Here is a 226,177-nt window from a genome sequence, read left to right as displayed (position 1 = left end):
CGTGGAAATCGAAATTGAGATCAGCCTCGCGCAGGAACTGCGCGGCGCCCTTGATCTCCTCGTTGCCCTTCATCTCTTCGGCACCGATGTTGAGAAGGCCGACGCTGGGCTTGAGCTGACCAAGCGCGGTGCGTGCCATGGCCTCGCCCATGATGGCGAAATTCACCAGGTTCTTCTGCTCCGCAACCACGTTGGCCCCGACATCAAGCACGATGCTCTCACCGCGCATGGTGGGCCAGATGGCGGCAATGGCCGGCCGCTCGATCCCCGGCATCGTCTTGAGGATCATGCGCGACATGACGGTCAGCGCACCCGTATTGCCGCAGCTCACCGCAGCCTGCGCCCGGCCTTCCCTAACGGCATCAATCGCCAGCCACATGCTCGACACCCGACGCCCGGCACGCAGTGCCTGGCTCGGCTTGTCGTCCATTGAGACAGCAACATCAGTGTGGTGAATCGTGGAGACCGCAGCCAGGGCGTCATCAGTCTCAAGCAGCGGCTTCAGCTGGGCTTCGTCGCCGTGAAACTCGTAATGCACGTCCGGCTGGCGGATGCGCGCTATACCGGCGCCCTTGACCACAGCCTCACAGCCCAGATCGCCGCCCATGGCATCCAGCGCGATGGTAATGCCGCCCGCCAAACAGATCTCCATTTTCTGAAAAGCCGGGCAGCGCAGCTATGGCACACCCGCCTAAGAGACAGATCGACTGCGCACTGGGTAAGCACCGAATCCCGGAAACATCTTCCCCCGCGCAGGCGGCAGGCACCATAAAGCAACCGGGCGGCAACTCAACTGCGATGCTATTTACTTGAAATTATTGGGGTTTCCCGTCTGTCTTCAGCGCCTCGAGCACCGCAAAGGGGGATGGTTCCCCTTCAGAAACTGCCTCCTCGGGAATCACTGCGTCCGGCAAACGCGGATAGGGGTCGAGTGCCAGTGACAGATATTGCACTGCAACCTCCCCGGCATCGAAGCTGGTCCCGTTGGGCCCGCCAAGCGGTTCCGGTGCGTCTTCCTCGGACGACAGCTCAAGATCTTCGCCCGGTGATACGTCTTCGATCAGCTCCGCCGGCAGGAACCGGACCTCGAACCGGTCCGACACCTGTGCCGGGACAGCGTCCAGGCTGACAACGCACGTCTGCACGACATCTGCTTCAAGCCTGCCCTGCAAAAGCGCGCCCTTGCCGCGCGACGGGGTCACGTCGATTTCTACGGTCAATCGCGGCAGCGCCTGCAACTCCAGGCGCTTAGCAATGGCCGCCCGCTCCTTCTCATTCGGCTCAAGAACATGACGCACACCGTCCTGGGGCAAGGACGCGATATCGACGGGGAAGGAAAATTCCGGCGCTGTCTGGTTGGCTTTCTTCACCATGAGACTTCTCTCCTGCGATCTGCGGCGGGCTTAAGCGGCAGCCACATCGGGGGCCGGGAAGCGCAGCCGGCCGGCGCACACATCGTCAAGCGACTGGGTGGCAAGCTCTTGCCTGGCCGCCCTCATGTAACCGGCCAACGCTGCAACCTGTTCCATGGGCGCTTCCTGAGCCGCGAATATGTTCCGCGCAATTGCCTCTTGAAGAACCATGTCGTCATCCGCTTCAAGCCCGGCATCATAGGCGTCACCCCGGCCATAGAACTTGGCTGCCATCTTCTGGATGCGCTTGCCGATGCCCATGTCACCAACACCCATCTCACGAAGAGCCTGATCCATGTCCCGGAACATATGATCGAACAGGTCCTGGGACAGCGCCTCAGCAGTCTCACCGCCATGACGCAGCCGGGCGACCACCAGGTAGGTATGGAGAATGACCATGTCGAACCGCCCGTCCACCGTGTCCGGCACCTTCAGCTTGGCAAAGAAGTAAGGCTGCCGCGCCTGCGCCATGATGGTGCCATAGAGCGCCCGCAGAACAGGATCGTTCTTTCGGCGCGCCCGGAAGGTGGCGAGAAGTCGGTCGAGAAACATGGGAAGCAGACCTTTCTGGCAGACAATGCCGCACTGGATTAAGCCCTTATGTGCCCCTTGCCAATACGTGCCCCTTGCCAAGTGCCGCCCCGCTCTTCATGAATTGGGGAAGAGTCGAGGGAGGCCGGGCCGCGCGGCGATGGCGCGTAGCTATACCCGGACATGACCACGCGCATGGAGATGCACACCCATGAAGATGACTGCCCGCCGGCCGGTTGCAAGCCCGCTGCGTCCGCACACCGCACTCAGGAGCCTTATGCTTGGGGCCACCCTTGTCGCAGGTCTGACCATGGCCGCATGTTCTCCCACGGTCAGCCAGCGCGGCTACGTGCCTAATGAGGACCTTCTCAAGGAAATCCGCATCGGCATCGACAACAAGGACAGCGTGCTGACCACTTTCGGCTCTCCCTCCACCGTGTCAACGGTGGACGCCAGTTCCTGGTACTACATCTCCAGCATCCACGAGCAGACAGCCTTCTTCGCCGAAGAAGCCGTCGACCGCGAGATTGTCGCCGTCTATTTCGACGAAAACGACAATGTGGAGAAGCTCGGCTACTACGGCCTTGAAGACGGAAAAATCGTGAACTTCATTGATCGTGAGACCCCCACCCGAGGCAAGGAACTCACATTCCTCCAGCAGATGTTTGGCAATATTGGCCGCTTCGGCCAAGGCGCCCGACCTGACCCGACACCGGGTCGCTAATCGAGTTCTTGGAGAACTGGAGAAGGCTTAGCTGACAAACGCTCCACGCATTTCTTGATATCAAGATTGTCGCGAACTGCTGGCACGTGAAGGCGGACTCTGTGACGACCAACTGGTCGATCCAAGAATAAAGGCGGCGCTCCGAGGAACGCCGCCTTTCTTGTTTGTGTGACTTACCAACCCGCTAGTGAGCAAGAACCGCCAGCAGCAGCAGGGCCACGATGTTGGTGATCTTGATCATCGGGTTCACGGCCGGGCCGGCCGTGTCCTTGTAGGGATCACCAACAGTGTCGCCGGTGACGGCAGCCTTGTGAGCTTCCGATCCCTTGCCGCCATGGGCCCCGTCCTCGATCACCTTCTTGGCGTTATCCCAGGCACCACCACCGGCGGTCATGGAAATGGCCACAAAGAGCCCCGTAACGATCACACCAAGCAGCATGGCACCCAGCGCCGAGAACGCCGCTGACTTATCGGCAACCGCAGAGATGATGAAGAACAACACCACAGGCGACAGCACGGGCAGCATGGACGGAATGATCATTTCCCGGATCGCCGCCTTGGTCAGCAGGTCAACGGCCTGGCCGTAATCCGGCTTCTCCGTCCCCTGCATGATGCCCGGCTTGGCTTTGAATTGCCGCCGCACTTCCTCAACGATCGCCCCGGCAGACCGGCCAACGGCCATCATGCCCATGGCACCGAAGAGATAAGGCAGCATGCCGCCGACCAGCAGGCCAACCACCACATAGGGGTTGGACAGCGAGAAGTTGACATCAATGCCCGCGAAATACGGATAGGCATCCGGGCTGGCAGCGAAGAACTTGAGGTCCTCCGTATACGCTGCAAACAGCACCAGCGCACCAAGACCTGCGGACCCAATGGCGTAGCCTTTGGTCACAGCTTTGGTGGTATTACCAACCGCGTCCAGTGCATCCGTCGTCTTGCGGACGCTGTCATCAAGTTCAGCCATCTCGGCAATGCCACCGGCATTATCCGTGACCGGACCGAACGCATCGAGCGCCACGACCATGCCGGCAAGCGCCAGCATTGTGGTCACCGCGATGGCGATGCCGAAGAGCCCAGCCAGGTTGAAGGTCACGATGATGCCCGCAACGATAACGATGGCAGGCAGTGCCGTAGCTTCAAGCGATACAGCCAGCCCCTGGATCACATTGGTCCCGTGGCCGGAGTTGGACGCCTCGGCAACCGACTGCACCGGGCGGTAATTCGTGCCTGTGTAGTACTCGGTGATCCAGATGATCAGGCCGGTAATGACCAGACCCAGCACGCCACAGATATAGAGATCCTGACCTGTAAAGCTCAGGCCGTTGGTCTGCGTGTACGTCGTAGCAAGCCCAAGCACTTCGTCTGTGACGAAGTACAGCGCGATGAGTGACAGGATTGCCGATGCTATGAAGCCCTTGTAGAGCGCCCCCATGATCGACCCGCCGGAGCCGAGCCGCACAAAGAACGTGCCGATGATGGACGTCACGATGCAGGTCGCACCGATCACCAGCGGATAGATCATCATCGTGGCACCGGCGGTGCTGACGAAGAAGATCGAAGCCAGCACCATGGTGGCCACAATGGTCACCGCATAGGTTTCGAAAAGGTCGGCGGCCATGCCGGCACAGTCACCGACATTGTCACCCACATTGTCGGCGATAGTAGCGGGATTGCGGGGATCATCTTCCGGGATACCCGCTTCCACCTTGCCCACGAGGTCACCGCCCACGTCCGCACCCTTGGTGAAGATGCCGCCGCCAAGTCGGGCGAAGATCGAAATGAGAGACGCACCGAAGCCGAGCGCCACAAGCGCATCAATCACCTGACGCGACGTCGCGTCATGGCCGAGAACATCAGTCAGCACGTAGAAATAGACAGCCACGCCGAGAAGGGCGAGACCGGCCACAAGCATGCCCGTCACCGCACCAGACTTGAAGGCAATGCCCAGTCCGGCCGCGAGGCTCTCCGAAGAGGCCTGCGTGGTGCGCACATTGGCACGCACCGACACGATCATGCCGATATAGCCGGCCGCACCGGACAGCACCGCACCGGCCGCGAAACCGACGGCGGTCAACGCGCCCAGCAGCCACCACACAACGGCGAAGATCACAATGCCGACGAGACCGATCGTGGTGTACTGGCGGTTGAGGTAAGCAGATGCGCCTTCCTGGATGGCGCCTGCAATTTCCTGCATGCGCGCATTCCCCGGACTCGCCGCCAGCACGGAGCGGATCGCCCACGCCCCATAGACGAGCGAAAGAGCGCCAGCGGCCAGAATGGCCATCATGGTAGTACTCATTCAGATGTTTCCCCTGACAAGGCACGCCGGTTGAGCCCGGCGCACCGCATTTTGGTTTTGGTTGCTACAGGGAATACGCAACACAGACCGGCCGGAAAATGTCCGCCCTAAGGTCCAACCCCGCATTTTTATGGCTTAACCATGCCAAAGGTCCCAAGGCATGGCAACACGCCTCACGACCTACAAACATGTCAGAAAAGCCGCAGAAAACCGGTGATTTGCGAAGCTCGCCAAGCGGCTAGAAGTGACGGAAGCCTTGGCTGGGCACTGTAAGCACGTCGCCAGCGGAATCACGCAAGATAACTGTGCCGGCGGGCCCCGTCCCTACATGCCCGATGCGCGTCACTGGCGTGTCGCTCGCACCAGCCAATTCGGCAAGCGCATCTGAATTATCCGTAGACGTCGTAAAAAGGATCTCATAATCGTCACCCGCCCCCATCAAGGACAGGTGAAGATCCGCGTTCCCCTTTACCAACCGCGCTGCAGACCCGGAGAGAGGCACGCGGTCGAACGAAACATCGAGGGACACACCCGATACCGTTGCGAGATGCCCTGCATCAGCCAGCAAGCCATCCGACACATCAAGCGCGGACGACGCAAATGCGCCAAGACCGGCGCCGAACGCATGGCGCGGCGTCGGCACCCGATACCGTTCAACAAGAGGCTGGCGGCGCCCCAGCGGCACCATGCCCAACTCACCCTTGAGTATCTTCAGGCCAAGGGCCGCATCGCCAATTGTGCCCGTCACATAAAGCCCATCCCCAGGCTGGGCACCCGAACGGCGTACCAGCCCATGCGGGCCGACCCTACCAAAAGCGGTCAACGAAAAACTGTCCGGCCCGGGCGATCTGACCGTATCCCCCCCAATCAGGGGCGCGCCAAAAAGCGCAAGATCATCAGCAAGCCCCGAAGCAAAGGCCTCGATCCAACTCACGTCGCGGTCCCTGTTGAATGCCGCGGAGAGCTGCAGCCCAGACACTTGCGCGCCCTTGGCCGCGATATCCGAGACATTCACCCGCACAAGCTTGCGCGCAATCGTGTCGGGAGGATCATCCGGCAAAAAATGCACTCCGGCCACGATCATGTCACTCGTGACGCAGACACGATTATCCGTGTCCGGAACAAGCCCCACATCGTCGGTCAGTTGAAAGCCGTGTGCCGCGTCAGACAGCGGGGCAAACAATCGGGCAATCAGCTCGAACTCGCCAAAACCCGCAGCGTTATTGTCCCTGCCCTCGCCAGGTCTGCCCATTCAGACGTCGCCCAGAAGCTCTCGCGCAAGGCGGTCCAGAACCGCATTCACAACCCGCGGCTCATCCTTCTCGAAGAAGGCCTTGGCGACAGTCACATACTCATTGATCACGGCCTTGGGCGGAACATCCGACCGTCCGTAGATCTCAAACGTTCCTGCTCTCAGGATGGCACGCAGCGTTGCATCCAGGCGCGGCAGCCGCCAACCCTTGGCCAGAGCCCCATCAATGGAAGGGTCAATGTCGCCCTGGCGCTCAACAACTCCCCGGACGATGCTTTCAAAGAAGTCTGCATCCGCCGGCAGGTCTTCAGCCAGCTCCTCCGCTGTATCACCATCATAGGCGCGGCCCAGCCGCGCCGCCCGGAATTCGGCAATGACGTCGCCGATATCAGCACCGCCAACATCCATCTGATAAAGGGCCTGCACGGCCGCAAGGCGCGCATTGCTGCGGGCCTGATGTCGCTCAGACACCTTGCCGGCCTTTTCGTCGGACGTGTTGGAAGCCTCACTCAAAGCCCGTCCACCTTCATCTCACGCTTGTGGGCGATCATCGCCAATGCCGCGGCAGCGGCAGCCCCACCCTTGTTCTTGTCATCTACCTTTGCACGCGCCCAGGCCTGGTCCGAATTCTCAACGGTCTGGATACCGTTACCCAGGGCCAGCGCGTGATTGACGGAAAGGTCCATCAAGGCGCGGGCGCTTTCAAACGCAACGATATCAAAATGCGCCGTCTCGCCGCGAATGACGCAGCCAAGGGTGACAAAGCCATCATAGTACTTTTGCCGCCCCGTTACCTGCATTGTCCTCAGCGCATAGGCTACAGCCGCTGGAATCTCCAGCACGCCGGGGACTTCCATCCGCTCATAGGTGCCGCCCTGGGCCTCGATTTCAGCGATGGCGCCACGCGCCATCTCATCAGTGAGTTCCGGATAGAAACGCGCTTCGATGATCAGAATATGGGATGCTTTGTTGGACATGTCTTCTTCTGAATTTACTTGGCACCGGTGGGAATGGCCCGTTGGCCCACCACTTCAAGGCCGTAGCCATCAATGCCGACAATTGTGGGATTGGGAGAATTAGAAAGCAGCTCCATCCGGGTAATCCCCAAATCAAGCAGGATCTGTGCCCCGATGCCGTACTCACGCAGCCGCCTCGGCCCGTGGTCCTTGCGGGCTTCGCCGTCGCTCATCAGCATGTCGGACACAACCGTCGCTTCGGTATCGCGAATGATGACAATCACCCCGCGTCCCTCACGGTCGATCTCCTTCATACTCTCTTCCACGAGATGCGCGCGACCGCCCTTGGCACCAAGAATGTCGTCAAAGACATTAATTGCATGCATACGCACCAGCACCGGATCAGGCGTCGAGATATCACCCTTCACCAGCGCGATATGTTCCGCATACTGAACTGTATTTTTGTAGACCATCAGGCGGAACTCACCGGCACCTTCCGTCTCGATGGTGCGGTCGACGGCGCGCTGCATGAAGTTGTCATGCTTGCGGCGATAGGCAATCAGGTCAGCGATGGTCGCGACCTTGAGGTTGTGCAGCTGGGCAAACTGCACGAGGTCCGGCAGACGGGCCATGGTCCCGTCATCGTTCATGATCTCGCAGATCACACCGGCCGGGTTCAACCCGGCAAGCCGCGCCACGTCAACGGCCGCTTCCGTATGACCGGCACGCACCAGCACCCCGCCCTGCTTTGCAACCAGCGGAAACACATGACCTGGGGTGGCAATGTCAGCGGCATTCTTCGTGGGATCAATGGCAACGGCGATCGTGTGTGCCCGGTCGTGGGCGGAAATACCGGTGGTCACCCCTTCCCGCGCCTCGATCGAGATCGTGAACGCCGTCTGGTGCCGCGACTGGTTATGCGCCGACATCAGATGCAGGTTCAGCTGGTCGGCACGGTCCTGCGTCATCGAGAGGCAGATCAGGCCGCGGCCGTATTTGGCCATGAAATTGATGGCGTCAGGTGTTGCCATCTGGGCGGGGATAACCAGGTCACCCTCGTTCTCGCGGTCTTCCGCATCCACCAGGATGAACATCTTGCCGTTGCGGGCGTCCTCGATGACATCCTCGATCGGTGACAGATATTGGCTGAACTCGCTCATGGGTGCTCCTGCGCCGGCGCGCCTGGCCCGTTGAGGGCGGTGCGCGGGTCTTGCTCTCTTGGTCTTTTCGGGTTCAGGCCCCGGACGGTGTGCCGCCCTGGCCGGGCGCCAGGAAGGTGATCTGGCGGGCCACATAGCGCGCCAGCATGTCAATTTCCAGATTAACCGGGTCACCTTCGTTAAGAAGGCCCAGCGTGGTCTCGCTCTGGGTATGGGGAATGATGTTCACGCCAAAGCTGTCGGCCCCCACCTCGTTCACCGTCAGCGAGATGCCGTCAATGGTAATCGAGCCCTTGGACGCAACGTAAGGCATAAGCTCAGCCGGCGCTTTGAATGTCAGCCGCCAGCTGTCGCCTTCCTGCGTCCGGGACGCAAGGCTGCCCACGCCATCGACATGGCCGGAAACAATATGCCCGCCAAGCTCGTCACCTGCCTTGAGCGCCCGCTCGAGATTTATCCGCGACCCGACGGCCCAGCTGCCCAGCTTTGTGAGGTTCAGTGTTTCTCCTGAAGCCTCAACATCGAACCACGAGCGCCCGTCACCCATATCGCCCTTTTCAATCACGGTCAGGCAGGCGCCCGAGCAGGCAATGGACGCACCCAGGTCAATGCCATCCGCGTCATACCGCGTGGCAATCCGGAAGCGCGTGTCGCCCTTCTGCTCAATCTCGGTCACTTCGCCGATGTCGGTAATAATGCCGGTAAACATGGCCTAATTGCCTTCATGTCTGACACGAAGGCTGGTCAGCACGTCTTCGCCAAGGGCGCGGACGCCAAGCCGCTCGAAGCCTTCGTCTAGGTCGATTTCATCCAGTCCCAGCGCCGCCACGGCAGAGTAGCCGTCATCCCCGATGATCTTCGGTGCCTGGAACCATTCAATCCGGTCGATGAGGCCGTCGCGCATCAGACTTGCCGCCAGGCGCGCACCGCCTTCGACCATCAGCCGCGTAATGCCGCGCTCGGCCAGCAGCTCAAGCCCCGCCGTCATGTCCATGTGATTGTCGGCAGCAAGCGGCACATAAATGAGTTCGACACCAAGATCAGCAAACGCCTTCGCCCGTTCAGCATTGGCATCTTCGCGGGTGAGCAGGATCAGCGGCGTCTCCAGTGCTGTTCGCACCAGTTTCGACGTCATGGAAATGCGCAGCCGTCCGTCAGCAACCACCCGGATCGGGGATCTGCCGTTCAGGCCGGGCAGCCGACAGGTGAGATCCGGATTGTCAGCCAGCGCGGTAGCGCTGCCCACCATGATTGCGTCGGTCTGTGCACGAACGAGGTGCGTGCGTTCACGCGCCATTTCACCGGTAATCCAGTGGCTCTTGCCCGTCGGGGTCGCGATCTTGCCATCAAGGGTCGAGGCGATCTTCAAAAGCACCTCAGGCCGCTTACGGGTGACACGCGAAATGAAACCTGCATTCAACGCCAGCGCCTCATCCTCACGCACTCCCTCGGTCACCGCAATGCCCGCATCTTTCAGCATCCGGATACCGCTGCCGCTGACCCGGGGGTCTGGATCCGTGCAGGCAACCACAACCCGCGCCACACCCGCATCGATCAGAGCCTGCGAACACGGGCCAGTCTTGCCGGTATGCGCACACGGCTCGAGCGTGACATAGGCTGTCGCGCCTCGTGCCCTGTCTCCTGCCCGGCGCAGTGCTTCAGTCTCCGCATGAGGACGTCCGCCCACCTGCGTCCATCCGCGGCCAACAATGGCGGCGTACCCATCCGTATCAGTCTGAACCAGCACACACCCGACTGCCGGATTGGGGGCCACTTGGCCCAACCCGCGCCACGCAAGCGTCAGCGCCACGCGCATGAAACGCATGTCCTGGGCCACGAGGGCCTTGCTGCCTGCGGATGGGGTCGTCGCCACGTCGGTTATGCCCTGTCAGTTCCGGCTTGTGGCCGGTTCGGCGAAGGCGACCGGTTCACCCGTCGCGCCGCGCCAGGCGGGCTGAAGGTGGCGCTAGTCGGTCTCGCCAAGGTCCTTGAGCGGATCATCAAGACCACCCAGGAATTTCTCAAAATCCTTCGCCTCACGGAAGTCACGATACACGGATGCAAAGCGCACATAAGCTACTTCATCCAGCACCTTGAGGCGCTCCATGATCAGTTCACCGACCGCAGAGGCCGGAATATCGGTTTCGCCCGTGCTTTCCAGTTCCCGGACGATGCCCGTCACCATACGCTCCACCCGTTCCGGCTCAACCGGACGTTTCCGCAAGGAGAGTTGCAGTGACCGCATCAGCTTGTCCCGGTCAAACGGCTCTCTCTTGCCGTTGCGCTTCACCACCGTGAGGTCGCGCAGCTGTACGCGCTCGAAGGTGGTGAACCGGGCACCGCATGCCGGGCAAAACCGGCGGCGACGGATGGCAGCCGCGTCTTCCGTCGGGCGGCTATCCTTTACCTGCGTATCCTCATTGCCGCAAAACGGGCAGCGCATGGCTTTGTCGTCCCCTCACATCAAGATGGCGGCGCCTTCCCCCCGGAACGCGCCGCCATCGGAATCACGTCTGGTCCTGTTTACCCGTAAATCGGGAAGCGTGCACACAATTCCAGAACACGCTCCTTCACTGAGGCTTCCACAGCACTGTTGTCGTCTGGATTGGCCACAAGTCCGTCGAGAACTTCCGTGATCAGCTCCCCGATAAGGGTGAATTCAGCCACTCCGAAGCCGCGCGTCGTGCCGGCCGGCGTACCAAGCCGCACGCCTGAGGTGATTGCCGGCGGCTGCGGGTCGAAGGGAACGCCATTCTTGTTGCAGGTGATGTGCGCGTTTTCCAGGGAATGCTCGGCAGCCTTGCCGGTCAGGTCCTTCGGCCGCAGATCCACCAGCATCAGATGACTGTCTGTGCCACCGGACACAATATCCACGCCGCCCTTTTGCAGGGCTGAGGCCAGTGCTTTCGCATTGGCGACAACGTTCTGGGCATAGAGTTTGAACTCCGGCTGCAGTGCCTCGCCGAAGGCAACCGCCTTGCCGGCAATCACATGCATCAGCGGGCCACCCTGGATGCCGGGGAAAATGGCCGAGTTGATCTTCTTGGCCAGCTTCTCGTCATTGGTCAGGATCATGCCGCCGCGCGGGCCACGCAGGGTCTTGTGAGTGGTCGTCGTCACAACATCCGCGTAAGGCAGCGGGCTCGGATAGACACCGCCGGCCACGAGACCTGCGAAATGCGCCATGTCCACCATCAGGAACGCATCGACGCTGTCCGCAATCTCACGGAACCGGGCAAAGTCAATCACCGGCGAATAGGCCGACCCACCAGCGATGATCAGTTTCGGCTTGTGCTCTTCGGCCAGCTTGGCGACGTCGTCATAATCAATATGACCGTCCTGCTTGCGGACCCCGTACTGCACCGGCGTAAACCACTTACCCGATTGATTCGGCTTGGCCCCGTGCGTCAGGTGACCGCCCGCATCCAGGCTCATCCCCAGAATAGTATCGCCCGGCTTAATCATCGCCATCATGGCGCCCTGGTTCGCCTGGCTGCCTGAATTGGGCTGCACATTTGCGAACTCACAGTTGAAAAGGCGCTTGGCGCGGTCGATGGCGAACTGCTCGACTTCATCGGCGAATTCGCACCCGCCATAATAGCGGCGGCCTGGATAGCCTTCGGCATACTTGTTGGTCAGCACCGACCCCTGCGCTTCCAGCACCGCCCGGCTGACGATGTTCTCGGACGCGATGAGTTCGATCTGCGTCTGCTGCCGCTCAAGTTCGCGACCGATGGATGCAAAGACGTCTGCATCGGTGTCCGCAAGCGAACGGGTGAAAAAGCCGTTATTGGCCGGGCTATCGGTATCCTGAAGAGACATGAACCGTCCTCGCTCTGGGGGCCTCGATTTAGAGGGCCTGCCGTGAGCTGGCGTCATTGCGATCCATTGGCCTGGTCTCTCCTCCCGCGGCAGGAACACCATCTGGATTGGCCATCGTAATCGTTCGTCGCGCCGCCTTGCTCACAGGGTGGCTGTGGGCAGGAAGTAGTCCGGTTGCCGCCGCCAAGCAAGCAGAACCGGAGAAAACCAGCCTTGCACGCGGCTCCTTGCGCCGCCCGAAAATCTGGTCCTGCCTTAGCATGAGTCCGTGCAGGCTTCTACAAAGCTCGTAATAACTATTGCTCAAAGCAATGAGAGCTCTAGCAACACCACAACCAGACACCCGCACTGCGCCAGTTTTTGATATTTTAAGAAAAGTGATCAATTATTGATACTTGCTACATTGCAACCATAATTGTTGCGCCCTATACAAATGCAATCAAGATAGATCTTCAGATATTATGGAGCGGCTCTAATGAGCGATTTCGATAAAGACTTAGATAACATGGAACGTGAAGAAGTTGTCCGCCTCACTGCTGATGTGATCGCGGCTTATGTCAGCAACAACGAAGTTTCGCCAACCGATCTTCCAGAATTGATTCGCTCTGTTCATGCCGCCCTGGGCGGCATCGGCGGCGCAGAGGCAGCACAGCCCGCTGAAAAGCAGAAGCCGGCAGTGCCCATCAAGCGGTCCGTCACACCCGACTACATCGTCTGCCTGGAAGACGGCAAGCGCCTGAAAATGCTGAAGCGCTACCTTCGCTCGCACTACGACATGTCGCCGGAAGACTACCGCGCCAAGTGGAACCTGCCTGCCGATTACCCGATGGTCGCACCAAACTATTCAAAGCAGCGCTCGCAGTTCGCCAAGGACATCGGCCTTGGCACCGGGGGCCGCGGCGGACGTGGCCGCCGCTAGGCCGCATCACTGATCCTTAAAGAAAACGCCGGCGGACTAGCCATCCGCCGGCGTTTTTCATTTTGAACTGGATTAGGGCCTTGGCTTGCCAGAAAGCTGATCCAGACGCCGCTCCAGTTTCATTCTCGCAATTCTCTGAAGCTCGCTTTGCGTCGCCCGCGCATCGCCCACAATGGACACTTCAGTGCCCGTCTCTTCGTCAATGGCCGAGACCTTTATGTAGGGTCCGTTCGGCACATACTCGAAAATAACGCCCCGCTTGCCGGCCATGCCCGCCTCCCAGCCAATCCCGGTGGATCAGGCTGCCCGGCTGCGATCGATCTTGAATTCGCTGAACACCTGGTCAAGCGCATCAGCCAATTCGCGGATCTTGTCGTCACCATGGAACGGCGTGGGCGTAAACCGCAGTCGCTCCGTGCCCCGCGGCACAGTGGGATAGTTGATCGGCTGCACATAGATGTTGTGCGCCTCAAGCAGGCGATCGGAGATCGCCTTGCAGGCCACCGGGTCCCACACCATTACCGGAACGATATGGCTCGGAGTATCCAGAACCGGAAGCCCGCGCTCCTTGAGAGCAGCCTTGAGCTTCGCAGCCTGAGCCTGATGCCGCTCACGCTCTTCATTGCTGGCCTTGAGGTGGCGCACACTCGCCAGAACACCCGCGGCCAGCACCGGCGACAACGACGTCGTGAAGATGAAGCTCTGCGCGTAGGAACGGACAACGTCGACAACCCGTGCCGACGCCGCGATGTAGCCGCCCATCACACCGAAGCCCTTGGCCAGCGTTCCCTCGATGATATCAACCTTGTCCAGCACATTGTCACGATCAGCGATGCCGCCGCCACGCGGCCCATAGAGCCCGACAGCATGGACTTCATCTAGATATGTGATCGCGTTGTACTTCTTCGCCAGATCGCAGATGGCACCGATATCGGCAATGTCGCCGTCCATGGAATAGACGCTCTCGAATGCCACGATCTTCGGCAGCGACGGATCAGTTTCCGCCAGCAATTCTTCAAGATGCTTGAGGTCATTATGGCGGAAAATGCGCTTCGGCCCGCCGCCATGACGAATGCCCTCGATCATCGAGGCATGGTTCATCTCGTCGGAGAAAATCACACACCCCTTCAGGATACGCGCCAGGCTGGAGAGTGTGGCTTCGTTCGCCACATAGCCTGAGGTGAACAGCAGTGCGGCTTCCTTCTGGTGAAGGTCCGCAAGTTCACGCTCCAGCGAGATATGATAGTGATGGGTGCCGGAGATATTGCGCGTGCCGCCGGATCCGGCCCCGGTCACATCAATCGCCGTGTGCATTGCCTCGAGCACCTTGGGGTGCTGGCCCATGCCCAGATAGTCATTCGAGCACCAGACGGTGATCGTGCTGTCCAGCGTTCCGTCCTGGTAGCGCTTGGCTGTGGGAAATGCCCCCTGCTGGCGCTCTAGCTCGGCGAACACGCGGTAGCGGCCTTCGGCGCGGAGCGTATCCAGCGCGCCCTGCAAGGCGGCATCATAATCAATCTGGCTCATCGAGACGGCCCTTTCGTCTGCCCCTCCTGCAGGGCCAGGGGCGCAATCAAAAGCGCCGTGGCCTGCCTGCAAGACTTCGTCCGCCTGACAAATCTGGCGGAATCAGGGTTTACGATGCGTTAACCCGGAGGGGATGCCTCTGTCGTTAAAGCGCAATCTAGGCCACGTAGCCTCTCTCCGCAAAGTGCGGATTGCCGCACGAACCGGCAGACACTTGGGAAATTCCGGGCAACGGGTCTGTTGCGATGCTGTCAGGCCCACAGCCCGCGCGCCTGAAGCACTTCTTTGAGCACGGCAGGACGGTCCGTCATGAGTCCGTCCACCCCCAGATCTATCAGGCGGTTCATGTCTTGCGGCTCATCTATGGTCCAGACATGGACTTGAAGATCATGAGAGTGACACAGGGCAACTGTGTCGGCATCGACCAGGGGAATGCCCCACTGCTTTTCAGGAAATTGAACGCACCCCGGTCGGCTGAATCCGCCCATGGGCAGGCCATAGGCTGCCAGCCGAACTCGCAGGGCATCCCATGGGCCAACACTGGTACAGAGTTTGGGGCCGAGTGTGTCACGCATCTGGGTAAGCCGCTTGCCGGAGAAGGACCCTATACCCACGCGCTCCACGGCATTCGTCCGGCGGATCACCTCGATCAACGGCGCTACCGCTGAATCATGCTTGGGGTCGATGTTGAACCGGGTGTCGGGAAATGATCCGAGCAAATCCTCCATCAGGGGGATGGGTTCACTTCCGTCGATGCGGGCATCTCGAACCTGCGCATAATCTAGCTCCTTGATCGCGCCCTGTTTGTCGGTGACGCGATCAAGCCTGTCGTCATGAAAGGACAGAAGCACTCCATCCCGCGTGGCATAGGCATCGGTCTCTATGTAGCGGTAACCGAGTTTCACGGCGGCCTCGAACGCATGCATCGAGTTCTCGGGGTAATCACCAGCCCCGCCACGGTGGGCAAAGGCCAGCAAGCCATCATGTTCGAGATAGGCAAACCTGGCAGGCCGGGACATGCCGGACCTCAAAGCGACGCCCGGCGGCTGTCGCGCCCGTAGATGTCATCGCGGAAATTCACGACCCCATGCTCATCAACCCAGGCGGTGAGGTAGAGCATGTAAACCGGCACCGTCTTCTTCAGATAGATGTCCTTGCGCTGCCCGCTCTTCACCAGCGCATCCACCCGCGACCGGTCCCAGCCCTGGGCGTCCAGCAGCCACGTTGTGAGATCATGCACATCCTCGACACGCACACAGCCCGACGAGTTCGCGCGCACGCTGCGGCCGAAGAGGCTCTTGGACGGCGTGTCATGCAGATAGACTGCATGCGGGTTCGGGAAATGAATCTTTACGGTCCCCAACGAGTTGCGGGGACCAGGTTCTTGGCGGAACAGGAAGGTGCGGCCATTGACCTGGTTCCAGTTCACCGTCGACGGATTGACTTCACTGCCCCCATAGCCCCGGTAGACCTTCATGTTGAGCCGGCGCAGATAGCTTGGATCACGCCGCACCTGAGGCAGGATGTCCTTTTCAGCTATCGACTGCGGCACATGCCAGTAGGGATTGAATGCGAGGAAGGTGATCTTGCTCGTATATTCCGGGGTCTGACGATCGACCTTGCCGATCACTACGCGATGGCGGCGTTCAACGCGACCATTGGCGACGGCCTCAAGTTTCTGCCCCGCAATGTTCACAAAGATATAGCGCTCGCCGAGATTGAGCTTGAGCTTGTTGATGCGCTTCAGGTTCCGCTCAAGAAGCGCCAGCCGTGCCTTCGCAGACACGTTGAGCGCTTCAAGGGTACGACGGCCGACAACGCCGTCCGGAAGCAAGCCATTACGGGCCTGAAAACGCTGCAGGGCCTGGGTCAGCTGCGCATCAAAGACGGTCGGATTGCCGCCCGAACTCTCAAGGTCCCCGGTCGCAATCAGCCGTTTCCTGAGGAGCGGGACGCGGACCTCGTCCACGAGGCCCTCCTCAAAGCGCTCTTCCCCCGCGGGGATGCTGTCCCAGCCTCCCCATTCGACGATGTTGCGGTACATGGAAATGGCACGCAGCAGCGGCCAGTAGCCTGCGTCGCCAAGGGTAGGCGCATCAGAGGCCGGCGCGGACGCATTTTCGAAATCTTCAATCCGACGGGGCGCCTCCCACGGATCGATCCAGTCAACCGCCCAGGGGTCATCCACGAAAGTCGAACGCGGGCTGGCCGCCGCACCCGACTTGTCAGTTGCCCCGGAGGAAACCGGCCGATCGGCAAATATGTCGTAGGCACGACCCGTCTCAGCTGCTGCCTCAGAACCGCCTGCGAGCATACCCAGAACGGCGCAAACGCCAATGATGGCGGCAAATAGAACAGTATTGGTGAGCAAGCGTGCCAAAGCTGAACGGTCCTGGTCTTTCAAGGCGCGGGAAGCGGGGGAATGCCTCATTTAACCTTCCGCGATGCAAGCGGAATGCCTGAGGCAGCATCTCCCCCTCGCGCCCCAAATGTGGTCGCAACCCATAGCGCGCCCCCGCAGCGCAACAGGCGTTGAAAGCCTAGCGGCCTTTAACCAAAATCGCTAGGAAAGACTTGGTTTACCTTGTTTGGTGCGGGAATTCGGCCCTAGGCTGATTGGGCGCCGGCCAGTCCGCCGGCCGCAACCAAAGGGCCCGGATGATCCCTTCAGACCTGCTCATTCTGACGACAGCAATCATTGCTGCCTGCACCTTCGGATTATGGCTTTTGAGCCTGCCGTTGAAGGATGTCAGCTTCATCGATGCATTCTGGCCGCTCGGTTTCGGCATCGTGGCATGGATCAGTTATGTCGCGACGGCACCGGAGCATCCCCGTGCGCTGTTGGTCCTGGCCTTGACTTCCCTGTGGGCAATTCGGCTCGGCACATATCTGTGGTCGCGCTGGCTGCAGGAACCGCAGGAAGATCAACGCTATCAGGCCATGCGCGCCCGCCGACCGGGCTTTGCCTGGCAGAGCCTGTATGTTGTCTTCGGGCTTCAGGGCGCGCTCATCCTAATCATCGGCCTCCCCCTGATGGCCGGCATTTCAAACGCTGCCGCCCCTCTTGGCCTTCTGGATGCCCTGGGCATGACCCTGTTCGTTCTCGGGTTCCTCATGGAAGCCTTGGCCGATGCGCAGCTAGCCGCATTCAAGCGAAACGCGGCAAATGAGGGAAAGGTGCTTGATACGGGACTATGGGCGTGGTCGCGCCATCCGAACTATTTCGGCAACACGGTTCTGTGGTGGGGCCTCTTCCTGATTGCCGTCGCAGACACACAGAACTGGTGGACCATCATCAGCCCGATCCTCATGACCTGGCTGATCCTTCGCGTCTCCGGCTTAAGCCTCCTGGAACGAGGTCTGCGCAAGCGGCGCGCGGGTTACGACGCCTATGCGGCGCGTACCAGCGCTTTCATTCCTCATCCGCCGCGGCGCTCCTGACAGCCTCCATGCAAAAAGCGCCGGCCTTTTGGGCCGGCGCCTTTGTCATGTGTCGCAATCATGGTCGCAGGGCGTCTTCAGCAAGGCAACCGGGCACCTGCCCCGCGAAGCCTGCCCCGGGCGCCTTTACAGGCGATAGCGGATCTGGTCGGTCCAGAAGCGCTCCAGACGGCGCAGCGACGTATTGACGGTCTCGAGATCTTCCTCGGTCACTTCGCCCACGGGCTTCAGCGACACCATGTGGCGGTCATAGAGCTCGTCCACCAGTTCCTTGATCTCGTGACCCTTCTCCGTGAGGCTCACCCGCACGGAGCGGCGATCGGCTTCCGACCGCTTGTGGTGGATGAAACCCGTGTCCACGAGCTTCTTCAGATTGTACGACACGTTGGAGCCAAGATAGTGGCCCCGCGTGCGCAACTCGCCTGCGGTCAACTCGGCATCGCCGATATTGAACAGCAGCAGCGCCTGGACACTGTTGATCTCGTCGCAGCCAATGCGATCAAGCTCATCCTTGATCACGTCAAGCAGGCAGCGGTGCAGACGCTCAACGAAGGTCAGCGTCTCAAGATAGAGGTTTTTAAGCTCTTCGCCGGCGGCACCTTCGGTGCGATCGTCCACGGCCACGGCAGTAGTCATGTTCATAAAACGTCTCCCGGTTACTCAGACATCCCGCCCCTCATTCGACACAGAGGCATTTGTCTCGAACTCAGTGAAAGACTACCGCTACCGCCTTAACGAAGCGCGAAACCAACCGGTTAATACGCCTCAAATTTTAGATAAAACTATTCCGCCGCCGTGGATGAAAACACTTGGTTTTCTGCGGATTCGATCATTCCATTAGCCAGCAGGCTGAAGGCTTCGACCCATGCACCGCGGATTTCGCGGTTGAATTCGTCCTGGTGCACATACGCAATCGCGTAGAGAAGCGCCGCCCCCACCGGACCGTAGTGCTCAGGCCGCACACCGTAGTCCCGATGCCGGATTGCCAGCCCTTCAAGCAGCGGCGCGATTTCCTCGGGCCGGTCCAGTCGGTCAACCACATTTGACAGCATCGACACGAACATGCGGCCTTGCGCCTTCATGTCCGACGTGAACATCGGCCGCACTTCCGGCGCGATTGAAAACAACTTCTTGTAGAAATGACGGGCCGCATCATCCGCACGGTCAGCGACGACCTCGAAACTCGACCGGACCACGTCAACTTGCTCAGGGGTCATGTACTCTTCCCTCAAAATCGCGAGGGAAATTGCCCCAAAAAGGTGAACAACCGCTTAGTGCACACGCAGTGCGCGCATGTATGTTCGAATGAATTCACCAAACCGCCGCAAATTCGTTACCTGGCTTCCGCCGAAGCAGCGATCATGGCTCCTGCCAATACCCCATAGGCCTCAGACCAGGCTTTGCGTGTTTCAGCAGTAAACGCGTCACCGAGAGCCTGTTCGAATGTCCACAAAAGTGCGGCACCCACATGGTCGTAATGCGCGGGCTCAACCTTGTAGTCGTTGTGACGCACAGCCAGAGCCCGGATCGCAGGCATCAGCGCATCGAGATCATTAAGCCCTTGCACAACCGTCGCCAGCATAGCCATGAGCTTCTTGCCCTGGTCGCGCATATCGCCTTTGAACAGCGGACGCACTTCCGGAGCCTGTTCGAACAGCCTGGTGTAGAAGACCTGCGAGGCCTCTTCCGCATCTGGGGCCACGCGGGCGAAGCTCTCCTGCACAAGCTTGATCTGTTCCGGTGTCATGGCGCGTCCTTTCCTGCATGTGTCAGCGCAAACGGAGTTTAGCGCCATAGCACTGCTGTATCGGCCAGGCTCTACACGGATGCGTGTCGACACTTGATCGGGCTACAGGTCCCCCCGAAGCATCTTGATGATACCGGAAAAATCCACGCCGTCTTTTCCGGTCGCCTCCATCAGCCCATAGAGCGACGCTGCCTCACTGCCGAGGGGCGTGGGGGCCTGTGCCAGGGCGGCTGCCTCTTGGGCCAGCCTCAAATCCTTAAGCATCATCGCTGCCGCAAAACCGGGCTTGTAGTCATTGTTGGCTGGCGAAGTCGGCACGGGACCCGGAGCCGGACAGTAGCTTGTCATCGACCAGCACTGGCCCGATGCGGTCGAAGAGATGTCAAAGAAGGTCTGTGCGTCGAGACCCAGCTTCTCGGCAAGGTTGAAGGCCTCCGCGGTCCCGATCATCGAGATACCGAGGAGCATGTTGTTGCAGATCTTGGCCGCCTGACCGTTACCGGCACCACCTGCGTGGAAGATGTTCTTCCCCATGGCGCCCAGGATCGGATTGGCCTTTGCGAAGGCATCCGCATCACCACCGACCATGAAGGTCAGCGTGCCCGCTTCCGCGCCCCCGACGCCACCGGAAACCGGTGCATCCACCATCGCCAGTCCCGCATCTGCAGCCTGCGCCGCCACCTTCCGGGCCGTCGCCACGTCAATCGTCGAACTGTCGATCAGGAGGGTCCCTTCCCCTGCCCGCGCAATGACCCCGTCATTACCGCCATACACCGCCTCCACATGCCGTCCCGCAGGCAACATGCTGACCACGATCTCAACCCCGGAAGCAGCTTCACCGGCCGACCCGGCAACAGAAGCACCAGCTTCAGCAAGCGCAGCAGCCGCATCTTTCGATAGGTCGAATACCGTGACGCTGTGGCCGGCTTTCAGCAGGTTACGCGCCATCGGCCCGCCCATATTGCCGAGGCCGATAAAGCCGATGCTTGCCATGTCATTACTCCCTGATAATTGCCGCCCGTTAGCCGAGCTTGATATCGCCGCCAGGAAGCGGCGCAAAAATGGCGTCTATGTCCGCGTCGGTGATGGCTTCAAGACAATCAGGCTGCCAGTTTGGTGCGCCATCCTTGTCGATGATCGTGGCCCGCACACCTTCATAAAAATCCTTGCCGGCCATGACACGCGATACAATCCGGAATTCCGTCTCCATGCACTCCCGGAACGATGCCTGCGCCCCAACCTTCATCTGGCGGAACGCCACCTTCAGACTTGTTGGTGACTTACTGCGGATGGTACTCGCCTGCTTGGCTGCCCAGGCACTGCCTTCGGCTTCGAGCGCTGCGAGGATAGCTTCAACGCTGTCGGCGCTGAACAATCGCGCGATGTCGGCCTGTAGAGGCTCAAGCGCACTGTCTCCGGCCCCCGCCGCGAAGTCCCTCAACACCACGTCAATATCCGCACCGGGCACGGTCAACGCATCTTCCAGTGTTTCCAGCTGTTCGGACGGAATGTATTGCGTCGCAATCCCGGCAAAGAGCGCATCCGCGGCCTTGAGGCGCGCACCGGTCAGGGAAAGCCACATCCCCGTTTCGCCCGGCGTTCGCGGAAGAAAGTACGTTCCCCCAACATCCGGAAACAGGCCAATACCCGTTTCCGGCATCGCAAACATCAGCCGTTCGGTCGCAATCCTGTGCGATCCGTGTACGGATAAGCCTACACCCCCACCCATGGTGATGCCGTCAAGGAGGGCAATGTACGGCTTGGGATATTCCTTGATGAAAGTGTTGAGCTTGTACTCTTCCTCGTAGAAGCCCACGGCAAGCGGATCACCGGTTGTTCCCCAATCATAGAGCGCACGAATATCGCCACCAGCGCAGAACCCCTTTTCACCCGCTCCCTTGACGATGATGCGTTCAATTGACGGGTCTTCTGCCCACTGACGAAGTTGCGGGTCAAGTGCCCGCACCATGTTGAGTGTGAGCGCGTTGAGCGCCTTGGGTCGATTTAGCGTAACGACGCCGGCGGCGCCCTTCACTTCAAAAAGGATTTCGGCTTCGGGAAGATCAGTATCGGACATCTGCACCTGGACTCTCAGTCTTTCAGCATTTCGCGGGAAATGATGACGCGCATGATTTCATTGGTGCCTTCAAGGATCTGGTGCACGCGCACATCACGCAGGTGCCGCTCCATCTGATAGTCCTTGAGATAACCATAGCCGCCATGAATCTGCAGCGCCTGGTTCACCACATTGAAGCCGGTATCGGTCGCCAGCCGTTTCGCCATGGCGCAATGCTTGGTGGCATCAGGCGTCTTCTGGTCAAGCTTGGTTGCTGCCTGACGAAGCAGCAGCCGCGCTGCTTCGAGCTCCGTTTCCATATCGGCCAACTTGAACTGGGTCGCCTGGAAGGACGCGATCGCCTTGCCGAACTGGTTTCGGTCCTTGGCATAGGCCATTGCCGCATCAAGCGCGGTCTGCGCTGTTCCGATAGAACAGGCGCCAATATTCAGCCGTCCGCCATCAAGCCCCTTCATGGCAATCTTGAATCCATCACCTTCCGCCCCGATGAGATTGCAGACCGGCACCCGGCAGTCCTCGAAGATCACTGCCGCCGTCGGCTGCGAGTTCCAGCCCATCTTCTTTTCATTTGCGCCAAAAGAGAGCCCCGGCGTTCCCTTCTCGACAACGATGCATGAGACACCGCCCGCACCTTCGTCGCCCGTTCGGATCATGCAGACATAAATGTCGGACGTACCCGAGCCGGAAATGAATGCCTTGGCGCCGTTGATCACATAGTGATCGCCATCGCGCACCGCTTTGGACTTCAGCGACGCCGCGTCAGACCCCGCCCCCGGTTCGGTCAGGCAGTAGCTTGCAATCAAATCCATGGAAGTCAGCCGCGGCAGCCATTTCTGCCGCTGTTCGTCGGACCCGAACGTATCGATCATCCAGGACGCCATGTTGTGGATCGAGATGTAGGCCGCCGTCGAGGTACACCCCATGGACAGGGCCTCGAAGATCAGCGCCGCATCAAGCCGGGAGAGCCCGCTGCCCCCGACATCGTCACGGACATAAATCCCCGCAAAGCCCAGTTCGGCCGCCTTGCGCATGGTCTCGACAGGAAAGATCGCCTCCGCATCCCACTGTGCGGCGTTCGGTGCGAGTTCCTTGTCAGCGAAATCACGGGCCGTATCGAAAAAGGCGCGCTGGTCTTCCGTAAGGGCGAAATCCATCGGCGGCGTCACTCCCCGAGCATCAGTTCCTCTTGTTGCCTTGGGGTGTAGCTAGGCCCGCTGAACCCGTCAACGCACCTCAAATGCGGAGCGGATGCGTGATTATTGCCTGCGCACGGACCCTCAGCGAGGCTTCCGCGCCACCACGACTTCAGACGGAATACCGCCACCGATCTTTTTGCAGGAATGCGCGACGTCAAATCCGTCCGGCACGCAGGACAGCAGCTCGACAGGCCGACACCCGCCTACAGCCTGGGGCCGCATCGTGTGCACGAATGACCAGACCCTGCTGGCCATCTGCGACCAGAGATTTCCGCCAGTTGACAGACTCACCGCGCCAAACAGGCCACCGGGCCGCAAGACGCGACCGACCTCGCTGTAGATCGACCTGATATCCTCTTCCGAGAAAATATCGAGCACATAGGCAGCCAGCACATGACTGACAGAGCCGTCAGCAAGAGGAAGGGGTGCGCGCACGTCCCCAACCACGGCAAAGGCATTTCCGCAGTGCCGCAACCGATTGCGCGCCAGATTCACCATCACCGGCGAGACATCAAGCCCAAGATAGTTGGTGCCTGCAGGAGTGAGCTCTGTAACGATCTCATGCGCGAGCTTGCCTGTGCCTGATCCAAGCTCGAGTACGAATTCCGCGTCCTGGAACCTCATATGCTCCTTGAGCTCCGCCAGCGGCACATCCTCGTACCATCCCTGGCTGTCCTGCCGGGCTCCGAAGGCATCATAAACCGAGCGGACTTCATCCCGTGACAACAGACGCATCTTGTCTCACCTTGAAAGCACTCGCTTGCCGAATTCCGCCAAGCCTTTTAATGAGGCTACATGAGCACGAAACGCGATACATCAAGCATCAGCCATCTCGGCCAGGCAAGCAGCCCGGCAGCGGAAGTCCTTGGCCCGGGCTATCCGGCAACCCGCCCGCGCCGTAACCGCAAGGCGGACTGGGCGCGGCGGCTGACCGCCGAGAACGTGCTGACGGTAAACGACCTCATCTGGCCGATCTTCGTCATCGACGGGGAAAACCGGCGTGAGCCGGTTGCGACCATGCCGGGCGTCGATCGCCTGTCGGTCGATTTCGCGGTGGAAGCAGCAGCGCGGGCGGCCGACCTCAACATTCCCGTCATCGCGCTGTTTCCCTACACCGAACCGGGCCTGCGTGATGAGCGCGGCAGCGAGGGCCTCAACCCACAGAACCTGGTCTGCACTGCCACACGTGCCATCAAGGAACAGGTGCCCGAGATCGGCGTGCTCTGCGATGTTGCGCTTGATCCCTATACCAGCCACGGCCATGACGGCCTGCTGGAAGGCGGCACCATTCTCAACGACGAAACCGTCAACATGCTCTGCACACAGGCCCTGGTTCAGGCCAATGCAGGCTGCGACATCATCGCCCCGTCCGACATGATGGACGGCCGTGTCGGTGCCATCCGCACCGCCCTGGAGAATGCCGGACACAAGGATGTGCAGATCATGGCCTACGCGGCCAAGTACGCATCCGCCTTCTACGGGCCCTTCCGGGATGCCGTCGGCTCATCCGCCGCTCTGAAGGGCGACAAGCGCACCTACCAGATGGACCCGGCCAATACAGACGAAGCCCTGCGCGAAGTTGCGATGGACATCGAAGAAGGCGCGGACATGGTGATGGTGAAACCCGGCATGCCCTATCTGGACGTGCTGGCCCGGGTGAAGGACACCTTCCGCATGCCGACTTACGCCTATCAGGTGTCCGGTGAGTACGCGATGATCAAGGCAGCCACCAACAATGGCTGGCTCGACCACGACCGTGCCGTGATGGAAAGCCTGCTCGCCTTCAAGCGCGCCGGTGCCAACGGCATCCTCACCTATTTCGCCATGGAAGCGGCACAGCAGCTACGCGACGGGTAGAGACACTCGACGGATTTGGCCTTCTCAGGCACAAATAGGGTCCAAGAGCGCTAAGATTTTCTCGAATTCTAGCATGCTGTCAGTCTTCGGCTCGCTCGCGCGACCCGGATAGACTACATAGCGACCAAATTGATTAACGTTGATAGTCAATGTGCCATCTCGCCGTGTCGTAAGAACGTGACGAAGCTTTGGATCAAAGATATTTTCGGTCCCTGATCTATCCACAATTCCTTTAGTCCGGCGGCGATACCATGAGTTTGTATTTTGCGTTTCATATCGCCGTCGTTTATCAGAAAAAATAACCACATCAGGCCGCATTGCTCCCATTGCTTCCTCATTTCTACCGCTATCGCGACCATGATGCGAAGCAACAAAAATGTTCGCATCAGAAATGACGCGCCTAATATCTGGGTTCAGCATCAAAAGCTGCCAGCCAAGTTTTTCTAGATCACCCCCGAAGACAATTTTGAATTGACCATATTCAACAACCGCAACCACACTCAGATCGTTTGTTGTAGAAATTCCGGCATCACCATAATTCAGCCAACACCAAGTCACTCGTGCACCCCCAAGGTCTATCTCAGAGATGCCGACCGTGGGTCCAAATGCTGCAATCACGTCACGAACTAAATTCAGTGCGGGAGACGAGCCAGATGTCTTGAGCGCGTCAAACTCTTTTACCCCGATAGAGGGGTTACTGAAGAGTCCGCAAATGCTGACATTGCCAACGAGAGAGCAAATCCCTTCCACGTGATCGTGATCGAGATTTTGGAGGGTCAGCATGTCAATGGTCTGGTTCCAATAGCAAGCACCAGGTGAGAACCCTTCATCCCCTCCGGCGCCGCAATCAAACATAAGCAGTTTCCCATTGGGGAACCGGATCGAAGCGCAAGCCCCGTGCCCAACGTCATGAACCACAATTTGCATCATGATCGTCGGTCCTTATCTGAAATTGACTTTGCGTAAGCCAAGAGCACTTCAAGCGCGTAAAGACGATAAAATTTCAGGTAGCGCAGGAGTAGAACAAGCCAAACGATCCCTGCTGCCGTACTCATCACTAAATGTGTTTCCACGAGATCGTGCCATCCGCCCTCACACCAATTCGAAACGCCGATGTACAGAGCGCCGACGAACGTTGCCAAACCTAAGAAGCTCATGTTCCGGCAAAATCCGTACAGCTTGAGAAAAGATTCCATTCGAGCGGAAGAGATCGGATTGTGTCGAGCCACCACATATGCGCGCCAGAATACTCCGTCTACGGAGTTGTTTGCGGTGAGGTTCTCGCTTTGCGCGACTGCTGAAAGTTGCTTTTTTGGCATCTCAGCGAAATAGCCCCGGAACAGAGGTCTAAGACTTGCCCCTAACCGGCCTGGTGGCCCTAGACCAATTAGATGAGCCGTGGGAGCCCCCAGTACTTTGCCGACGAACAGTTTTTCCAATACCCAACTTGACGGCGACGCTACGAGATGCCCGGCCAAATATGCTGCGATCAAAAAAAGGAGACCTTCCGAAAACGTCCACCCAGATGTAAACACCAGCCGGGTATCGAAAAGGACATCAGAAATAGCAAATGCAACCACGCCGCAAGCGACGTAGGCAAAAGCGTCATAATCTGAAAATTTCAATATATTGTCCATACAAGATGGACATCTACCATATTCTGTGCTCCGCGGTCAAAATATTTACGATTCGTTAGTGTTTATCTACGCCAAATTCGCCAGAATTTACTTTTCCCCAGTACCTAAGCCGCGTTTATCCTGTCCAAACCTCGCCCTATCCTGCGTGAGCTACACAGCGGGCCTGTCCCTGGTTTGCTGTGCAGGATGCGCTGCCATCGCGACTTTGACCACCGGACATCGGACATTCAGACATGGACATGAAGGACCGCTATGGCAGCGTTCACCCGCTTTGTCCCGATCCACGTCCTGCATGAACAGCGCAGGAACGTTACCGCTCGGCTAGTCCTTGCGCAGCCGAGCAATCAGGCTCGACGTATCCCAGCGGTTGCCGCCCATATCCTGCACCTCGGCATAATATCCATCGACAAGCCTGGTCACCGGCAGTGAGGCGCCATTGCGTTCGGCTTCAGCCAGGCAAATGGCAAGGTCCTTGCGCATCCAGTCCACGGCAAATCCGAAGTCGTATTCGCCTTTTGACATGGTCTCCCAGCGGTTCTCCATCTGCCAGCTCTGCGCTGCGCCCTTGGAAATCACGTCGATGACGGCGGCCACATCAAGCTCTGCCTTTTGGGCAAAGTTGATCGCCTCTGACAGCCCCTGCAGGAGACCACCAATGCAGATCTGGTTGACCATTTTCGTCAGTTGGCCGGACCCGGTCGGTCCCATCAGCCGGGCCTGTTTGGCGTAGGCAGCCATCACCGGTTCAGCCGTCGCATAATCCGCCTCGTCACCGCCGCACATAATCGTTAGTTGACCATTCTCGGCACCGGCCTGACCGCCGGAAACAGGCGCATCCACGAAACCAAAGCCGCGGGACTGTGCCTCTGTGGCCAACTCCCGGGCCAGATCAGCTGACGCCGTCGTATGATCGACGAAGACCGTCCCCGGGGCCATTCCATGAAAGGCCCCGTCGGGCCCAACGGTAACCGACCTCACATCGTCATCATTGCCGACGCAGGCAAACACGATCTCGGCACCCTCAGCCGCCTTTGCAGGTGTCCAGGCCCCGCTCCCTCCGTGGCTCGCCTTGTAAGCTTCCCGCCATTTCTTGGCCTTGGCGGTGGTGCGGTTCCAAACGGTCACCTCATGGCCGGCCTCGGCCAGGTGCCCGGCCATGGGAAACCCCATCACGCCGAGACCGATAAACGCCACTTTCGCCATATGGTAACTCCTGTCGCACGTGCTTATCTGTTGCGCGCACTAAACATGAATCGAGCCAGAACCGGAATACGCATCCGCGCGTAGAATCCGACAAGCCGACATTCACTCCGGGGGGAGCAAGACCGTGTTTGCAAAGATCATCCGTTGGGGCGGAATCACGATCACCGCGCTGCTGACGCTTGTTGCCCTTCTCATCCTCAATCTGATCGGTCTCTCGCAACGGGCCCTGCCAGACTATGACGGGAAGGCCACGGTGAACGGCGTCACAGCGCCGGTGGACATCGTGCGCGACGAGTACGCCATTCCCCACATCTTTGCCCAATCAGATGCTGATGCCGCTTACGCCCTGGGATACGCCCATGCCCAGGACCGGCTATGGCAGATGGAGCTGTTTCGCCGCGTTGTGCAGGGGCGGCTATCCGAAATTTTCGGGGCACCTGCCCTGCCCGCTGATCGCGTCATCCGCACGCTCGACATGTATGGCCATGCAGATCGCTCCCTCGACGATCTGTCGCCGGAACTGCGAAGCATGCTGGATGCCTATGCACGCGGCGTGAATACCTACATAGAGGCGTCTGATCGCCCGCTGCCACCAGAATTTCAGATGCTCTGGCACGAACCCGAACCATGGCAGCCAGCGGATTCCGTAGGGCTCGTCAAACTGCTGGCTGCCGGCCTGTCCGGCAATGCCTTTTCGGAAATCCTCCGCACACGGCTGATGGAGGTCCTGTCCGATGAGGAGCTCGAGACTTTCGACCCACCCTACGATACCGATAGCAAACCGGCGATCCGCGATATGGCCCGGTTGTATCGTACCTTGGGCCTCGAACGGATTCTGGCTGCCATCCCGGATACCGGCCCACCTGGCGCCTCAAACAACTGGGTCGTGGACGGAACCTGGACAAAGAGCGGTAAACCGCTCCTCGCCAACGATCCGCATCTGGGAATGCTCGCCCCGTCCATCTGGTACGCCGCCCATATGAGCGCCGATGGCGCCAACATCATCGGCGTCACCATCCCCGGCATCCCTTCGATCATTCTCGGCCGCAATGACTATATTGCGTGGGGTTTCACCAACACGGGACCGGACACACAGGATCTCGTGATCGAAGAAGCGAACCCCGACGCACCAAGCCAGTACCGCACCCCGCAAGGGTGGCAGGACTTTACAACACGCGAGGAAACAATCCGGGTCCGCCTGGGCGAGGATGAAACGCTCACAATCCGGGAAACACGCAACGGCCCGGTTCTCGATGCATTGGCGGACACCGTGGATGATGTGGTGAAGGACGGCCACGTTGTGGCCTTGAGATGGACAGCGCTCACAAGCGAGGACACAACGATCGAGGCCGGATACCGCTTCACAAAGGCCCGGAGTGTGACCGAGTTCTTCGAAGCCACCCGCCTGCATGTATCCCCCATGCAAAGCATGGTCGTGGCAGATACTGAGGGTAACATCGGCATGATCGCCCCCGCCCGCGTGCCATTGCGGGGTGAAGCCCATTCGACTGGTGGTTTACTCCCGGCGTCTGGTGCCACGGCAGCGGACGAGTGGCAGGGGCTCGTCCCCCACGCCGGTCTGCCTCAGATCATCAACCCGGCCCACGGTTACATTGCGACTGCCAACAACAAGATCATTCCCGATGATTTTCTCTACTACATTTCATCAAGCTGGGACGCGCCCTACCGGGCCAACCGCATCGAGGAAATGATCGAAGCGAAGCGCGACCACGACGTCGCCAGCTTTGAAGCCATTCTGGCCGACAACAAATCGCAAATGGCAGAAAAGCTGACGCCCTATTTCACCAGCGTCGAACCGGAAACCGACCAGATGGCCGAAGCGCAGAACCTGTTGCGCAACTGGGACGCAAGAATGGAGAGAGATGCCAGCCAGCCGCTCATCTTCCATGCTGCTCTGCGTCGCCTACATGCTTCTCTGTATGCGGACGAACTCGGCGAGCTTGCAGATAGCGCGTCGCGCCGCCGGGAAACATTCATCCTCAATGCGCTTTCCGGATCAGACCCCACTGCTGCCAAGTGGTGCGATGACAGGCTTACGCCGGAACCAGAGCATTGTACGGATGTCGTCCGTAAAGCACTCGCAGCCGGTCTTAACGACCTCAACGCACTATATGGAACCGACATGAGCACCTGGCGCTGGGGCAAGGCGCATCCTGTCATCAACAACCATCTGCCGTTCGGATTCGTGCCCGTACTGCGGGATATCTTCAACATCGAACGGGAAAGCGCCGGGGGACCCTACACGGTCAACAGAGGACAAACTGGCAGCAGCACGGACCGTCCCTTCGCCAATGTCCACGCGGCGGGGTACAGAGCCGTCTTCGATTTCAACGATTTGGACAATTCTGTTTTCATCATCTCGACCGGTCAGTCCGGCAACCCCACATCTCCCTGGTACGATACATTCGCAACTCTCTGGGCGGACGGTGAACACGTTCCCATGATCACCGAGCGGTCGCAGATCGAAGCCAATGCCATAGGCACGCTCCGCCTGATGCCCGGGACAGATCTTTAACAGGGAAATTTCTGACGTGCGCTGCCGCCACGCACTATACTGATTTGATGATCAAGGACCCGCCGAAAGCCGCGCCGCAGCCGGACCCCCGCGAAATCGAAGAAGCGCTTGAGTTCTCTACATTGCTGCAGGAGTTCGGCCGGCTGCTGTCCGGTGAGTACGACCGGCGCATGCCGATGAGCCGATCCGGCTCACAGATCCTCGGGCTGCTCATGGAACGTGACGGCAGGACCCAGACCGAACTGGCCGAGGATATGGGCATCCACAAAGTGTCGGTCGGTCCCCATGTCGACGAGCTTGAGAAAAGCGGGCTGGTGGAAAGACGTCCCCACCCGACAGACCGGCGATCCAAGCAGATCTGGCTCACCGACTACTTCCACAGCGTCAAGTTTCTCGGCCAGGGCGTTTTCACCATGATCCACGCCCGCGCCAAGGAAGGTATCTCACCGGACGATTACGCCCATGCGCTGAAGGTCCTCTCGCGCATGCGGGACAACGTGAAGGCTCTGAAGGAAGAGACCGGCGGCGCCTAGCCGGTGATCGCCGCGTATTTCCCGCGGAAGTAGAGCAACGGATCTCCGTCCTGCCGCGACTGCATGCCCTTCACACGGCCCACCAGAATGACGTGATCACCGCCTGCGTGGCGGTGCTCGACCTCGCATTCGAAATGCGCAAGTGCCCGTTCAAGAACCGGCAAACCAAGCACCGGCCCGTCGCTGAACCCATGGTCTCCGACACCGTCCCGACCGGTCCGCGCCATGTCATTACTGACATTCATGTCGTCAGCAGCAAGCACGTTGATCGCGAAACGATCCGCAGCCTGAAAATCATCAAAGCAATCCGACGACTTGTCGATGCACCACAGCACGAGCGGCGGGTCCAGAGACACTGAAGAGAATGAATTCGCCGTGATCCCGACCGGCGCACCGTCCGGCCGGCGTGTTGTCACAACGGTCACACCGGTGGCAAAGCAGCCGAGCGCGTTACGGAATTCGCGAGAATTTTCTGTCATCAAGTCTAGCCCCGGCGAAGGTCGGATCGTGGAGTGGCCCCGCCCGGCACTTCTAGTGTGGTTCCCCCCTCCGGCACAATGGCGGAATTGGCCCGGTGCACCGGAGAGTATGAACGCAGCTGCAAGACCACCACGTACCCAGGCCAGCAGACGCTTGTGCATTTGCAAAGCATTAACCACGCTCGTCAACCTCAACCGCGTGTTAACGCGATTGGGGGAAAGTTCCGGTCAGATAACGTCAGAAAAGTCCCTTGCCCTGCGGCGCGCGGACTTGCGACCAATTCGGGGCCTTCCGTGCGATGAAGCTTATTGTCGGCATTATTACTGTTTTTGTCTGCGTGCTTGGCGGCTACGCGGCAATGGGCGGCAAGCTGGGCGTGCTGTGGCAGCCCTTCGAAGGCGTCATCATTCTGGGTGCCGCGCTGGGCGCCTTTATTATTGCGAACCCCGGAACCGTCATTAAGCAGATGGGGGGTGCCATGGGCACCCTCATGAAAGGTTCGCCTTACAACAAGGACAGCTATCTCGAATTGCTGTCCTGCCTGTTCCAGTTCTTCAAGCTCGCCAAAGCCAAGGGCAACCTAGCGCTGGAAGCCCACGTCGAGAACCCGCACGACTCCGAAATCTTCAAGCAGTTCCCCTCCGTGGCCTCTGACCACCACGCCGTCGACTTCATCTGCGACTACATCCGCCTGATCACGCTGGGTACGGAAAACCCCCACGAGATGGAGGCGCTGATGGATGAGGAATTGGAGACCCATCACAATGAACGCCACCAGCTGGTCGACGCCATGCAGGCCCTTGCCGACGGCACGCCCGCTCTTGGCATCGTTGCCGCCGTGCTGGGCGTGATCAAGACGATGGGCTCGATCAACGAACCGCCGGAAGTGCTCGGCAAGCTGATCGGTGGCGCCCTCGTCGGTACCTTCCTCGGCGTGTTCGTGGCCTACGGGTTCTTCGCGCCGATGACGGCCTCGCTCAAAGCAACCTATGACGCGGAAGCCAAATACTATCAGTGCATCAAGGCTGCGATCCTGGCGCATCTGTCTGGCTACCCGCCGGCGGTCTCTGTTGAGTTCGGTCGCAAGGCCCTGCTCAGCGACACGCGCCCGACATTCGCCGAACTCGAAGAGAAGACCGGCTCCCTGCCCCAGCCGGCCTAGGCACCGGCCCGAGGCTTCGGGTGAAGTCACACTAACCGCAAGGTACAGGCAACCGCGTCCATGGCAGTCACTAACGAACAGCCGATCATCATCAAGAAGGTGAAGAAGGCAGCCCACGGCCACCATGGTGGTGCGTGGAAGATTGCCTATGCCGACTTCGTGACCGCGATGATGGCGTTCTTCCTGCTGATGTGGCTCATCTCCATGACTACACCGGAACAGAAGGACGGTCTTGCCGACTATTTCGCCCCGCCTAACATCTCCCGGTCTACCTCCGGGTCTGGCGGTGTGCTCGGCGGCACGGCACATGATTCAAGCGGTGCCCGTGAAGGCGGCGCCATCACTGCCATCGTCATGTCTCTTTCTCCGCCTGCGGAAGAAGAAGAAGAAGGCGACAACAAGGGCAAGACTCCGGGCGACGGCAGTGTCAATGACAAGACAGCCCACGGCGCCGAAACAGAACACGAGGACAAATCCCTGATCGATGAAGGCAAGGCGAAAAAGGAAGCCCGTTCCTTTGCCCGTGCCGAAATGTCGATCCGTCAGTCCCTGCAGGACCTACCCGAACTCGCTGAACTCTCCAAGCACATTATCATCGATGAAACCCCTGAAGGCCTGCGCATCCAGCTCGTGGACCAGGAGGGGCGGTCAATGTTCCCGACGGAAAGCGCCATCCCCTATGAGCGCACCCGCGTGCTGCTCAACAAGATCGGTGAAACCCTCCGCCAGCTGCCGAACCGCATCACCATCGGCGGTCATACGGACTCACGGCCCATGTCATCCGGCGACGACTACTCCAAGTGGGAACTCACCTCGGACCGGGCGAATGCCGCCCGCCGTGTGCTGATGGATGGCGGTCTCAAGGAAAACAGGATCTACCAGGTCGCCGGCAAGGCTGACTCTGAACCCCTGTTCCCCGAGGATCCGTTCATGGCCGCAAATCGGCGAATCTCCATAGTGCTGCTGCGCGAAGCCCCGGTACTGCCGCCCAGCCGCAACCGCTGATCCGGCACACCGGATCGCAGCAAACAACCTGCCCTATTGCACCGTCTGTCTGAACTCCCCATTTTACTCCCAACACCGTGAATTATGGGAGATGCGCATGGCAGCGCTCGACCGCCCGGACGGCGTGCACTGGCGCGAGGCAAAGGGCGATGATCCGATCCATATCGACGCTGATCGCTACCCGGAACTCTTTGAAGGTGTCTTGGGCAAACGCGTCATCGCATTCCTTGTGGACTGGGCCCTGCTCGCCGTAGCCACAGTTTTCCTCACCATCATTCTGGCAATACTGGGCATTTTCACCCTCGGGCTGCTCTGGCCGTTGATTAGCCCATTGGCTGCCCTGATGTGGCTCGGCTACTTCGCCGTCACAATCGGCGGACCGACATCGGCGACGCCTGGTATGCGTTTCACCGGCATCGAAGTTCGCACATGGGACGGCGCCCGGCCGGGCATGGTGCAGGGAGCCCTGCAGTCCCTCCTGTTCTGGCTGAGCTGGACCGTTACCGTTTTTGTCGTTCTCGTCCCCCTGTTCAACCAGCGCCGCCGCTGCCTGCACGACTATCTGATCGGCACAATCGTCATCAACACGCCGGACCAGATTCCACCTGACGCGCGTGTGATTTCCGGCTAGGAAAACTGCGAAAAATCGCATCAAAAAGCCGCTTGGCAATTTACCGGCACCATGCCTAGATGCACGCCATGGAGGCCGATTTTTCCCACGTCTGGCAGATGTGGGTGGTGTTTGGCGCGATCATCGCAGCCATCGCCGCCTACGCGTCGGAAGACATTCCGCTCGAAGTAACCTCGCTGGCGCTGGTCGCGGGGCTCCTCGCCTTTTTCCACTTCTTTCCGGTTGAGGCAGGCTCGGGAAATCTCCTGAACCCCGAGAACCTGCTAGCAGGTTTCGCCGACCCGGCCCTGATCGCGGTCCTGGCCCTGCTGGTGGTCGGCCAGGGACTGTTCCAGAGCGGTGCCCTGGAAGACGTGGCGCAGCTGACAAACGCCAACGCAATCCGTGCTCCGTACCTCACCCTTGGGGTTATGCTGGTAGTTGTACTGGTCGTTTCAGGCTTCATGAACAACACGCCGGTCGCGGTGATCTTTATTCCCGTCGTCTCGGCGTTGGCGGCCAAGGCTTCCATCTCGTCGTCAAAGATGATGATCCCCCTCTCCTACGCGTCGATCCTAGGGGGTATGACCACACTAATCGGTTCATCAACCAACCTGCTGGCATCCGGTGCAGCCTCACGCGCAGGTCTCGACCGGATCGGTTTCTTCGATTTCACGATCCCCGGTGTCTTTCTGGCAGCCATTGGCATCGTCTACGTCGCCTTCATCCTGCCCCGCCTTATGCCTGCGCGCGCCAATCTCACCGAGGAAATGGGTGGTTCCGGCAAGCAGTTCATTGCGCAGCTCCAACTCGGCTACGGCCACCCGCTGGTGGGCAGCAAGGCAACCGGGGGTATGTTCCCGTCCCTCAAGAACATCACCGTCCGCATGGTCCAGCGCGGTGAGCGGCCATTCCTGCCACCCTTTGAGGACATGGTTCTACGGCCCGGTGATACACTCATCATCGCAGCCACTCGCGCCACGCTGATGGAGGCTCTCAAGCAGGAGCCGGATATCTTCCAGGGCCTGATCCACCAGGACGGTGGACCAAGCGACCCCGACAGCGATGATGAGCAACGCCCGGTCCGCGACCTGATGCTGGCGGAGACCATCGTAGCCCCCGGTTCGCGAATGATCGGCCGCAACATCGAACAGGCCGGCTTCCGCATGGAGACGGACTGCATCGTCCTCGGCGTGCAACGGCGCAGCCGCATGATCCGCACGCAAATGAGCGATATACGCCTCGAAGCCGGTGATGTGCTGCTGATCGTAGGCAACCGCCAAAGCGTTCGCGGCCTCCGCACCAGCCGCGACTTGCTGCTGCTCGAATGGTCCGCGACAGAAATTCCGCATCTGAGCAATGCCCGCACCGCCCAGATCATCCTCGGCGGCACGGTCGTTTCCGCGGCATTGGGCATTGTGCCCATCAGCATCGCAGCTGTCGCCGGTGCTCTGGCGATGATCCTCACCGGCTGTCTCAACATCCGTCAGGCCTCACGCGCCATCGACCGGCAGATATTCCTGCTCGTCGGCGCGGCGCTGGCACTCGGCACGTCCCTTGAGGCGACCGGCGGGGCAACCTTCCTGGCGCAGCAGGTCATCCTGGTGTTCGACGGGTTCGGCGCGGCGGTGGTGCTCTCGGTATTCTTCCTCCTTACCGCGATCCTCACCAATGTGCTCTCGAACAACGCGACAGCAGTGCTCTTCGTACCCATCGCGGTAAGCACTGCCAGTCAGCTGGGCATTGATCCCATGGTGTTCGTGTATGCGGTGATCTTTGCGGCGAACTGCTCTTTCGCCACGCCCATGGGCTATCAGACCAACCTTCTGGTAATGGGTCCCGGGCATTATCGGTTTTCCGATTTCATGCGTGCCGGGGCGCCGCTGGTGATCATTCTCTGGCTTGCTTTTTCGCTCTTCGCCCCGTGGTATTATGGCTTCTGAGCCACAATTGCCCGTCCCGAGCCGGAGACCAAGGTGACCCACCACGCAGGCAAGACCGCCCCGCGCTTCTATCTCACCGCCGAGACGCCCTGTCCCTATCTGGAGGGCAAGATGGAGCGCAAGGTCTTCACGCACCTGCTGGATGCAGACGCGGACGCCATTAACTCCATGCTGACCACAGCGGGCTTTCGCCGCAGCCAGACCATTGCCTACAAACCGGCCTGCGACGGCTGCTCGGCCTGCGTCTCGGTCCGCATCCCGGTAGATGCTTTCGAGTTGACGACCTCCTATCGCCGCATCCTGCGCAAGAACCGCGATCTTGTGCGCATCCCGCGCGAACCCATGGCCACCGAGCCACAGTATGAGCTGCTCCATAAATATCTCAATCAGCGCCATGCCAATGGTGGCATGTCCGACATGGACGACGATGATTTCGCTGCGATGGTGGAAGAAACGACTGTCTCTACGCTCATGTTCGAGTACTGGACGAAGCCGGACCCTGACGATGACGCAGCGGAACCCCTTGGCCGGGACCGGCTTATCGCAACGGCCCTGACCGACGTGATCGACGACGGCCTGTCCATGGTCTACAGCTTCTTTGATCCGCAGGAGCACGCCCGCAGCCTCGGCACCTACATGATCCTGGACCACGTGGCGAAGGCCCGTGAGCTGGGCCTCCCCTACGTCTATCTGGGATACTGGATCGAGGGATGCCGCAAGATGTCCTACAAGGCCCGCTACCGGCCGCTTGAAGCCCTCACAATGGAAGGCTGGATGCGGCTGCCGTCCGAAAAGGCCAGAGCCTGAGACCGGGCTGGCTGCCTCCCCCCACCTTTTGCTCTCTCCTAGCTGGCTCAGGGTGCTCCCACGGCTTTATTGCACCGGGGCGGTCCATCCCTATACTGCGGCTCAAATATCTCCGGGGAGACAATCGACCATGAAACGCAGGGATTTCCTGACCGGCGCCGCCGTGACCGGTGCCGCCGCCGCGACTCTTGCCGTTGCCGGCTGCGACAGCGGCCAGAACACGGCGGATTGCGCTCCCGGAACCGAGCCCGCAAGCCCCGCCATCGTCACCAACAAGCGCAAGCTCAAGATGGTGACCACATGGCAAAAGAACTTCCCTGGCCTGGGCACCTCTGCGGAGCGCGTGGCCAAGCGCATCGAGGACGCGACGGACGGCCAGATTTCGATCAAGGTATATGCTGCCGGTGAACTTGTTCCGGCCTTCGAATGCTTCGACGCCGTCTCCAATGGTACGGCAGATTGCTACAATGGCGCTGAGTATTACTGGCAAGGCAAGTCGGTCGGATTTTCATTCTTCACCGCCGTCCCCTTCGGGATGACCGCCAACGAACTGACCGCCTGGATCTACCATGGTGGCGGTCAGGAACTGTGGGATGAACTCTCCGCCCGCTTCAATCTCAAGGGCTTCCTGTCCGCCAATACGGGCGTTCAGATGGGCGGCTGGTTCAACAAGCAGATCACGTCACTGGAAGACCTGAAAGGCCTCAAGATCCGCATGCCGGGGCTCGGTGGTGAAGTGATGCGCCGTCTTGGCGCCGCCGCTGTCAGTCTTCCGGGTCCGGACATTTACCAGGCCTTGCAAACCGGTGCCATCAACGCAACAGAGTGGGTCGGCCCGTGGAATGATCTCGCCCAGGGCTTCTACAAGGTCACGAAGTATTATTATTGGCCGGGCTTCCATGAACCGGGTGCCGCCCTCGCTACCGTGTTCAACAAGGATGTTTATGAGAGCCTCACCAAAGGCCAGAAGCAGATCATCCAGACTGTCTGCCATACGGAACACGATTACACGCTCGCAGAATTCAACCAGAAGAACGCCGGTGCACTGGATACGCTGATCAAGGATCACGGCGTGGTACTTGAAAAGTTCCCGGCCGATGTCTTTGCGGGCATGCGCGAAGCGTCAGCTGCCGTACTGGCTGACGTCTCGCAGGAAAGCGAAATCGCCGGACGGATCTATTCCAGCTTCAAGGAAAACCTCGAAAACTCGATCCGCTGGACGCGCATCTCTGAAGAAGCCTACGTCAACATGCGCACCGCCAATGCAGGTTAGGCAGGAGCGTCCGTGACCCGTCTCACCGGTTTCATTGATGGCCTGAACGAGCGCCTGGGCCGTGTGGTCTCGTGGCTCGCCCTGCTGATGGTAGTCGTCCAGTTCATCGTCGTCATCCAGCGCTATGTCTTCGGCATCGGCTCGATCTGGATGCAGGAGTCCATCGTCTACATGCATGGCATGCTGTTCATGCTGGCGGCGGGTTACACCTTGCTTCACAACGGACATGTACGCGTGGACGTTTTTTACCGTGAAGCAACCCCGCGGCGGAAAGCCCTGACGGATCTGTTCGGCTCCCTGTTCTTTCTGCTGCCCATGTGTGCCGCGATCATCTGGCTCGCTTGGCCATATGTATCCAGCTCATGGTCCATCCTCGAAGGGTCGAAGGAAACCAGCGGCATCCATGGCGTCTATCTTCTCAAGAGCGTCATCATCGCCTTTGCGGTACTCGTGGCCCTGCAAGGCGTCTCACTGGCCCTCCACAGTCTGCGCATCCTGTCTGGCCAGGAAACGCCGAGTGATGAAACCCCGCCGGATATCGTCTGATGGCCATTGCTGACATTCTCGACATCGCCATGTTCGCGACGGCCTGCCTGTTTCTGCTCGCAGGTTTTCCTGTGGCTTTCACGCTTGCAGGCACGGCGCTGATCTTCGCCATTCTCGGAGCTGCGCTGGGCGTCTTCGATCTCTCCTTCCTGGGTGCCTTCCCGCAACGCATCTTCGGCACCATGACGAACGAGACGCTGATTGCCGTCCCGCTCTTCGTCTTCATGGGCGTGATGCTGGAACGCAGCCGCGTCGCCGAAGAACTGCTCGAAAACATGGGCCGCCTGTTCGGCACTATGCGCGGCGGCCTCGGCATATCGGTCACGCTGGTTGGCGCGCTGTTGGCCGCATCCACCGGCATCGTTGGTGCCACTGTCGTGACCATGGGGCTCCTGTCACTGCCGACCATGCTCAAGCGCGGCTATGACCCTGCCCTCGCTACCGGATCGATTGCCGCTGCCGGCACACTCGGCCAGATCATCCCGCCGTCAATCGTGTTGGTATTGCTGGGCGACGTGATGTCCAGCGCCTATCAGAACGCGCAACTCTCCATGGGTAACTTTTCGCCGGACGCCCTGTCCGTGGGCGACCTGTTTGCCGGCGCTTTGCTGCCCGGCCTCATGCTGGTGGGCCTTTACATCGCCTACCAACTCGTGATGGCCATCGTGAAGCCTACTTCGTCACCGGCGATGGAACTGGAGCCGGGCGAAACACGCCCCGGCCTGGGCGTTATTCTTCAGGCACTCGTCCCCCCGATCCTCCTCATCGTCGCCGTGCTGGGGTCGATCCTCGCCGGCATCGCCACTCCGACAGAGGCGGCGGCCGTCGGTGCAGTCGGTGCCACGCTCCTAGCAGGTTATCGCGAGCCACAGCCGGTCCTGGCATCTGAAGATCACGGGACAACGCGCCGCCTGACGCTGAGGGTGCTCGGCGCCGTGCATATGCGCGGCCTCCTGCCACCAACGCTGGCAGCGCTGGCACTTGCCGGCCTGTTCGTTCTGACTGCCCTCTACGACCTCCGCCTCGGACTTGAAACGGTACCTGAAGGCACGGAGGTTGCCCGCATCACGGCATTCATCCTGTGTACTGTCATAGCCTGGGGGCTGCTGGTCTGCCTGCTGCGCACACTGGCAAACAATTGTCTTACCCAGGTCGTGCGGACGACCACCGAGATCACGTCCATGGTGTTTGTGATCTTGGTTGGTGCAGCCCTATTCAGCCTTGTCTTTCGGGGTCTGGGCGGTGATGACACGGTCCACGAATTCCTGAATGCCATGCCCGGCGGTGTCGTGGGGGCAATGATCATCGTGATGGCCGTGATGTTCTTTCTCGGCTTCTTCCTCGATTTCATCGAGATCACTTTTGTGGTGGTCCCGGTCGTTGCGCCGGTGCTGTTGATGATGGGGGTCGACCCCGTGTGGCTGGGAGTCATGATGGCAATCAACCTCCAGACATCATTCCTGACCCCACCTTTCGGTTTTGCACTCTTCTACCTCCGCGGCGTTGCCCCGCCTGAAGTCAAGACGACCCACATCTACAAGGGCGCATTGCCGTTTGTGGCCATTCAGCTATTGGCGCTGATCATTCTTTCGCTGTTCCCCGAAATCGCCACATGGCTGCCCGAGACTGTCTTCGGATAGTCCGAAAGTGAGTTGATCCATGAGTGAAAAGAGCAAGTCCGGCGCGACCGGACCAAATCCCCTCGCCTCAACGCTTGCGATCTTTGCCGTGGTCGGCATCGCGTCGATTGCGATCACCCAGGGATGGATCGAGTTCGACGAAGACCCGATCCAGCTTACGCTCACAGCGCCCGAAAAGGTCATCCTGCCCACCCGCGGCGATGTCCCGCTCACTTACACCGTGAATCTGAAGAACAATACCAAGGAACCCGTTGTCCTCGAAGTCGCGAACCCCTGCCGCATTCACCGGTGGTTCGTCGCAGATGCCGGGGGCAATTTCGTGCAGGGCGAGCCGGAGGAGACCTGCGCCCAGGTGGTCATGAATGCCGACCTGACGCCAAGCTCCTTTGTCGAGGACTCAAACGAGATCATGCTGGATGCCGCCCGCTATAAGGCAGGCGAACAGTATCAGCTGATGGTCCGCTTCTGGGGCTACGACAAAGTGCACGTCTTCGAAGCCGAATAGAGTTCAGACGGGCTAGAGATCCGTCTGAATCGACCCGTCACGAGGTGCCCAGTCGCGCTTGGGGAAACCGTTGGGTGGCAAGCGTCCTGCCTGGGCTCGTTCCCCGCGCCAGTCCTTGAGTACCTTGGCATCAAGCGACTTCTGGCCGCCTCCATCGCGCCACTGGAACCCGTCCTTCAACTTGAAGACCTTGGCGTGACGAAGGCCGCCATCCTTGTAGCGCTGCAGTCGGACACCACGTCCCCGCGCCATGCGGTTCACCTGGTCCAGCGGGAACAGGAGCAGTTTCCGGTTCTCGCCCATAACCGCCACCGTGTCTCCATCCGCAACGGTGCAGATAAGAGCCTCATCGCCGGCAGCCACGTTCAGAACCTGCTTGCCTTTGCGGGTCATGGCGATGATGTCATCCTCATCAACCACGAACCCATGGCCGCCTTGCGAGGCTACCAGCAACGACCGCCCCGGTTGGTGGACGAACATCGCAACCACGCTCTCCCCGTCGCCAAGATCCACCATCACGGATACAGGTTCACCGAACCCACGTCCGCCGGGTAGCTTGCCAGCATCCAGCGTGTAGAACCGGCCATTGGTGGCAAACAGGATGACTTTGTCCGTGGTCTGAGCATGAATCGCGAATTTGGGGCCGTCACCGGCTTTGTATTTGAGCGACGACGTATCGTCCGTGTGGCCCTTGAGCGTCCGCACCCAGCCACTCTCAGAGCAGACCACCGTAATCGGCTCCTTGACCGTCAGTTCTTCGACAACGGCCGCTTCATCCACATCAGGCGCGTCGGCCAGAGTCGTTCGGCGTTTGCCAAGCGTCGACTTGGGCCCAAAGCTCCCCTTCAGTTCCTTAAGCTCACCGGCAATTGTATCCCACTGCTTGCCTTCGGACTTGAGCAGCGCATTCAGTGTTTTCCGCTCTGCAGTCAGGTCCTTGTGCTCACCTTTGATTTCCATCTCTTCCAGCTTGCGCAGGGACCGCAAGCGCATGTTGAGAATGGCCTCGGCCTGCACGTCGGTCAGCTTGAAGGTCTTGATCAGCTCCTTCTTCGGTTCATCCTCCTCACGGATGATACGGATGACCTCATCAAGATTGAGATAGGCGATCAGGTAGCCTTCAAGCACCTCCAGCCGGTGCGCGATCTTGTCGAGACGGAACCGCGTCCGGCGCAACAGCACATCCCGCCGATGATCAAGGAAGGCCTGCAGACTGTCCTTGAGGCTCATCACCTGAGGGACCTGTCCGCCACTCAACACATTCATATTCAGCGGAATCCGCACTTCCAGGTCCGTCGCACGGAACAGGCTCTCCATAAGGACCTCAGGCTCCACGGTGCGTGTCTTTGGCTCGAGCACCAGCCGGATGTCCTCGGCGGATTCATCGCGGATATCCGACAGCAATGGAAGTTTCTTTGCCTGCAGCAGGTCGGCAACCCGCTCAATCAGTTTGGCCTTCTGCACCTGATAGGGCATCTCGGTGACAACAACCTGATAGCCCCCCCGCCCGATATCCTCACGCTCCCATTTCGCACGCAGACGGAATGACCCGCGCCCGGTGCGATATGCCTTGGCAATCTCCTCGGCAGGTTCAATCAGAACGCCGCCGGTCGGAAAGTCCGGGCCCGGAACATATTTGAGAAGCGTATCGTCCCGCGCGTTGGGTTGCTTGATGAGATGCAGCGACGCATCCACCAGCTCAGCTGCGTTGTGCGGCGGAATGGATGTCGCCATGCCGACGGCGATACCCGTCGTGCCATTGGCCAGGAGGTTGGGGAACGCCGCCGGCAACACCACCGGCTCTTCATCCTCGCCGTCATAGGTCGCCCGGAAATCGACAGTATCCTGATCCAGCCCATCGAGCATGAGCCGCGCGACCTCGGTCATGCGGCTTTCCGTGTACCGCATGGCGGCCGCATTATCACCGTCGATATTGCCGAAGTTCCCCTGGCCTTCCACCATCGGATAGCGCTGTGCGAAGTCCTGGGCCAGGCGCACCAGGGCATCATAGATCGACTGGTCGCCATGCGGATGGTACCGGCCGATCACTTCACCTACGACGCGGGCGCATTTCTTGAAGCCCGTATTCGGATCCAGCTTCAACTGCCGCATGGCGAACAGAAGCCGGCGCTGCACAGGTTTCAGGCCGTCCCGCACATCCGGCAGCGCCCGCTGGGTAATCGTCGACAGCGCATAGGCAAGATAGCGCTCTTCAAGCGCCTCGCGCAGGGCAAGAGGCTGGGCATTGTCCGGAGGGGTGGTCGGTTTACTCATCGGGTCGGTCGCAGATCAGATCCGTCGGAAGGAAGATTTCGGGCTGCGGGATTACGAATCAATCCCATAAGCCAAGGCTTGTTGGTCGCCCGCTGGACCATACCGGTCAAGCGATCAAATATGGCCGGGAATGGGGCCTGGCGTGGCGGTTCAAGCCCTGCGCATCAGCTTTTCAAGTTGGTCGGGTAGTGACATACGGGGAGCCGGAAGGACCTTGTCGTTAGGGGCCAGCACCCGTTTCTCCAGGAAAAAACCCGTCAGCCTGAGCCCGGCAAGCACATCCCCCACACTGGCCTCCATGGCTCCTGTCAGGAAGGCAGGCAGGACCAGCAGCCGCTCTTTGTACTGGCCCGCTGCTTCAGCGGTGACCGCCCGCCCGGATCGGGGAGAGACATAAGCGAGGTTCTCTGTTTCACCCGTCAAAGCACAGGCCTGCAGGTCAAGCCCAAACCCGAGATCCTCAAGCAGCCCAAGCTCCCAGCGCACCAGCAATACCGGCCATGTTTCAAGGTCTTCAAGCGCCTCCAGGACAATCATCAGCCCGTCAAAGACCTTCGGATGCGCTTCCCGCTCCGGCAACAGTGCGCTGGCAACCGACGCCGCAGCCGTCAGCCCCGCCAGGGCAGCCCTGTCGCCCAGCGCGACACCCACGCGCTCCCGGGCCGGTTCAACAGCATAATTGCCGAGATGCTCCTGAAGCCGCGCCCGCCACACCAGCCGCAAGCCATTGCCAGGTTGCAGGATCCCACGCATTTTCTTGGAAGAGCCGCCCCGCACAAGGCCAAGATGGCGACCATGGTCTCGCGTCAGAGCCTCCAGAATGACAGATGACTCACCATATGGGCGCACATGCAGGACAATGCCGTCATCAGTCCACTCCATCGCGGGTTACAGCGCCCGTTTTGACGTAAGTTGATGTGGTTGAGTCGGCAAATTCAGGTTGAGCGTCACCAATTTCACCCCGAGGGTTGCAACAATTCGACAACGGAATTGTAACTGTGCACGGGCTTATCCACTCATGTGGACATATCGGAACCGGTCCGGTCGTCAGGCCCGCCCCGGATAATCGAGCCCCATCATACGATAGCGCTCAGGATCATCTGCCCAGTTTTCTCGAACTTTCACGAACAGGAAGAGATGCGCCCTGATCCCGAGTGCTTCCTCGATGTCCTTGCGGGCCGCCTCGCCAATATCCTTGACGGTCGCCCCGCCCTTCCCCAGCACGATGCCCTTCTGCCCGTCCCGCTCAACGTAGATCACCTGGCTGATCTTCACGGACCCGTCTTTCCGCGGCTCCCAGGCTTCAGTCTCCACCGTAGTGGCATAGGGCAATTCTTCATGAAGGCGCAAAAACAGCTTCTCCCGGGTGATTTCCGCCGCAAGCACGCGCTGCGACAGATCCGCCACCTGATCCTCGGGATAGAGATAAGGCCCTTCAGGCATCATCTCCGCCAGACATGTTCGCAGGTCGTCCACGCCGGATCCTGACAGAGCTGAAATCATGAAGGTATGCGCAAAGGGAACCGCCTCATTTGCGACTGCAGCAAGCTGCATCAACCGTTCCTTCGGCGCCTCATCCACCTTGTTCAGGACGAGCACCAGCGGCATCTTTGCGTCCTGCAGCGACGCAAGTATCGCCTGGAAACCCTCATGTTCGGGCGATGTGCGCTTCGCATCCACGATCAGAGCCGTGGCATCGGCCTCTTCTGCGCCACCCCACGCAGCCGCGACCATGGCCCGGTCCAGACGCCGCTTGGGCGTAAAGATGCCTGGTGTATCCACGAAAACGATCTGGCTGTTGCCTTCCATCGTAATGCCGCGAATGCGTGCCCGGGTGGTCTGAGCCTTATGGGTGACGATTGCCACCTTCTGCCCCACCAGTTGATTCAGCAGGGTGGACTTGCCCGCGTTGGGAGCACCGATCAGTGCAACAAATCCAGCGCGGGTCGTCTCGGTCGTGTCAGTTGTCATTCGTGTTTTCCAGATCAGCAATCAGGGCTGCCGCTGCGGCCTGCTCAGCAGCCCGCTTTGACGCACCGTCAGCACGCGCAATACCTGCTTCGCCCCCATCCACCTCGACGGTGAAAACCGGCGCATGATCAGAGCCGGCCCGCGCGATGGTGCGATAGGCGGGATGGCTCAGACCACGGGCATGCAACAGCTCCTGCAGCACGGTCTTGGAATCCCGCGGCACCTGCGCAACCGCATCGAACGGCCCGCTCCAGTTCTTGAGGATGAACTGCCGCGCCACCTCAAGGCCACCATCCAGATAGAGGGCAGCAATCACGGCTTCCATTGCATTGGCGAGGATCGCCGTCTTGTCACGCCCGCCCTGACGTTCCTCGCTTGGTGCCAGCCGGAGGAACGCGCCAATCTCCAGGCCCCGGGCTACCTGTGCACAGGTCTCCCGTCGCACCAGCTTGTTGAGGCGGGGCGCCATCTCCCCTTCTGTCGCGGACGGAAACCGCTCGATCAGGGCATCGGCAATTACCAAACCCAGCACCCGGTCACCGAGAAACTCCATGCGCTCATTGTCCACGCCGCCAGGTGCCGTTGCACTGGCATGGGTCAACGCACGTTCCAGTAAAGTGGGATCGGTAAATTCGTGGCCGAGGACCTGTGCAAGCGCGGCAGGCGACTGCCCCTGCCCGGCTCCACGCCCGGTTTTCCCACCGGCGCGTCTGGTCTTCGTCTTGGGCTGCCGCGTCAATTGACACCCTGTCCAATACGGCCCCATCGGGTCACCGACGGCCAACGCCAGAACTCCCAGAAACTGGCGGAGCCATCTGTCGAATAGAAAATGAACTCCGCGCGCCCGACCAGGTTCTCGAAGGGAACATAACCCACAGCACCGGGAATGCGGCTGTCCTGGCTGTTGTCGCGGTTGTCACCCATCATGAAGTAATGGCCAGCCGGCACGGTAAACACGCCAGTGTTGTCCCCTGGACCATTGCGCAGCTCGTCCAGCGTCAAATAGGTCTTGCCGTTCGGCAATGTCTCCCGGTAGCGCGGGATGCGACTGATATTGCCGTAGCGGTCTTCCTCGAGGAAATCCTCGACCCGCTCGCGAGGCACGGCTTCCCCGTTGATGAAAAGCTGTCCGGAACGCATCTGGATCTTGTCACCCGGCAACCCGATCAGGCGCTTGATGTAATCCGTGCGCCCGTCACGAGGCAGCTTGAAGACAATGACGTCACCCCGCTCCGGCTCCCCCGCGAAAACACGACCCGAAAACAACGGCGGGCTGAAGGGTAGCGAATGCTTGGAATAGCCATAGGCGTATTTCGAGACAAACAGGTAATCGCCGATCAGCAGGGTCGAGAGCATCGAGCCGGACGGGATGGAAAACGGCTGAAACAGAAGCGCCCGAATGACCAGCGCAATGAGAAGCGCATAGCCGATGGTTTTGACCGTCTCGATCGTCCCGCTGGACTGCTCCACCGTATTCGTCTTCTCGGACATTCTGCTGCTTTCCACCTGTGGCCGCCAAAGCGTCTGCACGCGCGGCAATGCTTACCTATAGGTCGGATATCATGAAGAATTGCCACATATATGGCGCTGATAGCCTCATACGCCCGCCCATGCAACGTTGAGCGGCCCTCAGAGCTCTATCGCCCGGTCAAACCGGACATTTCCGCCACATCTGCCGGTACGGCTGAAATGATCACAATCGCCTGAGCCAGGGGCATGTCATCCGTTATCGTCAGGTCGATCTGCGCAACCATGCCTGAGGGTGTCATCCGCTCCAGATGGCCCAAGGCACCGCCGGTCAGCACCATCGTCGGTTTTCCGCTCCGCAGATTGGCAACCCCCATGTCGCGCCAGAATGTGCCCTGGCGCAGTCCGGTCCCCAGCGCCTTTGAGCAGGCTTCCTTGGCAGCAAAACGCTTCGCATAGGATGCTGCCCGATTGCGTCGACGCTCGCTCTTGGCCTGCTCAACCTCGGTAAACACCCGCTGGATGAACCGGTCACCGAAGCGCTCAAGTGTATTCTCGATACGGCGGATGTCGATCAGGTCATTGCCGATGCCAAGGATCATCAGCACCCCTCCTCAGGCAATCTGCGTGGACGAAGACCGGGCCTGGTCCATCAGAGCCCGCATGCGCCGGATGGTGGAATCGAGTCCTCCGAAAATGGCCTCACCAATCAGGAAGTGGCCGATATTGAGCTCAACGAATTCCGGGATCGAGGCAACCGGTCCCACGCTCTCGAAGGTGATGCCATGACCCGCATGCATCTCAAGCCCCATCTCGCGTCCCTCCCGCGCCGCAATCCTGAGGCGCTCAAGCTCTGAGGCTGCATCTTCGGCACGGCCTTCGTTGACCGCGTCACAAAAGGCACCGGTATGCAGCTCCACCACCTGGGCCCCCATGGCTTTGGCGACGGCCAACTGGATCCTGTCGGGGTTGACGAAGAGAGACACGCGGATGCCCGCATCCACCAGCTGCCCGACATAGGGTGCCAGATGGTTGTGCTGAGCGGCGGCATCGAGGCCGCCTTCTGTTGTCAGTTCTTCCCGGCGCTCGGGGACCAGGCAGCACGCATGCGGCCGGTGCCGCAAGGCAATGGCCAGCATTTCATCCGTAGCCGCCATTTCAAGATTGAGCGGCAAAGTGATCGCACCCATCAGACGATCAATATCACCGTCCGAGATATGACGGCGATCTTCGCGCAGATGCGCAGTGATCCCGTCTGCCCCAGCCTTCGCAGCCATTTCAGCTGCGCGCACAGGGTCCGGGTGCTGGCCGCCCCGAGCATTCCGGATGGTGGCCACGTGATCTATGTTGACGCCAAGGCGCAAGGATGAAGTGCTCATGGTGGGAAATGTGGTGCGCCGCCATGTGGAAGTAAACAGCCAGACGCCGCCAATTGCACCGGGGCCATTCTGCCCCTTGGACCTGTGTCAGGCTTTCAGGTTCCGGCTTCCCGGCTTGATCGCCGGAATCGCGGCAAGTGCATCAGGCAACTCGTCCGGGGCATAACTCGGCACATCCAGTTGTGCCAGCGGGATCATCGGCACGCCCAGATCCGCTTTGCCTCCTGACCGGTCAACAAAACAAGCCGCCGCAACAGGATTTCCGCCAGCTTCGCGGATCGCTGCCAGGCACTCACGCGAGGACAGGCCGGTCGTGACAATATCCTCGACCATCAAAACCCGCGCGCCGGGCGCCAGGACGAAGTTGCGCCGAAACACGAACTTGCCGTCTTCACGCTCCGTGAACATGGACCTCAGCCCCAGCTGACGTGCCATCTCGTACCCCGGGATAATCGCCCCGACCGCCGGCGCGACAACGACATCAATGCCATCACCCAGCTGCGCCCGCACCTTGCCAGCGAGCGCGGCAGCAAGCTTCGCCGTGCGTGCCGGGTCCATAAAGACCTTGTTCTTTTCCAGGTAGGTATCCGAATGCCGTCCGGACGACAGGATGAAGTGACCTTCGAGCAAGGCGCCGGCAGCGCGGAACTCGTCAAGAACCTGGTCGAGGCTGAGGGCTGAATCTGTCATGAAGCGCTCAATAGCAAACCGTGCAGGACCTGCAAATAGCATCCGCTACCCATAGACGCGCTTGGCAGCCGACACGGTCTTCAGGCCACGCAGCGCTGTCAGAAGCCGCTCGAGATGCTTGGCATTCTCCACCCCGATATCGACAACCATTTCATAGAAGTCGGGCTTTCGGTCGGTGGTGATGAGATTTTCGATATTGGCGCCATGCTTGCCGGTCACCGTCGCGACATCCCCCAGCGCACCGGGAGAGTTGGCAAGCGTCAGCACCACACGCGCCGGAAACAGGCGATGATCGTCCGGGTCGATATCCCAGGACATGTCCAGCCAGCGCTCCGGCTGTTCGTCGAACTCGGCAAGTGACGGACTATCGATCCGGAAGACTTCCACACCTTTGCCCGGCTGAGAGATACCAACAATCCGGTCTCCCGGAATGGGCATGGAAATAGGTGACAGGATCACCCCGGTTCCGGGCCCGGCTCCCGTGATGGGCACAGCATCCGGACGCCGGCGCGGCATCTGGCCCTCAGCCCGCGCCTTGCCCGCCGCGGCAGCTACCGGCGCACCTTTCATGCGCGGTCGGCGGGAGCGCTTTTCCGGCTTGAAGTGTTTCATCATCGCCTGAACAACAGCGTCCACGGTCAGGCTGGACCGCCCGAGCTGTTCAAGCAGGTTGTCCAGCGTTGTCGATGGCAGATCGTGCAAGGCCACTTCGAGGGCGGCTTCATCACAAGGCAGTCCCTCTGCCCGCAAGGCGCTCTCAGCCAGCCCACGACCCAGGCGGATGTGTTCATCCCGCTCGGCCCGGCGGCGATGAGCCCTGATTGCCAGCCGCGCTTTGCCGGTCTTCACAATGTCTTCCCACCCGCGCGGCGGCACCTGCTGCTCGGTGGTAATGATCTCGACTTCATCACCATTGTGCAGCTCTGAGCGCAATGGCACGTGCCTGCCGTTCACCTGCGCACCAACACAGCGATCACCAATGTCCGTATGGACCGCATAGGCAAAGTCGATCGGCGTCGCCCCAGTCGGCAAGGCAATCAGACGCCCCTTAGGCGTGAAGCAGAAGACCTGGTCCTGGAACATTTCGAGCTTCGTATGCTCGAGGAACTCCTCAGGTGTTGCCTGGTCAAGCATCTCAACCACCCGGCGCAGCCAGCGGAACGGCGCAACAAGTTCGTCCGAAGCGGCAATATTCTTTTTCGGGCCGTTCTCGACATAGTCCTTGTAGAACCAGTGCGCGGCCACGCCGTACTCGTCCACCTCGTGCATTTCCAGCGTCCGGATCTGCATCTCCACGCGTTCGCGCTCGGGCCCCACCACAGTCGTATGGATCGACCGGTAATTGTTGCCCTTGGGTGTCGAAATGTAATCCTTGAACCGTCCGGGAACCGCCGGCCACGCCGAGTGAAGGACACCAAGGGCCCGGTAACAATCATCAACATTCTCGACGATCACGCGGAAGCCGTAGATGTCCGACAGCTGTTCAAGCGAGATGGACTTGCGCTCCATCTTCCGCCATATCGAATGCGGTTTTTTGGTTCGGCCTGATACCCAGGCCTCGATACCGACAGTTGCCAGCCTGCGGCGGATTTCATCCGCAATGCGCACCACAAGCTCGCGGCTTTTCTCCTGCTTGAGGTCCAGTCGCGATTTAACGGCAGCCCGAGCCTCAGGATAAAGCTCGGCGAAGGACAGGTCCTCGAGCTCGTCACGAAAGTTCTGCATCCCCATGCGCCCGGCAAGCGGCGCATAGATATCCATGGTTTCCTGGGCAATGCGGCGCCGGCTGGAAGGTTTCTTGATGTGCTCAAGGGTGCGCATGTTATGCAGCCGGTCAGCCAGCTTTACCAGCAGCACACGCACATCCTTGGAGATCGCGAGGATCAGTTTACGGAAGTTTTCCGCCTGCTTCGTTTCCTCACTGGTGAGTTCCAGTCGCGTCAGCTTCGTGACGCCATCCACCAATTGGGCAATCTCTTCTCCGAAAAGGCCGGAGATCTCATTGTGGGTGGCATCCGTATCCTCGATCGTGTCGTGCAGCAGCGCGGTCACGATGGTGGCAGGATCAAGCTTGAGGTCCGTCAGGATGCCGGCCACCTCGAGCGGATGCGAGAAATAAGGATCACCCGAGGCACGCTTCTGCGAACCGTGCATCTTCATCGCGTACACATAGGCCCGGTTGAGCAGGCCTTCATCCGCAGTCGGATAATAGGACTTCACGCGCTCAACCAGCTCATACTGGCGGATCATCGGGCGGTTCGGGCGGTCAGCGCCCGCTTTCAACGGATCAGGGAGAATCTCGGGGACCTGAGCAAAAGGCGCATGGCCCTCGCTGGGGGTCACTCCGGACGGTCCGGCACCACTGCCGTTCGTGATGTCGGATGTGGCAGAACCACCGGCGGCTGCAGGATCAGCCACCTCTGCATCAGCTTCTAGCGCGCGGCTCCTGGCCGGCGGCTTGCTGGGCCTAGAGGTCCGGGTATTCCTCATCTTTGCCAGGCTGGCGCTCTGCGGTCTTGTCGCCTGCATCATGCAGGGCGCGCAGCAGATCCTCGTCACTCATTTCACGGCTGCCGAAGCTGTCGCCTGCGGGCACGTCATCGGCGCGCGATTCCGTACCAAGCTGCAGCGGCGCCGCAGACGGGTCCTCGGGCAGATCTTCGTCAGTTTCAGTAAACATCGAATGGCGCTGCAGACCGGCAATCAGATCCTCGCGCAGATCCTCGCAGTCCACCGTTTCTTCAGCGATTTCACGCAGGGCAACAACCGGGTTCTTGTCGTTGTCGCGATCAACCGTCAGGGCCGCCCCGGACGACATCGCACGCGCGCGGCGCGCGGACAGCAGCACCAGCTCAAAGCGGTTCGGCACCTTGTCGATGCAATCTTCAACAGTCACGCGAGCCATGTATCGTCTCCTGCTTGGCGCATGGTCAGGCCCCTGGTGGGAACGGCCTGATAGGGCGTTTCAACCAGCCGGTTCGGCGGAAAACCGCGATTCCTAGCACCGGATGAAACAGACGCAAAAACCCGCACCAGGACGCTCGACCTTCAGGCATCCGGCGGGATCAGCTGATGTCAGACCGAAATACGTAGCCGCTGCACCGCACAAAAGCAAGAAAAACCTAAGCCTACCGGCGGCTTACAGCGACAGCCGGACGCAGCGGGTTGCGGACCTTTCTGGCAGTGCGAGACCGTGCAGGGCTTCTCCCACCGTGGGGCCCGCGCTCCCCCATGGCCGGAATGCCGGGGCAATATCCGCCAATGGTTCCAGCACGAAGGCCCGGAGATGCATCCGCGGGTGCGGCAGCATCACGGCCGGCAGCCCTTCTGTCTCCTGCCAGCTGCCTCTGACCTCTCCAAAACTCAGAAGATCGAGATCAAGCACGCGCGGGCCCCAGCGAAGGCGCCGCCGGCGTCCAAGCACCCACTCAACGTTCAGAAGGTGATCCATGAGCACCTGCGGCGCGTACGGACTTCTGACTTCCCAGACACCATTGAGGAACTTTGGCTGCCGCACACCACCCCAGGGATCGCTTTCATAGAGCTGTGATCCGGCCACGACACAGATGCCCCTCCGGGCCAGCAACAGGCGCGCAGCCTCGAAGGTAGCCCGAGGTGTACCAGCCGGCCCGGACAGGTTGCCACCATAGGCAATAAAAATTCGTTGGTAGGACATTGACTTTGTTTGATCTTTGATCTTTTTCATTCGCCCCCAGTTAGAGATTCATCCCGGCGTGCGGCCTTTGACTGGATGAATCCATTTCAACGGAGAGACTTTTGATCATTCGCCCCACCGAGCGCGTTGCGCTTTTCATCGACGGCGCAAATCTATACTCAGCCACCAAGGCACTTGATTTTGATATTGATTATAAAAAGCTTCGCGCTGAATTCACCTCCAAGGGAACGCTTATCCGCGCCTTTTACTACACGGCCCTCAACGAGGAAGCGGATTACTCGCCCCTGCGCCCGCTGATCGATTGGCTGGACTACAACGGCTACACCATGGTCACCAAACCGACCAAGGAATTCACCGACAGCCAGGGCCGCCGCCGCATCAAGGGCAATATGGACATCGAGATCGCAGTGGACGCCATGGAGATGGCGGAACACATCGACCATATGGTCCTGTTCTCTGGTGACGGCGACTTCCGTTCTCTCGTCGAAGCCGTCCAGCGCAAAGGCGTCCGGGTAACGGTCGTCTCCACCATCAAGTCGCATCCGCCGATGATTGCCGACGAGTTGCGCCGGCAGGCCGACAGCTTCGTTGAATTGCTCACCTTGCAGGATGCCATCGGCCGGAATGCTTCAGCCCGTCAGCAGACGCCCGTCGATGACGACGAAGACGACGATGATGACGAATACTACGACTATGAGGATGACGTGGATGCTGACTATGATCCGGCATGAGTCGCCGATCAGCATCCATCGCCCCTGACATCCCCCCTGCCCCGGAACCACCAGCGGACTGCCCCCACTGTCCGCGCCTTGTTGCGTTCCGGCAGGACAATCAGGCCAAGTTTCCGGACGGGCACAACGGCCCTGTCGTCTCATTTGGAGATGACGGGGCCCGCCTGCTGATCGTGGGCCTTGCTCCCGGATTACAGGGGGCCAACAAGACGGCGCGGCCCTTCACCGGCGATTACGCCGGCGACCTCCTCTATGCGACCATCGAAAAATTCGGCTTCAGCGAGGGTACTTACCAGGCCCGACCAGACGACGGGCTCAAGCTCCGGGGCGCGATGATTTCAAACGCAGTTCGCTGCGTCCCCCCACAGAACAAACCGACCCCGGCAGAAATCAATACGTGCCGCGCCTTCCTCCGGGGACGCATCGATGCACTCCCGTCACTCACCCACATGCTGGCCCTGGGCCGTATCGCCCATGAAAGCGTCCTGCGCATGTATGGCCGAAAGCTCAAGGATCACCCGTTTGCCCACGGCGCGCGTCACGAGCTGGGTGGGGTTACTCTTTTCGACAGCTACCACTGCTCCCGCTACAACACGAATACCGGTCGCCTGACGACCGAGATGTTCGAGGCCGTATTTGCTCAGATTACGGATGATATGAACGCAAGCCGCTGAGGCCTAACCACGCTCACGCATGAGCCTGGCCTTGTCGCGCTGCCAGTCCCGTTTTTTCTGTTCATGGCGCTTGTCATGCGCCTTGCGCCCGCGTGCAACCGCCAGCTCGAGCTTTGCCCGGCCACGGTCATTGAAGTAGATCTTCAGGGGAACGAGCGTCATGCCGTCACGCTGAATAGCGGCGTGCAATTTCGCCAGTTCGCGCGCGTGCACAAGCAGCTTGCGCGGACGGCGTGGCGCATGATTGAACCTGTTGGCTGCTTCGTAGACCGGGATGTAGCTGTTGATGAGGTAGAGCTCGCCATTCTCGATCGACGCATAGCTTTCGCCGATATTAGCGCGCCCTTCGCGCAGCGCCTTTACCTCGGTGCCCTTCAGCTCAATACCTGTCTCGAGCGTATCACCGATCTCATAGGCATGGCGCGCCTTGCGGTTGTCGGCAGCAATCTTGATCTGAGCTGCCGCGCCCTTCTTCTTGTTCGACGGTGCCATGCCTCTGAAATTCCTGATTTTCTCAGCCGTTCAACAGACCGGCTTCGGCGAGCGCTTCACGCACTGTCATGCGGGCCTCTTCTGACGCCGCAACGAGCGGCAGACGAACACTTTCAGCCGACTTGCCAAGCAGGCTTGCAGCGAACTTAACGGGGGCCGGGCTGGTTTCGCAGAACATCGCCGTATGCACATTAATCAGCCGATCCTGGATCTCCAGCGCCTTCGCGTAGTCGCCTTCGAGGCTGGCATTCTGCATCTGCGCACACAGCGCCGGCGCGATGTTGGCCGTTACCGAAATGCACCCCACACCGCCCATTGCATTGAAGGCCAGTGCGGTTGCATCCTCGCCTGAAAGCTGGATGAAGTCTTTGCCGATGGCTGCCCGGGTGAACGCAACGCGCTCCAGCTTTGCCGTTGCATCCTTCACACCAACGATGTTGTCGTGACGCGCGAGCCGGCTCATCGTCTCGACGCTCATGTCGATAACGCTGCGGCCGGGGATGTTGTAGATGTAGAGCGGGATATCCGCGCTGTCGGCAATGGTCATGTAGTGCTGGTAGAGCCCTTCCTGCGACGGCTTGTTGTAATAGGGCGTCACCACGAGAACCGCATTTGCGCCGGTGTACTGGGCATGCTGCGTGAACTTGATTGCCTCGGTGGTCGAGTTGGAGCCGGCACCCGCCATCACCGGAATGCGGCCAGCTGCCTGTTCCACAACAACTTCCACCACACGCATATGTTCCGCGTGGCTCAGCGTCGGGCTTTCGCCGGTGGTGCCGCAGGGCACGATGCCGTGAGTGCCTTCTTCTACGTGCCAGTCCACCAGATCACGCAGCTTTTTCTCATCCACATTCTCCCCGTCAAAAGGAGTGATGAGAGCAACAATAGAGCCTTTGAACATCTGTCTGGTTCCTGGAACAAAATGGTATGCGCGCGGTTATGTCTGCGCTGATAGCACCCTGTGCAAGGTGAAGGCGCGGACATTATGGGAACGCGCCGCGGCCTGCAACGGGAGATCACCTATGCGGTCGTGCCGGAGCAGGCCGCCTTCCATACGCCGCCCACAAATAAACCGTCCCCGCTGCGGAGAGTGCCCCATCACAAAAATGCATCAAGCAGCGGCCACAATCTTAGGTTAAGAATCACCGGCTGGACCGGTCAGCACACCCCACAGAAAAACCGCTCCAGCGCCCCTTGAACCGGGGATTTCCCCCAAACCCACAGGACCACCCATCTTGTATCCGGCGACAGCCCCCCGCCCCCTTTTTCATTCTGCCCTGCGTCGGGCAGCCCTCACGATGACCGCGTGTGCCGTCCTGGCTGCCACGTCGCTCGCTGCGGTGCCTGCCAAGTCTCAGGCCGTCCCATCCGCGCGCCCCGCTAGCCCGGCCATCGATCCAAATGCAACCGTTCCTCTGCCGGGTCTTACGCTCACCTATGCCGACTACTCCTTGATCCAGTCGGCCCTGGCTGACGCTCAGGCTGACCGTTGGACAGAGGCAAATGAAGCTGCCGCACGCATCACGGACCCGGTGGCCACCCGCGTCATTCATTGGCTCCGCCTGCAAGACCGCAACAGCAGCGCAACATATACGGAAATTCTCAGGTTTCTTGGCGACAATCCTGATTGGCCACGCAGGGCACGCCTTGAGCGCCGGGCCGAAGAGGCCATGCTGGAGGAAACGCCGGATGCCGCATCGGTATTGGCCTGGTTTGACCTCAACCCGCCGGTTACCGGCGAAGGCAAGATCCGCTTCGGCGAAGCCCTGATCCAAGCCGGCGAGACCGAACGCGGCCGCGACCTGATCCGTGACGGCTGGATCAGCCACGACTTCGACCGAACGCGGGAAGCCCAGATTGTCCGGCAGCACGGCAACACCCTCCGCCACGAAGATCATGTCGCGCGCCTCGATCGCCTGTTGTGGGACAATGACGCAACCGACGCCCGCCAGATGGCTAGGCTGGTTGGCCAGGAACATGCGGCGCTCGCCGAAGCCCGTATCAGCCTCGTGAAACGCAGCCGCGGAGTGGACGGCGCTATCGCCGCCGTGCCGCCCAGTCTTGTAAACGACCCGGGCCTGCTTCTTGAACGCGCCCGCTGGCGCCGCCGCAACGGGACGCCTGAAACCGCCGTCCCCCTCATTCTCAAGGCACCAACCACAGCCGAAGAGATGAAGCGGCCCGAAGAATTCTGGCGCGAACGGCACCTCCATGCCCGCCGCCTCATCAAGGAAGGCGACTACAGGACCGCCTATGACCTCGTGCGAAATCACGGCATGTCTTCCGGCGTGGCTTTCGCCGAAGGCGAATGGCTGGCAGGCTGGCTCGCCCTGAGGTTTCTCAAAGACCCCACAAGCGCCTATTTCCACTTCCGCACGCTGATGAACAACGTCTCATCGCCCATCAGCAAGGCCCGCGCTGCCTATTGGGCAGGCCGCGCCGCCCAGGTCGACGGCCGCAAGGAGGATGCCGCCTTCTACTACCAGCGTGCCTCGGAGTACGACACGACATATTACGGCCAGCTCGCCCGCCAGTCGCTGATTGGCGGCAACCCGGTCATCCATGTCTCCGGGACGCCCACGTCAGCGCCCCAGAACTTCACATCCTCCTCCGCGGTCGCGGCCATGAAGATGCTCCACGCATTGGGTGAGGAACGGTTGGTGACGTCGTTCTTCTATCACCTGGCCCGCTACTTCGAGGACCCGGCCGACCTGGCCGCCATGGCGGAATGGCTGCGCACTGCTGGTCGGCCCAACCTGTCGGTCCGCACGGCCAAGATTGCCGCCCAGCGCGGTATCGAGCTGCCAGAGCACGCCTATCCCACTAATGCCCTGCCCAATGTGAGTTCCGCCGGTTCTCCGGTCGAGCGCGCGCTGGTGTTCGGCATTTCACGGCAGGAGAGCGAGTTCAACCCGGCAGCCATATCCCGTGCCGGTGCGCGCGGCCTCATGCAGCTTATGCCTGGAACGGCCAAACGCACCGCCAACGCCTATGGCCTGCCTTACGACGGATCCCGCCTCCTGACTGACCCGGCTTACAACGCCCAAATCGGCACCACCCATTTGGGCGACCTCCTGGATGAGTTCGGCGGCTCTTATGTGCTGACGATCGCCGCCTACAATGCCGGCCCCCACCGTGTTGCCGAATGGATCAACACTTACGGTGATCCGCGCACACCGGGCATCGATCCCATCGACTGGGTAGAGCAGATACCGTTCTCGGAAACCCGCAACTATGTACAGCGGGTGCTGGAGAACACACAGGTTTACCGATCACGTCTCGCGGGCAAACCTGTTGACCTGAAACTGGTGGAAGACCTCAACCGCGCCCGCGCAGTCCCTGCCCCTGCGCCTGATGCAGTGCCTGTGCCCAGTACGACACCCGCCGACCCGGCAAGAGACACGAACGAACGCTGATCAAACGGGGCCTATCAGCCCCAACCGCTCGGCCACGCCGAACACGAAGAGCGCGAGACTGGCCAGAACGCCCAGCAGCGGAACAACGAGGGGGACTCGGAACCCGACCGAGCCTCCCTCGACCGCCGCACGCGCATGACGCCGTCGCAAGACCAACAGCGCGATGTTGACCGACGCAAAGACCAGCATAACCGCGAGGCTGGCATAGGACGCAAGCGTCTCGATAGGCAGTAACAGCGCAAACACGAGAATGATTGCCCCCGTGCACAGGATCGAATGATCCGGAGTGCAGGTCCGCTCATTCACATGGGCAAGCCAACGCGGCAGCCGACCCAGATTGGCCATTCCGTAAATCAGCCGCGATGCCATGATCATCTGGATCAGCGCCCCATTGACCACAGCCAGTATCGCAATCGAACTGAGTATGGCCGGATCGCCGCCTCCCACACTGAACACCAAGGCCAGGGGCGCATCGCTCGCTCCCAAAGCTTCCGTCCCTACACTGAGGATCGAAACTACAGTCAGAGTGATGTAGAGCAGCGTGCTGACGACAAGTGTTACCAGAATGGCCATCGGCAAATTCCGGTGCGGTCGCCGCACTTCCTCCGCCATATTGACGATGTCCTCGAAGCCGATGAATGCGAAGAAGGCCAGGACGCTTGAGGAGATCACCGCAAGCCAGACCACACTGTCCAGCCCGGGCCACATGTCAGGAAGGCTCGCAGGAAACTCCGCCAATGAAGGTGCTGCCGCACCGATAACCAGCACCAGGCCACCGACCTCGATCAACGTGGTCACCGCGACAATGCGCATGGACTCCGCAACGCCCCAGAAGGTGATCAGAGCAAGTAATCCGACAATCCCGACAAGGGCCATCCACCCCGGAACGGCAACCAGCTCATTGAGATATCCCACAAATCCAAGGAGCACCGCTGCCGACGATGTAATGCCGGAGAAAGCAACCAACAGGCCCACTGCCGTCGTTGCACCCGCGGTGCCGAAGGCAGCATCGACATAAGTCGCCTCGCCGCCCGCCATGGGGTAGCGCGTCCCAAGCTCTGCATAAGAAAGGGCTGACAACCCGGCAAGAACACCAGCAAGCAGAAAGGCCACCGGTGCTGCCATGCCGGCAACCGCGACCACTTCTCCCACGAGCACGTAAATGCCCGCGCCAATTGTGACGCCCACCCCATAAAGCGACAGGAGATAGGGGCCGATTGCTCTTTTAAGATGAGGATGATGGTCGGTCATGCAGTACCCCCCGGCGACCTGTCAACGCAGCAAATGCAAGCGCCATTGATGTGGAGCCTGCTTCACAGACATGGACAAGTCTAACGGAGGGTCAGCCCGGCGCCATGCGCCAGATCATTACTGCTGGGCAGCAGACACGATCATGCAATCAGCAGCGCTTATGCCCAGCGACGTGCAGGCAGCGGACGCTTGCGGCAGGCTTTCGAACCCGCCAATGCGCAGGCGATGGAACACGCCCCGCGTGCCCAGATCGACCGGCTGCACATAAAGGGTATGCTCCGACAGGGCGGATGCATATTGCTGGTTGGCCTGCTCAAATCCACGCTGAGCGTTTTCTGCAGACGAAAACGAGCCGAGCTGCAAGGCAAAGCCCGGATCTGCCTGAAGCGCCACTGGCGCGATGTCCGAGCGGGCATCCGCCACGGCGGCATTTCGGCCCGGCAAGATGCTCTTGGGGCCCATGGCCGGCACCGGCTGACGGGTGGCGCTCGGCGGAATGGCTGCGGTGATGACCGCATCGCCCTCATCAACAGCAATCACAGCTTCAATGAGCGAAGTCAGCATCTCCCGATCATAGCTCTCAAGACTGTTGGCCGCGATGTCTTCAGCCTTGGCCACAGTCGACATCGACAGGATCAATGCAACAAGAAGCATCGCCGCGAGCACCGTGTTGAGTGCCTCACGGGACGCAACAAGGCGACCGAACCGGATGGTGTGCAACTGGGCGAACATGGGGCCTCTCCCCGATATGGAAGTCTGGCCTGTATGCTCAGCCAACGGGGTAAAGGAAGTGTTGCCGGATTAGAAACATTTCGCAGGCTGCCCCGCCCCTGCACACACCCTGTCCCTGCCATTAAACTGATTGTAAGGTTACGCGGTAAATCCTTTGCCAACCTTCGGTGAGATCTCGACTTCAGGGGAAACCCTCATGCGCGTTCTGGTGACAGCCGCCCTGGCAAGCCTGCTGGCTCTTTCGGGCACAGCCATCTTCGGCTCCGCTCTGTCGGGCCCCGCTCATGCGGCCGCTTCTGCTGTGGTCATCGATGCGCGGAGCGGCAGTGTGCTGCACGCCGACAACGCCGACACGCGCCAAAATGCCCCCGCTCTGCCAAAGCTGATGACCATCTTCCTGATGTTCGAAGCTTTCGAAGCCGGCACCGTCAAACCCGAAACAAACATCTTCGTCTCCGGCACAGCTATCCGCCAGCCTCAGCCGACCCTGGGCCTCAACCACTTTGACACGATCAGTGCGGGTGATGCCCTCAATGCTCTAGTCACGGTCAATGCCAACGATGCGGCCGCTGTACTGGCTGAGTTCCTGGCAGGTTCGGAAGCGCGCTTCGTCGCTCAGATGAACGCCAAGGCCAAGGAGCTCGGCCTTACCCAGACCCGTTTCGCCAATATCTCCGGCGCACCGCACCCACAGCAATTCTCGACGCCGCGTGACATGATCCTGTTTTCCCTTGCCCTGATGCGCACCCATCCTGAGCGCGCCAAGGGACTTGTCGGCACCAGCTTTGCCTGGAAGGGGCGCACCTATCAGGGCCCGCAGAGTTTCCTCAGCGCACTGTCGGGCAACAGTTCCGCCAATCTGGGCGGTACCCAGCCCGCCCCCACGGTCAATCGCGCCAAAAGTACGCGCAGTGGCGACCGTGATGTGATCGCCGTCGTCTGGAACGCAAATTCACCGGAAGATGCAGATCGCATGATCGTGGCATCTCTCACCGCGGCGCAGGCGGGGAAAGCCGTTCCCGCCCCGGCCATCGCAGCTCCCACGCCGGCCGGAGGCACACTCGTAGCGGGCAATTGGGGCATCCAGCTTGGTGCTTTCTCTACCGAAGCTGCTGCCCGAGCACAGCTCACAGCAGCGCTGCAAACAGCACCGGAATTGGCACAGGCCAACCTTGTTGTCTCGCCCCTGTCCCGCCCGTCGGGCACGCTCTATCGCGCCCAATACAAGGGGGTGGATGAAGCAACGGCCCGGCGCATCTGTACCGCCATTAAGGGCGCAGGCGCAGCCTGCATTCCGCTTTCAAGATAAGATCAAGGGATAGAAGGTCAGATCAGGCCGACAGCCTCGGCTGTCAGCTTGGAGCACAGGCCTGATGACAGGGCCGGCACGGACATTTCCAACCGGTTCAAGCTGTCGCTATCCGCATACTGAAATGTCATCGGACAGTCCGGATAAGCACGCAAATGCGCGTCCCCACGATGCAGAACAACCATGTTGTGATGACGCGGATCAGCTTCGAGCCGATCAAGAAGGCCAATCACCGCCATACGTGGGCCCTCGACGAGTTGGATGAACCCGCCCCGGCCGGCAAGTAGAATGCCTGTAATATTGTCGCGAACATTGTTGCGGCGGGCGGCTTGCACCAGGTTAGAGATATCACCCGGGCTGCATGGCCGATCAATATCACTGACATATGCTAGCTGGCAGAGAGCCATTTTCGCCTCGCATCCTGCTGAAGCCGGTTCCCGACAAACCGTTCCAAAAGGATGCGCCCGAATGGTTTCCGAAAGGTAAATTTCCACGCCTCCCGGGGAAAACCGTCCGTCTTCGGAGCAAATAAAATCAGTAGAGGACGTCGCCTATCGGCTTCAGCGGTTCCGGTACATCATCCATCCCAATCATCTGCTTGAGATCGATTTCGATGGTAGTCGACAGAGCCGAGACCGGAACGTCGTGAACGCCGCCTTCAAACGGATCTTCCGTCGAGTCACTCACCTTCTCCATGATGTAGAAAACCCAGGAGATGAGCATGACAAAAGGAACAAGGGCGAACATGTAATCGTCTGCGATCCACCCCACCAGATTGTGCTGGCCGACCTCTTTCTGGAAGGCATCCAGAAATCCGAACGGCAGCAGCACCACGAAGAGCCAGGTAAAGACAGTTCCAAAAAAGGCGATCTGGCGCGGAAACGGCGTCTTGTCGATACGCTCGCACTTGCCCTGACTGTCATAGAAACGACTGATCATGTCAGTCATGGCAACTTCCCGATAGGTATCAAGCTGACCATCCAGAGTGAGATCACGAATCTCCGCTCCCTGGAGTCGAAGAATCTGTGTCGCCGGATTGGTGCACTTCTCAACGATCTCGATTTCTTCACTCTCGAGATAGCGCAGATAGCTTTCCTTGCGCTGATGAAAGTCGTGATGCTCCATATCGCGGCGGTAATCGAAGATGCGGGTTTCCTGCTTCACCTTGAGCCGCGTGGTGATGCGCAGCTGGTAGGCCAGTGCGTTCACCCAGGCGATGTGGCGCCGGATCAAGTCGCGCTGCGCCCCGTGGTCAACCCGCCCGCTCTCGTCATGAACGAGATGGCAGACCATGTTTCCCCAGCTGCGGCTGTCATTGATAATCGCTCCCCAGATCTGACGCGCTTCCCACCAGCGCCCGTAGGACGAGTTGCTCTTGAAGCCGAGATAGAGCGCAACCGCAATGCCGATTGTCGACACCGGCAGAAAGGGAACCGCGAGGAACTCGGCATCCTGGAACTTGAACAGATAGACAATCAGCCCTGACCAAAAACCCACAGCCAGCAGAAAACGCCATGAATCATTGAAGACATGAGAAGCACGGATGTTACGGCGGACATACATGGAGAACCCGCTCCGGATCAGTCAGAAGAAAAATGGTGAACCCGTCTACTCGGCAGCCTTGGAGCCGACGCTTTCCTGAAAGCCCTCGCTCGTGTGAGTGCACAACCCATGCACCACACCGTCGGCAATCGAGTAAACCCACCCATGCACCTGCACCTTGGAGCCGCTGGCCCAAGCATTCCGCATGATGGTGGTATTGGCAACGTTCCGCACCTGCTCAATCACGTTGAGTTCACACAGGCGATCCGTCTTCTCTTCCTCGGTCATCGCCTTCTTGAACTCATCGTCATGCAAACGCGCGACGTCGCGGATATGCACGAGCCAGTTGTCAATGAGACCGTGATTGACGTCCTCCATCGACGCCTTGACGCCGCCGCAGCCATAATGCCCGCACACGATGATGTGTTTCACGCCGAGCACTTCAACCGCATACTGAATAACCGAGAGACAGTTGAGGTCAGACGGCACCACGACATTTGCGATGTTGCGGTGGACGAAGACACCGCCAGGGGGCAGGTCAATGATTTCATTGGCCGGAACCCGGCTGTCCGCGCAACCGATCCAGAGGAACTCAGGCGACTGTTGTTTTGCCAGCGTGCTGAAGAACTCGGGATTGATCTCCTTGATACGCTGCGCCCAAAGGCGGTTGCGCGCAAACAGGTCTTCGATCTGCGTCATGTCTCTGTCAATAATCCGTCATGTCATGTGATGTACGAAACTATATGACCCACCCTGCTGCCGCTTGGCCAGCCCCTATTCATTCACCCCTGCGCTGAACACTTTACGCCCAGCGGACCAGGTCTCCAGCACCCGGATAGAACCAATCTCATCCTCCGGCACCTTGCGGGGGTCTTTTTCAAGGATCACGAAGTCTGCAAGTTTGCCCGGCTCCAGCGAGCCAACCTCATGGTCCGAATGACACTGCCATGCGGCCACGCGCGTGAGGGACAGGATGGCCTCCTCGACCGTGACGCATTCATCGCCATTGAGGCGGTGGTCCGGGGCCTTCCACATCCGGCGGGTCACCGCATTTTCAATGCACCGCAATGGCCCCATCTCTGACACCGGTTCATCCGAGTGCATCGTCCAGGGAATACCAGCCTGCTGAACCGACTTCGCACGCCCAAGCAGGCTCGCCTTCTCAGGCCCGAAAATCTCATCCCGGAATGCCTGCCCCCAATAATGCACATGACCAATGAGAAAACTCGGTGACAGGTTCATCTCCTTGATGCGTGCGATCTGCTCGTCGTGCAGGATCGAGCAATGCTCTATGCGGTGACGCATGTGCCGCGGCGCACCGGCCTCGAACGCGGCCTCGAAGGCATCCAGAGCGTTGTCGATGGCCTGGTCCCCGTTTGCATGGACAACTACTTGCCAGCCTTGCTTGGCCCTTCGCGTCACCTTCTCCTTCAGATCGTCAGCCGCCACATAGGCGAGCCCCCTGTCCTCACGCCCCAGATAGGGTTCACGTTGCAGACCGGTGCGGCCCTGGTTCGAGCCGTCTGAAACGATCTTCCAACCCGTCGCGCGTGCAAAGGCATTGCCGGTTCCAAAGCTGACATTCACATCGCCACTGTCCCAATGGCTCTCCAGTGCATCGAACAACGAGTAGCGCAACCGCGCAGTCATATGTCCGGACTCGGAGAATGCCTTGAAGGCCGCAAGCTCATTGGGGCCCTGGAAGCCTCCGGTCGCCTGATCGCAGAAAGTGGTGATACCCACTTCATTGGCGCGATCACATACGTGCTTGCATGCCGTCGGCACGTCATCAAGCGCCATCGCCGCCAGATTGTGCACCATCACCTGGCTGAATGCCGCGCCGCCCTGCATCACCCCGTTGAGCGATCCGTCCGCGTTCCGCCCAAAGGCTGCGCCATCGGGGTCAGGCGTGGACGCGTCCAGCCCTGCGATGGTCAGTGCCGCGGTATTGCAATACGCAATGTGAAGCGAGGCGTTGAAGATGAAGACGGGAACATCTCCTGTCACCGGGTCCAACATGTCGCGTGTGAGGACATCCGGCCCGTCCTGCAACGATGGATCGAACTGGCGGCCCATAACCCAATTCCCCGGAGCCGCCTGCGACGCCAGCAGACCCATGCGCGCGATGACATCGTCAACACTCCCGCATTCCAGCGCTCCCACATTCTCCATTCTGCTCAACATGGCGATGGGGAAGAAATGCATGTGCGGCTCGATGAAGCCTGGCAGGATCGTGCGGCCGCCAGCGTCAAGGATGGTCGCGGTATCAGGAACTGCCGCCCGTACTTCCTCCAACGTGCCGACCGCAAGAATGCGGTCACCATCAATGGCCATGGCTTCTGCAACAGAAAATCCGGCGTCAGCCGTTATGATGGTGGCATTCGCGAAAACTGTAAGACCAACCGGACGCTTGGGCTCACCCAAGCGTTCACTCGACCAGGCCGCCGGATTGGCAGCTGCTGCCATATGTGGCAGCGAGAGCATCCCCAATTCACCCATGACCGGCGCACAACATGGGCACCCAAAGCGGTCATCCGCCTGCGTATGATCATCGTCACGGCAAGTGCCTTCCGAACAGGCATCGTGACCTGCGTTGTCGCAGCGCCGTGCCTCCGAGATTGTTTCAGCCATTGCCTTGCCCCCTTGATGCTTTTTCTGGTTATGCTCATGCAGGAATGTGCCACGCTTGGGATGGCGTGAGAAACACAAGAACGCAAAAGTTCACCGGGGATTCCACTACATGACCGACACCACCATGTCGTCCGTCCAGCCGCACTGGTCGTCGCGGCTGATGTTCATTTTTGCCGCCTCCGGCTCCGCCGTCGGTCTCGGCAATATCTGGAAGTTTCCCTATATCGTAGGCGAAAACGGTGGCGGCGCGTTCGTGCTGCTCTACCTCGCCTGCCTGATCGGCCTCGGTGCTCCTCTGCTTATTGGTGAGGTCTTTGTTGGGCGCAAAGGCGGTGCCTACCCTGCCAGTGCGTTCATCAAGGTAGCCCTGGCCAAAGGCCGTACACGTGCGTGGGGCGGTCTCGGTGCGCTTGGTGCCACCATCGCGCTGCTAATTCTTGCTTTCTACAGCGTCGTATCCGGCTGGGTGGGGATCTACGCTGCGGACTTCGCAGTCGCCGCCATGGGCGGTGAGGCCGCCCGCTCCGGCGCCGACGCCTTCAGCGCAATGCTGGCTGACCCGGTGGCACAGCTTGTTGCTGTCAGCCTTATTCTTCTCGTCGCGGGCACAGTCATCTACTACGACGTCACAGGCGGTATCCAGGAAGTCATGCGCTATGTGGCGCCCTTCTTCGCTATCCTCCTGGTAGCCATGCTGCTGATGGTTGCCGGCACCACGGGCAAATTCGTGGATGCTTTTGTCTACATGTTCAGGCCTGATTTCTCAGCGCTATCCGCGGCAGCTTTTGGTGAAGCCCTCGGCCATGCCTTCTTCACCCTCAGCGTCGGCATGTGCGGCATGCTGATTTACGGCGCGTATCTGGATGACGGGGCAAACATTCCTCGGCTGGGCTTTGCTGTCGCTGCCCTCGATACCGGCATTGCCATCGCGGCAGCGCTCATCATCTTCCCGATCGTGTTCGCCTTCGATCTCGAGCAGGGCGCGGGCCCCGGCCTTCTGTTCATCGCCCTCCCGAAAGGGTTCACCCTGCTGCCCTATGGCAATCTCTTTGGACTGAGCTTTTTCGTAGCCACCTTCCTGGCAGCCTTTTCCTCCCTCATAGCGCTGCTCATTATCGCCCGCCACTGGATAGAGGAGTCCACCCCCCTCAGCGGCAGCGGGGCAACGCTCCTGACCGTTGGCGTAACCTGGGTCAGCGGCACCATCGTCACACTCTCCCTGAACATGTGGGATCACCTCACCCTGTTCGGATTAGGCCTTCTGGACTTTTTTGATGAGCTGACTTCTGCCTGGCTTCTGCCCGCCAGCGGCCTGGGCATGGCACTCTTCGTTGCACGCGCTGTCGTTCCGGACATGCAGGACGGCCCACTGAAGAGCTATCTCAATATCTGCCTGAGCTACATTGCCCCAATCGGCATCCTGCTGCTGATCGCATCCAAATTCATCGACTTCTAGAGACCCGCAACCAACAGCCAGACGAGGCCGCCGCCCGCAAGGCCATAAACAACACCAACGAGTGTAGTCCGGCGCAGGACATCACCTTCCTTCCCTTCCAACCCGACGGTGGCAGCCCCCGCGATGACATTGTGCGGACAAACCATGTTGCCTATGGCCGCGCCGAAGCATTGAGCTGCCACCATCATCAGGAGCGGCAGCCCCAGAATACCCGCCGTTTCCGCCTGAAAGTCCGTGAACAGAATATTAGATGCCGTTGCGGACCCGGTAACGAAGGTGCCCAGCACACCAATCATTGGCGCAAAGACAGGCCATGACGGCCCCGCCGCTTCGGCAACTAGCATTGCCAGCGCATCCACCATGCCTGCATGGACCATCAGGCGTGCCAAGGCCAGCATGCCCAGCAATGCCAGAACCACTGACATCAGTCGGCGAAGAGCCAGGGATGCACAACGCACCAATCCGTTCCCCCGCTCACCCAGCACTATCCCTCCGACCACAAAGCTCAGGAAGAGCAACGTTCCTGGATGAGAGAGCGGAAGGACCTGTCCGCTAAACTGATCACCCAAATGCCATGACCAGACAACACTGCCCGCAAGAACGCGCACAGGCTCGACCAGTCGCGTGAATAGGATCAGCAAGATTAGAATACCATAGGGCAGAAGGCTGCGTGACAGCTCAAGCCAGCCATGCCCCTCAACGACCACAGTAGCCTTCTCAGCAATCGGGTGAGACAGCCGAACCAATGCCAGAAGACCTGAAAACAGAACACCACCGATCAGTGCGCCCAGAAGTGTGGGCAACTCAGGCCCAACGAAAGCGGCAAGCCCATAGAAAGGTACGATGAAACACAGCACAGCAGCAGGTAATGGCCAGACGCGCGCACGCAACGCTCCGTTCCTGCGACCGCCCGGAACTGCAAGCCAGTAAACAGCCCCTACAAGCACGATACAGAGCACCACATGCAGAAGCGCGGTCTGCGCCGCCAGCACCAACGGCGGCAGGTTGGTGATGCTGACCTGTGCAAATACGGGTGTCCCAATCGCCCCGAACGACACACCTGTCGCGTGACCGATGAGCACGATTGTCACGGCACGAACGGGCGGAAAGCCAAGGCTCACCAGAAGAGGCGCCGCTAACGCAACGGGCGTACCAAACCCGGCAGCACCTTCCAGAAACAGAGCAAAAAACCACGCCACCAGCAGCGCCAGCAGGCGGGGATCGTCTGTGATGCGCCCCAACGCCTGCTTGATGGTGTCGAACGCGTCATGCCGCCTCAGCAACTCGAAAATGCAGAGCGCGGGAAAAATGATCCAGAGGATAGTTGCCGTCGTTGTGCCTGCTTCCAGCACAACTCCGGTAAACCGCATCGCAATTCCTTCTTCCCCTACGCCGAAGCCGAAAACGAAGATCGCTAGCGGCAATGCGATGGCAAGGCCCACAAGGGCAGCCTGTGACGCGGGCCACCCGCGCAGGATCATCAGCACCAGAATGACGGCGATCGGCATAACCGCCGATATCGCGTGCCAGTCCGAACCCATCACCAAAGCTCCGCTGCCGGATTTCCCTGCTATTGAGATTTCGCGGAAAGACGCTTTTTCGCAATGTGATAGGTCAATGCCATCCGGGATATGTGCCGCAGTTCATCCACCGGCAGAGGTTTGCCCGCATCGAAGACAACGGCTCGCGTGCCTTCATATGTCAGCCGGCCGCCGAAAAGGTCACGGCACGTTGCGATGAGGGAGGTCTGGCAGTGCACGTAAAGCCCCACACGCGGCGGCGTCTCACTAGCGACAGCGACCCGCAAAGTGGTCCCGACGCATTTGTTTCGCGGCAGGAAGGCAAGCTGTCCCCATTTACGTGTTTCTTCGAGCCCTCCGGTCTCCGGAAGCAAGGCAGCCTCCTCTCGGATCAGGCCACAAATCACGTCAATTGCGCGCTGGCAGGCCGCACCGTTGCCAGCCGTAGCTTTGCCCTGCTGTCGAACTTTCCCTGCCATCAACCGCCTCCAGCCTCAGATTTTGCCGATGGTATTGGGTCGGGCAACGATACACGGATGACCTCCTGACAAATGGCGTCAAGACAGGCAGACTTGCCGCAAAACAAACAGTGGAGGAACTCTCATGGTCACCGTCACCCCCATCGACGCACCCTGCGGCGCTACCATTACCGGGGTCGATCTGACCCAGCCGCTTTCGTCTGGCGACGTGGAAGCCATCAGAAAAGCTTGGCTGAAGCATTTGGTCCTGGTGTTCCCGGATCAGCCAATGAGTGACGACGACCTCGAGCGCTTTACCCTCTACTTCGGCGAATTCGGCCACGACCCCTTCTTCGACCCCATCGACGACCGCACCAACATCGCAGCCATCCAGCGTAATGCCGATGAAACAACGCCCCTCTTCGCGGAAAACTGGCACACCGATTGGAGCTTCCAGGAAACGCCCCCAATCGGCACCTGCCTGCTCGGTTTGACCATACCTCCCCAGGGGGGCGACACCTTCTTCGCCAACCAGCAATTGGCCTATGAACAGATGCCGGCCCCCCTCAAGGCCGAGGCAGACAGCGCCATCGCCATTCATTCAGCGGAAACCGCTTATGCGCCTGACGGTATGTACGGCCAGGGCAAGGATGAAGAACAGGGCCGCAGCATGCGGATCCGCAGCTCGGACGAAGCGCGCCTGAAGACCAGACACCCAATGGTCCGCCCCCATACCGAAACCGGCAAACCGGCACTCTATTCAACCGTTGGATACATCCAGGGCTTCGAGGGCATGGACAAGACTGCCAGCGATGACCTGCTGCTCCGCATCTATCATCACCAAACTCAGGACCAGTTCGTCTACCGGCACAAGTGGCAGCCCAACATGCTGGTCATGTGGGATAATCGTGCCGTGCTGCACAAGGCGAGCGGCGGCTATGACGGGCATGACCGTCTCTTGCACCGGACAACAATCGCCGAAAGTATTAAGTGATGGCAAAACGTATCGCGTGACCGGCGATAGACAATGTGACGCGTCCTTGTGTATTGCCGTGAGACACCGCTGCCCCGACAATGCAGGCGAACACACATTTTCACCAAATCGGGTACGCCCGCTTGTGACCGCCATGCCAGCCGGCACGGCTTGCTGTCACCCGATACTGATATCTAACGATCACGCCGCCACAACAGTACGAGCCTGAGTAACCGATCATGGATGAAATCACCGGCCCTGAAGCAGACAGCAGCCCGGCGGAAACCATTGCGGCACCTGGCCTTGATGAAACCGCCCTCGATCTTCTGGCTTTGCTTGATCTCGGGGGGCCGGTCGTACTCATCCTGCTGGCCATGTCCGTTTTCGCCTTGGCCATTGTGCTTCTCAAGAGCTGGCAGTTCTGGCGGCTGGGGGTCGGGCGTACCCGCATGGCTGAAAAGGCGGTTACTCTGTTCACTGCCGGAAAGACAGAAGAAGCCCTCGCGGAAGCCAGCCGAATCCGCAGTCCCGTCCAGGATGTGGTCGCCCGAGGCATCAAACGGCTCGCTGATGGTCACTCGCCGGATTTGGCGCGGGCGGATGCAATGGCTCTCGGCTCGGATCTCATTGAGGACATGCGTACATATCTGCGGCCGCTGGAGGTGATTGCCGCCCTGTCACCGCTCCTCGGCCTGTTTGGAACCGTGCTGGGCATGATCGATGCCTTCCGCGCTCTCGAGGCCGCAGGCAACAATGTGGATCCCTCCATCCTGTCCGGCGGCATCTGGGTGGCATTGCTGACAACAGCAGTCGGCATCGGAGTCGCCATGCCTGTCGTCGCCATGCTCAATTGGCTTGAGCGGCGGATCGAGCGGGCAGCCCACTCCATGGACAGTGCACTTAATCGTCTGTTCGTGAGCCCGACGCCTTCAACCCAGCAGCCACAGGCCCGTAATGACACAAGCTTTCCCGCCGCAGCCGCTGGCGAGTAAGCTCGCCCGCCGACGCTCGATCATAAGCCTGACGCCGTTGATCGACGTGGTTTTCATTTTGCTTGTTTTCTTCATGCTGGCATCCAGCCTGCAGCAGTACCGGTCAATCCCGATGGGTGGCCCCGCGGAGACGTCAGGGCAGCCGGTACTGGACGAGTTGGTGGTCATCATCGTGCATCAGGACCATGTCGAAATCGGCGGCGACAGCATGCCGTTGACTTCAGCCTTGAAGCGCCTCGCTCCGGCGCAACAGCAAAGCGCCTCACCGCGTATTCTCCTGCAGCCGGCACCCGGTGTCTCATTCCAGCGCGCCGTAACGGTCCTCGATGAGCTCAACACCATCGCCCGTGCGGATGTCTCACTCGTCAACACAGTGAACTGACCCGGACATCAGCCACGATTATGCAGCCATCCCTCAAACCGCGACATCGCTACCGGCAGAACGAAGACGACCGTGTTCTCCCGCTGGTCAATGTCGTGTTCCTGCTGCTGATCTTTTTCATGATCGCCGGACAGATGGTCCAGCAGGAAGAATTCAACGTGGCTCCGCCCCTTTCCGAGGCCGAGGGCATCGACCGCCTCCGCACAGGCACCATCGAAATCTCAGTTTCAGGTGAAATTGCCTTTGAAGGCACCCGTGTAAGCGACGATGACCTGCGTCGCCTCATCGCCAACAAGGCACAGGAAAAAGCAACCCCTCCCCTGCGGGTGAAAGCGGATGGCGGGGCCGAGGCCGTGCGCGTGATTGAAGTCATGGCCCTCCTGCGTGACGCCGGCATCAAGCGCGTAGAACTTGTTGCGCGCCAGGCACCGCAATGAGCAGCATCACCCGCAAGCACTGGCTGGTTGCAATATGGATTGCCGTAATCGCCCACGCCGGCATCGCGGTCGCGTGGCTGAGTGCAGACCGTCAGGCGCCGTCACGCGACCAGGGAAACGACGGCATTGTGATGGATCTGACGCAAGTTGTAGACGCATTACCGGAGCCGGAGCCAAAAACGGAGCCAGAGCCTGAACCGGAGCCAGAGCCAAAGCCTGAACCGGAGCCGGTACCGCAGAAACAGAAACCCAAGCCAATTGTCAGACCTACGCCGAAGGTGAGCACCCCCGCGCCGGTTCAGGCACCACGTCCGCCGGAGCCCACAAGGAAAGCGGCTGAGAAACCAAAAGCACAGGCACCTGCGGTGGGCGTCCCTAAAAGTCCTCCGCCTCCGGATTACCTTGGTCGACTCCGCTCATGGCTTGAACGTCACAAGGACTATCCCAGAAGCTCGCGGCTACGCCGGGAAGAAGGCGTGGCATATCTGGCCCTGACGATCGACCGCTCCGGCACAATTACCAAGAGCAGCCTCGCAAAGAGTTCAGGCCACCCACGGCTGGATGAAGCGACCCTCGGCATTGCGAATAGAGCGTCACCTGTCCCCGCCCTGCCCGAAGACTATGACGGCGATAGCCTGACTATCGTCGTGCCCATGATCTACAAACTGCAGTAAGCCTCAGCCGGCTTTGGCCAGTGCCTCTGTGCCTTCCACCTCTTCGAAGCCCTCGAAAATCGGGCGGCCAACATAGATGTCCTCATGCCCGCCTGCGCCCTTGTGAGCCTGACGGAAGGCTTCCGATTTGGTCCAGGCCTCAAAGTCGGCCCGCGATGCCCAGACGGTGTGAGACGCGTAGAGCGTGTGCTCATCATCTGCCGGACCACGCAGCAGATGGAAAGCCTTGAAGCCAGGCAATTCCTCCAAGAACGTTTCCCGCTCACGCCAGATCGTCTCGAAATCCTGTTCCCGGCCCGGACGGATCTTGAACCTGTTCATAGCCACAAACATCAGCGCACTCCCTCAACGCTCGCCACGAGGCGGCGAATTCCAACAATCAATGCTACTCGGCATCACCCGAAACCTAGATACGAATGATTATCGATTACACCAACAGGGGCCGATGAAAAAGAGCCCGTGGCGCACCACAGCCGCGCACAGACACGCTGGGACAAGCGTGTGGAGCCTCAAGTAGAATTTTGGAAGGTGGTGGCGGAGAGGAAGGGATTCGAACCCTCGATACGCTTTTGACGTATACTCCCTTAGCAGGGGAGCGCCTTCGACCACTCGGCCACCTCTCCGCCGCCGGGGATACGCGGGAAATCCTGCGATTTCAACCCACAAATGCAGTTATCCCCAATTGATCCGCCGCGGCACACCGTCCTGCCGGTTTCAGCCTTTCCCCGCACCCTGTGCATACTCGTCACGTGCAGCTCGATTCGGCATGCACCTTCAACGAGCACCAGGGGGAGACCACCATGCTCAAGGAATTTCGGGAGTTCATTTCCCGCGGTAACGTGATTGATTTAGCCGTGGGTATCGTGATCGGCAGTGCATTCACTGCAATCGTGAAATCGCTCGTCAATGACGTCGTGATGCCGCCTATAGGCCTCATTCTGGCGGGGGTCGATTTCTCAAACCTCTTCGTCCCACTCGACGGCAAGACATACGAGTCCCTCGCCTCGGCCACGGAAGCAGGGGCGGCGACACTGAATTACGGGCTCTTTATCAATGCGGTCATCTCCTTCCTGATTGTCGCTTTCGTCGTGTTCCTGATCGTAAAGTCGATCAACAAAATGAAACGGAAGGAAGAAGAAAAGCCCGCCGAGCTGGCTGCGCCGCCTCGCAGCGAGGTGCTGCTTGAAGAAATCCGGGATCTTCTGAAAACACAGCGAAGCTAGCTAGCGAACCAAGGCAAGCAGGGGTGGTGCCCTTCGCCCGCCTGAGCGCAAAAAAAAGGCGGGACCCAAAATACGCAAGGGTCCCGCCACAGGTGTTGAGGAATGCTGCCTGATCAGAACGAGTAGGAGGCGTTCACCGACAGGAAGTCTTTATCGTTGAGCTGGTTGTACTCGCGGGCACCGAAGTTGTTGGTGTAAGCCACACCAACCTGCCAGGTGTCCTCGAGGTCCGCGTTCACGCGAAGCGTCAGGGCCTTTTTGTGCTCCAGGAAGCCCGGGCCAATCGGACCGGCGGAGTTGCCCTTTACATCATGACCAAACTGGATCGACGGAGAGACGGTCCAGGAGGTGTTGAACGCGTTGTTGTACTGGGCGATCGCCACGAGGCGGTAACCCCAGGAGAAATCGTCCGCGTAGTTGGTGAAGCCCACGCCCTGGCCAAGGATCGAGTCGGCCAGCGCCACGTCATGGCCGGCACCCGAACGGGCAGCGCCGAGACGGGAATTGTCACCAAGATCCGGCAGGTACTGTGCACCCACATTGCTGAGGAAAATGATCGTATCAGCCTCGATGAACGAGGTGATCGGATCAGATGACGGGAAGGTGCTGGTGGTCTGCAGCTGCGCCGTCATTGCGCCGTACTCGTCATAGCCACGGATTTCCTGGCCACCATTGGTCACCAGCGTACCGAAGCTGCGCACGATCGTATTGTCCGGCAGTGTGCCGTCCGGAAGGCCCGCGGCATAGTCATCGAGAGCATTCTTCTCGACGTCATTTGCGTTGATTTCCGGATCAGCGAGCTGGAACGGCATGTTCGGGGTGTAGGACACCTCACCGGCCAGAGCCGTACCGCCGAGCACATTCACCAGCGTATTGAAGCTCATGCCCCAGGACTCGATGTCCTCGACATAAACCGCATAGCTCTCCTTCGTCAGGGCACTCGCACCAACGCTGGCCGTCAGGATCGACGAAGACAGACCAAGCGCCTGACCGTTGGCAGGATTGGCACAATTGGCAAAGGTGTTTGCTTGCGCGATCAGACCGAGCAGCGCACCACAGAACTGGCTGGCGGAAGAAACATTCACGCCATTGAGACCCGGGTTGCCGGTGACCGCACCCAGGTTCAGCGTATCCGCAGCGGCCGTGAAGGTCGCGATCGGCAGCTTGGAGTGGTAGCGGTTAAAGTAGAAGGCAAGCTCGGTGCCGTCATTCAGCCAGTCAGCATAGTAACGCAGAGCCACACCGAACTGGCCCTGGTCGTCCGCATCCCGGTCAAAGGTACGAGGCACGGTGACGGGGTTCGGGAACTCGCCGGTCAGCTGAACATAGGCGCCGCCATCGCAGTAGCCATCATGGCCCGCGAAGAAAGTGCCGCACGGATCGAGATCGGACTTCTCGAAACCGAAGACGTAGAAGCCTTCCAGGCTCAGGTCATAAGGCAGACCGAGAGAGGCATAGACCGACGGCTGCGGCTTCAGGGCTTCCTTCACTTCAGAGCCCGGCGTGCGAAGCGCTGCCACGTCCACCGGAAGGTAAGCATTGACACCACCGGGGATGAAGAGGCTCTCACCCCAGTTGACCACCTGGTTGCCGACGCGAAGCGACACGGGCACGGAGCCGGCATCAAAATTCGCGTAAACGAAGGCATCCAGGATTTCCGCGTCGGACCGTGCCGCATCGCGGGCATCGTCACCACGCGCCGAGTCCTTGAGCGGACGGCGGCCGAAGCGGGTGTTGGTCTTGCCGAGCTGATTATCAGCCCAGAAATCGAAGAAAGCCGTGCCACGCACGAACGCGCCCATGTTGCGCCAGGAGATGTCGGCTTCAGCGGTCACCTTGGCGACGCGGGAGATCGTCTGCCCGCCTTCGGTGTTGATGTTGCCGTCATCGTTGTTGACGCTGTTGGTCACACCGAGGCTGTTGGCGCAACCACCATTCGGCGCTGAAATATATTCACAGTCCTGACCACTGACGCGGAAGCTGGTACCCAGCGAAAACGTCGTGGACGTGGAAACCGATACATCGCCAACCTCGAAGTTGGCGGCCTGTGCGATCCCTGGCGCGGCCACCATGGCGGCCCCCAGGATCCAGGCACTGACGCGGCGCGTCGGGATGCCCCTGCCCCTCAGTGTCATCTTAACTCCCTCCATCCCGGCCCTGTGTCGGGTCCGGTACGCTCTAGATGTCGCGACGGCTGGTACGCAGCCTGACGCATAACTTTACTTATGTCAGAACGTTCAATTGATACTGAACACACAGGGCGTACGGAATTAAAAAGATGACGTCAACGTCATTCTGAGTGAGTTCCGGCGGAAAACTTAGGAGTTGTGGCGATAAGGTTGCACACGTAAACTGTCGTTTCGGTTTGAGCTGAAAGTATCAAACGATCAAAACAGCCTGCCGACACCAAAAAAAGACGACCAAGACGACATATTACGATTCGAGGGGAGCGAATTGTGACATCCGATAAGGAGAACGCGGCGGAGGAATTCGTCGAAGTGATGGGACTCGTCCTGCAGGGGGATGGCCTTTCACGCACAGCAGGTAGAATCATGGCGATGCTGGTCCTGATGGACCGCCCCGCCGGCCTGGATGAAATCGCCGACTATCTACAGGTGAGCCGCTCCGGCGTCTCGACCAACACGCGCGAACTTGAGCGCATGGGCGTCATCCGGCGCACCACCCGCCCCGGCGACCGGCAATACTATTTTGAGATGGTGAATGACTCGCTGAGCCCTCTGCTCACACGTCACCTTGAGCGCATGTCCCGAGCCGTTGACACCATCCGCCGGGCTGCATCCGCGCTGCCGGAGAATTGGGGCAAGGCCCATGAGAGGCTGGACCGTCTGGATCGTTTCTATTCGTTCGCCATCGACAAGACCGAATACCTGATCAAGGAATTCGAACTGTCGGAGCAGGAAGACGACGCGGCCGAGGACGCGACGCCCCCTCTTCCGGAGGCAGCTGACGGACGCTAGTCCCTCAGCTGCCTTTTCCCGGATTGTAGCAAACCGCCACGTTGCTCACGCACGTTGATACTGGTTGCCGGCGCCCTAGCGCGGACGGATGAGCCCTTCCTGCGTCACCGATGCAATGAGGGTCCCATCGCGGGTGAAGATGTTGCCGCGATTAAACCCGCGTGCGAACGAGGCTGACGGCGCGTCCTGGGCATACAGCATCCACTCATCCGCCTTGAACGGCCGGTGGAACCACATGGCGTGGTCCAGCGATGCAGACTGGACCTTGCCGTCCATCCACGTCACGCCATGCGGGTTGATGCACGTATCCAGCAAGGTCATGTCCGACGCGTAAGCAAGCACGCATTGGTTCAGCGCGACGTTGTCCGTCATCGGCGACACAGCGCGGAACCAGACATGGCTGATGGGGTCCCGCTTCTCGGCATCAAAGTAGCTGGGCGGCTCTACAAAGCGCAGTTCAATCGGCCGCGGCCGCAGGAAGCGGTCCCGCATGCTCTTGGGCACTCGGTCTACCACGGCTTCACGCATGGATAGTTCGGTCGGCAGGTCCTCCGGACCCGGAACGTCCGGCATGGGAAACTGATGATCGAACCCTTCTTCCCTCACCTGGAAGGAGGCCGCCATATTGAAGATCTGCTTGCCGTGCTGAATGGCAATGACACGCCGCGTGGTGAAGCTGCGGCCATCGCGCGATCGATCCACCTCATAGACGATGGGAACCTTGGGATCGCCCGGCCGGATGAAGTAGGCATGCAACGAATGGCAATGCCGGTCTTCCTCAACGGTACGCTGAGCAGCCACCAGGGCCTGGCCAATCACCTGTCCCCCGAACACACGCTGCCAGGAATCCGCCGGGCTCTGCCCGCGGAAGAGATTGACCTCGATGGGCTCGAGATCGAGCAGGTTGAGTAGGTCTTCGACCTGATCCGGCATGGTGGTCCTCGTCGGCTGTGTCAAACAACGACGCAGGCGCGCACGCACCCGTGCCGCACCTGCGAGCGTCGTTCTCTTGCCCCAGCCGCGCGGGATCGGTCAACAGACGATCCACGACCGCAGCCATGCAGCATGAATGCACTGGAAAAGGGAAAAACGCGAGGATGCGGTCCAAACACCGGCCCCGGAAGGCCACCGTTCCGCAATTCCCCCGCAATGGCACGATTACGCCGCGCCGGTCAGGCACGTCAGGCGTGGCAGGCCATCCATTCACGGGCCTGCCGCTGAGCCTCGGCGATCTCCGCCGGGGACATCATGTTCGCCAGTTCCTTGCGCTGCGCCTTGGCTTCCACCGAACCGCGCATGGCAGCCAGATTGAACCATTTATGCGCCGTTACAAAATCCGGCTCTACACCCTTGCCCACAGAAAAAATGAGCCCGAGATTATAAAGCGCTCCGCTAGTGCCTTTCTCGGCAGCCAGTTCAAACCGCTTCAGGTCGTCCAGTTCCACACGGGCCATAGGTCCCTCCTACCGTCGCCCTTGAACCAAACAAGGCCCCGCAGCCCATTCTGAGCCTGGAACCGCAGCGCCCCTGCGCTGCCCACACCACTTCTGTGGCATGCTTGCAAGGCGATGCTGCCCAGCGCGTCTAAACAATAAGTTAAATGACTAAAATGCGATTCAAACTGCGGGTCTTTTTGGGACTGGGTGTGTTTTTGCCACACTGCTGATCTGCCATTTCGCGCTCCCTCCCTTCACATTCTCCATGGTAAAATGAAGTGCATGTGAATTGTGCGCATGTCGCCGCCCCCCATCTGAAAGCGGCAGTTTCAACTGGTACTCCAGGTGCCTCATGACCGTCGTCGGCCCAGTCGCGGACCGATCTGAACTCATCCTCGGGCGCATAAAAGCCCGCCGCTGGCAGATCGCCTTCACCTATTTCCTCACCCTGCTCGAAAACGGCTTCACGCTCGTTTATCCATGGGCAATTGGTCTGGCCATCAATGGCCTGATTACCGATGCCCACGAGATGATCGCCCCGCTCGTGGTGATCTGGATCACCCACATAGCTGTTGGCGGCCTCCGGCAGGTCTACGACACGAACCTGTTTTCCCGCCTATATGCGAGCATCGCCTCCGACATCGTGATGGTGCAGAAGGCCCAGGGCGAGGAAGTCAGCGAAATCTCCGCCCGCGTAGATATGGCCTACGAAATCGCGGACTTCATGGAAGAAGACGTGCCGCGGATCATGGCCGCAATGGCGGGTCTTCTCGGCGGCGTCGCCATGCTGTTCTTCTATGACCTTGTGGCAGGCGCCATCATGGCCTTTCTGCTGGTGCCTGTTGGCATCATAAACGCCGTCATGGGCAGCAAGGCTCTTCGCTTCAGCCGCAACTTCAATAACGAATTCGAACGTCAGGTGGACATCATTGACGAAGGACGGCGCCGGCCCGTTCTGCTGCATTTCGGGCGGCTAGCCCAATGGCGCATCCGGTTGTCAAACGCGGATGCCGCCAGCTGGACGCTGGCGGAAGGCCTGGCCCTTATTGCGACCGTCCTCGTCCTGTTTCAGGTCGCCTCTCAGCCTGGCGTGCTGGCCGGCACCATTTTCGCCAGCATCGCTTATGTACTGCGCGTCATCGAAAGCATGGATGAGATCCCGGGTACCGTGCAGAACGTCATGCACCTGATCGATATACGAAGCCGCATCAGCAATGCCGACAAGGCAGACTGATCACACTTCAGGTACCGCCATACCCTTGGCAACCGCCGGGCGCGCCTTCAGAGCGTCGATCCAGCGCACGCAATTGGCCGCGTCCCCAACCATGTCGGGTTTCGCATTGCGGATTGCCTCAAAGCCTGCCGAGACCCAGGGATAAATGGCCATGTCGGCGATGGAGTATTCCCCGGCCACAAACTCACGTTCCGCGAGTTGATCATCCAAGAGCCTGATCAGCCGCGCGCTCTCTTCGAGGTAACGGTTGATTGCGTAGGGAATCTGTTCAGGTGCCGAATTGATGAAGTGGCTGGCCTGCCCCATCATCGGCCCCACGCCACTCATTTGCCACATAAGCCATTCCAGAACCTTTGCCCGCGCAGCGCCGCTTGCAGGCAGAAATTGACCGGTCTTCTCCGCCAGATAGATCAGGATCGCACCGGATTCGAACACGGAGACCGGCCCGCCTTCCGCATCCTGATCAATAATGGCCGGGATGCGGTTATTGGGACTGATAAGGAGGAACTCCGGCTTGAATTGCTCCTGCATCTGGAGATTGACCGGATGGGCTGCGTAATCAAGCCCGGTTTCCTCCAGCATGATGGACACCTTGCGCCCATTCGGTGTCGTCCACGTATAAAGATCGATCATCGACCCCAAACCCTGTCTATCGCTCATGAAAAACCCCGCAGCGCGTGCTGCGGGGTTCATATGGTCGCGGTGCCGTATCCACTCAATCCGTCTTCACCAGAATTTCAATGAACTGGTGGTGATGCACGTCATCATCAATGCTGGGAATGACCCTGTAACTTCCCGGCGCAAGGGTGAGGCCTACAGCTTCCTGACTGTCCTCATACTCGACGACTTCTGCACCCGACGCATCATAGAGAGTAAACCCGTAGTCACCGCCAATGACGGCAAAGACGGTGCCCTGGCCCTCGACCTTCGTCATAGGCGCCTTGATCAGTGGTTCGATGCGCTCATGGTCATCATGAAGGCCCTTTATCTTCGCAATTCCGGCCTGAGCGGGCCCCGCAAGCAGCAGAGCCGCCACAACACCACCAACAAGACTACGCATGGCACTTCTCCGATAATCCGCGGGGCCGAGACAGATTTCTTGCGGACAATATAGCATGCCGGACCTTGCGGCCCTAAAGAGGCCAGCCGATCATCCGCCGAGCTTCTTGGCCAGGATTTCGTTGACCATGGCCGGGTTAGCCTTGCCCTGGCTGGCTTTCATTACCTGGCCGACAAACCAGCCGGCTAGCTTGGGCTTCTCCTTCGCCTCCGCCACCTTGTCAGGATTGGCCGCAAGAATCTCGTCAACGATTGCCTCGATAGCGCCCGTGTCGGTCACCTGCTTGAGACCCTTGTCTTCGACGATCTTGCCGGGCGCATCGCCCGTTTCCAGCATGATCTCAAACACATCCTTGGCGATGCGGCCGGAAATCGTGTTGTCAGAGATGAGGTCGATGAGTTCGCCCAGCTGCTCAGCAGACACAGGGCTCTCGTCAATATCCTTGCCTAGCTTGTTGAGCGCCCCGAAGAGTTCGCTGGTCACCCAGTTGGCAGCAACACGCGCATCGCGGCCCTCCGCCACCTGTTCGAAGAAATCGGAAGAGGCCTTGTCCCCGGCTAGCACGCCGGCGTCATAGGGCTTGAGCCCGAACTGCTCAACGAAGCGTGCCTTCTTCTGGTCCGGCATTTCCGGCAGAGTTGCGCGGATGCTGTCAATAAACTCATCTGTCAGTTCAAGCGGCAATAAATCCGGATCCGGGAAGTAGCGATAATCATGCGCCTCTTCTTTCGAGCGCATGGACCTGGTCTGCCCGGTCTTCGGGTCAAACAGCCGCGTCTCCTGCAGGACCTCACCGCCATCTTCGATCAGGTCAATCTGGCGGCCGACTTCATACTCGACAGCCTGACCGACAAAACGGAACGAGTTGACGTTCTTGATCTCACAGCGCGTCCCAAGCTCACCGCCCGGTCGCCGCACAGAGACGTTGATGTCCCCACGCATGGAGCCCTGCTCCATGTTGCCGTCACATGTGCCCAGATAGCGCACAATCGTCCGCAGCTTCTTGAGGAAGGCCTGCGCTTCCTCCGCGGACCGCATGTCGGGCTTTGACACGATTTCCATCAGCGCCACCCCGGACCGGTTGAGGTCCACAAACGACAATGCCGGGTCCTGATCATGCAGGCTCTTGCCCGCATCCTGCTCCAGATGCAGCCGCTCGATGCCGACAGTGCGTTGTACACCTTCCGCCAGGTCGAGCACGATTTCGCCCTCGCCGACAATCGGCAGTTCGAACTGGGAAATCTGATAACCCTGCGGCAAATCCGGATAGAAATAGTTCTTCCGGGCAAAGACGGACCGCTTGTTGATCTTGGAGTTCAACCCAAGTCCGGTCCGCACCGCTTGCTCAACACAATACTCATTTAGCACCGGCAGCATGCCCGGCATGGCGGCATCGACAAGGCTCACTTGCGTATTGGCATCAGCGCCAAACTCGGTCGCCGCACCCGAGAACAGCTTTGACTTGGACGCCACCTGCGCATGGCATTCGATGCCGATGATGACTTCCCACGGGCCCGTTGCGCCCTCGACAAGCTTGGATTCTGCTTCCGCCATTAGGCCCTCCACCATGGGCTGGGCTTATGCTCAAAGCCCGCGGCCTGCTCCAGCGCATAGGCGCCGCGCAGTACTGTTTCTTCATCAAAGGCTCTGCCAATCAGCTGCAAGCCAAGCGGCAACCCATTCGCCGACAGACCGGCCGGCACCGATATGCCCGGCAACCCGGCTAGGCTCGCCGGCACCGTGAACACGTCATTGAGATACATGCTCAGCGGGTCGTCCGTTTTGGCACCGATGCCGAAAGCGGGTTCAGGCGACGTCGGGGTCAGGATCAGGTCCACATCCTCGAATGCGGCCTTGAAGTCCTGGGCAATCAGTGTGCGGACCTTTTGCGCTTTGAGGTAGTAGGCATCGTAGTAGCCTGCCGACAGCACATAGGTTCCGATGAGAATGCGGCGCTTCACTTCCGCGCCGAAACCCGCCGCGCGGGTCTTCTCATACATATCGGTAATGTCATCACCCGGCACTCGCAATCCGTAGCGCACACCGTCATAGCGCGCCAGGTTGGACGAAGCTTCCGCCGGAGCCACGATGTAATAGGTCGGCAGCGCGTTCTTGGTCTGCTTCAGGCTAACGGTCTTGATCTCCGCCCCCTGCGCCTTCAGCCAATCCACGCCCTGCTGCCAGAGATCTTCAATCTCCTTTGGCATGCCGTCGACACGGTATTCCTCGGGGACACCGATCTTGAGCCCCTTCACGCCCCCATCCAGCGCCGCCTCGTAATTCGGCACAGGCGTATTGATGGAGGTGGAATCCTTTGCGTCATGCCCTGCCATAGCACCGAGCATGATGGCGGCATCACGAACCGTACGGGTCATGGGACCTGCCTGGTCCAGAGACGACGCGAAGGCGATGATGCCCCAGCGCGAGCAGCGGCCATAGGTCGGCTTGAGACCAACCGTACCGGTCAGCGCGCCCGGCTGACGGATCGATCCGCCGGTATCCGTGCCCGTTGCAGCCGCACACAGATGCGCCGCCACAGCCGCGGCCGATCCGCCAGACGATCCGCCCGGCACCAGTGCATCCTCAGAGCCATCCGCACGCCAGGGATTGCGCACATCACCGTAATAGGACGTCTCGTTCGACGACCCCATGGCAAATTCATCAAGGTTGGTTTTGCCCAGCATCACCGCACCCTGCTGCCAGAGACTGCCGGTGACCGTGCTTTCATACGGCGGGGTGAACCCATCCAGAATGTGGCTGGCTGCCGTCGTCTGAACCCCCTCGGTGCAGAACAGATCCTTGATAGCAAGCGGAATGCCTTCGAGCGCGCCCGCCTCACCGGCCTTGCGCCGGGCATCGCTTTCCTTCGCCATCTCGATGGCCTTGCCCGGCAGTACCGTGATGTAGGCGTTGAGAACCTTGGCGGCATCAATGGCTTCGAGATAGGCCGCGGTCAGCTCTTCGGACGTAAACTCGCCCTTGGCCAGCGCATCACGGGCAGCGGCAATATCGAGTGTCGTCAGCTCGCTCATCACTCCACCACCTTCGGCACGGTGAAATGCCCTTCGCGTGCGTCCGGTGCATTCTTCAGCACTTCGGCTTCCTTGTTACCGTCAGTCACCTCATCGGTCCGCAGCGGCGCTGTGATATCGGCCACGGACGTCATCGGCATCACGCCGTCCGTGTCGACCTCGCCCAGCTGTTCGACCCAATCCAGTATCTGGTTCAATTCGCCCACCAGAGGGGGCACTTCCTCGTCCGTGATGGCGATCCGCGCGAGCGTGGCGATCCGCCGGACAGTAGCCGCATCGACTGACATGAAACCTGCTATCCAACTTCTCAGGCTGGCCGGAACTGTCTTCCGGAGAAGACGTCACCGACTCGCCTTTTGGGGTCCTGAAAGGGAGTAAGAGTGGCGCGGACCATAGCCGTAACGTACAAGACCCTTCAACCTTAACCAGAAGCCTAACGGCACAGGGAATTCACAAGCGTGACAGCGCCCGTTTCGCCCAAATCCCCCACCGAAGCCGCTGAGGAGTTTGCTGCTGCCCTTCCTCCGCGCGGGGGACTGCTTGGCCTCGACCTCGGCACCAAGACCATCGGTATCGCCACCAGTGACCCTGACCGGCGGATCGCGTCGCCAGTTACCACGCTCAAACGCGGCAAATTTTCAGCCAATCTTGTTGAGTTGAAAGCCCTCATGGCGGAAAGGGCCACGGCGGGCCTCGTGCTTGGCTTGCCCATCAACATGGACGGCACGTCCGGCCCCAGGGCCCAATCCAGCCGCACATTTGCCCGCAATCTGGCTCGGGAATTGGATGTGCCGATCCTGCTGTGGGACGAGAGGCTTTCGACAGCAGCAATGGAGCGCGAATTGATCAGCCTCGACACCTCTCGCCGCCGGCGAGCTGAGGTTATCGACGAAATGGCGGCAAACTTCATCCTGCAGGGCGCACTGGATCGTCTGCAAGCACTCGCTAGCTGAGCCGCCGCAAGGCAAACACCACCCGCGCCCGTGCGGCTTTCCGGCTGTCCGGCAGGATAAAGTCCACTTCCGTGTGAAGCAGCGATGACGACTTGTTGCTGACGCGGCCTTCGAGAATGAGCGGACCGTCACCAATGGGACGGAAATAGTCCAGCTCGAGGCTGGTAGTCCGCATCATCTCGTCATTCGAGAGCACCGTCATCGCACCAAATGTCCCGACCTGGTCGGCCAAAACTCCGTAGTAGCCGCCGAACAGAAAGCCTTCGGGATTGAGCAGTTCCGGGTCGAGCGGCCATTTCTTGCGAACGAAACCCGGTTCCCATTCCGCCAGTGCGCCCAGGGACAACCGGTGCACCACAGGCGGGAGCAAGGCCTTCCCACCGGTCAGATCCGTAAGGCGCTGCCGCCAATGGGTATCGCCCACGCCAGCATCAGAGGCGCCGGAGTGACTCGTAGTCCCCATGGAATTCTCCTATTAGAGGAAATCAGACGCCCACTCCGGCGTGGAAACACGGCCAGAATAGGACCTGCCGGCCGGCGGGACATCCAAGGCCAGGTAAAGGCGGTGCCATGCTTCCCATTATCTATGCCCTGATCCCTGTCTTTCTGGTCATCGCCCTGGGTGCCTGCGCTCGCCGGATCGGATTTCCCGGCGAGGAATTCTGGCCGCCCCTGGACCGGGTCACTTACTTCATTCTGTTCCCTGCCCTGCTGGTTCATTCGCTTGTCGCCGCCGATTTCGAGAACCTGCCCGTCCCCAACATGGCAACAGCCTTGTTTGCCGGGTTGATCACCATGTCGCTGGTCATGATGGCGCTAAGGCCCCTCATCGCCGGACCCATGGGTCAGTCGGGCCCGGCCTTCACCAGCATGTTTCAAGGGGCTACACGCTGGAACAGCTTTGTTGCCCTCGCAGCAAGCTTCGCCCTGTTTGGAAATGAGGGCCTTGCGCTGGCCGCCGTCGGCATTGGCGTACTCGTGCCCACGGTCAATGTGCTCTGTGTCTTCATCCTGATGCGCTACGCCGGTGACGAGCCGGCCCGGCTGATGGCACTGGGCAAGCTACTCATCCGCAATCCCCTGGTGATCGCCTGCGCCGTCGGCATCTTCCTAAATGCTTCAGGCATTGGCTTGTGGGAGCCTGTGCTGGCAGCGGTGGACATTCTGGGTCGCGCCGCCCTTGCGCTCGGCCTGCTGGCCGTCGGCGCGGGGCTGGACCTGTCCCAGTTCACAGCCCAGCGCGGCCCAATCATCTTAACCACTGCCCTGAGACTTCTGGCCATGCCTTTGTTCATGGCCGGCTGGTGCTGGGTCTTCGATGTGGAAGGCATTGCCCGCATGGTGGCGATCATTTGCGGCGCGGTGCCCGGGGCAACCGCATCTTACGTCCTGGCCCGCCAGCTGGGCGGTGACGCCCCCCTGATGGCCAGCCTGATCACCGCCTCAACCATCTGCGCGATGGCCACGATGCCAGCCATGATCTGGCTGCTTAACTAGCTTGCCGCGAGCCTGCCCAATCCCTATAAACTCCGGCTTTAATGACCGCGCCCCAGACCTCCGCCAAGACGCAGCCCGACGGTGCTGCAACGCCCCTTTTTCCCCACCGGCATTTGCTGGGGATCCAGGGCCTAACCCCTATTGATATCAACGCGTTGCTGGACCTCGCCGACGAATATGTCGAGCAGAACCGGCAAGTCGACAAGAAGTCCGCAGTTCTGCGGGGCCGAACCCAGATCAACCTCTTCTTTGAGGCATCAACCCGGACCCAGAGCTCCTTCGAACTTGCCGGCAAGCGGCTCGGCGCGGATGTCATGAACATGTCGGTCTCGACCTCCGCCATCAAAAAGGGCGAGTCGCTCATCGACACCGCGGTCACATTGAACGCCATGCGGCCGGACCTGCTGGTCGTTCGCCACCCTGACTCCGGTGCTGTTGCCCTTCTGTCTCAGAAAGTGGATTGCGGCGTCGTCAATGCTGGTGACGGCACCCACGAACACCCGACACAGGCGCTGCTGGATGCCCTGACGATCCGTCGCCGCCTCGGCAGAATTGAAGGCCTGCGCGTCGCCATCTGCGGCGACATCCTGCACAGCCGCGTGGCCAGGTCGAATATTCACCTGTTGCTGGCAATGGGAGCGAGTGTCCGTGTCATCGCGCCACCCACCCTGATGCCGATCGGCATTGAAACCATGGGTGCCCAGGCCTTCACCTCCATGAAAGAGGGCCTGGACGGCTGCGACGTGGTGATGATGCTCCGCATCCAGATGGAACGCATGTCCGGATCCTTCATTCCCTCGACCCGGGAATATTTCCGCTATTACGGCCTCGACTACGAAAAGCTGGCCTATGCCAAACCTGATGCGCTGGTCATGCATCCCGGCCCAATGAACCGAGGTGTCGAGATTGACAGCCTCGTGGCCGATGACGTCGACCGCAGCCTCATCCGCGATCAGGTAGAGATGGGCGTGTCAGTCCGCATGGCCGTGCTCGACGCCCTCTCCCGCCATCTGCCCAACCAATAGAGCCACATGTCCACAGCCTACATAAATGCCCGCATCGTCGACCCCGCCTCAGGCCTCGACGTACATGGCGCGGTGCTGGTTGAGAACGGCCAGATACTTGATCTCGGCAGCCACCTTTTCGGGGCCGGCGTCCCGTCCGGCATAGAAGTCGTGGATTGCGAGGGCCACGTCCTTGCACCCGGCCTGGTGGACATGCGGGTCTTTACCGGCGAGCCTGGCGAGGAACATCGTGAGAGCCTTGCCAGCGCCAGCGAAGCGGCAGCCGCCGGCGGCGTGACCACCATGGTGGTGATGCCCAACACCAGCCCGGTCATCGACGACGCAGCGCTGGTGGATTTCATTACCCGGCGCGCCCGCGACACAGCCCGCGTCCGGGTGGAAATCATGGCGGCCCTCACAAAGGGATTGGCCGGCCAGGAGATGACCGAGTTTGGCCTGTTGCGCGAAGCCGGTGCAGTTGCCTTTACCGATGGCACACGGCCGGTCATGAATGCTCAGCTTCTCCGCCGCGCGCTGACATACTCGAAACTGTTCAACGGCCTTATCGTTCAGCATGCGGAGGATCCAACCCTTGCCGCTGCCGGCGTCATGAATGAAGGCGAACTCTCTACCCGCCTGGGCCTTGCCGGGATTCCCAGTGAGGCGGAGACGATCATCGTTGAACGGGATCTGCGTCTCGTGGAGCTGACGGGCGGCCGCTACCATGTAAGCCAGGTCTCCTGTGGCGAAACCCTGGATGTCATTCGCCAAGCCAAGGCCGAGGGCCTTCCTGTCACCTGCGGAGCCAGCGCCGACCACATCTCCCTCAACGAGGGGGACATCGGCGAGTACAGGACTTTCTTCAAGCTGTCCCCGCCCCTGCGCGGTGAGGATGACCGGCAGGCTTTGCTGCGAGGTCTCGCAGACGGAACCATCGATGTGGTGGTGTCCGGCCATGATCCGCAGGACACAGACGCCAAGCGGCGCCCCTTCGCCGAAGCGGCCTACGGAGCCGTCGGGTTGGAAACACTGCTCCCGGTGGTTCTGGAGCGCGTCCACAATGAGGAGCTTTCGCTCACGGAAGCCCTGGCGACTGTGACATGCAAGCCGGCAGATATCCTTGGCCTGCCCTCGGGCCGGCTCAAGGCGGGTGCCGCGGCAGACATGGTGCTTATCAACCCGGGCACCCCATGGGTTGTCGACGCCGACGCACTCAGGTCAAAATCGAAGAACACGGCTCACGAATCCCGCAGGTTCCAGGGCCGCGCCATACGCACGGTCGTGGCCGGAGAGACAGTCCACACCGCTTGAGCCACTCACGCGACGGGACAATGCGCCCAAGCGCCTGTCCAGGGACTGCCGCCATGTTCATTGACCCCATTTCCATCGAATATTCAGCCCCCTACTACGCGGCAGCCATCATCTTTGGCTACCTGTTGGGCTCCATCCCCTTTGGCCTCCTCTTCACCAAAATGGCTGGCCTTGGCGACATTCGTAATGTCGGCTCAGGCAATATCGGCGCCACCAATGTGCTGCGCACCGGCAACCGATGGGTGGCTCTGGCAACGCTGATCGCCGATGGCGGCAAGGGGGCGGCAGCTGTTCTGATTGCTCGATACTTCGCCGGAGATACCATGGCCGTGCTTGCAGGTACGGCTGCCTTTGTTGGGCATATCTTTCCGGTATGGCTCCGATTTCAGGGCGGAAAAGGTGTTGCCACCTTCCTGGGCCTTACCCTCGCGCTGAGCTTTCCCATCGGATTGGCCGCCTGTGCCACTTGGCTGCTAACAGCCGCGATCTTCCGTTTCTCCTCGCTGGCCGCGCTGGTGGCAGCAGCGCTTGCACCAGTCTACTTCTGGCTGGATGACCAGTGGCTGGTCATCCCCTTCTCGGTGTTTTTCGCAGTGCTGATCTTCATCAGGCACAAAGACAATATCCGTCGCCTGCTCGCGGGAGAAGAACCACGTATCGGTGCTGCCAAGAAGCAAGCCGGCGAGGGCTGATCCCATGGCTTCGGTCTCCTTTGGCCCGCCCGCCGATGACAGAGACCTGATCGATTGGCTGCGCCTCATCCGCACGCCGAATATCGGCCCGCAGACTTTCTGGTCTCTGCTTTCACGCTACGGTTCAGCGGCCAAGGCAATCGAAAATGCACCCAGCCTGGCGGCTCGGGTGCGCGGCGGAAAGCCACTCCGTCTCACGCCTGAGAAAGACGCTGAACGCGAGCGGGATCGTGTTGCACGTTACGGTGCCAGCCTCGTCCCCCTTGGCGACCCCGCTTATCCCACCCTCCTTGCTGAAGTGGATGCCCCCCCACCCATTCTTACCTGCCTTGGATCATCGGCCATTGCGGGCACAAACACCGTCGGCATTGTCGGCGCGCGAAACGCTTCAGCTGCCGGGCGCAAGATGGCAACGATGATGGCGGAAGGGCTCGGGGCGCAGGGCATCACAATTGCGTCCGGCCTTGCGCGAGGTATCGACACCCAAGCCCATCACGCAAGCCTTGCGTCCGGCACGATCGCCGTCATGGCGGGCGGCATTGATCACATCTACCCGCGCGAGAACGAAAGCCTGTATCGCGCAATCGCGGAACGGGGCGCGGTCATAACCGAAATGCCCTTCGGAGCGGAGCCAGTGGCGCGCTACTTCCCGCGCAGGAACCGGCTGATATCGGGCATGTCTGTCGCCATCGTCGTGATTGAGGCGGCCCAGCGCTCCGGCTCTCTTATCACAGCCCGCTTCGCAGCCGAGCAGGGCCGCGATGTATTTGCAGTGCCGGGATCTCCCCTCGATCAGCGCGCGCGGGGCACCAACGACCTCATCCGCAACGGTGCTGTTCTTGTCCAGTCTGCCGAAGACGTACTCGAAGGGCTGGATGGGCGGTTTGCAATGCCGGCGGCAGACCTTTTCGATCATGGCTCAGCTTCACGGCAGGTACCAGACGACGAAACCGCGCCAACTGAAGCTGGATATGAAAAGGTCTTGGAACTGCTGGGACCGTCTCCGGTTCCGCTGGACGATCTTGCTCGATTGAGCGGCATCAGCATCTCTACGCTGTCAGCCGTAATCCTCGAACTCGAACTCGCCGGCAAAGCCAAGCGTCATCCTGGAGGGGTGGTCTCATCCGTGTAACGGCGGCCGACCCCGATTGTCAGCCTCATCTCCCCATAAGGGAGGCACCGTCATACACGGGAAGCCAAAAGCGCCTAGCGGGCGGCGCGTTTGGATGCGGGTACGTCCTGCGCGCCGCTGGGCGCCTTGCCTTCAGAAACCCGCGAGGCTTCGCTGCCCGCCATTTCGAGCAGATAAGCCAGGAACGTAAGGTCAGTCTGCCGGGCGGCCGAACTAAGGCCGATCAGCATATCGAAGATGTAAGCAGCAGTCTGCTGCTGGTCATCTCCTCCAGTGAGGTTGGAATTATCGTTCAAAGCCAAACTTTCTGTCTTGGTTATCTGGTCGGCCCTGCTGCCGCAGCAACCGTCCAACTTGAGCTACTGGAACGTTCACAACTTTAAGGACGTACATACGTGGTTGGTCAAAACCATTACAACACACGTTTAACGCGCATTCTACGCGTGTCCTCCTAAAACTTAACAAGCTCAAGCTAACGCAAGGTTATTTCAATCAACTATTCCATGTCGAACTGTCTGGTCTGGCCGCAGCGGATTTGACACTCTGCGGCCAGAGCGATCATGTTGTGCCGTCGAATCGCCGGAATTTCCTGTGAATTCGCGGCTTCCCTTCTTTCCGGCCAGACTTTCGAGGTTTGCGTGGTCAACGTTGTCATTGTGGAATCCCCGGCCAAGGCCAAGACGATCAACAAATATCTGGGGAGCAACTATAAGGTCCTCGCCTCCTACGGCCACGTCCGCGACCTGCCGCCCAAGGACGGCTCCGTGGACCCTGAGCATGATTTCGACATGACCTGGGAGGTCTCACCGAGCTCAAAGAAGCAGATTCGCGAAATCGAATCGGCGGTAAAAGGGGCCGACAAGCTGATCCTGGCAACTGACCCGGACCGCGAAGGCGAAGCCATCTCGTGGCACGTCCTGGATATCCTCCAGAAGAAGAAGCCGCTCGGCATTCCCGTTGAACGCGTCGTCTTCAACGCCGTCACAAAGAAGTCGATCCTCGAAGCGATGGAAAATGGCCGGGGTCTCGATGACGACCTCGTGGAAGCCTATAAGGCCCGCCGCGCGCTTGATTATCTCGTTGGCTTCAACCTCTCACCCGTGCTCTGGCGCAAACTGCCAGGCTCGCGCTCCGCAGGGCGCGTACAGTCCGTTGCCCTCCGCCTCATCGTCTCCCGCGAGATGGAGATTGAGCAGTTCAAGCCGCAGGAATACTGGACCATCGAAGCCGGGCTCCAGAACAACGAAGGCGACAGCTTCACGGCCCGGCTGACAACGCTGGACGGCAAGAAGCTCGACAAGTTTTCCCTGGGCAACGAAGCCCTGGCGCGGGATGCAGAAGCAGCAGTAAAAGCTGCGGCCCTCTCCGTCGCCTCTGTCGAAGCAAAGCCGGCCCGCCGTAATCCGCCGCCGCCCTTCACCACCTCAACGCTGCAGCAGGAAGCCTCCCGCAAGCTCGGCTTCAATGCCTCACGGACGATGCAGGTCGCCCAGCGCCTCTATGAGGGTGAGGACATTGGCGGTGAGACAGTGGGTCTCATCACCTATATGCGTACGGACGGCGTGCAGATGACGCCTGAGGCGATTGACGCAGCCCGTGATGCCATTGCTCATCAGTTCGGCGGCAAGTACCTGCCGGACAGTCCGCGGATCTACAAGACCAAGGCAAAGAATGCGCAAGAAGCGCATGAAGCCATCCGTCCGACTGATCTTGCCCGCACCCCGCAGGACGTGGCCCGCTATCTCAGCGATGAACAGCTGAAGCTCTATGAACTTGTCTGGAAGCGGGCGATTGCCAGCCAGATGGAGAGCGCCAGCTTCGAGCGCACAACCGTCGAACTCGCAGATGCCAACGGCAAAGTCGGCATGCGCGCGACCGGTTCCGTGCTCGTCTTCGATGGTTTTCTGACCCTGTATCAGGAAGGAGTCGACGACCCGGACGGCGACGACGACAGCAAGCGCCTGCCGAAGCTCACGCAGGGCGATACACCAAAGACAGTGACCGTCAACGCAGATCAGCATTTCACCGAGCCCCCGCCCCGCTTCACGGAAGCCTCGCTGGTGCGGCGCATGGAAGAACTCGGCATCGGCCGCCCCTCCACCTACGCCTCGACCCTCAGCACCCTGAGGGATCGTGAGTACGTGCATATGGATCGCAACCGGTTCGTGCCGGAGGACAAGGGGCGCGTGGTAACGGCCTTCCTGGAGAAGTTCTTCAACCGCTACGTCCAGTACGACTTCACAGCCGGCCTGGAAGAAAAACTCGATGCAGTGTCCGCAGGCGAAGTGGACTGGCGCGAATTGCTGCGGGACTTCTGGCAGGATTTCGTCGCGGCCATCGACGATACCAAGGAATTGCGCATCACCGAGGTGCTCGACACCTTGAACGATGTGCTTGGCCCGCACGTATTTCCTGACAAGGGAGATGGATCAGATCCGCGCCTCTGCCCGACCTGCGGCGTCGGCCAGCTTTCAATCAAGACCGGCCGCTATGGTGCCTTCATCGGCTGCTCGAACTACCCCGAATGCAAGTTCACCCGCCCCATGGCAGGTGACGGTGCCGAGCAGGCCGCGGGCGGCGACAAGGAACTCGGAACGGATCCGGAGACAGGCATGCCTGTGCTTCTCAAGTCTGGCCGCTTCGGCCCCTATATTCAGCTCGGGGAGAAGACCGAAGAGAATGAGAAGCCCAAGCGCTCCGGCATTCCCAAGGGAATGGACAAGAACGACGTCGATTTCGACTACGCCTTGAAGCTTCTGTCATTGCCACGAGATGTGGGGGAACACCCCGAAACGGGGAAGATGATCACCGCAGGTCTCGGCCGCTATGGGCCCTTCGTGCTGCACGACGGCAAATACGCAAACCTCGACAGCATCGAGGAAGTCTTTACCGTCGGCATCAATCGCGCTGTGGATGCCATTGCGCAGAAGGCCCAGCGAGGACGTGGTCGCAACCAGGCCACCGTTCTGAAGGAACTGGGCGAACACCCCGACGATGGCGGCCCGGTGCAGGTGCTCGATGGCCGTTACGGCCCCTATATCAAGCACGGCAAGATCAACGCCACGATTCCCAAGTCGGAAGACATCGACAATCTGACCCTGGAACGTGCGGTCGAGCTTGTGGCCGCGAAGGCCGCCAAGTCCGGAAAAAAGACCGCGACTAAGTCGAAGGCCAAGGCGAAAACCAAAGCCAAGGCAAAGACGAAGGCCAAAGCGAAAGCCAAGACCAAGACAAAGGCCAAAACCAAGGCGAAAACCAAAACAAAAGCCAAGGCCAAGACCGCCACCCCGGCGGATACGGATGCCTCCTAAGTGAGCAAGAAACCCGGCAGCCCCCGCCCCAAGCGCGCGAAAGCCAACCGCTCCAAGCCACCTGCCCGCGCATCCAGGGCCGGCAAGGCGCCAAAGCGCGGCAAAGCCAAGGCTGCATCGGCCAATTTCCTCCCGACAAGGGACCAGGTACTGGAGTTCATCTCCACCTACGAGGGCACACCGGGCAAACGCGAGATTGCCCGGGCCTTCCGCGTGCAAGGTCCCCAGCGAGTTGCCCTGAAGGGCCTGCTGCGTGAGATGGAAGAAGACGGCCTGCTTGAGCGCGGCCCGCGCAAGAAGTTCTCGAAGCCGGGAGAACTTCCGCCCGTCGGTGTGATCGAAATCACAGAGCAGGATGCCGATGGCGAATTACTGGCACGTCCGGTCAATTGGCAGTCTGACATGGCGCCGCCGACCATTGTGCTCGCGCCAGCCGGTCACAAGGACAACGCGTCCTTCGGTATCGGTGACCGTGTGCTGGCGCGGCTAGGCAAGGCCGAGGAAGACTTCGACTACGAAGCTCGCGTCATCAAGAAGCTTGGTATGGGCGCAAAAACCGTGATCGGCGTATTGCGAGCCGGACCGGGCAAGGACTGGACACTTGAACCCGTCGACAAGCGCGAGCGCGGCGATTACCGAGTTGCAAACGCGGATATCGGCAAAGCGCAGCCCGACGACCTGGTTGAGGCAGAACTGCTCTCCCCTACCCGCCACGGACCCCGCGCGGCACGTGTCGTCAAGGCACTGAGTACGATGGACGACGTCCATGCAATCAGCCTCATTGCCATTCACGAACAGGGCATTCCGGTTGAGTTTCCGAAAGAGGTGACAGCCGAAGCTGACGCAATCAAGCCCGCGACCGTCCGTGGACGGACGGATATGAGAGACGTGCCGCTCATCACCATAGATCCGGCTGACGCCCGCGATCATGACGACGCGGTGTGGGCAGCCGCCGATGACGACCCGAAGAACCCGGGCGGCCACCAGGTGATTGTTGCGATCGCGGACGTCGCAGGCTATGTCCGCCCCGGATCGGCCCTCGATGGCGAAGCACGCAAACGGGGCAATTCGGCCTACTTCCCGGACCGCGTGGTTCCCATGCTGCCGGAGCGTATTTCAAACGATCTCTGCTCTCTGGTGGAAGGAAAGCCCCGCCCCTGCATCGCAGTGCGGATGGTGTTCGACAAGGATGGCAACAAGGTCGCGCACGAATTCATGCGTGGTCTCATGCGCTCTGCCGCCCGCCTGTCATATCAGCAGGCCCAGGCAGCCTATGACGGCAAGGCACCCGATGTGCCGGCGCAGATCACCGAAGACGTGATTATCCCCTTGTTCAAGGCCTACGAGACCGTGCTGAAGGCGCAGGGCAAGCGCGCGCCGCTTGCCCTGGACCTGCCGGAACGGAAGATCGAGATCGGCGAAGACGGGCACATCTCGCGCATCCGGGAGGTTGAGCGCCTCGACAGCATGCGGCTGATTGAAACTTTCATGATTGCGGCCAATGTCTGCGCAGCGGAAAGCCTGGAAGCGAAGAACGCCCCTGTTGTCTATCGCGTCCACGATGCCCCTTCCCCGGAGAAGCTCACTGCCCTATCCGAGTTTCTCCAGACGCTTGATCTGAACCTGCCGCGGGGCGCAGTGGTCAAACCCGGCCACATCAACCGAATTCTCACGACGGTTTCCGGAAGCGAAACGGCGGATCTCGTTAGTGAAGTCGTGCTCCGCTCGATGGCGCAGGCTGAGTACAATCCTGAAAACATCGGCCATTTCGGATTGAACCTGCAGCGCTACGCGCATTTCACGTCACCTATCCGCCGCTATGCGGACCTTCTGGTACACCGCTCACTCATCCGGGCCCTTGGTCTTGGGCCGAACATCCCGAAGGACGGCCTGACCCCCGAAGAAGTCGACAGGCTGGCACAGACGGCCGAACACATTTCCGGCACAGAGCGACGTGCGATGATGGCCGAGCGCTCTTCCACCGACCGCTATCTGGCCCACTATCTTGCGGACCGTCTGGGGTCAGAGTTCGAAGGCCGCATCTCCGGCGTAACCCGTTTCGGTCTGTTTGTGCGCCTAAAGGAAACCGGCGCTGACGGCCTCGTACCCATCGCGTCATTGGGTGGCGACTATTACCATCACTCCGAGAGCCTGCATGCGCTGGTTGGTGAGCGAACCGGTATGATGTATCGCCTCGGTGACGATGTGACCGTGCGCCTCGAAGAAGTCGCGCCCCTCAAGGGCGGGTTACGATTCGAGCTTCTGGCCGGGGGACGCCGAGCAGACAGCGCCGAGCGCAAGCATGCCCGCCGCGACACATCATCCTCCCGCTCAGGGCCCGGCGGCCGGAGAGGACGGTCACCTTCGCCTCGCAGCGGTCGCAAATCAGGCGGGAAACCCAGTGGACGCACGGGAAAACGTAAACTCTCCCGGCCAGGCACCTGACCCTGCGCGCCGCAGCGTGTCACTTTTTCGCACCACGGTTGCAACCCGTGCGTCAAAGCGACACCTTGAGAACAAGCCGCGTCGCTTCCACTTTTTCGCTGACTGTTACACCGCATCTCCGCTGCTCTCCCGGGCCTGCCTAGACACAGGGCGACCCACGGCACCGGATCCATGCCAAGCGAAAAGCCGATACGCATGACCGAGACCATGACAAACGACTCCTTCGCGGATGCCCGTCCGCCCCGCCGTCCGCTGTGGCCCGCCATGCTTAAAGGCGCAAAGCTCAAATGCCCAAAATGCGGCGAAGGCGCACTCTTCAGCTCGTATCTGAAGGTTGATGATTCGTGCGCCACCTGCGGGCAGGAACTGCATCACCACCGGGCCGATGATGCCCCACCCTATTTCACCATCTTCATTTCCGGGCACATCATCATCCCGCTCATGATCCTGATGGAGCGCCTGTGGGCACCGGCCCTGTGGATCCACATGGCGATCTGGCTGCCTGTGACGGTGATCATGTGCCTTGCCATGCTTCCACCGGTGAAAGGATCGCTGGTGGGGCTGCAATGGGCATTCCGCATGCACGGTTTTGAAGCGGACGAGTCCGACCGCGTGCGCACAGCTGCGGACTGATTTCAAGTCCTAGACAGTCTTGCCCCGGCGCGGCATCGTCGCGGCCATGACAAAAACTCACGACAAGAATACAAGCACCCAGGGAACGGCGACAAAGGGACATTCGAAGGGAAGCAACGGACCTTTCGATCCAGCCTATATGCGGCCGAGCGAGTACCGGCAGGACAAGTCCCCCGCTGTCCGCCCGCGTGATGCCGCAACGCTTATTCTCGTCCGGCATGATGACAACGCGCCGCGCATTCTCATGGGGAAACGGCACGCCGGGCACAAGTTCATGCCCAACAAGTATGTCTTTCCCGGGGGCCGGGTGGACCGTGCCGACAGCCGAATTACCCCGGCGCGGGATTTGTCCCCTCCAGTACAGCGGCAACTGATGGACCGCATGCGCGGCGGCCGGCCAACGCAGGCTCGCGCCCGCTCCTATGCCCTTGCCGCTGTTCGTGAAACGTTTGAGGAGACCGGGCTGGTTGTCGGGGCCGCCAATCAGGACGCACCGCCGAAATCGCGCCACGCGGACTGGAACGCCTATTTCCAGCAAGGCGCGCTGCCTGATCTATCGAAGTTCCGGATGGTGGCGCGCGCTATCACACCGCCCTATCGCACCCGGCGGTTCGACACACGTTTTTTTATCGGCGACGCGTCAGCGATCCTCAGTGACATGCATGACACCGGCGGCGCCTCAGGCGAATTGCTGGACCTGCATTGGCTGACGATCACCGAAGCACGTGACCTCGAATTGCCCAACATAACCCGCGCCGTGCTCGCCGAAGTTGAGGCAAGGCTCGTCGAGCCGGCAAAGGCCAACCGTCGCCCCGTGCCCTTCATATATTTCCGCGGCGCGAAGCCGGTGCAGGACAAGATTGCCCCATGACTGCCCTGCCTCAGACACCAGCGCGCCCGGCCCAGCGCGTAAAGCCGCGCGATGCCGCAAGTCTCGTTCTTCTCCGCCACGGAAACGACGGCCCCGAAGTCCTCATGGGCCGGCGCCACTCACGGCATGCCTTCATTCCTGACGCCTTCGTCTTCCCCGGTGGAAAGCTGGACGCGGAGGATCGTCGCATTCGGACCGCAACCAACCGCACAGCGCCAGATGCGGCACAGCAGGCACTTGAAGCTGCGGCGATCCGGGAGACATTCGAAGAGACCGGCCTCCTGCTCGGAACGGACGGGGATATCGGTCAGGCCGCAAGCGGCACCTGGCAAGTCTTCCAGCAACGCGGCCTTGTCCCGGACACACGGACCCTCAGCCTCCTCGCGCGTGCCATCACGCCTGCGGAAAGCCCGATCCGCTTTCATGCCCGTTTCTTTGTTGCGGAGAACGCGCCGGTAGAAGGCACACTTGCCGGGTCCGGCGAGCTCCTCGACCTGGACTGGTATCCGCTCGCCAGGGCACTGGCGCTGCCTGTGATCGACGTAACCGAATTCGTTCTTCAGGAAGTCATTCGCCGCAGCAGTGCAGGCTCTCTGCAGGGGCCGGTCGCCTTCTGGCGCTACCGCCGCGGCACACCTGTTCTCACCTACGAAGACTGATCCCAAAGCAGTCACGGCAGACCAGGAGGGAGACAGCCCGGTGGAACGTTCGACCACGACCATCATCGAGCCCCCGGCGGTTGAAAGCCTTACGGATGCCGAACGCCGCCGGTCGATTGCCGCGGCCCTCGGCTGTATTGCCGCTGTGGGCGTGGGACTGGGAGCCACGCTGCCCCTGCTGGCGCTGCGCATGGAATCCATGGGGGCCTCCGCCACACTGATCGGCCTCAATACAGCCATGGTGGGCCTGTCCCACATCCTTTTCACGCCGCTCGTGCCGCGCATCTTACGGCATGTGCCGATGATGGCCTTCCTGATCACCTGTGCCATGGTCGCGTCGCTCGGCACACTGGCCTACGTCGCCCTGCCGGATGTCTATTTCTGGTTCCCGATCCGCTTCGTCACCGCCTCCGCACTCGCAGGGCTCTTCATCGTCAGCGAGATATGGATAAACCAGGTGACCCTGGAAAAATCGCGCGGTCGGGTCATGGGCTTGTACGCAACGATCTTCTCCGGCTCCTTTGCCCTGGGGCCGGTCATGTTGCTTGCGATCGGCACGGACGGCACGCTGCCCTTCCTGCTGACGGCCACAATGATGCTCGTCGCGATCCTGCCCCTGCAGCTGGGCAAGGGGCTCATGCCCCACCTGACCGAGAAGCCAAGCCATTCCTTTGCGGCCTTCATTCTGGTCGCGCCAGCGGCCACTTTCGCCGCTCTTGCCTACGGCGCCATCGAGACTCAGGTTTTCAACCTCCTGCCGATCTACTCCTTGAGGTCCGGCGCCACCGCTGATGTCGCGGCTTTGGTTCTCACGGTTTTCGCTGCGGGCAATGTGGCCCTACAGGTACCGATCGGGTACCTCGCTGACCGTATCGACCGCCGACTTGTGCTCGCCGGTTGCGCTGCAATCGGCGTCGCCGGGCCACTCCTGCTGCCTGCGACGGCAGGCCAGCCCTGGCTTCTCTATCCGGTACTGTTCGCCTATGGGGGCGTTGTGGTCGGTCTTTACACCGTTGGCCTTGCCCTGCTTGGCCAACGCTTCTCGGGGGCGGATTTAGCCGGTGCCAACGCCGCCTTCGTTGTGATGTACTCTCTCGGCTCGCTCCTCGGCCCGGCAGCAGGTGGCATCGCCATGGATACATTCCAACCCCATGGCCTGCCCATGAGCCTGGCACTGGTGGCCAGCTTCGGCCTCATTCTCACCCTCTGGCGACGCTCCAGCGCAGGTCCCATCGACCCGCCGGAAGGCGACCGGCCATGAACAGAAAGCCTGCATAGGTCAGCAGGCATCTTGACAGCAGCGCAGCGATCATTAGGTTGCGCGCTTCGCCTCCCCTGCCAGGTTGATTTGCGGGGATATCGGGGCCCATCAATTCTCTGCAGGAGCCGGCCAAATGGCTAAGCCGACAACCATCAAGATCAAGCTTCAGAGCACCGCGGACACCGGCTACTTCTATGTGACGAAGAAGAACGCCCGCACGATGACCGACAAGATGGTCGTCAAGAAGTATGACCCGGTCGCGCGCAAGCACGTCGAGTTCAAGGAAACCAAGATCAAGTAAGACTGCCCTGCCTGTGGTGGCAGTCTTCTAGTCTCGCAAAAAGCGCCGCTGGCACACGCCGGCGGCGTTTTTTGTTGCTACTTCAAGGCATTGCCAAAATGTTTTGATATTTGACTAGAAGAGGCCGGGCGGCCAGAGGAAGGGCCCAACCTTCCCCTGGCCGGTAAAATCACCGCTTGGGCAGACCAGATGCGGCTGTGTCCACCCGTCAATGCGGTGCCAGACCAAACGTCCTGTCAGCTTGAGGACCCGGGATCAAAAGAGGCCTATCCGACCCCGGTGTCCACCGTCAGCACGCAAAACGGTCCTGGGAGAGATGCGGCTTCCCCAAAACCGGCACAAGGTCTGGAACGGCGATCCCCCCATTGATAACGCCCGAAAACAGACGCTGGAGAAGGTCACGCCCCCCGTTTTAAGCGGCCGGAGTGCCTGCAAATCCCCACCTGCAGGCAATCGGCGCTGTGCCGGCAGCTCCCCCAAAAAGATACCGGCGGCGGGAAGCCTAGCACCCGATCACATGGGCGCAAGCGATTAATCCATTGTTCATATTAAAAAACCGCAAGAAAATAAGCGGGTTAACCATGTTTCTTGGCAGTTTTGCTTCGCTATCCACAGCTTATCCACGCATTCACGCACAGTGCTGATCACCCAGGCGGATCCGTATGACCTGGGTCAGGTCATGCATGGGAGAATTTTGGCGTGAAGATCGGCGTTAAGCGGCCTCGGAAACCACCCGGTTCCGCCCTTCCCGCTTGGCACGGTACAGGGCCTGATCGGCACGCTTCAGGAGCTGGTCGACGCTTTCATCCGGTGCATGCAGCGACGTGATGCCGATCGACGCGGTGATATCGAGGGATTTCTCGCCGCCATCCACGACAAAGGGCGTCGCAGCAATGGATTTACGCAGCCGTTCCGCCACGTTGTGGGCAAAAGCCACATCTGTGTCAGGCATCACTACTACGAACTCCTCACCGCCAAACCGGCAGGCAAGGTCAATGCCGCGGACATTCTGCTGCAGCCGAATGCCAAATTCCCTCAGGACATCGTCACCCACATCATGGCCGTGGGTGTCGTTGACCGACTTGAAGAAATCGATATCCATGATCAGGAGCGACATCGGCTTGCCCCGATCAGCTGCCCGCTGGACCAGCGTCGACAAGTGACTCTCCATGTAACGGCGATTGTAGAGCCCGGTCAGCGGATCAGTGATCGCCATCTCGAGGCTCAGTTGCAGGTTCTCCCGCAACAGATCCTGGTAGCGTTTCCGCTTCAGCTGCGTCCGCACACGCGCGGTGAGTTCGTTTCGGTCCACCGGCCGCATCAGATAATCATTCACGCCCATATCGAGCGCCCGAACCAGTCGCGCGGTATCGCCATTCTCGACGATCGAAAGGATCGGGGTATTGCGCGTCCGCTCTTCGGAGCGCAGATGGGAGCAAAACCGCAGGCCGTCTGACCGCTCAAGCGACAGGCTGACGACAACGAGATCGAAGTCTTCCCCGTTCACCCGCATCAGTGCTTCACGCGCATCGCTCTCAATGGTGACGCGGTTGCTCTCCCGCAGACTGTCTGCAATGCGGCGCGCGGACGTTTCCCGGTCCTCGACCACCAGTACACGCCCCATGCCCTTGCCGGCACGGTGCAGCGCTTCGGCATCATCCATGAGGCCCAGCTTGCTGCCCGTGGCCTCACGGAGGCGCAGCTCATCCGTCATCAGCTTGAGCCGAACAAGGCTGCGGACGCGCGCCATCAGGGCGATATCGTCAACCGGCTTGGTCAGGAAATCATCAGCGCCTGCCTCAAGGCCCGTCACCCGGTCTGTCGGCTGATCCAGCGCCGTCACCATGATCACCGGCACGTGCTGCGTTTCCGGCTGCGACTTGAGCCTACGGCAAACCTCGAAGCCGTCCATCTCCGGCATCATCACATCAAGCAGGATGATATCAGGCTTCTCAGACACAGCAGCTTCGAGCGCTTCCAGGCCATTGGTGGCCGTGGACACGTCAAAGTACTCAGCCGTCAGCTTGGCTTCCAGAAGTTTGACATTCGCCGGAATGTCATCGACCACGAGAACTCGCGCCGTCATGAAACGCTCTCCCGGCTTGCGCCGCTAGCCCAGAAACCGCTGCACGGTTTCCATGAACTGTGCGACAGAGATCGGCTTTGCGATGTAAGCCTCGCAGCCTCCCTGCCGAATTTTCTCCTCGTCACCCTTCATGGCAAAGGCCGTGACGGCAACCACGGGGATTTCCCGCAGCGTATCGTCTTCCTTCAGCCACTTCGTGACTTCCAGGCCGGATACTTCCGGCAGCTGGATATCCATCAGAATAAGATCCGGTCGCTCGGAGCGCGCAAGCTCCAGCGCCTCCATGCCATCCCGGGTCTGGAGCGTCTCGTATCCATGGGCATCGAGCAGGTCATGAAACAGCTTCATGTTCAGCTCGTTGTCCTCAACAATCAAAACCCGCTTCGACATGTCGTATCTCCCGAGGGCGGTAGGCACCGCTGATATCTCTTGGCTTCCCCTGGCCGTCTCGGCCATGTTTGCCCACGTGATAGACAGGCTATCCGCCAGTCCGGACAGGGTCAGAGCAATCCTTGGTGACGGCATCTGTCCGAAGGTGGCGCCAGCTTCTTTCACCTACGCCGCTGACTGTGGGCCAAAAGGCTTAAGGCACTGTTTAAGCACGACACGCCAGGCGCGATTTTTGGTTGAAAAACAGGGAAAAACACCGCGTGACTCAAGACGACGCCCAGATTCTGGCCCTCAGCGGGTTAACCTTCCTGCTTGATGACAGCCAGCGGATCGATGGCTTTCTGCGCATGACCGGCATCACTCCGCAGGACCTCCGTCAGCTTGTTGCTACGATCGAGGGACAAACGGCCATCCTGGATTATCTTCTGGGGAACGAATCCCTTTTGCTGGCCTTCACAGCCGAACAGGGCTGCCCGGACGACGCACCGGCCCGCGCCCGCCGCACACTTACAGGCCGCGCATTCAACCAGGACTGGACGTCCATATGACCACCGCGACTACCGACCTCGACCCTTTTGTCATCCAGCAGATCGACGAACTTCGCCTCGATCCTGAGCGGCCGCTGATCGTTACCGATGCAGATGAAGTCCTGTTTCAGTTCATGGCCGGGCTCGAGGCCTATCTGGAACGTGAAGGATACGAAATCACCCTCGACAGCTTCGCAATCACCGGCAATGTACGCTTCAAGGAAACCGGTGCCGTCGTCGAAGCCCGCGAAATGAAAGGCCTGCTTGGCGGGTTCTTCGAGGCGGAAACTCACCGGCTGGCACCGGTGCCTGGCGCAGCGGAAGCTCTCAGCAAGCTCGCGGATCACGCGGACATCGTCGTCCTCTCCAACGTGCCCTTTCCTCAGCGTGACAGCCGTGCCCGTTCCCTCGCCGAAAGCGGCATGCCCTACCCGCTTGTTGCCAATGCGGGCCTGAAAGGCCCGGCAATGGCGTCTTTGGCGGCTCGCGGAGGTAAGCCGGTCTTCTTCCTCGATGACATCCCCCACAACCTCCAATCAGTTCATGATGCCGTCGATGGTGTCCATCTCGTGCATTTTGTGGCCGACCCGCGCCTGCGCAAATTGGTCCCGTCACCCAAGGCGCGCCATGTGAGCTCCGGCGACTGGACGCACGCGGCCGACCATATCCACAGCACCATCCAGGCCCACAAGACCGGCCTGAGCGCCTGAGGCACCCTGCCATGCGCATCGGCATTGACCTCGGCGGCACCAAGACCGAAGCCATGCTGATGGGCCCGCATGGAGAAGACCTCCTGCGCCTGCGTGAGCCGACACCTGCGGGTGACTACGAGGCTACACTCGATCTGATCAGTCACCTGGTCGGGCAGCTGGACCGGGAAGCCGGCGCCACATGCCCCGTCGGCATCGGCATGCCCGGGGCCATCTCCCCCGCCACAGGTATCGTCAAGAACGCCAATTCAACCTGGCTTATCGGCCAGCCACTTCACACGCATCTGGAGCAAAGGCTCGGCCCGCGTGTGCGCCTGGCGAACGATGCCGACTGCTTTGCCCTGTCGGAAGCCACCGATGGCGCCGGACGAGGTGCCCAAAGTGTCTTCGGCGTGATTGCCGGGACAGGGGTCGGCGGCGGATTTGTAGTGGACGGAAAGCTCCTTTCAGGCCCAAACGCAATTGCCGGTGAGTGGGGCCACATCCCTCTGCCCTGGCCACAGGCGCACGAACTGCCGGGGCCCGACTGCTATTGCGGCAAACAGGGCTGCGTGGAAGCCTGGTGCTCCGGCCCCGGGCTGGCCGCTGACCACCTGCGGATAACAAAGCATCGCCTCAAACCTGAGAACATCGCGCTTGCCGCAGCGACCGGCAATACGGAGGCCAAGGCCTCACTGGACCGCCATGCGGATCGCCTGGCCCGTGCGCTGGCCATAGTCATCAACATTGTCGACCCGCACGTGATCGTCCTCGGCGGTGGCCTCAGCCATATGGACCACCTCTACGATGCCGTGCCCCGGCTACTCCCGCGCTATGTCTTTTCAGACTCGGTATCCACCCTCATCAGGCGGAACGTCCACGGCGCCTCAAGCGGCATCCGAGGAGCGGCATGGTTGTGGCCGGAACATGCCGATACCCAATCGCATCAGACGGGGCTGCGCTGATGGCAGCCATTTGCCGCGATTGCTTTGCCCGGGTCGCAGGCGAACCACTTCCGCGACGCTGCCCGTCATGCGGCCGCCCGCGCATCGCCAGCCATGATGAACTTCTGGACCTCACCATCGCGCACATTGACTGTGATGCATTCTATGCAGCCATCGAGAAACGGGATGATCCATCCCTGCGCGACAAGCCGCTAATCATCGGAGGCGGTCATCGAGGGGTTGTGTCCACGGCTTGCTACATCGCAAGAACCTATGGGGTCGGCTCGGCAATGCCGATGTTCAAGGCATTGAAAGCCTGTCCTCACGCCACAGTCATCAAACCCAGCATGGAGAAATACGCAGCCGTCGGCCGCGAGGTACGCGCCTTGATGCGCGATGTCACGCCCTTGGTCGAGCCGATATCGATCGACGAAGCCTTTCTTGACCTGACAGGCACAGAGCGGCTCCATCGCATGAGTGCCGCCGAAACCCTGATGCGCCTTGCCGCCCGCATCGAGGAACAGATCGGCATCACCGTGTCGGTGGGACTGAGCCACAACAAGTTTCTCGCCAAGCTGGCCTCCGATCTCGACAAGCCTCGCGGATTTTCAATCATCGGCAAAACCGAAACCAAAGCGCTCCTGGCAAGGATGCCCGTTGGAAAGATATGGGGTGTCGGCAAGGCCATGCAGCGCAAGCTGGAAGCTGCAGGGATCACAATGATCTCCGACCTTCAGCAGGCGGATGAACGTGAACTGATGGCACGCTATGGGCAGTTGGGCCTGCGGCTTGCCCGCTTGTCCCGCGGTGAAGACAGCCGCGAGGTCAAACCGGTGCGAGAAGCAAAGAGCATCAGCGCCGAGACCACCTTCAACGATGACATCCGGGACTATGACGCGCTGGAGGGCATTCTCTGGCGGCTGAGTGACAAGGTGGCCGGCCGCTGCAAGACCGCAGATCTTGCTGGCCACACCGTGACCCTGAAGCTCAAGAGTGCAGATTTCAAAACACGCACTCGAAACCTGACCTTGAGCGATCCGACCCAGCTGGCAGACGTGATTTTTCGGGCTGGCCGACAATTGCTGAGACCCGAGACCGATGGCACCGCCTACCGCCTGATCGGAATCGGGGTCGCCAATCTAGTAACGGCAACGGGCGGGATGCAGATGGGGGACCTTCTTGATCCTGACGCAAACCGCCGCGCAGCAGCGGAGCGCGCTGTCGACAAGGTCCGCGCAAAGTTCGGCAAGGAAATGATCGACAAGGGCCGGGGAATCCGAAAGCCCTAGTTGCACTCCGGCACGGGCAGCATGGTGAGATCCATCAGGTCAGCACCAAGAACAAGATCACCGTAGTCCATCACAAGTCCGGTGGAGACACCGTTCTCGTAGACCTGGAATGAAACCTCGTAGTCCGGCAATCCCGTGCTGTCACCGGGGTTGAAATAGCTGACCTGCACAGGCCAGTGCGCCAGGCCTTCAAGGCTCTTTCCGGCCCTGGCTTCCTCGCCCTGCGGCGCCCCCTTCTTGCGACCGCCCAGGATGGCTGTGGTGTCGAAATAGTGCTCCGTATCTGACCCATCAAAGACAGGCACGGCAAATACCGTCCGGCCCGCATGGGCTGCGTCGAGCATCCGGCTGATCTGTTCGGTCGGAAACACCACACCGTCCGGCAAAGCAATGGTTCCATCCTCAGGTTTGCTCAGCGTGGCCAGGCTTTTGTCTTCCTTGCGAACGGCCGAGCCTTCGATCTCCTCGATGGTCTCGCCGTTGACATAGTGGATCATGGAAAAGGTGTAATCACTGCCGTCGCCGGCTTCCCACGAACTGACCCGGAAGTCGCTGACGAAGCTGCTGCCCTGCTTGCTCCCCATCCGGTTGACGATGCGCTGGTTGGTCACCCAGCCCTCGCAAGCCGACCCCTGCCACTCCAGCACCAGCTTGCCGGTAACCGACGAGATGTCGGACCCTTCCGTGCTGGAAATCATCTTCATGGCATAGACGGCACGGTGTGGGCTCAAGCCGGTGCCCGCAGCAAAGGCGCTGCCCGCGTTTGCCAAAGCAGCCACGCCACCCGCAGCGATCACAAGCCAACGAAGCGCTCTTCTGCGGAGTCCTGCCATGTCGTTCCTGCCTTCCATACGCGAAGCCTACCCCAAGCACCCGCAGGGCCCAAACTGCCGGGCAGATTCTGCCGCCCGGCGGGGGAAAACTGCAGGTCTTTCCCCGTCAGATGGTGAATCACATGCGGGAAACTATAGCGCTTCTGCGGGTTTTCCGGTTAACGCAGCTAGGCATGGCGCTTGCTCCCTGTAGATAGCCCAATTCATCAGTCCCGGCAGATCCGGGGCGGCTTGGGCGGTGCAGGGAACAGGAGTTTTCAGCCATGTATCACGCACTCTCCCCCACTGAAGAGATCTTCCCCGTTTCGGATCTCAAGGGGCTGAAGGAGGAACCGTCCTTCATCGGCCATCTCGACCAGCCGGCACTTCACATGACCCGCGAGACGCGGCAATTGATCGAACGCGCCCTTGCATATGCCGCGGAGGCACAGCGCACGATTTCCGAGCAGGAAACGCGCATCGCCCAGCTTGAAACCCTGTCGATGACAGACGAGCTCACCGGCCTTCTCAACCGGCGTGGTTTCACCGATGCCCTTGACCGGGCCCTGGCCAATGCCCGCCGCCACGACGAGCAGGGCTTGCTCGTGGCGATTGATCTCGACGGCTTCAAGCCCGTCAACGACACTTTCGGCCACGCGGCCGGCGACGAGATACTGAAGTTTGTCGCCGACTTCCTGGCGGAGCGGGTCCGGACCACTGACTACCTTGCCCGCCTCGGCGGCGACGAGTTCGCGATCCTGATGGTCAACGGCAATCTTGCGCCGGCACGTCATCGCGCCATCGAACTCAAGAACGAACTGAATTCCGCAACGGCCCGTCTCAACCACGGCGACATCCCTGTCCGCGCGAGTTTTGGCATTGCGCCCTATGACCGCAATGCATCTCCTCAACAGGTGATGCATATGGCGGACGTTGCCATGTATCACGACAAACGCCGCCGCTCGCCGGAACCAACGCGCCTGCGTCCATTCCAGGCAGCGCGCTAGACGCCAGCCGCTGCGGGGGCGGCTGCGTTGATACGACGAGCCACCAGGGCGCGAGGACGCTTGGCACCAGCATCCGCAATGCGCCCTGAGAAACCGACAAGGGGAGATCCTTTTGGGTCTCCCTTTTTCGTGTCCGGCACCAGGACGTGACCTGACTTCAGGCCGTGCATACACCGCGCCATGGGTGCACCCAGGCCCCAAATACACGAAATGCGTGTCCTTCAAAAAAAATCGTGCCCATGCGAAAAGAGCGCCCAAAGAAACAAAGTTTTCTCAGGAGCAGGACACCATGGCAGGACGGATCGACGCCCGACTGAAAGAACTTGGCATTTCTCTGAGCGACCCGGTGGCCCCTGCCGCCAACTACGTGCCTTATGTGGTCACGGGTAATCTGGTTTTCATTTCAGGCCAGGTCCCCGTCGATGGATCCGGTCTGCCCTATGTCGGCAAAGTGGGTGACACCGTCAGCCAGTCCGACGCGGTGAAGGCAGCCCGCCTCTGCGGCCTCAACATCCTGTCCGCCCTCCGCCAGGCCTGCGGTGGCGACCTCGACAAGGTAACGCGCTGCGTGAAGCTGGGCGGCTTCGTCAACGGCACCCCGGAATTTGACCAGCATCCGGCGGTCATCAATGGCTGCTCTGATCTCATGGTCGATGTGTTCGGCGAAGCCGGCAAACATTCAAGATTTGCTTTGGGCGCCGGAAACCTGCCCTTCAACGTCGCCGTCGAAATCGACGCAGTTTTTGAGATCGCCTGACATGGCCCGTGACCTTGCCTGGCTAACTGCCCGCCCCGTCGCCCATCGCGGACTGCACGGGCTTGAGGACGGCGTTGTCGAAAACCTCCCCTCTGCGTTCCAGGCGGCTATCAATGCGAACTACGCAATCGAGTGTGACCTGCAGCTTGCTGCGGATGGCGAAGCCATGGTCTTCCACGATGCCACCCTCGACCGGCTCACCGAAGCAACCGGCAAGGTCTTTGCCCACACATCAGACGACTTGAAGAAAATCTCTTTCAAAACCACCACGGACCGTATGCAGACGCTGGGTGAGTTTCTTGACCAGGTTGGTGGCAAGGTCGTGCCGGTCATTGAACTCAAGATCCCCTTCGGCAAGGAAGGCCCCCTGGAGAAACGGACCGCCAAGCTTCTCAAGGACTACAAAGGCCCGGCAGCCGTGATGTCCTTTAATCCCCGAAGCATGGGTTGGTTTGCAGAAAACGCTCCGGACATCACACGTGGCCAGCTGTCCTATGCATATGATCAGGGCCCAGCACTCTCCATGCCCTGGATGCGGCGGATGGCACTGAAGCACATGCTGTTGAACTGGAAGAGCCGGCCGCACTTCATCGGATTCGACGTCAATGCCCTGCCCCAATGGTCTGTCGACCTGCGCCGCAAGCTTGGCTTGCCCGTTCTCACCTGGACAGTAAGAACCGATGCTCATCGCGACTCTGCGGCAAAGCATGCAGACCAGATCATCTTCGAGACATTCCGCCCCTGAGCAGATGGATGGCCATCCCTCGCGTTTCGCCTTTTCGTGACCTTCGAAAAGCATAGGTTTTCTGCCACGGCCCTTTAGGTCCCGCACCGGGACAGATAGAATGGCGCGGCATGGGTGACGCAGACAAAATCATCGCTCGGACAGAAGCCAGCATGGCCGCGATCGACGCGGACCAGTGGGATGCATGCGCCAATCCCGGTGGCTCTATTCCCTACAACCCCTTCCTGTCTCACCGCTTCCTGTCAGCACTGGAAACATCGGGCTCCGCGACACCGGAAACCGGCTGGCAGCCCTATCACATCCTCGTTGAAGACGGTCGAGGTCAGATCAAGGGGTGCTGCCCGGCCTACCTCAAAGGCCATTCGCAAGGCGAGTATGTCTTCGATTACGGCTGGGCGGATGCCTGGGAACGCGCCGGCGGGCGCTATTACCCCAAGCTGCAGGTATCGGTCCCATTTACCCCGGCGACAGGTCGCCGCCTTTTGGCCATGCCCGGCCCGGATCAGCAGCAAACGGAAGACCAGATTGCCGCAGCGCTTGTGGAACTGACCAACCGGCTCGAACTGTCGTCCTGCCACCTCACCTTCCTGCCGGAAGACCAATGGACACGCCTTGGCGAGATCGGTTTCCTCCAGCGCACCGACCAGCAGTTTCATTGGGAAGATGAGAACTACGGGACCTTTGACGGCTTCCTGTCGGCACTTGCCTCGCGCAAGCGAAAGAACCTCAAGAAAGAACGCGCCCGCGCTGTCGAAAATGACATCACCATTGAGTGGGTCACCGGGAGCGACATCACCGAAGATCATTGGGACGCCTTCTTCCGCTTCTACGTTGACACGGGCAGCCGCAAATGGGGCACCCCCTACCTGACCCGGTCCTTCTTCTCGATCATCGGCGAGGAGATGCCGGAAGATATTCTTCTTATCCTTGCAAAGCGTGACGGGCGGTACATCGCCGGCGCGCTCAACATGATAGGATCGGAAACCCTGTTCGGCCGGTATTGGGGGTGTACGGAGCATCACGACTTCCTGCATTTTGAAGTCTGCTACTACCAGGCCATTGAATTTGCGTTGGCGCGTGGGATCAAGCACGTGGAAGCGGGTGCACAGGGTGCTCACAAATTGGCCCGCGGCTATGCGCCGAATATTACCTATTCAGCGCACTACATTCCCAATCCCAGCTTCCGTGAAGCCGTCGACAACTACCTTGCCGCCGAGCGCCGCCATGTGGCTGCCGACGCGGAGATGCTGGCGGATCACGCCCCGTTCAGAAAAACAGACAACGACAAAGACTGACGTCCGAGGAAACTCCCATGCAGATCCCCGCCTATGACGACAACAATATCTTCGCCAAGATCCTCCGCGGCGAAGCGCCGGCCCACAAGGTCTATGAGGACGAGCAGACATTCGCCTTCATGGACATCATGCCCATGGGTGAAGGTCATACTCTGGTGATCCCGCGGGAGCCGGCAGTGACCATGTTTGATCTCAGCGCCGAGGGCGCCGCTGCCCTGATCCAGACCACCCAGAAAGTAGCCCATGCAGTCCGCGCGGCCTTTGAGCCGGAAGGCGTGGTATGCGCGCAGTTTTCAGGCGCCCCTGCCGGCCAGACCGTCTTCCATATTCATTTCCACATCATCCCGCGTTGGCAGAATGTGGAGATGAACCTCCATGCGCGCGTCATGCAGGACCACGACGTGCTGGCAGACCACGCAAGGCGCATCACGGAAAAACTGGGTTAGACTTCCCCACATAGAAAATCACGGGAGGGGGACACTTTCCATGCGCAATACCCGTATACTGGCTGCTTCAAGCCTTCTGTCAGTAACCTTGCTGGCGACAATCACCGCTCAAGCGGCCCCGGAACTGGCCGAGGGTTGGTCTCTGGAACCCCTCACGGGCCCGTCGCCGTTCCATGGTGTTCACGGCCTCACCGTAACGCCGGAAGGCCGCTTGCTTGCCGGCTCTGTCGTCGGTGCCACTCTCTACGAAATCAACCGCGAAACCGGGGCCGTCTCTATCGCTGAAGCCCCGCCTACCGGGATGGCGGACGATGTGGAGCAAGGCCCCGACGGCACTCTGGCATGGACCGCCTTTCTGCAGGGCAAGGTCTTTGCGCGCACACCCGAGGGCACTCTGCTGACACTCGCCGAAGGTCTGCCCGGCACGAACTCGATAGCGTGGCGCGAGGATGGCCGGCTGTTCATGACTCAGGTCTTTGCCGGGGACGCCTTGTGGGAACTTGACCCCACAGGCAAGAAGGAGCCCCGCCTAGTCATGGAAGGCATGGGTGGCCTCAACGGTTTCGACTTCGGCCCCGACGGGCACCTCTATGGCCCCATCTGGTTCAAAGGACAGATCGCCCGCGTCAATGTTGACGCAGGCACACTCGAGGTCATCGCTGATGGCTTCAAGACGCCAGCCGCCGTCAACTTCAGTTCAAGCAACGAGCTCTTTGTTGTCGATACACAGGCCGGCGAAGTCATCCGCGTGGACGTCCCCACCGGTGAGAAGACGCTCATAGCCCAGGTGAAGCCGGCTATCGATAATCTCGCCTTCGCCCCTGACGACACACTCTACATCTCCAACATGGCCGACAACGCCATCATCGAAATCAATGTCGAGACGGGAGACAGCACCCCACTCGTATCGGGCCCGCTCGCCGTCGCCGCCGACATTGCCATGGGTCCTGACGGGAAGACGCTGTACGTCGCCGATGTCTTTGCGATCCGCACAGTCGATACAGAGACCGGGGACGTAGGCGAGATCGCACGCGTTTTTGCTCAGGAGATGGATTATCCCACCAGCATGGCCATTGCGCACGGCAAGGTGGCTGCGGCCGGCCTTACCGCAGGCGCCGTGCAGGTGCTGGATGCGGCCTCAGGCAAATCGCTCGGCCTCCATCACGGCTTTACCACGCCGACGGACGCACTTCCTCTGGAGGACGGGGGCATTCTTGTTACCGAATACGCAAAGGGTGCCATAGTGCGCGTGAACCCGGATAACTGGGACGATCGCGTGAGCATTGTTGAAGGTCTCGAAGGACCGGCCATGCTCGTCCAAGGTCCGGGCAACGCCATCTATGTCTCCGAGACCTCTGGCGGCCGGATTTCCCGCCTGACAGACAGTGGCGGCGTGGAAACCGTGGTGGATGACCTCGCCAACCCGGAAGGGTTTACCTTCCTCGCAAGTGGTGCAATCGCAGTTGCCGAAGCGGCAAAGGCACAGATCACCATCATCGATCTGGTGTCCGGATCAAAGTCGGTTGTCGCAAGCGGCTTGCCTTTCGGTGCTATCCCCGCTGAAGGGCCTGAGGTCTTCATGCCGACCGGCCTGGCCGCCGATGCGTCAGGCACGCTTTACTTCTCATCCGAATATCTCGCCCAAGTCTTCCGCCTTCAGAGCCCCGCAGAAGAATAAGATCGCGCCAGCCACCCTCCTGACAGAATGCTGTCAGGAGGGCTCTGGCACTGTCTCGCTCGTCCTTCCCGCCCATATCGGGCCCGCCATGGAGAGAGAGCGATGACACACAAACCTGACCATTTTACCGTCTGGGCAGAATTGCCTGTGACCGACCTGGATCGCGCGACCGCCTTCTACAACAAGGTGTTCGAGACCGAACTCCAGCGCGATGACAACGGTCCCAATCCAATGGCCGTCTTCACGACCTCTGACGGCCAGGGCTCCGCCGGTCACCTCTATCCCGGAACACCCGCAAAGGATGGCAATGGCCCGACCATCCACCTTGCCGTTCCGGGCAAGCTGGAAGACGCAATGGCACGCGTGACGGAAGCCGGAGGCAAGGTTCTGAGTGACCCGATCACCATTCCCGCTGGCCGCTTCGCCTATGCTATCGACCTTGATGGTAATTCCATCGGCCTGTTTGAAACCGCTGCCTGAACGATCGGACCACTGACATGCGCCGCGCCGACCGCCTCTTCCAGATCGTCCAGCATTTGCGGGGCGGTCGGCTAACTACCGCCCGGCAACTTGCGGAACGTCTCGAAGTGTCGGAGCGCACCATCTATCGCGACATCGCCGATCTGGTGGCCTCGGGTGTCCCAATCGATGGCGAGGCCGGGATTGGGTATCTGATGCGTGAAGGCTTCGACCTGCCACCACTTATGTTTACCCGCGACGAAGTGGCTGCACTGGTGGCGGGTGCCCGTTTCATCCGGGCCTGGGGCGGTGCCGAAATGGCAAGGGCCGCACAGGAAGCCCTTGTGAAGATTGAAACTGTGTTGCCAGCCTCTACCCGTGACTATGGCCGACAGGTGCAGATCCATGCCTTCGCCCCGGCAGAGCTGACTGACGACCACCGCAGAACCATCGACAAGCTCGAGCGGGCGATCGATGCGCGCACCCGCCTATCGATCTCCTATGAGGATCTGGAGGGCGAGAAGAGCACCCGCACCGTCCGCCCGCTGGGCCTATGGTTCTGGGGAAAAGTCTGGACGCTGGTCGCCTGGTGTGAGCTGCGCGACGATTTCCGGGTCTTCCGGATCGACCGGATTCAAGTGACCGCTACCGGTGACATGTTCAGGCCCGAGCCCGGCAAGACCTTGACCGAGTTCTACCGCCAGAAAGAAGCGCACTAGACAGCCAGCAGCCTGAAACGTGCCCCTACCTTTTGCCCAAAGGAAAAGGGCACCCTTCGGGTGCCCTTCTCGCTTATTTCTCAGCCTTCTCCGTCGCCTTCTTGCCCTTCTTCTTCGACGGTGGCGGCGGCGCGGCCTCAACCGCGAAGGAGAGCTCGTCGCCCTTCACATCCACATGCACGACGCCGCCGCGCTTGAGCTTGCCGAACAGCAATTCCTCGGCCAGCGGCTTCTTGATGTGCTCCTGGATAATGCGGCCGAGCGGACGCGCACCAAATTGCTCGTCATAGCCGCGGTCGGCGAGCCACTTGTTGGCCGCCTTGGAGAGCTCGATCGTGACGTTACGGTCAGCAAGCTGCACTTCGAGCTGAAGCACAAACTTCTCGACCACGCGCGCGATGATGTCTTCGCTGAGACTCGCAAACGGAATGGTGGCATCCAGACGGTTGCGGAACTCAGGCGTGAACAGTTTCTTGATCGCCTCTTCGTCCTCGCCCTCGCGCTTGGTGCGGCCGAAACCAATTGGCGGCTTCTGCATATCCGACGCACCGGCATTGGTCGTCATGATCAGGATCACGTTGCGGAAGTCGATTTTCTTGCCGTTATGATCCGTAAGCTGACCATGGTCCATCACCTGCAACAGGATGTTGAACAGGTCCGGATGCGCCTTCTCGATCTCGTCGAGCAGCAGCACGCAATGGGGATGCTGGTCAACGCCATCAGTCAGAAGACCGCCCTGGTCAAAGCCGACATAGCCTGGGGGCGCGCCGATGAGGCGCGACACCGTATGGCGCTCCATATACTCGGACATGTCGAACCGAAGGAGCTCGACCCCCATGATGGACGCAAGCTGACGCGCAACCTCAGTCTTGCCCACGCCTGTCGGGCCTGAGAACAAGTAGGAGCCGATCGGCTTTTCCGGTTCACGCAGGCCGGCGCGGGCCAGCTTGATGGCTGCGGCCAGTGCCGTGATGGCATCGTCCTGGCCAAACACGACCCGCTTGAGATCAGTCTCAAGGCTCTCAAGCTTCTCCGTGTCCGTCTTGCTGACGGACTTCGGCGGGATGCGGGCCATGGTAGAAATCACCGACTCCACTTCCTTCACGCCGACCGTCTTCTTGCGCTTACTCTCCGGCAGCAGCATCTGCGACGCGCCCACCTCGTCGATCACGTCGATTGCCTTGTCCGGCAGTTTCCGGTCGTGCATGTAGCGCGCCGACAATTCCACCGCCGCCTTGATGGCATCATTCGTGTAACGAACCTTGTGGTGCTCCTCGAAATAGGGCTTGAGACCCTTCAGAATCTTGATGGAGTCGGGGACAGACGGCTCAGCCACGTCGATTTTCTGGAACCGGCGCACCAGCGCGCGATCCTTCTCGAAGTGCTGGCGGTACTCCTTGTAGGTTGTCGACCCAATGCAGCGCAGGCTGCCGGATGCCAATGCCGGCTTCAGCAGGTTGGAGGCATCCATTGCCCCGCCTGACGTGGCACCCGCCCCGATCACCGTGTGAATTTCGTCGATGAACAGGATAGCGCCGGGATAGTCCTCAAGTTCCTTCACAACGGCTTTAAGGCGTTCCTCGAAGTCGCCGCGGTAACGCGTGCCTGCGAGAAGCGCGCCCATGTCGAGGGAGAACACCGTGTCCTCCTTGAGGACATCGGGCACTTCACCATTGACGATGCGGCGCGCCAGCCCCTCGGCAATCGCCGTCTTGCCGACCCCCGGATCACCCACATAGAGCGGGTTGTTCTTCGAGCGGCGGCACAGGATCTGGATCGTGCGGTCAATTTCCGCATCGCGTCCGATCAGCGGATCAATCTTGCCGGCCTTTGCCTTCTCGTTGAGGTTCACGCAATAGGTCTCAAGCGCCTCGGTGCCTTCCTTGACGCTGCCTTCAGCCGTGTCCTCATCATCACTGGAACCGCGCGGGCTGCGCGTTTCGTTCATATCCCCACGTTTGGCGATACCGTGGCTGATGTAATTGACCGCGTCATAGCGGGTCATGTCCTGTTCCTGCAGGAAATAGGCGGCATGGCTTTCGCGCTCCGCAAAGATCGCGACAAGCACATTGGCGCCGGTCACCTCCTCCCGCCCGGACGACTGCACATGGATCACGGCGCGCTGGATAACCCGCTGGAACCCCGCCGTCGGTTTGGAGTCCTCGCCATTATTGACAATCAGGTTGGACAGTTCCGTGTCGATATAGGAGACAAGGTCCGAGCGCAGCTTGTCGAGATCAACGGAACAGGCGCGCATCACCGCGGCTGCATCCTGATCATCGATCAAGGCCAGCAGGAGATGTTCAAGCGTGGCGTATTCGTGCCCGCGCTCATTGGCCAGTGCCAGGGCGCGATGGAGACCTTCCTCGAGGCTGCGGGAAAAACTTGGCAACGCACCTAACTCCTTGTCGCTCGCAGCCCCAACAATATGACACCGCGTATTAACAGTTTGACGTCCCGTCCCACCAGACGCAACGGCCTGCCCCCGTCTGATCCTTCAGCCCGGATCAGAAAGTCCCCTCACTCCTTCTCCATCGTGCATTGCAGCGGATGCTGATGCTGGCCGGCGAAGTCCATCACCTGGGTGACCTTGGTTTCAGCCACCTCATAGGTGAACACCCCGCACACGCCGACGCCATTTTGATGGACATGCAGCATGATGCGCGTGGCATCTTCTCGCCCCTTGTTGAAGAACCGCTCCAGCACATGGATTACGAACTCCATGGGCGTGTAGTCGTCATTGAGGAGCAGCACCTTGTAGAGGGACGGCTTTTTGGTTTTGGGCTTCGTCTTTGTGATGACACCGGTATTGGTGCCGCCGCCGGATGACCCGTCATCAGGCGGACCACCATCGGCAGGGTCATCCGGAAGCAGCACGAAGCGGCCTGCCAAGCAGGACGCACCGGCAGCCATCGGGGGGTGAATAGTCGCGGTCATGGTTTCAACAGGCATGCACTGGTCAACGAACGGGAAGCGGCCACTGGCTGGAAATTCACAGCGAAACAGGGCCGCTGCCTGACGCCGAGAATACAGCAAATATGGGGCTTTATCCCAAAATGTGAAGATGCGGCAGGGCGCACAGGGCCAAGCCCGGGTAATGAGCCGGAGGGCTAGTGAATGATCTCGCCTTCGAGTTCCTCTAGCCAGCTCTCGACCCGCTTCCGGTTCACCCCGAAATCGTAATAGCCGGTCTTGGAGCGGCTGTAGATCGCCAAGGTGGAGTTCGAAGCATCCACTTCGATCACCTGGATAGAGATCATGTCCTTGAAATTGAGGACAGAGGAATACTGCACGAACTCGAAGGCCATCCGCGCCTCATCCATGCCTGCAAGCTCGATCCGCGGCTGCCGGCTGACAACATGCATGATCGCGTCCCGCAGTTCCGAGGCCGGGACGTCATAGACGTCGGCCGGACAATGAGGCACAGCGTTGTCGCAGATCTCGTCCGGCGCCACGAGATACTCATTCGGCGATCCCTTGAGCTTCAAACGCCTGAAATCCAGCGCAGCAACCCCGGTCTTGATTCCCTTTTTGGCCATTCAGAAAGCTAATACGACATCAGCCTTCCGGGAAAGTGAAACCCGCATTCATTGCGAAATCCCAGATCATCCACAGGGAAGTTAACGACTGTTAACCCTTTTCTAACCACGCCGGGGCATGGTCTCGTTTGGCCCAGTTTTCAGGCATTCCGGAGCCTCTAATGCCCGCCCCGAGCGCACAACATCCAAGGTGCCCGTTCCCGGTTGCAACACCGGCGACACATGCCCCTGCTATCGCGGCACAATCCAGCGGTTTTTCCGCCGCCCGAAAGGCCCTGATCGGCATCGAAAATGCAGGGCTTGGGGGATTGCATTTGGAGTGGCTGGCATTACCCTTTGACGGGGTGTCAAATTCAGGCAAACCGGGCAGCCAGCCTACCCCGCCATGTGCCATCGGGGGATCGGTCACATGGTCAGCGTGAGAATGGTGGGTAGCGTGCGTATCAGCTGCTTGAGAGGGGCGAAGTCCTTGGGGATTGAAGCAAGACATGGCGCCGGATCAGCCGTAGCGCAGGCACGCGGGCCCTTTGGTCTTGTCGTCGCCGCGACGATGATGCTCGCGCTCACGCTTTCCGTGGCCTTGGCAACGCCGGCAGCGGCAAAACCAAAATACGCTGCCCTTGTGCTCGATAAGTATTCGGGCCGCGTGCTTTTTTCCCGCCACGCGGACGCCCATCGTTACCCTGCCTCTCTCACCAAGATCATGACGCTCTACATCGTGTTCGAGGAGCTAGCGAAAGAGAACATCACTCTGGATACCAAGTTCACGGTGTCCCGCCACGCCGCCGGGCAGGCGCCGTCGAAACTGGGTCTCGACGCTGGCGATACGATTACGGTTGAGAACGCCATTCTTGCGCTGGTCACCAAGTCGGCCAATGACGTTGCCATGGTGGTTGCCGAAAACATCGGCGGCAGCGAACGGAAGTTCGCCCAGCAGATGACCAAGCGCGCCCGCGAGCTGGGCATGGCGCGGACGACGTTCCGCAATCCGCATGGCTTGCCCGACAAGCGCCAGGTTACGACCGCGCGCGACATGGCCACCCTCGCCCAGCGGATCATGGATGATTTCCCGCAGTACTATTCGTATTTCGGCACAGAAAGCTTCACTTTCCGCGGCCGCACCTTCAACAATCACAACAACCTGCTGGGCGACTACGAAGGTACCAACGGCATCAAGACGGGCTACACACGTGCGTCAGGCTTCAACCTGACCGCCTCTGTGACCCGCGACGGCAAGCACCTGGTCGGTGTCGTGATGGGTGGCAAGACGCCGCGCACCCGAGATGACCATATGCGTGAGATCCTGGACGAAGCCTTCGGACGCGTCCCCACACGCGGGCGCATCTCCATCGCCAGCGCGGCGCCGATCCCCCGCGCACGCCCGAACGTCACCCTGCCGACGGCAGAACCGCCGCAGCTGATGGCCTCACTGGAAGCACCTCGCGCGCCGACAAATGCGCCCTCAGTGAAGCCCGCGGACGCATTTGACGCCGCTACCGCGGCAGCCTTGCTGGCAGAACCTGCACCCGCCCGACGCCCTGCCGTGACCTTCAACGCGCCCACGCCTGATGCTGTCGCACCAACCGCTGCCTCCCCAGAGACCGCTTCCGGCCTCAGAGGGCCGACCACAGAGCCTGAGGCACCTGCCCGGCAGGTCGCAGCAGCTGCGGTCGCACCACGGGTCTTCGATGATGTATCGGCCTGGCTTGTCTCTCCGGCCAATGCCCGGGAGAGTGCCCCCCGGCCGGCTGGCACGCTGACGGATCCTGGCCGCCCCACCGGAGCGGGTGACATTTCCTCCGCAACCGATGTCAATCTCGCAGCTCTCAACGACCCGGGAAGCTACAGCACGGTTTCCGCCGGCCATGCCTGGCGCATCCAGATTGGCGCCTATTCGGACGCCACCGAAGCAGGACGGCGCATCCAGGCTGCCATGGCACGTGCGCCCAGCGTTCTCAAAGGCAAGGGCCCTGCAACAGTACCGGTCCGCACTGCCTCACGCACCCTCTTCCGGTCGCGCTTTACGGGGTTCGACGGGGAAGATCAGGCCCGCAATGCCTGCACCCGCCTGATCCGTGAAGGCATCAGCTGCATCACGGTGCCACCGGACGACTGGTATGCCCCCACGACAAACTAGGCAGGCGTGCCAGGTTTCAGGCACGCGCTCGCGTTAGCAGCAGGTCTTTGGCCTGATTGATCTTGGCTGCCAGGTAGGAAGAGCCTCCCGTATCCGGATGCACCTTGCGCATCAGCTCTCGGTGGGCCGCCTTGATCTCATCCACAGTGGCACCCGGCGACAGACCAAGCACCTCATAGGCTTCATCCTCGCCCATGATACCAGATGATTGCCTACGAGATTGCTTACCCCAGTCGCCAGCCTGTTCTTCGCTTTCCTCACTGGCGCCCGTCTCGTCCACATCCGGTCGCTCACGCTCGATATAGCCATCAAGCAGACGGAGAGACTCGGCATCGTGTCCCAACTCTTCGCGCAGCAATCGCAGGTCTTCGCTATTCAGATGGGCCAGGTCCGCACCTGAAAAACGACCCTGGCGGACACGTCCGCCCATATGGCCGCTGTCATGTTCAAGCCATAGGGACAGCCACGGGGTTTCTATCGTCGACACCTGCCCCTCGCTCGGAGAGCCGAAGCCGGGCACGGCCTTAGCTAACCGGCCGAGAAAGGCCGTGTTTCCGCTCAGCAGCGCGAAAGCAAAGGCGCCGACGGGAATAGCCAATCCGAGCCGCCCTGTTACCGCAAGGAACAGGCACAAGAGCCCCAGGAGCCCACCGCCCACATAGCGAAGCAGCTTTGCCAGCTGCGCGGCAGGCAAGGTCTGCGCCGACCGGATAAGGAGGATGGCGGCACCGAGGAGGCAGGCAAAGAGAATGAGGTAACCCATATGGCCCGGCTCCTATCTGACCTGATGCGTCAATTGCCGGACCAGTGCCGGCGCGGTCCGCGCATGTGCCTCGAGCTGACGATGACCGCCAGTGGCATAGACAGCAACGGCCCGAAGCAGCGCACGGAGCTGATCCGCGGCTCCCGCATCGAAACGCACAAAGGCACCTCCGGTCAGGCGAGCCACTTCCTTGAAGGTGGCTTCTGCTGTTTCGTCGAACCCTTCCTGGAACATGAAGGCTCGGGTGCCGTGCAATGCCAAATCACCGGCCACAGCGCACACATCGTCCGCGGCCTCTTCCATACAGTCACCGGCATAGACCACCGCCGGAAGCGATTGTGCCTGGGCCTCTTTCAGAGCGTGCCGCAATGCCCGCCTGATCTGCGTATGACCGCCACGCACCTGCACACCCGTCATGGCCCTGGCAAGCCCACGGGGGTCACCGACCCAACCGGAAGACTTGAACTCTCCATGGCCGCGGAAATAGGCAAGTTGGACGTCCAGCCCTCCAAGATCCGCAGTCACCTCAAACATCTGAGCCTGCACACCCAGGGCCTGGTCCCAGGTTTGCTGCCGGCTCATCGTGGCATCCATGATGAAGAGCAAACGGCCCCGAGCCCGCCCCTGTGACCGCACTGGCGCAGGCGTGGCCGCCACCTTTGCCAGAAATGCGTCTACCTCGCTTGCGCCCCGCGATGAAAACGTTGCAGCAGCGCCCGTCCGGGACGCAGGGGCCTTGCGCTCACCAGCCATGGCAAGCGGCCATTGCGGAGATACATCTGAAAAGCGTGTCCATGCCCTAAAGATGGGCCGCAACGCGTCCGCTGCCAAGGGCACAGATATCATCGGTTTTCTGGAAGAAACAGCCGTCAGACAGCCTGGGCGGCTTCGGCATCCTTGCCTTCGTCGAGGCCCGGCAGACGCAGTGCCGTAAGGAGGTCACGCACCTCCTGCCGCGCCGCAATATGCGACATTGACAGCGGGACGCCCGCATCATCGTCGATAATATCCAGGAGCGTCAGCCCCATCGGGAACATCTCACGGAAAATGACGCGCTCCCCGAAACCGGGGGCGAGGCGGAACCCGATACGGCCTGCCAGGTTGGTCAGAACCTGCTCGACCCGCCGCTTGTTCTTGGCATCCAGATGCGACAGGCGGTTGCGCATCACGACCCAGTCTATGGACTTGCCTTCGACCATCGCCTTTCGCTTCCGCGCTTCCCACACCATCTCGGAATAGATGGACGGGCCCATCACCTCATTGGTGTCGGGATCCACCTTGCCGAGAAGGTCAAAATCAACAAAGGAATCGTTCATCGGGGTGATGAGTGTGTCCGCGGAGCGATGGCCGACACGGGACAGGAACACGTCAGAACCCGGACAATCCACCACGACAAAATCGCAGGTCGCACGGAGCTCGAAAAGGGCCTGCTCGAAATTGCTCTCCTCTTCCCGCTGGGCTGCTTCCTTGCTGTCCAGGGTCGAGGGGTCGATCACCTCGTGGCGCGGAAAGGCCAGACGAAGGCCGGTGCGATCGCAAAGTTGGCGCCGGTTCTCGAGATAGCGGGAGATGGAACGCTGGCGGCTGTCGAGGTCAATGCAGCCGACCTTGAAACCAGCCTTCATCAGACCGGCAATGAGGTGCATAGCGCTCGTGGACTTGCCCGACCCGCCCTTCTCATTGCCGAGAACGATGACATGCCCGCGCCGCCCCTCGGGCCCGGACTGTTTACCATTCGTGCGAGACCGCACGCTTATGACTTGCCCCGAATTCACGCTACTCACCCCCGTAGAATGCGGAGATATTGGGAGTGTGACGGTGCCGAAGTCAACACGCTACCCGGTGGAAATCCCGCATTGGCACACATTCTTCACATCCCAAAATTGCATGGCTTGGAAAACAGCGGTTTTCCTGCTTCCCAGCCTGTATATGTTGCGAAACCCGTGCCACATAAAGGGCCTCCCGGCCGTCCGGAACTGCCCGAAAATGAGGCATACAGGCTGTCTTTCCGTACTCGGAGCAATCGACCATGCTTCAAATCGTCCGCACCGTTTCAGACCTTCGTGCCCTAATCGCCGAACGCCGGAAGGCAGGCCAACGCATCGCCATGGTTCCGACCATGGGTGCCCTGCATGAGGGCCATCTCACATTGGTCGATGCCGGGCTTGCGGCAGCGGACGAGGTGGTGGTGAGCCTGTTCGTGAACCCCACCCAATTTGCCCCCGGTGAAGACCTCGACCGCTACCCGCGCGACGAGGAAGGTGATCGCGCCAAGCTCGAGACCCGTGGCGCGACGATCCTCTGGGCTCCTGTCCCAACTGAAATGTATCCGGACGGCTTTGCGACATCGGTCAGTGTTGGCGGCCCATCAGAAGGACTTGAGACGGAACACCGACCGCACTTTTTCGGCGGGGTGGCAACCGTTGTCACCAAGCTGCTGCTGCAGGCCCTGCCTGACGTCGCTGTTTTCGGTGAGAAGGACTACCAGCAGCTGCAGGTCATCCGCCGTCTGGTCACCGATCTGAATATCCCGGTGGAAGTAATGGGCGGCCCCACGATCCGCGAAGCAGATGGGCTCGCCATGTCATCGCGCAATGCCTACCTCTCGGCTGATGAACGCGCTGCAGCACCGGCCCTGCGTGAGGCCCTCAAACGCGCAGGCCGCGCTGTCCTTGAGGATTCGTCCCCCCCTCAAGCAGAAGCCGCCGGCGCCGAACACCTCGCAGCCAGCGGCTTCCACAAGGTGGACTACATCGCCATCAGGCACGCTGACAGTCTGGCGGCAGTCACCCCCCACGACATCGCGTCTGGTGTCCCCCTGCGCGTACTGGGTGCAGCCCATCTCGGCAAGACCCGCCTGATCGACAATCTCGACCCACGCTCCGAGACCTGATCCTGTGAAAAAGGCGATGTCAGCCTTGTGGCTTTAGCTGTCCCAGGGCTTCTGGCGAAAATCGCTCATAGGTCAGTGTACCAAGCGGGTAGCTGAGCCCGAAGAGCTCAAACCACAGCAACGACCCGTTGACGGCCTGATGACGGACATAGACCAGCAGGTCCTCAGCTCCGTCACCGTTGAAGTCACCCCGCGCAACTTCACCATAGGTGGACGCCATGCCACCATAGGCAAGGTCTAGCTGCCCATCAGGCGCGGAGCGCGTCAGGACATCGCCGGTTGCGATCATGCTGCCCACATTGAAGCCACCAAGCTTGAGGTTGGCGAGCGCCGTCTCCGTATCCGGAGACAGAGCCGGCAGGATATCCACCGGCAAAAGGGATAGGGTATCAAACCCAACGCCTTCATCCTTGAAGCGGGACGTCGCCGCCACCGACGACATATCGAGCGACAACAGCGCACCGCATGCCACCCGCAAGAAGCCTTCAGAATTCATCTCTAGCTGAGTAGCGGCATACCACCCTGCCCTTACCGCCTCCGCATAGGCACGGCAGGTCCGCACCGCCTGCGTCCTGCTGTCATCCTTTGGTGCGGTAAGAAGCACACCGCGCCTCGCGCCGGTCTCAGGATCAGCAGGGCCAACGGCAAGGGGGGCATCAAGCAGTGCCTGGATACGGGAGCTGTCCGGGCATCCTTCCGCAGTCATGGTCTCGAAGACCAGAGGCATAGACAGGCAGGCGCCGGCGGCCCGGGACGGCGTCGCATAGGCGGCCAGAGCAATACCCACCCCAAGCAATACCGCCACGTAGCCCCAAATCCTCATAGCAGCCCCAATTCCATCAGCTCCGCTTGCATTTCCGGCGGCATCTCGTCATTGGTTCCGGAGACCCCTTCAAGATCTGCCGGGGCATCCTTGGGGTCAAGATAGCGCCAGCCCTGGAACGGACGGCGCGGCTGAGGACGCGTCGGGATGAGAGGCGTATCGAGAATGAGACGGCACCTCTTAACGCCCTCCTTGTCCACCACGGGCTCAATATCGAGCAACCGTTGGCGAACACGGACCACGCCCGCCATCACCCAGTAGAGCGAACCACCATCCAGCAGCTCGTCCTTGCGTTTCGGCGTCATGCGCGTGGTGTGGAACAAGTGGTCAACCTTGCCATATGCGGTCTTGCCTGCCAGCACGCGGTTCTGCCAGTCAGCAAGGTGCTCAATGGAGGGGGCACCGACGCAGAGCTTTATCAAATGCACTGTCATGAGGGTGATCTAGGAAGCCGGATCCTCAAAAACCACCAAAGCCGCCCCACCTTCGACCTGGTCGCCCACCGCCGCCAACACATCGGATACCTTGAGGTCGCCGGGCGCTGACAGCGTGTGTTCCATCTTCATGGCTTCAAGCGCAATCAACGGCGCACCGCGCGACACGCTGTCTCCTGCCTTGACCCATACCTGGGTGATCTTGCCGGTCATGGGTGCGGTGACACCACCGGATGCGGCGGCGTCGTCGCCCGTCACATCCAGCGGGTCAGGTAATGCAAATGTCCAGCTCTCACCCTCGCGCATCACCGTTATGGCGTTGGAGGCATGTACGACACCTGCCGCAATCCCATGTCCATCAATCAAGGCATGAACCCGTCCTGCCCCGTCAACCGCTGCGGCAGCAGATGCGGCACGCCCGGACCAGGACGTCTCTATGCCGTCCTGCGTGTACCGGACACACAGCTCCCTGCTCTCCTCCCCCTCGATCAGGATGATCGTTTCCTCAGCCGTCCCGGAAAGGCGCCAGCCGGAGACATCGTTCCACGGGGAGTAAGGATCTGAGGCACTGCCCGTTTGTGACGCCGCAAGGCGTGATTGGGCCACGGCAATTGCACCCAGAAGAAGAACCTCATCGGGGGCGCCGGCGACCGCTGGCACCAGCGCATCGAGATGCTCATCGATGAAGCCCGTATCCATAGCACCGGCTGCGAAGACGTCATGACCAATGACCTGGCGCAGGAAGGAGGTATTGGTACGCACACCGGCGACTTCCACCTGCCGCAATGCGGCATCCATCTGCCGCCGTGCGTCGTCCCGCGTGTCCCCCCAGGTAACGAGCTTGGCGATCATCGGATCATAATAGATCGAGATCTCGTCCCCCTCCCTTACGCCGGCATCGACACGCACGGCATTGGACTCAGGCGGCAGTCCGAATGCGGCAAGACGGCCGGTGGATGGAAAGAAACTCTTCGCCGGATCTTCCGCGTAAAGGCGCACTTCGAAGGCATGCCCGTTGATGCCTATGTCATCCTGCTTGAGAGGCAGCAGCTCACCCCCAGCCACGCGCAACTGCCAGTCGACGAGATCCTGGCCGGTGATCATTTCCGTAACCGGATGCTCAACCTGAAGCCGCGTATTCATTTCCATGAAGTAGAACCGGTCCGACCGCAGGCCGTCAGACGCGTCTGCGATGAATTCAACGGTCCCCGCCCCGCGATAACCAATTGCCCGTGCAGCCTCGCATGCTGCATGGCCCATGGCGGCGCGCATGTCGTCCGGCATGCCGGGGGCTGGTGCTTCTTCGACGACTTTCTGGTGGCGCCTCTGAACGGAGCAATCCCGCTCGAAGAGATGAACCACGTTGCCATGCGCATCCGCAAAGACCTGGACCTCGATGTGGCGCGGGCTTGCCACGAACTTCTCAATCAGCACGCGATCGTCACCAAAGGCCGCCTTGGCCTCGCGGCGGGCAGACTGCAATGCCTTGTCGAAGTCCGCAGCGTCGTCGACACGGCGCATGCCCTTGCCGCCACCGCCGGCCACTGCCTTGATAAGCACGGGATAGCCAATCTGGTCTGCTTCGCCCGCAAGATAGGCCGCATCCTGATTGTCGCCGTGATAGCCGGGCACCACCGGCACCCCGGCCTTCTCCATCAGCGCCTTCGCCGTGTCCTTCAAACCCATGGCGCGGATCGCATCCGCAGGCGGACCAACAAACACCACCCCCGCATCCGCGCACGCGTCAGCGAATTCCGCGTTCTCGGACAGAAACCCATAACCTGGGTGGATAGCATCAGCCCTGCTGGCCCGCGCTACGTCCAGGATGCGGTCCATCCTGAGATAGCTTTCTGCGGCAGGAGCGGGCCCCAGCAGATGCGCTTCGTCCGCCATCTCCACATGACGGGCACCCGCATCGGCTTCTGAATAAACAGCAATGGTGCGAAGGCCCATGGCCCGCGCCGTTTCGATCACGCGGCAGGCAATTTCGCCGCGATTGGCAATCAGCAAAGACGTAATCATCAGCGGCGCCAGTCCGGGTCCCTTTTTTCGAGGAACGCTTCAATGCCCTGAGCTGCCTCGCCGCCTTCCCTGTTCCTGGTGTGGGCGGCAACGATCTCGTCGATCAACTCGTCATCGATGGGCAGACCCGTGACCTCGTCCATTAGCGCCTTGGTTGCAGCGAGGGCACCCGGGGCCGCGGCAAAGATATGATCCACATAATTGGACAACCGGCCCTCGAGTTCCGTGTCGTCTTTCACCACCACATCCACGAGCCCAAGCCGATGCGCCTCGGCAGCGTCGAACGGCAATGCACTAAGGAGATAATGGCGGGCAGCCTTGATGCCGATGGCTTCGATGACATAGGGCATGGCCAATGCGGGAATAAAGCCGTGGCGGACTTCCGAGAATACGAAGCGCGCAGCTTCGGTCGCCACCACAACATCGCACGCTGCCACAAGACCAAGGCCGTAGCCCGCAGCGGGCCCCTCCACGACGGCGATTACCGGCTGCGGAAGTTCACGCACACGGCTGAGCACTTCGGCAATGGCTTCCGCATCTTCCTCGGTTTCATCATCTGTGTAGTGAGCCAGATGCGGCAACCAGTCAAAATCGGCAAGGCCGGAGAACACTTTTCCCTCTGCCCGAATGATGACGCCACGCACGGTATCGCCATTGGCGCGCAAGTCTTCCAGCCGGTCGTTCAGGTCAGCCACAAGGTCCGGGTTGAACGCGTTGTGCTGGTCGGGATTGTTGAGGGTGATGGTCGCCAATCCCTCTCGGGAGACTTCCATGAGTACGAATGCATCAGCCATAGCGCTTTGGTCCTTACATGCGGAACACGCCGAACCGGTCCGGCGCATGGGGTGAACGAATGGGGGCATTGAGCGAGGCGGACAATGCAAGGCCAAGCACCATACGCGTATCCTCCGGCGCGATGATACCGTCATCCCACAGCCGCGCGGTGGCGAAATAGGGATGACCTTCATCCTCGTAGCGGGCGCGGATCGGTGCCTTGAAGGCCTCTTCCTCGTCAGCGCTCCAGCTCTCTCCGCGCGCTTCCATGCCATCACGCTTGACCGTGGCCAACACGCTTGCCGCCTGCTCGCCGCCCATCACGGATATCCGCGCGTTCGGCCAGGCGAACATGAAGCGAGGGCTGTAGGCACGCCCGCACATGCCGTAATTGCCTGCCCCATACGACCCGCCAATGATGACGGTGTATTTGGGAACCTGCGCTGTTGCCACCGCAGTGACCATCTTGGCACCGTCCTTGGCAATACCACCGGCTTCGTACTGGCTGCCTACCATGAAGCCGGAAATGTTCTGCAGGAAGACCAGCGGAATGCCGCGCTGGGAGCAGAGCTCGATGAAATGCGCAGCCTTCTGGGCACTCTCCGAAAACAGGATGCCGTTATTGGCGACAATGCCGATGGGATACCCCATCAGCCGCGCAAAACCCGTCACCAGCGTCGTGCCATAGAGCTTCTTGAACTCGTCGAACTCCGAGCCGTCCACCAGCCGCGCAATGACCTCCCGCACGTCATACTGGGTTGCAAGCGAAGCCGGCACGACACCATTGAGTTCCGACGGGTCATAGAGCGGAGCCACGGGACGGCGGATATCCAGCTCGACCGGCTTTCGTGTATTGAGATTGGCGACAATCTGCCGGGCGATGGCGAGCGCATGCGCGTCATCCTCCGCATAGTGATCCGTGACGCCGGATTTACGGGAATGCACATCTGCACCACCCAGATCTTCAGCCGAGACCACTTCGCCCGTCGCCGCCTTCACCAGAGGCGGGCCACCGAGGAAAATCGTACCCTGGTTGCGCACAATGACCGTCTCGTCGGACATGGCCGGAACATAGGCGCCGCCCGCCGTACAGGACCCCATCACGACGGCTATCTGCGCGATGCCCTCCGCCGACATGGTGGCCTGGTTGAAGAAGATGCGCCCGAAATGCTCACGGTCCGGGAAGATGTCCGCCTGGTTGGGCAGATTGGCACCACCGGAATCGACCAGGTAAATACACGGCAGCCGGTTTTCCCGGGCGACTTCCTGCGCGCGCAAATGCTTCTTCACCGTGACCGGATAATAGGTCCCGCCTTTGATCGTGGCATCATTGCAGACGATCATGCACTCGCGGCCTGAAACACGACCGATGCCGGTGATAATGGCCGCAGCATGGATGTCATCGTCATACATGCCGTTAGCTGCCAGCGGGGACAATTCCAGGAATGGTGTGCCCGGGTCGAGCAATCGCGCCACCCGCTCACGCGGCAGCAGCTTGCCCCGGCTTACATGGCGATCCCGAGAGCGCTCATTGCCCCCCAGCGAGGCGGCCTGCGTCTTCGTTGCCAGATCATCCAGAAGGGCCTGCATGGTTGCTGCATTGGCAGTGAAAGCGGAGCTCTTGGGCTGGATGGCGGAACTGAGGCGGGGCATTGGACTTGCGCGTTTCCTGTCTCGACGTCTTGTTGAGAGTATCGGCGCCTCACAGAGGCAGCCCGGCGACTCCGGGTCGCAAGGGAGCATAGGCCCTGTCACGGCGCAAGCAGCATGTCACAGGTCAACCAGCAGTCCGATTTTCGCTGATTTCAGCGCTTCGCCGACCGTCACCTGCCAGGCTGTCAGACTTCCCCTTGATTGCCATAGGCGGTTGTTTCAGTTGCCCGGCAACGATTTTGTCATGTGATAATTTGCCTGATTATTTATCAGTATCCGTCTTTTCTTTGTGGGCATGAAATAGATTGCAAAAAAGCCGAAAAACTTGCATGATGCGTGAGCCTACTCGACTTCTCTAGCCTGCCTCCGACGACGTCATCAAACAAAAGGCGCATTCAGGACTTCCGGCCAGAGGTTGCGAAAGCTCGCTTTCGGCATGGTGCCGTGGCGAACCTGGATCGCACGACGATCAGTTTTGAAGGACGCATGAAGATGCAGGGAACCGTTAAGTGGTTCGACATGAAGAAGGGCTATGGTTTCATCCAGCCCGAAGGTGGTGGCAAGGATGCCTTTGTGCACATCACCGCCGTGCAGGCCGCCGGCCTCGCCTCGCTTGACGAAGGTCAGGTCGTGGAGTTCGAACTCCTCGAAGGCCGCAACGGCAAGATGGCCGCTGAAAACCTGAAGGTGACCGGCTAACCAGCCGCCAGCTTCTGATACGAGATTGAAAGCCCGGATGTTCCCCACACATCCGGGCTTTCCTTTATCCGGCATCCCATTTCTCAAGCACGCGCCGTAGCCAGACTGTGGCAGGATGCCCGCATCATGAGTCGTCCCCTTTTTCCAGTCGCCCCCCTCCTGGCGTCCGGCTATCTGCCGGAACAGGATGGACACGAGATCTATTTCGAAACCCGGGGCACCGCAGGCGGCACTCCCCTCCTCTACCTGCACGGCGGACCGGGCAGCGGATGCTCGCCAGACATCACCCGGCTCCTCGATGGTGACCGCAACTACATTGTTCTGATGGATCAGCGCGGCGCAGGCCAATCCCGCCCCCATGGCTCGCTGTCACACAACACCACGCAGCATCTGATCGCTGACATTGAACGCCTCCGCACCCACCTGGGCATCACCCAATGGCGCATCTTCGGCGGGTCCTGGGGCGCCACACTGGCTGTCGCCTATGCCATGGCCCATCAAGGGCACGTGTCTGAAATGGTGCTCTACGGGCTTTTCCTGGCGCGGCAGAAGGAACTTGAACGGCTCTACTATCCGGGTGGGGTCGCAGCATCCTTGTTCCCCGAAGTATTCGACGACTTTATCGCGCCAGTCCCCGAGAGCCTGCGCGACGATCCCATCAAGGCCTATGCCGCCTTGTTCAACGCGCCGGACCCACACACCCGGTCTGCCGCCCTTCTATGCTGGACGCGGCTGGAAAAGGCCGTCTCGAGACTGATCCTCGAGTACGACGCCCTCGACGCAGAGTTATCGGATCCGGACTATGTGCTGGCCCACTCGCTGATCGAGAACCACTATTTCCAGCGCCATGGCTTCATCAACGGCGACGCCATTCTGCACGACGCCAGCGCCCGGCTGCGTTCAATTCCCACAACGCTCATAGCCAGCCGCTATGACATCGTCTGCCCAATGGAGACAGCTATGGAATTTGTCCGTGCCGTGCCCCATGCGCGTCTTCAAATCGTCGCTGATGCCGGGCATACCTGGCGCGATCCTGCAAACACCCAGGCGCTTTTGGACGCTCTCAACGCCACCGGCACAAACACACCATGACATCCACTCCCAAACCGAAAGCATGGAAAGTCCTTGCGGACGAGGTGCTATTCGAGACGCCATACATCCGCGCGCGCAAGCAGCGGTGCGAAACCATGCGCGGGACCATCGTCGACCCCTATCACGTATTCGACATGCCGAACTGGTCAGCAATGCTCCCGGTTACGGAAACCGGTGATGCCGTACTTGTGCACAATTACCGGCACGGCTCGGAGCGGGTAATGGTTGAACTGCCCGGTGGCATCATCGACGACACAGATCCGGATACGGACAGTGCGGTGCAGCGCGAGCTCATGGAAGAGACCGGCCACCAGGTCGACCGGATTTTCGCCCTGCCGCCGATCCAACCCTATCCCGGCCGTTTCCGCCAGCGGGCTTATCCATATCTCGGCATCGGCGCCAAGCAGGTGGCCGAACAGGCACTCGAAGACGACGAAGACCTGGAGGTCTTCACTGTGCCACTGGCAGATGCGTTCCGCATGTTCGCGGATGGCAGCGTCGATGTGGCTGCGGTCCATGGCGGCATCATGCTTTCCGCGCGCCATCTCATCATGACCGAGCCGGACCTCGCATTCCTGCGCGATCTGCTGTGATTGAGATCAGGCGCCGCCGCCGCGCCGCGCCTCACGCCACATCGGATAGATCGGCGGGCAGCCTTCAGGCAGGTCCGGCTCTTCGGTGAGTTCGAACCCGTAGCGCTGATAGATGGGAACGTTCTCGGGCTTACTGCTTTCAAGGAAGGCCGGCATGCTGGCCCGGTCGACCTGCTCGAGGCCCGAACGCAGCAAGGCACCGCCAAGACCCTTGCCCTGCCCCTCCGGCACCACGCCAATGGTGAAGAGGTAGAAATGCGGCTCTTTAGGCTTCACCGGCTTCAGAGCCTTCTCGAATGCCGTTGAGCGGGACAAGGCGACGGGAACACCTGTCAGCAGCATATCTTTCATGGCGCCCAGTTGCTCACCGAATGACATGGCCTTGCTGCCGCCGGGCGGCATCCACATGGTGGCACCCTGCTCATTGTCCAGAAATTCAGAGAAGCCTGCCGGAATGTAGGCCGCGCGAGCCAGTCGCGTCATCATCCGTGTAATGAGCGACGGCTTTTGCAGGATCCAGAGGGAGATGGGGTCGTCGGCAAAGGCCTCGCCGATGATCCGGCCAACCCGCTTATCGTCCCCCGGGCCTGCACGGTGAATCACGTGATCAGTCATCAGGGCCTGTAGATATCGACCACGTCCGATGCGGTAAAGACCGAAAAGACCCCTGCCCCGCCGGAACCACCGATGACCAGAAAGCCCCGCGCTGTGCCGGCAGCAGCTGCACCGAGACGCGGCAAGGGCAAGGCTTCACTGGTGCGCCAACTCTGCGAGCCGGCAGCAAGCACATAGTGTTCCTTGAAGGTCCGCATAGGGTCGTTCGACCGGCCGCCGGCAACGTGGATTGTGCCATTGACAGTACCGACCGCAGCATCAGCCAGCGGCATCGGCAGGTCAGCCCCGCGTGACCACCGGCCCGAAGCCGGGTCATAGACATGAACCTGGGCCGTCACGCCACTGCCCGTCCGTCCACCGAGCACCATGACACGCCCATTGGCAGCAACAACGCCCAAATCTGTACGGGGCGTCGGAAGATCAGCACCGAGGTCACGCCAGACAGCCTTAAAGGTGTCATAGACGAAGACGCGCGACGCATTGGGGCCTTCGCCGCCAACCACGTAGAGATCCCCATCGATTGCCACCATGCCGTGGCGCGCACGCCCCGCCGGCATGTCCGCCATCCGCACCCACACAGCGTTGGTGATGTCATAGCGCCAGAAATCGCTGGCCGGGGCATCAAAGGCATCGCCGGCGAACCCGCCGGACACATAGACGCCGCCATCGGCAGCAACAGCCATGCCGAAATTCTGCCGCCCCACCGGCATTGTCGGCAGCGGCCGCCAGATATCACCCACAAGGTCATAGGCCGCAAAATCACTCACCGGCCCTGCTAGTGCACCGCCGCCTGCCACATAGACCGTGTCACCCTGGGCCGCCGCTGACCCGAAGGCGCGTGCATCCGCAACCGGCGCCCCCTCACTCCATCCGGCCTGCGCCATGACAGGTGTGAGGACGATGACGGCAGCCAGAGCCATGCGGCGCAGGGCGGAACTCACTAAAGCAACAACCATGTGGCCAATCCCAGGAAAGCCAGAAACGAGACCGCGTCCGTAAGCGCAATCAGGAACACGCTTGACGAAATGGCAGGGTCGGCCCCTGCCCGGTCCAGCGCAAGCGGAATCAAGATGCCGGAAAGCCCCGCAAAGCCCAGCGTGATGACCATTGAGACAGCGATAACACCACTCAACTGCCAATCCCCAAATATGAAACCAACACCGATCCCCATAAGGATCGCGAAGATGATGCCGTTCAGGAAGGCCACCAGCACCTCACGCGAGATGACCCGGCGCACGTTGAACTCAACGAGATCACGGGTCGCCATGGCGCGGACGGTCACAGTCATCGTCTGCGTGCCCGCATTGCCCGCTAGCGCGGCCACGACGGGCATCAGGATTGCCAGGGTCACCATCTTCTCGATGCTGACACCGAAGGCTGAAATGACGATCGCGGCAATCGCGGCGGTAAAGAGGTTGGCAAACAGCCAGGGAAAGCGGCTGCGGGCTGTCTGGATCACGGTATCGGTGAGGGCTTCATCACCCACACCGGCAAGGCGGCGGATGTCTTCGCCCGCCTCTTCCTGAATGACCTCAACCACGTCATCCACAGTCACCATACCGACGAGGCGCTCTTCCTCGTCCACCACAGCGGCCGAGACGAGATTGTACTTCTCGAACTGATAGGCGACCTCTTCCTGGTCCATCGCGGCTGGGATCAACGTCTGATCCATGTCCATGATGTCGCTGATCTTCACCGGGCGCTTGGTACGCATGATCCGCGACAGCGGCACGGTGCCGATGGCATGGAAGGCTTCATCCACCACGAAGATTTCGAAGAATGTCTCCGGCAGGTCGACGGACTCACGCATGTGGTCGATTGTCTGCCCCACGCTCCAATGCGGCGGCACGACAACGATGTCGCGCTGCATCAGGCGGCCGGCGCTGTCCTCGTCATATTCGAGGGAGCGTTCGATCTGGGTCCGCTCTTCCTCGGGCATGCGGTTCAGCAGTTCGCGCTGTTCCTCAGCCCCCATATCTTCGAGGAGATAGACCGCGTCATCCGTATCAAGATCAGCCAGTGCCTCGGCGACGCGGCCTGGGCCAATATGGCTCAACAGCTCGTCACGCAAGCCCTCGTCCAGCTCGGACAGCGCCACAAGATCGAAATCCGGTCCGAGGATCGCAACCAGCGTGCGCCGCTCATCCGGGCGCAGCAGCTCGATCAGTTCGGCGAGATCGGAAGGATGCAGATCGGCTGTGAGTTTCCGCACCGCAGGCGCATCGCCCGCGTCGATCCGGTCCACAACGGTGCGGACGAAATCCGGCGACAGGCCGAGATCGTCCTCCGGGTTCCGGTCAAGCTCTGCTGCGGTGTCGCTCACGTGGGCCGGTCCATCTTCGAATGCGGGATGACGCTGTTGCTAGCGGAAGGCGCACCAAGTCACCACCCCAAATTAGGCGATTTTGCGCATTTTGCCCGGCTTTTCCGGCGAACGGAAATCGTCTGTTGGCGGCTCACGGCAAGGCACGCGCCCGGCAGCCGGACGCGTATCAGCCAATTCGAATGTCTGAAGATGAATGGTGCGGTCGAGAAGACTCGAACTTCCACGGGTTTTACCCCACAGCGACCTCAACGCTGCGCGTCTACCAATTCCGCCACGACCGCACGGTAGAACTGCCGAACACCGGGCCGCGAAGCAGCCGGACAAGGCAGGGACCGCCGTGTAGCAAACTGCCGGGCTTGGCACAAGCCCGGTTTTGCGCCAATCGGCAGTCCCGTGCCGTTTTCGGGATCAGATGCCGTCGCCGTCGACGAGACCCGGCACGTGAATTCCACACTCATCCTTGTCGAGGCCCGCCCAGCGGCCGGAACGGTAATCGCCGCCCTCTTTCACCCGGTCGGTGCAGGGCATGCAGCCGATGGATAGATAGCCGTCCTTCACCAGCGGATGCCGCGGCAGCTTATGGTCCTCGATATAGGTCTTGAGATCGTCGAGGTCCCAATTGGCCAGCGGATTGATCTTGAAACGCCCGGGCGTGCCGTCGGCAGCGGCTTCCTGCTCGATGGTCGCCATCTGCGACCGGGCACCTGTCTGGAATTTCTTGCGACCGGTGAAGGACGCTTCGAAGTGTTCAAGCCCATGCGCGAGCGGCAGGACCTTGCGCACATGACAGCAGCCATCCGCGTCGCGGGCCCACAGGTCGCCCTTGGGGTCTTGCACATCCAGCACCCGAGGATCCGGACCCAGCGAACGGATGTCCGTGAGGCCGAGCTTGTCCTGGAGGCGGTCGCGATAGCGCAAGGTCTCGCCGAACAGCTTGCCCGTATTGAGGAACAGAACCGGCACCGTCGGATTGACTTCCGAGAGCATGTGCAGGAGCACAACGGCCTCGGAGCCGAAGGAAGACACCATGGCAATTTTGCCCGGGAAAGCCTTGTGGATCATCGCATCCATGAGGTCCTTGCCGTCCAGGTGACCAAATTCGGCCTGAAGCTTCTCCAGCCGCTCGGACGTAACGGTCTCACTGTCCATCGCCTGGCGCTGCACCGGCGTGGGCGTGGCCTCCAGAGGCATTGCCTGAATTGCTGTCATGATAGCCAGCCTTTCTCATCAATGAGGGCATTGGTGCGCTTGCCCAGATCGGCAAAGGACACCCCTTCCTCACGCCAGCGCGCGCGGGCGCCAGCTATTTCGGATACGTGGTCGGCCCATTCCTCCCCGAAGGTCTCGGCGAGATGAGCCTTGAGCCGCCGGGCGAGCCCGGGCGACGCGCCACCGGTCGAAACGGCCAGCAGCAGATCGCCGCGCCGCACCATGGCAGGCACATGAAAATCACAGAGCGGGCGCACATCCTCGGTGTTCAGCAGGACCTTGCGGGACCGGGCCATGGCGGCCAAACGGGTCTCGGTCTCGGCACCAAGATCCGCCACAAAGAGGATATCGATCCCGTCGAGATCCGCTTCGTCAGGTAATCGCGCCACAAGGCGGTCACCCGCCATCGTCGCAAGCTCCTCGTCAGCGTCCAGAGCGAAAACCAGAACGCCCTTTGCCCCCGCCTCATCCAGCAGCCTGATACGCTGCTTGGCCGCCCGGCCTGCGCCGGCCACGGCAGCAATCAGCTGCGTAAGGTCCAAGGCAACGGGAAACATCACGGAAAGGCTCCCTAACTCGCTCGACACCGCGGAAATGCAGGGTTTTCAGGACCCCACGCCGCGCATTGAACAAGAGTTAAGGGGTTCACGCATTTTGTTCAAGCAAAACACGTGAAATAGAATATTTCACAAGAAGGAATGTGATTAGCGGGCTCAGAAGGTGTGCTGCTGCAGAACCTCTGTAATTGACACGCCCACATGCTCGCCCTGCACCACGATCTCGCCGCGGGCAATCGGCTGATTGTTAGCCAGAAGCCAGACTTCCTCGGATTCATGGGCTTCCAGCTCGATCACGGCACCACGGCCCATCTTCAAAAGCTGGTGGATGGGCATTGACGCCTTGCCGAGGACCACCGAAATCTCAACCTCAACCTTGTCGATCGCATTCATGACATCTGGCCTGTTCCGGCGCCCGCACATGCGAGGGCTGCCCCGTGTGCCTCACAGTCTCAGAACAGGGTTACCCAGTCGTAAACAAACCGGGCCGGCCAGCCCGTGCTATAAGGCCTGACATGACGTCCACCCACACCACACCTAAGAAAGATGTCCGCGCTCCAATCAAGCGGCTCTACAGCGACCACGCACCTGTGCAGTGGCGCGTTGCGGACGGGCTTGTCGCCTACCCGGATGCCCTGGCCTACATGGAAGAGCGTGCCGCAGCCATCGCTGCGGGAGATGCCCCTGAACTCGTATGGCTGCTGGAACACCCGCCTCTCTATACCGCAGGCACAAGCACCAATCCGGTCGATCTACTGACGCCGGACCGCTTTCCTGTCTATGAGACTGGACGCGGGGGCCAGTACACCTATCACGGCCCCGGCCAGCGGGTTGCCTATGCCATGCTCAATCTCAAGGAGCGTGGCCAGGATGTCCGCGCCTTCGTGGCGGGTCTTGAACAATGGATCATCGGCACCCTCGCCCGCTTCCATGTTCATGGCGAAATTCGCGACGACCGTGTGGGCGTATGGGTAGAGCGCCCAGAAAAACCGCGGCAAATGAATGGTCAGCCTACGGAGGACAAAATCGCAGCAATCGGCGTGCGGGTCCGCCGATGGGTGACCTTTCACGGCATCAGCATCAATCTGAACCCGGAGCTCGAGCATTTCTCGGGAATTGTACCCTGCGGCATCCAGCAGCATGGCGTCACGAGTTTCGAGGATCTGGGACTGACGACAACCATGCCTGATCTCGACATGGCTCTGAGGGCCGAATTTGAAATGGTGTTCGGACCGACGGTCTCCGCCTAGCCGAGCAGCGTCAGCACCTCTGCAGCGGCATCGAACTCAGCTTTGTGGGCCTTGGTCCGGGCGGCCGCCTCCGCATCCTCTCCCCACTGGGAAATCTGGAACAACTCGTCAACACGGGAGGTCTCAAAGGCCCCTTCCGCATCCAGCCGCTTGTGCAGGACAGCAAGCCCGATCACGGCACTACCGGATATCGTCACCAGCGTATGCAGCGCAGTCAGACGCAGCGGGTCCAGCTTGGAAAGCACAGCCCGCAGGCGGACAAGTTCAGCCTCATCCTGCGTTACATGCATGATGCCACTGGTGCTCGCCAGACGCACAGCATGGCTCTCCTTCAACCATGCAAGCAACGGATCCCAGGCAGCTGTCTGCTGCGCCACCAGTTCCGCAGGCTGCTCGGCCCGGTAGCAAAGAAGATCAGACCCACCATAACGGGCAATCTCGTCGATCGCCGGGCCAGCATCTTCAGCCACGCGGTCAATCGCAGTGGTGACGATGCGCGTGCGCGGCATGGAGGCAGGGTCGACATGGTCAGACTGTGCTGCCCACTCAGCCGCCACAGCCTCCGCCAGCGGGTGAGAGGGAAGCCTGACCGGATTGCGAGCTGGCGTCTTTAACTCCCGCTCATCCAGCAAGACGGCCACGCCGTCATCCCGTGCTTCCGCACGTGCATCTTTGTAGAAGCGTTTGGCCATGCGCGCTTCCCGCTCCTTCTGTGGATCAAAAGCACGCACGAAACTCGGCTTGTCGGCCTCGCTCATTCTCCGGTCCTTCAGTTTGTCAGTCCTGCAGCGCCGATAGACCGGCGCCGAGCTGCGCGCGCACCCGCGCGACCGCGTCATCAAGCGACGCGAAATCGTCAATCACCTCATGGGCGCCGGATGCGTGCAGAACATCAACCGGGTGGTAGCCCCACGAGACCCCGATAGCTCCAGCACCTGCCGCGCGCGCCATCTCCATGTCATAGGTCGTGTCGCCGATCATGATGGTTTCATGCGGATCTGCACCCACATCAGCCATGGCCAGCTTCAGCATGTGCGGATCCGGCTTGCCGGGTCCATCATCAGCCGTTCGTACACTGAGGAAATGATGCCGCAGGCCATGTTCCTTGAGGATGTTCTCCGCACCGCGCCGGGACTTGCCGGTCGCAACCCCCAGTAATGCGTCAGTCCCAGATAAACGCGTCACAGCATCGTGCGCCCCGTCAAACAGGATCTCCTGTGTCTGGCCCGAGGCCCGCATGCGCCCATAGACCGACTTGTAGCTTTCCGCCATGGCATCATGAACATGCGGCTCATGATCCGGCATCAGACGGGCAATTGCCGGCACCAGGGAAATCCCGACGACCGACATGATGTCCTGACGCGCCGGCGGCACATGCCCCAGGGTCTCGAAACTCTCGACCATTGCGGTCGTGATGGCATGCTGGCTGTCCACAAGAGTGCCATCGCAGTCAAACACGATGAAAGTCAGGCTCATGCTTCAAGCTCCGCAAAGGGGTCTTCGTCGTCATTCGGGTTAAGGCCAAGCAGATCCCACGTCTTGCGCATATGTTCGGGCAAAGGCGCGACGACGGTGATCATGTGGCCCTTTGGATGACGGATGGTGAGCTCACGCGCATGCAGGTGCATCTTCCGAGGGATCTCGCCGCCCGGATGAGCCTCAGACCCGCCGTATTTTCCATCCCCCACAATTGGCGTCTTGATGGCAACAGCATGCGCGCGGATCTGGTGCGTGCGTCCGGTCACCGGCATGAAGGCGACCCAGGCAAGCTTCTGCCCGGCCTGCGCAACGGTGGCGTAATGCGTGATGGCGTGGCGCGCGTCGAAGTCATCATCTTCCGCCGCGTGAACCCGCTCGCGCCCTTCCGTGCCCGCTTTGGCCAGTGACAGATTGATGGTCCCGCGCTGCGGGCGCGGCACACCATTGACCAGGGCCCAGTAGATCTTCCGCGTGTCATGGCGCTTGAGCGCACGGCCAAGCTTGGCCGCCGCATCCCGCGAGCGCGCCAAGACCAGAACACCGGACGTATCCTTGTCGAGCCGATGCACCAGCCGCGGCCGCTCCGGCGCATCGAATGCAAGGGCGTCGAGCATGGCATCAATGTGCTTGTCGGTCCGGGAGCCGCCCTGCACTGCCAAACCCGCTGGCTTGTTAAGGACGATCACATCACCATCCTTGTAGAGCACGAGATCCCGGAGGAAGGACCCGTCCTGAGAAGCCGCCTTCCGGGGCTTGCTGCTGCGCTGCGGCGCGGCGTCGGCATTGTCCGGCAAAGGCGGCACACGCACGGCCTGGCCTTCCTCAAGGCGCGTGGAGCCCTTTACCCGGCCGCCATCTACCCGAACTTGACCGGTCCGCAGCAACTTCTCCAGCCGCCCATGACCAAGCCCCGGGAACCGGGCCTTGAACCAGCGGTCAAGCCGCATCCCGTCATCACCGGCCTCAACCTGGATTGTCTGCACACCGCTCATGACAGCACTCCGCGCATCAGCCACAGGCCGCAAAACAAAGCGCCAATGGAAAACAGAGCCGACATTGCCACATACCCGAATGCCAGGGCCCATTCGCCGCGCTGGATCATCAACGCGCTCTCCAGGGAGAATGCCGAGAAGGTGGTGAAGCCGCCAAGCAGACCGACAGTCAGAAACGCCCGCAGCTCCGGGGAATAGGAAAACTTGAGCGCCCCGGCTTCAACGACTGCCCCCATCAGGAAGCCACCGACGACATTGGCTGCGAGGGTGCCGAAGGGAAACCCAGGCCCCATGAGAGCAAGCGCGCCGGCGCCGACTGCATAACGGCCAACCGCTCCCAAGCCGCCACCCAGGGCAATGGCCAGAACCATGTTCATGTCCGGCTACCTCTTACCTTCGCAAAATAGGCGAGCCGCTTGTTCAGCTCGCGCTCGAAACCGCGCTCCGGTGGCTGATAGAACACAGGCCGCTCATACATCTCATCCGGGAAATAGTCCTGCCCCGACACACCGCCATCCGTGTCGTGGTCGTACTCATACCCTGCCCCATACCCCTGCTCCTTCATCAGCCGCGTTGGAGCATTGAGGATGTGCCGCGGCGGCATCAGGGAACCGGTCTCCTTCGCAAGCCGCATGGCGGCCTTGTACGCCACATAGGCCGCGTTGGATTTGGGGGCGGTCGCGAGATACACCACAACCTGCGCAAGCGCCAGCTCTCCCTCAGGACTGCCGAGGAAGTCATAGACATCCTTGGCCGCATTTGCTTGCAGCACAGCCTGCGGATCCGCGAGGCCAATGTCTTCAATTGCCATACGCACCAACCGCCGGGCGATATAGAGCGGATCCTCACCGGCGGTCAGCATGCGCGCCAGCCAATAAAGAGACGCATCCGGATCCGATCCGCGTACGGATTTGTGAAGCGCGCTTATCAGGTTGTAATGACCGTCCTGTCCTTTGTCATAAACAGGCGCACGGCGCTGCACGGTCTCGGCCAAGGCCGCGGCATCCAGGGCGTCCGCATCGGAAGGCAACGAAAACAGTTCTTCCGCAAGGTTGAGAAGGAACCGCCCATCGCCGTCGGCCATCGCTTTCAACACGTCTCTGGCTTCAGCAGTAAGAGGCAGGGGCCGCCCTTCGAGAGCTTCCGCACGCGTGAGAAGAGTTTCCAGCGCCACGTCATCAAGGCGACGCAAAACAAGCACCTGAGCACGGGAAAGGACGGCCGCATTGAGCTCGAAAGACGGGTTTTCAGTCGTCGCGCCAACGAGGATGATGGTGCCGTCTTCCATATGTGGCAGGAAGCCATCCTGCTGGGCCCGGTTGAAGCGATGGATCTCATCCACGAACAGCAACGTGCCCCGGCCGGTCGCCCGCCGCGCCTTCGCCGCGTCAAAGACTTTCCGCAGGTCAGCCACGCCTGAAAAGATCGCCGATATCTGGACGAACTCCATCTGCGGTACGGCTGCAGACAACAGGCGGGCGATGGTCGTCTTGCCGGTTCCCGGGGGACCCCACAGGATCACGGAGTTCAGTCGGCCGCTTGCCACCATGCGACCCAGCGGGGCGTCGTCCGCCACCAGGTGATCCTGCCCGGCTACCTCGCCAAGCGCCACCGGCCGCAGCCGGTCCGCCAGGGGGCGCGGTGCATCGGCCTCAAGGCCTGCCTGCTGAAAGAGATCGGACATGGGCGGCACCATATCCGATTTTGCCGCTGCCAGAAGCTAGAGGCGTACTGTCGTATTGAATACCTGATCTCCGCGCCGCACAGAGACCTGCCAGTTGCGGCCGCCACCCGACAACGCGTCTTCCAGCGCATCCACACTCTCAACACGCGCATCATTGATACCCAGGATGATGTCACCCGGTTGCAGGCCAAGCCGATTGGCCGGGCTGCGGCGCACCACCTGCGTTACAACGATGCCCGACAGCATGGGATCAAGGCGGATTTCCTCCGCAAGCGCCGGCGACAGATTGGCCACCCTGGCGCCGGAGAACGGATGCGGGCCCTCCAGCAGCGTCTCATCCCGTGCCGGGCGCTCAGGGGGCGCTGTAAGGCGCAAGGTTCCCGTCCGCTGCCGCCCTGCACGCAAGTACTCGACCTCGACACTGGAGCCTATCTCACGCGTTGCAAGGCGGTAGCGCAGCGTGTTCTCGTCGACGATGTCGTGGACATCCAGGCGGCGGATCACATCGCCGGTCTCAAGTCCCGCCCGATCCGCAGGGCCGCCGGGATATACATCCCCGATCAGCGCCCCACCTGGCCGGTCAAGACCGAGGGATTGCGCAAGCTCACTGGTGATGCTTTGGACCGATGCTCCCAACCAGGGACGCACAACCCTCCCATTGCCGCCATCCTGCGCGGAGGCAACCACAAGCCGCACCATGTTGGCTGGAATGGCAAACCCGATACCGATGGAGCCGCCTGACCGCGAGAAGATCGCCGTGTTTACGCCAACCAACCGGCCATCCATCGTCACCAGCGCGCCCCCCGAATTGCCCGGATTGATGGCCGCATCCGTCTGGATGAAGAACTGGTAATCGCTCACACCTACCTGCGTGCGCGCGAGCGCCGACACGATGCCGCTGGTCACCGTCTGCCCGACACCGAAGGGATTGCCTATAGCAAGAACCAGGTCCCCCACTTCCAGCGCATCGGAATCACCGAAACTGAGGGTCGGCAGTTGCTCACTGCCCGGGTCAATCTTCAGGATCGCGAGATCCGTGCGCTCATCGGCCAGCAACAGTTCTGCTTCAAACTCACGCCTGTCGGCGAGTGCCACCGTGAAACTGTCACCCTCCGCAATCACATGGTTGTTGGTGACGATGATGCCATTGGCACCGACAATGACCCCGGAGCCCAGCGAACTTTGCACCCGCTCCCGCGGCACACCGAACGAAAAACGGTCGCCGAAGAAACGGCGAAAGAACGGATCGTTGGCAAAGGGAGACTGGGCCTGTTCCCGGACCACGCGCTTGGTGAACACATTGACGACAGCCGGCGCCACACGTTTGACAAGCGGCGCGAAGGAGAGGTCGATCTCCGCCTGGGACCGGGGCACCACCTGCGCGGCACCAGGGACTGCCGACGCTATGAAAGCCGCAAACGCGGCACACATCAGGGCGGCGGACATCTTCCTCATTCGGCAAACCTCTAGACTGGTCACATGGCGTCAGATGGCATGATCAACAGGATGTGGCAGCGGCACCCAGAGGCGCAACCACCAAGCCGCTGATTGGTGAAGACGCAGGTCATCACCTTCCGGCCAAAGAAAAAGGCGGCCACATGGGACCGCCTCCTCCGTAAATCATCTCTGCAAGATGCCTCAGGCGGCGTCCTGCTCCTCGGCGGACAGGTCCGGACCGGAGTCCTGACCCTTGGCAGCCGGGTCGCGGTCGACGAACTCGATCACGGCTAGCGGCGCGTTATCGCCGTAGCGGAAGCCGGCCTTCATGATGCGGATATACCCGCCCGGACGCTCCGCGTAACGCGGACCCAGCACGTCAAACAGCTTCTGCGCCCACTGCTTTTCCGGCAGCTTGGAATAGACCATGCGACGGGCGTTGAGATCGCCGCGCTTGCCGAGTGTCACGAGCTTTTCCACAAAGGGACGCAGCTCCTTGGCTTTCGGCAGGGTGGTGACGATCTGCTCATGCTTGATGAGCGCGACGGCCATATTGGCCAGCATCGCCTTGCGGTGCGAGGCGGTGCGGTTCAGTTTGCGATGGGCTTTGCCGTGACGCATTGTTCTTTCTCCTCAAGCGCGGATGTTATCCGTTACGCGCTCAGTACTGATCCTCGTAACGCTTAGCCAGTTCTTCGATGTTCTCCGGCGGCCAGCTCGGCACTTCCATGCCGAGGTGGAGACCCATCTGAGCCAGCACTTCCTTGATCTCGTTCAGCGACTTGCGGCCGAAATTCGGCGTACGGAGCATCTCCGCTTCGGTCTTCTGGATGAGATCACCGATATAGACGATGTTGTCGTTCTTCAGGCAATTGGCCGAACGAACGGAGAGTTCCAGCTCGTCCACCTTCTTGAGCAGCGCCGGGTTGAATTCCAGCTCCGGACGCTCTTCGACGACCTGCTCCGGACGCGGCTCTTCGAAGTTCACGAAGGTCTGGAGCTGGTCCTGCAGGATACGCGCAGCAAAGGCCACGGCGTCATCCGGCGTCACCGACCCGTCAGTCTCAACAGTCAGGGTCAGCTTGTCGTAATCGAGAATCTGGCCCTCGCGGGTGTTCTCAACTTTGTAGGACACCTTGCGGCACGGGCTGAACAGGCTGTCTACCGGGATGAGGCCGATCGGCGCATCGTCCGGACGGTTGCGGTCGGCCGCCACATAGCCCTTGCCGGTGTTGACCGTGAACTCCATGCGGATTTCAGAGTCCTGGTCGAGGGTGCAAAGCACGAGATCCGGGTTCAGGATCTCAATGTCGGCGCCAGCCTCAATCATGCCGGCGGTGACCTCACCCGCCTGATTGGCCACGAGCGTCATGCGGCGCGGCCCTTCGGCATGCATACGCAGAGCCATCTGCTTGATATTGAGGACGATATCGGTCACGTCCTCGCGGACACCGGCAACAGACGAGAACTCGTGCAGAACGCCATCAATCTGCACCGACGTCACGGCCGCGCCCTGAAGCGACGACAGCAGCACACGACGCAGGGCATTACCGAGCGTCAGGCCGAAGCCACGCTCAAGCGGCTCCGCAACCACGGTGGCAACACGCTGGGCGTCACGGCCGGGCTGGATGTCCAGCTTGTTCGGCTTGATCAATTCCTGCCAGTTCTTCTGGATCACGTTGTTAGCCTCGTTGATCATGCGGCCCTGCCCGGCTCTTGCCGGAACTCCCCTCGCCCGAGGCGCCGGGGACACCCCAATAGTGGGAAGACCGCGAATTTCGAAATCCGTTGGGTGACGGATGACCCGTCGAAGGAGCGCGTGTTAGACGCGGCGCTTCTTCTTGGGACGCACACCGTTATGCGGGATCGACGTCACGTCCCGGATACTCGTGATGGTGAAGCCGGACGCCTGCAGGGCACGCAGGGCGGACTCACGCCCCGACCCCGGACCGGAGACCATGACTTCCAGGGTCTTCATGCCGTGCTCCGCAGCCTTCTTGCCCGCGTCCTCCGCAGCAACCTGCGCGGCGAACGGGGTGGACTTGCGCGAGCCCTTGAAGCCCATGGCACCCGCGGACGACCAGGAAATCGCATTCCCCTGCGCATCCGTGATGGTGATCATGGTGTTGTTGAAGCTCGAATTCACATGCGCCACGCCCGAAGAGATGTTCTTGCGCTCGCGGCGGCGAATGCGGGTTGCGTCTTTTGCCATCGTGTTGCTTTGCCTTTTGATTGCCGGCGGCGTGCCCCTGCAAGAGCCTCAGGACCGCGCCGGCAGAAAACCTGATTACTTCTTCTTACCGGCAATCGGCTTGGCCGGCCCCTTGCGGGTGCGGGCATTGGTGTGGGTGCGCTGACCGCGGACCGGCAGGCCACGACGGTGACGCAGGCCGCGGTAGCAGCCGAGATCCATCAGGCGCTTGATGTTCATCGCCACTTCGCGGCGCAGGTCACCTTCCACCAGATAGTTCTGGTCGATCACTTCACGGATCTGGATCACTTCGGCATCCGACAGCTCGTTCACACGCCGGTCATGCGGCACGTTCACGGTGTCCAGAATTTCGGCAGCCTTCGAGTTGCCGATGCCATGAATGTAAGTCAGCGCGATGAGCGCGCGCTTGTTCGTCGGGATATTGACGCCTGCGATACGAGCCACTGCTACGTTTCTCCAAAAGTGCCGCTTGTCCTGTCCGGCCGGTCTCCCAGATGGGACCCAAGCCGGGGTTCAGATACACAAAAAAACCGCTCGCGTGCCCACCCCAACGTTGAGGAGTAGGAACGGCGCGGAAATCCGCGATTCTGACCTTTGCGGAGGCGCGGATTATAGGTTTCGTTCAGTTCCAGTCAACCATTGATGCGCCGGCATTTACGCCGCCGCACCGATTCATCAAAAATCACAGCCAAACCACTGTTTTATCGATGGTTTTCCCATCGACTCACGCAGTGGCCAGGCCGATCTTGTCCTCGATATCGCGGGTCACGTCATCGATGGACTTCATACCGTCCACAACCAGAAGCTTACCCTGCGACTCGTAATACGGGATCAGCGGCGCCGTCTGCGCGTGATAGACCTCGAGACGCTTCTTCAGCGTTTCCTCATTGTCATCCGCGCGGTCGCCGCCGGTTTCCGCAATGCGCGACCGGATGCGGTCCACAAGGATCGAGTCATCCACACGGATTTCGATCACAGCGTTAAGCTTGAGACCCTTCTCCGCCAGCATCTTGTCCAGCGCTTCCGCCTGACCCGTCGTGCGAGGAAAACCATCCAGGATGAAGCCGTTCTTGCAGTCGTCTTCCTCGATGCGGTCAGAAATGATGGTCACCACAACCTCATCCGGCACAAGGTCACCGCGTTCCATGATTTCCTTTGCCTGCTTGCCGATCTCTGTGCCGGCAGCCACGGCCGCGCGGAGCATGTCACCAGTAGACAGCTGCACAAGCCCATGGGCCTCCTGCACACGGCCCGCCTGCGTGCCTTTACCGGCACCTGGCGGTCCAAGGAAAATCAGGTTCATCGACGCCCCCCTCGCAACTTGGACTTCTTGACCATGCCCTCATACTGATGCGCCAACAGATGGCTCTGGATCTGGGAAACCGTATCCATGGTGACGCTCACGACAATCAGCAGCGAGGTGCCACCAAAATAGAACGGCACCGCATACTGAGACACCAGGAACTCGGGAAGCAGACACACAATGACAAGATAGGCCGCACCCACCACCGTCAGGCGTGTCAACACATAGTCGATATACTCGGCGGTCCGCTCACCCGGACGGATACCCGGCACGAAACCACCATACTTCTTCAGATTATCCGCCGTTTCCGCCGGATTGAACACCAGAGCGGTGTAAAAGAACGCAAAGAACACGATGCCTGCTGCATACAGCGCCATGTAGAGCGGCTGACCATGGCCTAGCAGCGTCGTGACGGTCGTCAGCCAGTCAGGGCTCGTGCCATCCGCCACAGTGAAGCCCGCTGCCGTCGCCGGCAGAAGCAGCAGCGACGAGGCAAAAATGGGCGGAATGACACCAGCTGTGTTCAGTTTCAGCGGCAGGTGGGATGAGTCACCGCCAAACATGCGGTTGCCGACCTGACGCTTTGGGTACTGGACGATAAGGCGCCGCTGCGCCCGCTCGACAAAGACAATGAACGCGATCACTGCAACGGCCATCAGCAGGAAGCCGACGATGACCAAGGTCGACAGAGCCCCCTGCCTGCCCAGCTCCAGCGTGCCCACGAGCGCAGCCGGTAGCTCGGCCACAATGCCAGCGAAGATGATCAGCGAGATACCGTTACCCACACCGCGCGCTGTAACCTGCTCACCCAGCCACATCAGGAACATGGTGCCCCCGACCAGCGTGATGACAGTGGTGACCCGGAAGAACATCCCCGGATCGATCACCACATTGCCCGCGCTCTCAAGGCCGACGGCAATGCCGTAGCCCTGCAACGTCGCCAGCAGGACCGTGCCGTAGCGCGTATACTGATTGATCTGCTTGCGGCCCGCCTCGCCTTCCTTCTTCAGCTGCTCAAGCCGCGGCACAACCGCGGTCATCAGCTGCATGATGATGGATGCCGAAATGTACGGCATGACGTTGAGCGCAAAGATGGCCATGCGCCCCACGGCGCCGCCAGCGAACATGTCGAACATACCGACAATGCCGCCCTGCTGCTGCTCGAACAGCTGCGCCAGCGCGACCGGGTCAATGCCCGGCAGCGGGATGTAGGTGCCCAGCCGGTACACCAGAAGCGCACCCAGCGTGAACCAGATGCGCTTCTTGAGTTCTTCCGCCTTCGCGAAGGAGGAGAAATTGATATTTGCTGCAAGCTGTTCAGCAGCCGACGCCATATGCGCTACTCCTTACAGACCACGCATCAGCGCGGCCTGGTAATCGGGCCTGCCTTACGCGGAAGCGGTGTCAGCAGCTTTCTGATTCACTGCCGGGACCACCGTAATCGATCCGCCCGCCTTCTCAACAGCTTCCTGCGCACCCTTTGAGGCGCTCGTCAGCTCGAAGGACACCTTCGCGGACAGCTCACCCTTGGCCAGCAGACGGACATCGACATCCTTGCGGCGGATCAGGCCGGCTGCTCGCAGCGCATCGGCGTTCACCGGCTTGGACGCATCCAGCTTGCCATTGTCGATAGCCTGCTGCACGCGGCCGATATTCACGATGGCGTATTCGGTCGGGAACGGGTTGTTGAAGCCCCGCTTCGGCATCCGCATGTGAAGCGGCATCTGACCGCCTTCAAAGCCCTTGATGGCCACGCCAGAACGCGACTTCTGACCCTTCTGACCGCGCGCGGCGGTTACGCCCTTGCCGGAGCCGTAGCCGCGGCCGACGCGCATGCGGGCCTTGCGGGCACCTGCATTATCTTTGAGCTGGTTCAGCTTCATTGTTCAACTGCCTTTTGCTCAGGGACCGCTCCTCGTGGGAGTGCAGCCCCGGCGAAATCAAATAAGGCGTGGAGAGGCGCTCAGGCCTCGTCCACGATCTTCACCAGATGCGGGATCTTGTTGACCATGCCGCGCACTGCGGGCGTGTCTTCAAGGGTCCGGCGACGGTGCATCTTGTTGAGGCCGAGGCCCACCAGCACCTTGCGCTGGGATTCCGGCCGACGGATCGGGCTACCGACCTGCTCAACGGTAATGGTCTTCTTAGCTGCCATTGGTCCCGCTCCTATTCAGCGTCTTCAAGAGCAGCGGTTGACGCATCCGCACGGCGCGACACCACATCGCTCACCTTCAGGCCACGGCGGGCCGCCACCATGCGCGGGCTCTGCTCGCGCTGGAGGGCATCAAAGGTGGCCCGCACCATGTTGTACGGGTTGGAGGTACCGATCGACTTCGCCACCAGGTCCTGCATGCCAAGCGTCTCGAAGACGGCGCGCATCGGACCGCCGGCGATGATGCCGGTACCCGGAGGCGCTGCACGCAGGAACACACGGCCCGCGCCATGACGGCCCGCAACATCGTGATGCAGTGTCCGGCCTTCGCGCAGCGGCACACGGATCATCTGGCGCTTCGCCTGATCGGTTGCCTTGCGGATGGCTTCCGGCACCTCGCGTGCCTTGCCGTGACCAAAGCCCACACGGCCCTTCTGATCACCCACAACAACAAGCGCTGCAAAGCCGAACCGGCGACCGCCCTTCACCACCTTGGCGACGCGGTTGATATGCACCAGCTTGTCGACGAATTCGCTATCGCGGTCGTCGCGATCGCGTCCACGTCCGCGGTCGTCCCGACCGCCCTGTTCCCGTGCCACGTGTCTAACCCTCTCGCCTTAGAATTCCAGGCCGCCCTCGCGGGCAGCGTCGGCCAGCGCTTTGACGCGGCCATGATAGATGTAACCGCCACGGTCGAAGACGACGGCGCTCACGCCATTGTCCTTGGCCCGCTTGGCAACCAGCTCACCAACAGCCTTCGCCGCGGCCACATCGGCCCCGGTCTTGAGGCTGCCGCGCAGATCCTTCTCGAGGGTCGAGGCGGACGCAACGGTCACACCCTTCTCATCGTCGATGATCTGAGCCGAAATGTGCTTGGAAGACCGGTACACCGACAGACGCGGACGTCCATTGGCGATCTTCTTCAGCGAACGGCGCACACGCTGCTTGCGGCGTTCGCGCATCTTGATTGAATTGCTCATCTGCCTGTTCCGCTCGCTTACTTCTTCTTGCCTTCCTTACGGAAGATATACTCGTCGGCATACTTCACGCCCTTGCCCTTGTAGGGCTCCGGCGGACGATAGCCGCGGATCTCCGCCGCAACCTGACCAACCTTCTGCTTGTCGGAACCGCTCACCACGATTTCCGTCGGCTTCGGGGTCTGGATCTGAATGCCCTCCGGCACCTCATAGATCACGTCATGGCTGAAACCGAGAGCCAGCTGCAGGTTCTGGCCCTGCATCTGGGCACGGTAGCCAACGCCGTTGATCTCGAGGGACTTCGAGAACCCTTCCGACACACCCTGGATCATGTTGGCAACCAGAGTACGCGACAGGCCCCACATGGCCCGCGCCCGCTGGCTGTCGTCCACCGGAGAAACGGTCACACCGTCCTCACCCTGGGAGATCGTGACTTCCGGTACCAGGGTCAGCTCAAGCTCACCCTTCGACCCTTTCGCCTTCACGGTCTGACCATCAATGGTCAGCGTGACGCCGCTTGCAACGGCGATAGGCTTTTTACCAATACGCGACATATCAATTCGCTCCTAGTCCGCTGGTTTGTTCAAAACCAGGCTCTTGCGAGCCCGAGCCTTAGAACACCTGGCAGAGAACCTCGCCGCCCACATTTTCATCGCGAGCGATGTGATCAGCCATCACACCCTTCGGAGTGGACAGAATGGAAATACCCAGCCCGTTATAGACACGGGGAAGGTCAGTCACCGACGAATAGACACGGCGACCGGGCTTCGAGACGCGCTTGATCTCCTGGATCACGGGCGCACCCTCGAAGTACTTGAGCTCGATCTCGAACTCCTTGCGGCCATTGTCATAGGACACTTCCGTGTAACCACGGATGTACCCTTCGGCCTGAAGCACATCAAGCACACGGCGGCGCAGGTTTGAGCCGGGCGTTGCCACCTTGCTCTTGCCACGCATCTGGCCGTTGCGGATACGGGTCAGCATATCGCCGAGAGGATCTGAAACAGACATCTGAACTCTCCTCTACCAGCTCGACTTGACCATGCCCGGGATCTTGCCTTCCGAGGCCAGATCACGAAGCGCGATACGCGACATCTTGAGCTTGCGGTAATAAGCCCGCGGACGACCGCTGACTTCGCAACGATTGCGAACACGGCTCGGTGCCGAATTGCGCGGCAGCGAGGACAGCTTCAGCTGCGCCTGGATCCGCTCTTCAATCGGCTTGTCCTGGTCACGCACGATCTCACGCAGCGCTTCGCGCTTTGCGGCGTACTTCTTGACAAGCTGCTGACGCCGCTTGTTCTTCTCGATGGCGCTCTTTTTCGCCATGCAGTCCTCCTAATCCCTACCGTATCGCTCAGCCGAAAGGCTTACGACGTGAAGGGGAAGTTGAGTTCGCGAAGGAGAGCCCTCGCCTCGTCATCAGTGGCGGCCGTGGTGCAGACGATGATGTCCATCCCCCACACGTGATCGACCTGGTCGTAATTGATTTCCGGGAACACGATGTGCTCCTTCAGACCCATGGCATAATTGCCGTTGCCGTCAAAGCTCTTCGGGTTCAGACCGCGGAAGTCACGCACGCGCGGGAGCGCGATGTTGACCAGGCGGTCGAGGAATTCATACATGCGTTCGCGGCGAAGTGTAACCTTTGCGCCGATATTCATGCCTTCACGCAGCTTGAAAGACGCTTCCGACTTCTTGGCCTTGGTCACCACGGCCTTCTGACCGGTGATGGCTTCGAGTGCCGCAACGGCGGAACCGATCTTCTTGCTGTCGCCAACGGCCACGGAGCCCGCGCCGATGTTGAGCACGATCTTGTCCAGCTTCGGAACCTGCATCGGGTTCTTGTAGCCAAACTCTTCGATCAGCTTCTGGCGAACGACATTGTCATACGTCGCGCGAGCGCGCGGGACGTAGTTTTCCAGTGCTGCTTCAGCCATCGATCACTTCTCCCGACCGCTTGGCGACGCGGACCTTGCGGCCGTCATCAAGCGTCTTGAAACCCACACGAGTCGCTTCCCCGGTCTTCGGGTCCTCGATCGCAATATTCGAAATGTTGATCGGCGCTTCCTTGGCGATGATCCCACCCTGTGCCTGGGGGGTCTGACGCTGGTGGCGGCGCACGATGTTGACGCCCTGGACGACGGCGCGGTTCTCGGACGGGAGCACCTTGAGCACTTCGCCCTTCTTGCCCTTGTCCTTGCCGGTCGTCACGACGACCTTGTCGCCCTTGCGGATCTTCAGTTTCACAGACATGGCTTACAGCACCTCCGGTGCGAGCGACACGATCTTCATCATGTTCTTGGCGCGCAGCTCACGGGTAACCGGGCCAAAAATACGCGTACCGATCGGCTCGCCATTGTTGTTCACCAGCACAGCCGCGTTGTTGTCAAAGCGGATTGCGCTCCCGTCAGGGCGGCGGATTTCCTTGGCGGTGCGAACGATCACCGCCTTCATCACGTCGCCCTTCTTAACGCGGCCGCGGGGGATGGCCTCTTTGATGCTGACCACGATCGTGTCGCCAACACTTGCGTATTTGCGCTTCGAGCCGCCCAGCACCTTGATGCACTGAACGCGGCGGGCGCCAGAATTGTCCGCGACGTCCAAGTTCGTCTGCATCTGGATCATTGTTCTATTCCTTCACGCGTCACGTAAGCGCGCTTACGACCTAACTAAAACTTGCCTTACAGCGATCGGGCTTACGCCGTCTCGCCAGTGAAGACTTCCCAGCGCTTGGTCTTGGAAATCGGGACGCATTCGCGAATGCGAACCGTATCGCCGACCTTGCAGGAATCACCGGCATCATGCGCGTGGTAACGCTTTGTCCGGCGGACGGTCTTCTTCATGACCGGGTCGGTGAAGCGACGCTCAACGAGCACCGTCACCGTATCTTTCATTTTGTCGCTGACCACGACACCCTGGAGCACGCGCTTTGGCATCTCGGGGTTCCTTCTAAATCTCGGTTACGCCGACGCTTCGGCCTTACGGCGCTGGCCCTGAATGGTCTTGATCCGGGCAATCGTGCGGCGGATCTCGCGCAGGCGCGCGGTATTCTCAAGCTGACCGGTGGCCCGCTGGAAGCGCATGTTGAAGGCTTCCTTGCGAAGCTTCACCACTTCGTCGTCCATCTGATCGGGCGTCATGTCCCGGACATCTGCGATCTTCATCGTCTCTATCCTCTTCGCCCCTTAGTGCTGGTCGCCCACGCGGGTGACCATGCGAACCTTCATCGGCAGCTTGGCGGCGCCAAGAGCCAGGGCTTCCTTGGCGACGTCGTGCGGCACGCCGTCAATCTCGAACATCACGCGGCCCGGCTTGACCCTGGCCACCCAATATTCCGGCGAACCCTTACCCTTACCCATGCGGACTTCGGTCGGCTTCTTGGAAACCGGCACATCCGGGAAGATACGGATCCACACACGGCCGGCACGCTTCATGTGGCGCGTGATGGCCCGGCGGGCTGCCTCGATCTGGCGCGCGGTAACACGCTCCGGCTCCATGGCCTTCAGGCCGTGCGAGCCGAAATTCAGGCTCGTTCCGCCCTTGGCTACGCCATGGATACGGCCCTTGTGGGCCTTACGGAATTTTGTGCGCTTTGGCTGCAGCATCTGTTACGTCCTCAAACTCTCAAACAGCACGTCCGGACATCAGTCCCGGCGCGGGCCGCGGCGCTCACGGTCGCCACCCGGGCGGCCACCTTCCTGAGCTGACATCGCACGGCGCTCATGCGCCATCGGGTCGTGCTCAAGGATCTCGCCCTTGAAAATCCAGACCTTGATGCCCGAGGCACCATAGGCGGTGAAAGCAGTCGACGTCGCATAGTCGATGTCGGCGCGCAGGGTGTGCAGGGGCACACGGCCTTCGCGGTACCACTCGACGCGGGCGATTTCAGCACCACCCAGGCGACCGCCGCAGGTGATACGAATGCCCTCGGCGCCCATCCGCATGGCGGACTGCACGGCGCGCTTCATGGCACGACGGAAAGCAACGCGGCGCTCAAGCTGCTGGGCGATGGAATCCGCTACCAGCTGCGCATCGATTTCCGGCTTGCGGACTTCAACGATATTCAGATGAACTTCGCTGTCCGTCATCGACTGGATCTTGCGGCGAAGGGTCTCGATATCCGCACCCTTCTTGCCGATCACCACACCCGGACGCGCCGTGTGAATGGTCACGCGGCACTTCTTGTGCGGACGCTCGATCACCACCTTGGAAACGCCGGCCTGCTTCAGCTCCTTCATCAGGAACTTGCGGATGCGGACATCCTCGTGAAGCAGGTCGCCATATTCACCGGTATTGGCGAACCAGCGGCTGTCCCAAGTGCGGTTGACGCCGAGGCGAAGACCGATCGGATTGACCTTATGTCCCATTACGCAGCTTCCCCTGTCTCGGCGCCCTTTTCGCGCACCACAATCGTGATCTGGCTGAACGGCTTTTCGATCCGGCCCACACGACCGCGTGCCCGCGGCTTCCAGCGCTTCATGATGAGGTTCTTGCCCACATAGGCCTCGGCAACAAACAGCTCATCCACATCCAGGTCGTGGTTATTCTCGGCATTGGCAATGGCGCTCTCGAGCACCTTCTTCACCGACTGCGAGATACGCTTCGGCGAGAAGGTCAGGTCGGCCAGTGCACGATCAACCTTCTGACCACGGATCGACTGAGCAACCAGGTTCAGCTTGCGCGGGCTGGTGCGCAGCATGCGGCCAACCGCACGCGCCTCATTGTCCGCCAGCTTGCGCGGCTTAGACGGCTTACCCATCGTTACTTCCTCTTCGCCTTCTTGTCGGCCGCGTGACCGTAATAGGTCCGCGTCGGTGCAAACTCACCGAACTTCTGGCCAACCATGTCTTCGGTCACCTGCACCGGCACATGCTTGTTGCCGTTGTAGACACCGAAATTGAGACCGACGAACTGCGGCAGAATGGTCGAACGGCGGGACCAGATCTTGATCACCTCGTTGCGGCCGGATTCGCGCGAAGCCTCAGCCTTCTTCAACAGATAGCCGTCTACGAACGGCCCTTTCCAAACGGAACGTGTCATTTACTTGGCCCTACCGCTTCTTCTTGCGCTGATGACGGCTGCGCACGATGTACTTGTCGGTCGACTTGTTGGACCGCGTACGGCGGCCCTTCGTCGGCTTGCCCCACGGCGTCACCGGGTGACGGCCACCGGAAGTACGGCCTTCACCACCACCATGCGGGTGATCGACCGGGTTCATGGCAACACCGCGCACCGTCGGGCGCCGACCCAGCCAGCGCGAACGGCCGGCCTTACCGAGCTTGATGTTCGACTGATCCGGGTTCGACACGGCACCGACCGTCGCCATGCACTCACCACGCACCAGGCGCTGCTCGCCCGACGCAAGGCGCAGGATGGCGTACCCCTGATCGCGGCCCACAAGCTGAACGAAGGTACCGGCGGAGCGGGCGATCTGACCGCCCTTGCCCGGCTTCATTTCCACATTGTGGATGATCGTACCGATCGGCATGGCGGACAGCGGCATTGCATTGCCCGGCTTCACGTCCACGCGGGCACCGGCAATGACGGTGTCGCCCTCGGCCAGACGCTGCGGCGCCAGGATGTAGGCCTGCTCGCCATCTTCGTACTTGATCAGCGCGATGAAGGCCGTGCGGTTGGGGTCATATTCAAGACGCTCAACCGTTGCCGGCACATCGAACTTGCGGCGCTTGAAGTCGATGATGCGATAGGTGCGCTTGTGACCACCACCGGTACGGAATGCCGTGGTGCGGCCCTTGTTGTTGCGACCGCCGGACTTGGTCAGGCCTTCGGTCAGGGTCTTGACCGGCTTGCCCTTCCAGAGACCGGAACGATCCACGGTGACCAGCTGACGCTGGCCCGGGGTCACCGGATTGTATTGTTTAAGTGCCATTGTTCTGCGTCGTCCTTAGAGTCCGGTGGTCACGTCAATGGAATGACCATCCGCCAGCGTGACGATTGCCTTCTTGATGTCGGACCGCTTGCCGAGCTGGCCGCGGAACCGCTTGACCTTGCCCTTCACGCGGATGGTGTTCACGGCCTTAACCTCGACCTTGAACAGCGTTTCCACAGCTTCCTTCACCTGCGGCTTGGTTGCCTCGAGCGGCACACGGAACACCACCTGGTTGTTCTCACCCGCAAGGGTGGACTTTTCGGTGATCACCGGCGCTTCGAGAACCTGATAGAGATCTTCGGTCTTCATGCGAACCGGGCCTCCAATGCTTCAACGGCCGACTTGGTCAGCACGAGAGTTTCGCAGCGCAGCACGTCGTACACATTGATGCCCTGCACCGGCAGAACGTCTGTATACGGCAGGTTGCGTGCCGCCAGAGCGAAGTTCTGGTCCAGCTCCGCACCATCAATGATGAGCGGCTTGTTGAGACCGAGCTTCGCGAAGGCGTCCTTCACGGTCTTGGTCTTGGGCTCGGCCAGCTTGGCTTCATCAAGCACGATCAGCGAACCGGCCTGTGCCTTGGTCGACAGGGCATGCTTCAGCGCCAGGTGGCGGATCTTCTTGTTGAGACCCGTCGCATGATCGCGCACGACCGGACCGAAGGCCTTGCCGCCACCACGGAACTGCGGAACCTTCTTGTTGCCGTGACGAGCACCACCGGTGCCCTTCTGCTTGTACATCTTCTTGGTCGTCCCGGAGATTTCGGAACGGCCCTTCGTCTTGTGGGTACCAGCGCGGCGCTTTGCCAGCTGGTAGGTCACCATGCGGTGCAGGATGTCGGCGCGCGGCTCAAGCGCGAACACGTCATCCGACAGCTCAACGCTGCCCGCCTTCTTGGCGTCGAGGGTCTGGACGTCCAGCTTCATCGTTTATGCCTCGTCCTTGTTCGTTGCTTCCTCGGCCACGGCTTCCTCAGCGGGAGCCTCGGCAGGAGCTTCAGCCGGCGCACCGGCGGAGCGGAACGCGCCCGGCATCGGCACACCATCCGGCAGCGGCTTCTTCACCGCGTCGCGCAGCTGCACCCAGCCGCCCTTGGAGCCCGGAATTGCGCCCTTCACCAGGATCAGGCCACGCTCAACGTCGGTCGACACAACTTCCAGGTTCTGCGTTGTCACGCGCACCTGGCCCATGTGACCGGCCATCTTCTTGCCCTTGAAGACCTTGCCCGGGTCCTGACACTGACCGGTCGAACCATGCGAACGGTGAGAGATCGACACACCGTGGGTCGCACGCAGACCGCCGAAGTTATGGCGCTTCATGCCACCGGCGAAGCCCTTACCGATGGAGACGCCACAGGCGTCCACATACTGCCCCGCAACGAAATGGTCGGCCTGCAGTTCGGCGCCCACATCGATGAGGTTTTCCGGGCTCACACGGAACTCCACCAGACGACGGCGCGGCTCAACCGACGCCTTCGAGAAGTGGCCGCGTTCGGCACGGGTGAGATTCTTGACCTTGACGGAGCCTGCACCGAGCTGGACGGCGGTGTAGCCGTTCTTCTCTTCCGTGCGCTGTCCGACAACCTGGCAACCTTCGAGCTTCAGCACGGTGACGGGAATATGCTTCCCCTCGTCCGTGAAGACCCGCGTCATGCCAACTTTCTGTGCGATCACGCCTGCGCGCATCTTTCGCACCCCTTCCTACAAATGAACCCTTAGAGCTTGATTTCGACGTCAACGCCGGCAGCGAGGTCGAGCTTCATCAGCGCGTCCACGGTCTGCGGAGTCGGGTCGACAATGTCGAGAAGACGCTTGTGCGTCCGGATCTCGAATTGCTCACGGCTCTTCTTGTCAATGTGCGGACCACGAAGCACGGTGAACTTCTCGATCCGGTTCGGCAGCGGGATCGGCCCACGCACCGTAGCACCCGTCCGCTTCGCGGTATTCACGATCTCCAGCGTCGATGCATCGAGAATGCGATGATCGAATGCTTTCAAACGAATGCGAATATTCTGGCTCTGCATGGAACCCTTATCCCGTATACGTCGGCCCGGAATGGGCCTTAGAAAGAACTGGCAGGCGCGCCCTCGTCGGGCGCGCCCGCGTGAAGTGTAAGTTACTCGATGATAGCGGAGACGACGCCTGCACCGACGGTGCGGCCGCCTTCACGGATGGCGAAGCGCAGCTTCTCTTCCATCGCGATCGGCACGATCAGCTCGACTTCCATCTCGCAGTTATCGCCCGGCATCACCATTTCCGTACCTTCCGGCAGCGTCACAACCCCCGTCACGTCCGTCGTGCGGAAGTAGAACTGCGGACGGTAGTTCGTGAAGAACGGCGTGTGACGGCCACCTTCGTCCTTGGTCAGGATGTAGGCCTCGGCCTTGAACTTCGTGTGCGGTGTGATCGAACCCGGCTTGCAGAGAACCTGGCCGCGCTCGATGTCGTTGCGGTCCACACCACGCAGCAGGCAGCCCACATTGTCGCCCGCTTCGCCCTGGTCCAGCAGCTTGCGGAACATCTCGACGCCCGTGACCGTCGTCTTCGTGGTGTCCTTGATGCCGACGATCTCGATTTCCTCGCCCACATTCACAACACCGCGCTCGATACGGCCCGTGGCAACCGTGCCGCGGCCGGAGATCGAGAACACGTCTTCCACCGGCATCAGGAACGGCTGGTCCTTCGGACGGTCCGGCGTCGGGATGAACTCGTCAACCGCAGCCATCAGCTCGAGGATCTTTTCCTTGCCGATATTGTCGTCACGGCCTTCAAGCGCCGCGAGAGCCGAACCGGCAACGATGGGGATATCGTCGCCCGGGAACTCGTAGGACGACAGAAGCTCACGCACTTCCATTTCCACGAGCTCGAGAAGCTCTTCGTCGTCAACCTGGTCGACCTTGTTCAGGAACACCACCAGCGCCGGCACGCCAACCTGACGGGCAAGCAGGATGTGCTCGCGGGTCTGCGGCATCGGGCCGTCAGCGGCATTCACCACCAGGATCGCGCCGTCCATCTGCGCCGCACCCGTGATCATGTTCTTCACATAGTCAGCGTGGCCCGGGCAGTCGACGTGGGCGTAGTGACGGTTTTCCGTCTCGTACTCAACGTGCGCCGTCGAGATGGTGATGCCGCGCGCCTTCTCTTCAGGCGCCTTGTCAATGTCGGCATAGTCCGAAAATTCAGCACCGCCGCTCTCGGCAAGCACCTTCGTGATCGCAGCCGTCAGCGTCGTCTTGCCATGGTCAACGTGACCAATCGTGCCGATATTCGCGTGCGGCTTCGTGCGCTCAAACTTTTCCTTGGCCATCTCTTCTATCTTCCTCTGATGAGCCTGGTTCCAAACCGTTACCGGTTCTGATCCTTGGTATTGCGTTAAGCCCTTAGGCGAGCTTTGCGCGGACTTCGTCAGACACCGCCTGCGGCACCTGCTCGTAGTGGTCGAACTGCATGGTGTACTGGGCACGCCCCTGGGACATGGACCGCAGCGTGTTCACGTAACCGAACATGTTGGCCAGCGGAACCATGGCGGAAATCACCGTGGCGTTGCCGCGGGCTTCCGTGCCGGAAATCTGACCGCGACGGGAGTTCAGGTCACCGATCACGTCGCCCATGTAGTCTTCCGGCGTCACGACCTCGACATTCATCACCGGCTCGAGGAGCACGACACCGAGCTCGTCAGACGCTTCGCGGAACGCGGCGCGGGCAGCGATTTCGAAGGCCATGATGCTGGAGTCAACGTCATGGTAGGCGCCGTCAACCAGCTGCACCTTGAAGTCCAGCATCGGGAAGCCGGCAAGGATGCCGCCTTCACGGACACTCTCGATGCCTTTCTCGACACCCGGGATGTATTCCTTCGGCACCGAACCACCGACAATCTTGCTGGAGAACTCGTAGCCCTCGCCCGGCTCGCATGGCGTGAAGTCGAGCTTCACGCGGGCGAACTGGCCCGAACCACCGGTCTGCTTCTTGTGGGTGTAGTCGACGGTTGCCGGCTTGGTGATCGTCTCACGATAAGCCACCTGCGGCGCGCCGACATTGGCTTCCACCTTAAACTCGCGCTTCAGGCGGTCGACAATGATGTCGAGGTGAAGCTCGCCCATGCCCTTGATCACCGTCTGACCGGACTCTTCATCCGACGTCACACGGAAGGACGGGTCTTCCTGCGCCAGGCGCGACAGGGCCAGCCCCATCTTTTCCTGGTCGCCCTTGGTCTTCGGCTCAACGGCAACCTCAATCACCGGCTCCGGGAATTCCATGCGCTCGAGGATCACCGGACGGTTCGGATCGCACAGCGTATCACCGGTGGTGGTGTCCTTGAGGCCAGCGATGGCGACGATGTCACCAGCTGCGGCTTCCTTGATGTCCTCACGCGAATTGGAGTGCATGAGCAGCATGCGGCCAACGCGCTCGCGCTTGTCCTTCACGGTGTTGAGAACCGAGGAACCGGTCTCGAGCTTGCCCGAATAGATGCGGGCGAAGGTCAGCGAGCCGACGAACGGGTCGTTCATGATCTTGAAGGCAAGCGCAGCGAACGGCTCGTCATCGTCAGACTTGCGGGTCGTGTCAGCTTCCGTCTTCGGGTCGATACCCTTAATGGCCGGCACGTCCAGCGGCGACGGCATGAAGTTCACGACGGCGTCCAGCAGCGGCTGCACACCCTTGTTCTTGAAGGCAGTGCCGCACAGCACCGGCACAAACACCTGATCGATGGTGCCCTTGCGGATCAGCGCAATGAGACCGGCCTCATCCGGCTCGTTGCCTTCGAGATAGGCTTCCATGGCATCATCGTCTGCCTCAACGGCAGTTTCGATGAGCTTGGAGCGATACTCGTCAGCCTGGTCTTTCAGATCAGCCGGAATGTCGGTGTACTCGAACTCGGCGCCCAGGCTCTCGTCCTTCCAGACGATGGCCTGCATCTTCACAAGATCAACGACACCCACGAAATCAGCTTCGGCACCGATCGGCAACTGCGTCACGAGCGGGGTTGCGCCGAGGCGGTCGACGATCATGTCCACGCAACGGAAGAAGTCGGCACCCATGCGGTCCAGTTTGTTGACGAAGCACATGCGCGGAACGCTGTACTTGTCGGCCTGACGCCACACGGTTTCAGACTGCGGCTCCACACCGGCCACACCGTCAAACACGGCAACGGCGCCATCGAGCACGCGCAGGGAACGCTCGACCTCAATGGTGAAGTCCACGTGGCCAGGGGTGTCGATGATGTTGATCCGGTGGTCATTCCAGAAGCAAGTCGTCGCGGCGGACGTGATGGTGATGCCGCGTTCCTGCTCCTGCTCCATCCAGTCCATGGTGGCTGCGCCATCATGCACCTCACCGATCTTGTGAGACCGGCCGGTGTAATAAAGGATGCGCTCAGTCGTCGTCGTCTTACCAGCATCGATGTGCGCCATGATGCCGATATTGCGATAGTCCTTGAGCGGTGTCGTACGCGCAACCATTGGATGAAGCCTCTAAAACCTGGAGCCGAATTGGTCAGTCAGTAAACGGTGCCGGGAACTACCAGCGATAGTGCGAGAAGGCACGGTTGGCTTCCGCCATACGGTGCGTGTCTTCACGCTTCTTGATGGCGGCGCCGCGGTTGTTGGCAGCATCCAGGAGCTCACCAGCAAGACGGTCCGTCATGGTCTTTTCGTTGCGGGCGCGCGACGCATTGATCACCCAACGGATGGCCAGCGCACGACGACGGTCCGGACGAACTTCAACCGGGACCTGATAAGTGGCACCACCCACACGGCGGGAGCGCACTTCCACAGCCGGCATCACATTGTTCAGCGCGTCGTGGAACATCTGGATCGGATCCTGGGAGGTCTTCTCCTGCATCTGATCGAAGGCGCCGTACACGATCTGCTCGGCAGCCGACTTCTTGCCGTCATACATCAGGCAATTCATGAACTTGGTGACAACCTCATCGCCGAACTTGGGATCGGGGATGATTTCGCGTTTTTCAGCGCGGTGACGACGTGACATCTCTTCTTTCCCCTCGCCTTACTTCGGACGCTTCGCGCCGTACTTCGAACGGCGCTGCTTGCGGTCCTTGACGCCCTGGGTATCCAGCACACCGCGGATGATGTGGTAACGCACACCCGGAAGGTCCTTCACACGGCCGCCGCGGATCATCACCACGGAGTGCTCCTGGAGGTTGTGACCTTCACCCGGGATGTAGCTGGTGACTTCGAAACCATTGTTCAGGCGCACGCGGGCGACCTTACGAAGGGCCGAGTTCGGCTTCTTCGGCGTGGTGGTGTAGACGCGGGTGCACACGCCACGCTTCTGCGGGCAGGCTTCCATCGCCGGCACCTTGTTCCGCTTCAGCTGCGGCTGGCGCGGCTTGCGGATGAGCTGGTTAATCGTCGGCATAAGAGCTTTTCGACGCCTTCTCTGTTGTGTCGCCCGCCAATACGGGCACTTGATCCACCCTGCCCCGTTACCGGAAACAGGCAAAAAATCTTCTCTTTGAAGAAAACCTTAAAACACGGCAACCGAATAAGAATCGGCGCGCCTCGCTGGTCCACCCAGAAGAGTGGATGATCCAGCGGCACGCCAAATTGGACCAGACGGACATACATCCGAAGGCCCAAAAACGCAGAGGAACCAAGGGGTTAGCCCCGGTTCGTGCTCCGGTAGAGTGCTCATTGGCTTTCTTTAACAGCGTTTAGGCCGGGGCTCGAGCCGCCTGATTCACCTACTGCCTGCCTCAAAAAGTGCGCGGAAACTACCGACGTGCCCCCGCCACGTCAAGGGCAATGCTGCAAAATCCCCCGGTTTTCCCCTTCCAGCACGCATGCCAGCCCTGTGGACCGCAGGTAACGGCCTAAAGCGGCCGAGCCGAGGCTGTTTTCAGCGGGTGACCGCCCATCAACAAGGCGAGCTTCCATCCTGACACCACCCTGTCAGGAGCCCTGTGTCACACCTCTGCCAACTGAGAACATCCGAATCTCCCACTTAACGCGAACCACACTCAAGAGAGATAACAATGAAGCCTGATTACATCGTCCTGGGCACCAATGACATGGAGGCTTCAGTCAGGTTCTATGAAGCCCTTTTCGAGAAAACCGATCTCGCAATCGTCCACGCTACGGACAGAATGACTTTCTGGCAGAGCGGAAACCATGGGGCAGACTTTGCCTTCGCGGTGGCAAAGCCATTCGACGGGCAGCCTGCAACCACAGGAAACGGATCAATGATCGGCTTCAGTGCTGCCTCGCCGGACGAGGTGAAAAGCCTCCACAAGAGGGTAATTGAGCTTGGCGGCACCTGCGAAGGCGAGCCCGGTCAACGAGGACCACGCTATTCGGCTTATGCAAGGGATCTGGACGGGAACAAGATAGCCTTCTTCGTCTGAAATCGTGGATAGAGACGAATTGTCAAAAGAAAGGGCCGCGGAACATCTGTCCCGCGGCCCTGTCATTTACGTAGCAGCTATCGGCTTAAGCAACTTCGCCAGCAGCCTCCGCCTCGCCCTCTTCAAGGACCGGGGCAGTGACACCACGGCTATCCATGATAGTCTCGTCGCGGTCCGCCGCCTCATGCTTGAGACGGTTGAGAAGCGCACCCGTGCCCGCCGGAATGAGGCGGCCCACGATGACGTTTTCCTTGAGGCCGATCAGGTGGTCCTGCTTGCCGCTGACCGAAGCTTCAGTCAGGACGCGCGTGGTCTCCTGGAACGAGGCCGCCGAGATGAACGAACGCGTCTGCAGCGAGGCCTTGGTGATACCCAGCAGAACCGGGTTGCCCTTGGCCGGCGTGCCGCCTTCGGCCTCCACCTTCTCATTGATCTCGTCGAACTCGACGCGGTCGAGCTGCTCGCCCGACAGAAGCGACGTGTCGCCAGCATCCGTAACCTCAACCTTCTGCAGCATCTGGCGAACGATCACCTCGATGTGCTTGTCGTTGATGTTCACACCCTGCAGGCGATAGACCTCCTGGATTTCGTTGACGAGGTAGCGTGCGAGCTCCTCGACACCCGAAATGGCAAGGATGTCATGCGGTGCCGGGTTGCCGTCGAGCAGGTATTCACCCTTCTCGATGAAATCGCCCTCGCGCACCGACAGATGCTTGCCCTTGGGGATGAGATATTCGACAGGCTCGATGCTCTCATCCTTCGGGCGCACGATGATGCGGCGCTTGTTCTTGTAGTCACGGCCGAACTCGACCACGCCATCGGCTTCCGCGATGACGGCGTTGTCCTTCGGACGGCGTGCTTCGAACAGTTCCGCAACGCGCGGCAGACCACCGGTAATGTCACGCGTCTTGGCACCTTCCGTTGGAATACGTGCCAGCACGTCACCGGCATGGACCTCCGCCCCGTCTTCGACGGAGAGAATGGCGTCCACCGACAGGAGGTAGCGGGCCTCGTTGCCATTGGCGAGCTTCAGCACCTGGCCGTTCTTGCCCTTGAGCACGATGGCCGGCTTGAGGTCCGCCGAGCGGGTCGACGCACGCCAGTCCACAACCACCTTGGACGAGATACCCGTTGCTTCATCCGCCACTTCACGGATGGTCACACCGTCGATCACATCCTCGAAGGCAACGATGCCCTCACGCTCGGTGATGATCGGCAGGGTATAGGGATCCCATTCAGCCATACGCTGACCGCGCTCGACCTGATCCCCATCCTTCACACGCAGGCGCGTGCCATAGGACAGACGGTGCGTGGCAAGCTCAGTGCCTTCCGCGTCAGACACGATGATCTGCGAGTTGCGGCCCATCACAATGATGTTGCCCGAGCTGTCCGTCACCAGTTCCGGATTGGAAATGGTCACAGAGCCCGCATGGTTGGACTCGATGAACGAGGAGTCAACCACCTGCGCCGTGCCACCAATGTGGAAGGTACGCATGGTCAACTGGGTGCCCGGTTCACCGATCGACTGGGCGGCGATGACGCCGACAGCTTCGCCCATGTTGACGGGCGTACCGCGGGCCAGGTCACGGCCATAGCACTTGCCGCAAACACCGCCGCGCGTCTTACAGGTCAGCACCGACCGGATCAGCACCTGCTGGATACCGGCAGCTTCCACCAGTTCCACCAGCGGCTCGGTGATCTCTTCGCCCTTCGGCACGATCACTTCGCCCGTCGACGGATGCACGATGTCATTGGCCGGGGTACGGCCAAGGATACGGCTGCCGAGCGACGCCAACACTTCACCGCTGTCGATGACGGCGCCGACGGTCAGCCCCTCTTCGCTGCCGCAATCCGGCTCGATGATGATGCAGTCCTGCGCCACGTCCACCAGACGACGGGTCAGGTAACCCGAGTTGGCGGTCTTGAGCGCGGTGTCGGCAAGGCCCTTACGTGCACCGTGGGTCGAGTTGAAGTACTCGAGCACGGTCAGGCCTTCCTTGAAGTTCGAGATGATCGGCGTCTCGATGATTTCGCCCGACGGCTTGGCCATCAGGCCACGCATGCCGGCAAGCTGCTTCATCTGAGCGGGCGAACCACGGGCACCGGAATGGGACATCATGTAGATCGAGTTGATGTCCTTGGTGCGGTTCGTCTCTTCGTCGATCTGCACCGACGAGATCTTGCCCATCATTTCCTCGGCCACGGCGTCCGTGCACTTGGCCCAGGCGTCAACGACCTTGTTGTACTTCTCGCCCTGCGTGATCAGGCCGTCGATGTACTGCTGCTCGTACTCATTGGCGAGGGTACGGGTCTTCTCGACCAGATCTTCCTTCGCCTCGGGCACCACCATGTCGTCCTTGCCGAACGAGATGCCGGCGCGGCAGGCACGGGCAAAACCAAGACCCATGATCCGGTCACAGAAGATCACCGTCTCCTTCTGACCGGTGTGGCGGTACACCACGTCGATCATCGCGGAGATGGCCTTCTTGGTCATCAGCTTGTTGACGAGGTCATAGGGCACGTTCGGATGACGCGGCAGCAGGTCACCGATCAGCATGCGGCCCGGCGTCGTGTCCAGCACGTGGGACACGTCGTTGCCGTCCTCATCCTTGGTGATCCAGCGGGCCTTCACCTTGGCGTGCAGCGTGACAGCACCGGCATCGAGCGCGTGCTCGATTTCCTTGACGTCGGCAAACACCATGCCCTCGCCCGGCTCGTTCTCCTTCTCCAGCGAGAGATAGTAGAGACCAAGCACGATATCCTGAGACGGCACGATGATCGGCGTACCGTCAGCCGGATGCAGGATGTTGTTGGTGGACATCATCAGCACACGGGCTTCGAGCTGCGCTTCGAGCGACAGAGGCACGTGCACGGCCATCTGGTCACCGTCAAAGTCGGCGTTGAACGCCGCGCAGACGAGCGGGTGCAGCTGAATGGCCTTACCTTCGATGAGGGTCGGCTCGAAGGCCTGGATGCCCAGACGGTGAAGCGTCGGCGCACGGTTGAGCATGACCGGATGCTCGCGGATCACCTCTTCGAGGATATCCCAGACTTCCGGCTTCTCTTTCTCGACCAGCTTCTTGGCCTGCTTGATGGTCGCAGCCAGACCCTTGGCCTCGAGGCGCGAATAGATGAACGGCTTGAACAGCTCAAGCGCCATCTTCTTCGGCAGGCCGCACTGATGCAGCTTGAGCTCCGGGCCCACCACGATCACCGAACGACCGGAATAGTCGACGCGCTTGCCGAGCAGGTTCTGACGGAAGCGGCCCTGCTTGCCCTTGAGCATGTCGGACAGCGACTTCAGCGGTCGCTTGTTGGCACCGGTGATGACACGGCCACGGCGGCCATTGTCGAACAGGGCATCAACCGCTTCCTGAAGCATGCGCTTTTCGTTGCGGATGATGATGTCCGGCGCGCGCAGCTCCATCAGCCGCTTCAGGCGGTTGTTACGGTTGATGACGCGGCGATAAAGATCGTTGAGGTCGGACGTCGCGAAGCGGCCGCCATCAAGCGGCACCAGCGGGCGCAGTTCCGGCGGAATGACCGGCACGACCGTCATGATCATCCATTCCGGACGGTTGCCGGATTCCATGAAGGCCTCAACAACCTTCAGGCGCTTGGCGAGCTTCTTCGGCTTCAGCTCGGTGGTCGCCTCGGCAATCTCGACGCGCAGCTCGGCGGCGATCTTCTCAAGGTCGAGCGCCATCAGCATGTCGCGGATCGCTTCAGCACCAATGCCGGCAGTGAAAGCATCTTCGCCGTACTCGTCCTGCGCATCGATGTATTCGTCTTCGGTCAGGAGCTGATGCAGCTTCAGCGGCGTCAGGCCCGGCTCGGTGACGATATAGCTCTCGAAGTAAAGAACGCGCTCAAGATCCTTCAGCGCCATGTCCAGCAGAAGACCGATCCGGGACGGAAGCGACTTCAGGAACCAGATATGGGCGACAGGCGCGGCCAGCTCGATGTGGCCCATGCGCTCGCGGCGGACCTTCGAGAGGGTCACTTCCACGCCGCACTTTTCGCAGATGATGCCCTTGTACTTCATCCGCTTGTACTTGCCGCACAGGCACTCATAGTCCTTGGTCGGACCAAAGATGCGCGCGCAGAACAGGCCGTCACGCTCCGGCTTGAAAGTACGGTAGTTGATGGTTTCCGGCTTCTTCACCTCACCATACGACCAGGAGAGAATCTTCTCCGGCGCAGCGATCGAGATCTTGATCGCATCGAACGTCTCGGCGACGCCCGAGGGGTTGAAAACGTTGCTGAGGACTTCCTGGTTCATGAACCGCCTCTTCAGGGTGCCCCTGCCCGCTTTGGGTTGCGCGGGCTCGGGTAAGGAAAATCAAAAGGGTTGGCGGTGCGGACCAAGGTTCAGGCCCGCACCGCGAATGCCGTTTGCTGCTAACTGCTGGTGGTCTGCAGTTCCACGTTAAGGCCAAGGGACCGCATTTCCTTGACCAGCACGTTGAAGCTTTCCGGAATGCCGGCTTCAAAGGTGTCGTCGCCACGCACGATGGCTTCGTACACCTTGGTACGGCCCGCCACGTCATCCGACTTCACGGTCAGCATTTCCTGCAACGTGTAGGCAGCGCCATAGGCCTGAAGCGCCCACACTTCCATTTCACCGAAGCGCTGGCCGCCGAACTGCGCCTTACCGCCCAGCGGCTGCTGGGTCACAAGCGAGTACGGGCCGATCGAGCGCGCGTGGATCTTGTCATCCACGAGGTGATGCAGCTTCAGCATGTAGATGTAGCCGACGGTCACCGGACGATCGAACTGCTCGCCGGTACGGCCATCATAGAGAACCGACTGGCCGGAGCCGTCGAGATTGCCCTTCTCGAGCATCTCCACGATGTCGCCCTCATGGGCCCCGTCAAACACCGGCGTGGCGATCGGCACACCCTTCTGCAGGTTGGTGGCAAGTTCCACCGTGGCGTCTTCGTCCAGCTCACCGAGCACGGGCTCATCGCCATAGACATTCTCGAGCGTCTTCTTGAGCTCGATCATCTTGCCCTCGGCGCGATAATCCTCAAGCGCCTGACCGATCATCCGGCCGAGGCCGGCACTTGCCCAGCCCATATGGGTCTCGAGAATCTGCCCCACATTCATGCGGCTCGGCACACCCAGCGGGTTCAGCACGATGTCCACATGGGTACCGTCTTCGAGATAGGGCATGTCCTCGATCGGGTTGATCTTGGAGATGACGCCCTTGTTGCCGTGACGACCGGCCATCTTGTCGCCCGGCTGCAGCTTGCGCTTCACGGCCACGAAGACCTTGACCATTTTCATGACGCCCGGCGGCAGTTCATCACCGCGCTGCAGCTTCTCGACCTTGTCTTCGAAGCGCGCATCAAGGCGCTTCTTGCCGTCGTCATACTGCTTCTTCAGCGCTTCGATGTCGGCCATGGCCTTGTCATTCTTGAGCGCGATCTGCCACCACTGGCCCTTCGTCAGGTCATCCAGCACAGCCTGGGTGACCTTGCTGTCGGCAGCCATGTCATTGGGACCCGAGGCGACCTGCTTGTTCAGCAGCATCTCTTCCAGGCGACCATAGATATTGCGCTCGAGGATCGCGAGTTCGTCGTCGCGGTCCTTCGCCAGACGCTCGATCTCCTCACGCTCGATCGCCAGGGCACGTTCGTCCTTGTCCACGCCGTGACGGTTGAACACGCGCACTTCCACCACTGTACCGGCAACGCCAGGAGGCAGCTTCAGCGAGGTATCGCGAACATCCGAGGCTTTCTCACCGAAGATGGCGCGCAGAAGCTTCTCTTCCGGCGTCATCGGGCTCTCACCCTTCGGGGTGATCTTGCCGACCAGAATGTCGCCCGGATGCACTTCGGCACCGATATAGACGATGCCCGCCTCGTCGAGGTTGCGCAGAGCTTCTTCACCCACATTCGGGATGTCGCGGGTGATCTCCTCCGGACCAAGCTTGGTGTCGCGAGCGGCGATCTCGAATTCCTCGATGTGGATCGAGGTAAAGACGTCGTCGCGCACGATGCGCTCGGAGATGAGGATGGAGTCCTCGAAATTGTAACCGTTCCACGGCATGAACGCGACGAGCACGTTGCGGCCCAGCGCCAGCTCACCAAGATCCGTAGACGGACCATCGGCCATGATGTCGCCGGCCTTCACCCGGTCACCCACCTTCACAAGCGGACGCTGGTTGATGCAGGTGTTCTGGTTCGAGCGCTGGAACTTGCGCAGGTTGTAGATGTCGACGCCGGACCTGGAGTGATCCGTCTCTTCGGTGGCGCGCACCACGATACGGGTGGCATCCACCTGATCAACGATACCCGTGCGGCGCGCCGCGATGGCGGCACCGGAGTCATGCGCCACGACAGCTTCCATGCCGGTGCCGACCAGCGGCGCATCGGCCTTCACGAGCGGCACAGCCTGACGCTGCATGTTCGAGCCCATGAGAGCGCGGTTGGCGTCATCGTTTTCCAGGAACGGAATGAGTGCTGCGGCAACCGACACCAGCTGGCGCGGCGACACGTCCACAAAGCTCACTTCCTCACGCGGCATCATCTGCACGTCGCCGGCGCGGCGGGCAGCAATCAGCTCATTGGTGAAGGTCCCGTCCGGCTCAAGCGACACGTTCGCCTGGGCAATCGCATAGCGGCCCTCTTCCATGGCGGAGAGATACACCACGTCATCGGTGACCACGCCGTCCTTCACCTTGCGATACGGAGTCTCGATGAAGCCGTACTTGTTCACGCGGCTATAGGTGGCAAGCGAGTTGATCAGGCCGATATTCGGGCCTTCCGGCGTCTCAATCGGACAGATACGGCCATAATGGGTCGGGTGCACGTCGCGCACCTCGAAGCCCGCACGCTCACGGGTCAGACCACCCGGCCCAAGCGCGGAGAGACGGCGCTTATGGGTGATCTCAGACAGCGGGTTGGTCTGGTCCATGAACTGCGACAGCTGCGAGGAACCGAAGAACTCACGCACAGCGGCTGCAACCGGCTTGGCGTTGATCAGGTCCTGCGGCATCACTGTATCGATGTCGACGGACCCCATGCGTTCCTTGATGGCGCGCTCCATGCGGAGCAGGCCAACGCGGAACTGGTTTTCCATCAGCTCGCCGACCGACCGCACACGGCGGTTGCCGAGGTGGTCAATGTCGTCGATTTCGCCGCGGCCATCGCGCAGGTCCACCAGCGTCTTGATGACGGCGAGGATGTCGTCCTTGCGCAGTACACGGACGGTATCTTCCGCATCCAGATCAAGACGCATATTCATCTTCACGCGGCCAACCGCGGAAAGGTCATAACGCTCGCTGTCGAAGAACAGGCTGTCGAACAGCGCCTGGGCGGTTTCCGGGGTCGGCGGCTCGCCCGGACGCATGACGCGGTAGATATCTACCAGCGCCTGGTCCTTGTTGGTTGCCTTGTCGACGGCAAGCGTGTTGCGGATGTAGCCGCCCACATTCACTTCATCAATGTCGAGCACTTCGAACTCGGTGATACCGGCGTCATCGAAACCGTCCAGCATCTCCTGGGTGATCTCTTCGCCGGCCTCGGCGTAGATCTCACCGGTGGCTTCGTTGATCATCTCGGTTGCGATGAACTGGCCGATCAGGTTTTCCGGCTGAACCAGAAGCTCCTTCACGCCCTCTTCGATCAGCTTCTTGCCGAGACGCGGCGTGACCTTGCGGCCAGCCTCGATCACGACATTGCCGGTCTTCGCGTCCACCAGGTCGACGGCCGGCTTGATGCCGCGCATGCCTTCCGGATTGAACGGGGTCTTCCAGCCGTCCTTGGCCTTCTTGTAGGCAATCTTGCCGTAGAAGAGGTCGAGGATCTGCTCACTGTCCATGCCCAGCGCGTACAGCAGCGTGGTGGCCGGGATCTTGCGGCGGCGGTCGATGCGGCAATAGACGATGTCCTTGGCGTCGAACTCGAAATCCAGCCAGGAACCGCGATAGGGGATCACACGGGCGGCAAACAGCAGCTTGCCCGAGGAGTGCGTCTTGCCCTTGTCGTGGTCGAAGAAGACGCCCGGCGAGCGATGCATCTGCGAAACGATCACGCGCTCCGTGCCGTTGACGATGAACGTACCGTTCTCCGTCATCAGCGGCATGTCGCCCATGTAGACATCCTGCTCCTTGATGTCCTTGACGGACTTGGCGCCGGTGTCTTCGTCCACATCGAACACGATGAGGCGGAGCGTCACCTTCAGAGGCGCGGCGTAGGTCATGCCCCGCTGCTGGCACTCTTCGGTGTCGTACTTGGGATCCTCGAAGGCGTAGGAAACAAATTCCAGCGTCGAGGTTTCTGCATAATCAGAGATCGGGAAGACCGAGCGGAAAACCGCTTCAAGGCCCTCATCCTCACGACGGTCTGCCGGATCAGTCAGCAGGAACTGGTCGTAGGACTGACGCTGAACCTCAATGAGGTTCGGCATCTGGGTCACTTCGGGAATGTGACCAAAAAATTTGCGGATACGTTTGCGGCCAGTGAAGGACTGGGACTGCGACATCAAGGTTCCTCGCTCACAAGCGAATCAGGGCATGACGACACGGTTTGGAGACAGCGTGCGCCACGGTTTGGGGGCGGCAGACGGGCATCACGGGTGCGCGGCATCGAATGCCAGGCAATCCGGAGCAGTCCACCAGCGCCGACGGGTCCAATTCCTATGAGGTTGCCCTCACTCCCGAAACCCGGCATGCACGAAAGTGACGCGCGCGCCGGAGCCACTATCAGCAGCTCCGGCGCACGGTCACTCGGTATATTTGGGTAACGCCGAATATGGCCTACCCGATAGTCGTTTGCAAGGGCATGGCGGCAGGCCCTGAGAGACCCGCCTGCCCTCGCCGCCGAACTACTTGAGTTCGACGCCAGCGCCGGCTTCTTCCAGCTTCTTCTTCATTTCTTCGGCTTCGGCCTTCGGCACGTCAGCCTTCACTTCCTTGGGAGCACCTTCGACGAGCTCCTTGGCTTCCTTCAGGCCGAGACCGGTGATGGCGCGGACTTCCTTGATGACGTTGATCTTCTTGTCACCAGCGGACGTGAGAACGACGGAGAACTCGTCCTTCTCTTCAGCGGCGCCTCCGGCGTCGCCACCGGCACCCGGAGCGGCGGCCACGGCCACCGGAGCAGCGGCGGACACGCCCCACTTCTCTTCGAGCATCTTGGACAGCTCGGCGGCTTCCAGGACGGTCAGGTTGGACAGGTCTTCGACGATCTGGTCGAGATTAGCCATTTTCAAAGTTCCTTAGCTTCGTAGTACCGCTTCTGAACGGTAAAAATCGAGGTGAGCGAGGACCGCCTTAGGCGGCATCCCCCTGTTCGGCTTTTGCTGCGATGACGCGGGCCACCTGGCCGCCAGGCGCGGAGAGCACCTGGGCGATACGGGTCGCCGGCGTGTTGAGCATTCCCACAATCTTGCCCCGGAGCTCGTCGAGGGACGGCAGATCGGCCAGAGCCTTGATGCCGCCTTCGTCAAGCACGGTTTCGCCCATGGCGCCGCCGCGGATTACGAGCTTCTCGTTATCCTTGGCAAACTTGGCGAGAACCCTAGGCGCGGCCACGGGGTCTTCAGAGACACCGATGGCGCACGGGCCGGTGAAGAGATCTGCGATCTCGGCAGCCGGCGTACCTTCCAGAGCACGCTTGGCCAGGCGGTTCTTCGTAACCTTGAAGCTCGCACCAGCCTCGGCCATCTGGCGACGGAGATCAGAAAGCTCCGCCACGTTCAGGCCTGAATAGTGGGTCACCACGACGACACCGGCATCCGCGAAGACACCGTTGAGCGTCGAGACGAGCGCATCTTTTTCAGCGCGTTCCACTTGCTCTTCTCCAACTTTTGGGCCCCGCCCGCCGACTGTCCCATCAGACGATGGCACACCGACCGGCAGAACCCGGTGGCAATAGCCGCCGGCCCTCAAGAGGAAACCAGCGACGCTCGTTGCCTGTCCGCCCGTGTCGGGGATGACCCCTCGCACAAACACCGGCCAGAAGCGGCCCGAAGAGCCCGGCGTGGATATACCGGGAAAATCAGGTCGTTCCCGTCTAGTGCAGGCGGGCTTTAAGCTCCCCGGCTGGGCTCCTGGAACAGGGCCGGACCGGTGGAACACCTGCAGTCACGGACAGGTCGAAGCCGGATGAACCGGCTTCTCCCGCCATCCACGGACTGTGGATGGCGGGAAATCATGTCGGGCCCCTAACAGGTTGCCCGGAAGTCTTTAGGCCTCGGCCGCCAGGCTGGACGGATCAACCTTCACGCCCGGCCCCATCGTGGAGCTGACGCTCACGCGCTTGATGAAGGTACCCTTGGCGCCCGAGGGCTTTGCCTTCTGCACCGCATCAATGAACGCGGAAATGTTCTGGCTGATCTGCTCCTCGGTGAAGCTCGCCTTGCCGACGCCGGCATGCAGCACACCGGCCTTTTCGACGCGGAACTCCACAGCACCGCCCTTGGCGGCCTTCACGGCTTCGGCCACATCCGGCGTCACCGTGCCGACCTTCGGGTTCGGCATGAGATTGCGCGGACCAAGCACCTTACCCAGACGGCCGACGAGCGGCATCATGTCCGGTGTGGCGATGCACTTGTCGAAATCAATGGTGCCGCCCTGGATGGTTTCCATCAGGTCTTCGGCGCCCACGATGTCGGCCCCTGCTGCCTTGGCTTCATCGGCCTTGTCGCCCTTGGCGAACACAGCCACGCGGGCCGCACGTCCGGACCCGTTGGGCAGCTGACACACGCCGCGGACCATCTGGTCAGCGTGACGCGGATCGACGCCCAGGTTCAGGGCCACTTCAACCGTCTCATCGAACTTCGCCTTGGCGTTGTCCTTGATGATCTTCACGGCTTCATCGAGGCCATAGAGCTTCTTGCGATCGACGGCCGCGCGGGCTGCGGTGATCTTCTTACCTGCTTTTGCCATGATCCTTACCCCACAACCTCAATACCCATGGAGCGCGCGGACCCTGCAATGATCAGGGCGGCTGCATCCACGTCGTTGGCGTTCAGGTCGGACATCTTTTCTTCGGCGATCTCGCGAACCTGCTTCATGGTCACCTTGCCGGCCACATCGGTGCCCGGCTTCTGGGAGCCCTTGTTAAGCTTGGCTGCCTTCTTGAGGTAGTAGCTTGCCGGCGGCTTCTTGGTGATGAAGGTGAAGGACTTGTCCTGGAAGATGGTCACGACCGTCGGCAGCGGCATGCCCTGTTCCATGCCCTGCGTCTTGGCGTTGAACGCCTTGCAGAATTCCATGATGTTGAGGCCGCGCTGACCCAGCGCCGGACCGATGGGGGGCGACGGATTGGCCTGCCCCGCCGGCACCTGAAGCTTCAGGTAGCCGATGATCTTCTTTGCCATTTTTGCTCCTTCCAGACGTCCCGAATGCGCGGAATGCCTGACATTTAGCAGTTGAAGGACCGTGGTCCGGCGCTGGCAGCACCTCCCACGGAAAACGCCCCGAACCTGCCCGGTTGACCCGGGCCCGAACGGGACGCCTGTTCAGAAGGCGGGACACATAACCCAAACCTTCCCTGATTGCCAGAGGGTACGGGCTTTTTTTGCAGGCACCCTGCCCCCGCCTCACCTCAGGACATTTTCATTGTCACCATGCCGGCAATGATCAGCGCGGCGGCAATTCCCCGCTGCACGGTAAACTGCTCTCCAAGGAACCAGACACCGACCGCAAACGCACCCACAGCCCCAATGCCTGTCCAGACCATGTAGGCCGTGCCCAACGGCAGGGAGCGCATGGCCATCGCCAGCAACGTGAAGGACCCGGCCATGGCGGCTACCATGACGATAACCGGCATCACTTTCGTAAAACCTTGGGATTCCTTCATCGCAAAGGCCCAGACGACCTCGAGAGTGCCGGCGACAATCAGCAGGACCCAGGACATGACACCTCACATCCGGGCCGTCCCGTCTGAAATTCCCGAAATGGGGGAGGTCGTCCTCCTGGAAGGCAGCTCTAAGCGGCTACCTGAGAATGATCCGGCCTCAATCCTGACCGGCCATCCCTAAAGGCCCTAGACCTTGTCGACCTGGCCGTATTCCAGCTCGACGGGTGTCGGACGCCCGAAGATCGACACCGCAACCTTGAGGCGCGCGGAATCTTCGTCGACTTCCTCGACCACACCGGAGAAGGAGGCAAACGGACCATCGGCCACGCGCACCTGCTCGCCAACCTCGAAGGAAACGGACGGACGCGGGCTGTCCACGCCTTCCTGAACCTGGTTGAGAATGCGGTCGACTTCCGCCTGGCTCACCGGCTGCGGGCGGGTTTCCGACCCGAGGAAGCCGGTTACCTTCGGCGTGTTCTTCACGAGGTGGAATGCCTGGTCGGTCAGGTCCATCTTCACCAGCACATAGCCCGGGAAGAACTTGCGTTCCGACTTCACCTTCTGGCCGCGGCGGACTTCCACCACCTCTTCGGTCGGCACAAGGATTTCCTCGAAGCAATCCTCCAGCCCCTGCTGTTCGGCCTGCTCCTTGATGCTCTCCGCAACTTTCTTTTCGAAGTTGGAATAGCTGTGAACGATGTACCACCGATGCGCCATCGCACCCTAATCCTTCAATCTGCGGGCCGGCGGACATGACGTCCGGCCATCTGGCCCGGTGTTGCTTTTTCTGCCGCGGCCTGGACTAGAGGCTCACGCTCAGCAGGAGCTGCACACCCCAGCTCATGATCTGATCAGCGACGAAGAAGAAGATCGACGCCAGTGCCACCATGATGAACACCATGATCGTCGTGATCATGGTCTCACGGCGGGTCGGCCACGTCACCTTGGAGACTTCAGACCGGACCTGCCGGGTGAACTCCACGGGAGAGGTTTTCTTCTTCTTGGTAACGTCCTTTGCCACGGCCGGATCGCGCCCTTATCGCTTGTACCCTGTCAGCGTCACCATAGCGGCATGACCATGCCACCACCAAACGCCAGATAAAATGACGCGCCGAACACCTGAAACGCGGTCCGATCGGACCCGGTGCCGGCGCTGCCTGCCGCCCTTCCCCTATCGGGCCGGGCTGGCAGGAGTGGAGGGACTCGAACCCCCAACCCCCGGTTTTGGAGACCGGTGCTCTGCCAGTTGAGCTACACTCCTAAACCGGCGAACGGGGACCGTCCTGAAGGACAGCCCCCATACGCAACTGTTTACTCGATGATAGCGGAGACGACGCCTGCACCGACGGTGCGGCCGCCTTCACGGATGGCGAAGCGGAGCTTCTCTTCCATCGCGATCGGCACGATCAGCTCGACTTCCATCTCGCAGTTATCGCCCGGCATCACCATTTCCGTGCCTTCCGGCAGCGTCACAACACCCGTCACGTCCGTCGTCCGGAAGTAGAACTGCGGACGGTAGTTCGTGAAGAACGGCGTGTGACGGCCACCTTCATCCTTGGTCAGGATGTAGGCCTCGGCCTTGAACTTCGTGTGTGGCGTGATCGAACCCGGCTTGCAGAGAACCTGACCGCGCTCGATGTCGTTGCGGTCCACACCACGCAGCAGGCAGCCCACATTGTCGCCGGCTTCGCCCTGGTCCAGCAGCTTGCGGAACATCTCGACGCCCGTGACGGTCGTCTTCGTGGTGTCCTTGATGCCGACGATCTCGATTTCCTCGCCCACATTCACAACACCGCGCTCGATACGGCCCGTGGCAACCGTGCCGCGGCCGGAGATCGAGAACACGTCTTCCACCGGCATCAGGAACGGCTGGTCCTTCGGACGGTCCGGCGTCGGGATGAACTCGTCAACCGCAGCCATCAGCTCGAGGATCTTTTCCTTGCCGATATTGTCGTCACGGCCTTCAAGCGCCGCGAGAGCCGAACCGGCAACGATGGGGATATCGTCGCCCGGGAACTCGTAGGACGACAGAAGCTCACGCACTTCCATTTCCACGAGCTCGAGAAGCTCTTCGTCGTCAACCTGGTCGACCTTGTTCAGGAACACCACCAGCGCCGGCACGCCAACCTGACGGGCAAGCAGGATGTGCTCGCGGGTCTGCGGCATCGGGCCGTCAGCGGCATTCACCACCAGGATCGCACCGTCCATCTGCGCCGCACCCGTGATCATGTTCTTCACATAGTCAGCGTGGCCCGGGCAGTCGACGTGGGCGTAGTGACGGTTTTCCGTCTCGTACTCAACGTGCGCCGTCGAGATGGTGATGCCGCGCGCCTTCTCTTCAGGCGCCTTGTCGATGTCGGCATAGTCCGAAAATTCAGCACCGCCGCTCTCGGCAAGCACCTTCGTGATCGCAGCCGTCAGCGTCGTCTTGCCATGGTCAACGTGACCAATCGTGCCGATATTCGCGTGCGGCTTCGTGCGCTCAAACTTTTCCTTGGCCATCTCTCTCTCGGACCTCTTGTTGCTGCCTCGCCAAAAGGCAGTCAGTCATGTCGTCAGTCAAACACTCAAAATCGGGCAGATCTCGCGACGCAGCGCCCTGGTTGTCCAGCATCCAAGCTGGAGCGGGTGAAGGGAATCGAACCCTCGTCGTCAGCTTGGAAGGCTGCTGCTCTACCATTGAGCTACACCCGCCAGAACCGGTCCTTTTTCGAGCTGGGCCCCATGGGGGACACCTGCGAACCGTTCGTCTTGTTGCCTTCCTGAAGGGGATGGTGGAGGGAGTTGGATTTGAACCAACGTAGGCATAGCCAACGGATTTACAGTCCGTCCCCTTTAACCACTCGGGCATCCCTCCTTAATCCGCACCCGCTGCCACATAAGCATCAGCGGGTCCTTCAAGAAGTCCCTGGCGAAACGAACAGCGCCTGGCGATCCCGTTTCAAGAGACAGCTTATCTCATCCGGCCCAACCTGGTGAGGAAAAGCCGACATGTTCAGGCTGTCGCTTGGTATGGAAAACCCCGGCTCCGTGCGCCGCTGGTGGCGTGGAAATAGGCGGTTTTCGCCCCCCGTGTCAATGCCGGTTTTCCCTTGAGTACCCCCGTCCGCGGCCAAAACCGCCTCCCGGCAGCAACACGCCCTGAAATTCACCCCTGCCGTGGGCTCGGTAGCCCCCTTGGCATACGGATTTCGTTGCAGCGGCCCGAGGAAGGAGCTACAGCGCTGTCATGAGCGATGAGAGCACCAAATCCGGCGGCAGACCGCCCCGCGGCCCGGCCCGCAAGGGCCCGCGCGGCAACAATCGCGGCGGCGGACGCGGCCAGGGACCGAACGGCCCGCGCCACGGCGATTCCCGCAGCGAAAGGCGCAGTGGCGGCACCGGTGGCCGACCGGCCAAGGGAAGCATGGCAAAAGGCCGCTCGGCCAAGCCCCAGGCTCCCCGTGGCGGTGGCCGGGCCACGGCCCCGGTCGCAGACGGACCGGACTGGCTCTACGGCATCCACGCGGTGCGCGCAGCGCTGCTGAACCCAAAGCGCCGGATCCTGCGCATCATCGCGACTGAAAAAGCCTTCGAAACCATCGCCGAACCCGCCCGCAAACGAGGCCTACAGGTAGAGAAGGCCGATGCCCGGGAGCTGGACCAGATGTTCCCGGCAGGTGCCGTGCATCAGGGGCTGGCCTTGCGCGTTGCCCCCCTGCCCGAGCCCGTGCTGGCCGACATCATCGAGCAAACCAAGGCTGCGGAGGCCGCTGGCGAAACCGCGCGTCCGGTCGTCATCCTTGACCAGGTCACCGACCCACAGAACGTAGGCGCGGTATTGCGCTCAGCCGCCGTCTTCGGCGCACGCGCGGTTATCGTCACCCGCCGCAACTCCCCACCGGTCACCGGTGCCCTTGCCAAAGCTGCATCCGGCGCCGTTGAGCAGATGCAGCTGGTGCAGGTCCCCAATGTCGCGCAGGCAATTGCGGTGTTGCAGTCCGAAGGCTGGTTTGCTGTCGGCCTTGAAGGCACGGGCGACAAATCCCTGTCGCAGATGGACCTGACTGGAAAGATCGCCATCGTGATGGGAGCCGAGGGAACGGGCCTGCGCCGCCTCACTGCCGAGCGCTGCGACATGCTGGCCCGCATACCCGGTGAACCGGGCTTTGCGTCCCTCAACGTGTCGAACGCAACCGCCGTGACCCTGTATGAAATCAGCCGTCAGCGCGGTGCATGACGGAAGGCGCGATTTCCGCCTCGCCACAGCGCCGCATGCGCGCTATATGTCCCGCGATTCCTGCGGAATCCAGACGATCCGACGCTAGGGCTACTGCTGCCCGCGTCCCAGAGTGCCGGCTTAGCTCAGCTGGTAGAGCACCTGATTTGTAATCAGGGGGTCGGGGGTTCAAGTCCCTCAGCCGGCACCACTTTTTTCAAGATCAGATAACCTGCCTCAGTTCGCCCAAGCGCGCCTGCACAGCATCTGCATAAACCGCCACGATCATTGCCTGCGCGCTTTCGCCGAACGACCGCAGATTGGTGTTGGGCTCGACGCACTCCATCTCGCACAAAACTGGCCCGCGATCCGCCTGGATCAGGTCAATCCGGACACGGGTGACTGCCCCATCCCCGTAATGCCCTAATGCCCAGTCGACCACATCCTGAGCGAAAGAAAGCATGCCCGGCGGAAGATCCTGGCGCACGAGCGCGCGCCGCTTTGATGTGTCCGATGACCGGAACCCCGGCGGCTTTAGAATGGCGTGACTAAACACCCCGCGCAGGAAAACCAGCGAGTACTCCCCGCGCTCAATCCCAGCCTGATAGGACTGAAGAATAGCGCCATAGCCGCCATCCGCTTGGATGATCGACCGGAAAACACGCTCTGCCCCGCATTCGTCCAATAGATGCTCCGGACGCACTGTTGGGATCGGGGCTGCTCGCGCGACTACGAACGTGTTGTGCCCATCCGCCGAGACAATCGGCTTCAGAACCAGATCGCGTCCACGCCAGGCTCTTTGCTCTTCCAGCTCGCCGACGATGTCCGCAAAGGCTCTAGCCGCCGCAGCTTGCGTGTGGTGTTCAGGACTTCCATCCCGGCTGAAGAACCGTGAGGGCGTGATTGACCCTGAGCGTTTATCGTCTTCGCCAAACGCCGCGGCCAGCTCAGACAAGTACACCGACTTGATAACGCCGTCGCGCAGAACCCGCGCGTCATTGATCAACCGACGACGGCCGTCCTCTTCGCATTTCGTCAGCCAGCGGAGGAACGCATCCGGCTCTTCCCGAAGATTCCATGTCGAGCTGACATAGATCGCGTCATACCGCCCTGGTTCAAAATCTGTGGACCGCCAATCAACAAGGTCCACTTCGACCGCCCGCGAGCGGAGCTCTTCGGCCAGGAGCACATCATCAAACCAAGGGGTCTCACGTCCGGCAATCGCCAAGGCAGGCGTCATCGCTTTTCACATCCGCAGGCAACCTACTAATATTGCAAGTTAATAGCAGGTTTTACCTTGCAGAGGGAAATGCCGTCCCCAACAGCTCCCTTTCGCGGACTTACCGAACAACTTCGGCGATGCGGGCATAATCTCCGTAGAGTTCCTGCGTGCGGCCCTTGCCCAATGTGTCGATAGCAGCACCAAGCTCCGCGCGCGGAGCGACGTGAAACTGCTTCAGCCACCACATGAGCAGGCGACGGAACCATGCCGGCAGTCGCTGCTGCATGCCGAAATCCACGACCAGCAACCGGCCGCCCGCACCCGTGACGCTGAAGCCCTGCCCCAGCGCTTCCCGCCATTGAGGGATCATCGACAGGCTGTAGGAAAAGAAGACCCGGTCAAAATCCGACCGCCCGAAAAGGGAGTGCGCTTCGAAGCTCGCAGCATCCGCGCGGGCCAACTCAATGCGATGGGCGAACCCGGCGCGCATGATTTCAGCCCGCGCCTTCTCCAGCATCGCTTCGGAGATATCGATTCCGTAAAAGCGCGCCCGGGGATAACGCCGCGCGGCCTTGATGAGGTTGCGCCCTGTGCCGCAGCCGACCTCCAGCACGCAGCCATCGTCCGGCGGTGCCAGTTCCCGGATCAGCCGGTCACGCCCGAGCAGATAGTATTTGCGTGTCAGGTCGTAGATGTGGCGCTGGGTACGGTAGATGGAATCCATCAACTCGCTGGTGGAAGACGCAGCATCGGTCATGCGGTGTCAGCCCTTGAATACGTAGAGGTGAACACCGCCATAGATGGCTGACCGGTCCCGCGCCGTGTAGCCGAGGCTTTCGTCAGCCCTGTACTCCCAGCGCGCCATGATGTCATCATCCACCCGCCCCGGCAGGATCGACAGCTGGCCAGCGGTCCGGAAAACGACCCGCGCGCCGGGCTGGGCTGTGCGGGTGATCTCTGCCCAAAGCTCGGTGAGTTGGGAATCCGTCATCCAGTCCTGCGCATCCAGCAGCACATAGGCATCCATGCTGCCATCCGCTTCACGCTGCAGCTGCTCGGTGACGGAGCGATGATTGACCGTCACGCGATGAGCGCGGTCCTGCACTTCGTGAAAATGGGCACTCTGCAGATAGGGCGGCAACGGACCGGACGGGCCTGACGCGTAGCCGCGGCCAAAGGCCTGCCAGGCAAAATAATTGTCCGCCATTGGAAAGCCGCAAGCCAATTTCTCGAGTCGTGCCTTGAGCACGGCCGCCATGTCCCCGCCCCCATCAGCTGCCAGTGCCTCATATTGCGCCGGTGGAATACCGAGACCATAAAGTGACATCTTCTTGGACGTGACCCAGCGCACCATGCGGCGGTCAAACAGGGGCGCGAGCGCCTTGTCGAAAAACGAGCGTTGCTCATCAATCGTCCGTGCAAAGACAATCTGGCGCGGATCCGTGCCGTGCAGCCGGGCCATCCAGTGGGCTGCACCTATGAAGTATCCCAGCAAACCATGGTGATATAGGTCGCGGGAGAACAGTGAGATGCGCCGCTGCAGCATCCAGTCACGGCCTTCCCAGTAGGCCCTGCTTTGTTTGTCCAACCGATCCCGCACAAAACGCTTGTAGGTGTTGATGTTGGCCTGCTCGTCCGCTTCACCAAAGAACCGGTAGAAGGCCTCATAGGTTGGCACACCCTGGGCCGCTGCCAGCTTGAGCCGCGTCAGCGCCAGATGCGCCCGGTTGAGATCGACCGCGATAATTTCTTTCGGGTCAGCGGTGAGATAGGAAAGCACGTTGCAACCGCCGGACGCGATGGTGAGCATCCGCGACTGCGGCGTGAGCTTGAGCGCATCGAGGTCCACTTCCGGGTCTTCCCAGATCTGCGGATAGACCAGCCCCTTGAAGGCAAAGGTGAACATGCGTTCAAGAAAGCCCGCCCGCGTGCCGGCGCTGTTCTGATGAACTGCGGACTGGAGATTTTTGCGGGTCTGTTGAATGGCTGACGGCGGCACGGGCGCACTCCCAAGGCAGGCGGCTCACGGATCGCCACATCTCCGGGGGATACGGCCTGCCTGCGGCCCCGGCTGTGGCGGCGGCACCCCGGCGCGTATGGCACGTGAATCATCAATTGGGGCCGCTGATCCTGCTCCATAGCAGGCGACCGATGACGGTTTTGTCACAGAGGCGGAGCATGTGAACGCCCGGCAAAAGAGAACCCGCCGCAAGTACGGGTTAGCGACAATTCGAGAGCATTTTCTAGCTGGCTGTTAACCCCCTTGCCCTACTGATAGGCGCACCTAGGGGTGGGTATTCGGCGCAATCTGGTTAGGACGATGCACGGCACCGCAATGCAAGACACGCCCTCCTCCTCCGCTTCCCGGCAGACAGCGCCGTGGGAAGACGCCATGTCCGACATGGCTGCAGAAGGCCGCGGTACGACCGCGAAGCTCGCTGTGCTGTCGCTTGCGTCCATCCGAGAGAAGATCGGCGACGAAGAATTCAAGCGCGTCCACAAGCGCATCCACATCGCCATTCAAAGCGTTATCGGCAAGCTGCTGGGGTCAGGCGACCAGATCGTGCCCGCGGGCAACGACACCTATGTGATCCTGATCCGGTCCACCGGCTACGAAGAAGCGGAGAAACTCATCTCCCATGGCTGCCGCTCGCTGGCGGACCTGTTTTTCGGCCAGGACCAGTTCGGCAACCTGGCCTTCAAGGCCAACGGCAAGGAAGTGATCCCGTCAGGCAGCGTGGTGGCCGCCCGCACCTTCGAGATCATCGCCTCGACCACCGAGAAGATGCCTGTCGCGCCATCAAAGGCCGCGCAGAAAGCACCGGACAAGCCCGCGGCACCGGCGGCACCGTCCGACGAGTTGAGCCGCTGGCGCCCCATGCAGCGCACCCACGCGACGCCTGACGAGATATCCCTGAACTTCATTCCCGTCTGGGATGCCGCCAACCAGGTACTCTCCACCTATTGCGCCGGCTACTGGTCAATCGGGTCGGACGGCCAGATCCAGGACGGCATCCGCGCCCGCGCCGACGGCGATGAACTGAAGCTGGCGGAACTCGACGCCCATGTCATTCGCCAGACGACAAAGATCGTGCGCGAACGCAACGACAACGGCCAGCCCCTGCTGGTGATCGTCCCCGTGCATGTGGATGCCCTGAGCACACCTCGCGGCAAGGAAGTGGTTATCGGCGCCATGCGCGATATTCCCGCAGATATCCGCAAGCTGTTCAGTGTACAGATTTTTGATGTAACCGAAGACATGGCTCCCGGCATCCTGGCCCAGCGCATCGGGTCACTCTGCACGCTGGTGCGCGCCGCCATACTGACGATCGCCACCTGGACACCGAAAACGGCCGAGCTTGCGTCATATCCAGGCATCAAGGCGGTGAGCCTGACGCTCCCGCCTGCAGGTCCCAGCCGCCAGAAGATGCTGGATGCCCTACCTGACTTCGCGTCCAGAACACTCAAGCAGAAGAAACTCCCCGCCGTGGTGCATCTCAATTCAGCGCAGGAACTCACGCGCGCGGTGCAGGGAGGCATCCGCCACCTGATCGGCGGCGCCATAGGCCTGCCCCGCACCTCCCCTGGCCACATGGTCCGCTGCGGAATCAGCGATCTGCCTCATAAACCGAAGCAGGCCGCAGAGGCTGCTGAGGACCGTCCGGCGGCACAAGCGTCCTGATCCACCGGGAAATCTCCGGATATCGAAAGCGTATCTCCCGATACGCGGACCGCAACCATGGGCTGCAGCAGCCGTACCACCGGTGCATGAACAGATGGAATGATCCCAAACTTCACACGCATTGGGTGTAAAAGCTTGTTAACCCCATTTGGTGCAAGGTCTCATTACAGGCGGCAAAGCCGAGAGAAACAGGTAATCCATGCACCCCCAACAGGCAGCCACACCAACACCTCCGAAACCTCAGGCCTCAGAAGAGTGGGAACGCGCCCTCGCAGACGTCATGGCAGGCGGTCAGGGTGCATCCGCGAAGCTCGCGATCCTGTCGCTTACCCACATTCGCGACAAGATCGGCGATGCTGAGTTCACCCGCGTACAGCGCCGGGTTCATCTTGCCGTGCAGACCGTCATCGGCAAATTGCTGGGCTCGGGCGACAAGCTCTTCCGGATCGGTGAAGAGACATATGTTGTCATCGTCGGTTCCATGGATATCGACAAGGCTCAGACCCTGATTCAACAGGGGTGTACGACACTCGCCAAGATGTTCTTCGGTCAGGAAGAGTACGGCGACATCATGGTGAAAGCTGAGGTCACCGAGATCGTCACCGACGGCAGCCGGGAACCGCGGCGGTTCGAAATCACAGCAACCCCGAAAGAGCCAACGGCAAAGCTGACCGAGATCAAGCTCGAGGACCGACCGAAAGCAAAATCCGGCATCAGTCTTGTGCCGATCAATCAAAAAGCGAAAAGCCAGCGCAACTGGGTCTCCATGTCGAACATGGTGGACGAGGCGTTGGAGCTCGACTTGAACTTCGTGCCGACGTGGGACGCGACCCGCAAAGTGCTGTCGACTTTTACCGCAGGGGACTGGCGAGCACTGGAGAACGGGCAGTTCCAGGACTGCATTGCCGAGATATCAGGCGGCAACCATGCTGCCCTTGCCGAACTCGACGCCCAGGTCATTCGTCAGACCACGGAGATTCTTCAGGAACTGTTTCAGAACAAATTTGCGCTTCTCGTGCTTCTGCCCGTTCATTTCACAAGCCTGTCCACGCAGGCAGGCCGCGAAACCGTGATCGACGCCCTTCGTGAGATCCCGGAGGATCTGCGCAAAATCTTCACAGTGGAGATTCTGGGAACACCGGAAGACATGGGCACAAGCCTGCTGGCTGACCGCATCAGCCAGATCAAACCCTATAGCCGCAACATCGTTCTGAGCATTGAGAACTGGAACGCAGCCACCATGCGGCTTGCGGCCTGCCCCGGTGTGTCCGCCGTCGCCCTGTTCCTGCCCAAGCCCGGCCCACTGCGGACGCGTCTTCTGCAGAACCTGCCCACCTTTACGCAGGCTGTTCACAAGATGAAAAAGCTGCCGGCGGCCGTTCAACTCCACAACCATGCCGAAATCGACATGGCTGTGAATGCAGGCATCACGTTCCTCACCGGCACAGGTGTCGGCATGCCGGAAGACCTGCCCGGCAACATGGTCCGCTGCACCAGCAAGGACCTGCCTTTCAAGCTGAAGTAGAGCAGCGCCTATTCAGCGCCAGCCGCAGCCGCGGCCATGGCGCGCTGGGCGTCCATGCCCAACGCATCCAGAACCCGCGCCACGATGCCCGCGGCATCAAGGCCTGCCGCCGTCACCTGCACAGCCGGCTTGTCGTGATCAATGAAGATATCCGGCATGAACACCGGCACCAGGCGGGCGTGCCCCTGGTCGAGCTTCTGGCGCACGAGGCTGTCGAACACCAGTGCCGAGAAGCCGCCGATCGAACCTTCTTCGACCGTCACTAGCAACTCATGATTGGTGGCGAGATCGCGCACCAGATCATCGTCCATCGGCTTGGCGAAGCGGGCATCGGCCACGGTGGTGGACAGGCCCATGGCCGCGAGCTTGTCGGCTGCCGCCAGTGCGTCGTGGCGGCGGGAGCCATAGCTGAGAATGGCCACCTTGCTGCCTTCACGCAGGACTTCGCCCTTGCCGATTTCCAGCACCCGGCCCTTCTCCGGCATATCGACGCCGGCACCTTCGCCACGCGGATACCGCAGGGCGATGGGGCCCTCATCGAACGCAGCCGCCGTCGTGACCATGTCCACGAGTTCAGCTTCGTTGCCGGAGGCCATCAGCACCATGTTGGGCACACAGGCGAGATAGGCAATGTCATAGGCGCCCTGATGGGTCACGCCGTCGGCGCCCACCATGCCTGCCCGGTCGATAGCGAAGCGGACTGGAAGCTTCTGGATCGCCACATCGTGGATGACCTGGTCGTATCCGCGCTGCAGGAAGGTGGAATAGACCGCTGCAAACGGGCGCATACCTTCCGCCGCCATGCCGGCGCAGAAGGTGACGCAATGCTGCTCTGCAATCGCAACGTCGAAATGCCGGTCCGGATAGATCTCACCGAATTGCGTAAGGCCCGACCCGTCCGGCATGGCCGGAGAGACGGCGACAATGCGCTCGTCTTCCTTTGCGAGGTCGATCAGCGTCCCGGCAAAAACCTTGGCGTAGTTCGGTGCCTTGGGGGCTGCCTTGTCCTGCTTGCCATCGGCCACATTGAACTTGGACACACCGTGATAGCAATCAGCAGAGGCTTCAGCGGGAGCATACCCCTTGCCCTTGCGGGTGATGACATGCAGCAGGATCGGACCATCGTGATCCCGCGCAGCCGTCAGCACACGAACCATTTCATCAACGTCATGCCCATCGAACGGACCGGCATAGGGGACCCCGAGATCATCGAACATGGTCGGACGGTCAACAAAGCTGGGCAGGCCTTCCTTGGCGATACCGGCATCGCGCGTTGCCTCATCCGGCATAAAAGCGCGCAGCTCCGTCAGATATTCGGACAGAGCACCGGCCGGAGGCGCGATCGACATGTGGTTGTCATTGAGAATGATCACCATGCGGCGCTTCTCAGACCCGACATTGTTGAGACCTTCGAAGGCCATGCCGGCGGACATGGCGCCGTCACCGACAATCGCCACCACCTGATTGTCGCGCTTCATGAAATCACGACCGGCAGCAAAGCCGAGCCCGGCAGAAATCGCCGTGGACGAATGGGCCGCGCCAAACGGATCGAACTCGCTTTCCGCCCGTGAAGTGAAGCCTGACAGACCACCGCCCGTACGCAGGGTGTTGAGGCGGCCCTTGCGGCCAGTCAATGTCTTGTGCGGGTAGCACTGGTGGCTCACATCCCAGATCAGCTTGTCGTCGGGCGTGTTGAACACGTAGTGCAGCGCCACGGTCAGTTCGACCACGCCGAGCCCTGCCCCGAGATGGCCGCCGGTCTGAGACACCGCCTCGATAACCGCCTGCCGGACTTCTTCCGCCACATGGCCCAGATCTTCCTGCGCGATCTGGCGCAGGTCGGCCGGCATGTCGATGCGGCTCAGAAATTCGGTCGGCTTAGCAGGGGTGTGACCTTCGGCCATTCTCATATTCTCCATCACGTGCAGATGATCTGCCGGATTACTGATTACGCTCGACAACAAAGCGTGCCACAGCACGCAGCGTGTCCGCACTGGCTCCAAATGGTGCCAGATGCGCGCACGCGCTCTCCACCAGTTCATCGGCCTTCTTGCGCGCTCCCTCAAGGCCAAGGAGCGTAACGAAGGTGGTAAGGCCGTCGTCCTGACCGACAGGCTTGCCCACCTCTTCTTCTGTTCCTGTCACATCAAGGATGTCGTCGGCCACCTGAAAGGCAAGACCGAGATCCGCTGCATAGGCCGCCAGTGCCTGACGCTCTCCTTCAGCCGCATTGGCAAGGATCGGCCCGGCAACGCAGGAAAAGCGGATCAACTCGCCGGTCTTCAGAGCCTCAAGCTCGGCAATTTCATCAAAGCCCATGGACTCCCGCGCGGGCGAGATATCGATCATCTGCCCGCCGACCATACCGGCAGCACCGGATGCCTTGGCAAGCTCGACAACCAGCGCCGCACGCACGGAGGCGTCACGGGAGGTCTCGAAGCTGCCCAGAACCTCGAATGCCTGGGTCAGAAGTGCGTCGCCAGCCAGAATGGCGATTGCCTCGTCGAACGCCTTGTGGACGGCCGGACGGCCACGCCGTGTATCGCTGTCGTCCATCGCCGGAAGATCGTCGTGGATGAGAGAGTAGCAGTGCACCATTTCAACGGCACTGCCGACACGCAGGGCCTGCGCATCAGGCACACCAAACAGCCCGGCGCTCTCCAGCACCAGAAAGGGCCGCAGCCGCTTGCCGCCGGACAGAGCCGAATAGCGCATGGCCTCGACCACCGGACCGCGCGGTCCGGTGACGGCAGGGATCAGCCGGTCGAGTTCGCGCGTAACAGCATCTGCCGATCGCGTCATCTGCGCGATCAGGTCATCTGACCGTGCATGCGCCATACCGGACTGCGCATCGCCTGCGCCCTGTGCTACGGACGCCGGCGCCGCTGCTTCACTACCCAAGGTGCTCCCCCTACTCTGCCGCGCTGACGCGGGTATCAGCGGCTTCCGATGCGGCTTCTTCCGCTGCGCGGGCCGCCTCGATCTCTTCCGCTTTCTTCTCGACGAGTTCGACCAGGTGGTCGACCATGCCGTCATTCTCGATCTTGTGGTCCGCCACCCCGGACACATAGACCATGCCTGTATTCTTGCCGGAGCCACCGCCGGTGAACCCCACATCGGTCATCATGGCCTCACCCGGCCCATTCACCACGCAGCCGATGATCGACAGGGTCATCGGTGTAGAAATATGCGCCAGCCGCTTCTCCAGCGTTTCGACGGTCTTGATGACCTCAAAGCCCTGTCGCGCGCAGGACGGGCAGGAAATGATGTTCACCCCACGATGGCGCAGATTGAGCGACTTAAGAATGTCGTACCCAACCTTGATTTCTTCCACCGGATCAGCAGACAGGGACACGCGGATGGTGTCGCCAATCCCCGACCACAGCAGCATGCCCATCCCGATGGACGACTTGATGGTGCCGGACATCAGGCCGCCGGCCTCGGTGATCCCGAGATGCAGCGGGTAGTCACACGCTTCAGCCAAGCCCTGATAGGCGGCAACCGCGAGGAAGATGTCTGATGCCTTCACCGAGATCTTGAATTCAAAGAAGTCGTTGTCTTCAAGGATACGCGCATGGTCGAGCGCGCTTTCCACCATCGCTTCCGGGCAGGGCTCGCCATACTTCTCCAGCAGGTCCCGTTCAAGCGAGCCCGCATTCACGCCGATGCGCATGGCACAGCCATGGTCCTTGGCAGCCTGCACCACTTCGCGCACACGGTCCGCATTGCCGATATTGCCAGGATTGATGCGCAGGCACGCGGCCCCCGCCTCGGCAGCCTCGATCGCACGCTTGTAGTGGAAATGGATGTCCGCAACGATCGGCACGTTGGACTGGCGCACGATCTCTTTAAGCGCAGCCGTCGATTCTTCGTCCGGACACGACACACGCACGATGTCCGCGCCAGCCTCTTCAAGCGCGCGGATCTGGTTCATCGTCGCGTTGACGTCATGCGTCAGCGTATTGGTCATCGACTGGACGGTGATGGGTGCACCGCCCCCCACGGGCACATTGCCCACGTGGATCTGCCGGCATTCTCGCCGGTAAATGTCGCGATAGGGTCGAACGCTGCTCAAAGCTGCCGCTCCAGATTGGATCCCGAAATGACGCCGCGTCGGCGGCCTCATGATGCATATCCCCGCTTCGCGTCATCTCGTCAACAAAGCGGCGGTTTTATACGCCCGCAAAGTAATATGGTCAGTGCCTGAGTGACAGGCCACAAATCAACTTTTCTTGGCGAAACTGTGATTCAAACAGGCGTTGCCAATGAGCAACGCTCATGACAGAAGACCCCGCAACAGGTGTGGTTAAGGCTTTCATTTTCTACGCTTTTTGACTGATGCTGACTTGCACCAGCACTGGCAACACCCCACACTTTGGGGGCTTTGCGCAGCGGCCTGTTTGACAGGCCGTCCACGGATAAACGGGGCCTATTTTCGAACGGCGGGGCAATGACAACCACTGAGATGACTTCACCCGGGACCAAGCCGGGCCTGACCGTCGTTCTGGCGGAGCCGCGCGGTTTCTGCGCCGGCGTGGAACGGGCGATCGACGTGGTGGAACGCGCACTGGATCGCTTCGGTGCGCCGATCTACGTGCGCCACGAAATCGTCCACAACAAGCACGTGGTCGAAACCCTCAAGGCCCGCGGCGTGATTTTCGTAGAAGAGGTGGACGAGGTGCCGACCGGCGCCGTCACCATTTTCTCCGCCCATGGGGTAGCCGAGCGGGTCGAAGAACATGCCGGCGAACGCGGCCTGAAGGCCATCGACGCCACCTGCCCGCTTGTCACCAAGGTTCACCGGGAAGGCCGCCGCTATGCGGAAAAGGGCTACCACGTTGTGATGATCGGCCATCTGGGTCACCCGGAAGTCGAAGGCACGCTTGGGCGCATCCCCGGCAAGGTGCATGTCATCTCCGAACCGGAGGACGTGGACGGCCTCAACCTCGACCACCCGGACAAGGTCGCCTTCGTGACCCAGACGACCCTTTCGGTGAATGACACCCGCGACGTGATCGACGCCCTCAAGCGCAAATTCCCGTCCATTGTCGGCCCGGATGTGCGCGACATCTGCTATGCGACACAAAACCGCCAGACTGCCGTGGCCGAAATGGCCAAGCATGTGGATGTGATTCTGGTGGTGGGCGCCAAGAACAGCTCCAACTCCAACCGCCTGCGCGAACTGGGTGAAAATATCGGCGTGCCGAGCTATCTGATCGCCGATGCCGACGCGATGGATATGGAGTGGCTGAAGGACGCTGGCCGCGTGGGCCTGACGGCCGGGGCTTCCGCCCCCGAAACCCTCGTCCAGGGCGTAATCGAACGACTGCGTGGGCAGTGCGAAGTTGACGTGAAGACGTTGAATGTCATCCGCGAAAACGTGACCTTCAAACTGCCCCGTGAATTGCTGGACGACCCGCAACCAAGTCAGGCCGCCGGCGCTTGAGGCGTAAACACCACGCTTCGCCCGCGACCTGAACAGCAAGAGCTTTAAGCCAGGAGAGACTGCAAGTGTCCGTACCCGTAAGACAGATGGCCATGGTTGGCGCCTATGTGATGAAGCAGCGCATGCTGGGTCGAAAGCGTTACCCGCTTGTCCTGATGCTGGAACCGCTGTTCCGCTGCAACCTCGCCTGCCCCGGCTGCGGCAAGATCGATTATCCGGATGCCATCCTGAACAAGCGCCTGTCGCCGCAGGAATGCTTCGACGCCGTGGATGAATGCGGCGCCCCCGTGGTGGCCATTCCGGGCGGTGAGCCGCTGATCCACAAGGAGATCGGCGAGATCGTCGAAGGCATCGTGGCCCGCAAGAAGTTCGTGTCTCTCTGCACCAACGCGCTGCTGCTTGAGAAGAAGCTCAATCTCTTCAAGCCGTCGCCCTACCTCTTCTTCTCCGTCCACCTGGACGGCCTCGAGGAGGAACACGACAAGGCCGTGGACCAGAAGGGAGTGTTCAAGCGCGCCGTGAAGGCCATCAAGGCCGCGCAGGACGCGGGCTTCCAAGTCAACGTCAACGCCACGATTTTCGACAACATGTCAGCCGAGCAGGTGGCTGCCTATCTCGATTACTGCACGGATATGGGTGTCTCCATCACCATATCGCCGGGCTATGCCTATGAGCGTGCGCCGGACCAGGAGCACTTCCTGGAACGCCGCCGCACCAAGGAACTGTTCCGCGACGTGTTCCGGATGGGCGAAGAGCGTGTGAAGGCAGGCAAGACCAAGTGGGACCTCAATCACTCGTCCCTCTACCTGGATTTCCTTGCCGGCAACCAGCAATACATGTGCACGCCCTGGGGCATGCCCACCCGCAACATCTTCGGCTGGCAGCGCCCCTGCTACCTGCTCAATGAGGGCTATGCCTCCAGCTTCAAGGAGCTGATGGAAGAGACCGAGTGGGATCAGTACGGCACCGGCAATTACGAAAAATGCGCCGATTGCATGGCCCATTGCGGCTATGAGCCGACGGCTGCAGCCGATGCCGCCGCCCACCCGCTGAAGACCCTGATGGTGTCCTTGCGCGGGCCGAAGACCAAGGGTGACTTCGCCCCTGAAATCGATCTGACGAACCAGCGCCGTGCGAAATACATCCACGACGAGCTGGTGCAGAAGAAGATGGAAGAAGAAGAGCGCCTTAAGGACCTACACGACGCCAAGAAGGGCCGGGACGAGGTGTCGGGCACAGCCGCGTAGGCTCTTGAACCCTTTGGAACTGCCGGCGGCGAGACGCATCATCGCCGGCAGGTCCTGCGGCCGGACCATCAGCCGCAACACAGTTGTCAGCACACGGACATCCCCGCCCGGCCCGATGGCACCCAGCGCTGCATGCGGCAGGGCGTGATCCACCCCGTCGGAGATCGTCCGCAGCGCCGTGAAAGGCACGCCCGTCTGCCGTGCTACATGCGCCACCGCCCCGCTCTCCATATCCACTGCATGCGCGCCGGTGCGCCGCCCAAGCTCTTTCTTGGCGGCGACGTCGGCAATGACATCCCCCGCCTCGGCCATGTCCACATGGCGCAGCGTGATGTCTGCCCAGATGGCCGCTTCGCTGAGATAGGGGGTGAAGACCCTGTCGGCCGCGATGCGCTCCCCGTCATGCATGACGATGGACTTTGCGAGCGCCACGTCACCCGGCTTGAGCGTTTCCGTGATGGCGCCCGACACACCAAAGCTGAGCAACGCGGTGCAGCCATGCTGCTCAACCAGCTCACGCGCGAGATCTTCAGCCCTGGCAGGCGACGCACCGGAGACCGCGACCACTACAGACGCGTCGTCCAGAAGCGGGCCGAGCGCCGCCTCTTCGGCTTTGACGCCGCACACAATGCCAAGACGCTTCAAGAGATACCCTTTCGCGGAAGGAGCGGCAGGGCCGCCCGCACCGGCCCGTTCTTACATGCCGTAAGCGACGGTCCGGTCGTTGCTCTTCATCAGGTTCTCATAGCGCGAGACCGCCCACAGCGGGAAGTAGGCCGCATAGCCGTGATATTTGAGATAGAAGACGCGCGGGAACCCGGTGCCGGTATAGAGCTTCTCTTCCCAGCGCGCGCCATCGCGCTTGGCAGCATCGAGATAAGCGATGCCCTTGCGAACTTCATCCGTATCCACCTCACCGGCCGCCATCAGGCCGAGCACGGCCCAAGCCGTTTGAGAGGCGGTAGACTCCTTCACTTCGCTCTTGCGGTCCTCGTAATAGGTCGCAAGGTCTTCCCCCCAGCCGCCATCAGGCCGCTGACGCGCCTTGAGCCACGCCACCGACCGCTGGATGTAGGGTTGGGTCATGTCTTCACCAACTGCATTCAGGGCGCAGAGCACGGACCAGGTGCCGTAGATGTAGTTGGCCCCCCAACGCCCCCACCAAGACCCGTCATCCTGCTGCTCACGCTTCAGGAAGCCGATCCCCAGGGCAATCTCCTTGGCGAACCGCTCCTTGTCGAGCTGCGCCAGGAAGGACAGGCACCGTGCGGTCACATCTTCCGTCGGCGGATCGAGCAAGGCACCGTGATCCGCAAAGGGGATCGAGTTGAGATAGAAATGCTCGTTCTCCGGCTCAAAGGCCCCCCAGCCGCCGGACGATGACTGCATGCCGATGACCCATTCCGCCGCGCGCTCGATGCTCTCGGCGTATTTTTCCTTGCCCGTGCGATGCATCGCCATGGCCACAACGGCCGTATCGTCCACGTCCGGGTAGTAGTCGTTGTTGTATTGAAACGCCCAGCCGCCCGGCCGGACGTCGGGCCGGCGCACGGACCAGTCGCCGACGACATCTAGGATCTGCCGGTCCTTCAGCCAGTCCAGCGCGCCATCCAATTCCTCATCGCCCGCCTCAAGCCCCGCTTCCATCAGCGCGTGCGACGCCAGACACGTGTCCCAGACCGGCGAGACGCAGGGCTGGCAGTACAGCTCGTCATCGGTCTCGATCAGCAGGTTCTCGATCGATTTCTTTGCGATGACCAGATCCGGGTGATCCTTGGGGTAGCCAAGCAGGTCATAGGCCATGACGGAATTCGCCATGGCCGGGTAGATGGCACCCAGCCCGTCTTCGCCATTGAGGCGCTCGGTATAGAAATCGACGGCTTTCTTGACTGCCTTCTCGCGCAGGACCTTCGGGAAAGCCGGCTCGCAGAAGCGCAGGACCTTGTCGAGCACGAGGAAGCAATCCCCGACGAAGTCACCGGTCGGATTGATGTTGTAGACCTTTTCCTTTTCCGGCGGCGTCACGAAGAGCTCGCGGATGTCGATGCCGGTCGGATTGCGGGCTTCCGCCTTAAGCGAGCAGAGGATCAGCAGGGGCGCGATCACCGTGCGCGACCAATAGGCGATCTTCGACATGTGGAACGGGAACCACTGCGGCAGCAGCATCACTTCAACCGGGATCACCGGCACGCCGCGCCAGGGAATCTGTTTGAAGATGGCCAGCATGATGCGGGTGAAAACATTCGCCTTGGCCGCCCCACCCCGCTCAAGAACCCAGTCGCGCGCCTTGACCATGTGCGGTGCATCGATGTCGTCACCGATCAGCTTGAGCGCCCAATAGGACTTGATGGTGGCGGAGATGTCGCCGTCGCCATCGTGGAACAGAGGCCAGCTGCCGTCGTCATTCTGGATGCGGCGCAGATAGTTGCCGATCTTGGCTTCCTTGGCGGTGTCGATCTCGTCCAGATAATGGCGCAGGAGCACATATTCGGACGGGATCGTTGAGTCCGCCTCAAGCTCGAAGACGATGTGGCCGTCATCACGCTGCATGTCCAGAAGGCGGTCCTTCTGAGTGCGGATCAGCTCCTCACGCGCCGCGCGGGCCTCCGGAGAATCCACGCTCGCAGCACCGTTCGCATCGGGACCAAACTCAACAACGCTCACTGTTCTTCACCCGTTAGGCTGTTTCTGACGCCATTTTTTGCGGCGCAATAATAAGGGGGCCGGACCAGCCGCTGCAAGCGCGCGCACCCGCCAAATCTGCCCCGGCGGAGGCCATACACGCCGGTGTGATCAGCCTCTGAATGATCAGCGGTCGATATGCGCCAGGATGTGGTCGGCAGCCTTCTTGCCGGAGCGGATCGCCCCCTCAATGGTGGCGGGAAGGCCCGTATCGGTCCAGTCACCGGCGAGCAGCAGATTGTCGTACTCGGTGGTCATGCCCGGCCGCTTGGCAACGCTGGCAGGCGACTGATCGAACGTTGCCCGTTTCTCCTTGATGACCTTCCCGGCCACATAATCCTTGTCGATGAGACCAAGGGCGAAGCGGGTTTCTTCCCAGAAGATGGGCAGCAATTCCTCGGCAGGCTTGTCGGCAAGGTCGCCGGCGGCGGACACCGTCAGGCTGACGATGTGACCACGTACAAAGGCCCAATGCGCATGGGCGTTGATGAGACCAATGACGCCCACCCCATCCGGCTTGGGTGCCGGGCGCCGCAGGCGGAAATGGACATTGAGGATGGTCTCACCCTCTTCCGGCACATCCAGCGCCGGCATCAGGTCCTTCATCCGCTGCGGTGGAACCGCCAGAACAACCGAATCGTTTGCCTCAACTTTCACCTCCTGATCCCCGAAGGACAGGGAGGTTACGCGCCCATTCTCATAGGTCAGGCCGCGCAGGCGCGTATTGAACCGGATGGGCCGGTTGGTGCGGGAGAACAGCCGCACGGCGGGATCGACGAAAGCTGCACCCAGCCCCTTCTTGGCAGTGAGCGGACGGCACGCCTGCTCACCCTTTAGGAAGGTCTCCTTCATCACCGGCCACATGAGCTTTGCCGCCCCCTTCTCCGGGACAGTGTTGAGCACCGCAACCACCAGCGGCTCCCAGAATCGCTGATAGAGGGTGCCCTTGGATGAAATGATGTCCGCAACCGTCTGATCCGGCTTGGCAAAGGGCAGTTTCAATCCAGGCAGGTAATCCGACAGGCGCGTGTTCAGCACCCGCCGGTCCTGCGACATGACCCACCACGGCAGGGGGCCCCAGTTGGGGCGCAGGGTCCAGCGCTCGCGGGTCTTGGCATCGATGAAGGGGAACGCGGCCTTGGGCGGGCCGAACATGGCGTCCCCTGCCCCAATCGCATCCAGATAGGCCAGCGCTGACTTGTTGCCGCTCAGGACCAGGTGGTTGCCATTGTCGATGACGTGATCGAGGGTCTTGTCATGGAAGGACCGGCAGCGGCCGCCCGCATGACCCGCCGCCTCATAAAGCTGCACCGGCACGCCCGCATTTTCGAGCGCGACAGCCGCGGAAAGGCCGGCCAGCCCCGCCCCGATGACATGAACCGTTGGCACTCTCTCACGCCCCCTTGGACCGTACGCCGCGCGGAGGGGCGAGCAGATAACGACAGGCAATGCCCAGCTTGGTCCATTTGCCAAGCTTCAGGGGCGCGCCGATAGCAAAATCACGATCTTCCATAACGCGCAGATAGCGCTCATAGACGCCCATCATCAAGAGGGCCGGCCGCAGCTCACGCCAGTTCAGATGCGTCAAAAGCGCCTGTGTCTCGCCGAACCAGCCCCGCGCCTCACGCCCCATCTCCCGCGCCACATCCTGAACGCGGGGATCAACGGCGATTTCCGTTGCATCACGGGATGTTATGCCGTGCGATTCAAGAAGCTCATGAGGCAGATAGACCCGTCCCATCTCTGCGTCTTCAGCAATGTCGCGGAGTATGTTGGTCAGCTGCAGGGCATTGGCCAGGGCCAGGGCAAACCTGTCCTCGTAATCACCCCGCCCCGCACCGAAGACCGGCATCGACAGGAGGCCGACTGCGCCCGCGACCCGGCGGCAATAGGCCATCAGCCGCTCATGGCTTGGCGCCACCAGCGGGCCTTCCACATCCATTTCCATCCCCTCGATCAGCATCTCGAATTCGTGCTGGTCGAGGTCAAAGCGGCGGATGGCCGGCACCAGGGCAAGGCCAACCGGCGTGCGCGGTGCGCCCTCGTAACAACGGGCAATCTCCCGCCGCCATTCTGACAGGGCCGCGATACGCTCATCATGGGTACCGCCCTCATCGGCGATATCGTCAATCTCACGGGCGAAGGCATAGATGGCGAACATCGCCTCCCGCCGCTCCCGCGACAGGATCTTCATGCCCGCGGCGAAAGAGGTACCGGACCGGGAGACGATATCCGCCGCATAGACAGCCGCTTCTCTCGGTGACATGCCGGGCGTCGTGGCGTTGATGACCCGATCAATCGCCGGATTTGTGGTGGCGGCGGGAGAGCTCACGGGCGCATCCCTTTCCCGCCTCGGAAGAACCCGACAACCGCGCCAACCACCCCCGCAACGATGAAATCCACCTTGCTCAGCTTCACCCTCGTCGCCAGCGGGTCGCCAGCGCGCAGCCGGGCCGCCAGCCGCGAGGCAAGACGGATGATGATCTCGCTTTCCATCGCCAGCCGGGTAGAGGTGAGCGCTGGGGGCAACCGCCGGGCAAGGGCGAGCTGTGCATCCACATCGTCAAGCAGGCGATCAATGACCCGGCGCAGACCCGGCGTCAGCCCTTCGCCCCGGAGATCAGACACCGCCGCCCCCTCTTCCGCCAGCCACTCTTCCGGCAGATAGCACCGGTCCATGACCATCAGGTCCTTGCCACAATCCTGCAGGTGATTGAGGATCTGTAATGCGGTGCACAGACCATCCGCATAAGGATAGAGCGGCGATCCGGCATCCGGTCCGCCTTCATGCAAATCGACGAGAAAGCGGCCCACGGGGTCAGCCGACATGGTGCAGTAGCCATGCAGTTCCGCGAGTGTGGCATATCGCGTCTTGATGGCGTCCTGGCGGAACGCATCAAGCAGGCGTGCCGCATGCCGCGTGTCCTGAGCGAGATCGGCCATCTGGCGCGCAAGCTGACGGCCACGGCTCTCGGGCCCGTCGATGGACAGGCTCTCGCCCATCACGTCCAGCCGCTCGACCTTGGCGGTCGGTGACAGGGCGGGATTGTCGGCAATATCATCTGCCGCACGGGCGAACCCGTAATATGTCGCAATCACTGGCCGCAGATGTGCCGGCAGCAGGAAGGATCCGACCGGAAAATTTTCGTCCCCTGCATCCTTGCCGGACGGAGTCTCCACACCGGTCGCAGCAAGACGCGCGGCATTGGCCGCGTCTGCCCGCAGCGCAGAGCTTCCAGCATCCTGACTTTCCACAACCATGCGGCCGTCTGAACCCCCAAGGCGAGTCAACGCAGGCGCACGCTATCGCGTCCCCCGTCCGGCGGCAAGAAACGCAGGCGTGATCACGATTTGCGCCGGTTTCCTCTATAATCAGGGCAAATACCACCTCCACTTGCACAGCCTATCCCCAGACGGGAAATCGGCTTCTCACCTGCCAAGACACACTGAACAGACCCATGTCCTTCCTGACCGATCTCGTCTCGCTGGATCTGACCGCCCTTGCCCTTCTTGCCCTGGCCGCATGGCTTTTCCTGACATGGGGACGGGCGGATTTCTGGAAGGCGGATGTATGGCTTGCACCGGAGCCTGCATCGCCCACCGCGATGACCAGTTCGGTGACAGTCGTCATCCCGGCCCGGAATGAGGCGGAGACGATCGCCCGGACAGTGTCTTCCCTGACGCACCAGACTTTTTCCGGCCCCTTGCGGATCATCGTCGTCGACGACCAGAGCACGGATGCCACGGCAGCGGAGGCGGAAGGCGCTGCCACCAATCATGTGCCGGTCGAAACCGTATCCGGCACGGCGCTTCCGCCCGGCTGGTCCGGCAAGGTATGGGCCATGGCACAGGGATTGGAACGCGCCACATCCGACGCGCAACAGCCCGACTACATTCTCTTTACCGATGCGGACATCGAGTATCGGCCTGCGACACTCGACAAGATGGTGCGTAAGGCCGACGCGGACGGCCTGACCTTTGTTTCGTTCATGGCGCGGCTGGATGCCCGCGGGATCTGGGGCAAGCTGCTGATCCCGGCATTCATCTACTTTTTCCAGCTCATCTACCCGTTCAAGCGCGCCAACACCCGATATGACAGCCTTGCCGCGGCAGCAGGGGGCTGTTTCCTGGTGCGGCGCGAGGCGCTGGATGCCATGGGCGGCCTGGCGGCCATCAAGGGTGAAATCATTGACGACTGCCAATTGGCCCGCGCCCTGAAGCATGCCCGCCCCGCCCATGACACGCTGACCACCCTCACCCATGACGTGACCTCCCTGCGGGACAACAGGGCGCTGGATAGCATTTGGAACATGGTGGCCCGCACGGCTTTCACGCAGCTTGCCCATAGCTGGTTGGCGCTGGCAGGCACCCTCCTTGGCTTGATGTTGACCTTCATCGTACCCGTTTGGGCGCTGTTCGCATGGGTCACGGGATCCGCACCCTGGCATGACGGCCTGATGGGATGTGCTGCGCTTTTGCTCATGGCTCGGACATACTGGCCGACCGTCAGACTCTATGGGCTGTCCCCTGCGTGGGCGTTAAGCCTGCCCGGCGCTGCCGTGATCTATTGCGGTGCGACCATTACCTCGGCATTCCGGCATGCCCGCGGCTCCGGCGCGCGCTGGAAGGGCCGCAGCTACGCGGCAGGCTGACCCCGCCTACGCACGCCTCCACAAGCCTTCCGCCTCGAACCACGCAAAGAGATCACTCAGGGTCTGGTTGAGCGTGTGGCGCCGCTCCGGCAGCAGATCGCTTGCCTTGGCGAGATCGAAACTGACTGGACGGCGTGCAAGCCGCACGCCCGTGAGTGGCGCCTTGGGCGGGCGGTTCGTCAAGCGACTGAGAATCCCCTCATCCACCAATGCCGCCGCCTCCGCCAGCCAGCCGGGCACCGTAGCCGACGGCATGGTGACACCGCTGCGGTGCTGTAGCCGCGCCAGCAGGTCACCAAGCAGGATGTTGTCACCGCCGAGGAACACCCCGTCAGCCCCTGTCTCGATATCAAGACAGGCTATGAGCCCCGCCGCCATGTCCCGCACATCGGCAATGTTCATCCAACTTTCCAGATAGGCGGGCGTGCGGCCGCACAGAAAATCCAGCACCATGCGGGTCGGTGGCGTGAGGCCCCGGTCCCCCGGCCCCAGAGGCATGGTCGGGATGGCAATGCGGACTGGCATCCCGGCCGCGCGGGCCTGTCGGGCCGCATCCTCCGCTCGCCACTTCGACCGGGGATAGGGCCCCAGCATGGCCTCAAGCGGCAAACGATCCACCTCACGCACGAGCCGCACCTCCCCCCCTGAGGTTCCGCCAATGCGAGTGGTGAGCGAGGAGACATGCACAAAGGCCCCGACGCCTTCAGACCGCGCTGCCGCGAGCATCACCTGCGTCCCGTGCCAGTTGACATCGTCAAACCGGCTGGAAGGAGAAACCCACAGATGGGGTATGGCCGCCAGATGGATGACCCTGGAGACCCCCTGCATGGCTGTTGCGACACGCCCCTCATCGGCGACAGACCCGCACACCCATTCAGCCGGAGAGCCATCCGGCGCCGGCGCCACATCCAGCACCCTGACCCTTGCACCTGCATCAGCAAGCTGTTGAACCACATGGCTGCCGAGAAAACCGGCGCCCCCGGTAACAAGGGTGAGTGCGCTCATTACTTCCGATCCCCATCAGCTTGGGGTCCAGTGGGGACACACAAACCCAGCCCCTCGTCCCATGCCGACGACACCACGACCCGCTCACCCAGAAAGACGGCGGACGTAGCCGCGCCCGGTAGTTCCTCCGCATCCGGATCGATCATGACGAAATTGTCCTGGCCCGCCCGCCGCAACAACACCCGGCTGCCAGGCAACTCACCGAGACCGTTCATGTAGAGAAAGAGATCAAACGGCACAGGGTGGGCCGCGAGGCTGACATCACCCTGGCCCGTGACACTGATATTGTCCGGCCCGCCATCGACTTCCACCGCCGCGAAGTCCGTGTCACCGGACAGCAGATCCTCGAGAGGATAGTGACGGATCTCACCGTCTCGTGACGCGGTCATCAGCAGCGTGTCCGTGGTCTTGTCCAGCGCGACACCGTTGGCAAAGGCCGCGTCGGACACCAGCGTCTTTGTCTCCACCTGACCATCCTGCCTGAAACGCGTGAGCCTGAGGCCGGAGCGGCGCGGCTGTACAATCCGTTCAAGCCAAACGCCCCACGCGCCGCATTGCGTCTGATCGAACGTGAAGATGGCCGTGTCTGGACCAATCAAAGTCACGTCATTGGCACGGCAATAGGCGTCTCCCCGCGCCCGGCCCGCCAGCACCAGCCCGTCCCCCATAAATTCAAGCAGCAGGAGATCGGCCGCTGAATGGTCATGACGGTCAGCGAGGCGATTGACCACGGCAAGTCGCTGTATCTCGCCATCATCATAGAGGCCGATGCCGTGGGGATGCAGGATCACGTCCTCCATACCCCGGGTGACAAGTACACGCGCCTCAATCTCGTCAGGCGTACCCTTCACGAGGCTCGCAATGTCCGTGACGTAGAGATTACCCTGAGGCGGATCCTCACCATGGCGCAGGGCGTCCTGCACTGCGAAACGGTCATAGGCGCTGAGGATGAGACGTTGACGGCGTTGATCCACCGCCAAGTCCTCGATCCCGGATATTGGCGTGCCGTCGGGCGCAAGCACCGCGACCCGGTGGCACTGATAGGCAGGATTTGTGTTGGCAGACGCAGCATAAGCTGACGGCACAAGGCTGAGGCCCGCCGCCAGCACCAGCGCCTTAAGCGACCTTGCTACCGGGCCGCTGATAGCCGCCGCGTACGAGATAGTCACCGAGGCGGCTTTCCACGAGCTGCGCTGACCGGTCCGAATAATCGAAGCGGTTCTTCTCAAAGCCTTCCACAGATTTGAGATAGGCCTCGAAACGCGGGCGCACGGTGTCGAAACCGGGCAGGCCGAGCGAGGTATAGACCCGCTCAAGCTCTTGGAGCGGTGCCCGATCCAGATTCTCATAAGCAATTTCGACCCGTTGCGCCTCAGGAATCGCGGGCCATTGCGCATCTATCAGGCCCATGATGCGCTCATAGACCGATAGCACGGCTTCTTCAATATCCACGTGGTCGTAAGGCTGCAGCGCCAGCTGACGGAACAGTTTGGCGTAGAAGTTCTTCATGCTCTCAAAGACTTCGTACGGATTGCGCCGGATATGGATAAACAACGCATCCGGATAAAGCTTGTGCAGCATTTCAACCCGGCTCGTATAGACCGGGTTCTTGATCAGGAGCCGCTTACGCCCCTGCTGCAGCCACAGCTTCTCCATGAAATAGGTGAAGGTCTCTTGCCACTGACTGATTTCTTCGTCGGTGCAGCCGTCGAAGAACAGGCCGCGGCCCACGAAATGATCGAAGGCCTGCGGGAAATAGATGCCGTGGTAGAAGGAGAGCGGCGACATGTTAGCCAGCGCAATCTCATCTTCCTGCGGACTGTCGGGCCGCACGGGAATGTTGTCGATGTAGCGTGTCTCCGGCAGGGCCCTGTCGATGACCGGTTTCAGCGCCCGCCCGAGCAGGAGCATGTCCCAAGGCAGTCCGGTAGCAACCGGCGGCACGAAGCCAAAATCATCCTGCACCATCAGATTGTAGAGATGGGTGGTTCCACTGCGCCAATGGCCGACGATGAATACTGGCGGCGGCATGCTGCCCGCCTTGGCAAGCTGGCTCCGCGTATACGCCTTTTCAGCCAGGGTAAACGGTGTCCGGCCGATGACGGCACCCAACAGCCCCGCAACGCTCCCCAGCGACCCCGCCGGTATGCCGCCGCTGTCAGCCAGAACGGATGTCAGCGTGCCGAAGTCACTACCGGTCAGAGGATGCATGGGGAACTCAGTTGCTGGAACGGATCGTCAGGTGATTATTGCTGCGTGGCCGCAATGGTGCTGGCCTTGCGCGACAGGGCATCCGCCAGCGGCTCGGCTCCGAGACGCGCCAGAGACGACAGCTCCGACCGGCGGCGCGCTGCCTCGCTGACGCCGTTATAGAGCACATCGGCGATACCCGCACGTCCCTCCTCCGGCGTCCGCACCACATAGTCGAGATTGACCGGTTCGCCCGACTGACGCTGCAGCTCCGTATTGACGACAGTCGCCCCCTTGGGGCCGGGGCTGGTGCCGAGGGTCTTGAAGGTGATCGGCAGCTTCCGCGCAAAACGGCTGACATAATTGGCAATGACAAATTCGCGGTAGGCCGCCACAACCTGCGCCTTGCCCGCATCGTCATAGGACCGGAAAGACGCCGGACCGATGGACTGGGCCGTCAGCGCCGGCAAGTCGTAGGTCTCGTCAACCACTCTGCCGATATAGTCTGAAGCAGCCTCAAGCCCCATGGCTTCGCCATTGGCCATCAGGTGCTCGAGGCCGGCATGAAGCTTGTTCGCAACGGCTGCCGCGTCCTGCGCCCGGGCAGTTGAGCCCAGCGCAAAAAGGGCCGCAAAAGCCATGGCCGCCAATGGCATGATGCGCATGGCCGTGCCGAAACGGGGTTTCACGAAAGCGGAGGGGGAAAAAGCCTTGGTCATATTGTTGTCCAGCTTGATCGCTTTTTGTGGCCTGCGAAAGGCCACGCGGTTAAACAGAATGCCCGCCATTTCGGCGGCTTTTCAGCGTCTCATCGCGGTGCTGTACCGCGCGTGAACCACTGCCCCGCCATCCCTAGCGTTGCATGTAGCGCTCCCACCTAGATTGCACCATAGCCGAATGTCCGCATTGCTGACCAACTCCGCCCGCCTGATCACCCGCCATCCGGCGATTGTGCTGATGCTGCTGGCATTTGCGACGGTTCTGGCCGGCATCTATGCCGCCACTCAATTTCGTGTGAATGCGGACCAGACATCACTTGTGGCCCCGGATTCCGCGTTTCAGATCCGTTTCGGCGCGTTCCGCGATGCTTTTCCGGCCTATCGGCGCACCAGTCTGATTGTGGTGGAGGCTGCCTCACGCCCTGCCGCCATCGCGGCGGCGCAAGACCTGAGCGCGGCGCTGGAGCAGCGCACGGACGTGTTCCAATCGGTCTTCGCCGCGTCGGCACTGCCCTTCTTCCAGAAAAACGGCATCCTCTACCGCAAGACCGATGAGGTCGCTGACCAGCTGGATGCAATCGCCCAGGCCCAGCCTGGCATCGCGCTGGTGCTGCGGCAGAAAGGCCTGGCCGGTCTGCTGGACCTCATCGAACAAGGTGCAGCGGACGCTGCAACCATTTCAGCCGACGGCACCGCCACGCTGCCGGCCCAACTGCAGGCACTGGCCGAAAGCCTGACGCAGGCTGCGCGGCGCACAGCCGAAACGGGGGCACCTCCGCCGCGTATTGAGCTGCCCGGAACCACCACCGAGCCCGGTGAAACCGCCATCGAACTCATCTCGGTACGCATCCGCGAAGATCAAACGGACATGATGTCGCCCAGCAGCAAACTGCAGGTGATCCGCGACACGGCAACCGACCTGGGCCTGACCGAGGACAACGGCATCACCATCCGCCTTACGGGCAATGTGCCGCTGTCGGTCGACGAGCTGAAGCAGGTGCGGCAGAGCCTCGGGCTTGCGGGCACCCTGTCCTTCATCATGCTCGCCCTCGTGCTGGGGCTCGGCGTTCGCTCCACCCGCATTGTCGCGGTAATGTTCCTAACCCTGATCGTCGGCGGCGTCTGGTCCATGGCCTGGGCGATGTTCAGCATCGGGGAGGTCAATATTCTCTCCGCCAGCTTCGCTGTGCTGTTCGTCGGCCTCGGCATCGACTTCGCCATCCACTACGCGTTGCGCGCACAGGAAGATGTCGAAGCAGGCATGGCGACGCCGAAGGCACTGGCGGAAGCGGCGGGCGATGTGGGACCCGCCATCGCCATGGGCGCGGTCACATCCGCCATCGGCTTCCTGTCCTTCATGCCGACCGACTACAAGGGATTTGCCGATCTGGGCGTGATCGCAGGCGGCGGCATGATCCTCGCCTGCCTGGCGGCACTGACGGTGCTGCCTGCTACGCTCAGCCTCATCGGTGTGCCGGACCAGCGCAGCGCGGGCGCGCGGTTCAACCGCACCATCGGACGGCTGTTCGGTGTGAGCCGCATCGTGCCCGGACGGATTGCCATGGCAGCAGGTCTGATCGGTCTCGTATCCATCGGACTTGCCACCCAGGCCCGGTTCGACTTCTCGACCCTCTCCCTCAAGAACAGCAATTCCGAGCCCATCCAGGCACTCGCCGACCTGCAGAACCGCGGCCTTGTGACGGATTACGCCGCCTATGTGGTAACGCCGTCGCTGGAGGATGCCGAGCAGGCGGCAGCGCGCATGGCCGACCTGCCGGTGATCAAACGGGTACAAACCGCCTCAAGCCTGATCCCGCAGGACCAGGACGAGAAACTGGCCGCCATCGAGGAAACGGGTTTCCTGTTCTTTGCCTTGCGCGGCATGCTGGACCGGCCCGCAGCTGAACTCCCCGACACCCTGGCCGTGCCCCTCCCCGATGGACTCGACCCGGCATCAAGGGAGGCGCTGGCGACTCTCAATGAAGCGCTGGCCGCCCTCTCAAAGCCACAGCGGGCAGCACTTAACGGTGCACTGGCAAACCAGCTCACACGCGACATCAGCCTCCTCATGGCGGTGTTCGACGCGGAACCCGTGACCGACCTAGACCAAGTGCCGCAGGGCATGCGTGACCGCTTCATCGCTGAAGACGGGCAAGCCTTGGCCATCGGCCTGCCGGAAGGCGATGTGACCCGCACGCCGGATCTGCGCCTATTCGTAGCGCAGGTGAAGGAGGCCTTTCCGGACAGCACCGGCCGCGCCGTGGTGGAAGCCACTGTCGGCGATGTGGTGGTGGAAGCCTTCATCACGGCCCTGCTGCTGGCACTGGCGGCTGTTTCGGTGATTGTCCTGATCGCCACCCGCAGCATCGTGGATACGGCACTGGTGCTGACGCCGCTGCTGCTCGCCGCCATGGCCACCGCCGCCACAGGTGTTGCAATCGGCATGCCGTTCAACCAGGCCAACATCATCGTGCTGCCGCTGATCATGGGGCTGGGGGTCGACAACGGCATCCACGTGCTGATGCGCTATCGCCGTGACGGCTCCCTTGACGGCATGCTCAAATCCTCGACGCCGCGCGCCATCGTTCTCAGCACGCTGACGACCATCGGTGCCTTCGGTGCCTTGAGCGCATCGGTCCACGCAGGCACGGCGAGCATGGGCGTGCTGCTGACCATCGCCATGCTCTACCTGCTGGTTGCGACTGTCTTCGTGCTGCCGGCCCTGCTCAGCTTGCGGGGGAAGCTGCGCCGCCAATAGGTGTGGAAGCCGATGAAGAGGCAGGCGGCACGGTGTCTTCCTCCGTGTCCCCCTCTTCCACCTCCTCGCCGCGCGGGTCGAACTCGGCTGCAACCGGCGATGTCGGCCGCGCCATACCGACGAAGTCTTCCTTTTCTTCCTCAGGCACGGCAGCACGCTGGCCAATGCGGTAGAACGCATAGGCACCAAGGATGAAGTGCATGGCAGAGACGAAGATGAACTCCGCGGACATGCCGAGCACATTTGTCAGATAGGCCGCACAGATGGGACCAATAGCCGAGCCGATGCCGAACAGCAGCAGCAGACTTCCGGACACGGATACGAAGTCTGACGGGTCCGCGTGGTCGTTGGCATGGGCAACGGCGAGCCCGTAGAGCGAATAGGCGGCGGCGCCGAACATCACGACCAGCAGGAAGGTTAGCGCACCCGGCACAGCAAACAGTGCCATGAGCACGCCGGCCGCTGACCCGAGGAAGGCAACGCCGCCGATTACCTTGCGCCGGTCCATCTGATCCGAGATGCGGCCGAACGGCCATTGCGCCAAGGCACCGGCGACCAGCGCCAGGCTCATGAAAATGGCGATGTCGCCGGACGCGAAACCGAGATTCTGCGCAAAGACCGGGCCGAGGGTGCCGAAGGCCCCGTTGGCCATGCCAATGAGAAACACGCTGACCGCCCCCACCGGCGACAAATTGATGATCGACCGGAGATTGAGGCTCACCTGCTCCGGCGGCTCAGGCGCCGGAAGGCGGGTAAGTGCAGTCGGGATGTGCGAGATGGAAAACAGAAGACCTGCGACCACGAACAGCGTGATCTGCATCGGGTCGAACAGGGTCAGCGACATCTGACCGGCGGTAATCGCCCCCAGATAGATAATCATGTAAACTGAAAAGACGCCGCCCCGCGTGTCATTGGTGACGCGGGAATTGAGCCAGCTTTCGATCACCATGGCGGACCCGGCGATGGAAAAGCCGATGACGAAACGCGCTGCGAACCACATCACCGCTTCGATGATCATGCCTTGCAGAAGCATGCTGGCGGCAGCCAGTGAGGCGATGACACCGAATGTCCGGATATATCCTACGCGCCGCAATGCAATCGGAATGAGGTAGCAGCCCGATACGAAACCCAGCGCATAGGCCGTGCCCATGAAGCCGATAATGACATCGCTATAGCCTTCCAAACTGGCGCGGATCGGCACGAGAAGGCCCTGCTGGCCGGCGGCCAGATACATGAGCAGGGTGGACACGAGAAGGACGGTGATCGGAAGAACGCTCTTTCGCATGCTGGCCTGTCGGTTGGTGATCGTCGGAATTGTGTGGCGCGGGAGGCAGAACACCCCTTGGCGCACCCTGCCCTGACATTGTGTAATGCAGGAAAACTATGGAGGTTCCGCGGCGGATGTCGGGCAAATCAGTGAAGGATGGGTCTGGGACCGGAAAGTCAGTAGGGCTTTTTGTGACCTGCCTGGTCAATACCATGCGTCCGCGTGTGGGCTTTGCCACTCTCAAGCTCCTTGAGGAGGCGGGCTTCGAGGTAACCGTACCTGCGGGCCAGACCTGTTGTGGCCAACCCAACTACAATGCGGGCGACCGGGAAGCCGCAAAGGACTTCGCAAGACGCTTCGCGCGGGAGTTCTCCCAATTCGACCATGTGGTCGCCCCCTCCGGCTCCTGCGCAGCGATGATCCGTGTCCACCACCCGCGCCTGTTCGACGCCGACGACCCGGACAAGGAGCTGGTGGACGCCGTGGCGGCCCGGACCCACGAGTTGACGTCCTTCCTCACCGATGTGGCCGGCGTCCGTACAACCGGTACCGCCACCAGTGAAACACTGACCTATCACGACTCATGCTCTGGCCTGCGGGAACTGAAAGTGAAGCAGCAGCCCCGCACGCTGCTACGCGCGGCCGGTGCCGAGATCACCGAAATGGAGGATGCTGAAGTCTGCTGCGGCTTCGGCGGCCTGTTCTGCGTGAAATATCCGGACATCTCCGGCGAGATGGTGCGCAAGAAATCAGACGAAGTGGTGAAGTCCGGCGCCGGCGCAGTTGTGACCGGTGACGTTGGATGCCTGCTCAATATCGAAGGCGCCCTTGCCCGCCGCAATGACCCAGTGAGGGCATACCATGTGGCTGAAGTGCTGGCGGGCATGACCGATGACAAGCCCCGGAATGAGGATGACGCCTGATGCATGTGACATCCGACAAGTTCAGCGACAATGCCCGCGCCGCCATTGCTGACCCGCAGCTCCAGACGGGACTGTTTGTGTTCGGCAAGATCTTTCCGCTGCTGCGGGAAGCGACCGTCGGCAAGCTGCCCGAGTTCGATGCCCTGCGCGATGCGGCCAAGGACATAAAGGTCCACACCCTCAACAATCTCGGTACCTATCTCGAGGCATTTGAGGCACGGGTGGAGGAAGCGGGCGGTCGGGTGCATTGGGCCCGCACCGCCGAAGAGGCCAACACCATCGTTGAGAAGCTGTGCGCGGAGGCCGAAGCCCGCAACATCATCAAATCCAAGTCGATGGTGACCGAAGAACTGGAGCTCAACGATCACCTCATCGGCAAGGGCTACAACGTCGTCGAGACGGATCTGGGCGAGTACATCATCCAGCTCCGCAAGGAAAAACCCTTCCATATCGTCGGCCCTGCGCTGCACCTGACGGCCGGCCAAGTGTCGGAGACCTTCTACGAAGCACACAAGCCGCTGGGACGCACGGAGAAGGTGGAAGACAAGGTGAAGCTGGTGGAAGAGGCCCGTATCGTCCTGCGCGAACGCTTCAAGCAGGCGGATGTGGGGATCACCGGCGCCAATTTCCTCGTGGCCGAGACCGGCCAGGTGGCGATCATCACCAATGAGGGCAATGCTGACCTCACGGCCACTCTGCCGAAGCGTCACATCGTGGTGACGGGTATCGAGAAAATCGTCCCGACCCTGGATGATCTGTCCGTGTTCCTGCGCATCCTGCCGCGCTCGGCCACGGGACAGGAAACCTCGAACTACGTCTCGCTCTATTCGGGGCCCCGCCGCGCCCGCGACGCCGATGGACCGGCACAGTTCGACATCGTGCTGGTGGACAATGGCCGCACCGACATGCTGGGCACACCTGTGGAAGAGATGCTGCGCTGTATCCGCTGCGGGGCGTGCCTGAACGCATGCCCGGTTTTCACCACCGTCGGCGGGCAGAGCTATGGGTCGGTTTATTCAGGTCCCATGGGATCGGTATGGACACCAGCCCTGGCAAGCGTCTCAAGCGCGGCCAAGCTGCCCAACGCATCCAGCTTCTGCGGCAAATGCGAGGAGGTGTGCCCGGTGCGCATTCCCCTGCCCTCCATGATGCGCCACTGGCGTGAAAAGGAGTTTGAGGCGCATCTGACACCTGCCGGGCAACGCTGGGGCCTCGGTATCTGGGCCTGGCTCGGCCGCCACCCTTCCCTCTATCGGACGGCAACCAATCTGGCGGGCATCGGCCTGCGGCTGATGGCCCACACCCGCAATGGGCGCCGCATGGTAACAAAGCTGCCCTTCATCGGCAGCGGCTGGACCCAGTCGCGCGACCTTGCTGCACCACCCGAGCCAAGCTTCCTGAGCCAGTACCGGGAGGGCCGCCGCCGATGAGTGACGCGCGCAATGCCATCTTCGCGAAGATCAGGAAGGCGGAAGCCGGCCGCACAGCCTGCGACCCTGCCGAGGCGAAAGCCCGGCTTGAGACGCCCCCGCCGCAGCCGGTCCCTGCAATCGCCCAACCAAGTCCCGACACGCTGACAAAGGCCTTCATCGCCAAGGCCATGGAACTCGGCTGCACGACCGCGGGGTGCCCCAGCCTGGACGCGGTGCCGGGCACAGTGAAAGCCTATCTCACGGAGCAGGAGCAATCGGCGGACGTGACGGTCCCAGATAGTTGCGAATTGAGCAGTCTCGACTGGGCCGGTTCCGGGGTCACCGCCTCACGCGATCTTTCCCGCGAGGCCTTGGACGGACGGACGGGGATCACCCGCGCCCTGGCAGGGGTTGCGGAGACCGGGGCCGTTGCCGTGGCGGCCAGCGACACCTTTCCGGTGAGCCTTGGCCTCCTTCCGGACCGGCACATCATTGTTCTGACCACAGATGAACTGGTTGGAGGCTACGAGGATGTCTGGCGGCAGGCCCGTGCCGCGCGAGACAACCAGGGCATGGCCCGGTCGCTGATTTTCGTTGGCGGCCCCTCCCGCACCGCCGACATCGAGGCAACGCTGGTGATGGGCGCCCATGGCCCCCGAGCCGTACACATCATTTTGGTCAGCGCATGAAAAAGCCCGCGCCAGATGGCGCGGGCTCTTTGTCGTTGCGTGAGGAACCTGACGCCTAGACCGCTGGCGCGGCCTGTGCTGCTGCCAGATGATCCTGAAACACCTGGCGGTAGGTTGAGGCCGGTGCGAATTTGAGCTGCTTGCGCACCTCTTCAAGGGGGGCAGCCAGCAGGCCTTCCCAATCTTCCGCAGCCCACCAGGTCGCGCTCCGCCCGTTCCGGTAGCCTTCCCAGATCGCCTTCCAGATGCGCTTGTCACCCGATTCACGGACGCCGCCGCGCGCACCGAAATAGATGATCATGGCGATACCGATATTGCCGAGTTGGGCATAGGTGAAGGCCAGCAGCGACAGTTCTCCCAGCCCGTCGCGGCCATAGCCGGTCGTGACGTGCCACAAATCATGCATGTCGCGGGTGCGGGCAGCGTAGAGCGCTAGGTCCGGATCCTTGATGATCCGCCCGCCCTTCACGCTGGCATCGGTGAGCCCGTCAGCGCTGAGGTTTTCGCGCTCGACAAACTCGAGATAAGCGCGGCCGAGGGAGCCGTCCGGGAGGGCCCGCAGCATGTCGCGGTCATTGAGCACATCGGCAAGATCCTGACGCCGGGCCAGAACCCGCCGGCCGACAGCGCTGGTGCAGAAACGGCGGAACCCCTTGTATTGCGACGGACCGCCCATGGCACGGGTGACCCGGAACACCTGGGAGGTGTCTTCCGGGTCCTGCATCAGCGCCCTGATGGCGTGCATGGCGGCACGCGGCTGATACCACTTGCTGTCCTTGATCTCCGGCGCGGTGTCCCTGGGGGCCATGCCTGAAATGTTGTCTGCCATGGCGGCGTCTCCTTCCATACAATTTTGTAAGTAAGATGAGCCTTAACGCAGCGACTTACAAGCGGATTTTACGGACAGGCCCGCAAAATGGCTCTGTCACTGCTGCTGCATACCCTCGACCAGCGCATCAGATGCGGCGAGCTGGCGCTCCTTTACACCCGCATCCACCCCGGTAATCGACGCGCTAGTGGCGGCTGCCTCGAAATCCGCCGCCATGCGGTCAAACCGTGCCTGGGCCGGGTCCTTGAACTCAGGATGAGTGAAGGCATAAAGCCGGTTTTCGAGGATGCATTCCACGACACGCTCGCCTACGACTTCCGCAGGAATACCGGCCGCGACCGCCGTGTTGGCAGCGGTGATGGTGTCATCCTCAACGGCGTCGTCGCCATATTTGTCTGTGGAGCGTGTGCGGCGCGAATTGGCGATCTGCGTGGCGACAAACCCCGGGCACAGGACTGATACACCGATGCCGAACGGATCAAGCTCCATTGAAAGATCCTCGGACATGCCGACCACCGCATATTTGGTTGCGGTATAGGGCCCGAAGCCCGGCACCGGCACCACGCCGGCCATGGACGCCGTATTGACCACATGACCGCCTTCGCCATGCTCCTTGATCAGCGGTACGAAGGCCTCAATGCCCCAGACAACGCCCTTCAGATTAACGTCGATGGACCATTCCCAATCCTGCGGCGAGATTTCATCCATCGGCCCGCCGGCACCAATGCCTGCATTGTTGCAGACAATGTGCACCTTGCCGAAACGGTCGATGGTCTTTTTCGCGGCCGCCTGCATGGCGTTGCGGTCGGATACGTCCAGCACCACGCCATCCACCTGGGCATTTGTCTTTGAGAGAAGCTCGATCGCGGCCTTGAGAGGGGCTTCCTCGATGTCGGCCAGCATGACATTGGCGCCGCGCGCTGCGAAGCTCTTGGCCATGGCGAGCCCGATGCCACTGGCACCGCCGGTGATGAACGCTGTCTTGCCCGCAAAATCCGTGATCGGCATTGGCCGTACTCCCTTACTTCAGTCTTTGGTGTCGGCCTTTGTGGCCGTTCAGTCGTCGGTGAGGCCGAGGCCAACCGACAGAAATTCCATCAGCGCATCCACGGCGGCGCCGGGCTCCGTGTCATCACGCACCGCGCGGAGGCCCGCCTGGCGCATCATGCCGGGAATGGCAAACCCGATGAACGCAGTGTCGACACCAGGCCGCAAACGCCCTTCTGCCTGCCACCCCGCCAGACGCTCCGCCCACTGCTCACCCCAGCGCTGCATGAGCACCGCACCACCCTCGCCGCCATCAATGACGCTGATATCCGTCAACGCGGCGGCCATTAGGCCGGGATTGGCTTCGGCGAACTGATAGGTGCGCTCCATCGTGCCGCGGATCGACTCATAGGGCGGCGCATTCTCGGACACACCTTCCTCAACGAACGCTTCAAGCGTTTCAGCGGCTTTCTCGGCAAAGGCGAGGAAGCAATCCTGCTTGTCCTTGAAGTGAAGGTAGAAGGTGCCGTGCCCCACCCCGGCGGCGCGGGAAATGTCCTGCGGCCGCGTGGCGTGGAAGCCCTTTTCCACGAACAACGCTTCCGCCGCTGCCAGCAGCCTCGCCCGCGTGTCGCCGCGCGCCTGGCCCCGCCGTGCCCGCGGCTCGGGCGACACGGTCGCGTCGGCAGCCGGGGTGTCGGTTGTGGTCAAATCGCTCATGGGGCAAGTCTCACCTTGTCTGACAGTTTGTCAATTCAAAAGAAAACCGGCCGCTACTCTGAAAGCAGCGGCCGGTTCACGTCGTTGGGATGGATCAAGCAGATCAGGTCCGATAGCTCGGGTCCTTACGGTCCAGCTTGCGCAGGATCGGCGGCCAGACGAGCGGGCTGGCGGAGCCGTCGAACAGCACTTCGCTCTGATGATGTGCCTTGTCAGGCGTGCCCTGCGGCGGCGTATTGACCTTTACACCCCCGGACAGCGCGCGCACCTGCATGGTGCAGGCCCGCTCCAGGTAATACATGGCAAGGAAGGCAGCTGGCACGTCCGGACCGACCGTCAGGGTGCCGTGATTTCGCAGCAGCATGAACTGCTTGTCGCCCAGATCCTGAACAATGCGTTCGCGCTCGTCATGGTCCAGCGCCACGCCTTCATATTCATGATAGGCGATCTCGCCGCACTGCATGGCGTGCTGGGTGATGGGCATCAGGCCGTCAGCCATGGAGGACACGGCCACGCCATCATCCGTATGCAGATGCATGACGCACTTGGCATCCTCGCGCGCCATGTGAACGGCTGAATGGATAGTGAAGCCGGCCGGGTTGATGTCATAGGGGCTGTCCATCACCTTGTTGCCGTCCTTGTCCACCTTGACCAGGGACGAGGCTGTGACCTCTTCGAACATCATGCCGAAGGGGTTCAACAGAAAGTGATGCTCCGGACCGGGAACGCGGACGGATAGATGAGTGAAGAGCAGGTCATCCCAGCCGTAATCGGCCACGATGCGGTAGAGCGCAGCAAGGTCCACGCGGGCCTGCCACTCCTCAGGCGACACCCTGTCCTTCACGGACTCGACATTGTGCGCGTCCGGCACGTCAAACTGTACAGCCATGGATCCCTCCAATCATTCAGCCGCAGATTTGAGCGGCTGAGTTTCAAAAATCTTGCCCGGGTTCAGAACGCCCTTGGGGTCGAGCGCCTGCTTGATCGCCCGCATGGTAGCGATTTCTTCCGGTGAGCGTGTAAAGCCCAGATAGGGCAATTTCTCAAGCCCCACACCGTGTTCGGCAGAGACCGACCCGCCACGCGAACGCAGGGGCTCGTAGACGCACGCCTCGACGCTGCGCCGGGCTTCAAGGCTGTCATCGCCGACACCGGCCACCACATGCAGATTGCCGTCGCCGAGATGGCCAAAAATCATCGCCGTGTGGTCCGGATAGCGGTCCGTGAGGCGGGCCTTCATCTCGGCCACATAGGCTTCCATGTCTTTGACCGGGAGGCTGACGTCAAAGGTGAAGATCGGCCAGTTCTGCGCCACCTGCCCCACATCGTCGCGGATGGCCCACATGCGGTCGCGCTCCGCCTGGCTCTTGGCCAGCACCGCGTCACTGATGAGCCCGGCCTCGAAGGCATCTTCGAGCGCGGCTTCGAACCGCGCCGTGTCCTTGTCCTGATCAGCCCCCATGGCCTCGATCAGAACATAATAAGGATAGTCCTGGGAGAGCGGCGGCGTATGGGGCGCGGGCTCAGTTGTCAGCAATTTGTAGAAGTCCTGCCACAGGCACTCAAAGGCCGACAGCGTCCCCGCAAGGCGGCGGTCCATAAGGTCCAGCAGCTTCGGAAGCTTGTCGAAATTCTCCACCGCCACAAAGGCCGTATCCTGACTGTCGGGCTTGCGGCGCAGACGCACCACGGCGCGGGTGACGATGCCGAGCGTACCCTCCGAGCCGATGAACAGCTGCTTCAGATCATAGCCCGCATTGTTCTTGATCATCTTGCCCAGGGACGACAGCACGGTGCCGTCTGCCAGCACGACTTCGAGGCCGAGCACCATGTCGCGCATCATCCCGTAGCGGATGACGCGGTTGCCGCCGGCATTGGTGGAGATATTGCCGCCAATGGTGGCGGACCCCCGCGCCCCCAGATCAAGCGGCAGGATCAGGCCATGGGTTTCGATCTCTTCCTGCACCGCCTGCAACACGGCCCCGCTCTGCAGCGTCGCCGTGCCTGCGATCTCGTCGATTTCCTCAATGGCATTTATCCGCTCAAGGGACAGGGCAAGCTCGCCATGTTCCACATTCGCGCTTTCGACAAGACCAGTGAGCCCGCCCCAGGCGACGATCGGCTGACCTGCCGCATGGCACAGGCGCATGACCTCCGCCACTTCCTCGGTTGAGGCAGGGCGCAGCACCATGGGCGGGGTGCCAAGATGGCTCCACCCCGACGACGCCTTGGCTTCCGCATCCGCCCCTTCGAGATAGCCATTGGGGCCCAGCAGCTCCTTGAGCTGGTCGATCAACGCGCTCATGCGACACCCTCCCATCTCCCGCCTGTCCGACCAGGATGGCGGGATTGTTTGACGTCACTATAGCGCAATTAGGAGCAGCGCCCTACCTCAGCTCTGCTCCACGCGGGCGCGCGCCACGGCGGATTGCCAGCCCGCATAACGGCTGTCCCGCCAGTCCTTGTCCTGCGCGGGGTCAAAGCAGCGGTCGAGCTTCCAGATGCCTTCCACGTCATCCGTGGATTTGAACAGGCCGACGGTGAGCCCGGCCGCAAAGGCCGCCCCGAGCGACGTGGTTTCAGTCACCGCGGGCCGGGCAATCGGGCGGCCCAACGTGTCGGCCAGGACCTGGCAGAACCAGTCATTGGCCACCATGCCGCCGTCCACGCGCAATTCGGTCGGCGCGGTGAGCCCGGCATTCTTCATGTCTTCCGCCATCGCCAGCATCAGGTCGCGTGTCTGGAACGCAACCGCCTCAAGCGCGGCACGCACGATTTCAGCCCGGCCGGTGTTCCGTGTCATGCCGATGATGGTACCGCGCGCATGCGGATCCCAGTAGGGCGCGCCGAGCCCGGTGAAGGCCGGCACCAGGAACACGTTGGACTTGGGGTCCGCCTCCCGCGCCACCGCCTCGCTTTCGGACGACGTTGCAATGAGCCCCATCTTGTCGCGCAGCCACTGGACGATGGCCCCGGCCATGAAGATGGAACCTTCAAGGGCATAGGCCGGCTCCCCGCCGAAGCGGTAGGCGATGGTGCCGAGCAGCTTGTTGGTGCTGTCCACCTTGGTCGCGCCCGTGTTCACCAGCGCGAAGCAGCCGGTGCCGTAGGTGGATTTCATCAGACCAGGTGCGAAACAGGCCTGGCCGACAGTTGCCGCCTGCTGGTCACCCAGAATGCCCGCCACGGGCAGCGGCGCGCCGAACACGTCCGGTGCCGTGGTGCCAAACATGGCCGACGGGTCCAGCACCCGCGGCAGCATCTCCCGCGGGACACGGAGGAGCTCCAGCAAATCTTCATCCCAGTCCTGGGTCTCGATGTTGAAAAGCAGCGTACGCGAGGCGTTGGTGACATCAGTGGCGTGCACCTCCCCCCCTGTCAGCTTGTAGACCAGCCAGCTGTCGATGGTGCCGAAGCACAATTCTCCCTTCTCGGCCCGCGACCGCGCGCCTTCCACATTGTCGAGAATCCACGCGACCTTGGTGCCGGAGAAATAGGGATCGAGAAGAAGGCCCGTGCGGGACTGGAACAGGGCCTCATGCCCTTCACGCTTCAGTCGTGCGCAGTCTTCCGCCGTCCGCCGGTCCTGCCAGACGATGGCACGGTGGAGAGGCTCCCCGGTCTTGCGATCCCACACCACGGTGGTCTCACGCTGGTTGGTGATGCCGATGGCGGCAATGCAATCGATGCCCTGCCCTTCAATCACCTCGCGGCAAACCGAGAGCGTGTCCTGCCAGATCTCCATCGGGTCATGCTCGACCCATCCGTCATTGGGGAAATGCTGGGTGAGGTCCTTCTGGGCACTGGCGACAGGTACGCCTGCGTCATCGAACAGGATGGCACGCGACGATGTGGTGCCCTGATCGATGGAAAGAATATGCGTCGCCGCCATGCGTTGCCGCCTCCGCTGAAATGCTTGCTCTGCCCGAGCCCTTTGAGCGCCACAGTACACACACCGTGCGCAGCTTCAACATGAAGGCAGCACGCGCTCGACTGCCGTCAACTGGATGATTGCCGGGTGGTCTGCGCCATGATCCAGGCCGCGAAATCTGGCGCGGCATCCGTTGCGGTGAAGGCTGTGATCGCCGGTGTGTCATATGGATGGTTCGCCGCAATCATGTCCATTGCGGCGGCGACACATGCAGCCCGCGTCTTGAACAGCACCGCGACCTCAGCCTCTTGCTGGAGGGCGCCGTCCCATTCATAGATCGCTTCCATCCCCGGCAGCATGTTGGCGCATGCCGCAAGCCGCGCCGCCACAATGGCTTTGGCAAGCTGCCGCGCCACCTCCACGGACGGTGTAGTGGTGTAGATAAAAACGATGCTCTCTTCAGCCACGTCATCGGTCATTCGTCGCTCTCCGGGTCATCCCTGCCTTGTATCCGGTGGGCAATGCCCCATTTGCCCCCCGGGATGCGGGCCGGCTGTTCACCCATGATCACCTGCCTGCACCTTTGGCTAATCAGGGCATTTCATCCGTTTCCGTCCCGTTCCGCCTGATATAGTGTCCGCCGACACCTGAGGGCCACCCAGATCAGCAGAATAATGGCATCCACAAAAATCGCATTCGTCGCCAGCCCGCATGAGGAAGCGCAGGACGCTTTCACACGCCTGACCCACCGCTACGGCAATGTGGATCCGGCTGATGCCGACGCCGTGGTGGCGCTGGGTGGCGATGGGCTGATGCTGCAGACCCTGCACGGGCAGCTTGGCACCGACCGGCCCATTTTCGGGATGAACCGCGGGTCCGTCGGCTTCCTGATGAACGACTATTCGGAAGAGGATCTGCCCGCGCGCATTGAAGCAGCGGAACAGACGACCATTCATCCCCTGCGCATGCGCACCGAGGATGAGGACGGCAACCTCCATGAGGCGCTGGCCATCAACGAGGTGTCCATGCTGCGCGAGACCTACCAGGCCGCCAAGCTGCGCATCTCGATCGACGGCAAGACGCGGATGGAGGAACTGGTCTGCGACGGACTGCTGGTGGCGACACCGGCCGGGTCCACCGCCTATAATCTCTCCGCCCACGGACCGATCCTGCCGCTGGGTGCACAATTGCTGGCGCTCACCCCCATCAGCGCCTTCCGCCCCCGCCGCTGGCGCGGCGCCTTGCTGCGCCATGACGCCTGCGTCCGCATTGATGTGCTTGAGCCCGGCAAGCGGCCGGTGAGCGCAGTGGCCGACCACCAGGAGTTCCGCTCCGTGCGCTGCGCCCATATCGAAGAAGCGGCCAATATCAGCCTGCACATGCTGTTCGACAAGGACCGCAATCTCGACGAGCGCATCATCACCGAGCAGTTCCTGCCCTGATGAGCGGTTCCACGCCCGAGACGAAACCAGCCGCCGACAGCATGGCCGCCGTGGCGGCCGGCGGGCTTGCCCTGCCCGGCTCGACACCGCCTGCCCACAAGACTGTCGCCCTGACCCTGACAATCGCGACTGCGGGCGGTGCCCTGTTCGCGATCGCCGGCGCACCGCTGGCGTGGATGCTCGGGGCGATGTTCGTGACGACCGGCACTGCCATGGCGGGGCTGGCAACGCTCGGCGTCTATGCCTGGCTGCGAACCACGATGATCGCCGTGCTTGGCGTCATGCTCGGCAGCGCTTTCACTCCGGACCTGCTGGCGCAGATCCCCGGCTGGTGGCCGGATGTGCTGGCCCTCGGCGTGTTCGTGGCACTGGTTACGGCTATCGGCTTTTGTGTGTTCCACTGTGGGGCCGGCTACGACACGACCACCGCCTATTTCTCGGCGACGCCAGGCGGGCTGTCCGAAATGGCCATCATGGGCCATGAGCTGGGCGCGGATATCCGGACCATCAGCCTGATCCATGCGACGCGCATCCTCGTGGTCGTGGCAACGATCCCTGTGTACTTCCGCGTCATTGAAGGGCTCGAAATCCCCGCCTTGCCGCGCGATGTTGGCTCGCTGATCAATCTCGACCCGGGCGAAGGGGCCATTCTGGCCGCCTGCGCTTTGCTGGGCGTCCCGATCGGCAAGGTCAGCCGGGTGCCGGCCGGGGCCCTCATCGGCCCCATGGTCCTGAGTGCAGCGGTGCATCTGGCGGGCTGGTCCAGCGCCAAGCCGCCTGCAGAAATCGTCGCCGCCGCCCAGGTGGTTGTCGGAGCATCCATTGGCTGCCGGTTCGCCGGGCTGACCTTGCGCGATGCCCGCCGGATTATCTCCGCAGGCCTGGTTTCCGGGCTTTTGATGGTGGTCGCCGCCGCATTGACAGCCTATGGCCTCGCCGACATTCTCGGCAGGCCTGCCGACGTGCTGGCACTATCCTTCGCCCCCGGCGGCCTGGCCGAAATGGCCCTTATTGCCCTGATCCTGGGCATCGACACGGCATTCGTCTCAGCCATGCATGTGATGCGCATCGCGATGGTCGTTATCGGCGCGCCGCTGGTCTTCAGACTGAAAAATGGTCAGAAAGACTGACCCAAAAACCCGCGCAATTGAGCGAAAAACACAGCAATTGCGAGCCAAAATCAAATTTAGATACGAATTTAAGTTTTTGATTTAACGGCACTTTATGGACGGGCGGCAATACTGCGGGCCTAGCAGAGAAAATTCTTAGCGGTGCCCGGGTGGCGATTGCCATGGAAACTTACGACTTTTCACGCCTGTCGGTTTTGATTGTGGATGACAGCACCCACATCCGCCGTCTCGTGCGCGCCATACTCGTCGCCTTCGGCTGCAAACATATTCACGAGGCCTCTGACGGCCCCAAGGCATTGTCCCAGCTGCGCGGCAGCAATATCGACGTCATCATCATGGACTGGATGATGGACCCGATGGACGGCATCGAGCTGACCAAGGCCATCCGCTCAAGCGACAGCCTGCCGAACCCGTACATTCCGATCATCATGCTGACCGGCCACAGCACCATGAACTGCATCCTGGAGGCCCGTGAATCCGGCGTAACGGAATACCTGGCCAAGCCCATCACCCCCAAGGGATTGATGGACCGGCTGCAGCTGGTGATTGCCAAGCCGCGCCCGTTTGTCCGGACCAAGACGTTCTTCGGACCGGACCGGCGGCGCAAGGACAGCTCGTTCTACCGCGGCCCAAAGCGCCGCGAGGATGATGGCGGCACGATCGAGATTGATGATGTAGAGGGAGCTGCCTGACCGGCATCAAGGCACATGGCAAAGCAACCCAAGAAACAGGCCCGCCAGGAGCCGATCGAGTACATCACGCCGCCCAACACCCTGCGTGCAAAGCTCAAGGCTGACCGCCCGGCTGTTGATGATCCGTTGGCCGCCGCCGAGCGGGCTCTCAAGATCCTGGCACCGGAAACCGAAGAGTGGGTGGATCAGGAGATCAACCGTCTCCAGAAATGCCGCCAGGTCTTCGCGCAGAAGCCGAACGACGAGAAAGCCCTGCACGCCCTGGCCGGCGCGGCTATGGACGTGAAAGGCCTTGCGGGCCTGACCAACAATAAGGCGGCTGACAAGTTCGCAACCAGCCTCGTGGCCCTGGTGACCGATCCCAGCAAGTGCGCGCTCGGCCAGGCCGGCCTCGTGGAGGCGCATGTGGACGCCATACGCGCTACCCGCGAGCCATCCTACGACGCCAGCGTGGCTGATGCCCTGGCCGCCGAACTGGCAGCGCTGTCATCGGCCTGCATTACCGCTGCCAACAAAATGGCCAAGAGCGCCTGACACACGGCAGCGCCGCTCCGCGCAGCTAGTTCATGTCCTTCATGCTGATCGCGGTCAGGCTGTAGCCTGCTTCGGCGGGGATGGTCAGCATCATTTCCCCGTCCCTGTCTTCCACCTGCGGCTCGACGGTTACGATCGGGCGCGTAAGCGCAGCCTCCATGGCGTCGGCGACCGTCTTGCTCTGCGCAAGCATCTCCAGGTTCATCCGCGTGGGGAAGATGATGGTGCGCTTGCCGGCCTTGGCCTCCTCCAGCGCATCCGACGGATTGATCCATACGGAATCCACCCCTTCCGACCCATCATGCATGGCGACATGATCAGCCGGCGCCACCGCCAGGTAGAAATGGGTATCGAAGCGCTTGGGCATCATCTTGGGCGTGATCCAGTGCGAATAGGGCTGCAACAGATCACAGGCGATACGCAGCTTCTCCCGCGTCAGGAAATCGCCGATGGCCAGCTCGCCCTTGTCGAGCTTCGGCCGGTCACCCTCAAGCGCCGACAGACGCTCACCGTCGATCAGCCCGCCGCTTTCATCGCGGGCGAGCAACACGCCGGATTCTTCGAAAGCCTCACGCACCGCGGCCACGCGCAGGGCCAGAAGCGTGTCGTCCAGATCATTCGCGCCGTCACACAGGCCGCGCACTTCGGGCGCGGTGTCACCGATGGCGAGCTTGCCACCGGGGAACACGAGCGCGCCTGACGCAAAATCGATCTGGTGATGGCGGACCACCATGAAGACCTCAAGCCCTGACGGGCCATCACGCAGCATCAGGATTGTTGCTGCGGGGATGAGGGGCTTGTCAGTCGTCCTGGCGTCATCGGTCATGTCATGGCTCCCCGGATACGGCCACGCGGACCGCCGGAATAGAGCCATATCCCGTCATTCCCCGTGAGCGCCCGTTAACTTTTGTTTTGTAGCGTAATCCGGCGTCCGGGCGCGCGTGACGACGCGGGCCGGAGCATTCCGGTGCAAAGGGCTTCGACACGTCATGTATCGCAATTCCTTCCGTCTCACCAATACCGAGATCGACGAGGCCTTTGCCACGCGGCAGTTCCGCCTCGTCTTCCAGCCCAAAATCGACCTCACCACATCACGCATGGTGGGCGTCGAGGGCTTCGCGCGCTGGCAGCACCCTGAATTCGGCGTCATCCCCCCGGCCCTGTTCCTCCCCGTCCTTGCCCAACAGGGGCGTAACCAGGAACTCACGCGCTTTGTGCTGGCAGAAGCCATCAGCCTGCTAAACGGATTTCCGCAAGGCGATGACGGCTTCACCGTGTCGGTCAATGTGGCCCCGGACGAATTGGCGGACGGCTCCCTGCCCGTCTCCATCCGCCTTGCGCTCACGTCTGCCGATCTCGATCCTTCCCGCCTGGTGATTGACCTGCCGGAACGCGGCCTCGCTACCGCGCCGGACAGGGCACGGGACACCATCCATGCCTTGCGGCAGATCGGTGTCGGTCTTGCCATTGAGTGCGCGCCGGAACCGCACCTGGACTTTGCCGCAGGCGACCCGCCTTTCGACGTGGCAGCCTTCCGTGAGCTGAAGATCGGCGGACAGGCCATTATCCAGTTTGCCAGCCGGCTGGAGGGTACCGGCCTCGGTCTCCTCAACAAGCGCATCGCCTTTGCCCGCAACCATGGCATGACGACAACGGCCGTCGGTGCCGAGACCGCCGAGAGCCTGGGAACGCTCCAGCGGCTCGGATTCGCCCAGGTGCAGGGCAACGCTATTTCGCAGCCCCTCATGCCCCAGGACCTCGCGCATTTCGATGCCGAGACCACCATGGCGGGACTGGTCAATTCGACGCAGGAACGCCCAAAGAAAAAGAGCCCGGCGACGCCGCCCCCGGAGAGCCTTGCAGCACAGCCTTCCGCCCCGCGCGCCAAGGTGCAGGTCGTGCGCGGCAAGGCCAGCGTTGAACTGATGACGCAGGGGAATGAAGAGACGGCAACACGGATCTACCGCCTGAGCATTCCCAAGCCTGACAACGCCGTACCCGGAAGGCCAGACGCCGAGGATGCCGAACCCCGCAGCTTCATGTCCCGCCTGCAGCGCAGCCTCGCCCGGTCACTGAACCTCTAGCGGCTTGCAGTGCACCGCGCATAAGCGCCATCTTCCCCGCAGAACGTGACACGGCAAAATGCCGAGATGACCCAGCGAGGACGCCGATGGACCTGCCCGCCACCCAATACACACCCGTTACCTTCACGCCCGAGCAGGTGGCCCTGCGCGACCATTTCCGCAAATACATGATGGCGGAACTCGACCCGCAGACAGGCGACTTCGAGAATGGCGGCAACCCCTACCCCTTCATGAAGAAGATGACGGCCGATCTGGGCCTCGCCGCTGACGCGGACAAGCTGGAACAGACAGGCGGGGTGAAATCCGAAGGCAACGGCGACCGCAAGAATGATCCCGACGCGGCTGCGCTGATGCGCTTTGCCCGCACCCAGATCCAGATCGAAGTCGCGCGCGTCAATCCCGGCTTTGGTCTTTCCTGGGGTGCGAGCATCGGCCTCTTCGGCTCCAATGTCCGCAGCAAGGGCACGCCTGACCAGGTGAAGAAATACGTGCCGGATGTGCTGCGCGGCGACAAGGTGGGCTCATGGTGCCTGACCGAACCGGGTGCCGGCTCGGACGCCTTCGGTTCCATGAAGACCACCGCCCGCCGCGATGGGGACGACTATATCCTCAACGGCAGCAAGACCTTCATCACCAATGCGCCTTATGCGGACTACTTCCTTGTCTACGCCCGCAACCAGGAAGACGGTTTGATCCAGGCCTTCATCGTCGAGCGCGACTACAAGGGCGTGGACACCTCCAAGCCCTTCGACAAGATGGGCATGAAGTCGTCGCCCACGGGCATGGTCTATCTCGATGACGTCCGGGTGCCGGCCGAAAATCTCCTGGGTGGCGGTCAGAAAGACCGCGACCATGTGCGCAAGTCACTCGCCTCCGAACGCATCGGCATCGCCGTCATGTCCTATGCCATCGCCGAGCGCTGCTACGACATTGCCGTTGACTACGCCAAGACCCGCGAGCAGGGAGGCCAGCCGATCGGCAATTACCAGCTCGTGCAGCAGCGCCTGGCGCGGATGTATGTGGATCTGTCGAACTCCCGGCGCATCGTCTATTCGAACGAGGAGATGGACATTCTCGATGCCTGCGCAGGCAAGCTCTATGTGGCTGAAGCGGGCACGCGGGTGGCCATGGAGGCGATCCACATCCTCGCGGGCAATGGCTACATGGCGGAGTATGTTGTGGAACGGCTGGCACGCGACGCGAAGCTGCTGGAACTCGGCGGCGGCACCACCGAGATTCAGATCCTCACGATCGGCAAGGCCATCATGGCTGCGCAGTAAGCCCTGTCACACAGCAGGCGGGTGGCAATCAGGCTGATGCGGCGCGGACCGCGTCAGCCGCTTCCCCCTCACGCTGGGCGATGATCTGCTCCTGCCGGGCAATCTGGTAGAGCAGGAAATCCAGATCATCATTCTTGAGCCCGTCGGGCTGGGTCAGAATGCGCTCGATGATCTGGCGGCGGAAATGCTCACGGTCGAGCACTTCTTCCGACCGCACCATCTCGTGATAGACATCGACGGCAATGCGCAGGGGCAGATAGAGATCCTGGCTGAGACGCGCCTGCTGGAACAGAGCTCGCAGGCCAAGCCGGCCCGCATCATGGACCAGCGTCCAGGCGCGCTCCGGGCTGATCCGGGCAAGCTGTGCGAGCGCATGCTCCACGAATTTCATTTCGCCGAGACAGGCCGCACGCACGATCAACGTGCCGGACAAGCGCCCCGCCCCCTGCAGATGGCTCATCAGCAGGGCGAAATCCTCGATGCTGTCGAGCCCGTCAAACAGCTTGATGGTGACGCTTTCCCGCGCTTCGAAGGCGAGGCGCTCGGCAATGTCATTGCCCACCCCGCCCCGCGCAACGAGACGGTTCTTCATCTCGTCTGACACAACGGATACCAGGCGCTCGACGACCGTGAGCGGCAGCGCCTTGCGCATGGCCATGCGGTCGGCGATGCCGACATCATCGTGCCACCGCGTCAGCACTTCGCTGAAGGCGGACGTCGAGAGGGTTGCCCCCTCATTGCCGAGAAGACGCACCACCGCATCGCGCTCCCCGTCACGGGCAATCGCGTCAGACACCTCCTCGGACACGCTGCCCCGGCTTGCAATGGCAAGCACCTTGGCCGGCGCGCCGGCCTCGATGATTTCAAGCAGCGCCTCATCGGTGATCAGCGGCGACCGTTCGATGAACGGCACAGCGACACTGTCGATGTCACTGATGATGCTGTTGACCACATCCGCCGGAACCTCGCTGGCGGCACAGAGCGATTCAGCGACCGCCGTGCGCACCATCTCAGCGGCATCACGGACCATGAGCCGCAGGATGTCATTGGCGAGCAGGCGCTCCTGGCCGCTCAGCCCGCCGGCGTCGATCTGCCGCCCGACCTTGCGCGCGATTTGAGCCCGCTTGTCCGGCGTGGGGGCCGTGAGAAGTTCGGTGATGTCAGACTGTGTGAGCTGCGGCGCCATGGCGTTTCCTCCTTCCGGAGACCGATTCGCGGCCATCCGCTTTTTCTGCAGGAACCAGCATGCGCCGTTGCGGTTAACGGTTCATTGAGCATACGCACAATTCGCGTCAATTGGCGCTAACCGCATTAAGAATGGAAATGAGATCAAGGTGAGACAAATACGGGCGAAGATGCCGGGATATGCTGGGCAGACAAATCGCCTGAGGACAATGACCGCAAATAAAAAAGTCAAACCGTCATGCACAGCAGGTTTTTTTATTTATTTTTTTTCTTTGAATACACGAAACCAATTCGCATGCGGGTTGATTTCAGTCAGCAAGCTGATATCTCCACCACCGCTTGGCCGCTTAGCTGCCGAGTTTCACACAATTCCGGAAACCAATATTGAGGTTCTTCCGTGTCTTCGGCTACTGCCGTCCAGACGACCCAAACGATCCACACCATCCGCCCCTGCGCACCTGAAGAGGCGCAAGATGTATGGCGGCTGGTGGCATCCGATCCCGTGATCGACACTAACTCTCCCTATCTCTATGTGATGGCGGCGGATTTCTGGCGCGACACTTTCCTGGTTGCCCATGACGAGGAAGGCCGGCTGTCCGGCTATGTCCTCGGCGTCCCCCGTCCTGACCGCAACGCCGTCTTTGTCTGGCAGATCACGGTGGCGGAGCATGCCCGCCGCCAGGGCCTGGCCGACAAAATGCTGGACGCGGTCACAGCGGCGGCCCGTCCGCTCGGGCTGACAATGCTGGAGGCAACCGTTGCCCCCGGCAACGAGGCATCAACCCGCCTCTTCACCCGCTTCGCCGAAAAGCACGGCGTGCCCTGCGAAGTGAGCGAAGGCTATGCGGGTTCCCTGTTCCCCGAAGAAGACAGCCAGGGCGAGCGGCTGTTCTCCATCGGGCCGGTACCTCCAGGGCGCGCAGGGAACAAAACCTGATCGCCTGACTTATCCGGGCACGCGCCCGTTCACCCAATCACGACACAACATCCAAACGCCGACCAAGGCGAGGAGCCCCCTATGTCTATCTTCAATGATGTTGAATCCAGCGTCCGCAGCTACTGCCGCAGCTTCCCCACGACCTTCGAACGGGCCAGCGGCTACCGCATGTGGGACCAGACCGGCCGCGAATATCTCGATTTCTTCGCCGGTGCCGGCACCCTGAACTACGGCCATAACCCCGACGACATGAAGTGGGCGCTGATCCGCTATCTCACCAATGACGGCGTGGCTCACGGCCTCGACATGCACACCGGCGCCAAGGCGCGCTTCCTCGAGCGCTTCAAGGAAGTGATCCTCGAGCCGCGCGACATGGATCATCGTGTCCTGTTCCCCGGACCGACGGGCACCAATGCCGTGGAAACAGCGGTCAAGGCGGCGCGCCTGACCAAGGGCCGCGACAAGATCGTGAGCTTCACCAACGCCTTCCACGGCATGACACTGGGCTCGCTGAGCCTGACCGGCAACTCCATGAAGCGCGAAGGCGCCGGCATGCCCTTGGGCGGCGACGTCATCCGCATGCCGTTCTGCGGCTACATGGACGACGAGATGGACACCATCGACTACTTCGAGCGCACGCTTGAGGATCCGGGCTCGGGCATCGACCTGCCGGCGGCGGTGATCGTCGAGACGATCCAGGGCGAAGGCGGCCTCAATGTCGCCACCAAGGAATGGCTGCAGCGCCTGCAGGGCATCTGCCGCAAGCACGACATGCTGCTGATCGCCGACGATATCCAGGTGGGCTGCGGCCGCACCGGCAAGTTCTTCTCCTTCGAGGACGCGGGGATCAAGCCGGACATCATCTGCCTGTCCAAGTCGATCTCCGGCTTCGGCCTGCCCATGGCCATCGTGCTGCTGGCGCCGGAATGCGACGTGTTCGAACCCGGCCAGCACAACGGCACGTTCCGCGGCAACAACCTCGCCTTCGTGACCGCCACGCAGGCGCTGGAGCGCTGGGCGACCAAGGATTTCGAACAGCACGTGCACAGCATGGCCAAGGCCATGAAGTCGAAGCTGGAAACGATCATCGACGATTTCCCCGGTCTCAAGCCTTATCACAAGGGCCGCGGCATGATGCAGGGCATCGCCGTCGAGCCGGCCGAACTGGCAGGCGAGATTTCAGCGGCAGCCTTCGAGCGCGGCATGCTGATCGAGACCGCCGGCGCCCATGACGAGGTGGTCAAGCTGCTCCCGCCGCTCATCCTCGACGCCGAGGGCCTGGACAAGGGTATGTCCATTCTGCGCGAGAGCTTTGCGGAAGTCGCCGCGCGCCACGGCCTCGACGAGGAAAGCGGCAATGTGGTGTCGCTGAAGAAGAGC

At 61.0% G+C, this 226,177-nt stretch carries 229 protein-coding genes and 6 tRNA genes (2 of these 235 running past the window's edge); 79 read left to right on the top strand and 156 right to left on the bottom strand.

Going from position 1 to position 226,177, the window contains the following annotated elements; all coding sequences use genetic code 11:
• From plsX to HG718_RS05915, 3 genes are all read right to left on the bottom strand, one after another.
• Positions 1–640 carry the 5' portion of a phosphate acyltransferase PlsX gene (plsX, locus tag HG718_RS05925; protein WP_160587728.1) on the bottom strand. Its footprint begins 446 nt before the window's first position, so only the first 640 of its 1,086 coding nucleotides appear in the window; it begins with the start codon at positions 638–640; its stop codon lies beyond the left edge, outside the window.
• 175 nt (positions 641–815) lie between these two features.
• Complete coding sequence (locus HG718_RS05920) at positions 816–1,373, bottom strand: DUF177 domain-containing protein (RefSeq protein WP_160587727.1); 558 nt, start codon at positions 1,371–1,373, stop codon at positions 816–818.
• 30 nt (positions 1,374–1,403) lie between these two features.
• Positions 1,404–1,964 carry a ubiquinol-cytochrome C chaperone family protein gene (locus tag HG718_RS05915; RefSeq protein ID WP_160587726.1) on the bottom strand — a complete coding sequence of 187 codons (561 nt, stop codon included), beginning with the start codon at positions 1,962–1,964 and terminating at the stop codon, positions 1,404–1,406.
• 289 nt (positions 1,965–2,253) lie between these two features.
• On the opposite strand from HG718_RS05915, the gene HG718_RS05910 reads away from it, so the two are divergent.
• Positions 2,254–2,667 carry an outer membrane protein assembly factor BamE gene (locus HG718_RS05910; RefSeq protein WP_160587725.1) on the top strand — a complete coding sequence of 138 codons (414 nt, stop codon included), beginning with the start codon at positions 2,254–2,256 and terminating at the stop codon, positions 2,665–2,667.
• Positions 2,668–2,851: 184 nt separating this feature from the next.
• Here HG718_RS05910 and HG718_RS05905 read toward each other — a convergent pair whose 3' ends face one another.
• The 9 genes from HG718_RS05905 to glyA all read right to left on the bottom strand — a co-directional run bounded on the left by HG718_RS05905 (position 2,852) and on the right by glyA (position 12,159).
• Positions 2,852–4,969 (bottom strand): sodium-translocating pyrophosphatase, encoded by a 2,118-nt coding sequence (locus HG718_RS05905; RefSeq protein ID WP_027837760.1) that lies wholly within the window; start codon positions 4,967–4,969, stop codon positions 2,852–2,854.
• A 238-nt stretch (positions 4,970–5,207) separates the two neighbouring features.
• Entirely contained in the window at positions 5,208–6,221 is a 1,014-nt protein-coding gene (gene thiL / locus HG718_RS05900) for a thiamine-phosphate kinase (RefSeq protein ID WP_160587724.1), read from the bottom strand.
• Positions 6,222–6,734 (bottom strand): transcription antitermination factor NusB, encoded by a 513-nt coding sequence (gene nusB / locus HG718_RS05895; RefSeq protein ID WP_036261212.1) that lies wholly within the window; start codon positions 6,732–6,734, stop codon positions 6,222–6,224.
• Positions 6,731–7,198 carry a 6,7-dimethyl-8-ribityllumazine synthase gene (gene ribH / locus HG718_RS05890; protein WP_160587723.1) on the bottom strand — a complete coding sequence of 156 codons (468 nt, stop codon included), beginning with the start codon at positions 7,196–7,198 and terminating at the stop codon, positions 6,731–6,733. Before ribH ends, nusB begins: the two co-directional genes overlap by 4 nt.
• A 14-nt stretch (positions 7,199–7,212) precedes the next feature.
• Positions 7,213–8,337, bottom strand: a complete 1,125-nt coding sequence (ribB, locus tag HG718_RS05885; RefSeq protein ID WP_160587722.1) for a 3,4-dihydroxy-2-butanone-4-phosphate synthase — start codon at positions 8,335–8,337, stop codon at positions 7,213–7,215.
• A 73-nt stretch (positions 8,338–8,410) separates the two neighbouring features.
• The gene (locus tag HG718_RS05880) at positions 8,411–9,046 is read right to left on the bottom strand and encodes a riboflavin synthase (protein ID WP_027837756.1); all 636 of its coding nucleotides are present in this window, start codon (positions 9,044–9,046) and stop codon (positions 8,411–8,413) included.
• Positions 9,047–9,049: 3 nt separating this feature from the next.
• Positions 9,050–10,162: a bifunctional diaminohydroxyphosphoribosylaminopyrimidine deaminase/5-amino-6-(5-phosphoribosylamino)uracil reductase RibD gene (ribD, locus tag HG718_RS05875; RefSeq protein WP_205345684.1), complete on the bottom strand. Its 1,113-nt coding sequence runs from the start codon at positions 10,160–10,162 to the stop codon at positions 9,050–9,052.
• Between the two features lie 141 nt (positions 10,163–10,303).
• Positions 10,304–10,780: a transcriptional regulator NrdR gene (gene nrdR / locus HG718_RS05870; RefSeq protein WP_027837754.1), complete on the bottom strand. Its 477-nt coding sequence runs from the start codon at positions 10,778–10,780 to the stop codon at positions 10,304–10,306.
• A gap of 80 nt (positions 10,781–10,860) precedes the next feature.
• Entirely contained in the window at positions 10,861–12,159 is a 1,299-nt protein-coding gene (gene glyA / locus HG718_RS05865; RefSeq protein ID WP_027837753.1) for a serine hydroxymethyltransferase, read from the bottom strand.
• A 475-nt stretch (positions 12,160–12,634) separates the two neighbouring features.
• Between glyA and HG718_RS05860 the strand changes: the two genes are divergently transcribed.
• The gene (locus HG718_RS05860) at positions 12,635–13,078 is read left to right on the top strand and encodes a Ros/MucR family transcriptional regulator (RefSeq protein WP_280179182.1); all 444 of its coding nucleotides are present in this window, start codon (positions 12,635–12,637) and stop codon (positions 13,076–13,078) included.
• Positions 13,079–13,150: 72 nt separating this feature from the next.
• Here HG718_RS05860 and HG718_RS05855 read toward each other — a convergent pair whose 3' ends face one another.
• The 4 genes from HG718_RS05855 to HG718_RS05840 all read right to left on the bottom strand — a co-directional run bounded on the left by HG718_RS05855 (position 13,151) and on the right by HG718_RS05840 (position 16,793).
• Positions 13,151–13,348, bottom strand: coding sequence for a DUF6898 family protein (locus tag HG718_RS05855; protein ID WP_160587721.1), 198 nt, complete (start codon positions 13,346–13,348; stop codon positions 13,151–13,153).
• 27 nt (positions 13,349–13,375) lie between these two features.
• Positions 13,376–14,596 carry a 5-aminolevulinate synthase gene (hemA, locus tag HG718_RS05850; protein ID WP_205345746.1) on the bottom strand — a complete coding sequence of 407 codons (1,221 nt, stop codon included), beginning with the start codon at positions 14,594–14,596 and terminating at the stop codon, positions 13,376–13,378.
• A 260-nt stretch (positions 14,597–14,856) separates the two neighbouring features.
• On the bottom strand, positions 14,857–15,624 hold the full coding sequence (locus tag HG718_RS05845) for a glycerophosphodiester phosphodiesterase family protein (RefSeq protein ID WP_160587719.1): 768 nt from the start codon (positions 15,622–15,624) through the stop codon (positions 14,857–14,859).
• Between the two features lie 8 nt (positions 15,625–15,632).
• Positions 15,633–16,793, bottom strand: coding sequence for a L,D-transpeptidase family protein (locus HG718_RS05840; protein ID WP_160587718.1), 1,161 nt, complete (start codon positions 16,791–16,793; stop codon positions 15,633–15,635).
• 470 nt (positions 16,794–17,263) lie between these two features.
• Between HG718_RS05840 and HG718_RS05835 the strand changes: the two genes are divergently transcribed.
• The gene (locus HG718_RS05835) at positions 17,264–18,046 is read left to right on the top strand and encodes a DUF1295 domain-containing protein (protein ID WP_160587717.1); all 783 of its coding nucleotides are present in this window, start codon (positions 17,264–17,266) and stop codon (positions 18,044–18,046) included.
• A 126-nt stretch (positions 18,047–18,172) separates the two neighbouring features.
• Here HG718_RS05835 and ldtR read toward each other — a convergent pair whose 3' ends face one another.
• From ldtR to HG718_RS05800, 7 genes are all read right to left on the bottom strand, one after another.
• Positions 18,173–18,688, bottom strand: coding sequence for a transcriptional regulator LdtR (gene ldtR / locus HG718_RS05830; protein ID WP_373868281.1), 516 nt, complete (start codon positions 18,686–18,688; stop codon positions 18,173–18,175).
• A 140-nt stretch (positions 18,689–18,828) separates the two neighbouring features.
• Positions 18,829–19,263, bottom strand: a complete 435-nt coding sequence (locus HG718_RS05825) for a globin domain-containing protein (RefSeq protein ID WP_027837746.1) — start codon at positions 19,261–19,263, stop codon at positions 18,829–18,831.
• A gap of 116 nt (positions 19,264–19,379) precedes the next feature.
• Complete coding sequence (locus tag HG718_RS05820; protein ID WP_160587716.1) at positions 19,380–19,793, bottom strand: globin family protein; 414 nt, start codon at positions 19,791–19,793, stop codon at positions 19,380–19,382.
• A 102-nt stretch (positions 19,794–19,895) separates the two neighbouring features.
• Entirely contained in the window at positions 19,896–20,786 is an 891-nt protein-coding gene (gene mmsB, locus HG718_RS05815) for a 3-hydroxyisobutyrate dehydrogenase (RefSeq protein ID WP_160587715.1), read from the bottom strand.
• A gap of 28 nt (positions 20,787–20,814) precedes the next feature.
• A complete protein-coding gene (locus HG718_RS05810; RefSeq protein ID WP_160587714.1) occupies positions 20,815–21,870 on the bottom strand; it encodes an enoyl-CoA hydratase/isomerase family protein in 1,056 nt (351 codons plus the stop codon).
• A gap of 14 nt (positions 21,871–21,884) precedes the next feature.
• Positions 21,885–23,024 (bottom strand): isobutyryl-CoA dehydrogenase, encoded by a 1,140-nt coding sequence (locus tag HG718_RS05805; RefSeq protein ID WP_160587713.1) that lies wholly within the window; start codon positions 23,022–23,024, stop codon positions 21,885–21,887.
• Between the two features lie 123 nt (positions 23,025–23,147).
• Positions 23,148–23,801 carry a class I SAM-dependent methyltransferase gene (locus HG718_RS05800; RefSeq protein WP_160587712.1) on the bottom strand — a complete coding sequence of 218 codons (654 nt, stop codon included), beginning with the start codon at positions 23,799–23,801 and terminating at the stop codon, positions 23,148–23,150.
• A 60-nt stretch (positions 23,802–23,861) separates the two neighbouring features.
• Here HG718_RS05800 and hemB point away from each other — a divergent pair, with 60 nt between their 5' ends.
• The gene (gene hemB / locus HG718_RS05795) at positions 23,862–24,923 is read left to right on the top strand and encodes a porphobilinogen synthase (protein ID WP_160587711.1); all 1,062 of its coding nucleotides are present in this window, start codon (positions 23,862–23,864) and stop codon (positions 24,921–24,923) included.
• A 24-nt stretch (positions 24,924–24,947) separates the two neighbouring features.
• Here the strand turns inward: hemB and HG718_RS05790 are convergent, their stop codons facing one another.
• From HG718_RS05790 to HG718_RS05780, 3 genes are all read right to left on the bottom strand, one after another.
• Positions 24,948–25,853: a ComEC/Rec2 family competence protein gene (locus tag HG718_RS05790; protein ID WP_160587710.1), complete on the bottom strand. Its 906-nt coding sequence runs from the start codon at positions 25,851–25,853 to the stop codon at positions 24,948–24,950.
• Complete coding sequence (locus HG718_RS05785; RefSeq protein ID WP_160587709.1) at positions 25,850–26,548, bottom strand: hypothetical protein; 699 nt, start codon at positions 26,546–26,548, stop codon at positions 25,850–25,852. The genes HG718_RS05790 and HG718_RS05785 overlap by 4 nt, the downstream gene beginning before the upstream one ends.
• A 333-nt stretch (positions 26,549–26,881) precedes the next feature.
• The gene (locus HG718_RS05780; protein WP_160587708.1) at positions 26,882–27,763 is read right to left on the bottom strand and encodes an NAD(P)-dependent oxidoreductase; all 882 of its coding nucleotides are present in this window, start codon (positions 27,761–27,763) and stop codon (positions 26,882–26,884) included.
• Between the two features lie 124 nt (positions 27,764–27,887).
• Between HG718_RS05780 and HG718_RS05775 the strand changes: the two genes are divergently transcribed.
• Entirely contained in the window at positions 27,888–30,299 is a 2,412-nt protein-coding gene (locus HG718_RS05775; RefSeq protein WP_160587707.1) for a penicillin acylase family protein, read from the top strand.
• A gap of 47 nt (positions 30,300–30,346) precedes the next feature.
• Complete coding sequence (locus tag HG718_RS05770; RefSeq protein WP_027837739.1) at positions 30,347–30,832, top strand: MarR family winged helix-turn-helix transcriptional regulator; 486 nt, start codon at positions 30,347–30,349, stop codon at positions 30,830–30,832.
• Here the strand turns inward: HG718_RS05770 and HG718_RS05765 are convergent.
• On the bottom strand, positions 30,829–31,311 hold the full coding sequence (locus HG718_RS05765) for a flavin reductase family protein (RefSeq protein ID WP_160587706.1): 483 nt from the start codon (positions 31,309–31,311) through the stop codon (positions 30,829–30,831). The genes HG718_RS05770 and HG718_RS05765 overlap by 4 nt on opposite strands.
• A gap of 299 nt (positions 31,312–31,610) precedes the next feature.
• Between HG718_RS05765 and motA the strand changes: the two genes are divergently transcribed.
• From motA to HG718_RS05720, 9 genes are all read left to right on the top strand, one after another.
• Positions 31,611–32,474, top strand: coding sequence for a flagellar motor stator protein MotA (gene motA / locus HG718_RS05760; protein WP_027837737.1), 864 nt, complete (start codon positions 31,611–31,613; stop codon positions 32,472–32,474).
• A gap of 60 nt (positions 32,475–32,534) precedes the next feature.
• Positions 32,535–33,479, top strand: coding sequence for a flagellar motor protein MotB (locus HG718_RS05755; RefSeq protein WP_027837736.1), 945 nt, complete (start codon positions 32,535–32,537; stop codon positions 33,477–33,479).
• Between the two features lie 97 nt (positions 33,480–33,576).
• Positions 33,577–34,110, top strand: coding sequence for an RDD family protein (locus tag HG718_RS05750; protein WP_160587705.1), 534 nt, complete (start codon positions 33,577–33,579; stop codon positions 34,108–34,110).
• Between the two features lie 68 nt (positions 34,111–34,178).
• Positions 34,179–36,032, top strand: a complete 1,854-nt coding sequence (locus HG718_RS05745; RefSeq protein ID WP_027837735.1) for an SLC13 family permease — start codon at positions 34,179–34,181, stop codon at positions 36,030–36,032.
• 33 nt (positions 36,033–36,065) lie between these two features.
• Positions 36,066–36,839, top strand: coding sequence for an arginyltransferase (locus HG718_RS05740; protein WP_160587704.1), 774 nt, complete (start codon positions 36,066–36,068; stop codon positions 36,837–36,839).
• Between the two features lie 130 nt (positions 36,840–36,969).
• Complete coding sequence (locus HG718_RS05735; RefSeq protein ID WP_160587703.1) at positions 36,970–38,112, top strand: TRAP transporter substrate-binding protein; 1,143 nt, start codon at positions 36,970–36,972, stop codon at positions 38,110–38,112.
• Between the two features lie 12 nt (positions 38,113–38,124).
• Positions 38,125–38,658, top strand: a complete 534-nt coding sequence (locus tag HG718_RS05730) for a TRAP transporter small permease subunit (protein WP_244624783.1) — start codon at positions 38,125–38,127, stop codon at positions 38,656–38,658.
• Positions 38,658–40,298 carry a TRAP transporter large permease gene (locus HG718_RS05725; protein WP_160587702.1) on the top strand — a complete coding sequence of 547 codons (1,641 nt, stop codon included), beginning with the start codon at positions 38,658–38,660 and terminating at the stop codon, positions 40,296–40,298. Before HG718_RS05730 ends, HG718_RS05725 begins: the two co-directional genes overlap by 1 nt.
• Positions 40,299–40,317: 19 nt before the next feature.
• Positions 40,318–40,803 carry a hypothetical protein gene (locus HG718_RS05720; RefSeq protein WP_160587701.1) on the top strand — a complete coding sequence of 162 codons (486 nt, stop codon included), beginning with the start codon at positions 40,318–40,320 and terminating at the stop codon, positions 40,801–40,803.
• A gap of 12 nt (positions 40,804–40,815) precedes the next feature.
• Here HG718_RS05720 and parC read toward each other — a convergent pair whose 3' ends face one another.
• The 11 genes from parC to folK form a co-directional block, all read right to left on the bottom strand.
• Complete coding sequence (gene parC / locus HG718_RS05715; protein ID WP_160587700.1) at positions 40,816–43,077, bottom strand: DNA topoisomerase IV subunit A; 2,262 nt, start codon at positions 43,075–43,077, stop codon at positions 40,816–40,818.
• Positions 43,078–43,227: 150 nt separating this feature from the next.
• On the bottom strand, positions 43,228–43,959 hold the full coding sequence (gene recO / locus HG718_RS05710) for a DNA repair protein RecO (protein ID WP_160587699.1): 732 nt from the start codon (positions 43,957–43,959) through the stop codon (positions 43,228–43,230).
• Between the two features lie 165 nt (positions 43,960–44,124).
• Entirely contained in the window at positions 44,125–45,048 is a 924-nt protein-coding gene (era, locus tag HG718_RS05705; protein WP_160588135.1) for a GTPase Era, read from the bottom strand.
• The gene (gene rnc, locus HG718_RS05700) at positions 45,038–45,661 is read right to left on the bottom strand and encodes a ribonuclease III (RefSeq protein WP_280179185.1); all 624 of its coding nucleotides are present in this window, start codon (positions 45,659–45,661) and stop codon (positions 45,038–45,040) included. The genes era and rnc overlap by 11 nt, the downstream gene beginning before the upstream one ends.
• 122 nt (positions 45,662–45,783) lie before the next feature.
• Positions 45,784–46,539, bottom strand: coding sequence for a signal peptidase I (gene lepB, locus HG718_RS05695; protein ID WP_160587698.1), 756 nt, complete (start codon positions 46,537–46,539; stop codon positions 45,784–45,786).
• Between the two features lie 146 nt (positions 46,540–46,685).
• On the bottom strand, positions 46,686–47,117 hold the full coding sequence (gene acpS, locus HG718_RS05690) for a holo-ACP synthase (RefSeq protein ID WP_027837725.1): 432 nt from the start codon (positions 47,115–47,117) through the stop codon (positions 46,686–46,688).
• A gap of 12 nt (positions 47,118–47,129) precedes the next feature.
• Entirely contained in the window at positions 47,130–47,894 is a 765-nt protein-coding gene (locus tag HG718_RS05685) for a pyridoxine 5'-phosphate synthase (RefSeq protein ID WP_160587697.1), read from the bottom strand.
• Between the two features lie 87 nt (positions 47,895–47,981).
• A complete protein-coding gene (pyrE, locus tag HG718_RS05680) occupies positions 47,982–48,584 on the bottom strand; it encodes an orotate phosphoribosyltransferase (protein WP_160587696.1) in 603 nt (200 codons plus the stop codon).
• Positions 48,585–48,629: 45 nt separating this feature from the next.
• Positions 48,630–50,834, bottom strand: a complete 2,205-nt coding sequence (locus HG718_RS05675) for a RelA/SpoT family protein (RefSeq protein ID WP_160588131.1) — start codon at positions 50,832–50,834, stop codon at positions 48,630–48,632.
• Positions 50,835–51,051: 217 nt separating this feature from the next.
• Entirely contained in the window at positions 51,052–51,489 is a 438-nt protein-coding gene (gene rpoZ, locus HG718_RS05670) for a DNA-directed RNA polymerase subunit omega (protein ID WP_160587695.1), read from the bottom strand.
• Positions 51,490–51,723: 234 nt separating this feature from the next.
• Positions 51,724–52,290, bottom strand: a complete 567-nt coding sequence (folK, locus tag HG718_RS05665) for a 2-amino-4-hydroxy-6-hydroxymethyldihydropteridine diphosphokinase (protein ID WP_160587694.1) — start codon at positions 52,288–52,290, stop codon at positions 51,724–51,726.
• 74 nt (positions 52,291–52,364) lie between these two features.
• On the opposite strand from folK, the gene HG718_RS05660 reads away from it, so the two are divergent.
• Together HG718_RS05660 and HG718_RS05655 are read left to right on the top strand one after the other, a co-directional pair.
• The gene (locus HG718_RS05660; protein WP_205345745.1) at positions 52,365–52,991 is read left to right on the top strand and encodes a LabA-like NYN domain-containing protein; all 627 of its coding nucleotides are present in this window, start codon (positions 52,365–52,367) and stop codon (positions 52,989–52,991) included.
• Positions 52,988–53,665, top strand: a complete 678-nt coding sequence (locus HG718_RS05655) for a uracil-DNA glycosylase (protein ID WP_160587692.1) — start codon at positions 52,988–52,990, stop codon at positions 53,663–53,665. The genes HG718_RS05660 and HG718_RS05655 overlap by 4 nt, the downstream gene beginning before the upstream one ends.
• A gap of 3 nt (positions 53,666–53,668) precedes the next feature.
• On the opposite strand, the gene smpB is transcribed toward HG718_RS05655, so the two are convergent.
• Together smpB and dapA are read right to left on the bottom strand one after the other, a co-directional pair.
• A complete protein-coding gene (gene smpB / locus HG718_RS05650) occupies positions 53,669–54,157 on the bottom strand; it encodes an SsrA-binding protein SmpB (RefSeq protein WP_027837719.1) in 489 nt (162 codons plus the stop codon).
• A 22-nt stretch (positions 54,158–54,179) separates the two neighbouring features.
• The gene (dapA, locus tag HG718_RS05645; protein WP_160587691.1) at positions 54,180–55,058 is read right to left on the bottom strand and encodes a 4-hydroxy-tetrahydrodipicolinate synthase; all 879 of its coding nucleotides are present in this window, start codon (positions 55,056–55,058) and stop codon (positions 54,180–54,182) included.
• Between the two features lie 397 nt (positions 55,059–55,455).
• Between dapA and HG718_RS05640 the strand changes: the two genes are divergently transcribed.
• On the top strand, positions 55,456–57,573 hold the full coding sequence (locus HG718_RS05640) for a lytic transglycosylase domain-containing protein (RefSeq protein ID WP_160587690.1): 2,118 nt from the start codon (positions 55,456–55,458) through the stop codon (positions 57,571–57,573).
• On the opposite strand, the gene HG718_RS05635 is transcribed toward HG718_RS05640, so the two are convergent.
• Entirely contained in the window at positions 57,574–58,824 is a 1,251-nt protein-coding gene (locus HG718_RS05635) for an APC family permease (protein ID WP_160587689.1), read from the bottom strand.
• A 117-nt stretch (positions 58,825–58,941) separates the two neighbouring features.
• Positions 58,942–59,556 (bottom strand): SPOR domain-containing protein, encoded by a 615-nt coding sequence (locus HG718_RS05630; RefSeq protein WP_160587688.1) that lies wholly within the window; start codon positions 59,554–59,556, stop codon positions 58,942–58,944.
• 196 nt (positions 59,557–59,752) lie between these two features.
• On the opposite strand from HG718_RS05630, the gene HG718_RS05625 reads away from it, so the two are divergent.
• A complete protein-coding gene (locus HG718_RS05625; RefSeq protein ID WP_160587687.1) occupies positions 59,753–60,865 on the top strand; it encodes a D-alanyl-D-alanine carboxypeptidase family protein in 1,113 nt (370 codons plus the stop codon).
• Positions 60,866–60,882: 17 nt separating this feature from the next.
• Here HG718_RS05625 and HG718_RS05620 read toward each other — a convergent pair whose 3' ends face one another.
• The 4 genes from HG718_RS05620 to HG718_RS05605 form a co-directional block, all read right to left on the bottom strand.
• Entirely contained in the window at positions 60,883–61,359 is a 477-nt protein-coding gene (locus HG718_RS05620; RefSeq protein ID WP_160587686.1) for a BLUF domain-containing protein, read from the bottom strand.
• 40 nt (positions 61,360–61,399) lie between these two features.
• Positions 61,400–62,428: a bestrophin family protein gene (locus tag HG718_RS05615; RefSeq protein ID WP_160587685.1), complete on the bottom strand. Its 1,029-nt coding sequence runs from the start codon at positions 62,426–62,428 to the stop codon at positions 61,400–61,402.
• A gap of 45 nt (positions 62,429–62,473) precedes the next feature.
• Positions 62,474–63,106, bottom strand: a complete 633-nt coding sequence (can, locus tag HG718_RS05610) for a carbonate dehydratase (RefSeq protein ID WP_027837715.1) — start codon at positions 63,104–63,106, stop codon at positions 62,474–62,476.
• 75 nt (positions 63,107–63,181) lie between these two features.
• Complete coding sequence (locus HG718_RS05605) at positions 63,182–65,038, bottom strand: amidohydrolase (RefSeq protein WP_205345672.1); 1,857 nt, start codon at positions 65,036–65,038, stop codon at positions 63,182–63,184.
• A 109-nt stretch (positions 65,039–65,147) separates the two neighbouring features.
• On the opposite strand from HG718_RS05605, the gene HG718_RS05600 reads away from it, so the two are divergent.
• Positions 65,148–66,494 (top strand): sodium-dependent transporter, encoded by a 1,347-nt coding sequence (locus HG718_RS05600; RefSeq protein WP_160587684.1) that lies wholly within the window; start codon positions 65,148–65,150, stop codon positions 66,492–66,494.
• Here the strand turns inward: HG718_RS05600 and HG718_RS05595 are convergent.
• Both HG718_RS05595 and HG718_RS05590 read right to left on the bottom strand, forming a co-directional pair.
• Complete coding sequence (locus HG718_RS05595; protein ID WP_160587683.1) at positions 66,491–68,035, bottom strand: L-lactate permease; 1,545 nt, start codon at positions 68,033–68,035, stop codon at positions 66,491–66,493. The genes HG718_RS05600 and HG718_RS05595 overlap by 4 nt on opposite strands.
• 29 nt (positions 68,036–68,064) lie before the next feature.
• The gene (locus HG718_RS05590) at positions 68,065–68,493 is read right to left on the bottom strand and encodes a DUF1801 domain-containing protein (RefSeq protein ID WP_160587682.1); all 429 of its coding nucleotides are present in this window, start codon (positions 68,491–68,493) and stop codon (positions 68,065–68,067) included.
• A gap of 124 nt (positions 68,494–68,617) precedes the next feature.
• Here HG718_RS05590 and HG718_RS05585 point away from each other — a divergent pair, with 124 nt between their 5' ends.
• The 5 genes from HG718_RS05585 to HG718_RS05565 all read left to right on the top strand — a co-directional run bounded on the left by HG718_RS05585 (position 68,618) and on the right by HG718_RS05565 (position 71,930).
• Positions 68,618–69,466: a TauD/TfdA dioxygenase family protein gene (locus HG718_RS05585; RefSeq protein ID WP_160587681.1), complete on the top strand. Its 849-nt coding sequence runs from the start codon at positions 68,618–68,620 to the stop codon at positions 69,464–69,466.
• Between the two features lie 218 nt (positions 69,467–69,684).
• Entirely contained in the window at positions 69,685–70,437 is a 753-nt protein-coding gene (locus HG718_RS05580) for a MotA/TolQ/ExbB proton channel family protein (protein ID WP_160587680.1), read from the top strand.
• Entirely contained in the window at positions 70,400–70,819 is a 420-nt protein-coding gene (locus tag HG718_RS05575; RefSeq protein WP_160587679.1) for an ExbD/TolR family protein, read from the top strand. The genes HG718_RS05580 and HG718_RS05575 overlap by 38 nt, the downstream gene beginning before the upstream one ends.
• Before the next feature lie 20 nt (positions 70,820–70,839).
• Complete coding sequence (locus tag HG718_RS05570; RefSeq protein WP_160587678.1) at positions 70,840–71,256, top strand: ExbD/TolR family protein; 417 nt, start codon at positions 70,840–70,842, stop codon at positions 71,254–71,256.
• A complete protein-coding gene (locus tag HG718_RS05565; RefSeq protein WP_160587677.1) occupies positions 71,253–71,930 on the top strand; it encodes an energy transducer TonB in 678 nt (225 codons plus the stop codon). The genes HG718_RS05570 and HG718_RS05565 overlap by 4 nt, the downstream gene beginning before the upstream one ends.
• Positions 71,931–71,933: 3 nt before the next feature.
• Here the strand turns inward: HG718_RS05565 and hmuQ are convergent, their stop codons facing one another.
• Together hmuQ and HG718_RS05555 are read right to left on the bottom strand one after the other, a co-directional pair.
• Positions 71,934–72,263, bottom strand: a complete 330-nt coding sequence (gene hmuQ, locus HG718_RS05560; protein ID WP_160587676.1) for a heme-degrading protein HmuQ — start codon at positions 72,261–72,263, stop codon at positions 71,934–71,936.
• A 199-nt stretch (positions 72,264–72,462) separates the two neighbouring features.
• Positions 72,463–72,553, bottom strand: a tRNA-Ser gene (locus tag HG718_RS05555).
• Positions 72,554–72,730: 177 nt separating this feature from the next.
• Here HG718_RS05555 and mscL point away from each other — a divergent pair.
• On the top strand, positions 72,731–73,153 hold the full coding sequence (mscL, locus tag HG718_RS05550) for a large conductance mechanosensitive channel protein MscL (RefSeq protein ID WP_160587675.1): 423 nt from the start codon (positions 72,731–72,733) through the stop codon (positions 73,151–73,153).
• A 113-nt stretch (positions 73,154–73,266) separates the two neighbouring features.
• Here the strand turns inward: mscL and HG718_RS05545 are convergent, their stop codons facing one another.
• Positions 73,267–75,288: a DUF1302 domain-containing protein gene (locus tag HG718_RS05545; protein WP_160587674.1), complete on the bottom strand. Its 2,022-nt coding sequence runs from the start codon at positions 75,286–75,288 to the stop codon at positions 73,267–73,269.
• Between the two features lie 321 nt (positions 75,289–75,609).
• On the opposite strand from HG718_RS05545, the gene HG718_RS05540 reads away from it, so the two are divergent.
• Positions 75,610–76,131 (top strand): GbsR/MarR family transcriptional regulator, encoded by a 522-nt coding sequence (locus HG718_RS05540; protein WP_160587673.1) that lies wholly within the window; start codon positions 75,610–75,612, stop codon positions 76,129–76,131.
• Between the two features lie 75 nt (positions 76,132–76,206).
• On the opposite strand, the gene tesB is transcribed toward HG718_RS05540, so the two are convergent.
• Both tesB and HG718_RS05530 read right to left on the bottom strand, forming a co-directional pair.
• A complete protein-coding gene (gene tesB, locus HG718_RS05535; RefSeq protein ID WP_027837702.1) occupies positions 76,207–77,064 on the bottom strand; it encodes an acyl-CoA thioesterase II in 858 nt (285 codons plus the stop codon).
• A 248-nt stretch (positions 77,065–77,312) separates the two neighbouring features.
• Positions 77,313–77,585: an SEL1-like repeat protein gene (locus tag HG718_RS05530; protein WP_027837701.1), complete on the bottom strand. Its 273-nt coding sequence runs from the start codon at positions 77,583–77,585 to the stop codon at positions 77,313–77,315.
• 334 nt (positions 77,586–77,919) lie between these two features.
• Here HG718_RS05530 and HG718_RS05525 point away from each other — a divergent pair, with 334 nt between their 5' ends.
• Complete coding sequence (locus tag HG718_RS05525; protein ID WP_027837700.1) at positions 77,920–78,801, top strand: ABC transporter six-transmembrane domain-containing protein; 882 nt, start codon at positions 77,920–77,922, stop codon at positions 78,799–78,801.
• Here HG718_RS05525 and HG718_RS05520 read toward each other — a convergent pair whose 3' ends face one another.
• The 5 genes from HG718_RS05520 to gatC all read right to left on the bottom strand — a co-directional run bounded on the left by HG718_RS05520 (position 78,802) and on the right by gatC (position 83,180).
• Positions 78,802–79,434, bottom strand: a complete 633-nt coding sequence (locus tag HG718_RS05520) for a glutathione S-transferase N-terminal domain-containing protein (protein ID WP_160587672.1) — start codon at positions 79,432–79,434, stop codon at positions 78,802–78,804.
• Positions 79,435–79,516: 82 nt separating this feature from the next.
• Positions 79,517–79,861 (bottom strand): hypothetical protein, encoded by a 345-nt coding sequence (locus HG718_RS05515; protein ID WP_160587671.1) that lies wholly within the window; start codon positions 79,859–79,861, stop codon positions 79,517–79,519.
• A gap of 90 nt (positions 79,862–79,951) precedes the next feature.
• Complete coding sequence (gene gatB / locus HG718_RS05510) at positions 79,952–81,415, bottom strand: Asp-tRNA(Asn)/Glu-tRNA(Gln) amidotransferase subunit GatB (protein ID WP_205345671.1); 1,464 nt, start codon at positions 81,413–81,415, stop codon at positions 79,952–79,954.
• Positions 81,415–82,893: an Asp-tRNA(Asn)/Glu-tRNA(Gln) amidotransferase subunit GatA gene (gatA, locus tag HG718_RS05505; RefSeq protein ID WP_160587669.1), complete on the bottom strand. Its 1,479-nt coding sequence runs from the start codon at positions 82,891–82,893 to the stop codon at positions 81,415–81,417. Before gatA ends, gatB begins: the two co-directional genes overlap by 1 nt.
• On the bottom strand, positions 82,893–83,180 hold the full coding sequence (gene gatC, locus HG718_RS05500) for an Asp-tRNA(Asn)/Glu-tRNA(Gln) amidotransferase subunit GatC (protein ID WP_027837695.1): 288 nt from the start codon (positions 83,178–83,180) through the stop codon (positions 82,893–82,895). The genes gatA and gatC overlap by 1 nt, the downstream gene beginning before the upstream one ends.
• A 171-nt stretch (positions 83,181–83,351) precedes the next feature.
• Here gatC and ruvX point away from each other — a divergent pair, with 171 nt between their 5' ends.
• Complete coding sequence (gene ruvX / locus HG718_RS05495; protein WP_160587668.1) at positions 83,352–83,846, top strand: Holliday junction resolvase RuvX; 495 nt, start codon at positions 83,352–83,354, stop codon at positions 83,844–83,846.
• On the opposite strand, the gene HG718_RS05490 is transcribed toward ruvX, so the two are convergent.
• Positions 83,839–84,309, bottom strand: a complete 471-nt coding sequence (locus HG718_RS05490) for a PaaI family thioesterase (RefSeq protein WP_160587667.1) — start codon at positions 84,307–84,309, stop codon at positions 83,839–83,841. The two genes, ruvX and HG718_RS05490, sit on opposite strands and share 8 nt — an antisense overlap.
• A gap of 107 nt (positions 84,310–84,416) precedes the next feature.
• On the opposite strand from HG718_RS05490, the gene HG718_RS05485 reads away from it, so the two are divergent.
• The 5 genes from HG718_RS05485 to dprA are packed head-to-tail and all read left to right on the top strand — an operon-like array spanning position 84,417 to position 89,482.
• Positions 84,417–85,343 carry an AEC family transporter gene (locus tag HG718_RS05485; protein WP_027837693.1) on the top strand — a complete coding sequence of 309 codons (927 nt, stop codon included), beginning with the start codon at positions 84,417–84,419 and terminating at the stop codon, positions 85,341–85,343.
• 41 nt (positions 85,344–85,384) lie between these two features.
• Positions 85,385–86,368 carry an aspartate carbamoyltransferase catalytic subunit gene (locus HG718_RS05480; RefSeq protein WP_160587666.1) on the top strand — a complete coding sequence of 328 codons (984 nt, stop codon included), beginning with the start codon at positions 85,385–85,387 and terminating at the stop codon, positions 86,366–86,368.
• Between the two features lie 6 nt (positions 86,369–86,374).
• The gene (gene pyrC, locus HG718_RS05475) at positions 86,375–87,658 is read left to right on the top strand and encodes a dihydroorotase (RefSeq protein ID WP_160587665.1); all 1,284 of its coding nucleotides are present in this window, start codon (positions 86,375–86,377) and stop codon (positions 87,656–87,658) included.
• A gap of 53 nt (positions 87,659–87,711) precedes the next feature.
• A complete protein-coding gene (plsY, locus tag HG718_RS05470; RefSeq protein WP_036261184.1) occupies positions 87,712–88,350 on the top strand; it encodes a glycerol-3-phosphate 1-O-acyltransferase PlsY in 639 nt (212 codons plus the stop codon).
• Positions 88,351–88,354: 4 nt separating this feature from the next.
• Positions 88,355–89,482, top strand: a complete 1,128-nt coding sequence (gene dprA, locus HG718_RS05465; protein WP_160587664.1) for a DNA-processing protein DprA — start codon at positions 88,355–88,357, stop codon at positions 89,480–89,482.
• Positions 89,483–89,556: 74 nt separating this feature from the next.
• Here dprA and HG718_RS05460 read toward each other — a convergent pair whose 3' ends face one another.
• The gene (locus HG718_RS05460; RefSeq protein WP_160587663.1) at positions 89,557–89,784 is read right to left on the bottom strand and encodes a hypothetical protein; all 228 of its coding nucleotides are present in this window, start codon (positions 89,782–89,784) and stop codon (positions 89,557–89,559) included.
• Positions 89,785–90,120: 336 nt separating this feature from the next.
• Here HG718_RS05460 and topA point away from each other — a divergent pair, with 336 nt between their 5' ends.
• The 7 genes from topA (at position 90,121) to rpmG (ending at position 98,963) form a co-directional block, all read left to right on the top strand.
• Positions 90,121–92,793: a type I DNA topoisomerase gene (gene topA, locus HG718_RS05455; RefSeq protein WP_244624781.1), complete on the top strand. Its 2,673-nt coding sequence runs from the start codon at positions 90,121–90,123 to the stop codon at positions 92,791–92,793.
• On the top strand, positions 92,794–95,238 hold the full coding sequence (gene rnr / locus HG718_RS05450; RefSeq protein ID WP_160587661.1) for a ribonuclease R: 2,445 nt from the start codon (positions 92,794–92,796) through the stop codon (positions 95,236–95,238).
• A 207-nt stretch (positions 95,239–95,445) separates the two neighbouring features.
• Positions 95,446–95,871, top strand: a complete 426-nt coding sequence (locus HG718_RS05445; protein ID WP_244617703.1) for a DUF983 domain-containing protein — start codon at positions 95,446–95,448, stop codon at positions 95,869–95,871.
• Between the two features lie 307 nt (positions 95,872–96,178).
• Positions 96,179–96,742, top strand: a complete 564-nt coding sequence (locus HG718_RS05440; RefSeq protein WP_342212747.1) for an NUDIX hydrolase — start codon at positions 96,179–96,181, stop codon at positions 96,740–96,742.
• Positions 96,739–97,401 (top strand): NUDIX hydrolase, encoded by a 663-nt coding sequence (locus HG718_RS05435; protein WP_160587660.1) that lies wholly within the window; start codon positions 96,739–96,741, stop codon positions 97,399–97,401. Before HG718_RS05440 ends, HG718_RS05435 begins: the two co-directional genes overlap by 4 nt.
• Before the next feature lie 40 nt (positions 97,402–97,441).
• Positions 97,442–98,662 carry an MFS transporter gene (locus HG718_RS05430; RefSeq protein WP_160587659.1) on the top strand — a complete coding sequence of 407 codons (1,221 nt, stop codon included), beginning with the start codon at positions 97,442–97,444 and terminating at the stop codon, positions 98,660–98,662.
• 133 nt (positions 98,663–98,795) lie between these two features.
• Complete coding sequence (rpmG, locus tag HG718_RS05425) at positions 98,796–98,963, top strand: 50S ribosomal protein L33 (RefSeq protein WP_027837683.1); 168 nt, start codon at positions 98,796–98,798, stop codon at positions 98,961–98,963.
• A gap of 712 nt (positions 98,964–99,675) precedes the next feature.
• On the opposite strand, the gene HG718_RS05420 is transcribed toward rpmG, so the two are convergent.
• Together HG718_RS05420 and HG718_RS05415 are read right to left on the bottom strand one after the other, a co-directional pair.
• On the bottom strand, positions 99,676–101,049 hold the full coding sequence (locus HG718_RS05420) for a PleD family two-component system response regulator (protein ID WP_160587658.1): 1,374 nt from the start codon (positions 101,047–101,049) through the stop codon (positions 99,676–99,678).
• A 24-nt stretch (positions 101,050–101,073) separates the two neighbouring features.
• Complete coding sequence (locus tag HG718_RS05415; protein ID WP_027837681.1) at positions 101,074–101,439, bottom strand: response regulator; 366 nt, start codon at positions 101,437–101,439, stop codon at positions 101,074–101,076.
• A 260-nt stretch (positions 101,440–101,699) separates the two neighbouring features.
• On the opposite strand from HG718_RS05415, the gene HG718_RS05410 reads away from it, so the two are divergent.
• Genes HG718_RS05410 through HG718_RS05395 form a run of 4 tightly spaced genes read left to right on the top strand, consistent with a single transcriptional unit; the run spans position 101,700 to position 104,888 of the window.
• On the top strand, positions 101,700–101,987 hold the full coding sequence (locus HG718_RS05410) for a DUF3572 family protein (RefSeq protein WP_160587657.1): 288 nt from the start codon (positions 101,700–101,702) through the stop codon (positions 101,985–101,987).
• The gene (locus HG718_RS05405) at positions 101,984–102,676 is read left to right on the top strand and encodes a hypothetical protein (protein WP_160587656.1); all 693 of its coding nucleotides are present in this window, start codon (positions 101,984–101,986) and stop codon (positions 102,674–102,676) included. Before HG718_RS05410 ends, HG718_RS05405 begins: the two co-directional genes overlap by 4 nt.
• 11 nt (positions 102,677–102,687) lie before the next feature.
• Positions 102,688–103,620: an ROK family protein gene (locus HG718_RS05400; protein WP_160587655.1), complete on the top strand. Its 933-nt coding sequence runs from the start codon at positions 102,688–102,690 to the stop codon at positions 103,618–103,620.
• Positions 103,620–104,888, top strand: coding sequence for a DNA polymerase IV (locus tag HG718_RS05395; protein WP_160587654.1), 1,269 nt, complete (start codon positions 103,620–103,622; stop codon positions 104,886–104,888). The genes HG718_RS05400 and HG718_RS05395 overlap by 1 nt, the downstream gene beginning before the upstream one ends.
• On the opposite strand, the gene HG718_RS05390 is transcribed toward HG718_RS05395, so the two are convergent.
• A complete protein-coding gene (locus HG718_RS05390; RefSeq protein ID WP_160587653.1) occupies positions 104,885–105,619 on the bottom strand; it encodes a cell envelope integrity EipB family protein in 735 nt (244 codons plus the stop codon). The genes HG718_RS05395 and HG718_RS05390 overlap by 4 nt on opposite strands.
• A 365-nt stretch (positions 105,620–105,984) precedes the next feature.
• Between HG718_RS05390 and HG718_RS05385 the strand changes: the two genes are divergently transcribed.
• The 8 genes from HG718_RS05385 (at position 105,985) to HG718_RS05350 (ending at position 112,806) form a co-directional block, all read left to right on the top strand.
• Positions 105,985–106,707, top strand: coding sequence for a GGDEF domain-containing protein (locus HG718_RS05385; RefSeq protein ID WP_160587652.1), 723 nt, complete (start codon positions 105,985–105,987; stop codon positions 106,705–106,707).
• A gap of 289 nt (positions 106,708–106,996) precedes the next feature.
• On the top strand, positions 106,997–107,464 hold the full coding sequence (locus tag HG718_RS05380) for a RidA family protein (protein ID WP_027837676.1): 468 nt from the start codon (positions 106,997–106,999) through the stop codon (positions 107,462–107,464).
• 1 nt (position 107,465) lies between these two features.
• Positions 107,466–108,209 carry a glycerophosphodiester phosphodiesterase family protein gene (locus HG718_RS05375; RefSeq protein WP_160587651.1) on the top strand — a complete coding sequence of 248 codons (744 nt, stop codon included), beginning with the start codon at positions 107,466–107,468 and terminating at the stop codon, positions 108,207–108,209.
• A 110-nt stretch (positions 108,210–108,319) separates the two neighbouring features.
• Positions 108,320–109,504, top strand: coding sequence for a GNAT family N-acetyltransferase (locus tag HG718_RS05370; protein WP_160587650.1), 1,185 nt, complete (start codon positions 108,320–108,322; stop codon positions 109,502–109,504).
• A gap of 23 nt (positions 109,505–109,527) precedes the next feature.
• Positions 109,528–109,950 carry an HIT family protein gene (locus tag HG718_RS05365; RefSeq protein WP_205345744.1) on the top strand — a complete coding sequence of 141 codons (423 nt, stop codon included), beginning with the start codon at positions 109,528–109,530 and terminating at the stop codon, positions 109,948–109,950.
• Positions 109,951–109,990: 40 nt separating this feature from the next.
• Entirely contained in the window at positions 109,991–111,628 is a 1,638-nt protein-coding gene (locus HG718_RS05360) for a Vgb family protein (protein ID WP_160587648.1), read from the top strand.
• A 102-nt stretch (positions 111,629–111,730) separates the two neighbouring features.
• Positions 111,731–112,108: a VOC family protein gene (locus HG718_RS05355; RefSeq protein WP_160587647.1), complete on the top strand. Its 378-nt coding sequence runs from the start codon at positions 111,731–111,733 to the stop codon at positions 112,106–112,108.
• Positions 112,109–112,125: 17 nt separating this feature from the next.
• Positions 112,126–112,806 carry a helix-turn-helix transcriptional regulator gene (locus tag HG718_RS05350; RefSeq protein WP_160587646.1) on the top strand — a complete coding sequence of 227 codons (681 nt, stop codon included), beginning with the start codon at positions 112,126–112,128 and terminating at the stop codon, positions 112,804–112,806.
• Between the two features lie 73 nt (positions 112,807–112,879).
• On the opposite strand, the gene clpA is transcribed toward HG718_RS05350, so the two are convergent.
• The 3 genes from clpA to HG718_RS05335 form a co-directional block, all read right to left on the bottom strand.
• Positions 112,880–115,198: an ATP-dependent Clp protease ATP-binding subunit ClpA gene (clpA, locus tag HG718_RS05345; protein ID WP_160587645.1), complete on the bottom strand. Its 2,319-nt coding sequence runs from the start codon at positions 115,196–115,198 to the stop codon at positions 112,880–112,882.
• A gap of 128 nt (positions 115,199–115,326) precedes the next feature.
• Entirely contained in the window at positions 115,327–115,719 is a 393-nt protein-coding gene (clpS, locus tag HG718_RS05340) for an ATP-dependent Clp protease adapter ClpS (protein ID WP_027837669.1), read from the bottom strand.
• Positions 115,720–115,916: 197 nt separating this feature from the next.
• The gene (locus HG718_RS05335; RefSeq protein ID WP_160587644.1) at positions 115,917–116,345 is read right to left on the bottom strand and encodes a DUF1499 domain-containing protein; all 429 of its coding nucleotides are present in this window, start codon (positions 116,343–116,345) and stop codon (positions 115,917–115,919) included.
• Positions 116,346–116,814: 469 nt separating this feature from the next.
• On the opposite strand from HG718_RS05335, the gene HG718_RS05330 reads away from it, so the two are divergent.
• Positions 116,815–118,482 (top strand): serine hydrolase, encoded by a 1,668-nt coding sequence (locus HG718_RS05330; protein WP_160587643.1) that lies wholly within the window; start codon positions 116,815–116,817, stop codon positions 118,480–118,482.
• Between the two features lie 16 nt (positions 118,483–118,498).
• Here HG718_RS05330 and HG718_RS15690 read toward each other — a convergent pair whose 3' ends face one another.
• The 3 genes from HG718_RS15690 to HG718_RS05315 all read right to left on the bottom strand — a co-directional run bounded on the left by HG718_RS15690 (position 118,499) and on the right by HG718_RS05315 (position 120,996).
• Entirely contained in the window at positions 118,499–119,245 is a 747-nt protein-coding gene (locus HG718_RS15690) for a DnaJ domain-containing protein (RefSeq protein ID WP_280179180.1), read from the bottom strand.
• A gap of 12 nt (positions 119,246–119,257) precedes the next feature.
• Positions 119,258–119,851, bottom strand: coding sequence for a VWA domain-containing protein (locus HG718_RS05320; protein ID WP_244617702.1), 594 nt, complete (start codon positions 119,849–119,851; stop codon positions 119,258–119,260).
• Between the two features lie 263 nt (positions 119,852–120,114).
• A complete protein-coding gene (locus tag HG718_RS05315; RefSeq protein ID WP_027837666.1) occupies positions 120,115–120,996 on the bottom strand; it encodes a division plane positioning ATPase MipZ in 882 nt (293 codons plus the stop codon).
• 278 nt (positions 120,997–121,274) lie between these two features.
• Here HG718_RS05315 and panC point away from each other — a divergent pair, with 278 nt between their 5' ends.
• The gene (gene panC / locus HG718_RS05310; RefSeq protein ID WP_160587640.1) at positions 121,275–122,138 is read left to right on the top strand and encodes a pantoate--beta-alanine ligase; all 864 of its coding nucleotides are present in this window, start codon (positions 121,275–121,277) and stop codon (positions 122,136–122,138) included.
• A gap of 19 nt (positions 122,139–122,157) precedes the next feature.
• Here panC and HG718_RS05305 read toward each other — a convergent pair whose 3' ends face one another.
• From HG718_RS05305 to HG718_RS05285, 5 genes are read right to left on the bottom strand one after another with little or no spacing between them, the layout of a single operon-like run.
• Positions 122,158–122,943 carry a hypothetical protein gene (locus HG718_RS05305; protein WP_160587639.1) on the bottom strand — a complete coding sequence of 262 codons (786 nt, stop codon included), beginning with the start codon at positions 122,941–122,943 and terminating at the stop codon, positions 122,158–122,160.
• Between the two features lie 14 nt (positions 122,944–122,957).
• Positions 122,958–123,395, bottom strand: a complete 438-nt coding sequence (locus HG718_RS05300) for a DUF1489 family protein (protein WP_160587638.1) — start codon at positions 123,393–123,395, stop codon at positions 122,958–122,960.
• Positions 123,396–123,404: 9 nt separating this feature from the next.
• Positions 123,405–125,417: an acetyl/propionyl/methylcrotonyl-CoA carboxylase subunit alpha gene (locus tag HG718_RS05295; RefSeq protein WP_160587637.1), complete on the bottom strand. Its 2,013-nt coding sequence runs from the start codon at positions 125,415–125,417 to the stop codon at positions 123,405–123,407.
• Positions 125,417–126,211, bottom strand: a complete 795-nt coding sequence (locus HG718_RS05290) for an enoyl-CoA hydratase-related protein (protein ID WP_160587636.1) — start codon at positions 126,209–126,211, stop codon at positions 125,417–125,419. The genes HG718_RS05295 and HG718_RS05290 overlap by 1 nt, the downstream gene beginning before the upstream one ends.
• Positions 126,212–126,224: 13 nt before the next feature.
• Positions 126,225–127,844, bottom strand: a complete 1,620-nt coding sequence (locus HG718_RS05285) for a carboxyl transferase domain-containing protein (RefSeq protein ID WP_160587635.1) — start codon at positions 127,842–127,844, stop codon at positions 126,225–126,227.
• A 486-nt stretch (positions 127,845–128,330) separates the two neighbouring features.
• Between HG718_RS05285 and HG718_RS05280 the strand changes: the two genes are divergently transcribed.
• The 3 genes from HG718_RS05280 to HG718_RS05270 all read left to right on the top strand — a co-directional run bounded on the left by HG718_RS05280 (position 128,331) and on the right by HG718_RS05270 (position 130,228).
• Positions 128,331–128,543, top strand: coding sequence for a cold-shock protein (locus tag HG718_RS05280; RefSeq protein ID WP_027837659.1), 213 nt, complete (start codon positions 128,331–128,333; stop codon positions 128,541–128,543).
• Positions 128,544–128,669: 126 nt separating this feature from the next.
• On the top strand, positions 128,670–129,635 hold the full coding sequence (gene pip / locus HG718_RS05275) for a prolyl aminopeptidase (RefSeq protein ID WP_160587634.1): 966 nt from the start codon (positions 128,670–128,672) through the stop codon (positions 129,633–129,635).
• Positions 129,632–130,228, top strand: coding sequence for an NUDIX hydrolase (locus HG718_RS05270; RefSeq protein ID WP_160587633.1), 597 nt, complete (start codon positions 129,632–129,634; stop codon positions 130,226–130,228). The genes pip and HG718_RS05270 overlap by 4 nt, the downstream gene beginning before the upstream one ends.
• A 6-nt stretch (positions 130,229–130,234) precedes the next feature.
• On the opposite strand, the gene HG718_RS05265 is transcribed toward HG718_RS05270, so the two are convergent.
• From HG718_RS05265 to HG718_RS05235, 7 genes are all read right to left on the bottom strand, one after another.
• A complete protein-coding gene (locus tag HG718_RS05265) occupies positions 130,235–130,843 on the bottom strand; it encodes a GNAT family N-acetyltransferase (RefSeq protein WP_160587632.1) in 609 nt (202 codons plus the stop codon).
• On the bottom strand, positions 130,843–131,799 hold the full coding sequence (locus HG718_RS05260) for a Kelch repeat-containing protein (RefSeq protein WP_160587631.1): 957 nt from the start codon (positions 131,797–131,799) through the stop codon (positions 130,843–130,845). The genes HG718_RS05265 and HG718_RS05260 overlap by 1 nt, the downstream gene beginning before the upstream one ends.
• Complete coding sequence (mgtE, locus tag HG718_RS05255) at positions 131,784–133,166, bottom strand: magnesium transporter (protein WP_160587630.1); 1,383 nt, start codon at positions 133,164–133,166, stop codon at positions 131,784–131,786. The genes HG718_RS05260 and mgtE overlap by 16 nt, the downstream gene beginning before the upstream one ends.
• A 197-nt stretch (positions 133,167–133,363) precedes the next feature.
• A tRNA-Leu gene (locus HG718_RS05250) sits at positions 133,364–133,450 on the bottom strand.
• Between the two features lie 127 nt (positions 133,451–133,577).
• Entirely contained in the window at positions 133,578–134,378 is an 801-nt protein-coding gene (locus HG718_RS05245; protein WP_244617701.1) for a phosphoadenylyl-sulfate reductase, read from the bottom strand.
• A complete protein-coding gene (locus HG718_RS05240) occupies positions 134,375–134,935 on the bottom strand; it encodes a precorrin-2 dehydrogenase/sirohydrochlorin ferrochelatase family protein (RefSeq protein WP_160588121.1) in 561 nt (186 codons plus the stop codon). The genes HG718_RS05245 and HG718_RS05240 overlap by 4 nt, the downstream gene beginning before the upstream one ends.
• 156 nt (positions 134,936–135,091) lie before the next feature.
• The gene (locus tag HG718_RS05235) at positions 135,092–135,328 is read right to left on the bottom strand and encodes a FliM/FliN family flagellar motor switch protein (RefSeq protein WP_027837653.1); all 237 of its coding nucleotides are present in this window, start codon (positions 135,326–135,328) and stop codon (positions 135,092–135,094) included.
• Between the two features lie 122 nt (positions 135,329–135,450).
• Here HG718_RS05235 and lipB point away from each other — a divergent pair, with 122 nt between their 5' ends.
• Entirely contained in the window at positions 135,451–136,185 is a 735-nt protein-coding gene (gene lipB / locus HG718_RS05230) for a lipoyl(octanoyl) transferase LipB (protein WP_160587629.1), read from the top strand.
• Here lipB and HG718_RS05225 read toward each other — a convergent pair.
• From HG718_RS05225 to rpsL, 37 genes are all read right to left on the bottom strand, one after another.
• Positions 136,182–136,943: an ATP12 family chaperone protein gene (locus tag HG718_RS05225; protein WP_205345668.1), complete on the bottom strand. Its 762-nt coding sequence runs from the start codon at positions 136,941–136,943 to the stop codon at positions 136,182–136,184. The genes lipB and HG718_RS05225 overlap by 4 nt on opposite strands.
• A gap of 19 nt (positions 136,944–136,962) precedes the next feature.
• A complete protein-coding gene (locus tag HG718_RS05220) occupies positions 136,963–137,661 on the bottom strand; it encodes an HAD-IA family hydrolase (protein ID WP_160587628.1) in 699 nt (232 codons plus the stop codon).
• Positions 137,658–138,656 (bottom strand): RluA family pseudouridine synthase, encoded by a 999-nt coding sequence (locus tag HG718_RS05215; protein ID WP_160587627.1) that lies wholly within the window; start codon positions 138,654–138,656, stop codon positions 137,658–137,660. The genes HG718_RS05220 and HG718_RS05215 overlap by 4 nt, the downstream gene beginning before the upstream one ends.
• Positions 138,653–139,033, bottom strand: a complete 381-nt coding sequence (crcB, locus tag HG718_RS05210; protein WP_027837649.1) for a fluoride efflux transporter CrcB — start codon at positions 139,031–139,033, stop codon at positions 138,653–138,655. Before crcB ends, HG718_RS05215 begins: the two co-directional genes overlap by 4 nt.
• A complete protein-coding gene (locus HG718_RS05205; protein WP_160587626.1) occupies positions 139,030–140,340 on the bottom strand; it encodes a replication-associated recombination protein A in 1,311 nt (436 codons plus the stop codon). The genes crcB and HG718_RS05205 overlap by 4 nt, the downstream gene beginning before the upstream one ends.
• Positions 140,341–140,376: 36 nt before the next feature.
• Positions 140,377–141,795, bottom strand: a complete 1,419-nt coding sequence (locus HG718_RS05200) for a DegQ family serine endoprotease (RefSeq protein ID WP_160587625.1) — start codon at positions 141,793–141,795, stop codon at positions 140,377–140,379.
• A 183-nt stretch (positions 141,796–141,978) separates the two neighbouring features.
• On the bottom strand, positions 141,979–142,398 hold the full coding sequence (gene rplQ, locus HG718_RS05195) for a 50S ribosomal protein L17 (protein ID WP_160587624.1): 420 nt from the start codon (positions 142,396–142,398) through the stop codon (positions 141,979–141,981).
• Positions 142,399–142,438: 40 nt separating this feature from the next.
• Positions 142,439–143,476 carry a DNA-directed RNA polymerase subunit alpha gene (locus HG718_RS05190; RefSeq protein WP_036261166.1) on the bottom strand — a complete coding sequence of 346 codons (1,038 nt, stop codon included), beginning with the start codon at positions 143,474–143,476 and terminating at the stop codon, positions 142,439–142,441.
• A 123-nt stretch (positions 143,477–143,599) separates the two neighbouring features.
• On the bottom strand, positions 143,600–143,989 hold the full coding sequence (gene rpsK, locus HG718_RS05185; RefSeq protein ID WP_027837644.1) for a 30S ribosomal protein S11: 390 nt from the start codon (positions 143,987–143,989) through the stop codon (positions 143,600–143,602).
• Positions 143,990–144,064: 75 nt separating this feature from the next.
• Positions 144,065–144,433, bottom strand: coding sequence for a 30S ribosomal protein S13 (gene rpsM / locus HG718_RS05180; RefSeq protein ID WP_027837643.1), 369 nt, complete (start codon positions 144,431–144,433; stop codon positions 144,065–144,067).
• Between the two features lie 280 nt (positions 144,434–144,713).
• A complete protein-coding gene (locus tag HG718_RS05175; RefSeq protein ID WP_027837642.1) occupies positions 144,714–145,292 on the bottom strand; it encodes an adenylate kinase in 579 nt (192 codons plus the stop codon).
• Positions 145,289–146,626, bottom strand: a complete 1,338-nt coding sequence (secY, locus tag HG718_RS05170) for a preprotein translocase subunit SecY (protein WP_160587623.1) — start codon at positions 146,624–146,626, stop codon at positions 145,289–145,291. The genes HG718_RS05175 and secY overlap by 4 nt, the downstream gene beginning before the upstream one ends.
• 54 nt (positions 146,627–146,680) lie before the next feature.
• Positions 146,681–147,175 (bottom strand): 50S ribosomal protein L15, encoded by a 495-nt coding sequence (gene rplO, locus HG718_RS05165; RefSeq protein WP_027837640.1) that lies wholly within the window; start codon positions 147,173–147,175, stop codon positions 146,681–146,683.
• An 80-nt stretch (positions 147,176–147,255) separates the two neighbouring features.
• The gene (gene rpmD, locus HG718_RS05160) at positions 147,256–147,447 is read right to left on the bottom strand and encodes a 50S ribosomal protein L30 (RefSeq protein ID WP_027837639.1); all 192 of its coding nucleotides are present in this window, start codon (positions 147,445–147,447) and stop codon (positions 147,256–147,258) included.
• Between the two features lie 11 nt (positions 147,448–147,458).
• Entirely contained in the window at positions 147,459–148,043 is a 585-nt protein-coding gene (gene rpsE, locus HG718_RS05155; protein WP_027837638.1) for a 30S ribosomal protein S5, read from the bottom strand.
• An 18-nt stretch (positions 148,044–148,061) separates the two neighbouring features.
• Positions 148,062–148,424, bottom strand: a complete 363-nt coding sequence (rplR, locus tag HG718_RS05150; protein WP_027837637.1) for a 50S ribosomal protein L18 — start codon at positions 148,422–148,424, stop codon at positions 148,062–148,064.
• A gap of 17 nt (positions 148,425–148,441) precedes the next feature.
• Positions 148,442–148,975, bottom strand: coding sequence for a 50S ribosomal protein L6 (gene rplF / locus HG718_RS05145; RefSeq protein WP_027837636.1), 534 nt, complete (start codon positions 148,973–148,975; stop codon positions 148,442–148,444).
• Positions 148,976–149,033: 58 nt separating this feature from the next.
• Complete coding sequence (gene rpsH / locus HG718_RS05140; RefSeq protein ID WP_027837635.1) at positions 149,034–149,432, bottom strand: 30S ribosomal protein S8; 399 nt, start codon at positions 149,430–149,432, stop codon at positions 149,034–149,036.
• A gap of 12 nt (positions 149,433–149,444) precedes the next feature.
• Complete coding sequence (rpsN, locus tag HG718_RS05135; protein ID WP_027837634.1) at positions 149,445–149,750, bottom strand: 30S ribosomal protein S14; 306 nt, start codon at positions 149,748–149,750, stop codon at positions 149,445–149,447.
• Between the two features lie 41 nt (positions 149,751–149,791).
• A complete protein-coding gene (gene rplE, locus HG718_RS05130) occupies positions 149,792–150,361 on the bottom strand; it encodes a 50S ribosomal protein L5 (protein WP_027837633.1) in 570 nt (189 codons plus the stop codon).
• Positions 150,354–150,671: a 50S ribosomal protein L24 gene (rplX, locus tag HG718_RS05125; protein WP_160588117.1), complete on the bottom strand. Its 318-nt coding sequence runs from the start codon at positions 150,669–150,671 to the stop codon at positions 150,354–150,356. The genes rplE and rplX overlap by 8 nt, the downstream gene beginning before the upstream one ends.
• 9 nt (positions 150,672–150,680) lie before the next feature.
• Entirely contained in the window at positions 150,681–151,049 is a 369-nt protein-coding gene (gene rplN, locus HG718_RS05120; RefSeq protein ID WP_027837631.1) for a 50S ribosomal protein L14, read from the bottom strand.
• A gap of 71 nt (positions 151,050–151,120) precedes the next feature.
• Positions 151,121–151,360 (bottom strand): 30S ribosomal protein S17, encoded by a 240-nt coding sequence (rpsQ, locus tag HG718_RS05115; RefSeq protein ID WP_027837630.1) that lies wholly within the window; start codon positions 151,358–151,360, stop codon positions 151,121–151,123.
• 24 nt (positions 151,361–151,384) lie between these two features.
• Entirely contained in the window at positions 151,385–151,588 is a 204-nt protein-coding gene (gene rpmC, locus HG718_RS05110) for a 50S ribosomal protein L29 (RefSeq protein WP_027837629.1), read from the bottom strand.
• Positions 151,589–151,609: 21 nt separating this feature from the next.
• Positions 151,610–152,029 carry a 50S ribosomal protein L16 gene (gene rplP, locus HG718_RS05105; protein ID WP_027837628.1) on the bottom strand — a complete coding sequence of 140 codons (420 nt, stop codon included), beginning with the start codon at positions 152,027–152,029 and terminating at the stop codon, positions 151,610–151,612.
• Positions 152,030–152,068: 39 nt separating this feature from the next.
• Complete coding sequence (gene rpsC, locus HG718_RS05100) at positions 152,069–152,791, bottom strand: 30S ribosomal protein S3 (protein ID WP_160587622.1); 723 nt, start codon at positions 152,789–152,791, stop codon at positions 152,069–152,071.
• The gene (gene rplV / locus HG718_RS05095) at positions 152,791–153,183 is read right to left on the bottom strand and encodes a 50S ribosomal protein L22 (protein WP_027837626.1); all 393 of its coding nucleotides are present in this window, start codon (positions 153,181–153,183) and stop codon (positions 152,791–152,793) included. Before rplV ends, rpsC begins: the two co-directional genes overlap by 1 nt.
• A gap of 2 nt (positions 153,184–153,185) precedes the next feature.
• Positions 153,186–153,464, bottom strand: a complete 279-nt coding sequence (gene rpsS / locus HG718_RS05090; RefSeq protein ID WP_027837625.1) for a 30S ribosomal protein S19 — start codon at positions 153,462–153,464, stop codon at positions 153,186–153,188.
• Positions 153,465–153,474: 10 nt separating this feature from the next.
• Entirely contained in the window at positions 153,475–154,314 is an 840-nt protein-coding gene (rplB, locus tag HG718_RS05085) for a 50S ribosomal protein L2 (protein WP_027837624.1), read from the bottom strand.
• Positions 154,315–154,329: 15 nt separating this feature from the next.
• The gene (locus tag HG718_RS05080; protein ID WP_027837623.1) at positions 154,330–154,623 is read right to left on the bottom strand and encodes a 50S ribosomal protein L23; all 294 of its coding nucleotides are present in this window, start codon (positions 154,621–154,623) and stop codon (positions 154,330–154,332) included.
• Positions 154,620–155,240, bottom strand: coding sequence for a 50S ribosomal protein L4 (gene rplD / locus HG718_RS05075; protein WP_160587621.1), 621 nt, complete (start codon positions 155,238–155,240; stop codon positions 154,620–154,622). Before rplD ends, HG718_RS05080 begins: the two co-directional genes overlap by 4 nt.
• Positions 155,241–155,243: 3 nt before the next feature.
• Positions 155,244–155,999: a 50S ribosomal protein L3 gene (gene rplC / locus HG718_RS05070; RefSeq protein WP_027837621.1), complete on the bottom strand. Its 756-nt coding sequence runs from the start codon at positions 155,997–155,999 to the stop codon at positions 155,244–155,246.
• Positions 156,000–156,028: 29 nt separating this feature from the next.
• Positions 156,029–156,337, bottom strand: coding sequence for a 30S ribosomal protein S10 (gene rpsJ / locus HG718_RS05065; RefSeq protein WP_027837620.1), 309 nt, complete (start codon positions 156,335–156,337; stop codon positions 156,029–156,031).
• 92 nt (positions 156,338–156,429) lie between these two features.
• Positions 156,430–157,620: an elongation factor Tu gene (gene tuf / locus HG718_RS05060; RefSeq protein ID WP_170080183.1), complete on the bottom strand. Its 1,191-nt coding sequence runs from the start codon at positions 157,618–157,620 to the stop codon at positions 156,430–156,432.
• Between the two features lie 73 nt (positions 157,621–157,693).
• Complete coding sequence (gene fusA, locus HG718_RS05055) at positions 157,694–159,772, bottom strand: elongation factor G (RefSeq protein ID WP_160589074.1); 2,079 nt, start codon at positions 159,770–159,772, stop codon at positions 157,694–157,696.
• A 58-nt stretch (positions 159,773–159,830) separates the two neighbouring features.
• Complete coding sequence (rpsG, locus tag HG718_RS05050) at positions 159,831–160,301, bottom strand: 30S ribosomal protein S7 (RefSeq protein WP_027844212.1); 471 nt, start codon at positions 160,299–160,301, stop codon at positions 159,831–159,833.
• Positions 160,302–160,319: 18 nt separating this feature from the next.
• Positions 160,320–160,691, bottom strand: coding sequence for a 30S ribosomal protein S12 (gene rpsL / locus HG718_RS05045; protein ID WP_027844213.1), 372 nt, complete (start codon positions 160,689–160,691; stop codon positions 160,320–160,322).
• A gap of 616 nt (positions 160,692–161,307) precedes the next feature.
• Here rpsL and HG718_RS05040 point away from each other — a divergent pair.
• Positions 161,308–161,676 (top strand): VOC family protein, encoded by a 369-nt coding sequence (locus HG718_RS05040; RefSeq protein WP_160589075.1) that lies wholly within the window; start codon positions 161,308–161,310, stop codon positions 161,674–161,676.
• Positions 161,677–161,761: 85 nt separating this feature from the next.
• Here HG718_RS05040 and rpoC read toward each other — a convergent pair whose 3' ends face one another.
• The 13 genes from rpoC to HG718_RS04975 all read right to left on the bottom strand — a co-directional run bounded on the left by rpoC (position 161,762) and on the right by HG718_RS04975 (position 176,346).
• Positions 161,762–165,958 carry a DNA-directed RNA polymerase subunit beta' gene (rpoC, locus tag HG718_RS05035; RefSeq protein ID WP_160589076.1) on the bottom strand — a complete coding sequence of 1,399 codons (4,197 nt, stop codon included), beginning with the start codon at positions 165,956–165,958 and terminating at the stop codon, positions 161,762–161,764.
• 119 nt (positions 165,959–166,077) lie between these two features.
• Positions 166,078–170,166, bottom strand: a complete 4,089-nt coding sequence (gene rpoB / locus HG718_RS05030) for a DNA-directed RNA polymerase subunit beta (protein ID WP_160589077.1) — start codon at positions 170,164–170,166, stop codon at positions 166,078–166,080.
• Between the two features lie 342 nt (positions 170,167–170,508).
• Entirely contained in the window at positions 170,509–170,889 is a 381-nt protein-coding gene (gene rplL, locus HG718_RS05025; protein WP_027844217.1) for a 50S ribosomal protein L7/L12, read from the bottom strand.
• A 67-nt stretch (positions 170,890–170,956) separates the two neighbouring features.
• Positions 170,957–171,475, bottom strand: coding sequence for a 50S ribosomal protein L10 (gene rplJ, locus HG718_RS05020; RefSeq protein ID WP_027844218.1), 519 nt, complete (start codon positions 171,473–171,475; stop codon positions 170,957–170,959).
• 396 nt (positions 171,476–171,871) lie between these two features.
• Complete coding sequence (gene rplA / locus HG718_RS05015; RefSeq protein WP_027844219.1) at positions 171,872–172,573, bottom strand: 50S ribosomal protein L1; 702 nt, start codon at positions 172,571–172,573, stop codon at positions 171,872–171,874.
• 5 nt (positions 172,574–172,578) lie between these two features.
• Positions 172,579–173,007 (bottom strand): 50S ribosomal protein L11, encoded by a 429-nt coding sequence (rplK, locus tag HG718_RS05010; protein WP_027844220.1) that lies wholly within the window; start codon positions 173,005–173,007, stop codon positions 172,579–172,581.
• A gap of 227 nt (positions 173,008–173,234) precedes the next feature.
• Positions 173,235–173,546 carry a QacE family quaternary ammonium compound efflux SMR transporter gene (locus HG718_RS05005; protein WP_027844221.1) on the bottom strand — a complete coding sequence of 104 codons (312 nt, stop codon included), beginning with the start codon at positions 173,544–173,546 and terminating at the stop codon, positions 173,235–173,237.
• Between the two features lie 129 nt (positions 173,547–173,675).
• Positions 173,676–174,206 (bottom strand): transcription termination/antitermination protein NusG, encoded by a 531-nt coding sequence (nusG, locus tag HG718_RS05000; RefSeq protein ID WP_027844222.1) that lies wholly within the window; start codon positions 174,204–174,206, stop codon positions 173,676–173,678.
• Positions 174,207–174,291: 85 nt separating this feature from the next.
• Complete coding sequence (gene secE / locus HG718_RS04995; RefSeq protein WP_036266136.1) at positions 174,292–174,510, bottom strand: preprotein translocase subunit SecE; 219 nt, start codon at positions 174,508–174,510, stop codon at positions 174,292–174,294.
• Positions 174,511–174,674: 164 nt separating this feature from the next.
• Positions 174,675–174,750 (bottom strand) — tRNA-Trp (locus tag HG718_RS04990).
• A gap of 50 nt (positions 174,751–174,800) precedes the next feature.
• Positions 174,801–175,991, bottom strand: a complete 1,191-nt coding sequence (tuf, locus tag HG718_RS04985) for an elongation factor Tu (protein WP_170080183.1) — start codon at positions 175,989–175,991, stop codon at positions 174,801–174,803.
• Between the two features lie 118 nt (positions 175,992–176,109).
• Positions 176,110–176,183: transfer RNA gene (locus tag HG718_RS04980), tRNA-Gly, on the bottom strand.
• Between the two features lie 78 nt (positions 176,184–176,261).
• Positions 176,262–176,346 (bottom strand) — tRNA-Tyr (locus tag HG718_RS04975).
• Between the two features lie 372 nt (positions 176,347–176,718).
• Between HG718_RS04975 and rlmB the strand changes: the two genes are divergently transcribed.
• Positions 176,719–177,708, top strand: coding sequence for a 23S rRNA (guanosine(2251)-2'-O)-methyltransferase RlmB (rlmB, locus tag HG718_RS04970; RefSeq protein ID WP_205345714.1), 990 nt, complete (start codon positions 176,719–176,721; stop codon positions 177,706–177,708).
• Between the two features lie 114 nt (positions 177,709–177,822).
• A tRNA-Thr gene (locus HG718_RS04965) sits at positions 177,823–177,898 on the top strand.
• A gap of 12 nt (positions 177,899–177,910) precedes the next feature.
• Here the strand turns inward: HG718_RS04965 and HG718_RS04960 are convergent.
• From HG718_RS04960 to HG718_RS04950, 3 genes are all read right to left on the bottom strand, one after another.
• Positions 177,911–178,927: an ATP-grasp domain-containing protein gene (locus HG718_RS04960; protein WP_160588818.1), complete on the bottom strand. Its 1,017-nt coding sequence runs from the start codon at positions 178,925–178,927 to the stop codon at positions 177,911–177,913.
• Positions 178,928–179,027: 100 nt separating this feature from the next.
• Positions 179,028–179,666, bottom strand: a complete 639-nt coding sequence (locus HG718_RS04955) for a class I SAM-dependent methyltransferase (RefSeq protein WP_160588819.1) — start codon at positions 179,664–179,666, stop codon at positions 179,028–179,030.
• Positions 179,667–179,672: 6 nt separating this feature from the next.
• Positions 179,673–180,908 (bottom strand): BtaA family protein, encoded by a 1,236-nt coding sequence (locus HG718_RS04950; protein WP_244624778.1) that lies wholly within the window; start codon positions 180,906–180,908, stop codon positions 179,673–179,675.
• A 393-nt stretch (positions 180,909–181,301) separates the two neighbouring features.
• Between HG718_RS04950 and HG718_RS04945 the strand changes: the two genes are divergently transcribed.
• Positions 181,302–182,591 carry a hypothetical protein gene (locus HG718_RS04945; RefSeq protein ID WP_160588820.1) on the top strand — a complete coding sequence of 430 codons (1,290 nt, stop codon included), beginning with the start codon at positions 181,302–181,304 and terminating at the stop codon, positions 182,589–182,591.
• Between the two features lie 280 nt (positions 182,592–182,871).
• The gene (locus HG718_RS04940) at positions 182,872–184,116 is read left to right on the top strand and encodes a hypothetical protein (protein ID WP_160588821.1); all 1,245 of its coding nucleotides are present in this window, start codon (positions 182,872–182,874) and stop codon (positions 184,114–184,116) included.
• Between the two features lie 8 nt (positions 184,117–184,124).
• Here HG718_RS04940 and dxs read toward each other — a convergent pair whose 3' ends face one another.
• From dxs to ispG, 3 genes are all read right to left on the bottom strand, one after another.
• Complete coding sequence (gene dxs, locus HG718_RS04935; protein WP_373868329.1) at positions 184,125–186,026, bottom strand: 1-deoxy-D-xylulose-5-phosphate synthase; 1,902 nt, start codon at positions 186,024–186,026, stop codon at positions 184,125–184,127.
• 31 nt (positions 186,027–186,057) lie between these two features.
• Positions 186,058–186,954: a polyprenyl synthetase family protein gene (locus HG718_RS04930; RefSeq protein ID WP_160588940.1), complete on the bottom strand. Its 897-nt coding sequence runs from the start codon at positions 186,952–186,954 to the stop codon at positions 186,058–186,060.
• A 73-nt stretch (positions 186,955–187,027) separates the two neighbouring features.
• Positions 187,028–188,191 (bottom strand): flavodoxin-dependent (E)-4-hydroxy-3-methylbut-2-enyl-diphosphate synthase, encoded by a 1,164-nt coding sequence (ispG, locus tag HG718_RS04925; protein WP_027840698.1) that lies wholly within the window; start codon positions 188,189–188,191, stop codon positions 187,028–187,030.
• A 390-nt stretch (positions 188,192–188,581) separates the two neighbouring features.
• Here ispG and ispH point away from each other — a divergent pair, with 390 nt between their 5' ends.
• Both ispH and hpnH read left to right on the top strand, forming a co-directional pair.
• Entirely contained in the window at positions 188,582–189,562 is a 981-nt protein-coding gene (gene ispH, locus HG718_RS04920) for a 4-hydroxy-3-methylbut-2-enyl diphosphate reductase (RefSeq protein ID WP_160588824.1), read from the top strand.
• A gap of 65 nt (positions 189,563–189,627) precedes the next feature.
• Positions 189,628–190,809, top strand: a complete 1,182-nt coding sequence (hpnH, locus tag HG718_RS04915) for an adenosyl-hopene transferase HpnH (RefSeq protein WP_160588825.1) — start codon at positions 189,628–189,630, stop codon at positions 190,807–190,809.
• Here the strand turns inward: hpnH and HG718_RS04910 are convergent.
• The 5 genes from HG718_RS04910 to HG718_RS04890 all read right to left on the bottom strand — a co-directional run bounded on the left by HG718_RS04910 (position 190,759) and on the right by HG718_RS04890 (position 196,752).
• A complete protein-coding gene (locus tag HG718_RS04910) occupies positions 190,759–191,454 on the bottom strand; it encodes a phosphorylase family protein (protein ID WP_160588826.1) in 696 nt (231 codons plus the stop codon). The two genes, hpnH and HG718_RS04910, sit on opposite strands and share 51 nt — an antisense overlap.
• Before the next feature lie 51 nt (positions 191,455–191,505).
• On the bottom strand, positions 191,506–193,473 hold the full coding sequence (shc, locus tag HG718_RS04905; protein WP_160588827.1) for a squalene--hopene cyclase: 1,968 nt from the start codon (positions 193,471–193,473) through the stop codon (positions 191,506–191,508).
• Positions 193,474–193,617: 144 nt separating this feature from the next.
• The gene (hpnE, locus tag HG718_RS04900; RefSeq protein WP_160588828.1) at positions 193,618–194,880 is read right to left on the bottom strand and encodes a hydroxysqualene dehydroxylase HpnE; all 1,263 of its coding nucleotides are present in this window, start codon (positions 194,878–194,880) and stop codon (positions 193,618–193,620) included.
• A 4-nt stretch (positions 194,881–194,884) separates the two neighbouring features.
• Positions 194,885–195,823 (bottom strand): presqualene diphosphate synthase HpnD, encoded by a 939-nt coding sequence (gene hpnD / locus HG718_RS04895; protein WP_160588829.1) that lies wholly within the window; start codon positions 195,821–195,823, stop codon positions 194,885–194,887.
• The gene (locus tag HG718_RS04890; protein WP_160588830.1) at positions 195,820–196,752 is read right to left on the bottom strand and encodes a squalene/phytoene synthase family protein; all 933 of its coding nucleotides are present in this window, start codon (positions 196,750–196,752) and stop codon (positions 195,820–195,822) included. The genes hpnD and HG718_RS04890 overlap by 4 nt, the downstream gene beginning before the upstream one ends.
• A 197-nt stretch (positions 196,753–196,949) precedes the next feature.
• On the opposite strand from HG718_RS04890, the gene HG718_RS04885 reads away from it, so the two are divergent.
• Positions 196,950–198,143 carry a glycosyltransferase gene (locus HG718_RS04885; protein ID WP_160588831.1) on the top strand — a complete coding sequence of 398 codons (1,194 nt, stop codon included), beginning with the start codon at positions 196,950–196,952 and terminating at the stop codon, positions 198,141–198,143.
• A gap of 6 nt (positions 198,144–198,149) precedes the next feature.
• Here the strand turns inward: HG718_RS04885 and HG718_RS04880 are convergent, their stop codons facing one another.
• Genes HG718_RS04880 through HG718_RS04865 form a run of 4 tightly spaced genes read right to left on the bottom strand, consistent with a single transcriptional unit; the run spans position 198,150 to position 202,057 of the window.
• Entirely contained in the window at positions 198,150–199,148 is a 999-nt protein-coding gene (locus HG718_RS04880; protein ID WP_160588832.1) for an NAD-dependent epimerase/dehydratase family protein, read from the bottom strand.
• The gene (locus HG718_RS04875; protein ID WP_160588833.1) at positions 199,148–200,317 is read right to left on the bottom strand and encodes an SMP-30/gluconolactonase/LRE family protein; all 1,170 of its coding nucleotides are present in this window, start codon (positions 200,315–200,317) and stop codon (positions 199,148–199,150) included. The genes HG718_RS04880 and HG718_RS04875 overlap by 1 nt, the downstream gene beginning before the upstream one ends.
• The gene (locus HG718_RS04870) at positions 200,265–201,359 is read right to left on the bottom strand and encodes a sulfotransferase family protein (protein ID WP_160588834.1); all 1,095 of its coding nucleotides are present in this window, start codon (positions 201,357–201,359) and stop codon (positions 200,265–200,267) included. The genes HG718_RS04875 and HG718_RS04870 overlap by 53 nt, the downstream gene beginning before the upstream one ends.
• 35 nt (positions 201,360–201,394) lie before the next feature.
• Positions 201,395–202,057 (bottom strand): ABC transporter substrate-binding protein, encoded by a 663-nt coding sequence (locus HG718_RS04865; RefSeq protein WP_160588835.1) that lies wholly within the window; start codon positions 202,055–202,057, stop codon positions 201,395–201,397.
• Positions 202,058–202,235: 178 nt separating this feature from the next.
• On the opposite strand from HG718_RS04865, the gene HG718_RS04860 reads away from it, so the two are divergent.
• Complete coding sequence (locus HG718_RS04860; RefSeq protein ID WP_160588836.1) at positions 202,236–204,815, top strand: MMPL family transporter; 2,580 nt, start codon at positions 202,236–202,238, stop codon at positions 204,813–204,815.
• Here HG718_RS04860 and HG718_RS04855 read toward each other — a convergent pair.
• Positions 204,784–206,100: an MFS transporter gene (locus tag HG718_RS04855; protein ID WP_160588837.1), complete on the bottom strand. Its 1,317-nt coding sequence runs from the start codon at positions 206,098–206,100 to the stop codon at positions 204,784–204,786. The two genes, HG718_RS04860 and HG718_RS04855, sit on opposite strands and share 32 nt — an antisense overlap.
• A gap of 98 nt (positions 206,101–206,198) precedes the next feature.
• On the opposite strand from HG718_RS04855, the gene HG718_RS04850 reads away from it, so the two are divergent.
• From HG718_RS04850 to HG718_RS04840, 3 genes are read left to right on the top strand one after another with little or no spacing between them, the layout of a single operon-like run.
• Complete coding sequence (locus tag HG718_RS04850) at positions 206,199–207,005, top strand: (Fe-S)-binding protein (protein WP_308936412.1); 807 nt, start codon at positions 206,199–206,201, stop codon at positions 207,003–207,005.
• On the top strand, positions 207,005–208,435 hold the full coding sequence (locus tag HG718_RS04845) for a lactate utilization protein B (RefSeq protein ID WP_160588839.1): 1,431 nt from the start codon (positions 207,005–207,007) through the stop codon (positions 208,433–208,435). The genes HG718_RS04850 and HG718_RS04845 overlap by 1 nt, the downstream gene beginning before the upstream one ends.
• Positions 208,432–209,106 (top strand): LutC/YkgG family protein, encoded by a 675-nt coding sequence (locus HG718_RS04840; RefSeq protein WP_160588840.1) that lies wholly within the window; start codon positions 208,432–208,434, stop codon positions 209,104–209,106. The genes HG718_RS04845 and HG718_RS04840 overlap by 4 nt, the downstream gene beginning before the upstream one ends.
• A 55-nt stretch (positions 209,107–209,161) precedes the next feature.
• On the opposite strand, the gene HG718_RS04835 is transcribed toward HG718_RS04840, so the two are convergent.
• The 7 genes from HG718_RS04835 to cutA all read right to left on the bottom strand — a co-directional run bounded on the left by HG718_RS04835 (position 209,162) and on the right by cutA (position 215,992).
• The gene (locus HG718_RS04835) at positions 209,162–209,935 is read right to left on the bottom strand and encodes a Coq4 family protein (RefSeq protein ID WP_160588841.1); all 774 of its coding nucleotides are present in this window, start codon (positions 209,933–209,935) and stop codon (positions 209,162–209,164) included.
• Positions 209,936–210,031: 96 nt separating this feature from the next.
• The gene (locus HG718_RS04830; protein ID WP_192928145.1) at positions 210,032–210,943 is read right to left on the bottom strand and encodes an SDR family NAD(P)-dependent oxidoreductase; all 912 of its coding nucleotides are present in this window, start codon (positions 210,941–210,943) and stop codon (positions 210,032–210,034) included.
• A 48-nt stretch (positions 210,944–210,991) separates the two neighbouring features.
• Entirely contained in the window at positions 210,992–211,642 is a 651-nt protein-coding gene (locus HG718_RS04825; RefSeq protein ID WP_160588842.1) for a TetR/AcrR family transcriptional regulator, read from the bottom strand.
• 103 nt (positions 211,643–211,745) lie between these two features.
• Positions 211,746–212,531, bottom strand: coding sequence for a class II aldolase/adducin family protein (locus HG718_RS04820; protein ID WP_160588843.1), 786 nt, complete (start codon positions 212,529–212,531; stop codon positions 211,746–211,748).
• 12 nt (positions 212,532–212,543) lie between these two features.
• Positions 212,544–213,947: an FAD-binding oxidoreductase gene (locus HG718_RS04815; RefSeq protein WP_160588844.1), complete on the bottom strand. Its 1,404-nt coding sequence runs from the start codon at positions 213,945–213,947 to the stop codon at positions 212,544–212,546.
• Positions 213,948–214,034: 87 nt separating this feature from the next.
• The gene (glpK, locus tag HG718_RS04810; RefSeq protein ID WP_160588845.1) at positions 214,035–215,534 is read right to left on the bottom strand and encodes a glycerol kinase GlpK; all 1,500 of its coding nucleotides are present in this window, start codon (positions 215,532–215,534) and stop codon (positions 214,035–214,037) included.
• Positions 215,535–215,641: 107 nt separating this feature from the next.
• On the bottom strand, positions 215,642–215,992 hold the full coding sequence (cutA, locus tag HG718_RS04805) for a divalent-cation tolerance protein CutA (protein WP_160588846.1): 351 nt from the start codon (positions 215,990–215,992) through the stop codon (positions 215,642–215,644).
• Positions 215,993–216,187: 195 nt separating this feature from the next.
• On the opposite strand from cutA, the gene HG718_RS04800 reads away from it, so the two are divergent.
• The 4 genes from HG718_RS04800 (at position 216,188) to HG718_RS04785 (ending at position 219,311) form a co-directional block, all read left to right on the top strand.
• The gene (locus HG718_RS04800) at positions 216,188–216,955 is read left to right on the top strand and encodes an NAD kinase (RefSeq protein WP_027840681.1); all 768 of its coding nucleotides are present in this window, start codon (positions 216,188–216,190) and stop codon (positions 216,953–216,955) included.
• The gene (locus HG718_RS04795; RefSeq protein ID WP_160588847.1) at positions 216,955–218,085 is read left to right on the top strand and encodes an AbrB family transcriptional regulator; all 1,131 of its coding nucleotides are present in this window, start codon (positions 216,955–216,957) and stop codon (positions 218,083–218,085) included. The genes HG718_RS04800 and HG718_RS04795 overlap by 1 nt, the downstream gene beginning before the upstream one ends.
• Positions 218,086–218,246: 161 nt before the next feature.
• A complete protein-coding gene (locus HG718_RS04790; protein WP_027840679.1) occupies positions 218,247–218,777 on the top strand; it encodes a response regulator in 531 nt (176 codons plus the stop codon).
• Positions 218,778–218,792: 15 nt separating this feature from the next.
• Positions 218,793–219,311, top strand: a complete 519-nt coding sequence (locus HG718_RS04785) for a hypothetical protein (RefSeq protein WP_027840678.1) — start codon at positions 218,793–218,795, stop codon at positions 219,309–219,311.
• A 25-nt stretch (positions 219,312–219,336) separates the two neighbouring features.
• Here HG718_RS04785 and HG718_RS04780 read toward each other — a convergent pair whose 3' ends face one another.
• On the bottom strand, positions 219,337–220,137 hold the full coding sequence (locus HG718_RS04780; RefSeq protein ID WP_160588848.1) for an NUDIX hydrolase: 801 nt from the start codon (positions 220,135–220,137) through the stop codon (positions 219,337–219,339).
• Between the two features lie 163 nt (positions 220,138–220,300).
• Here HG718_RS04780 and HG718_RS04775 point away from each other — a divergent pair, with 163 nt between their 5' ends.
• Entirely contained in the window at positions 220,301–221,395 is a 1,095-nt protein-coding gene (locus tag HG718_RS04775) for an EAL domain-containing protein (protein WP_160588849.1), read from the top strand.
• A gap of 86 nt (positions 221,396–221,481) precedes the next feature.
• The gene (locus HG718_RS04770; RefSeq protein ID WP_160588850.1) at positions 221,482–222,675 is read left to right on the top strand and encodes an acyl-CoA dehydrogenase family protein; all 1,194 of its coding nucleotides are present in this window, start codon (positions 221,482–221,484) and stop codon (positions 222,673–222,675) included.
• 28 nt (positions 222,676–222,703) lie between these two features.
• Here HG718_RS04770 and HG718_RS04765 read toward each other — a convergent pair whose 3' ends face one another.
• Entirely contained in the window at positions 222,704–223,861 is a 1,158-nt protein-coding gene (locus tag HG718_RS04765) for a DUF2336 domain-containing protein (RefSeq protein WP_027840674.1), read from the bottom strand.
• 396 nt (positions 223,862–224,257) lie between these two features.
• On the opposite strand from HG718_RS04765, the gene ectA reads away from it, so the two are divergent.
• On the top strand, positions 224,258–224,797 hold the full coding sequence (gene ectA / locus HG718_RS04760; RefSeq protein ID WP_160588851.1) for a diaminobutyrate acetyltransferase: 540 nt from the start codon (positions 224,258–224,260) through the stop codon (positions 224,795–224,797).
• A gap of 81 nt (positions 224,798–224,878) precedes the next feature.
• Positions 224,879–226,177 carry the 5' portion of a diaminobutyrate--2-oxoglutarate transaminase gene (gene ectB, locus HG718_RS04755; protein WP_160588852.1) on the top strand. 9 nt of this gene lie beyond the right edge of the window, so only the first 1,299 of its 1,308 coding nucleotides appear in the window; it begins with the start codon at positions 224,879–224,881; the stop codon falls past the right edge of the window.

Source organism: Pyruvatibacter mobilis, from assembly GCF_012848855.1.
In the GTDB taxonomy this organism is placed as follows: domain Bacteria; phylum Pseudomonadota; class Alphaproteobacteria; order CGMCC-115125; family CGMCC-115125; genus Pyruvatibacter; species Pyruvatibacter mobilis.
The sequence above is the reverse complement of the archived record's forward strand: the minus strand, read 5'-3'. Positions and strand labels throughout refer to the sequence as shown.

What these genes read in the sequence shown, in the direction of transcription:
- HG718_RS05920 (WP_160587727.1), bottom strand. Translation starts at nt 1,373, where the DNA reads ATGGTGAAGAAAGCCAACCAGACAGCGCCGGAATTTTCCTTCCCCGTC.
- HG718_RS05915 (WP_160587726.1), bottom strand. Translation starts at nt 1,964, where the DNA reads ATGTTTCTCGACCGACTTCTCGCCACCTTCCGGGCGCGCCGAAAGAAC.
- HG718_RS05910 (WP_160587725.1), top strand. Translation starts at nt 2,254, where the DNA reads ATGGCCGCATGTTCTCCCACGGTCAGCCAGCGCGGCTACGTGCCTAAT.
- HG718_RS05905 (WP_027837760.1), bottom strand. Translation starts at nt 4,969, where the DNA reads ATGAGTACTACCATGATGGCCATTCTGGCCGCTGGCGCTCTTTCGCTC.
- thiL (WP_160587724.1), bottom strand. Translation starts at nt 6,221, where the DNA reads ATGGGCAGACCTGGCGAGGGCAGGGACAATAACGCTGCGGGTTTTGGC.
- ribH (WP_160587723.1), bottom strand. Translation starts at nt 7,198, where the DNA reads ATGTCCAACAAAGCATCCCATATTCTGATCATCGAAGCGCGTTTCTAT.
- ribB (WP_160587722.1), bottom strand. Translation starts at nt 8,337, where the DNA reads ATGAGCGAGTTCAGCCAATATCTGTCACCGATCGAGGATGTCATCGAG.
- HG718_RS05880 (WP_027837756.1), bottom strand. Translation starts at nt 9,046, where the DNA reads ATGTTTACCGGCATTATTACCGACATCGGCGAAGTGACCGAGATTGAG.
- ribD (WP_205345684.1), bottom strand. Translation starts at nt 10,162, where the DNA reads ATGCGTTTCATGCGCGTGGCGCTGACGCTTGCGTGGCGCGGGTTGGGC.
- nrdR (WP_027837754.1), bottom strand. Translation starts at nt 10,780, where the DNA reads ATGCGCTGCCCGTTTTGCGGCAATGAGGATACGCAGGTAAAGGATAGC.
- glyA (WP_027837753.1), bottom strand. Translation starts at nt 12,159, where the DNA reads ATGTCTCTTCAGGATACCGATAGCCCGGCCAATAACGGCTTTTTCACC.
- HG718_RS05860 (WP_280179182.1), top strand. Translation starts at nt 12,635, where the DNA reads ATGAGCGATTTCGATAAAGACTTAGATAACATGGAACGTGAAGAAGTT.
- HG718_RS05855 (WP_160587721.1), bottom strand. Translation starts at nt 13,348, where the DNA reads ATGGCCGGCAAGCGGGGCGTTATTTTCGAGTATGTGCCGAACGGACCC.
- HG718_RS05845 (WP_160587719.1), bottom strand. Translation starts at nt 15,624, where the DNA reads ATGTCCCGGCCTGCCAGGTTTGCCTATCTCGAACATGATGGCTTGCTG.
- HG718_RS05835 (WP_160587717.1), top strand. Translation starts at nt 17,264, where the DNA reads ATGATCCCTTCAGACCTGCTCATTCTGACGACAGCAATCATTGCTGCC.
- ldtR (WP_373868281.1), bottom strand. Translation starts at nt 18,688, where the DNA reads ATGAACATGACTACTGCCGTGGCCGTGGACGATCGCACCGAAGGTGCC.
- HG718_RS05825 (WP_027837746.1), bottom strand. Translation starts at nt 19,263, where the DNA reads ATGACCCCTGAGCAAGTTGACGTGGTCCGGTCGAGTTTCGAGGTCGTC.
- HG718_RS05820 (WP_160587716.1), bottom strand. Translation starts at nt 19,793, where the DNA reads ATGACACCGGAACAGATCAAGCTTGTGCAGGAGAGCTTCGCCCGCGTG.
- mmsB (WP_160587715.1), bottom strand. Translation starts at nt 20,786, where the DNA reads ATGGCAAGCATCGGCTTTATCGGCCTCGGCAATATGGGCGGGCCGATG.
- HG718_RS05810 (WP_160587714.1), bottom strand. Translation starts at nt 21,870, where the DNA reads ATGTCCGATACTGATCTTCCCGAAGCCGAAATCCTTTTTGAAGTGAAG.
- HG718_RS05805 (WP_160587713.1), bottom strand. Translation starts at nt 23,024, where the DNA reads ATGGATTTCGCCCTTACGGAAGACCAGCGCGCCTTTTTCGATACGGCC.
- HG718_RS05800 (WP_160587712.1), bottom strand. Translation starts at nt 23,801, where the DNA reads ATGCGTCTGTTGTCACGGGATGAAGTCCGCTCGGTTTATGATGCCTTC.
- hemB (WP_160587711.1), top strand. Translation starts at nt 23,862, where the DNA reads ATGAGCACGAAACGCGATACATCAAGCATCAGCCATCTCGGCCAGGCA.
- HG718_RS05790 (WP_160587710.1), bottom strand. Translation starts at nt 25,853, where the DNA reads ATGATGCAAATTGTGGTTCATGACGTTGGGCACGGGGCTTGCGCTTCG.
- HG718_RS05780 (WP_160587708.1), bottom strand. Translation starts at nt 27,763, where the DNA reads ATGGCGAAAGTGGCGTTTATCGGTCTCGGCGTGATGGGGTTTCCCATG.
- HG718_RS05770 (WP_027837739.1), top strand. Translation starts at nt 30,347, where the DNA reads ATGATCAAGGACCCGCCGAAAGCCGCGCCGCAGCCGGACCCCCGCGAA.
- HG718_RS05765 (WP_160587706.1), bottom strand. Translation starts at nt 31,311, where the DNA reads ATGACAGAAAATTCTCGCGAATTCCGTAACGCGCTCGGCTGCTTTGCC.
- motA (WP_027837737.1), top strand. Translation starts at nt 31,611, where the DNA reads ATGAAGCTTATTGTCGGCATTATTACTGTTTTTGTCTGCGTGCTTGGC.
- HG718_RS05755 (WP_027837736.1), top strand. Translation starts at nt 32,535, where the DNA reads ATGGCAGTCACTAACGAACAGCCGATCATCATCAAGAAGGTGAAGAAG.
- HG718_RS05750 (WP_160587705.1), top strand. Translation starts at nt 33,577, where the DNA reads ATGGCAGCGCTCGACCGCCCGGACGGCGTGCACTGGCGCGAGGCAAAG.
- HG718_RS05745 (WP_027837735.1), top strand. Translation starts at nt 34,179, where the DNA reads ATGGAGGCCGATTTTTCCCACGTCTGGCAGATGTGGGTGGTGTTTGGC.
- HG718_RS05735 (WP_160587703.1), top strand. Translation starts at nt 36,970, where the DNA reads ATGAAACGCAGGGATTTCCTGACCGGCGCCGCCGTGACCGGTGCCGCC.
- HG718_RS05725 (WP_160587702.1), top strand. Translation starts at nt 38,658, where the DNA reads ATGGCCATTGCTGACATTCTCGACATCGCCATGTTCGCGACGGCCTGC.
- HG718_RS05720 (WP_160587701.1), top strand. Translation starts at nt 40,318, where the DNA reads ATGAGTGAAAAGAGCAAGTCCGGCGCGACCGGACCAAATCCCCTCGCC.
- parC (WP_160587700.1), bottom strand. Translation starts at nt 43,077, where the DNA reads ATGAGTAAACCGACCACCCCTCCGGACAATGCCCAGCCTCTTGCCCTG.
- recO (WP_160587699.1), bottom strand. Translation starts at nt 43,959, where the DNA reads ATGGAGTGGACTGATGACGGCATTGTCCTGCATGTGCGCCCATATGGT.
- era (WP_160588135.1), bottom strand. Translation starts at nt 45,048, where the DNA reads ATGACAACTGACACGACCGAGACGACCCGCGCTGGATTTGTTGCACTG.
- lepB (WP_160587698.1), bottom strand. Translation starts at nt 46,539, where the DNA reads ATGTCCGAGAAGACGAATACGGTGGAGCAGTCCAGCGGGACGATCGAG.
- acpS (WP_027837725.1), bottom strand. Translation starts at nt 47,117, where the DNA reads ATGATCCTTGGCATCGGCAATGACCTGATCGACATCCGCCGTATCGAG.
- HG718_RS05685 (WP_160587697.1), bottom strand. Translation starts at nt 47,894, where the DNA reads ATGAGCACTTCATCCTTGCGCCTTGGCGTCAACATAGATCACGTGGCC.
- pyrE (WP_160587696.1), bottom strand. Translation starts at nt 48,584, where the DNA reads ATGACAGATTCAGCCCTCAGCCTCGACCAGGTTCTTGACGAGTTCCGC.
- HG718_RS05675 (WP_160588131.1), bottom strand. Translation starts at nt 50,834, where the DNA reads ATGATCCGCCAGTATGAGCTGGTTGAGCGCGTGAAGTCCTATTATCCG.
- rpoZ (WP_160587695.1), bottom strand. Translation starts at nt 51,489, where the DNA reads ATGGCTCGCGTGACTGTTGAAGATTGCATCGACAAGGTGCCGAACCGC.
- folK (WP_160587694.1), bottom strand. Translation starts at nt 52,290, where the DNA reads ATGAAAAAGATCAAAGATCAAACAAAGTCAATGTCCTACCAACGAATT.
- HG718_RS05655 (WP_160587692.1), top strand. Translation starts at nt 52,988, where the DNA reads ATGAGTCGCCGATCAGCATCCATCGCCCCTGACATCCCCCCTGCCCCG.
- smpB (WP_027837719.1), bottom strand. Translation starts at nt 54,157, where the DNA reads ATGGCACCGTCGAACAAGAAGAAGGGCGCGGCAGCTCAGATCAAGATT.
- dapA (WP_160587691.1), bottom strand. Translation starts at nt 55,058, where the DNA reads ATGTTCAAAGGCTCTATTGTTGCTCTCATCACTCCTTTTGACGGGGAG.
- HG718_RS05640 (WP_160587690.1), top strand. Translation starts at nt 55,456, where the DNA reads ATGACCGCGTGTGCCGTCCTGGCTGCCACGTCGCTCGCTGCGGTGCCT.
- HG718_RS05635 (WP_160587689.1), bottom strand. Translation starts at nt 58,824, where the DNA reads ATGACCGACCATCATCCTCATCTTAAAAGAGCAATCGGCCCCTATCTC.
- HG718_RS05630 (WP_160587688.1), bottom strand. Translation starts at nt 59,556, where the DNA reads ATGTTCGCCCAGTTGCACACCATCCGGTTCGGTCGCCTTGTTGCGTCC.
- HG718_RS05625 (WP_160587687.1), top strand. Translation starts at nt 59,753, where the DNA reads ATGCGCGTTCTGGTGACAGCCGCCCTGGCAAGCCTGCTGGCTCTTTCG.
- HG718_RS05615 (WP_160587685.1), bottom strand. Translation starts at nt 62,428, where the DNA reads ATGTATGTCCGCCGTAACATCCGTGCTTCTCATGTCTTCAATGATTCA.
- can (WP_027837715.1), bottom strand. Translation starts at nt 63,106, where the DNA reads ATGACGCAGATCGAAGACCTGTTTGCGCGCAACCGCCTTTGGGCGCAG.
- HG718_RS05605 (WP_205345672.1), bottom strand. Translation starts at nt 65,038, where the DNA reads ATGGCTGAAACAATCTCGGAGGCACGGCGCTGCGACAACGCAGGTCAC.
- HG718_RS05600 (WP_160587684.1), top strand. Translation starts at nt 65,148, where the DNA reads ATGACCGACACCACCATGTCGTCCGTCCAGCCGCACTGGTCGTCGCGG.
- HG718_RS05595 (WP_160587683.1), bottom strand. Translation starts at nt 68,035, where the DNA reads ATGGGTTCGGACTGGCACGCGATATCGGCGGTTATGCCGATCGCCGTC.
- HG718_RS05590 (WP_160587682.1), bottom strand. Translation starts at nt 68,493, where the DNA reads ATGGCAGGGAAAGTTCGACAGCAGGGCAAAGCTACGGCTGGCAACGGT.
- HG718_RS05585 (WP_160587681.1), top strand. Translation starts at nt 68,618, where the DNA reads ATGGTCACCGTCACCCCCATCGACGCACCCTGCGGCGCTACCATTACC.
- HG718_RS05580 (WP_160587680.1), top strand. Translation starts at nt 69,685, where the DNA reads ATGGATGAAATCACCGGCCCTGAAGCAGACAGCAGCCCGGCGGAAACC.
- HG718_RS05575 (WP_160587679.1), top strand. Translation starts at nt 70,400, where the DNA reads ATGACACAAGCTTTCCCGCCGCAGCCGCTGGCGAGTAAGCTCGCCCGC.
- HG718_RS05570 (WP_160587678.1), top strand. Translation starts at nt 70,840, where the DNA reads ATGCAGCCATCCCTCAAACCGCGACATCGCTACCGGCAGAACGAAGAC.
- HG718_RS05565 (WP_160587677.1), top strand. Translation starts at nt 71,253, where the DNA reads ATGAGCAGCATCACCCGCAAGCACTGGCTGGTTGCAATATGGATTGCC.
- hmuQ (WP_160587676.1), bottom strand. Translation starts at nt 72,263, where the DNA reads ATGTTTGTGGCTATGAACAGGTTCAAGATCCGTCCGGGCCGGGAACAG.
- mscL (WP_160587675.1), top strand. Translation starts at nt 72,731, where the DNA reads ATGCTCAAGGAATTTCGGGAGTTCATTTCCCGCGGTAACGTGATTGAT.
- HG718_RS05545 (WP_160587674.1), bottom strand. Translation starts at nt 75,288, where the DNA reads ATGACACTGAGGGGCAGGGGCATCCCGACGCGCCGCGTCAGTGCCTGG.
- tesB (WP_027837702.1), bottom strand. Translation starts at nt 77,064, where the DNA reads ATGCCGGATCAGGTCGAAGACCTACTCAACCTGCTCGATCTCGAGCCC.
- HG718_RS05530 (WP_027837701.1), bottom strand. Translation starts at nt 77,585, where the DNA reads ATGGCCCGTGTGGAACTGGACGACCTGAAGCGGTTTGAACTGGCTGCC.
- HG718_RS05525 (WP_027837700.1), top strand. Translation starts at nt 77,920, where the DNA reads ATGACCGTCGTCGGCCCAGTCGCGGACCGATCTGAACTCATCCTCGGG.
- HG718_RS05520 (WP_160587672.1), bottom strand. Translation starts at nt 79,434, where the DNA reads ATGATCGATCTTTATACGTGGACGACACCGAATGGGCGCAAGGTGTCC.
- HG718_RS05515 (WP_160587671.1), bottom strand. Translation starts at nt 79,861, where the DNA reads ATGCGTAGTCTTGTTGGTGGTGTTGTGGCGGCTCTGCTGCTTGCGGGG.
- gatB (WP_205345671.1), bottom strand. Translation starts at nt 81,415, where the DNA reads ATGGCGGAAGCAGAATCCAAGCTTGTCGAGGGCGCAACGGGCCCGTGG.
- gatA (WP_160587669.1), bottom strand. Translation starts at nt 82,893, where the DNA reads ATGAGCGAGCTGACGACACTCGATATTGCCGCTGCCCGTGATGCGCTG.
- gatC (WP_027837695.1), bottom strand. Translation starts at nt 83,180, where the DNA reads ATGTCAGTCGATGCGGCTACTGTCCGGCGGATCGCCACGCTCGCGCGG.
- HG718_RS05490 (WP_160587667.1), bottom strand. Translation starts at nt 84,309, where the DNA reads ATGGGGACTACGAGTCACTCCGGCGCCTCTGATGCTGGCGTGGGCGAT.
- HG718_RS05485 (WP_027837693.1), top strand. Translation starts at nt 84,417, where the DNA reads ATGCTTCCCATTATCTATGCCCTGATCCCTGTCTTTCTGGTCATCGCC.
- HG718_RS05480 (WP_160587666.1), top strand. Translation starts at nt 85,385, where the DNA reads ATGACCGCGCCCCAGACCTCCGCCAAGACGCAGCCCGACGGTGCTGCA.
- pyrC (WP_160587665.1), top strand. Translation starts at nt 86,375, where the DNA reads ATGTCCACAGCCTACATAAATGCCCGCATCGTCGACCCCGCCTCAGGC.
- plsY (WP_036261184.1), top strand. Translation starts at nt 87,712, where the DNA reads ATGTTCATTGACCCCATTTCCATCGAATATTCAGCCCCCTACTACGCG.
- dprA (WP_160587664.1), top strand. Translation starts at nt 88,355, where the DNA reads ATGGCTTCGGTCTCCTTTGGCCCGCCCGCCGATGACAGAGACCTGATC.
- HG718_RS05445 (WP_244617703.1), top strand. Translation starts at nt 95,446, where the DNA reads ATGACAAACGACTCCTTCGCGGATGCCCGTCCGCCCCGCCGTCCGCTG.
- HG718_RS05435 (WP_160587660.1), top strand. Translation starts at nt 96,739, where the DNA reads ATGACTGCCCTGCCTCAGACACCAGCGCGCCCGGCCCAGCGCGTAAAG.
- rpmG (WP_027837683.1), top strand. Translation starts at nt 98,796, where the DNA reads ATGGCTAAGCCGACAACCATCAAGATCAAGCTTCAGAGCACCGCGGAC.
- HG718_RS05420 (WP_160587658.1), bottom strand. Translation starts at nt 101,049, where the DNA reads ATGACGGCGCGAGTTCTCGTGGTCGATGACATTCCGGCGAATGTCAAA.
- HG718_RS05415 (WP_027837681.1), bottom strand. Translation starts at nt 101,439, where the DNA reads ATGTCGAAGCGGGTTTTGATTGTTGAGGACAACGAGCTGAACATGAAG.
- HG718_RS05405 (WP_160587656.1), top strand. Translation starts at nt 101,984, where the DNA reads ATGACCACCGCGACTACCGACCTCGACCCTTTTGTCATCCAGCAGATC.
- HG718_RS05400 (WP_160587655.1), top strand. Translation starts at nt 102,688, where the DNA reads ATGCGCATCGGCATTGACCTCGGCGGCACCAAGACCGAAGCCATGCTG.
- HG718_RS05395 (WP_160587654.1), top strand. Translation starts at nt 103,620, where the DNA reads ATGGCAGCCATTTGCCGCGATTGCTTTGCCCGGGTCGCAGGCGAACCA.
- HG718_RS05385 (WP_160587652.1), top strand. Translation starts at nt 105,985, where the DNA reads ATGTATCACGCACTCTCCCCCACTGAAGAGATCTTCCCCGTTTCGGAT.
- HG718_RS05380 (WP_027837676.1), top strand. Translation starts at nt 106,997, where the DNA reads ATGGCAGGACGGATCGACGCCCGACTGAAAGAACTTGGCATTTCTCTG.
- HG718_RS05375 (WP_160587651.1), top strand. Translation starts at nt 107,466, where the DNA reads ATGGCCCGTGACCTTGCCTGGCTAACTGCCCGCCCCGTCGCCCATCGC.
- HG718_RS05370 (WP_160587650.1), top strand. Translation starts at nt 108,320, where the DNA reads ATGGGTGACGCAGACAAAATCATCGCTCGGACAGAAGCCAGCATGGCC.
- HG718_RS05360 (WP_160587648.1), top strand. Translation starts at nt 109,991, where the DNA reads ATGCGCAATACCCGTATACTGGCTGCTTCAAGCCTTCTGTCAGTAACC.
- HG718_RS05355 (WP_160587647.1), top strand. Translation starts at nt 111,731, where the DNA reads ATGACACACAAACCTGACCATTTTACCGTCTGGGCAGAATTGCCTGTG.
- HG718_RS05350 (WP_160587646.1), top strand. Translation starts at nt 112,126, where the DNA reads ATGCGCCGCGCCGACCGCCTCTTCCAGATCGTCCAGCATTTGCGGGGC.
- clpS (WP_027837669.1), bottom strand. Translation starts at nt 115,719, where the DNA reads ATGGCTGCCGGTGCGTCCTGCTTGGCAGGCCGCTTCGTGCTGCTTCCG.
- HG718_RS05335 (WP_160587644.1), bottom strand. Translation starts at nt 116,345, where the DNA reads ATGGCCAAAAAGGGAATCAAGACCGGGGTTGCTGCGCTGGATTTCAGG.
- HG718_RS15690 (WP_280179180.1), bottom strand. Translation starts at nt 119,245, where the DNA reads ATGGGTTACCTCATTCTCTTTGCCTGCCTCCTCGGTGCCGCCATCCTC.
- panC (WP_160587640.1), top strand. Translation starts at nt 121,275, where the DNA reads ATGCTTCAAATCGTCCGCACCGTTTCAGACCTTCGTGCCCTAATCGCC.
- HG718_RS05300 (WP_160587638.1), bottom strand. Translation starts at nt 123,395, where the DNA reads ATGACAGTGCATTTGATAAAGCTCTGCGTCGGTGCCCCCTCCATTGAG.
- HG718_RS05295 (WP_160587637.1), bottom strand. Translation starts at nt 125,417, where the DNA reads ATGATTACGTCTTTGCTGATTGCCAATCGCGGCGAAATTGCCTGCCGC.
- HG718_RS05290 (WP_160587636.1), bottom strand. Translation starts at nt 126,211, where the DNA reads ATGGCTGATGCATTCGTACTCATGGAAGTCTCCCGAGAGGGATTGGCG.
- HG718_RS05285 (WP_160587635.1), bottom strand. Translation starts at nt 127,844, where the DNA reads ATGCCCCGCCTCAGTTCCGCCATCCAGCCCAAGAGCTCCGCTTTCACT.
- HG718_RS05280 (WP_027837659.1), top strand. Translation starts at nt 128,331, where the DNA reads ATGAAGATGCAGGGAACCGTTAAGTGGTTCGACATGAAGAAGGGCTAT.
- pip (WP_160587634.1), top strand. Translation starts at nt 128,670, where the DNA reads ATGAGTCGTCCCCTTTTTCCAGTCGCCCCCCTCCTGGCGTCCGGCTAT.
- HG718_RS05270 (WP_160587633.1), top strand. Translation starts at nt 129,632, where the DNA reads ATGACATCCACTCCCAAACCGAAAGCATGGAAAGTCCTTGCGGACGAG.
- HG718_RS05265 (WP_160587632.1), bottom strand. Translation starts at nt 130,843, where the DNA reads ATGACTGATCACGTGATTCACCGTGCAGGCCCGGGGGACGATAAGCGG.
- HG718_RS05260 (WP_160587631.1), bottom strand. Translation starts at nt 131,799, where the DNA reads ATGGTTGTTGCTTTAGTGAGTTCCGCCCTGCGCCGCATGGCTCTGGCT.
- HG718_RS05245 (WP_244617701.1), bottom strand. Translation starts at nt 134,378, where the DNA reads ATGACAGCAATTCAGGCAATGCCTCTGGAGGCCACGCCCACGCCGGTG.
- HG718_RS05240 (WP_160588121.1), bottom strand. Translation starts at nt 134,935, where the DNA reads ATGTTTCCCGTTGCCTTGGACCTTACGCAGCTGATTGCTGCCGTGGCC.
- HG718_RS05235 (WP_027837653.1), bottom strand. Translation starts at nt 135,328, where the DNA reads ATGAATGCGATCGACAAGGTTGAGGTTGAGATTTCGGTGGTCCTCGGC.
- lipB (WP_160587629.1), top strand. Translation starts at nt 135,451, where the DNA reads ATGACGTCCACCCACACCACACCTAAGAAAGATGTCCGCGCTCCAATC.
- HG718_RS05225 (WP_205345668.1), bottom strand. Translation starts at nt 136,943, where the DNA reads ATGAGCGAGGCCGACAAGCCGAGTTTCGTGCGTGCTTTTGATCCACAG.
- HG718_RS05220 (WP_160587628.1), bottom strand. Translation starts at nt 137,661, where the DNA reads ATGAGCCTGACTTTCATCGTGTTTGACTGCGATGGCACTCTTGTGGAC.
- HG718_RS05215 (WP_160587627.1), bottom strand. Translation starts at nt 138,656, where the DNA reads ATGAGCGGTGTGCAGACAATCCAGGTTGAGGCCGGTGATGACGGGATG.
- crcB (WP_027837649.1), bottom strand. Translation starts at nt 139,033, where the DNA reads ATGAACATGGTTCTGGCCATTGCCCTGGGTGGCGGCTTGGGAGCGGTT.
- HG718_RS05205 (WP_160587626.1), bottom strand. Translation starts at nt 140,340, where the DNA reads ATGTCCGATCTCTTTCAGCAGGCAGGCCTTGAGGCCGATGCACCGCGC.
- HG718_RS05200 (WP_160587625.1), bottom strand. Translation starts at nt 141,795, where the DNA reads ATGAGGAAGATGTCCGCCGCCCTGATGTGTGCCGCGTTTGCGGCTTTC.
- rplQ (WP_160587624.1), bottom strand. Translation starts at nt 142,398, where the DNA reads ATGCGTCACGGCAAAGCCCATCGCAAACTGAACCGCACCGCCTCGCAC.
- HG718_RS05190 (WP_036261166.1), bottom strand. Translation starts at nt 143,476, where the DNA reads ATGATCAACGAGGCTAACAACGTGATCCAGAAGAACTGGCAGGAATTG.
- rpsK (WP_027837644.1), bottom strand. Translation starts at nt 143,989, where the DNA reads ATGGCAAAAGACGCAACCCGCATTCGCCGCCGCGAGCGCAAGAACATC.
- HG718_RS05175 (WP_027837642.1), bottom strand. Translation starts at nt 145,292, where the DNA reads ATGAACCTGATTTTCCTTGGACCGCCAGGTGCCGGTAAAGGCACGCAG.
- secY (WP_160587623.1), bottom strand. Translation starts at nt 146,626, where the DNA reads ATGGCGTCGGCTGCTGAACAGCTTGCAGCAAATATCAATTTCTCCTCC.
- rplO (WP_027837640.1), bottom strand. Translation starts at nt 147,175, where the DNA reads ATGAAGCTGAACCAGCTCAAAGATAATGCAGGTGCCCGCAAGGCCCGC.
- rpmD (WP_027837639.1), bottom strand. Translation starts at nt 147,447, where the DNA reads ATGGCAGCTAAGAAGACCATTACCGTTGAGCAGGTCGGTAGCCCGATC.
- rplR (WP_027837637.1), bottom strand. Translation starts at nt 148,424, where the DNA reads ATGAGCAATTCAATCAAGATGCGCGAACGCCGCAAGCAGCGTGTGCGC.
- rplF (WP_027837636.1), bottom strand. Translation starts at nt 148,975, where the DNA reads ATGTCGCGTATTGGTAAAAAGCCTATCGCCGTTGCAAGCGGCGTCACG.
- rpsH (WP_027837635.1), bottom strand. Translation starts at nt 149,432, where the DNA reads ATGTCTGTTTCAGATCCTCTCGGCGATATGCTGACCCGTATCCGCAAC.
- rpsN (WP_027837634.1), bottom strand. Translation starts at nt 149,750, where the DNA reads ATGGCGAAAAAGAGCGCCATCGAGAAGAACAAGCGGCGTCAGCAGCTT.
- rplE (WP_027837633.1), bottom strand. Translation starts at nt 150,361, where the DNA reads ATGGCTGAAGCAGCACTGGAAAACTACGTCCCGCGCGCTCGCGCGACG.
- rplN (WP_027837631.1), bottom strand. Translation starts at nt 151,049, where the DNA reads ATGATCCAGATGCAGACGAACTTGGACGTCGCGGACAATTCTGGCGCC.
- rpsQ (WP_027837630.1), bottom strand. Translation starts at nt 151,360, where the DNA reads ATGCCAAAGCGCGTGCTCCAGGGTGTCGTGGTCAGCGACAAAATGAAA.
- rpmC (WP_027837629.1), bottom strand. Translation starts at nt 151,588, where the DNA reads ATGAAGATCGCAGATGTCCGGGACATGACGCCCGATCAGATGGACGAC.
- rplP (WP_027837628.1), bottom strand. Translation starts at nt 152,029, where the DNA reads ATGCTGCAGCCAAAGCGCACAAAATTCCGTAAGGCCCACAAGGGCCGT.
- rpsC (WP_160587622.1), bottom strand. Translation starts at nt 152,791, where the DNA reads ATGGGACATAAGGTCAATCCGATCGGTCTTCGCCTCGGCGTCAACCGC.
- rplV (WP_027837626.1), bottom strand. Translation starts at nt 153,183, where the DNA reads ATGGGTAAGCCGTCTAAGCCGCGCAAGCTGGCGGACAATGAGGCGCGT.
- rpsS (WP_027837625.1), bottom strand. Translation starts at nt 153,464, where the DNA reads ATGACACGTTCCGTTTGGAAAGGGCCGTTCGTAGACGGCTATCTGTTG.
- rplB (WP_027837624.1), bottom strand. Translation starts at nt 154,314, where the DNA reads ATGGCACTTAAACAATACAATCCGGTGACCCCGGGCCAGCGTCAGCTG.
- HG718_RS05080 (WP_027837623.1), bottom strand. Translation starts at nt 154,623, where the DNA reads ATGAAGACCGAAGATCTCTATCAGGTTCTCGAAGCGCCGGTGATCACC.
- rplD (WP_160587621.1), bottom strand. Translation starts at nt 155,240, where the DNA reads ATGAAGCTGGACGTCCAGACCCTCGACGCCAAGAAGGCGGGCAGCGTT.
- rplC (WP_027837621.1), bottom strand. Translation starts at nt 155,999, where the DNA reads ATGCGCGCAGGCGTGATCGCACAGAAAGTTGGCATGACGCGGGTCTTC.
- rpsJ (WP_027837620.1), bottom strand. Translation starts at nt 156,337, where the DNA reads ATGCAGAGCCAGAATATTCGCATTCGTTTGAAAGCATTCGATCATCGC.
- tuf (WP_170080183.1), bottom strand. Translation starts at nt 157,620, where the DNA reads ATGGCCAAGGAAAAGTTTGAGCGCACGAAGCCGCACGCGAATATCGGC.
- fusA (WP_160589074.1), bottom strand. Translation starts at nt 159,772, where the DNA reads ATGGTTGCGCGTACGACACCGCTCAAGGACTATCGCAATATCGGCATC.
- rpsG (WP_027844212.1), bottom strand. Translation starts at nt 160,301, where the DNA reads ATGTCACGTCGTCACCGCGCTGAAAAACGCGAAATCATCCCCGATCCC.
- rpsL (WP_027844213.1), bottom strand. Translation starts at nt 160,691, where the DNA reads ATGCCGACGATTAACCAGCTCATCCGCAAGCCGCGCCAGCCGCAGCTG.
- HG718_RS05040 (WP_160589075.1), top strand. Translation starts at nt 161,308, where the DNA reads ATGAAGCCTGATTACATCGTCCTGGGCACCAATGACATGGAGGCTTCA.
- rpoC (WP_160589076.1), bottom strand. Translation starts at nt 165,958, where the DNA reads ATGAACCAGGAAGTCCTCAGCAACGTTTTCAACCCCTCGGGCGTCGCC.
- rpoB (WP_160589077.1), bottom strand. Translation starts at nt 170,166, where the DNA reads ATGTCGCAGTCCCAGTCCTTCACTGGCCGCAAACGTATCCGCAAATTT.
- rplL (WP_027844217.1), bottom strand. Translation starts at nt 170,889, where the DNA reads ATGGCTAATCTCGACCAGATCGTCGAAGACCTGTCCAACCTGACCGTC.
- rplA (WP_027844219.1), bottom strand. Translation starts at nt 172,573, where the DNA reads ATGGCAAAAGCAGGTAAGAAGATCACCGCAGCCCGCGCGGCCGTCGAT.
- rplK (WP_027844220.1), bottom strand. Translation starts at nt 173,007, where the DNA reads ATGGCAAAGAAGATCATCGGCTACCTGAAGCTTCAGGTGCCGGCGGGG.
- HG718_RS05005 (WP_027844221.1), bottom strand. Translation starts at nt 173,546, where the DNA reads ATGTCCTGGGTCCTGCTGATTGTCGCCGGCACTCTCGAGGTCGTCTGG.
- nusG (WP_027844222.1), bottom strand. Translation starts at nt 174,206, where the DNA reads ATGGCGCATCGGTGGTACATCGTTCACAGCTATTCCAACTTCGAAAAG.
- tuf (WP_170080183.1), bottom strand. Translation starts at nt 175,991, where the DNA reads ATGGCCAAGGAAAAGTTTGAGCGCACGAAGCCGCACGCGAATATCGGC.
- rlmB (WP_205345714.1), top strand. Translation starts at nt 176,719, where the DNA reads ATGAGCGATGAGAGCACCAAATCCGGCGGCAGACCGCCCCGCGGCCCG.
- HG718_RS04960 (WP_160588818.1), bottom strand. Translation starts at nt 178,927, where the DNA reads ATGACGCCTGCCTTGGCGATTGCCGGACGTGAGACCCCTTGGTTTGAT.
- HG718_RS04955 (WP_160588819.1), bottom strand. Translation starts at nt 179,666, where the DNA reads ATGACCGATGCTGCGTCTTCCACCAGCGAGTTGATGGATTCCATCTAC.
- HG718_RS04945 (WP_160588820.1), top strand. Translation starts at nt 181,302, where the DNA reads ATGTCCGACATGGCTGCAGAAGGCCGCGGTACGACCGCGAAGCTCGCT.
- HG718_RS04940 (WP_160588821.1), top strand. Translation starts at nt 182,872, where the DNA reads ATGGCAGGCGGTCAGGGTGCATCCGCGAAGCTCGCGATCCTGTCGCTT.
- dxs (WP_373868329.1), bottom strand. Translation starts at nt 186,026, where the DNA reads ATGAGAATGGCCGAAGGTCACACCCCTGCTAAGCCGACCGAATTTCTG.
- HG718_RS04930 (WP_160588940.1), bottom strand. Translation starts at nt 186,954, where the DNA reads ATGGCGCATGCACGGTCAGATGACCTGATCGCGCAGATGACGCGATCG.
- ispH (WP_160588824.1), top strand. Translation starts at nt 188,582, where the DNA reads ATGACTTCACCCGGGACCAAGCCGGGCCTGACCGTCGTTCTGGCGGAG.
- HG718_RS04890 (WP_160588830.1), bottom strand. Translation starts at nt 196,752, where the DNA reads ATGGTTGTGGAAAGTCAGGATGCTGGAAGCTCTGCGCTGCGGGCAGAC.
- HG718_RS04885 (WP_160588831.1), top strand. Translation starts at nt 196,950, where the DNA reads ATGTCCTTCCTGACCGATCTCGTCTCGCTGGATCTGACCGCCCTTGCC.
- HG718_RS04880 (WP_160588832.1), bottom strand. Translation starts at nt 199,148, where the DNA reads ATGAGCGCACTCACCCTTGTTACCGGGGGCGCCGGTTTTCTCGGCAGC.
- HG718_RS04870 (WP_160588834.1), bottom strand. Translation starts at nt 201,359, where the DNA reads ATGCATCCTCTGACCGGTAGTGACTTCGGCACGCTGACATCCGTTCTG.
- HG718_RS04865 (WP_160588835.1), bottom strand. Translation starts at nt 202,057, where the DNA reads ATGACCAAGGCTTTTTCCCCCTCCGCTTTCGTGAAACCCCGTTTCGGC.
- HG718_RS04860 (WP_160588836.1), top strand. Translation starts at nt 202,236, where the DNA reads ATGTCCGCATTGCTGACCAACTCCGCCCGCCTGATCACCCGCCATCCG.
- HG718_RS04855 (WP_160588837.1), bottom strand. Translation starts at nt 206,100, where the DNA reads ATGCGAAAGAGCGTTCTTCCGATCACCGTCCTTCTCGTGTCCACCCTG.
- HG718_RS04850 (WP_308936412.1), top strand. Translation starts at nt 206,199, where the DNA reads ATGGAGGTTCCGCGGCGGATGTCGGGCAAATCAGTGAAGGATGGGTCT.
- HG718_RS04845 (WP_160588839.1), top strand. Translation starts at nt 207,005, where the DNA reads ATGCATGTGACATCCGACAAGTTCAGCGACAATGCCCGCGCCGCCATT.
- HG718_RS04840 (WP_160588840.1), top strand. Translation starts at nt 208,432, where the DNA reads ATGAGTGACGCGCGCAATGCCATCTTCGCGAAGATCAGGAAGGCGGAA.
- HG718_RS04835 (WP_160588841.1), bottom strand. Translation starts at nt 209,935, where the DNA reads ATGGCAGACAACATTTCAGGCATGGCCCCCAGGGACACCGCGCCGGAG.
- HG718_RS04830 (WP_192928145.1), bottom strand. Translation starts at nt 210,943, where the DNA reads ATGCCGATCACGGATTTTGCGGGCAAGACAGCGTTCATCACCGGCGGT.
- HG718_RS04825 (WP_160588842.1), bottom strand. Translation starts at nt 211,642, where the DNA reads ATGAGCGATTTGACCACAACCGACACCCCGGCTGCCGACGCGACCGTG.
- HG718_RS04820 (WP_160588843.1), bottom strand. Translation starts at nt 212,531, where the DNA reads ATGGCTGTACAGTTTGACGTGCCGGACGCGCACAATGTCGAGTCCGTG.
- HG718_RS04815 (WP_160588844.1), bottom strand. Translation starts at nt 213,947, where the DNA reads ATGAGCGCGTTGATCGACCAGCTCAAGGAGCTGCTGGGCCCCAATGGC.
- glpK (WP_160588845.1), bottom strand. Translation starts at nt 215,534, where the DNA reads ATGGCGGCGACGCATATTCTTTCCATCGATCAGGGCACCACATCGTCG.
- cutA (WP_160588846.1), bottom strand. Translation starts at nt 215,992, where the DNA reads ATGACCGATGACGTGGCTGAAGAGAGCATCGTTTTTATCTACACCACT.
- HG718_RS04800 (WP_027840681.1), top strand. Translation starts at nt 216,188, where the DNA reads ATGGCATCCACAAAAATCGCATTCGTCGCCAGCCCGCATGAGGAAGCG.
- HG718_RS04795 (WP_160588847.1), top strand. Translation starts at nt 216,955, where the DNA reads ATGAGCGGTTCCACGCCCGAGACGAAACCAGCCGCCGACAGCATGGCC.
- HG718_RS04790 (WP_027840679.1), top strand. Translation starts at nt 218,247, where the DNA reads ATGGAAACTTACGACTTTTCACGCCTGTCGGTTTTGATTGTGGATGAC.
- HG718_RS04785 (WP_027840678.1), top strand. Translation starts at nt 218,793, where the DNA reads ATGGCAAAGCAACCCAAGAAACAGGCCCGCCAGGAGCCGATCGAGTAC.
- HG718_RS04780 (WP_160588848.1), bottom strand. Translation starts at nt 220,137, where the DNA reads ATGACCGATGACGCCAGGACGACTGACAAGCCCCTCATCCCCGCAGCA.
- HG718_RS04775 (WP_160588849.1), top strand. Translation starts at nt 220,301, where the DNA reads ATGTATCGCAATTCCTTCCGTCTCACCAATACCGAGATCGACGAGGCC.
- HG718_RS04770 (WP_160588850.1), top strand. Translation starts at nt 221,482, where the DNA reads ATGGACCTGCCCGCCACCCAATACACACCCGTTACCTTCACGCCCGAG.
- HG718_RS04765 (WP_027840674.1), bottom strand. Translation starts at nt 223,861, where the DNA reads ATGGCGCCGCAGCTCACACAGTCTGACATCACCGAACTTCTCACGGCC.